Below are 230,686 nucleotides of genomic sequence, written 5' to 3'. Positions count from 1 at the left end.
TCAGTTGAAAGGGGCTCAAGTCGTGTTAGCTGGGCTGGACTATCACTTTTCTTTGGTAGTAAATTGTCACAGCAATCATGACAATTAGGATTATTGAAAGTTGGCGTCTCAGAGCTATGTTGTTCTGGCTCGTTGAGGTTATCAATATGTTCGAACGTTACCCAACGCCACTGATATTGGCGCTGCTCTTTAATAGCAACATGCATTGCGACTAGTCCCAATTTGGACTGAACTGTCTTGCCATTTTGATTTAATGTAATATTTTCCATTGAAAAATATTTGCTTGGGTCGTCTTGCTTTGTAAGAATTTTCCATCCAAGTTTCACAGAAACAACAGGTAAAATATTTTGCCTTTTACCGGCCTCTCCACCTACTTCAAGACCAATGTCTATGTATTCAGTACACTGCCCAAGAGGAAAAGACATAGGAACACTATATTGAAACCCTTCAGCAAGATCTTGATATAAAAGTCCGTTCGCACGGCTTTCGTAGTAGACTGGATTACCAGCTTGGTCGATTAGTATGCCACCGCCATCTACTCCTTGCTCTTTAGAAAACAGTTCCAAGTCGAGTGTATTCTTCAGACAATCACCTTGACACTTCCAATTACCATCGCTCACTGATTTTGCGTTCATCTCAAATGTATTCGCATCAACTAATTCGGGAGATGATGTCGTGTCGTGAAGCCAAGCCCCCCAGCGAGGGATGTAGTCAGAGGTAAAACTCACTGAGCCTGGAAAAGCACTGTCTTTACTGTTTATGTTACTGTTTACCGAGAGAAATAAATCCCAAGCGGAAATGTTCATTATTTTTTCTTCAAATGCCCTTAGCTCTTGGACCATTGCAAGTTGCACTGATTTATCGGTAATATTTTCAATAATCCCATTGTTTTTTTTGATTATATTATAAATTTCATTTCCATCAGGAAAGGTGCATATAAATTGATTTGGCACTCTAGGGAATTCAGATTTTTCATTCGTATTATCGTATTTTACAAATCTAGAGTCTTTAGTGTTTATAATTTCAGTTATTTCATTCTTTAACGCCGTCAGTGGATCGGCTGCCCATGAGGAAGAAATAGATAATACAAAGGATAAATTAATAGTTAGTTTAATTAATAACTTATTCATTATTTTCAATCATCCTTATTGTGTCGATAATTTCTTGTTGATATAACTTTTCATCGCTGGTCATCAGATCTTTGATTGTAGTTGAAATAAGTGTTAAAGCCTGAGGTTTGTGGCCAAGTTTATATAAAACTTGGGATTTTAACGCAGCTAGCCAGAGTGCATGAGATTTTAGTCCTACAGCGTCTAAAAACTGTGTTCCTTGTTCAAACAGTGAAACAGGGCTTTCCTCCGAATGGTTGCCGTTAAGTGTTGCTAATGCCCATGCCTTAAAGCATTTCGCAAAAGCTGTCCATAATTGATAGCCGTGCAAATTGGATACTGTCAGTGCTAAATCTGCATATTCAAGTACTTTTTCTGGTTGCTTAAGTATTACATAAAGCTGCGATGCTCTCGCATAGCTATGGGCTATAGTGTGGGGGTTGTTTATAGATTTTGCCTGATTTAAGGCTTTTTCAAGCCAGTCTAAAGCGATTTCACGATCACCAATCTGTGCCGCATTTAGCGCGCCATAAACGCGAATCGCAACTTCTATATCGTATGCTATTAGCTCACTATAAAACTTACGGTGCGTGGGGTCATATACCGCTAAACTCTGCTTTAAGTATGAAAAACCTTCTTCTGGCTTTCCGCTTACGGTAGCAAATTGCCCTAGTTGAAACAAAACTGGTACTTTTAAATGCTGACCATTTTTTTCATTTGCTATTTCTGAGAGGCAATCAAGCGCTCTTTTTGTCATGTGATGTTGGCAGGTAACAATACCAAAGACTGAAGAAACAAAGTGAGCAGCCAACACAAGCTCAGGGTCAGCTGCTGATAACTCTAGTTCGTTAATCTTATTATAATAAAGTTCGACATGAGGATCGGAAAAACCAAGGGTTGCTGAGAGGCTGTGCGCAATGCCAAGGTAAATTCTCAACGCAATTTCTACTTTATCAACCTCTTTACTTTGATATAAGCTTTCAGCATCTGATAATAGGTTTACTGCCTCTTTATAGGCACCTTTTTGATTCTGCTCATTACCAGCGGCAATAAGGGAACCTATTCCAAGTTCAATGAGCTCAGCACCAATGTAATATTCAGCTTGGAGCTGTAAAGAAATACGGCTATTTAAGCGAGCACTATCATTGCACAAAAGAACGTTTGCTAACTTTTTATAAAGCTGTGTGTGTAGAAAGCTAGGAATGCTAGCTATAGCCGCATCCCTCACCAGCGCATGCTTAAAGATATAGCTATCGTTATCAACGCGACGTTGGTGCACGATAAGGTCGTTTGCTATCAACTCATTTAAGTCGTTTTGAATTTGGCTTTCGCTTAAGGGGGATGCCGCGACGAGCAAATCATATTCGAACTCACGGCCTATCGTTGCCGCAAGTTGGGCAGTTTCTTTGGCGTGACTAAGACTATCTAGTTTTTGTTGTAATGATTCTCTTAAACTCGTAGGTACTTGGTCAAGTTTGTCTGGTGCGAGAAAGTCAATCTCTCCACCTTTATCTCCAACTAATGCCTTTTGCTTAAGCATGTTGACGAGTTCTTCAATAAATAGCGGGATCCCGTCTGTGCGACTGGTAAGTAACTTGAGAACTTGCTCTGACACTCGGCGGCCATCAAACAAGTTAATGATAAAATCCTCGGTGGCCTTCTCGGTTAGTTTTTTCAGGCAAACATCAACTAAGGTGAGGTCTTTTAACTGATTAGGCACAGCTTGTCTTGAAGTGCTTAGTAAAACATCACCTGAAGCTAGCGCGCCGACAAAGTGATGTAAAAACTCTAAGGTGGTGCTATCTGCCCAGTGAATGTCTTCGATAATGTAGAGCTTAAACTTACTGAGCCCATGACGATTTGACAGTAATAGCGCGCAAAGCCCTTTAAACAAAACTTGCTTCTGCTCATCGGGAGAAAGTGTAGAAGGCGCAATTTCATCATCAAGTGAGATATTGAGCCAAACTAGCAATACAGGGATAGCCTGCGCTAAATCGAGCTCACTGTCCATGTTCGATAATACATAACTAAAAACGGTATTGGCTGAATGAGCGTCAAGCTGCTCGGTGTTAAATAGGTACTTGACCAACGTTAAAATTGGATACAAAGCATTATTTTGATGCTCTGGTAAACACTGGGCGACTAAATGCTGATATTGCGGTGCATTAGCACGAATTTCTTGCAGCAGCCGAGATTTACCTATGCCAGCTTCACCATGAATGTGGGCGATGCGGGTTGCACCTTCGACTTCGTTATTAATGAGTGAAAGTGTCTGTTCAAGCTCAAGGTGACGACCAACAAGTTCATGGTGATTTTTTGTACCACGCATAAAGCCAAACGCTTCAATGCGACGCTCACCCTGTAAGTTATAAACCGGCGTTAGTTCAAATAATGGACCGATTTGCAATTGACCGTACAGATTAAATTCTGAAAAAGCATCAAGGAGTGAGCGTGACTCTGCACTACATAAGATTTGACGCTCGCCAGCTTCACGGGAGAGTGCTGCTGCAATATTCGCGTGATGACCTTCAGGTACGGCATTGGCGTAGGTAATAAATACACCGGTATGAATACCAATGTGAGCGTTAAGTGTGACTCTATGGGCTTCTTGCATTAGCGCGTTACGCTTCGCAAGCTCGCTTATCATTTCAAGTGCGGTACGGGCCGATAACCGCGCATCGTTATCGCTGCTAACAGGGTAGCCAGAATAAAACAAGCTGGTATCGGCGAGGTTACCTACGTGATAAGCGCCGTAACGAGTCGCGATATCAATAAAGTGATTGCGTTGAGATTTATAAACCGTGTCTATGACATCGAAGTCTTTATCTTGATTGTCGAGTGCTTTAACACTTAATCTTACCGCAAGAACGGTGAGCTGCTTGCGTTCAGTAAGCGCGGTATATTCTTGAATGGCACGATGATTAGGATCGTCATTACGGATCATTACTGTGGTTTCGTCGTAACCATGTTGGGCTTTAACATCATTTAGCACACCAACAAGGTTCGATACGTTCATTCGTGCAAGTTCAGAGAATGCCTCAGTTGCGGTGATCACGCGCTCCAACGCACTTTTATTGAGTACGCGTCTGAGAAGCCCCGCAAGAGGGTGGCCAAGTAGGGCGCTTGGAATTGGAATATGTACATCGCTTAATTGTTTGTGATAAATCGATGCGACGCTAGTGCCTGTTACCGCTGGAACACCGGTTAAACATTCCAAAAACACCAAACCCCAGACATACAGATCAGATTTGGCAGAGGCTGGCTCGCCTCGTAATTGTTCTGGTGCGCTGTAAGAAGGCGTGCCCAATGTTTCTTGTGTAAGCGTGATTGTTTCAAAGTCATGCTGGCGGGTTTCTTTAGCCAGTGTACCAATACCAAAATCAAGTATTTTGGCATAGGTCTTTGCACCAGATTGGCTTAGCATAATATTGGTCGGTTTTATGTCTCTGTGGATGATACCTTGTTGATGGGCATGAATAAGTGCATCTAACACCTGCAACATGATGTCGGTTGCATACACAGAATCAATTGCGCCATTTTGACTTAGATAGTCCCGTAGTGTTTGCCCTTCCACATACTCGAATACCCCGAACATTAAATTTTCATTTAATTGTCCTTTATCTAATAATCGTACGATATTTGGGTGGTTTAACTGGCTACAAAGTAAGGTTTCGCGATTGAAACGTTCCGCATATCTATGTTTTTTTGTCGCTTCCAGTTGTGGTTCTAACGCCAAAAATTTTAGTGCAACGATTTGCCCTGTGTTTATTTGGCGCGCCTTAAAAACTTTACCGAATCCACCTTCTCCAATTTTTTCAAGTAGTTGGTATTTGTCAGACTGGAAAACATCGACAATATAGCTATCCGAAAACTGTGTCAGAGACATATGATTACTAATTCTTATTTTTTGTTAATGATATAGGGTAATTCGAATGTAAATACTTGTCTAGCATGAGAATTTTAATTGTTTTTTAAAATTGGATAATTAACAGCCTAGGTTGACAGTGTGTTTTTGTAAGTGCTTGAAAAAAAGTTATTTTTATTTGGGTGTGTTTTTTGGAATATTGCTTGTAATGGAGTGTAATTCCTTCTGTTCGAAAAAGTTGGCATACTTTAGTTATAAGAATAAAAAGGAAAAATGAATGAAACGCCGAACGTTTATGTTTGCTGGTGCAGCACTCACGGTTGCATCAGTCTTACCTCCTGTTAGCTTTGCTAGACAAAGCTTCACTGCTTCTGGAATATCAAAAGATACAACGGAAAGGCTTCCTGAAAACCTATTAAATGAACTCGGTATTCAAGTACCTATCAGGGATGTTCTGAGCCCCTCAGGGGAACGAGTTTCTTTCCAAAAAAGGGCAAATATAATTAGGCGTTACGGAGATTATCTCTATGTTTATTTCGAACATGAAAGAGTGATCAGGGTTTTTGATACCCAGGGTAAGCCTGCTTCCAATGAATTGCCTTTACCTAAATACATTAGTGATCTTAAAGATTTTGCTGTAGACCCGACACTACAACAGCTTTATTTATTGCAACCTGGAAAGCATCACATAGTGTTAGCTGATTTTAGCGGTGAAATAGTAAGCACTTTTGGTGAGTTCGGGATTGAGCAAGACTATCAACTTAATGGTCCCAAGAGCATCACCATAGGTAAGTCTAATCAGTTATTTGTTTTGAATTCTGGTAGTTCTAGTATCAAAGTTTTTGAAAGCAACGGAGTATTTTTAAAAAACTATACACTGAGTCAAAAGCAAAAACGCACAGTTACAAGTATTGATGGCTCTAATCAGATTATTATCAATGGTGGGAAGTTTTCAGATCGCCAATGGAAATTAGATCAAAATATTCGCAATTTTATCGAGGTGGACTAAGCTGAGCAAGGGCTTGATCGGAATTTACTTTTTGCCACTTAAGCAGTTTGGAGCTTGAGTTACGTTAGGTTAGTTATCTGTGAACTTAAGGATGGTTATGCCATATAGTAAGGAACGGTTAGCTTATTTTAAGCTTCCAATTTTTCTTGAACATCAACAAGTACTCGACGAGCTAGGGACACTGAATGAGCTAGCCTGGACTGACCATGTAAATAAAGCAAATTACGACGGCGGCTGGGACGTAGTTGCGTTGCGTTGTTTGTCAGAGCATTTATCTGCTCACCCGATCTTACAAAACTTTGCGATTGAGTCAGGCACTCACTGGCAAAACTTACCTATATTAGAAGAAAAGCCGCTACTTAAATCATTTGTTGATAATTTCCCTTGTGAAGTTCTCTCCGTAAGAATAATGCGATTGAAAGCCGGTGCTTTTATAAAACCTCACAGAGATGGCGGCCTTTGTATCGAAAATGGTGAAGCAAGACTTCATATACCTTTGGTCATTGACACTGGTCTTGAGTTTGTTGTTGATGGTATGCAAGTACCAATGAAAGAGGGAGAGGTGTGGTACATAAATGCGGACAAAATACACAGTGTAGCTAACCGAGGAAACCTTGATAGAGTCAATATCGTTATTGATTGTAAAGTAAATGATTGGTTAATAGATTGCCAGTCAGACTCAATGGACGTTCCTTGTGAAAATTATACAAGTTAAAAAAATGCAGTGTGTTTCGTTAGTAAGTGATTTAAAAATAATAGGTTGAAGGATCTGTAATGACGTCTGGCAGCATGTACCAAGTAAAAAAATTGCTAGAGCACTCTCAAGCTTTGCTCCTAAATGATATTGATGCTGGGTTAAATAGACCTCACGCAGTATCTATGTCTGAGGCTCTAGCTGAACTAACAGGCGTATCCACTGACTTCGATATGAATGATTGGTCTGATATAAACACCGACAAAGGGGTCGCGATTTCACCTGTTCAGGCAGCTAAATGTTTACTAGAAACGCTACGTAGTCAGATATTTATGCAGGGCGTTGCGAGCGCGATACGAGAAAAAATCAATCAGCAAGATAATATAAATATCCTCTATGCAGGGACCGGGCCATATGGTGTATTACTATTACCTTTTCTCGCGCTCCACAAAACGAGTCCAGTCTCAGCAACACTTTTAGATATTCATCCAGAAAATACGCAAGCAATACATGAGCTGGTAACTAAACTTGATATCGCTCATATGGTGGAACGTATAGTGCACGCAGACGCAACAACTTGGCTACCTGAAGAACCAATAGAGTTTGATCTCATCATTTCCGAGACCATGAATACCTTATTACGCAGAGAGCCTCAAGTATGGATTTTTAGTCACCTTCAACAGTTTTTAAAGTCGGATGGAGAGCTCATACCTCAAGAAATTGAACTTACTGCTTGGCTATGCAATCCAAGTTCTCTGATGAAAAGTGAGCAAAGAGTCAACCCAGTTGAGCTTGGTTCGTTTTTCCGTCTCGATAAAAACACAGCAAGCGCACTCAATGAGAATAACCTAGATGTGTTATCTGGTTCGTTTGAGGTACCGGATTGCGGGAAAGTTTATCATACATTGGAATTGAAAACGGAAATCAAAGTCTATAGGGAGCATAGACTCACCGAAAACCAATGCAGCTTGAATTTACCAATCAAGTATCAAGATAAAAATCTAAAGGCCGGTGATCGGATTACTTTTGAGTATATTAACGATCCAATACCTGAGTTCATCTTTAGCTTCCCTGATGAAAGTTTACCAAATCTTCCCGCTTATCATGAGGTGGGTGAGTCTGGAATTTTCCAAATTAAACGTATCTTCGTTAAATGCCAATTAAATAAAGTAAATAAGCTTGATATTGATAACCATGAATGTGAGTGGTCTTTGGATACACAAATATGGGGTGAACTTGAGTTAAGTTTAGAATTGGTTTTAGAAGCCTTGTATCGCTTTAGGTTGTTTGAGGAATTTGAGTTTTGGCTGCTTGATAAAATTGGTAATCGACTTGATGATAAATTAGTTGGTGCTATTAATCGAAAAGTAGTCGGTTTTTATAGTTAAAATATAAAGGTAAGAGTGATGAAGTTTACGCCTCCAGATGGTTTATATGTTAGACCGTCAAAACCAGAAGATAAAGGCTTTCTGGAAAGCTTACACCATAGCACTCGGCAAGATTTGCAATTAATTGATGGAGATAAGGATTTTATTGAATCAATTATTGAAATGCAGTTTAAAGCGCAAAGTAATGGCTATGGAGATCAATTTCCAAATGCTATGTATTTCATTATTGAAAAACACCATGAGCGAATAGGCAAGGCGACAATTGACTTTGGTAATAATGAAGTGAGATTAATAGAAATTGCTTTAATACCTCAAGCTCGTGGATTAGGACTCGGTGCAGCAGTTGTTCAATCGTTCCAGCAAGCTGCTGCTCAATCCGGCGTGCCGATGACTCTGTCAGTATTGCAAAATAATTACGATGCAAAGCGTTTATATCAAAAGCTAGGCTTTAAAATTGAATCAATTAAGGCTCCTTATGAGTTACTAATTTGGTATCCGCCAGCGTTGAGGAATATAGTTTTAGGTTAATTTAAAAAGAGGGGTAATGAACGAAAGGTAATAAAGCGCCTCGCTTGATCATTGGTATTAATAACTGTTTTTTAGTTAACAAGAGCGAGTCTAACTTAATGAGCAAAGGAGCAAGTGTTGTGAAACTAACTAGTAGTTTATTTGAAGACTTAATCGGTCAGGATGTTGAAGTTTTTACGGCCGATGGCAAGCATAAGCTAAACGAGTTGCAAGTTGATGCTATTGATGAGTGCAAGCTAAACAGTAATGAATTTGAAGGATTTTCTGTAACGTTAACTGCCAAATCAAATTTTCCGCTTACTGATGATACGTATACATTAAAGCATCAAAAGCTGGGTGAAATGCCACTGTTTTTATCTGCATACGAAAAAGACAAGTATCAAATAATTATCAGCATAAAAAAAGAAGCATAAAGGAGTTTAATAATGTCAGAACCCTATATTGGACAGGTTACCCTCTATGGCTACAATTGGGCACCTAAAAATTGGTCTTTATGTAACGGTCAGCTAATTCAAATTAGCCAAAATCCAGCGCTTTATTCTCTCACCGGCACCGCGTATGGTGGTGATGGTAGAACAACCTTTGGTTTACCAGACTTTCGTGGCAGAGTGCCGGTGGGGCTTGGTGACTTAGGAAACGCTAGTTACGATAGAGGCAATGCTGGTGGCGCTGAAAACGTAACGTTAACCTTAGCAAATATTGCACACACCCACACCATGCAAGCAAGTACGAAAACGGCTAACTTTACGCTTGCTAACGTTCCGGGACCAAACCAAATGGCGACGCAGACGGCAGAGCCTATATATGCCGCAGCATCGAATTTGGTAAATACCTCAGACTCCACGGTATCAAGCATTGGTAGCGGTCAGAGCCACAATAATATGCAGCCCAGCTTATCCCTTAACTTTGCCATTGCACTCACTGGCATTTATCCGAGCCGAAACTAAGGAGGTCGTAAATGGAAGGGTTTATTGGACAGATAACGATGTTTGCCGGCAATTACTCGCCATTTAAATGGGCGTTTTGCTACGGGCAGATCACTGCAATTACAGGGAATGAAGCATTATTCTCTTTGCTTGGGAATACTTACGGTGGAGATGGTAGAAGTAGTTTTGGGTTTCCTGATATGCGAGGTCGATTACCTATGGGGTTCGGCAGTGGTCCCGGATTAACGCCAACACAGATAGGAACAATGAAAGGGGTAGAAACGGTCACCTTAGATATCAGTCAAATACCATCGCATAGCCATAATTTTCAGGTAAGTAACAACACCGCTACGGGTACAAGCCCTGGTGGGCAAGTGTTGGGTAAAGCTGATATGTACTGTGAACCAGCAACGGCCCAGTATAATGATGGTCCTTCAGCTATGTATGACGGCATCATTGCCTCCAAGGGAAGCAATCATGCTCATGAAAACAAAATGCCTAGCCTTGGGGTTAATTTTATCATATGCCTAAATGGCATATATCCACCTAGAAATTAAGGAGAAGAATAATGGCTGATTGTTTTTTAGGTGAAGTTCGAATGTTTGTTTGCAATTTTACACCTGAGTGGTGGACCAGTTGTGAAGGACAACTACTACCTATATCGCAAAATTCAGCACTTTTTGCGGTAATAGGCTGTAACTTTGGTGGTGATTGTCGCACCACCATGGGGGTGCCAAATTTACAATGTAGAGTTCCGATGGGGACGGGGACAGGTCCAGGCCTGACACCGAATATGTTAACCGAAAAGCAAGGCGAAAATGAAGTTGTGCTATATGAGTCGAACTTACCTGCTCATACCCATACTTTTTATGGTACGACTTCATTAGCCGGAACGGTTGATACGGCGCAGGGGAATCTACTCGCTCAGTCTACAGGCTTTACTGCTTATGACAACGAACCTAATGCGCAAGATCAGATAGAGATGGATTATGCTGCGCTTGGTACTAATGGCATGGCAAATGCTGGGCATGAAAACCGCCAACCATTTTTGGCGATTCAGTTTGCATTGGCACTAGATGGTACATTTCCACCAAGGAACTAGCTTCGTAAGGCGCAAAGTATTGGTAAGAGATTGGCTTGTTGTTGGTGCTGGTCCTTACTAGTACTTATATTTTACGGCTGTAATTGAGTGTTATTATAGCTTTTAAGTTAGTAACTTACTGTGGTGTTTGTAAGAGTGGTAACCAATGTGTAAAAAAGAGGTTTGTCAGCTTTTTTATCTAACAAGATTAAAGCTGGTGCTGTGCTTTATATTTGTTGTTTTATCTATTGGTACGACGAATGCACAGGGAATTGAGTTTGTTAATTTTGGCAATAAGATAAAGCTTGAACAGAGCAGCGCTGAACCTAAGAGTGTGTATAAGTTTGCTAATTCAGAACAATTGGTAGAGCTGAATAACAGAATAATCATAAAAATAAAGGCTGGGATAGGCGGTGACGTTGCAAACGCTTTAAAACAAAAAATAGATGTTGGTCAGCTAGCCACCTTTGGGCCATTTGCAGAGCACGAGTTTATGGTGGTATCGCTAAAAGACGCGTCCGCAAAGCGCTTAACTGGTGCACTAGCGATTGCCAGTGGTTTGGAGGGGGTAATATATGCCCAACCAGATATTTTACAAATAAAAAGTAAGCTCGAAGTTGAAAACAATAACGCTGCGCAATGGTTAACAAAAACCTTGTCGAAATCAGGTTCTATGAAAAGCTTACCTTTTCGTTTATTTCAGTTAGAGAAATGGCAAAAACAACTACAACAATCGACTCAAGGTGAAGGAGTAAAAATAGTTGTTATCGATGATGGCTTTGATTTAAAACATGAGGCCTTAAGTAAAACTAAGGTATTACTCACCTACGATATTGAAAGAAGAGTCAAGGACGTACAGCCGCAAAGCGGTTTTGATATCCATGGTACTAAGGTAGTCGGAGTGATTTTTGCCAGAGCAAATGACGCTTTGCCAGCTGAAATGGCGGGCCTTGCAATCGACGCCGAGCTTATTGCAATTAGACAAACAAAAAGCTGGACAAGCCATACATTGGAGTCATTACATATCGCGCAACTGGCGCAAGCCGACATTGTTAACATGAGTTGGCAAACGCAGTTGCTACTAGAACCAATAAAAGATGCCATTGATGGCTTAGCACAAACCGGCCGAGGCGGTAAAGGTGCGCTGGTAGTTATAGCCGCCGGAAACAGCGGAAACATGATTAAAGCAAATAGCACAGAGGCGAGTATTGCGTCTGCGGTGGTGGTGGGCGCAATGAATAGTGGCGGTATGCCGGCAAGCTTCAGTAACTTTGGTAAATCGGTAAGTGCTTGGATGCCAGGTTACAGCGCCAAGGTAATCGCGAAAAATAATGCATACAGTGGTTTTGGTGGTACTTCTTACGCAGCGGCATATTGCACAGGCATGATTGCACTGCTGTTGGCCGCTGAACCTGAATTACCGGCAAGTAAAGTCAAGCAAAAGCTGGCTCAAGTGTCTGGTTTAATGTTGGACAACCAGAGTAAGTAAAGTAATTAAACGGCTGTGTTAGCTACTTATAACACAACAAGTTGGATAAAGGTCGTTCCTACCTTGGAAGTGAGCTTCTGGGTATAAAATGTGGATAAAACTATGGATACAGAATATAACAGCGCAATGGTATTTACGTACAGTAAACTACAAACCCATATTAAGGCCGCATTGCTATGCAGTGCTGCTATTCAGTTGCCTGTGGCAGTGGCTTCATCAACGCTAGCAAATACAGAGACATTAAAGGACGTAGTGACTCATACAACGGTCAATCAGCAAGCGCTTGACTATGTACAGTCAAAGCTGACTTCCAAACCTGTTACGGTCACGCGCGATCCAAGTTGGGGGCGGCTGGAATTTCTGTCGCAATGTACAGGCTCTGATCCTCTGTGTAGTAGTTTTACTAACGAGTTTGACTGTTTGTATAACCTTCCGTTTGGAACATGTACTTGGGGGGCTCCGCCTAGTAATAATCCTCCATCCTTCAACAGCAGCGCATCTACTAACTTTGCAGAAAATGACACGGGCACAGTGCTTGATGTTAATGCTAACAATGGTGATGGCGGTAGCAATGACTCAGGGATCACTTACTCTTTATCTGGTACAGATGCTTCGCAGTTCAATATTAACTCAAGCTCTGGTGTCATCACGTTTAAGACTGCACCGGATTATGAATCGCCGGGAGACAACGGCGGCGACAATATTTACAATATTACGGTTACTGCCAATGACGGTGGAAGTAGCAACAACACGGCTACACAAAATATTACCATTACGGTTACAGATATCGATGAGGTTGCACCTACGTTCGATGGCGGAAACTCAACACCGAATGACAATGCGACAGGGGTCTCGGGAAGTAGTAATATTACTATTGACTTTAACGAAAATATAGCCCTTGGAACTGGTAACATTACTATTCGTGACGTCAGTGGTAGTAGTGATTTTGAAGTGTTTGATGTCGCGACAGAAAGCGACGGTACGACGACTAGCCCAAGTGCAGGTCGTATTGGTATTACAAATGATAAAATTTATATAAACCCTACGAATGACCTAACAGGTAATCGCGACTACGCCATTCGTATTGATGCAACTGCTGTTGATGACTCTGCGGGAAACAGTTTTGCGGGGATCAGTGACGATACTACCTTTAATTTCTCGACGGTTAACACCGCTCCTGCAGTTGATTTAGATTCAACGAGTGGTAGCGATAATAGTAGTGCTTCATTTTCTGAAGGCGGTAGTGCGGTAAATATCGCCGCGAATGCTGCTGTGACGGAAGCTGATGGCGACACAATTACCACCATAACAGTAAGTCTTACCAACGATCAAGACGGTGCATCTGAAGGCCTGAATGTTAGTGCATCCGCTCAAGATGCATTGACGGGAATTTCGGGTTCTTCTGATATTTCGCTACAAGATACAATTTCTATCACAGGCGCAACAGCAACCGCCTCTGAAGTACAAACCTTCTTACAGGCAATCACTTACAACAACACCTCCAGTAGTCCCAATGAAACCGCAAGAACCGTAACTGTTGTGATCAACGACGGTACTGTTAATAGTACTTCTCGCACAGCGACTATTTCCGTAAGTAATGTCACTGCAGCAAGCACTACCGCAGCCAGTTTTAATACAACAAACGGCACACACTTATCTCCAGCAATCACCTTTACTGGTGACGATGAAACACTGACTATTGCTGATACTAGCCATATTGCTGGTTCAGCTGCGGATGGGGGCGCGGGGACGGATACCTTGTTTGTAGTCACTGGCTCTAATTTAGCTAACTTTACGTCCTTAACTAATTTCGAAACATTAACCCCTGATAATAATGCTTCTTTAACGCTGACCGAAGCGCAGCATGATGCATTTACGACGATTAATGGTTCAGGTACAAACCAATTTACAATATCTAGTGCGGATGGAGATCAAACCCTAACCGGTGATAGCGATATTGAAACCTATGTGTTAGGCGCAGCAATGAACTTTACCATGGGGGGCGCGACTCAAAATGTGACGGGTAGCAGTGGGGATGACACGGTTAATGTAACCGGGTTTACGGCCACAGGTGTGCTTGCGGCCGGTGCAGGCACTGATACTCTGCAAGCGAATACTGGCGCGAACATCAGTGGTGCGACGCTCAGTGGTTTTGAATCACTGACCTTAAGTGATAACGCCTCAGTAACTATGACCGAAGTTCAGCATGACAGCTTCACAACGATTACAGCGGCAGGTACTGAGAGTATCACTATCAGTGCTTCAAGCGATGGCTTAACTGGTAACAGCGCTGTTGAAAATTATATACTTTCAGCGGCTAATACCTTTATGCTTGGCGCTGCTGGGCAAAGTGTAACAGGCAGCAGTGGTGACGACACCATAAATGTTGGTACATTCACAGCTACTGGTACTCTAGCAGGAGGCAGTGGTACTGATACGCTTTCAATTAGTGATGGCGGAAGTATCGCAGGGGCCACGGTAAGCGGTTTTGAAAACCTTTCTGTAGCAACTGATGGATCTGCCACGATATCAGTATCTCAGTTGTCGTCGTTTACAGGCACGGTTTCCGGCGATGGTACTAATTCTCTAACTGTTTCAGGTGATGGCGATATTACAACGGTTTCAGCGCTTGAAAATTATACTTTATCTGATGATTTAACAAATTCAAGAACCGTGACCGTGAGCAGTGCAGGTCATTCTGTTACTGGTACTTCAACTTCAGACGCAATTACCTTTGATTTAGGCTCGCTCACTTATACCGGAACAATCACAGGCGAAAATACGACCGCAGATACTTTATCTTTAAGTTCTGGTGCTGATATAACAGGTGCAACTATTAATGCGGTCAGTAATTTAACTTTGGCCTCTGGCGCTTCAGTTTCCATGGCTGCAACTCAACATGAAAGCTTTACCGGTACAATTACAGCCGCGGGATCTGAAACCATCACTATCAGTGGCGATGGTAATATCACTACCTTGACCGGCGTTGAAAATTACAATGTTGGTGATGATAGTAGTAACACCAGAACAATTACAGTTTTAAGCGGTACTACTTCTGTTACTGCCAGTTCTACAACAGATGCTATTTCATTTGCTATCGGCGGTAGTGCCTATACGGGCACGTTAATTGGCGACTCAACGGTTGCCGACAATGTGCAGGTAACGGATGGCGCTGATATTAGTGGTGGTGTATTTACCAACATTGGTACACTTAATATTGGTAGTGGTGCAACTGTCGCGATTGATGCTGCAAACCTAAATGATTTTGCGACCGCAATTTCAGGTGCTGCGGGCAGTGAGACATTAAAACTCATGGATGGTGGAACATTTGACTTCTCAACTACCTCGGTTTCTGCCATTGATGGTATTTCAATTGGCACAAATAACGCAGCAACGATCACACTTACAGATAACTTTAATGGCGACGGTCAAACCGTGTCGGTTGCAAATGCTAGCGGTAGTGCAATTACTGCTGATTTAGTTATAGACGCGTCCGCATTTTCGGGTGATGTGCTTGACATTACGGCAACTGATTTGGATGGCTCTGATACGATCACAGGTGGTAGTGGCGCAGACACCATACGTCCTGGCAGCGGTACAGATACCATGACAGGTAACGATGGTAACGATAATTTTGTCGGAGAGCAAAGTGACTTAAACGGTGACACAATAGCCGATCTTAGCATCGGAGATAAGATAACAATTACAGGCGTAACAGGATTATCAACCAGCAATATTCGCTTTAACGGCACTAGTACGCTGGAGGTGGACACCAACGCTACTACCTTTGCCAACCCAGAAATAAGTATTTCGCTCACGAATGCCGCAGGAAACGATCTTGCGTTTACGGTCGCTGACTCTGGCAGTGATACAGTGATCACCTTTGAAGCTGCGAATGATGAGCCTATCTTTAGTAATTTAAATGGTGGTAATACCTATACTGAAAATGGAACTTCGATTGCGATAGACAGCGATGTAACCATTGCAGATACTGAACTTGATGCACTTAATAGCGGAAATGGTAACTACGATGGTGCTTCACTAACTATCTCGCGTTCAGGTGGCGCTAACAGCAAAGATATCTTTAGTAACACAGGATTGCTTGGTACGCTAACTCAGGGGGGGACGCTAAGTTATAATAGTGCAGAAGTCGGTACAGTAACGACTAACTCTGCTGGCACACTCGTACTCACTTTCAACAGCAGTGCCACTTCAGCTCTCGTTGATAATGTGTTGCAATCAATTGGCTACAGCAACAGCTCTGAGGAGCCAAGCTCGTCTGTAACACTCAACTATACTTTTAATGATGGCACGGCAGACAGTGTTGGTACCAATCAGGCCACAGTCACTATTACTCCAGTCAATGATGCCCCTACCGATATTGCATTGACAGCGACAAGCATAAATCAATCAAGTACCGGAATTGCTGCGGAAGTGGCGACAGCCAGCACCACAGATGTGGAAAGTGGTGACAGTCATACCTATAGTCTGGTGAATTCAGGTGCTAGTGATAACGGTACTTGCAGCGCAAATACGGGTAACGGCAGTTTCCAATTTTCAGGCGATAAGTTACAAACACAAGCATCAACATCTCCGGGTGACTATGTTGTTTGTATTCAAACGAGTGATGGAACAGCAAGTTATCAAGAATCATTTACTATAACGGTAAACGATGATGTTGCGCCAAATGCGCCATCAACACCAGACTTAGCTGCTGCTTCAGATACCGGTCCTTCAAGCACAGATAACGTCACCAATGACACCACACCAACCTTCAGTGGTACTGCTGAGAGCGGGGCGACGGTTAAATTATATAGTAATCAGGTGGGCGGAGGCACAACGGTCATTGGTACTGGCATAGCAACGGGTGGTAGTTGGCAAATTACAACGGATCCGTTGACCGCAGGGCTATCACATTCGATTTTTGCGACCGCCACGGATGCGAGCACGAACGTAAGTAGTAGCTCTAGTTCTTTAAGCGTAACGATCGACAACACGGCTCCTTCAGCTCCAAGTGTTCCAGACTTAGCTTCTGCGAGTGACTCAGGCTCTTCAAATACTGATAATACCACCAATGACACCACACCTACATTTACTGGAACAGGTACTACTGGAGATACAATCACTCTCATATCTAGCGTGGATGGCAGTGTTGGCAGTGCGACGGTAAGCGGAGGTACATGGAGTATTACAAGCTCTGCGATGTCTGAAGGCGTACACTCAGTTTCTGCTCGTGCTACGGATACTGCAGGTAATACAGCAGATAGCTCCAGCTTATCAGTAACCGTTGATTCTATAGCGCCAACAGGAGTCACGGCTGCAATAGATCAAAGCTTGATAAATGCGGGGAACGAAACGGCATTAAGTTTTGCTTTATCTGGGTTAGAAGGCTCAGGCAGCTTTACATATCAAATTTCTGATGGAACAAGCTCTGTGAGTAGCTCGGGCAGCATTGCGATAACGGGTTCAACTCAGCAAGTCAGTTCTATCAATGTGGCCAATCTTGCAGAAGGAACGCTAACATTATCTGTTATTGTGACAGATATTGCTGGAAATCAAAGCTCAACGTTCACTGACACCGTCACTAAAAAGTATAACGTTGCGCCGGTGCTTTCTGGTACACCGGCAACGAGCGTCAATGAAGACAGTGAATATGACTTCACGCCGACCTTGACTGACTCTGACACTGGCGATACTCATACCTTTAGCATTACGAATAAACCAAGTTGGGCAACATTTGATACGCAAACGGGTAAACTTTCAGGTACGCCAGATGACTCTCATGTTGGCACGACATCTAATATTGAAATCTCGGTGAGTGATGGTACAGATAGCGATACACTCACAGCATTTAATATTGAAGTTGTTAATACCAATGATGCACCAACTGGGCAAAGTACTAGTTTCACTATAGATGAAGGCGCGACACTAACGCGGGACTTTAATAATGGTCTACTGTCGCTTGCGAGTGACGATGATCTTGATTCCAACGACAGTCTAACGATAGTGAAAGACACAGATCCGCAATACGGTACGTTAACCCTCAACACTGATGGTAGTTTTAGCTATGTTCATGGGGGGAGTGAAAATCATACCGATAGCTTCACCTATCATGTTGAAGACAGTGCTAATGCCAGCTCGCCGGTGTACACCGTAACAATCAATATGAACGCGATTGAAGACGCACCAACGGCTGTGAATGATACGCTGACTACGCTTGAAGATGCCTCAAACTCAGTGAATGTGCTGGCTAATGATAGTGACCCTGAAAACAACATGGTTGCCTCATCGGTTACTATCAAAACTCAACCGACTAAGGGACAGTTAAGCGTTACTAATGGGGTAGTGACCTTTACACCAACCGCGAATGAAAATGGTTCGGATTCATTTACTTACACGGTTAAAGATTCGACTCAGGCTGAATCAAATGAGGCAACGGTTAGTATTACTATAACGCCGGTAAATGACTTACCAGTCGCAGCTAACTTTACACCGAATATCGATGAAGACACGCCAACATCAGCATTGGCGGTTAGAGCTAATGCAACGGATGTCGAAGATACCAACCCAACAGGGATTATTGCGCTTGAGTCGCAGCCAAGCAAAGGCCAAGCGGCAATAGATCTTAATAATGGCACTATTACCTATACCCCAAATGCCAATGAGACGGGGAGTGATAGCTTTACTTACTCGATCCTTGACAGTGAAGGTGGGAAGTCAAATATTGCCACGATTTCCGTCAATATTGGTGCTGTAAATGACCGCCCTGTAGCGGGGAATGACACGGTAACGACAAACGAAGATACTGCAACAACATTGGCAATTCTTGCAAATGACTCTGATGTTGAAGATCAAGGTTTTGATGGTTCGGATGTTGCGCTTGAAGATAAAGGTGATGGTGCAGGCAACTACGACCTTGCTACTGTTACGGTTGGTTCTGATGGTGTGCTCGCGATCACACCAAAACAAGATCAAAATGGTACATTGACCTTCACTTATACCATCGAAGATAGTGAAGGGCTGCGTTCTGATCCTGCAACAGTTACAGTTAATATCACTGCAGTTAATGATGCGCCAGTTGCTGTTAACAACACGGCTCAACTACTTGAGGATGGCAACATAGAAATCAACGTATTGGGTAATGACACGGACGTAGATAGTCAGCTCAATGCCGCAAGTGTTGCAATTGTTAGTCAGCCTCAAGGCGGTTCACTGCAAATACTAACGACAGGTAATATTGTTTATACGCCGAATGCTAATTTCTTCGGAAATGACAGCTTTACCTATACGGTACAAGATGCCGAAGGTTTAGTGTCGAATGCAGCGACAGTCAATATTACAGTGACATCAGTAAATGATGCGCCGGTTATTTCAGGAACGCCTTCAACTTCTGTCAATGAAGATGTTGCATACAACTTTACTCCTTCGGCATCGGATACCGACGGTGATAGCTTAACATTCAGTGTGGCGAACCTGCCAGTATGGGCAAGTTTCAACGATTTGACAGGGGCTATTACAGGTACACCTACTGAAGGACAAGACGGTACTTATAGCGGCATCGTAATTACGGTGTCGGATGGCCAAGCTGAAGCATCCTTGCCCGCGTTTAGCATAGTGGTGAATGCTGTGAATGACGCACCAATTATCTCGGGTACACCATCAACAAGTGTCAAACAGGACGAAGCATACAGCTTTACGCCAACAGCATCCGATGTGGATTCTCAAGCATTGACGTTCTCTGTGACCAACCTACCAGCTTGGGCAAGCTTCGATACTTCCTCAGGTAATTTAGCAGGTACGCCGACTAGAGATGATGTGGGCACTTACAGTAATATCATCGTGAGTGTCAGTGATGGTGCATTACAAGCAAGTTTACCGGCATTTGAAATTGACGTTGAGCCGGTTAACGCCGCGCCGGTAGCAAACAACATGCAAAGAACGGTGCTTGAAGATGGTACTACGAGCTTCTCGGCAGAGGTTAGTGATGCCGACGGTGATGCATTAACAATGGAGTTAGTGTCGCAGCCACAAAATGGTGTAGTTCAAATTCAAGGTACTGTGTTTAGCTATACACCATTACCGAACTTTAATGGCTCTGATGTATTTACTTACACAGTGTCAGACGGTGAGTTTAAGTCAAATACGGCTTCAGTCGCGATGACAGTAACTTCCGTAAATGATGCACCTATTGCCGTTGATGACAGTTTCACCTTCGATGCTGTGGCTTCCAATCAGTATGTGCTTCCTGTGTTAAGCAATGATAGTGATCCTGATGGCGGAACGCTCAGAATTATCGGCGCTAAAGCCTCAATTGGTTCTGCGTTCATAGCCAATAACACCTTGACTTACCAAGCTGTGCAAAACTCACAAGTACCAATAGTCGTTACTTATTTGATTGAAGATGATAGTAAAGCGAGGGCAAAGGCAAATGCTAGTATCACGATTAATGGTACGGGCACGGGCAATGCGCCATCAATTACTGCACCGAGTGACTTAACCGTGAACGCAACAGGCTTATTCACCAAAGTGAATCTTGGTACTGCGGTCGCATCAGATAGCTCAGGGAGTCCACTACCGGTATCTCTAGTCAGAGGAATTCCTATCTTTGCGCCTGGTAAACATATTGTTTATTGGCAGACAACTGATAATCAAGGACAACAAGCCACTGCGAGCCAGAATCTTAACGTCAACCCTCTGGTGTCACTGCAAAAAGATAGTAGAGTTGCAGAAGATCGCAGTCACTCGATTAAGGTGTATCTAAATGGCCCTGCACCAAGTTACCCAGTAACCGTACCTTATACCGTTTCGGGTTCAGCGGATAGCAGTGATCATGACTTACAGTCGGGTGAAGTAGTAATAAACTCGGGCACGAGTGCTAGCATCAGCTTTAATATATTTGCTGATGGTATAAGCGAAGATAACGAAACCATTGTGATCTCCCTGAGTGACTCAGTAAACAGAGGGGCTAAATCTACTTCAACAGTCACAATTGTTGAGCAGAATGTGGCACCAAGTTTATCGGCAGTTGTGCAGCAAAATGGTGAAGAGCGTAGCTTAATTACTGCCTCTAATGAAGTGGTTACCATAGAAGCCGTGGTTGCGGATCCTAACCCGAATGATCTTGTGAGTGTGAGCTGGCAGCCGGATGCGGCGTTAGTCAATACATCGAATGATCCATTTATCTTTGAGTTTAACCCTGCCAATGTCCCTGCGGGTATTTATAAAGTAAGGGTTACGGCTGAAGATAATGCGACGCCAAGTCTGTCAACATCTCGCAATGTCTTTGTAGAAATTGTTGACTCTTTAGCACCGTTGACCGGAGAGGATAGTGACGGTGATTTAATTCCGGATGATCAAGAAGGCTATGCCGATGAGGATGAAGATGGTATTCCTGATTTCATGGATGCGATCACTGATTGTAATGTGGTGCAAGAACAAGCGTTAGAATCTAGCCAGTTCTTGGTTGAAGGTGACCCAGGTGTATGTTTACGTAAAGGCGCTACTGTGCCACAAAATAATACGGGTGGTCTACAGCTGTTGGAATCAGAGCTGCCTTCAGATCCAAATGCCAATAATGCAGGTGGTTTGTTCGACTTTATTGCGACGGGGTTACCACAACCCGGTGATGTATACAGTATCGTGTTACCACAACGCAAACCTATTCCACTTAATGCGGTTTATCGCAAATTAATTGGCGGTGAGTGGCAAGACTTTGTGGTTGGAGAAGGTAATGAGTTGCTTTCGACTCAAGGTGAGCCAGGTTTCTGTCCGCCTCCAGGAAGCAACGAATGGAGCGCAGGCCTTAGCGATGGTGATTGGTGTGTGCAACTACGTATTGTTGATGGGGGTCCAAATGATGATGATGGTATTGCCAATGGCAGTATTGTCGACCCAGGTGGAATTGCAGTACCAATCTCAAATAACGCACAACCTGTCGCTAATGCTGATAGTGTGACAATTGTCTCTGGTCAAACAATTATAATTGATGTGCTCGAAAACGATACGGACAGTGACAATGATACACTTTCCATAACGGGTGCGAGTGTCGATTTCGGTGTTGTTAGTATCGAAAATAATCAATTGAACTATATGCCACCAGCTGCATTTATAGGTAATGCGACTATTCAATATAGTGTGACTGATGGACAGGGGGGGGCGAGTAATAGTACTGCGACTGTTTCTATTATCGCCAATCAACCACCGCAAGTTGCGAATGACACCGCAACCTCAAATGGTGCGCAAATTATTATCGATGTACTTGCAAATGATAGCGACCCTGAAGGCGGAGTGTTAAGCATTGTTTCTGCAACTGCAAGCCAAGGTACAGTGGCCATTAATATTGATGGTACGCTGAGTTACACACCAAAAGTTGGGTTTGAAGGTGTTGATACAATTAACTATGTTGTTAAAGATGAATTTGGCGCTATGGCTGAGGGCCAGGTAAGCGTCACGGTATCAGTTAAACAAGTTACATCCATAACTAATAAGTCCTCAGGGACTATTGGAGGCATGTTGTTACTATTAATCAGCGCGCTGGTACTGCGCCGTAAAAAATCACTTTTACCAGCTTTTGCATTGGTGAGTACGAGTTGTTTATTAAGCACACAAGCACAGGCGAGCAATTGGCAGTTGGAAGCAACACTCGGACAATCTACAGCAGATAGTGAGATTAACGCTTCAGACTTAAACATCGTCAATTTAGATGAAGACAGCAGTAGTTGGTCAATAGGGGCGTTTTATGAATTAGTCCCTAATTGGCAAGTAGGACTTCGCTATATTGACCTTGGTCAAGGAAGCGTGGAGTTTACCGGCTTGAGTGCGGATCCTGAGCAAAGCCAAATGGCTTTGGCGCGAGTTGCCCCGGTTTTGCCTGAAGGTCCTGCATTACAATTCAATTACTCAACATCATTTGCAGATAAATTTGTTGGTAAAATGTTCTTGGGTGCGTTTAATTGGGATTACAAGATCAATAGCGTTCGGGATGGTCGATTTTCCAGTCGTTACGAAGACAGCGGTACTAGTGGTTACATAGGCGGTGGTGTTCATTATCAACTCAGTGAAGCTCTGACTTTAGGAGTCGATTTTAGCCACTACTTTATTTCTGCAAATGATGTAAACGACTTAGCACTGAATTTGAGCTATCGTTTTTAAGTTTAACTGCAGTTTTAGCATTGCAAAGGCCTCAACTACATGCTGAGGCCTTTTTATATTGGACGCCACCCGGTGCCAGTGTGTTTCATGATGGAGACATTTTGATATGAGGTAAGCTTCTTCAATAACTTCTTGGAAATCTTCATCTGCTTTGAATCGGAAAGTACATATGAAGGATGGGATAAATATAAAGAAAAAGCTCTCTTGCGAGAGCTTTGGGCTATGTTTACTCTTAATTAGTTTTTTAAAATAACTTTTAGAAGAGAGGGAAAGTTATTGAAATTAACTAGTTAAGAGTAATTTGGAACTTTTCAGATTGTTTTTCCTGAATGGCATTTATTCGACTACCGGATTTAAATTTGGGATCGATAGCACCTTTTCGGGTACGGAATAATGTTACTGTTGTGTCGCATGGCTTTGTTTTATCCAGTGCGTCATCATCAAAGCCTGTTAATTCACTCAATAGAATTTTATATTGCCCACCAGACTCTAGTATTTCAGATTCGAAGCTTATAAGGCTTGAGTCGCCAGTAGTCTTCGTACAAAACGATTTAAACTCGAGAAAAAGCTTGGTATTGATGTCACTTTCCTCTCTCCACTCGACCAAAATGTTATCATTACGGTTGAATCGTTCAGAAACTGGAGAGTAAAGTTTTATTGGTGCAGGAAGTTTCACTCTAGAGGTTAATTTTTCATTCTCTTTATCACGAATAAATTCAAGTGTTAGCTCAGAGTTTTTTGCAGTTGCTGTAAAATAACCCTGATAATCGACATCGAATAGGTCGCTATCCTTTACCAATATCTTCCTTTCATTACCGAGTGTTGCTCTAACACTATCACCATCAGAAAGAATGACATTCGCACCAGAACTACTATTTAAATTGAACTCAGTAACAACCCGGGAGCCTTCACCATTTGAAGTAACACGAATATCTGCCCAAATCCCTTCTGTTTTTACTACATCTGATTGTGTTGATTCGGTTGAACAACCAACTAATGAGGCAATTATTATGCTACTTGCGATAACGCTGAATCGCTTCACGAATATTTCCTTTTCTTCAATATGTACAAAAATAGTGTAGCGTTATTTTAATGTTTCTAGAACAGGGTTTTACAATTTATAACAATTTGCTTTTTAAATGTATGAAGCACTACGTAAGTGGATATCTAAAAGAAATTATGTAAAGGAGACGTCCATGTCTCTAGTAAACGCCGATATACTATGTCGCAATTGTGTATGTAAAAAGGATGAGGCCGCAAATGATACGACTGAAATCAAATGGGTTGGCTTAATTCAGCATCGGAATGTAAAACAGCTCAGTTGTGTTAAAAGTAACAACATAAACACATCATTTTTCTGTTACATTATTTGTACATATTATGGGTTCATTCAACTCATAATAAAGTAAGTGAACGTGAAAGACATCTGTAAACTTGCTGGTTTGACTTTGATTGGTATTACCACACTAAGTGTTAATGCCGGAGAGACAACACTTAAGTTATCAAAACCAAGCGGCCTGCCCTCACCGGTGGAGTCTGCTCGCTCAATAAATATTGGCTCAGTAGCCGACAGTTTGTTTTCTGATCTGAGGAGCTTTGAGCTAGAAACTGAATCGGGTATGCGTCGTGATATTGCAGGCATGAGTAAAGTAAAAAGTATTTATGCGATAGACGTTGATGCCAAGCGAGTGTCAGCAACCTTTTCGGGAACAACTAACTACAAAGTAAAGTTGACGCTCAAGAATATAAACTTATATGCCAAGGTCAAATTTTCCGGCATTGATATCCTTTGCCCCAGCGTAACCGTGACGGCATGTTTAAATAACCTAGCTCCTACCGCGACATATAATTACTATACAGGGGCTTTGGAAGACCTTGCGATTAACTATAATCGAAAGGTTGATGCAAGTTGCTCAACGGAATTATTTTCCATACCAGGCGTAAGTATATTTGTTGATTACTTTGCAAGTGATTACGCAAAAGCGAAAATTGATGATTTGATCAAAAGTAATTTAAGAAAGTTCAGTGAGCTAGAGCAGCCAGGGGCATTGTTTGGAATGCAGAAAATTTTAGCGGATAGACGCGTATCTGCAAATATTAGCAGTGCTGAACGAGCGTTAAATATCGATATTGAAGAGACTATTGCTAACTTGGTTACAGGTATGAATGTTTATATTGATTTAAAGCGTGATGCAAATGGCTATGGCAAACATTTTGCTCAAATTGGAGTTTACCAGAGTACTCCGACTATAAATTCTTCTTGGGTAGGTAACTTCAGTGTTGCTGCCAACGGTGCGAATCGTATAAATAAATACGCGTTAACAAGCGGTCGCTGGCATAGCAGTGATTGGACTCCAGGTATTTTATATGATGGGCAGTTTATCGGCGCGATTGCGTTTAATCGAGTATATGGCGTTGCGAGCTATATGGGCCAGAAACAAGTCACAATAAGTAACTGCGGTAAGGCGTGTGAGTAGTTTATATATGTAGTAGCTAATGATAGAGCTAGGAAAGCTCTATCATTTTATAGACTTTCTACGAGAATTGCTTTTTGGTTTGCTACATAAATCCAGCATTGTTGTCCAGAAACAACAGTTGCCGAAATGCGCTGATATTCATCCACTTCGTACTCGTCTGCTTGAGCTAATTCAGCTTCAGTGATTAAAAATACAGTGCCCTCGACTTCATCCTCTACATTACCTGTCGCGATTAAAATGGGATGAATATCCTTTTGGCTACTGGCAATAACAGCGGGATCAGTTATTTTAACTTGGCCAATTTTAAATCCACAAAGTACCGCTTTCTCGCCTTCTAATCGTCTGCCGAACGTATCTAGTTGCACTTGCTCCTGTTGCAATGTGCCGTACGAAAATAATGCTTGCATTACTTAATTCTAATCCGTTGTTCTCCTGTTAGGTCTAAGTCTAAGCTGCGACATTTTCTCGGTCAATCAAGATCTTGCGGTCTACCCATATCGGACTGACTATAATCACATACGCCTTGTGGATAAATTTGTTTAAGTGTGGTGAGTTGTGTTGAGATATCTACATCCCCGTAGATACCTTTGGCAAGCGCCTCTTCAATCGATATTTTATGACACTTAAATATATCACCAGCCCAGTTTGCACCGGCTTGAATTCTGCTGGTAGAAAACATCGGATATCTAGCGGTACAGGTCCCTTGCGGCTGGTTATTCCAGATACCATTAAACACTGCGTTGCCGCTGGCGATGACTTTACCTTGTTCGTCGAAACACGTATCAGCAAGTGTCTTCGGTTTTGCGTCTGCAACGGATAAATTTGGCTGTGCTTTGAGGTTGAGTAACCATTCATCCATTTTTTCAAATGCGAGCTGAGTTGGATTAAACGCTTGATGTGCGACCCAAATCACTTGATTCTCTGGGTTTGAATCTGCGGCGGACATTCTCAATCGAGTATAAAATGAAGCAGACATATGATGCATATCTAGCTCATTCTCAAGATAATGTCTGGCGTCAATGATGGGAATATCAACTTTGCCAATAAATACCTGTCCAGAGCGGTACGCTTTTTCCATCGCCGCGAGGCTGCCGCTGTGCCTTGGTGCTATACCATTGTCATCTGGCGTGGTGATATTATGATTGCCCCAAAGTGTTAGCCATATAGGTACTTTGTGGCCAAACGGCAATACAATTTCTTCTTGTTGCATTTGGTTTTGAGGTTTCCATCCGCCTATTTTTTTGTTGAGATCAATAAATTCTGCCATCGTGATCTGCTGAGCCTTTAATGCTTCTAGTCCATATTGAACGCCTTCGTTATCCCAAGTGCTTAATCCTAAGCCTGATTGGTCCGTGCCAAATACGTTGGCCATGTCCTGCCAGTAACTCCAGTTTGTTCTCTCTACTACTTCATCCTCATAAAAGGCCCTTAAAAACCCTTGTCTTGGATTATTAATGAAGGTGGATAACCCGAAATAGCCATTGATACATTCACTATTGCCATCAGGAAAGGAGGGCACAAATCCTGACATTAATTGGTTGAGTGGTTGCAAAAAACCAGCTCTTTGTGGAAAGTCATTGATTGCATTCATGCCTTCAATATGCCGGCGGCGGGTCCAATCACGCCATGCTTTTCTGTCATTAGCTCTAAAGGTAAAGTAGTTATTTAGTAAATCACAATCTAACGCGTAAGTGGTTTGGGTGATCATATCAGGGTAACTATAAAGTGGGATAAGGCCGTCTAAGATCCCTTGGCTATTTTGTGCAATCAAATATTGTGCGAGTCCACCGCCAGAGCCGCCAATTCCGACCGTATAGAGCGGCTCTCCGTACAAACTAGTAAATTGCTTTTTCACCCGTCTTGCAGTGTCTTCGGCCAATAACATATTGTAGGTGTAGCTGGTTTTATTGCCACTAGAGCTTATAACTGCGTAGCCAAGCTTTAACTGCTCAAGTTGTCTATCTATCACACGCTCCGGTTTTTGCCTGCCTTGTCTAAAGCCAATCCCAGAACCACCATTAAATTGGTAGATAAGTCGGTTATTCCATTGAGACTTAGCCTGTCTATCACCCATTTCGTCAACTGTGATTGGCATTACTATGGTGTAAATGAAGCGATTTATGGTGCCTTGCTCGACGCGTAAAAGTAAGTTTGTGCCTATCGCTTTATTTCCCTTGCCTAACGGCTTGATTTGATTGTCAGAGGTTATCGCAAAGTAGCGTAACCGCGTTTTTGCCATGCAATCCTTACTAAAACCAAGTATCTGGTTTGATTGCTCATCCATCACCGGCACACCGAGTCCGGCTTGGTTATCTATCTCTGGTTGACCAAGGCCAGAGTCCAGAGTCATACAGTAAAAGGGATATTGGTTAGGGCCAGAGTATAGGTTGGTATTAGGACCAATATCTCCTATTGCAATCGGAAATACGAAGGTATCGACGGGTCTTTTAACTTTTGAAATATGCGGATAAAACTCAAGAATAGGATTACTTTCGCTGTTTGCTATTTTTTCTACGCTGTATATTTCTTCTTGCTCACTCGTTAGCCAAAACCAATAACCACAAGCGCCAAGAATAATCAAAGATAATAATGCGGTGAGCCAAGAAAATAAGGATTTCATATTAGCTCCTTCGAGTGCTAGGCAAATGGATAAACGGATATTATAAGTGTAGGACTAGATCATCGTAGTGTGGTTATTTGTTTGTTATTTGAACATGAAATTATTGCGTTAGGAATTAAAAATCATCGCCTAAGTATTTAATCTCAATAGTTTTAATTGTTTTATCCTGAACCTTTTCTAAGAGCGACTCGATACGCTTCGCCATAGCTTGGTTAGCGATGTTGTATCCCATAAATTGCTGCTCAGAATGAAAAGGACGCGGTAGAAAAGTGACTTCGAGTTGATGGCGGCGGATCATCTCTAAAGCCCACACTTTATCGACTAAAATTGCATCAACTCTATTGTTATTGAGTACACTAAAAAACTTTTTGCCGTCGTCATGGTTTTGCTCATAAAATGAACGGCTGACAATGGCTGCGTTGATCTTTTTCAGCCCTTGTACAGCCGCTTCCGGGTAGCTGTAATCCTCTGAGATCATGACTCTAGGGGCGGCAAGTTGATAAAAGTCATCAGGGTTGCTGAAGCGACCTTGTTTTACCGCAAGAGAGAGCAGCCAGGTGGTGAATGACACATCAATAATTGGAAAACCATCGGCTTCATCTACATGTAAGGTAAAGTCAAATGTACCATCGGCAACGCCTGCTAAACAGCGACGATAAGGAAGTTCATGAAATGTCACTCGATAGGGAGTACCAATAAGTGCTGATTTAATTATATCAACCTCTATGCCTCGAACTTGTTTTTGCTCGTTAACAAAGCTATAAGGCCACCACCGTTCAAAGCAAATATGTACCGCACGACTATCCGTTTTTGCCAGCGCGTTGGTACTAAGTAGGGCGAGTAGCAATAAGAGAACAATGTGCATCGGTGCGTTCATCCTAAATTACCTTCTATAAGCGTAATGATAGATTGGAAAAAGCGCAACAAAAGAACATATTATGGGCGTTTCACGTTCATACACAAATCAATTCAATGTGGTTGCTATTAGCAGGCCTTTGTATAAAGAAGTATCAGGATACTCACTGCACTCTATTTGTGTAATGAAAATGATTATCATATCAATTGTATTTTGTGTTGCTGAAAATATAACATTCGCTATAATCTTAACCTCACCTTAATCCTCAATCTAATTGTAAAACGGAGTTTTACCTTGTTAAGTGTGTTTTTTGTCGCTCTTCTGAGCCTTTCAATTACGTTAATTTATTGCACAAACAAGCATCAGCGCTTGTTAAAGCGACCTCTGCCAAACAATGCCAGATCTGCTGGCTACATTCTTCTGGCAATTACATTCATTTTTGCAATACAAATTTTTGCTGGTGCAGCGGTCTTATTTAGTTGGCTTATCGGTGTCATGGTGCTTACCGCGCTTATTCCTTTCACTATTTTAATACTTTTTAGGAAATCACAATGAGCCGGTTGTCACAAGCCGAAAAGGTTCAACCCGATTGGTTAGGTAAAACGCTGGCAGGCATTATTTTAGGTCTAGCGTTGAGTTTTGGCCTAGTTGGACTTTTCGCTTGGCTTGGTAGTGACGGCCTAACCCAAACTATAAGTATCGAGAAGCACAGTTGGCGCACCCAGTTCAATATGTGGATGGTTTCACCGATTTGGCTGTTAATTTTAAGTTTTGTATTTATGTTCAAAAATTATAAGCAAGCAGTACTTTGGTTGGGTGGGGCGAATGTCGTTGTGTATGTATTATTGTATTTTGTAAGAGGGATGGCATGAAGATCCGTGCTGATATTTTAAGGATTTACCAGAGCGTTCATACTTGGACGGGGATCACCACAGGATTGCTGCTGTTTATCGGATTTTTTGCCGGTGCTATTACGATGTTTACAAGTAGTATCGATAAATGGGCGACTCCCCCATCTCACCAACTGTCGCAAGTAGAAACCACGCAGTACGATGAATTGCTCCGACGTGCTTTTGTGCAATATCCAGAGTCACAAAACGCGATTAAAGTCAGTTTTGACGAAGGACAATCTCCCATTACGTGGTATCAACAAGGTAATGCGAGAGGGTTAAGCTTAGATAAGCAGCTATGGCATGGCACATTGAATGAGTCCGGTGAGCTTGAAGCCCATACCAGCTATATCAATGAGCTGTCGTCATTGGTTGATTACCTTCACCGCAGTGCAGGTATTGTAGGTGAAATCGGTCACGACCAAGCCGGAGTTTATGTACTTGGAATAGCTGCAATCTTGTATTTCGTAGCATTGGTATCAGGGGTGATCTTCTTATTGCCAACCCTAGTGAAAAGCTTCTTTGCGTTAAGAGACAAAAAAGGGGCAAGCCGTTTTTGGTTAGACACACATAACTTAATTGGGATCACCAGCCTACCGTTTCATATTATTATCGCGATTACGGTGATCGTATTCGCATTTCATGATTTCTTATACGATGGTCTAGGCAAACTTTACGGTGATAAGCCACTATTTGGGCGTGAAGCGCCGTCAGCGGTTGAGTTTAAAGTTGAGAACTTACCCAGCATTGAAGAAATCATGGAAAAGGCACATGCTTATGCACCTGAACATCAAATTAAAGAAATTACCCTCAGTCGCTTAAATAGCAAAGGACCTTCGGCTTCTATACAACTCGTAAGTGATGAGCACTTAATGCGCGGACCTAAAACTGACTTTTTGTTTATGAATCCTTATACGTTTGAGATTTCTACAAGCAGTGTCATGAACGGCGAGCAAGGTATCTGGGGGGCGGTGGTTACCACGTTATTCGGTCTTCACTTTGGGAGTTACGGTGGTGAATTTGGACGCTGGGCTTATTTTATTATGGGGATTTTAGGAGCAGTGCTGTTTTATACAGGTAACTTATTGTGGCTTGAGAAGCGCCGTAAGCAGAAGCAGCCGGAGCAGTCAAAATCAAGCCGAGTGATGGGTAAATTGACTATTGGCGTGGCAATGGGCTCATTATTGGGTGTAGCTGCCGCGTTTGCTGTAACAAAATGGGCCGCCTTGACCACAATGAACATCAATGTTGTGTATATGTGGGTCTATTATCTGTGTTTTGGTTTTACCTTGATTGCAGCGTTCGTTATCGGTATGAGTAAAACGGCAATTTGGTCACAAAGAGCGATTGCCATTTTGTGCTTCTCGTTGCCACTGACTTCAATCATTGCGTTTACAATCCCAAGTCTAGGTATTTGGCCAGCGACAGCTTGGTCTTCTGTTGGTTTGGAGTTAACCGCTATGATCCTAGGTGTTATTTTTTGGCGAATGGCAGATAAGACAAAGCATAGAGCTTACTATGGCGAAGCCAATAGCATTTGGTTTATTGGTCAGCATCAAACAGAATGTGAATTACAAACGCAGTCTGTATAAAAAACACGTAGAAAGGGGCGAGTAGCTCCTTTTTACTTACAAAGTGTCATCTATTTTTTCAAATCTGATATCCTACTCATTTTGCAATTCTCTACGGAAAAATTATGGAGCTTACAGCCTGGTTAAGTCTTGCTGCTATTTGTGCTTTTGGTGCGATGTCGCCAGGCCCAAGTTTAGCGGTTGTCTTGCGTTATAGCCTATTTCATAGTGCCAAACACGGTATTGTCGCAAGCCTTGCGCATGGTTTGGGAGTTGGAATTTATGCCAGCCTAGCAATCTTAGGGTTGTCAGGGCTTATTCATCAATTTCCGTTTGTATATCAATTTTTGGTTTACGGTGGTGCTGCCTACTTGGCATGGATGGGGATAAAAATCTTAATGAGTAAGAGCCAAGGGTTGGCGGTATCACAGTCTCAAGCAGCAACGTCGTATGCCAAAGCTGCGCAGGATGGTTTCGCAATTGCATTTTTGAATCCGAAATTGGCTATTTTCTTCGTCGCACTCTTTTCGCAGTTTATCGACCCAGAAAAGATGACTTTAACGGTAGGTTTTATCATGTGTATCACCGTGCTAACGATAGATGCGTTGTGGTATTTTATTGTCTCAATTTTGAGTGCTTCAGCAAGAGATAAATTCGATTTAACGGCTAAGCGTGCTGTGATTGATAAAATACTGGGCTGTGCCTTTTTACTGCTCGCCATGCGAGTGATTTACCAATCCTTGTAGCTTGTTGCTCAACTTTTGCTTAGATTGCTAGGCGGCAAGTAGAGCGCCGCGACCAAAATCCACTCAGAGGAACAAAAGTCAAACAGCAAAGGTCAACAGGCCCTAATCTAACCCTTTGCGCTGTATGTAGTTATGAAGAATAAACGCTTTGAGTTTTTCGTTATCGGTTTTATTCATTGCAAAAGATACGGCGAGCTCCAGCGGGCTTGCTACTTTTATAGAGTGGACATTTGCAAACAGTGGAATAGGGTCGGCAAGATATAATTTAGCTATCCGACTGATCAGATTAATTTGGATTGCATTTGCTTGATAGGGAAAAGTATTAATCAGTCCACCGGATTGGGATATGGAGACCATATTAAACGGCATCATTTGAGGGGATAATCTAAACCTGACCGGCGTTGATGGGCAGGTACGCCAGCTTCGCGGTGCACTAGAGTTAGCGGCTTCCACGATATTAGGTGCTTCTAAGTTGTTGTCTAAAATCTCCATCAATGCCGATAGGTCGCTAAGTGGAAACTCGACCTGCTCGTTGGCATTTTTGGCAACGAGACTAAACTGAGAACTATTTGAAATACTCGCAAGTAACTTTTTAATCTCACTGTGAGTTTGCTGTTTTTGATCCCTAGCTTCCGGCAATAGCGAGTCTGCAACGCGATTACCGGCTAGGGTTCGGTTAATGAATTGTAATTCTTCCTTCGTCAATTTCATGATTAAGCACATCCATTGGGTGGTTGATATTTATACAGCAAGGTTTATACCAAATTCCGCTTTCGTTGCTACTGCGGCGTTTCTTTTTTAAGTACGGGCTTTGCAATTTGTTCAGCAGTAGACTTGTTGCCATTTAGCCTTCAAATAGGGCAACCTAACGTACCTAAGCGGCAATGAATTGCCCATGAAGCTGTACGAGTTATTTAAGAAAATGAAATATTTCCATGTTCGGTGGCTATTGATATCAATTCATCGGCTGATTGTTGAAAATATTTATTTGGAATAATGCTTGCAAAGGTCTAGCACCGAAATTGTTTTTTAGACTTGCCCAATGCCAACGTTTTTAACTGGACATCAAGTATCGCTGATTGAGCCTACTTCATTGAACTTTTCACCTGTAGAGCGAGAGAAATTAGTGATCCCGAGCGCTCATAATCAGCTTACAGCAAATGACAATCACCTTGCTGCTGGTGGGGGGCGTGCTCACACCTTTAAACAAAACTTTATGAATGCCATGAGCAGTGGCTCGTCTAGCGAAACGTCGCAACATGACAAAAGTGAAGCGTTACTGCAGTTCCAATTTGCGGATCATGAAGTACTATTCGACTTTACAAGCATCGCCTCTCAAGATGAAGCCGCTTACGAAAAGCTCCGAGCGTTGCTGGCTGATATGATGACAAGGCCTGTAAAGGTTGATATCAGCAGTAAAGATCAAGCGCAGCAATTACTGTTTAAAAATTTAGAGTTAGATTTTTTAGCGTACAAGGAGCTTTCTGAGCGGCTGGAAATGTTAGCAAAGCTTGACCATGAAACTGAAAGTCAAAAAGCATTGGCACAGCAAGATAAAGATCGCATTCGTGCGGTAATTGCAAGTTTACATGCACGCCTAGAGAAGGGCCAAGAGGCGTTACTTGGTGGAACAACATTAAAAGCGTTGGATGTAAATCGCAAAGATTTTGAGCTTGAATTAGATAGCCTATTTACCAGTGTTGGCTTTGATTCGGATATGCCAGTAACTGGCGCGACTTGATTGCCGTGATCATTATTGTTTGCTGGGATCTGCACTTTTTACTAGGTATAAAATGTAGTAGCCCATACCCGAATCTCACCGTTTAAAAAGAACGGGATTAGACTGTTCCTGAAAAGCGTTTTGAGCGAACAAAAGACGCTCGTCAACGTTACTTTTGTTCTACAAAGCGCACGTTCCACTAACTCATTTATGCCCCAAAACAAGCTAGAAAATTTTGCTCAAAGGGCTGACAACACCGTTTGCGCCTTGCTGTAAAACATGGGTATAAATCTGAGTGGTTTTAACGTCTGAATGGCCTAACTGAGCTTGTACTGTTCTAATGTCTGCCCCACTTTGTAACAGGTGTGTAGCAAAAGAGTGGCGAAAAGTGTGGGGCGTTACAAGCTTAGTAATATTTGTCTGCTTAAGCGCATTTTTCACCGCCTTTCTAACACAAGTATGATGAAAATGATGGCGCCGGATCTCGCCAGTCTCAGGGTCGGCGCTTAATTTATAAGACGGGAATAAATATTGCCAAGCCAGTGACTTGTTAGCCGATGGATATTTACGAGCCAACGCGTTTGGCATCCAAACACCTGCATATTGCTCATTCTGTAAATCCAACTTTAGATACTCTTCCACCTGAAGTATTTGGTTCCTAAGTAATGGGATCAACTCAGCAGCCAATGTAACAATTCGATGCTTGTTGCCTTTTCCATTCCATACTTGAATACATTTATAGTCAAAATCAATGTCCTTTGTCCTAAGTTGCACAGCTTCCATAACCCGCAAACCACTACCGTACATTAACCCTGCAATTAGGTAATACCGTTTGGACAGATGACTCATCAGTTGTTTTACTTCATCTGGCGTCATCACCACGGGTAATTTGGGTTGTTTTTTAGAGCGAACGAAATTCAAGTTTAGAGAAAGCTCATTCTTAATGATGTGTTTGTATAGAAAGACTAATGCATTTAATGCAGTTGCTTGAGTTCGAGGCGCTACATTACCTTTGAGCACTATATGATCCAAGTAAGTTGTTACCTCATTATCTCCCATTGAAGCTGGGTGACGCTTATCATGAAAATGAATATAAGAACTTATCCATTTTAAATAAGTTTCAATGGTCCTAAGCGAGTAATGGCGGCTTAACATGTAATCAGCAATTGAGTTCAAAAATGGCGAACGTGTTTTCATAAAGACTCTCTTTGAGTACTGTTTTTATATACAGTTATAGTGAAATTTCTCCCATATTCAAGAAAATGAGCAATTTGCGCATTTTTTGCCTTAGATCAGTTTATTAACCAGCAAATATTTTTATAGCTAGCAAAAGGTTAGTAAGTTTGATACAAACGTAATAGTCAGAAAAGTAAGCCATTGCGTGGTAGAAAAATGCGCGATTTGCGCACTATTAAATTGTTATACGCACTTGACGCGTTGGTGTCACATTAACGCCGGTGAATGTCACATAGATGACGTATCAATAGAGGTATTTTCTTACGATAATGATTAAGGTTTTTATCTTTTAGGAAATAATTATGGAAATGCAATTAGACATACAGAAATTAAAGAAATTAAGAGAATCCAAAGCATGGAGTCAGTCTCATCTTGCTGATGTTTCAGGAATTAGTTTAAGGACAATTCAACGTATTGAAAAATCAGGAATAGCATCACAAGAATCGGCCCAGTCGATTTGTTCAGCATATGACATCTTAGTTACTGATATTATTGTTAATGAAGATATACAGGTTAATATAGGGCCTACTTTCTTAAGTGTGGCCAGATATAAAGTCGAACACATGAATATAAAGGCAACTATATTGTCTTTTTTTATAGCATTCATAATTGCTTATTTCTGGTCAATTTAACGTGCGTATAACAAGCTGTTAAACAAGGACAAAATACAGTTGGCTTTTGTCACTTCGTTCCAATTTTAGCCAACTTTATTTTGCCCGTTAACAGGGCGTTATTCTTAATCAAATAAAATCAGTGGGTTATGGTTTTTCTTTGTCCCCTCGGCTGGTTGGTTTTGAGTTTGTCGGCAAGTTGGCTTCATTGGGCGCTGTTTTCCGGACACCTATTCTTTGGCGCTGGAAACTCAGAGAATTGCCTCAATCAGTTTTCGGGCAAGCACGAGGTTAGGGCGGTTGGCTCAATCAGCAATATGATCTTAGGTTGTTCAGTTTTTTCTACCAAAATTCAAAGTCTGATTTTCAATAGTTATTGATGACACCCACCGTTATTTGTATCTATGCTAAAGAAAAATATGCGACACCCATCACTATTAACATCAAAGCTGAGGAGGTGAAGTAAAAATAGTTATTGATGACACCCACCGTTATTTGTATCTATGCTAAAGAAAAATATGCGACACCCATCACTATTAACATCAAAGCTGAGGAGGTGAAGTAAAAAAAGTATGAAAGCACAGCCGTCACTTTGGCCAAAAACGTTTATCGATAGGTTATTTTTTAGCGCTCAAGCGTATCTCTACACTAAAACTGAGTTAGCGCGCACGACAACGCGCTGTAAATACAGCAGTAAGAAATTCTAGCGTTGAGAATGTGAATTTTGCTAAGCCAGCAAGCGTTCGCAGTTTGTTAGGTTTGTCCGTCGTCGTTTTTGCAGTGTTTCACAGTAAGCGGTTATTGTTCGCTTTCGACCAACAGCACCGTGGAATACCCGAGAAAACTGCGTAGTGAGTTTTATCCAGTTCTCCGGTTCAATATTTAATCGAGTAAGAATGGGTTGTGACTCAAATATATAGCCTCGCTTGTCGGCGCGAATACATTGGCCTGTGAGTTCAACCAACTCAATATAGGATTTGAGCTCGAAAGGCAGTCCTTTTGGCATATGTTTTCGTGGGCTGCCAGCAAAGCGTAATAGACTTTTTGGTTGTTTTCCCAGCTTTGCATGGTCTATGCGTTTTTTGATGCTTGTGTGGTCTGAGATTTCAGGCGTTGCGGCAATTTTGGCTCTAATGGGGTTTAGGTCTACGTAAGCGAGGCAGGCAGCCAGTGCAGCTTCATCCAGTAGTGCTTGGGATTTGAATCGTCCTTCCCAAAACCGACCTGTGCAATTATCTTCTTTATTTGCTCGGCGGGCGATATCTTCGTTAAGTACCCGCATTAACCAGCAAATATTTTTATAGCTAGCAAAAGGTTAGTAAGTTTGATACAAACGTAATAGTCAGAAAAGTGAGCCATTGCGTGGTAGAAAAATGCGCGATTTGCGCACTATTAAATTATGAATCAGTGTTACCAACAACGAGGAATGTAGTATGAAATTGGACTCTCAGGATAAAATTCTATTAAAAGTATCTCTTGAAAAAGAGTTGGATAGAATTAATAAGCAGTTAACTGAACATACAAATGATTATTCAGGTAAATGGAGCGATTATAAGGAAAAAGTAAAGTGGGACATCATTGCTAACCGTGACAAAGTAGATTCTTTGCTAAAAAAGGTAAACGAAGACAACGGTTCATTATCCTGGTGAAATTCATAACACATATGAACCTTATCCGGTCAAGTAAGCATAACGATTCTTTTTAGCTGCTTTTAAGCAGCTAATTTGTATTGGCAACGCTTAAACCTGTTCAGCTTAGTTATGTCGGTTAGCCGTTAAATCGTTTACGGCAAACACATATAGGGGCGTTACGCCGTAATCTCTTATTGCGATTTCATCGCTGCCTAAATCAGTCGATACAACTTATCGTTTAGGGCCACTAGACATTCATCGATTAACCTTAATCTTGCGCTACTCAAGTTATTGGCGTTTACGTATTTCTCGACGTCAAAATCAGCTTATCGCGCACGGCATGAGGGAGGCTACGGTTAGCGCAGCTTGAGGCGTTATTGCTAAAGCCTTTATTTGGTCCAGCCAGCAAACGTTCACAATTTGCTAGGTTTGTGCGCCGTCGTTTTTTGAGTGTTTTACAATAAGTGGTCAGTACTCGCTCTCGGCCATTCTTCAATGAATTTCTAAGTTACCCAGTTGCTTTTAAAAAGCTTGTGCCAGCGTATCACAATGGCTTTATCAGATATGCGCTTAGCCTTTTTATCATCAACATGCAAAAACAAACTTGATAGATAAACAAGCTCTTGTGCTAAATAGCCTAAAGTTAAGTAAATTTTACGCAAATTATACGGCAACGAAATTTCGACAAGGATAGAATAAAGACATAGCGCAAGTTGGAGTCACTATGTTTTCCGAGAATGGATTTATTGCCAAGAACGAGTATCTCGTTAGTTTTCTGGTTTTGCTGTTAACCAGCGCGTTTGCCGTTGCTTTAGACTCGCTGTTACATTCGGCGATCAGTGTATTGTTGGTATTGCAGTTGGGGGTTGTCGTTGTTTCTCTCATCGCAAAACGTTGGATGGCACTGGGGGTGGCGATTGTTAGCAGTCTAGTGTTCAACTTCTTCATCACAGAGCCCAGATACACGCTTCATATGAATAACACCGAGGACGTGGTCAATTTAGTGGTATTTATCGCGGTGGCATTAGCTACCAGCTATTTATCGAGCTATATCAAAGAGCAAAAGCAGCAGCTTTTAGTTGCGAATGTGCGCTCTAATATCTTGTTGTCGGTTTCTCATGATTTACGCACACCGCTCGCTGCGGTGATGGGAGCGCTCGAAACGCTAGAAACCTATCGTGATAAGTTAGACCAAGATGAGCAAAATGAGCTGTTGGGGTCGGCACGATCAGAAAGCCACCGTTTGTTTCGCTATATCGAAAATATCTTGCAAGCCACCAAGTTACAGCATCAAGGGGATGAGCTTTCGCTGTTGAAGCAACCAACGTCAATTGATGTATTGATCGATAACGTCATTTTGCGGCTAGGTGCGCCATGCGTCTCGAGAATGCCACAGAATATGAGTCCAATTCTCACGATACAAGCTGCACTCATTGAGCAAGCCCTGTTTAACTTAATTGAAAATGCAGTCACCTTTAGTCCCGATGGAGAGCGGGTTGAGATTTCCTTTGGAGAAACGCAGCAAGCGTTGTTGATATTTATTCAGGATAATGGTCCTGGGATCCCCGTTGCTCGGCAAAAAGAAGTCTTTACAGCCTTTAGCTCGTTTCGACAAAGCGCCAGCAAAGACGGTGGCAGTGGCTTAGGGCTGAGTGTGGCGAGAGGTATTATTCGTGCGCACGGCGGTGATATTCGCATTTTGCCCACGACGCAAGGCTGCACAATGGAAGTTAGTTTGCCAAAAGAGGAGGCGCATTGATGACTCACACCATTTTATTGATTGACGATGAAGAAGAGATCCGTCGTTTTATCCGCTTAGCATTAAAAGCTGAAGGGCTGAATTATGTGGAAGCCAGCACCGGAAAGGAAGCCATGTCGGTGCTAAAAGGTGAGCTGCCAGACTTAGTAATCTTAGATCTCGGGCTACCAGATTTTGATGGATATAGCATTTTGAAGAAGATCCGAGAAACCAGCAAGCTACCAGTATTGATCTTAACTGCACGAGATCAAGAAGCTGAGAAGATTAAACTGCTGGAGGGCGGCGCAAACGACTACCTGACGAAGCCTTTTAGCATCAAAGAGCTGGTGGTACGCGTCAAAGTGCTATTAAGAGATTTAGTACCGAACAAACGCTTGCTCGCCATTGACTATGGCAAGTTAATGATAGATCTACAAAAGCATCAAGTCATTATGGATAACGCACCATTAGCACTATCGAAAAAGGAATTTGCACTACTTAGTATGCTTGCACAAAGAGCACAGGAATTAGTCAGTCAGCAAACCTTATTAAAGCAAATTTGGGGCGAAAGCCATGTGGAAGATAGTCACTATTTACGGATTGTGATCAGCCAGTTACGTAAGAAACTCAGTGACGATGCTGCTACACCAAAAATCATAGAAACTGAGCCCGGGGTTGGTTATCGGTTTTTACTTTTACCGCTCAATAAGCATTTCTCATAACGGAGTATATAGAGGTTGTTATGGCACAATTTGTAGTTATTGGTTTAGGTCGATTTGGTTTTGCGGCTTGTTTGGAATTAAAGCGGCTTGGAAACAAAGTGATAGGGGTAGATAGTCGCGAACGTGTGGTGAACCAAGTTGTTGAGCATATTGATTATGCCACCTCTTTGGATGCGACCGATGAAACGGCATTACGCCAACTAGATATTACGAGAAGCAAAGCGGTACTGGTCGCCATTGGTGAAAACCTAGAAGCGAGCATTTTATGTGTACTGTCGCTAAAGAACTTAGGCGTTGAGCAAATTTGGGTTAAGGCCAGCTCAGAAGCGCATCATACAATTTTATCCCGTTTAGGCGTAACACGTGTGATCCACCCTGAGGAAGAAATGGGGATCAAGGTTGCACAAACACTAAACTACCCCATGGTCAATCAATATATGCAGTTGGGGCATGGCTTTTACATGGTGGAAGTCATCGTGAATAAATTAAGCTGCGGACAGTCTTTGGCGACGCTATTAAAGCGTGCAAAGGGCGAAATCAAGGCTGTGTTAGTGCAGCGCGGCAAAGCGTGTTATACCAATCCGGCTGAGTCATTTTTGATAAACGAAGATGATAAAGTGATCCTCAACGGTCAGTTAAAAGCGTTAAATTCTATCGCGTTAAAATTGGGGGCGTAATGAAAACATGGAGTCCCCACTATTACCCCTATCCAAATAGCAAGCCCAAAGCCCACAAAAAGCCGCTGAGGTTAAGCCCCCCAGCAGTTCTGTTTATTGGGTTTTGCGGGCTGATAGCTTTAGGTACTATGTTGCTGTTGCTACCGATAGCACACACCCAAGACATCAACGTGATGCAAGCGTTATTTACTGCAACTTCCGCGGTAACGGTGACAGGACTTGCCGTATTGAGTACGCCAAATGATTTTACGACCTTTGGCCATCTCGTTATTGCCAGTCTTATTCAAATCGGTGGACTGGGGTTTATGACCATTACGGTTGTGGTGCTGCGGGGGATGGGGCAGCAAATGGACATTAGTAAACAACTTATCGCAAAGGAAAGCTTTGGCATTGCTCGATTTGATCAGTTGGTTGATACAGCCAAATGCGTATTAGTTTATGCGCTGATCATCGAATCGATTGGGTTTACCATTTTGCTTGCCCATTGGTATCAAACGCTACCGCTTGGTGATGCGATAATGCAAAGCTTCTTCTACACTATTTCGGCTTTTAACAATGCGGGATTTGCATTGCATGATGACAGCCTAACCAGTTTTCGTGGTGATTGGGTCGTTAATCTTGTGATATCAGGGTTATTTGTGATTGGCGGACTTGGATTTGTGGTGTTGATGGATGTAGTGAAAAGACGCCGTTGGAGCCGGTTTGGATCTGCCACTAAGTTAGTCTTGATAGCAACAGCGGTGTTAAATGTGCTGGCATTTAGCTTATTTTGGCTTTTTGAAGCAAATAACCCAGAGACCCTTGGAAACCTGCCGTTGTCTGAGCAAGTGATCACCGCCTGGATGCAAGCGGTGACGCCACGGACAGCGGGCTTTAACAGTATCGACTTTGCGCTGGTGAATGACGAAAGTACCGTGCTGACCATTTGGTTAATGATAATAGGGGGCGGCTCTATGAGTACCGCCAGTGGTCTTAAAATAACCACGGTGGTGGTGCTATTAATGGCAACTTACGCTTATCTGAGACGCAGAGATCAAGTCGCTATCGGACACAGACAGATCTCGCCTGAAACGGTATTTAAGGCGCTTAGTCTCACCGTGGTGTACTTTTTTACCGTGATGCTGGCAACCCTTATTTTAACGATTACCGAGCAGGCAAATTTAACGGATATCACGTTTGAAGCCGTGTCGGCATTAGGCACGGTTGGCTTGTCTCGAGGGATCACGGGCTCATTGTCTGAACCCGGTGAAGCGGTAATCATCTTTTTAATGCTGATTGGACGCTTGGGGCCGTTAACCTTTCTATACTTGATCGCTCGCCCGAAACGGGAGAATTTAAAGTATGCAAAAGCGGAAATTCAGGTAGGATAAGCAAAAAAATAACGGAAATCATGATGAAGTATCCCAAACCGTTGAAAGCGGGCAGTAAAATTGCGATCACGGCATTCTCAGCGGGCGTACCTGCTGCTATGCACGCGAGATTAGACAACGCTTTGGGTTATCTCGCGCAACAAGGTTTTGAACTCGTGGTTGGTGAATGCCTGCGAGATAACCACAACTACGTTAGCGCGGATGTCAAAACCCGTGCTAATGAGCTTATGGGATACTTACTCGATGACACAATAGACGCGATTATGCCGCCATGGGGCGGTGCAATCGCAATGGATTTACTGACTTTACTTAATTGGGAAAAGTTGGCGCATGCTCAGCCAAAATGGCTCATCGGTTTCTCTGATGTCAGCACTTTGCTGAGCGCAGTGACTTGCAAACTAGGCTGGGCAAGCGTGCATGCGACTAACCTTATGCAATTAAATGCCCATCAACAAGACGCATTAACGGTTGGACTTTTTGACCATTTGAGGTGTGCGCCTAATGACTCTTTTACGCAATTTCCCTCGACACATTTTGAAGCTGAGCCACTCAATTTTGTTGATTTTCCCGATGCTGGATTTAACTTGTCCGCGAGGACTCAATGGCGTATTTTGGCTAATGGCAATCATCGGCAGCAGTTTGCTGGTCGATTATTAGGCGGCTGTTTGGATATTCACATGCTATTGGCTGGTACGGAATATTTTGATCTGGACGCTTTTTCACAGGCGCACCCTGATGAGTCAATTATCTTATATTTTGAAAATGGCGAAATGCCGCCAGCGGCATACTATCGTGCGCTGCAAAGTATTAAATTACGAGGTTGGTTCTCGAAAGTCGCTGGAGTTTTGATTGGTCGAAATCCAGAGCCTCTGGCAAAAGATAGCGACTGGACGCACCTAGATGCATTGCAAAAAGTCTTTACTGGTTGTGATTTCCCTGTGCTGTACGATGTGGATATAGGCCATCAAGCGCCGAATTTAACGCTTATTAACGGCGCATATGCCGAAGTGACATACGGCGATACCTTTTCAATTACACAGACATTAATATGAATCTAGAATATAAAGTCGGCTCGATAGATGACCTCCTTGCGATAGAAAACCAAATTCCTGAATTTGCCACACCAAGAAAGGGTGAGGAAGTCGTAGACAAGCTGCGAGATAAACAACATTTATTGCTGGTGGCGTACGCGCAAGGCAAGCCTGTTGGATATAAGCTGGGCCACGAACTACTAAACAACGAGTTTTATAGCTGGTTAGGCGCGGTCATCCCCGAATATCGCGGCAAAGGTATTGCCAAGCAGTTGTTGGTGATGCAAGAAACTTGGTGCAAAGCGCAAGGCTATAGTGCCATTAGAGTAAAGTCGAGAAACCTATTCAAAAACATGCTATTGATGTTAATAAGCCGCGATTACCAGATTGTAAAATGTGAACAAATCAACGGCTCATTGGATTGCAAAATTCACTTTTATAAGCAATTACAAAAAGCCTAACCTTTGATATTAGGCTTTATTGTTATCAGATGAGCTGGTGGCGCTTCGTCTCCATATTCCTGCTAATATTGAGCCACTGACATTATGCCAAATAGAAAATAGGGTACCTGCTACGGCCGCTGCAGGAGTAAAGAACTTCATGGCAAGCGCAACAGCAAGCCCCGAGTTTTGCATACCCACCTCAAAGGCCATGGTGCGACATACCTTCTCGTCAAAACCGAGCCGTTTTGGAATGAAATAGCCCAAAAGTAGCCCTGTAGTATTATGCAGGATCACGGCAACCAGCATAACGAGCCCGATGCTTTGAAGTTTTGGTTGATTAAGAGCAACGATCACCGCAATGATAAAAACGATTGAAAGCATTGAAAGTAAAGGCAGTATCGGAGTTGTTTTGATAACAGAATGCGCCAGTGGCTTGGCAAGCAAGGTATTGAAAGCAACGCCCACAGCCACAGGAAATAGCACAATTTTTAGCAGGCTGATCAACATATCAGAAAACTGAATATCAACCACCTGGCCTATCATCAATGTGGTTAGTAGTGGCGTTAAGAACACGCCGAGTAAAGTACTAATCGCGGTCATAGAAATCGATAACGCGACATCTCCTTTGGCGAGATAACACAAAACGTTACTTGCCGTGCCGCCAGCAACCGTACCCACTAAAATCATACCGATTAATAGGTCAGTTTCTAAGCTCATGGTGGTTGCAATCAAGTAAGCAACACTCGGCATCACAGTAAATTGAAGCAGCACGCTAACGCAAATGGCTTTTTTGTTGTCGAGCACGCGTAAAAAGTCTTTTGTAGTGAGGGTTAAACCCATTGTCAGCATGATCAACATTAATAACGGAATAATACTGCCTTTAAACGCGCTAAATAGAGTCGGAAAAAGATAGGCGGTTACTGAGCAAATAATGGCCCAAAGAGGGAATAGTTGTACGATTTTTGTCATCATATTTTTACTTTATTTTTCTCTAGATATTAACGAAATTTTCGTCAAACACCTAACTCCGGAGATCTGGCTCATGGGCGTTAATGATTATCTTAGGTAACACAGCTCGTTACATTTTACTAATTTTATAATTGGGCCCGTTTGAGGGAATTAGGTATAGTCGTAACTACGAAAATGATAAGTAGAAAATAGGAATAAAAAATGAAGGAAAGTTTGCTCAATACCAAAATTGTTAATGGTTGGAGGAGTTAATCTTATTCTATGGAAACAAAACTGCTAAAAATAAAATTAAACTTGAATACTCGCCCTCAAGTGGATGAATTACTAGCTTATATGCAGGATAATATCGCGTTTCCGAGAGAAGAGATGCGACAGAAAGGCTACTTTTGGGATTCCGTATTTTTTGCTGAAGAAGGCGGAAGAGAGTATCTCTATATTGTAATAAAGTCTGAAGACTTTAGCTGTATTATGATGGATGAATCTGAGCTAATTTGTACACCTTTTCGTGAAGTGTATGAGCGCTTTAGGAAAGCATGTTGGTCAACAGAGCCATATCAAGATATCGAAGCGTTGGCGTGTTTCAATTCACAAATGGAGTTTGACTCTGTCGAACCCGGTAAATAAGTAAAAAAGGGTTATACTTTTGCACCGCTTTTACTATAGAGCAACGCCGCAAAAATAATGACACTGCCAATACCAAGGCGAACGAGGTCAGCTTCTCGGTTCCAAATCAGCAAATTGACAATGATCCCAGCTGGGATCAGCACATTGTTCATTACCGCGAGTTCACCCACCGAGACACGGGTCAGTCCTAAGTTCCAGACGTAATATCCTACGCCTGAAGCAATCAAGCCTAAATAAATCAGTATTCCCCATTGTAGATTAGTGCTTGGGAGTTGTTGGGGATTGCCGAATAACATAAATCCAATGGCGAGCACTAGGGACGCACCAATAAAGAAAAAACCGAAACTTTGATGGTGTACCAGCTGGTAATGGTTACTTAAGCGTTTGTAACTTACTTGGCCTATCGCAAAGCAAAGGTTTGCGCCTTGTACTAGTAGTAAGCCAAAAAGGTAGTCGCTAGTAAGCTCAGTAAATCTAATGGTGATTGCACCAATGATAGCTATGAGCGCAGACAGCAAGAAGGTGGCATTGAACGAGCGGTTTAGTAAGTCATTGAGTGCAGTAATATAGATGGGTGTCATCACAGTGAATAGCAACACTTCAGGTACGCTTAGGTATAAAAAAGAATGATAGTAAAAGCCATACATCAGACCAATCTGCACTGCACCGATTGCCATCAACTTGATTATCAACTCCTTATTCACCGAGTTCAACTTCAAAAATGGAATAAACACAATTGCTGCTAGCAAGGTTCTAGATAAAGCGCTAAACCAAGCATCGACTTGGCCTGCCAAATAGACACCAATCAAAGAAAACGAGAACGCCCAAAGTAAAGTAACAATCCAAAGTAATGGCATAGACAATTTGTTGTAGTTTTTAATCTCGCGATTGTATCACGAGCGTAGCAGAAATAGACCATTCGAAAAAAGCGATGATAACAATCTTTATAATGTGATTTTAATTTATGATTATTCACATAGAATGACTCGTGTATTCACACTTACATCCCTTCATTGTTTTACCCATGATGTGTTTGGCCGCCGCTGCGGCCTTTTTTTATTTAGTCTATTATTTCGATAATCTCTATAGCTTGTCCCTTCACCGTTTATACCAATTTCCATGAACTTGCTCGATTTAATGCATTCTGAACCTTTTGTGAATTTTATGTTTTTTATGGGTTAAAACAATTGAATTTTTATTTTTATTGTGTAGCTTTATTTTTAACCAAGGTTTCTTGGTTGTTAATATAACAAATATAAGGATAGCAAGATGAAACAAAAAATAACTAAGATACTTGCAGCTATTGCATTAGTTGGTACCTGCAGCGCTGGCGCAACTGAGTTGAATTGCGACCTACAAGTGAAAAGAGGTGGTAACGTCATCGGTAACGGACAAACCTGCTTTGGTATGGACTTCTCATTTGGCAACTCGACAACTGGTAAGTTTTACTTAACGAATATCAGCAAACCGATTAATAAAGTGATTTGGAATGGTGATGCTAGCTGTTCTGGTGGTGTTGAATGTGCACTCACGGTTTATGCATATCAAACACATACAGCAACGGCGACTATTTTATACAAAGATGGCACATACGAAGAAACGAATGTATCACGTATCTCGTATGAAACTGGTCACTAAAAGTTACTTAACTTATTCTTAATTAAAGGAAATAATAATGAAATCAACATTAATTGCTTCAGTATTGGTTGTACTAGGTGGTCTGTCTTTTAGTTCGCAAGCGGCAGATTTAAAATGCTCGTTGAACGTGAAATCAGGCGGTAATGTGTGGGGTAACAATACTAGCTATTGTTCTGGAATTGATTTTTCTTTCGGTAATTCAACTTCTGGTAAGTTCTATATCGCAAATGCCACTAAAGCGATTAGTAAAGTAATTTGGAATGGTGATGCGAGCTGCAGCGGTGGTACGACGTGTAACATGACCATTCGTGCTTATCGTCAGTACAATGCGACTGCAACTATTCTTTATACTGACGGTACATACGAGACGACAAACTCTGCTCATATTGACTATGAAACAGGGTTCTAAGTCTCGACTTTTATAATAAAACTGCGGGAAAGCCTTTTCCCGCTTTAGGTATTAACCCAACAAAGCCTCAGGGTTGAAGGAAGAAAACCGTTCAGACACATCTATAAGCGTTGGCATAAAGGGCATTACACCTTTGTGTTCACAAGTAAACGCACCGCATTTCACAGCAAAGCTAAGTGCCTTTTTTACGGTTGGGAAGTTTTGCACTAGCGTATCTTTTGAGATCCCATGTTGGCTGAGTTGAAATAGAAACCCTGCCATTAAGCTATCCCCAGCGCCGGTTGTATCAACCGCATCAATAGTAGGAGAGGCGACGGAATAAAAGTCTTTAGCTGTTAATACACTGCAAGGATTTGGCCCATCGCTTGAGATCACCGCTTGTACGCCGACACTAAGTAACCAATCTAAATAGCTAGCTTCGCCCATGTTCTTTTCTTCAGCAAGATATCTCAGCTCATCTTTACTTACTTTTAATATGTCGACATAAGGGTAGCAAGCTTCTATACGTTCGGATAAGCAAGATAAGTCCTGCCATAGATTCAAGCGCAGGTTAACATCAAATGAAATTAATTGATTATGAGCCGCAGCAGACTTTAGTAATGCTATGGTGGTACTTGTAACTTCTGCATCGGTAAGCGTGTTTGAGCAAAAATGAAATATCCCGTGATCTGGCCATTGCAAATGCTCAAAGTCTTTTGGGCGGATTGCGATATCAGCGGTATTGTCGCGGTAAAACGAAAAGCTTCGTTCTCCTTGAGCGTCTAGATGGACGATGGCCAAGGCGGTTTGCGCTCCACTTATGGATAGACAATATTCTGTTCCAACAGCATATAACGCCAAGGTTGATTTTAATTGCAGCGAAAAGGGATCTTCAGCAAAACCTCCCACAAACCGAGCACTGCCACCAAGTTTAGCAAAACCTACCGCCACATTCGCTGGAGCGCCGCCAGCAATAGGTTTAAGGCTACCGTCGCCTGTAGGTAACAAATCAATAAGCATCTCGCCAAAACATGTTAATTGCATAACTACTACCTCTAATTAGAAACGGTATTTTAAAGTGACAGACGTAGTTCTGCCGTTAATACTGCGAGCGCGAATAATATTGTTAGTTGGAATTACGCCTTCCTCGGCTTCTGTTAATCCAGTGGTATCAAAGAGGTTGTTTACGTTTAACGCGATATTGAAGCGTTCAGTCAGATCATAACTTGCAAACGCGTTGACCTGAGTGTAACCGTCAAATTTTAAATCGTTGTTGTCTTGTGCGTACGCGTCAGTGGTGCCGATTAGGCTTAAACCGATAGCACCTTGATCGAAGTTATATTTACCCAATAAGGAGTAAACAAAGTCAGCTTGCCGTCTTGGCGTGTTACCCTCGACTTCGGGAGTGAGTGCATCTTTTGCGATTTCAGCATCGGTCCAAGTCAAGCTACCTCGTAAGTCGAAGGAGCCAATAAAATAGACACCTTCAAGTTCAATACCTTGTGCTTCGTATTGCCTGTCAAAGAACTTTTGGCTGGTTGCCTCAAAGTTTTGCTCTTCTGTTTCGGCGTAAAATAAAGTTGCAAATAGACGACCTTGTTCAAACTTTTGTTTGATACCAAATTCATATTGTGTCACTTCATCCACAGCATCTTCATCAGCAACACTGCCATCAATATTCACTTTACCGAACAATAGTCTATCTGCATTTGCACGACCGCCCTCACTGAATCTGCCGAATATGGCGCTGCTTGAGGTCATTTGGTAGTTTGCGCCGACAGAGTAACTTGTGTAGCTCCAATCGTAATTAACCACATTAGGATTAGCGAGATCGATGGCTGCAACTTGCTCCTCTGGCTTTGAAATAGTGCCATCACGGTTGATATCTACACGAGATGTTACAGCACCTGCAAATGTACCTGTCGCTTTACCTGAATCATGACGCACACTCGCATCAACTGAAATATCGCCAAGCTTCGTTGAAAAGGCGATATATGGGGCACGAGTATCGTATTCTGTGTCGTAGTTGCGCTGACAGCAATTTCCCCAATAGGGCGTACCGTAGGCATATAATCCGTTTTCAGAGTATGCAGTGCCATCCGCAGCGGCCACATTAACAAGCGCTGCGTTATCTCCTTTAACCTCGAGCAAGTATGAATTCCATAACCAAGACATATTGATATTTTGCGATGACATGAAGTAGCCGAAGGTGACCGATGTGTCAGTACTAAATGATTTGGTGAGCTTTAGGTCATTCATGATGTTGTCGAAATCATTCATTTCCACTTCAAAGGTATGAACGCGCATTAGCAGTGCTTGATTGAACGCTTGATTTGCATTTGGTCCGTTGGCAAAGGAGAGCGTTGCACCTGTACCTGCTATGCTCTCGGCAATTGCTTGGCTATTAGCAACCTCAGCGGGGAAAGGCGACATAAATGTGCCAGAGATACTCGACTTTCTGGATCTGTTTTCGATTTGCCAGTCATTACCTAGATCGAAATTTGCTTCAAAGCCAATACTATCAACAACTGGGTGCATTCCGTCTCGCATATCCCCTTGACGAATTTGATTGTTACCACCTAAGCCTTGCGTTGCGGTGAAATAAACAGAGTGAGGCGTATCTGAAAGCACATCAAAGCCGCTGATGGAGTCGCCATTAGAATACATTGGCATAGGGAGGTAGCCTGCAGTTTTATCATCAAGATGTTTTACGTACAAACGAACGTAGCCACTTTCAAATTCCTTGGTGATATTGGCTTTTATTTGGCCGCCTTTATTTGCGGTATAGCCAGTGTCACGCGGGCCTTCACCTTGGCGCACAAAGCCACCGATATGAAATCTTATGTCGTCACTTAAATAACTACCATACTCAAAATCGGTTCTAAACTCGTCATAATCTAAACCAAATGTGGTGGCAACGCTGCCTGATTCATTTTCACCCGTTTTTGAAATCAAGTTGATAATGCCACCCGGAGCGTCGCTGGCGGCAGTAGAAGCCGAGCCACCACGAATAGACTCAATTGATTCCACGGTATTATCAAGGCGCATAAAAATATCGGCGTTACCAAAAGCGATGTCACCAAACTGCAAAATCGGCAAGCCGTCTTCTTGTAGCTGCAAAAACTTAGCGCCACCAGATGCGACGGGAAGACCACGTACAGCGATATTTGCATTACCTTCACCACCTGTTGATTCGGATCTTACACCTGGGATTAGTTTGAATGCTTCAGCGGAAGTTCTTGGCGTTGCAACAGAGATTTGCTCCAATCCTATGCTGCTAACAGAAACACTCGATTCCATGATTGTGGTGCGCATTGGTACACCCGTTACGACTATTTTCTCGAAGCCATCGGCAGGCTTAGTGTGTGTTTTGTCTTCAGCGGCCGCCGAGTGAGAGATTGCAAGCGTGAGTGCGCTGAGTGTAAATAGGGTGGTTTTGATTGTTGTCATCATTTGCCTCTTGTTGTCGTTGTCAAACTCGTGCGGTCTATTAAAAATAAACTTAATCGATTAAGTTTATTTTTAGCACAATTTAATTTAGTTGCAATTAAAAATTAATCAATAATTCAAACAAAATTTTAATACGTTGGTTTTTATGAATTTTAACCTGCGAAAAATTTGTGGTTGGAGGCGTTATACTCGCTGCAACTTATCGTTTTGGCTCAGAGGCAAGCGGGCAGGGTCCTTTAACCAGTTGTATAGCATGGCCGCAAAGAGTAAAAAAGCAAACCCCGTAGCGAGTACAAAACCGTAGCTAACATGGCCAAAATAATCGCTCACCATCCCCATCAGAAGTGGTGCTAAGGCTGCAGAGAGCGCGGTAAAGAATAACATCACACCAGCAACAGAACCATGCTGAGCTTTGTCAAAACAAGAGATACCTTTTGAGTTTAATGTTGGGTAAATCATAGACATAAATAAACCACTCAGCGGGAGCGTATAGATGGCGGCATTAACGCCATAAAGATAAGTTAAAAAATAGCATACAAATATAGCAAAGCTTAGTGCTAGCATCACGCTTTGCCAACGATACTTAGCGAGTAGCCATACAGCCATAAAGCGACCGACTGCACGTAAAATAAAAAAGATGGTTAATGCATAAGTTGCAAGCCAAGTTAAATCACCTTGGTAATCCTGTAATAAAGTGGGCATCCAGACATAAATTGCCACTTCAGTTGCAACGTAGAGTGCTATGGCGAGGGAAAAGCCAAGTGCATACTTGTTCTTGAGCATCGCTGCAGTGTGAGATAGACCTGCATTGTTTTGTGCACTTGCTGCATTGAGTTTGGGAAACTCAGTGTTTAAAGTCACGATACTCAGTATTAAGCACAGCCCACCAGCAAGCACATAAAGATAGGTCCAACTTACACCCTGCACCAACAGATAACTGACAATTGCAGGACCAATTATCGCGCCAATGGCAAAAAAGCCTTCGACTTTATTCATGGTTTGAGTATGTTCTTGTGCGCTGTTAGAAATATCGCCGAGGAGGGCGAGGGCCCCTGTTTTAAATAGGCCAATGGCTAACCCAACGACACACAAAAGCACTAAAAACATGGTGAAGGTTTCACCCAATGCGAACAGAAAACATGCTGATGAAAATAGCATTAGGCCAATTAACACGGTGAGCTTGCGACCTATTTTATCTGCTAAAAATCCTAAACATAAGCCGCTAAAGGCAATTAAAATCATTGGGGCATAGTGAAATGCGCTTGCTTGGGTCATGCTAAGTTGGTATTCGCTGATCAGTGTTGGAATGATCACGCCAACGGCGTCTGATGTCATCGCAAACATCAAAAACATCATATAAGTTAACCAGCGCAACGTGTTGAGCTGAGTGTGATTCGACTTGCTGCTCATTGTTCACCTCTTTGAAGGGCTTTGTTATGTAGCTGGTCTACTTCTTTGCATTAGACTGAGTGTAATACTAATCTGCATCAAGCGAATTATATTTAGTAGAACGCTACGATAAAACTTGATTATTGTTTGTTCATGATTAAAGATATAGCTTAATCGATTAAGTCTCAACTTTTTTAATGAGTAAATTATGAAAAACCAAGTTCAGTTGATCACGTATGCTGATCGCCTTTCTGGCGGCGGCCTTGCACAATTAAATACGTTACTAACGGGCCCGTTAGCTGGACTATTTGGTGGTGTCCACATTTTGCCTTTTTACTATCCAATTGATGGCAGTGACGCGGGGTTTGACCCGATTGACCATGCCAAAGTCGATGAGCGATTGGGCGATTGGCAACATATCAAATCGATTGCCGAGCATTCTGAGGTAATGGCTGATCTTATCGTTAACCATGTATCAGGAGAGTCTGCGGAATTTGTAGATGTGTTGGCTCATGGCCGAGAGTCACAGTTTTGGTCGATGTTTTTAAAAGAGGAAGATGTCTTTCCTGATGGCATAACGCAAGCTCAAGCTAAAGCAATTTATCGTCCGAGGCCGGGAAGTTGCTTTTCTAAAAAGACGTTAGCGAGTGGCGAAGTTGTAGACTTTTGGACCACTTTTACTGATAACCAAATAGATATTAATGTCGAGGCAGAAGCGGGGCGAGCTTACTTAGAAAAAGTCTTAACATTGTTTGCAGACAGTGGAGTGAAAATTATTCGATTAGATGCCGCTGGATATGCAATCAAACGCGCAAATACTAGCTGTTTTATGACTGATGAGGCCTTTTCTTTTATCAATCAATTATCTAAGCGTGCCAACGAGCTTGGCATGGAAACGATTGCCGAAATTCACAGTTATTACAAAACTCAAGTAGAGGTTGCCAGCAAAGTCGACCGTGTTTATGACTTTGCGCTCCCTCCGCTTATTTTACACAGTTTATTCAATAAAGATTTCTCGGCTTTAGCCCAGTGGTTGGACATTGCGCCGCGTAATTGTCTAACCGTGCTGGATACTCATGACGGAATTGGCATTATTGACGCAGGGCCTGAAGGGGATAAACCAGGGTTACTCGATGCTAATCAAATTGATGCTTTGGTTGAGCAGATCCATAGCAACAGTAAAGGCCAAAGTCGCAAGGCAACCGGCGCTGCAGCGAGCAATGTCGACTTGTATCAAGTCAATTGCAGTTATTATGAAGCCTTAGGGAAGCATGATTTTTATTATTTGGTAGCAAGAGCAATTCAGTTCTTTTGCCCTGGAGTACCACAAGTCTATTACGGTGGTCTATTGGCGATGGAAAATGACATGGCGCTCCTAGAAAAAAGTAATGTTGGGCGCGATATCAACCGCCCTTATTTGGATGTAGCGATGGTGGAAGCCGCACTCGATAAACCTGTCGTGAAGGGTCTGCAAACTCTAATTAAATTGCGTAATACTTGCTGCGCATTTGATGGCAATTTTACATTAACATGCCAAGGCTCAAATCTGGTTATAACTTGGGAAGGCTATAATGCAAAAGCGGAGTTGCTAGTTGATCTCGCAAAAGATGAAGCCATGATTAAAACTTCTGAAAACGCCACAGAGCAGAGCTATAACATTCAATCGCTGCTTTCCTAACCATAGCTAGGAGCCAAAGTTGCGCGTAGAAAGTCGCTTTAAGTACCTCAACATCGATTATCCTTGGTAGCGGCTCGCAATCTTAGGCGAGCTGCTATGTATAGATAAATATCAACAAAGCGTAATTGACATAGTGGGGTAGTTATATAACAATAAAGTTATATAATTAATTTGTTATGCGATGATGAAGATACTTTTTCTTTGTTCTGGAAACTCAACGCGGTCAATCTTAGCACAGGCGCTAGCTAACTTTCATGGCGGTTCGGATGTTCATGCCTATAGTGCAGGCACTAAGCCGAGCACCGTGAATGCGACTACGCTTTCAATGCTACGCCGTTTAGGGATTAATACGGACAACCTGTACAGTAAACACCTCAATGAGTATAAGGACGAACACTTTGATGTGGTGGTAACTTTATGCTCTGAAGTGCAATCTGAATGCGAAGGTAAACTGCAAGGACAACATGTCCTTGCGTGGGATATTGCGAGTCCAGCTGAGCGAAGTCGCAATAACGCTTATGAGCAAACCTTGTTCGACATCAATGAACAAGTTATTTCCCTACTACGCGAAGGTAAGCCACAACATACGCTACTTACACCCTTGCAATTTTATAAATCCCTAGCGGATGAGATCCGCTTAAAAACGCTTGCCATGTTGATGGTGGAAGGTGAGCTATGTGTTTGCGAGCTAATGGCTGCGCTTGAACAAGATAGCCAACCCAAGGTTTCACGGCATTTAGCGCAGCTGAAGAAGGCTGGAATTCTATGTGATCGCAAGCAAAAACAATGGGTATTTTATTCTATAAACCCAACACTACCGCTATGGATGAAGGCGGTGATAAACGCCACGGTTATGCATCAACCAGATTATATAAAAGCTGAGTTAGTGAGGCTAAATGCGATGGGCGAACGCCCAACACGCATGGCAACTTGCTGTAACTAATAATTAGATTTTGGAGTTCTTATGACGATTAAAGTAGGGATCAATGGTTTTGGTCGAATGGGGCGTTTGGCGCTTCGCGCTAGCTTTGACTGGCCTGAAATCGAGTTTGTACAAATTAACGATCCTGCGGGCAATGCAGAAACCCTAGCACACTTGCTAGAGTTTGATTCTGTCCATGGTAAATGGCATCACAGTGTGTCTTTTCAAGGTGAACAGATCCAAGTAGGTGAAACTGTGTTGTCGGTGACTCAAAACAAAGAGATTGCGCAAACCGACTGGTCTCAATGTGACGTAGTGATCGAAGCATCCGGCAAAATGAAAACCAAAGCTTTGCTGCAACAGTATTTAGAGCAAGGCGTTAAGCGTGTTGTTGTTACGGCACCGGTAAAAGAAGAAGGAGTATTGAATATTGTGATGGGAGTGAATGACCATCTATACGACGACATGCCCCACCAAATCGTTACGGCCGCTTCTTGTACCACGAACTGCTTAGCGCCAGTCGTAAAAGTCCTGCAACAAAACATCGGCATAAAGCACGGTTCGATGACGACTATTCACGACATCACCAACACGCAAACCATTTTGGATGCGCCACATAAGGATTTACGCCGTGCGCGAGCCTGTGGCATGAGTTTAATTCCGACAACAACGGGTTCAGCGACTGCTATTACCCATATCTTTCCAGAATTAAAAGGTAAGCTAAATGGTCACGCTGTTCGTGTTCCGTTGGCGAATGCTTCATTAACAGACTGCGTGTTTGAGGTTGAACGGCCAACTACAGTGGAAGAGATTAACCACTGGATGGCGCAAGCTGCTGCTACTGAGCTTAACGGAATTTTAGGTTATGAATCAAGACCATTAGTTTCTATTGACTATAAAACGGATCCTCGCTCTAGCATCGTCGATGCGTTATCTACAATGGTAGTTAATGGTACTCAGGTTAAGTTGTACGTGTGGTATGACAACGAGTGGGGTTATGCAAATCGTACTGCGGAATTAGTACGTAAAGTCGGATTGTCGTTAGGCGAATAAGACATTATGCAGCTGAGCACTTTACCTCAAGATATCAAGCAGTACCTCATTGTGACAGGCAACTATTGGGCGTTCACCTTAACGGATGGTGCGCTCAGAATGTTGGTGGTGCTTTACTTTCATCAAGCGGGTTATAACCCGCTTGAAATCGCCATGCTATTTCTCTTTTATGAAATTTTTGGTGTTGTCACCAATTTATTTGGAGGATGGCTTGGCGCACGAATTGGCTTAAACCGCACTATGAATATTGGGCTAGGCTTACAAATAGCGGCATTATTGATGTTGGTAGTCCCAGCGCATTGGCTCACCGTGCCTTATGTTATGACTGCTCAGGCACTCTCAGGTATCGCCAAAGATCTTAATAAAATGAGTGCCAAAAGTGCGATAAAGGCCATCGTAAAATCGGGTGAAGAAGGGACCTTGTTTAAGTGGGTAGCAATACTTACCGGCTCTAAAAATGCGCTAAAAGGCGTCGGATTTTTTCTCGGTGGACTGTTGCTTACCTTACTTGGCTTTACCGGCGCGATGTGGTTGATGGCAATCATGTTGCTATTAGTGTGGCTATTTAGCCTTATCAGCTTAAAAAGCGATTTAGGCAAGGCTAAAAGCAAACCCAAATTTAGCGATGTATTTTCAAAAAGCCGAGCAATTAATATGCTGTCAGCCGCGCGCTTGTTTTTATTTGCCGCACGGGATGTTTGGTTTGTGGTTGCGCTTCCTGTCTTTTTATCGCAGCAGTTCGGTTGGGATCATTGGTGGGTTGGTGGTTTTATGGCTACTTGGGTTATCGGTTATGGCATCGTGCAATCAACAACACCTAGATTTATTAGTCGTGATACGTTTGCATCAACACCAAGTAAAGTCAGCGGATGGGCGTTGTATTTAGCGGCTATTCCGCTGTTGATTGCTATCTCACTTCAAGCGCAGCTCTGGACAAGCTTAGCCGTAGTAGGTGGACTTTTGCTCTTTGGTTTTGTGTTTGCTATCAATTCATCCCTTCATAGCTATCTTATTGTGAGTTTGGCCGATAGTGATGGAGTGTCACTTGATGTGGGCTTCTATTATATGGCGAACGCCATTGGGCGGTTAGTCGGTACAGTATTGTCAGGGTGGATCTTTTTGGAGTATGGCTTAGCGGCTTGTTTAGTGGTATCAAGTGTGATGTTGTTGTTGGCAGGGATCATTTCCTGCCGATTACCCAGTCGCGTCTAATTGATAGGGGGCAACTAACAGCTTTGCCCCATTTTTAAGGTATAGCCAAGCATTACTTTATCATCGCTTTTATCTAAGAAGAGTTTGGCTGCTTCTCGGCCTTTTTCTTCACTATTTTGATGAATGGTCGTTAGGCTGGGGCTAAAGCGTAGCGCTTCATCAACGCCATCAAAACCAACGACTTTAAGCTCCTGTGGTATCTTTACACCAAGTTTTTTGGCTTCTCTTAACAGCGGTAGTGCAATTAAGTCACTCATACACAGTACGGTATTAGGCCTTGGTGAGAGGTTAAGTAGTTCTTTTGCGGCGATATTTGCAAACCTTTCGCTGCTTTCAGGAATATTCCACACTCGGTCTTCGCCAAGTGTTAACCCACGCTCTTCAATGGCTTTAAGATATCCGCTATAACGCTGATGTGCAATAGAGGTCTCTATGTCTGTTAGGTTCTGCTCGTATACGCGGCATAGCAAATCAGTGTCTAATAATCTCAAACCAAAAATAGCAACATCACTATCGTCGTTCAGTGCTTTACTCGCTACATCAAAGGCGGCTTGTTGGTTGTCGATATTAATACTGGCATGCGCGGGCAAATCAAAGTCAACCGTCACAACCTGTTTGCTAACATTCGCAAGATGCTCAATTAACTTGGGATTACGCGGGCGGCCATAACAAATTAAGCCGTCGACGAAATCGACAATGTCTCCGACATTATCTGCGGTGCCTGAGAACAAGAGTAGGTTAATATGCTGAGCTTCTAAAACGCTTGCAACTCCTCGCATAAAGCTACTCGCAACGGGATCTGATACCATATATTCAACGCTATCGGGTAGTACCAGCGCGACAATGTTAAACGAGCCCTTACGCAGCGATTGGGCTGCCTTGTTAGGTCCAAAATAACCCAATTCTTTACAGGCTTTTAAAATTTCTTCTCGTTTGGATTTAGAGAGTTGATCTGGTCTGTTAAAAGCATTCGATACAGTTGCATTTGACACGCCTAATTCCGCCGCAATGCTTTTGAGCGTCCATTTTTTTTTGTCGTTACTCATTGGCAGGACCCCTTAATACAGTCAGGCATATGGCAATGGTTTAGTTCATCTTAACTAGTAAACACCTTAAATAACAAGCAATAATAGATTATTGTCGCAATCTAGTTTAAAGAAAATAGTCAATGGGGTATGATGCGCCATACTTTTATTGCAAATTGTTCTCATAATCAATGACATTAGATAAACTTTCCAAAAATAGCGCAGCGACCATCACTTCTCTTACCCATCCAGATACTGCGTTACTGAGTCGAATTATGGCACTTGGAATTATTCCTGGTGAGCAAATAGAAGTCATTAACGTCGCCCCACTTGGATGCCCGATGCAAGTGAAAATTGGCGACACCTTTGTGAGCGTGCGTAAGGCCGACGCACAGTTCGTTGAAATTGAAGTTTTATAAGTTATTAAGGGCTCACGTATGAAAATTGCGTTAGTGGGCAACCCGAACTGCGGGAAAACCACATTATTTAACCGCCTGACCGGCTCTAAACAAAAAGTAGGGAATTGGCCAGGGGTAACTGTCGAGAAAAAATTCGGCTATTTTGCTTTAGAAAACACAAACGTAGAATTGGTAGATTTGCCCGGGCTCTATAGCATGGAACAAATTGAGCCAAGCCAAGATGAGCAAATCGCGTGTGACTTCCTAAAGCAAAATGAAGCTGATGTCATCATTAACATCGTGGATGCCGCTAACTTACAGCGAAATCTAGTATTAACTTCCCAGCTGAAAGAATTAGGCAAACCTATTCTCGTTGTTGCAAATATGGTTGATGTCGCAACACAGCGTGGGAGAACGTTAGATTTAAAAAGACTCTCTGAACAGTTAGGGTTACCTGTAGTGCCATTCCACGGCGCTAAAGGTACAGGGCAAGAAGCGTTGTTGGAACAACTCGCACAGATCACTCGTTTTCCAAAAGCACCTGTGACGGCAAACACCGAAAGCGCCAGTAGCGATCCCCTCGAAAAAGCGGTTGCTCGTCACCAAGCAGTGAAAAAATTGGCAGATGGCGTAAGTATCATTACGCCAAAACGTGCAGATACGACAGAAACGCTTGATAAAATCGTGCTCAACCGCTGGCTTGGTGTACCTATTTTCTTAGCCATGATGTATTTAATGTTTACCATTGCGGTTAATGTTGGTGCTGTATTTATCGACTTTTTTGACATCGCCGTGGGCGCCTTACTCATCGATGGCGTAAAAATCTTGCTGGCAGATATTGGCGCACCTCAATGGCTAAGTGTGTTATTGGCTGATGGTTTTGGTGCAGGTATTCAATTAGTGGCGACCTTCATCCCTGTTATTGCGGTGCTGTATCTGTGCTTATCCATTTTGGAAGATAGTGGTTATCTTTCTCGGGCCGCGTTTGTTATTGACCGTTTGATGTCATCCATTGGTCTACCCGGCAATGCTTTTGTACCTCTGATTGTTGGATTCGGCTGTAATGTGCCTGCGGTTATGGCGTCAAGAACGATGGGCCGAGAGTCAGATAGATTACTGACGATTATTATGGCGCCATTTATGTCTTGCGGCGCACGTTTGACGGTATATGCGTTATTTGCAGCGGCTTTCTTTCCAACGAACGGAGCCAATGTTGTTTTTGGTCTGTATTTGCTTGGCATAGTGGTTGCGGTAGGTTCTGGCTTTTTATTTAGAAAGCAAGTATTCAAAACGCAAAAATTACCCTCATTTACCGAGATGCCAGCGTATCATATGCCAATTTGGCGCAATATATTCATTACCACTTGGCAGCGTCTGAGCGGCTTTATCAAACGTGCTGGCAAAACAATTGTCATGGTGGTTATTTTACTCAGTGCATTAAACTCGATTGGTACAGATGGCTCGTTTGGCAATGAGAATACAGATAGGTCACTTTTGGCGAAGGTTGCACAAGTGGTCACGCCAGTCTTTGAGCCAATTGGGTTAAAAGAGGAAAACTGGCCTGCTACGGTTGGTGTTGTGACTGGTATGTTTGCCAAAGAAGCCATCGTCGGTACTTTAGATGCGCTTTATACCGGTGCCGAAGAAGAGGGTGGAGAGTTTTCATTGTTGGCTTCGTTAAAAGAAGCGCTGATGACCATAGTAGACAATAGTAAAGATCTTATCGCAAACCTTGGTGATCCATTAGGACTTAACGAATTAGAATCAGGCGCTGAAAGTGGCACTGCGCTACTTACTGCAATGGCCGCGAAATTTAATGGTCAAATCGGTGCATTTAGTTATCTTGTCTTTATCTTACTCTATACACCTTGTGTAGCGGTATTAGGTGCAATTAAACGTGAATCTGGCGGTAAGTGGATGTGGCTTGTTATTGGCTGGACGACCTCAATTGCTTATATCATGGCGACTTTAGTTTACCAAGCTAGTCAGTTAAGTACCTCGCCAACGAGTGCTTCGCTTTGGGTTGTAGCGATGTTGTTGTTTGGGTTTGCGTGGTGGAAAGGGTTATCCCGACTTGGTAATAAATTTAACCAACCACCAACCTATCAGATAAACTTAGGTTAGTTATTCAAAAGCTTGGTTAATTGAGCGGCGCTTAGAGCGCCGTTTTTTATGTTTGGTATCAAGCAAAAAAAAGCAGTGCTAACTGAGTCAACACTGCCAACAACTCTAAATCAATCAAGGGGAGTCTTCGAAAAGGAGATTACGCCGCTTTATTGACGGTAGGGTGACGCAATAATGAAAGATTTATGACTGTGAAAATTTCACTTTGCTTCTTGCTAAAAATCGCTTAATTTTTAGCTCTATTCTTGCTGTTAACCGGTACAATAATGATAACCACTGATACTCCTCTTATTTTACGCCATCTTGATACTATCCATGCGCTGATCTCTAATTCTTATTGGGCAAAACAAATGCCTAAAGTATTGCTAGAGAAAGCCATTCAAAATAGCCTGAGCTTCATGTATTTGGATGAAGAAGGCGAGTTTCAGGGCTTTTGTCGCGTGATAACCGACTATGCCACCTTTGCCTATCTTGCCGACGTGATAGTTGAGGAAAGTGCCAGAGGTAAAGGGGTAGGCAAAGCGATTGTTCAAGCCGTGGTTGAACATCCAGAGCTACAAGGCTTAAGGCGCTTTATGCTGGCAACTTTTGATGCGCATACTCTATATGAAAAATTCGGCTTTGCAGCGGTGCCAGATCCAAGTATTTTGATGCAGATCTGCCATCCTACAATATATTCGGATTTACAAAATTAATTGCTGGATTTTAGTCACTTATATTTTGTTTTTTAGAACGAAGACTGGATAAATGCACTTACCCTGAACATAATAAAGACGATAATAACAACAGGTGTCTTTATTATGTTACTGCTCGCGACTATCTATTTGGCTGCTGCGATATTGGCGGTGCCAATCGCTAAACGGCTAGGGCTTGGCTCTGTGCTTGGATATTTATTGGCAGGGATCCTAATTGGCCCTCATCTTCTTCATCTCGTAGGCGAGCAAACGGACGTCATGCACTTTGCTGAGTTTGGTGTGGTGATGATGCTATTCTTAGTTGGGCTAGAGTTACAACCCAAAAGGCTCTGGACAATGCGCCGCTCTATAGTTGGTCTCGGTGGCTTACAAGTGGTTATAACAACGGTTGTACTCTACTTCGCGATTGATTTAGCGCTTGGCTTTTTGTGGCAGCAATCATTAGCCATTGCGTTAATGTTGGCACTGTCTTCTACCGCCATTGCACTGCAAACCTTAAATGAAAAAGGCTTGATTAAACAATCTGGCGGCCAAAATGCGTTTTCGGTGTTGTTATTTCAAGATATAGCCGTGATCCCCATTCTCGCGATTATGCCGTTGTTAGCATTTAGTGATTTGGCTGTGAGTGATGGCCACGGCAATTTGTTACATGCTTTTCCGACTTATCTCCAAGTGATTATGTCTGTTTTTGTCATTTTGGCTATCATCGCCGCTGGGCATTATGTCGCCGCGCCTTTATTTAGATATATTGCCAGCACTCGAATGCGCGAGCTATTTACCGTAGTGGCGCTATTTATCGTTATCGCAACCGCGTTATTGATGCAAAGTATCGGTTTATCCCCTGCGCTTGGAACATTTCTCGCAGGTGTTGTTCTCGCGGAAAGTGAATTTCGACATGAATTAGAGGCAGATATCGAACCGTTTAAAGGGTTACTACTTGGTCTCTTTTTCATGACGGTAGGCGCATCAATCGACTTTTCCTTATTGGCACAAAAATGGTTATTTATTTTAGCGTCAGTGGTGCTATTAATGGGGTTAAAGGCGGTTATTTTATATATGTTGGCAACGGCGTTTTCACTGCATAAGCGAGCGACATGGTTATTTACCGCAGCCCTGTGTCAAGGCGGTGAGTTCGCGTTTGTACTACTTTCTGTTACTGGCAGTTTAGCAATCTTAACTCCAGATCAAGTCGCATTAGTCACACTGGTTGTTGCGGTATCTATGCTCGGTTCGCCCCTCATTTTTATTCTTTACGACAAAATAGTTGAACGCCAAGCCAATACTGCTCAAGAACAAGATAGTTTAGAGACGATGGAAGCGACACAAAACGTGATTGTGGTCGGCTACGGGCGTTTTGGCCAAGTGATAGGGCGTTTGCTCCATGCTCAGGGTTATCATTTATCGATCTTGGATCACAGCCCAAGTCAAATTGAATTACTCCGTCGCTTTGGCAATCAAGTATTTTATGGCGATGGTGCACGATTAGATTTGCTCGAAGCCGCAGGGGCTCACGAAGCGCAAATGCTGGTCGTAGCGATTGATGAACCAGATAAAACCCTCGAAATCGTCAGGTTAGCGCAGCAACACTTTCCTGATCTAAAACTTGTAGTTCGTGCGACCGACCGTCGCCATGCCTACCAACTGATAAAATTGGGTGTCACTGCATTTGAGCGAGAAACTTTTGTCTCTGCTGTGAAGCTAGGTGAGCAGGCGCTTAAGTTATTGGGCCATAGCGAAGAAGATGTCGCACGAGCGGGCTACCTCTTTACCAAACACGATGTTGAATCTATGCACATGCTTGCCGATGTGTGGGGAGACGATGAAAGCTATGGTGTTGCGATTCGTCAGCGTATGGCTGACCTCAAGCAGGTACTTCAGGCGGACGAAAAAGCGCAAGAAGATCTTAATACCTGCCATGGTGAAAATTGTGAAGATAAACCACCAGCCATTGAACAATAACGTATAAATATTAGGTTAAATCAGTATGTTGAGAGTGACATTAGAACAGTGGCGAATGTTTAGAGCTGTTGTTGAATATGGTGGTTTTAATCAAGCTGCTAAAGAAGTACATAAAAGCCAGTCAAGTATCCACACTGCGGTCCATAAAATTGAGGAAGGCCTTGGTGTTAAGCTTTTTAGAGTCGAAGGGCGAAGAACCCTGTTAACCGAAGCGGGTGAAATGATGCTGCGCCGTGCCAATTATCTCTTGGAAGAAGCGGCAAAAGTTGAAGCGGTAGGGCAGACGCTGGGCGAGGGAGTTGAGAGTCAACTGCGCATAGCGGTCGATGAAATTTTCCCACAGCAGGTACTCTATAAGGTGCTAGAAAATACATCTGCGCAATACCCTTTATTGCGTGTCGAGTTGGTTGAGTCAGTATTGACTGGTGCATCTGAACTTTTGCAAAATACCGACGTAGATATCGCCATTTCTCCGGTTACTTTACAAGACGGGTTCAGTGAAGAGTTGTGCCAAATCGAGTTTGTTGCAGTGGCAAACCCCAATCACGCATTACATCAATTTGGTCGCGCGCTTACATTCGAAGACTTAAAATCCCATCGTCAAATCGTAGTGAGAGACTCTGCAATCTCGCGTAAAAAAGATGAAGGTTGGTTGGGGGCGCATCAACGTTGGACGGTGAGCCATATGACAACCTCGATAGATATGATAGCGCAAGGCTTAGGATTTGCTTGGTTACCTATTCCGGCTATCAAAACGCAACTAAACTCTGGCGTCTTGAAACCACTACCACTATCACAACATAGTCAGCGTAAAGCACAGCTTCATCTTATTTTTAAAGATGGTGACAGGCTTGGGCCCGCCGCGCGCGCATTTATTGGTGAATTAAGATATCAGTGCATGCGGCTGGAAGATTCTATTGAGTAGAATGATTGATGTTAAATTATCAAATTTTATTCGTTTCAAACAGGCAATAGACTGAGGTCATCAACATGCGTTTGGAGCGAAACATGCGATATATTCGAAAAGCACAAGATAGAGGTAGAGCGGATTTTGGCTGGTTGCAAAGCCAACATAGTTTCTCATTTGGCCGATATTATGATCCCGTCCACATGGGATTTGGTAATCTTAGGGTGATCAATGATGATACAGTACTTGGTGGTCATGGCTTTGATACTCATGGTCACCGAGATATGGAAATTATTTCCTATGTCATTGACGGTGAATTGATGCATCAAGATAGTATGGGTAATCAGTTTACTGTGGCGGCAGGTGAAGTTCAGAGAATGAGCGCAGGTAGTGGCATTCTTCATTCAGAATATAATGCTTCAAAGATAGCGCCTGCACATTTTTTACAAATTTGGATAGAGCCAAAGCTTAAAGGCATAACGCCGAGTTATGAACAAATTCAAATTAAACAAAGTAGTGCACTTACGCCCATTGTTACGCCTACAGGCGTGGACGGTACTCTGAGTATCAATGCAGAAGCTGAAATACACCGCTTGCAGCTACACCAAGGTCAACAGATTGAGCTGAATGCGCACGCGCAAAAAGCCTATTTGCACATTGTTGGCGGCGAAGCGACGCTCGATGGTGAGGCATTTCAGCAAGGAGATGGCATCGGCCTGATTGCTGGTGATAACATGCAAGTTACGGCAGTAACAGATGTTGAAGCGCTGTGGTTTTTATTACTTAATTAAGCAAATTGGTATTAAATTCAGCACCTAAAATTAAAGGAATTGAAGAATGACAGAACCAATACAACTTGCAGTAATTGCTCTTGTCGTTCTGCTAAGTGGTATTTCAAAGTCTGGCTTTGCAGGCGCATTAGGGGCGTTTTCTGTTCCAATTTTGATGATGGTGTTGAATCCAAGGGACGCTATTGCGTTGATGCTTCCGCTACTTATCGTCGCGGATATTTTTAGCCTGAAGAGCTATTGGCGCTTATGGAATGTGTCGGAACTAAAGCGGCTATTGCCAGGTACTCTGGTAGGGATAGCCTTAGCAACGCTTTTTCTTCAAGGCGTCAGTGAGTTTTGGCTGACGGTTGTGATTGCAGCGATGAGTATAGTATTTGCACTTAAAAGCTTACTGATTAAAAATACACCTGAAAGTGTTGGGCACTTAAAGTTACTGGCCGCGAGCACCTCTACTGCAGCTGGTATCTCCACGACTTTAATTCATGCAGGTGGTCCACCACTCATGGTGTATTTTAACGCTCGAAAATTAGAGCCAACGGCTTATATCGCGACGGTTGCGGTACTATTTGCACTGATGAATGTGATTAAGCTGGCGACCTTCTCTGCAACTGGGTTGTTGCAGTGGCAACATGTGCTGCTTGCTATCTGTTTTACACCTTTAGCGTTGATCGGTAATAGACTCGGTGTGCACCTTGCGAAACGCTTACCTAAAAAGCAATTTTTGCTGGTGATGAATGGGCTACTGCTCATGCTTGGACTGGTGTTAATTGGTAAATTGTTGTGACTGTGTAGGGTTACCAACATCTAGCAAAGTAAATGCCCACAACATGTTGTGGGCATAGAAAACTATAACTGCTCTTCCATCTCTTTTTGATACTCATCTGCAAGTTGCGACTTTTCACTTTTATCAAGTACCTTACCCGCACGCTGGAAAAACGCTTGCTCTTCGTCAGCCAAGTGATGCTCAACTTTGTCTTTGAGCTTTTTCAATTTAGTAAGCCAACTAGGGTCGGAAAACTCAGTATTATCCAGTGCCTCAATTAACTCATCAATTTCATGATGCTCCGCGATACCGTGGCGAGAGTCTTCGATCGTCATATTACTTTCCATTAATGGGGCGTAAAAGTACCTTTCTTCTGCGATGGCATGTGCCTCCAGCGCGTCTTTCAACTCTTTATAGTATTTTTCGCGGACCTTTGAATCACCAGACGTTTTTGCCAACATATTTAATAGGGCGCGTTGATGATCATGATCTTGCTTTAGTGCATTAAAAATTTCCATTTAGGTTACCTCTTTCTAGATTAAAACGTCTGCTTTGGTGCTGTTTTTAAAAAACGACAAAAGTTTGCTTCGATGCGCCTCATTATTCGTTTTAATGATAAGCAGCCACTTGCCCTCTGCGATTTTATTCATCACCGCCTGATTAAACGCATCTTTGTCCGGACGCAAAGAAATAAGGCCTGAAGCAAATAGCCCTAAAAATAAGCCGGGGCTTAATAAAGCGATAAACGTTATGTAAGGATTAGATTGTGTGAAAGCCGGTCCATAACTCACCAATAGTCCAGCGATGAGAAAGCCTAATATCACCCCCATGCTGCCAAGGTACAAATGCCAATTAAGCATGTTTTTGGCAAGACGACTTTCGCTTTTAGGCTCAAGTTTTTTGTCGGCATCTTTGTCATACGGATTAACCAGTTCTAGATGCTCATGTTGAACAAGGTGGCTATTTAACAATTCATTTTGCAATTCTTCTGCGGCTGCTTTCCCTGTAAGAACGGCCCCAACTCTATGATCTACGTAGGATAATATTTCAAAAGTATCCATTACTCCTCCTAATTTCGTTGCAGCTTGTAATTATTCAAACTGCAAGTGTTATACCGAGAGTGTAAGATTTATAATGTATTGAATTTTATTAATAATTTTAGATTCTAGATGTTGTGGGGTTGAATAAATGAAGCACAAACAAGAAAGAATTACCGAGTAGTTACTACATGTTTTGATACAACGTAATGATTGTAAAGTTAGTTTAGGAAAGAAATTGGCATATTTACTCATATCGTATCAAAAAATTTACAAAGATGTGTTTTGTTACTTAATTCAAGATATTAAGTCTGGGTCTGTTTTTTAAACAAATGTATGAAAGCATTGCATAAATATTTAAAGTAAATTAAATATTATTAAAATGTTAACTTTGGGGTTTATTTATTTGATTTGCTGCCTAGTCTAATAAGGCGTGGCGAGTGTTAATGAGCTTGCCATGTCTTCTGCAGTTGAAGGAGAAAACAGTCACATTTCATCCAATGCTTCTTGTGAAGCAATGATGAAAAGGACAATAAAACAACAATACTAGGAGTGTAATTCGTGAAATTATCTACAGTAACTATGGCTACGGCGTGTGCGATTGCGTTTACTTCGCTCAGTGCTCAAGCCGCAACAAAACAATACCTAAACCAGCAAGCTGATATTAATACTATGCTCAAATCAGCTTCTCAAACTGTGTTGAGTACACAGCCAGAAGTGCTGATTGGCTTAGAAAGTGCGAGCCAACTAAAGGAGCTTAAAAGCTTCAATAGTAAAAAAGGTGAAGTAACTAAGCGTTTTCAACAAATGTACCAAGGATTACCAGTGATTGGCGATTCGGTCATTTTAACGTTTGACGATGCAGGTGCGCTTAAAAAGGCTCACGGTGCAGCGGTTTATAACATCGCGGCTGACATCGGTTCGGTAAAACCCAAGCTAAATGCCAAAATGGCATTGAGTCAGTTTGAAAAACAGTCGCTTAGTGCAGACAAAAAGCTTAAAAAACATAACGAGAAATCTCGCCTTGCGATCTGGCTTGATAGCAATTCAACGGCACGTTTAGTATATGAAATTACTTTTGTCACTTATGGTGATGAGCCTAAGCGCCCATATTTGATCATTGATGCAAACACAGGCGAAGTGTTAGAAAGCTTCAACAACTTGCAGCATGCAAATGCGACAGGTCCAGGTGGTAACCAAAAAACGGGTCGTTACCAGTATGGTACTGATTATGGTCATCTAGACGTAGCGCAGTCAGGCAATACTTGTACCATGACGAATGCGAACGTTAAGACAATTAACTTAAATCACGGTAGCAGCGGCTCGACTGCACATAGCTTTACGTGCCCAGAAAATACCGTTAAAGAAATTAACGGTGCGTACTCACCGCTAAATGATGCTCATTATTTTGGTAATGTAGTATTTAATATGTACAACGATTGGCTAGGTACTGCGCCATTGTCGTTCCAGCTTAAAATGCGTGTTCACTACAGCAACAATTATGAAAATGCGTTTTGGGATGGCAGTGCGATGACTTTCGGCGATGGTGCAAATACATTCTATCCGTTGGTAAGTCTTGATGTATCTGCTCACGAAGTGAGCCACGGTTTCACTGAGCAAAACTCAGGTCTGGTATACCGTTATAAGTCAGGTGGCTTGAACGAAGCGTTTTCTGATATGGCAGGTGAAGCCGCCGAATTCTTTATGAAAGGCAGCAATGACTGGTTAGTTGGCCAAGACATCTTCAAAGGCAGTGGCGCATTACGTTATATGAATGATCCAACGCAAGACGGTCGCTCAATCGATCATCAGTCTAACTATACCTCTAGCATGGACGTTCACCACACTTCAGGGGTGTTCAACAAAGCCTTCTACAATCTGGCAACTACGGCAGGTTGGGATACGAAAAAAGCCTTTATCGTAATGGCAAAAGCGAACCAAATGTATTGGACCGCTAATACTGACTGGGACTTAGCTGGTAATGGCGTGATGGATGCGGCATGTGACCTAGGTTATGAACCAGGTGACGTACAAGCTGCGTTAGCAGCGGTTGGCGTTAACTCTAACTTAAGCACAGGTAGTAGCTGTGATACTAACCCACCACCTCCTCCTGGTGGCGCTGAAGAGTTAACGAACGGTCAGCCTCGTACTGGGATCAGTGGCGCGGCAAAAGAGCAAATGTTTTTTACCCTTGATGTGCCAGCTGATGCGACTAGCCTAAACTTCACCACTTCTGGTGGTAGTGGTGATGCGGACCTTTATGTCAAGTATGGTTCTCGTCCGTCGTTAAACACTTATGACTGTAATAGCACAACGTCTACAAGCAACGAAAGCTGCGACATTAGTAACATTCAAGCAGGTAAGTACTACGTGATGGTTGAAGCGTGGAATCAGATTTCGGGCGTAACTTTGACCGGTACATACAGCTCAACGGGTGGAACTCAACCAATTGACCGCACTGAGTCAAATGTCAGTGTTGCATCAGGCGGTTGGACGCGCTTCACACAAGACTTAAATGCTAGCTACAGCAACCTTGAAGTGAGTATTTCAGGTGGTTCAGGTGATGCGGATCTGTACGTAAACTTTGGTTCTCAATCAACAACGTCGAGCTATCAGTGTCGCCCTTATAAAAACGGTAACAACGAGACTTGTACGATTGCAAACCCACAACAAGGTACTTGGTATATTGATTTACGTGGCTATAGCGCAGCAAGCGGTGTAACACTGAATATCAAAGCGAACTAAGTAACAGTTTATAGGGAGCGCAAGCTCCCTTTTTATTAGGCCCCAAAAAAATCATAAATTTACCTCATTTGAATAATCCTTTTATTTTGCTCAGCGCTTAAATCATGTTGTTATTCAAATGAGTTGAGGATACAACAATGAAATTAACTACACCTATGCTACTGAGCATTGCCTGTTTGAGTGGCTTTTCTGAAGCGTCTGAAGAGGTTTGGGTGACGATGGATGCGAAGTCTAGCCAGCATTTCCAAGTCCATAATTCTATTCGTGGTACTCACTTCGAGCAGCTTTCTTTACCGAACAGCGAAGTCAAAGCGTTAAAAGTACCTGCAAACTTACATTCACACCTGAGTGCATTTATGCACGACGAATATCACCGCTGTGGTGGTTTTGTCGCCCATGACTCCTTAGAGCAGGCGCAAAGCTATCTTGCACAGTTAGAAAGCGTAAACCCAAGTGCGACGCTGGTTAACTACAGCATTGATAACCCCACACGGGTTAACAGCTTAATCTCAAAAGTCAGTACAGTGAACTTGGACAGCAGCGTCAACTCGCTAACTAGTTTTTATAACCGCTATTATACCTCGCAAACAGGCATTGATGCTGCTGCATGGGTCAAGCAAACATGGAGTGATATTGCAGCAAGTCGCTCAGATATTAGTGTTGAATATTTTAGCCATTCTTGGGCTCAATCTTCAGTGATTGTCACCATTCCTGGTAGTGAACTGAGTGATGAAATCGTTATTATCGGCGGGCACCTTGATTCAATTAACCAATCTAACTCAAGTGGGCTTGCGCCGGGTGCGGATGATAATGCCTCAGGGATAGCTGTGCTTACCGAAGCGCTAAGCGCTATTGTTGAAGATGGTTATCAGCCTCAGCGGACAATCCAAATCATGGGTTTTGCGGCAGAAGAAGTTGGGCTTCGAGGTTCTAAAGCTATCGCGCAGTCGTACAGCTCTCAGGGAAAAAACGTAGTCGGTATGACACAATTTGATATGACTGGTCGCAATGGGAGTAGTGCGGATATTGTGATGATGACAGACTATACAAACAGCGCACAGAATCAGTTCTTAGGCCAATTAATTGAAACGTATTTGCCAAACCTAAGCTATGCCTATGACCAATGCGGTTATGGTTGTTCTGACCATGCATCTTGGTATCAGCAAGGGTTCCCAGCTTCTATGCCATTTGAATCAAGAATGTCTGAGATCAACAGAAAAATTCATACCACCAACGATACTGAATTTGATTCAACACATGCACAAAAATTTGCAAAACTCGCGCTGGCGTTTGTTGCTGAGCTTGGTAAAAACGCGGGTGATACACCTCCGCCACCGCCAAACAATGAGCTTGAAAATGGCATGGCTAAAACGGGCATTTCCGGTGCCTCCAAAAGCCAACAGTTTTTCACCATGGAAGTCCCACAAGGTGCAACTAATTTAAGTTTTACCACGTCAGGTGGTACTGGTGATGCCGATCTCTACGTTCGCTATGGCTCCAAACCTACTTTGGATACTCATGACTGCAAGAGCACTAACTCGTCTAGTAACGAGCAATGCAATATTTCCGCTGTGCAAACTGGTACGTATTACGTGATGGTAGAGGCATGGAACGCGATTTCGGGGGTCAGTTTGGTAGGACAATACGATACCTCAAGTGGCAATACGCCTATTGACGAAACTATCAATAATATTTCTGTCGCCAGCGGACAGTGGCAGTATTTTAGTCAAGCACTAACCGCGGGATACCAAACCCTGACAATTACGACGTCGGGAGGCACGGGAGATGCGGATCTTTATGTTAATTTTGACACGCAACCAAATACCAGCACCTACCAATGTCGGCCATACAAAAATGGCAATAATGAGGTATGTACAATCTCCAATCCTCAGGCTGGCACTTGGCATATCGGCCTGCAAGGCTACCAAGCAGCGAGCAATGTAACGCTAAATATTAGCGCGAATTAATACGCGTTTAAAATTAAGACCGGAGATAAAACCTTGTTTATCTCTGGTCTTAGCGCTTAGTGATGCATTGATTTAAAGAGATTTGATTTAATTGATATTCTGCTTCTGATAGACTCAATGAGTTCAATTAGGAGTTGCGTGTGTCACATAAGTTCTCAGTTAAGATATTAATTTATCTTTTATTATTATTTTGTGGGCTGTGGGCAAGCTACTTGTTCAATGTGGCACAGGATGAGGAAAATGTCCTTGGTCAGACTAAAACCAACCTAGAAAAGCTCAATAGTTATATCCAGGCTGAATTTACTCGTTATCAAGCTATCCAAACGCAATTGAGCTTAAGCAATTTGGTGCAATCAGGCTTACAGCAAGCAACCGCTATAAACTCCAATGAACTGGACAGATATCTACAGGACATTCAAATATCCAGTGGTGCGTCAGACGTTTACCTGTTAGACCTCAGTGGAACTGTGATTGCGAGCAGCAACTGGTATTTGCCGCATAGCTATAAAGGCAGTAACTTTGCCTTTCGCCCCTATTTTTACGAAACAATCGAGGGTAATGAGCATGTCTCTTTTGCGCTCGGTTTACGTTCTAAAACCCGTGGCTTCTATTTTGCTAAATCTGTCTACAAAGACGGATCGCTTGTGGGCGTGGTGGTGATGAAGGTTAACGCCAGTAAATTTGAATCAGATAAAGCCCAGCTTGATACGGGAACTGATAGCCATTTCTTAATCGTGGACGATAATCATATTGTACTGGCATCTGATGTAGAGCAGTGGCGGTTAGCCTCGTTAGGGGAACTGTCCCCAACAAAGCGTAAAGAAATTGAATCCTCAAGGCAGTTTGAAAACGAATCTCTATTCCCTATTGATTGGCGGGTGCTTTCACCAACCAGAGTTAAAACTTCATCTCATGGCAGCGACGCGCTGATGCAAAAGAGGCCGCTTAACAAGCAATACACACTTTATTTGCTACATGAAGTTGCGCCTATCAAAGCGGCACAGTGGCCACGGCTTGGGGTAACCGCACTGGTATTGATTTTACTCTTTATTGTTGTCGAGTACACGTTGAGTAAACTGACAGGATACAGACAACTGCTTTTCAGCCAGCGGAGTTTAGAGGCTGAGGTTGCCAGCCGCAAGCAAGCGCTCGAGCAGGCGCAAGATGCACTTATTCGCGCTGCCAAGTTGGCAACCATAGGGCAGCTCAGCGCCAGCATTAACCATGAAATCAATCAACCACTTAGTGCCATGAGTGCGTATGTTGCCAGCGCCAAACGGTTGGCTCAAAAGGGAGAAGTGAGCAAAGTAGTCGAAAACATGGTCCTGATCCAATCTTTGATCACTCGAGTGCATAAAATCGTGGCGCAGCTAAAGTCATTTAGTCAGCATCATGATAATAAGATGCTGGTGGCCAACCTTAAACACTCAGTAGATAACGCCTTAGTTATAGTTGGGCCTGAACTCAAACGCTACGGTGTAGCAATTCAAAGTGAAGGGCTTGCGTGCAATATCTGGGTCGATCCATTTAAGTTTGAACAAGTACTGGTGAATATTATTAGTAATGCGTGCCAAGCCATTGTTGAGCAAGATAATAAATGTATTTATATTCGCGCCGTGGAGCATGAAGGCAAGATCCAGCTGTCTATTATTGACTCGGGCGAAGGGATAAAACAGCACGCTTTATCCAACATATTTGAACCGTTTTACACCACTAAGTCAGGTAATGGCTTGGGCTTAGGGTTGTCCATTTCAAAACAGATTATTGAATCGTTTCATGGCAAACTCAGTGCCCATAATCATCCGCAAGGTGGTGCCGAGTTTTTAATTAGTTTACACACAAAGAATCCGCAACATGACTGAAGAGAAAACACTATTAATCATCGATGATGAACAAAGTATACGAGATGCACTAAAGCAACTATTTGAAATAGAAGGGTACTCTGTGCAGTGTTTCTCCAGTGCAACGCCTGCATTAAAAAAGCTTTCTCGTCAGTTTAGCGGTGTTGTGCTTTGCGATATCAATATGCCCGAGGTCAATGGCATTCAATTTTTAGAACAGGTGATGCAGTTTGATTCTGAGTTACCTGTGGTATTTCTAACCGGCTTTGCGGATGTTGAAGTGGCGGTAAAAGCCATCCAAAAAGGGGCTTACGACTTTTTTGAAAAGCCCGTATCAGAGCCGCTACTTGACTGCATAGAAAGGGCGCTTGATAAACGCCGGTTGGTGATGGAAAACCGAGAGCTAAAAGCGCAAGTTAAGAAAAAGTCTGCGCCGGGCGTGCGGATCTTAGGTGAGACAAAACAAATGCAGCAAATGCTGCATTTGCTTGATGCTGTGATTGATACCCCAGCTGACGTATTGATTGAAGGTGAAACCGGTACAGGAAAGGAATTGGTGGCACGGTACTTACACGACCATAGCGAGCGCTCAAATCATAACTTCGTCGCCATCAATTGCGGTGCAATTCCAGAAGAACTGATTGAAAGTGAATTATTTGGTGCCAAAAGTGGTGCATTTACGGGTGCTAAAGAGTCTCGCGAGGGAAAATTTTCTTTTGCCCAAGGCGGCACGGTTTTTTTGGATGAAATCGAAGCCATGTCTGCGGCTTTACAAGTAAAGCTGCTGCGCGTTTTAGAAGAGAGAAGTGTGACGCCAGTTGGCAGCAACACTGCGATAGCACTAGACATTAGGGTGGTTGCAGCGACAAAAGTGGATTTACAAACCTTAGTCGCGCAAGGTAAATTCCGCTCGGATTTATTTTATCGACTTAACCTCGTCAAAGTGATGATCCCGTCACTTCGTTCCAGAAAAGCTGACATTCCACTGCTATATAAACACTTTAGCTCCATTGCCGCTACTCGTTTTCATAAACCCATGCAACCAATTAGCCCTGAATTAGAGGCGCAGCTACTGGCGCAAGACTGGCCTGGGAACGTGCGAGAGCTGAGAAACCACGCCGAGCGCCATATTTTACTCGGTGGTGCGATGACTGCGAGTAACAACATCCAAAGCAATTTGTCTGATGAAACGTTGAGTTTGGCTGAGAAGGTGAGCTACTACGAACAATCGTTAATTGAAGAAGCGCTGGCACAAAGCCAAGGCAGTATAAAAGATGCGATGAATTTGCTAAAAGTGCCGAGAAAAACCTTGTACGACAAGATGAGCAAGTATGGTTTAAATCGCACTATGTTTACCAATGATGATGGGTGAGTTTAGTGACAATGCATAGATTTAAGTGTGTGGAAATCCGCACATTTTAGCTGGTGTTAATCTTAGATTTTTATTTATCCATCTGATTTATATTAAAAAATAAACTCTGGTCTCAGAATTGCGTTGTCTTAAGCGACAATAATCAAAAAATGAGACAAGTTATGACAGCAAGTAAATCTTTAGTGGCGTTGGCAGTTGCCAGTGCAACGTTATCAGCCTCTGCGTTAGCCGCAGACTACAGCATTTATGGTAAAGCAGAAGTTCAAATTGCCAACACAGACAAAGGCGTGATGCGCTATACCAAAGAGGGCACACAAATTGACGCACCATTTTCAAGAATTGGTGTAAAAGGCGCTCATGGATTATCAAGCGATCTAAAACTCGTCTACAAATACGAAGTACAAGTTAAAGGTTTTGAACACGACGATACCACCGAGCCATTTTCAGCAAGGAACACCTATGTTGGCCTTGAAGGTAAATTTGGTACGGTTTTAGTGGGCAGAAACGACACGCGTTTTAAATTCAGTGAAGGTAAAATCGATCAATTTAACGAAACCCAAAGTGATATTGCCCAAGTGCTAGCAGGCCAAGACAGAGTTGGTGATTCAATTACCTATTCTTCACCTAAATGGAACGACTTTTCTTTTTCTCTGACCTACACACCTAAAGACGACGCGAGCAACGACGAAACCGGGTTTGCAGCTACCGCAATTTATGGTGACCGAGCATTAAAAAATAAAGATTACTATGTTGCTCTGAGTCATACCGACAGTATTGGTAATTTGGTTGCTACGCGTATCGCGTTGGCTTACAAGTGGCAAAAGCTACAACTTGGTGCCATCATCCAAGACAGTGAAAATCTAGCGAAAGACAAATCAGGTAATGGCTATGTGCTAAGCGCAAGTTACCAACTCGACGATAATTGGCGTCCGAAGCTACAGTTTGCCAAAGACTCAAGCGGATTACGCCACAGTGAAGATGCGACTCAGTGGACGCTAGGTACAGACTATATTTTTGATAAACAAACTAACTTGTATGTGATGGCAACGCAGCTCGACCTTGAAACACAAGACGATACTAGCATCGCTGTTGGCTTAAAATATAAGTTTTAAAGGTTCAAGATAATGACAGAAGAGAATAAAAAAACGATAAATACGCAGCTGTTTCTGTGGCTTGGTCCCTTGGTAATGTTACTGATCTGTTTGGTTGAACCACCATCGGGTATGTCGGTTGAGGCTTGGAGAACCGCAGGCTTAGCGTTTTGGCTAGCTTCTTGGTGGATAACCGAAGCTGTGCCTATTCCGGCGGCTTCGTTATTACCCTTGGTTATTTCGCCTCTAGTCGGGATTGCATCTATTAAAGCAGTCGCTGCACCGTTTGCGCATCCTTTGATTTATCTATTTCTGGGTGGATTTTTGCTCTCAATCGCCATGGAAAGGTGGGGGCTGCATAAACGCATCGCGCTGAATACCATGTTGTTCGCTGGCACTAAACCGAGTATACAGATCTTAGCGATGATGGGCGTGACAGCATTTTTATCTATGTGGATGTCAAACACGGCAACGGCGGTCATGATGTTACCGATTGCACTTTCGGTTATTCACTTGGTAAAAGAGCAGGGTGGAGATAGCCAAAGCTTTGCTAAAGCGCTATTACTTTCTATCGCTTATGGAGCCAGTATTGGAGGTATTGCAACTTTAATTGGTACGCCACCAAATGCGTTAATGGCTGCGTATCTATCCGACAGTTATCAAATTGAGATTGGTTTTGCCACTTGGATGATGATTGGTGTGCCTTTGTCTTTGGTGATGCTGGCATTTGCTTGGTTCTGGTTGACCAAAGTGACTTACAAGGTCGATAAAGAAGAAATTAATGTTGATACTAAGTCGTTATTTACTTCCCAATTAAAAGCACTCGGTGAAATGTCTCGTGCGGAGAAAGGGGTTTTTGCGGTATTTATTTTAGCGGCAGTATGCTGGATCTTTAGACCGCTAATTGGCGATGTTACGGGTCTTAACTTGTCAGATACTGGCATTGCAATTGCCGCTGCACTGTTACTATTTGTTCTTCCTGCCAAGTCGGGAAGTGATGAACGTATTTTAGATTGGGAAAGCGCAGCTAAGGTGCCTTGGGGTATCTTGCTATTATTTGGCGGTGGTTTATCACTGGCGGCACAGATCAAATCTTCAGGACTTGCCGATTACATCGCTAACTTACTTGCGGGCGCGGATGCCATGGGCTTAGTGCTTGGAGTACTAGTTGTTGCAGCACTTATTACGTTCTTAACGGAAATTACCAGCAATACTGCAACGGCTGCAGGCTTTTTACCTTTACTTGGTCCTGTCGCTGAATCAATCACGGGTTCTCCTTTAGCTTGGGTTATTCCTGCTGCAATCGCGGCCAGTTGCGCCTTTATGATGCCTGTTGCAACACCACCAAATGCCATCGTATTTGGCTCGGGTGAGATCAAAATTAAAGACATGATCCGAGCAGGGTTTGTTTTGAACTTAGTCGCGATAGGGTTAATTACAATTGTTACCTTGACTTTGGCAAGGAGCATACTAGGGTTTTAAAGTTGCCATTCTCCACAGGCTGTGTCCATCGAAAGGCAACTCGGTCATACGCAGCCTGTCTCCATAGTAATACCAATTGTGTTAATTCTCCAACCTATTTGAAGGGCAAAATACCATATTAGCGTCGTTAAAAATTTCTCATTTAGAACAACTAAATAGCAAAATTTTTGCCTTGCCTATATGGATATAGGTACCTTGGCGGTAGCAGGACGCGAGAGCGGAGCTACTAAAGCTATTTTTCCGCTTCAAAATAGTTCATTTACTTAATACAATTGGTATAAAACCTAGTTTTTTGAAGATAGACCCGTTGTTTTTTCCTTGCTATATTCAAATTAGACATTAGCAGGACCTGATAATGATTGAAGATAATACCAGCACCCTAATAGCTACATTTACTCAGTTAAAAAGTCGCTTTAACCAAGATCCTTACCCCGTGCTTGAAAAGCGTTTACGTCTATTAACTGAAATAAAATCACGTATGTTGCAGCGGCAAGAGCAATTAGTCGAGGCGGCAGATCAGGATTTTGGTACTCGGAGTCGATTCGATACCGTGATTGCAGACATCATGCCTTGCATCAATTCGATTGATTATATCGCGAAGCACCTGCGCAAATGGAGCAAATTGCAGCATCGTTCACCCGGTGCGCAGTGGCTACCATCTAAGGCAAAAATTGAGATTGTGCCAAAAGGAGTCGTGGGCGTGATAGCCCCATGGAATTATCCTATTCAGCTAGCGATTGTTCCCGTTATTACTGCCCTCGCTGCTGGAAACAAAGTCATGCTCAAGTTGAGCGAGTTCACTCCCAAGGTGAATGCGGTGATAAGAGCCATTTTTAAAGGATTGGACAACGAAGTGTGCGTCATTGAAGGTGGGCCTGATATTGCCTCAACGTTTACTGAACAGCCATTCGACCACTTGCTATTTACAGGCTCAACAGCAGTTGGCAAAAAGGTGATGGCAGCAGCGGCTAAAAATCTCACGCCGGTCACCTTAGAGTTAGGTGGTAAATCACCTGTTATTGTGCTTGATGACGCTGATATCAGCGCCGCAGCGATGAGCGTGTTAATGGGGAAGCTCTCCAATTCAGGTCAAATCTGTGTTGCACCAGATTATGTGTTAGTGCACGAAGAAAAATACGACGCATTTATTGCTGAGCTGAAACAGCACTACGAAAAAACATATAAAGTAAAAGTTGGTGTAAAAAACCAAACTTCAATCATTAACGACAGACAATTTCAGCGCTTAAACGACATTATTATTGATGCCAAAAGTAAAGGTGCGAGTGTATGGCAAGCTGAGCCAGCACGCGACAATCGTCAGCTCCCTTTGCATATCATTACCCAGGTCAACAAAAGCATGAGGGTGATGCAAGAGGAGTTATTTGGAACGATTTTGCCGATACTAAAAATATCCAACTTAAATGATGCGATTAGCTACATTAGAGCAGACACCACACCGCTTGCGAGTTATTTGTTTACGCAATCTCAGGTTGCCATGAATAAAGTGTCAAAGGAGCTCGCAACTGGGACTCTAGCGATCAACGAAACCATAGTGCACGTGGTTGTTGAGTCTTTACCCTTTGGTGGCCTAGGTCACTCTGGTATGGGTCAATATCATGGCGAAGAGGGCTTTTATACCTTCAGCCATAAAAAGCCCATTCTCCAATCCAATAATACCAAATGGCGCAACAAGATGTTGCTTAGCCATTCAAAGCTACTTACAAAGCCTTTAGAGTGGTTCTTTTTGAGGAAAAAGTAGTATCAAGCGTATCTAACAGAGAAGCATCAATCTTAACGCGAGTATGTGGCTTTTCATATCAAGGGCAATCACGCTATTTAGGTGCTGCTGTACTCTAGTTTTAACGGGTATCATTTATTCATTGAACATTCATATCAACTTTCGGTGTGCAACAATACAGATTTAAAAAAGAATGCCTTTAATGAAGACGTGTTGTCCGGGGGGCACAAAAACACGTGCAATTAATGCTTGTTGTTTTCGCTATTTAATTCATCACCGTCTTGCTGCTGGGCTGCGATTTTTTCACGCTCTGCTTTTGAAATATAACGGGGTTTGTTGCTTTTGTGGAGTTTAGCATTAGCACGCTTGTCTTTTTTCTTTAAGGTTTCGTAAATTTTCTTTTTGCGGTTCATTTTTACAGCTCATTATGAATGAAGTGCTAGTTTACCTTAGTGTTAGCGGGTTCAACAATGATAAAAAGATAGCCACAGTTAACAATGAACAAAACAGCGTAATATGCACATAATACCTTTAACAGTCATAGTACGATATGACAGGTAGTTGTATTAGTCTGTTACCTAGGTTAGATGGGATTTGCCCAAGTTTTTAGTCAGAAAAAATAGTAAAGGCTTCACAGGAAGCCTTTACTGTATACAATTTTACTTAACCTAAGTTTAGGTTACTTAGTGCGTGTTTCAGCTACGTATTTACCGGCTTGAATTCGCTCGTAAATACTATTTGCGAGTTCTTTTGCTTGTTCGATTTGTGAAGGGGAAAGCTGTTTTTCGTCGAGTGCTCGGCTCTTTGTGGCTTCAGCATAGCCATTAAACTCTGCTAATGTGTTCCATACGTACGAGCGTTCAATACTTTTCTCGACTCCTAAGCCCTGAAAATACATGAGTGCTAGGTTAAACATGGCTAAGGTGTAGTTGTTTGCGGCGGCTTTTTCATACCAGTTAAGTGCGTGGCGGTAACTTTGTGGTACACCGTCTCCGTTTGAATACATTAGGGCTACGTTAAATTGCGCGGCTGGCATGTTTTTGTTTGCCGCTCTGGTCATTAACTCAACGTATTTAGAGCGGTCTTTTTTAACGCCGCGACCTTCGTCATACATGACTGCGAGCGCGAACATTGCGTCGGCTTCACCGAGTTTAACGGCTTGTTGAAATAACTCTGCAGCTTTACGCGGATTTTTGACGACACCATAGCCGCCTTCGTACATTACACCGAGTTGATAAATGCCTGGGGCGTAGTTCATTTCAGCTAAATAATTGAATTCTTGTAGTGCTTCTTCAAACCTGCCAGCATTGAGTGCGTCTATGCCTTCTTCCAATCCCGCTGTTGCCAAAGGTGCTTGGCTTAATAGTGCAATGGCGATACATGCTTTTGAAATCCTGCTTAACATCATAGACCTCCTTAAGGTAGCTATGCTAACTATATTGATAGTTATTCTAATGCCAGAAACACAGATTTACAAAATACAAATCTAAAATGGCAGATACTGCGTTAATATAAGGTAATAAAAACAAAAATTGAGGCAATGGGATGAAGAAATTAATGGCACTGGCACTATGTTTACTGTGTTTGGCTGGATGTAGTCAAAGATTGGCCTATAACAACCTTGGATGGTTAGCGAGTTATTATATTTCCGATTATGTTGAGTTGACGGATGAGCAAGAGGAAAAGTTGAAGGCGGATGTAGAATCTTTGGTTGCGTGGCATCGGGAGTCGGAGCTGCCAAAATACAAATCTCATATCCAATCACTGCTAAAGCACTGGCAAACCATGACAGAGAGCGACATGGTACATATGGTGTATACCACACGAAACTATTGGTATTCAGTCGTTGAAGCCGTATATCCCAAGTTAGAAACACACCTAAATTCGCTTAACCGTGAACAGCGAGAAATGCTGATAGCCAACGTAGAAAAAGAAATGTTGGACGATGATTGGGAGGAAGGTGATCAATTCAATCGCTATGAACGTTGGCTTGGTGATTTGAGTGATAAACAAAAGAGGCTTATTAACGAATATTACGAGCAAGGCGAGTTTGCACGTCAGGTGTGGCGTGCACATGAACAAAGGCGATTTAGTCAGTTTAACCAAGCTTTGTTTCTGAGCGGAACTGAGCAAGTTTCACCTGAGCTGTTGCAGAAGGCGGTAGTTACCACACCCACAGCGCTTCCTGAGCGCATCCTAGATATTCAAGCAAGGCGAATAAAAGAGTACGCAAGTCTCGCTGTTAAACTCAAGGGCACCATGAGCGACAAACAAAAGAAACACTTTAAAGAAGAGCTCGAAGAATTACTTGAGCTCTTGGAATCGTTGTAGAGGGGGTTAGCCAAGTAACTTAATTCTGGTTGGCTTGTTTGGTTTAGCATATTCTAAACGATTAATACGTTTGGTACTGTGGTAACCATCTAAACTCGAAATCGCAACACTGTCGAGTGACTCGATATCAATATAACCGTCTTCGAGCAAAGCGATTTCATCAACGTGGAGCGTCTCAATTTCGCCTATTACTAGCTCAGTATCGTTGAGTTTAATGGTTTGGTGATCTCTGAGTGTAAGTCCGTATTTTAATCTACTTTCCTTGACGAAAGGAGCAGGAAAAGCATTTAAATACTCGGCGGTTAAACCCGTCTGTTCAAATTCAGATTGGTTCTTTTCATATCTGGCTGAGGTTTGATGGGCTGCCATATAAATTTGAACGTTAACCTGGTTAATGGTGTATTTTTCAGTCGCTAAGATATTTTCCAGTGTGTGCCTAGGTACGCTGTGAGGCCTAAAAATCACACCCACGAGCGCCGGGCTGGCACCAAGGTGGAAAACTGAACTGACGATAGACAAGTTTTCTTGACCTGTGTCATCAACCGTTCCAATTAAGTTAGCGCTTTTGAAGCCCGACAGCGAATTTATCATCAATGCGCGATAACGCTCGTCTAAGGTTTTAATATCGTCACTTGAGAAGTGTTTCATGATGCGTTCACCATTCAATTAATTTATTTTGCCAGTCAACATAGCTCACCGCACCATCAGGATGGCTATTTGCGATGATGCCACTAAGTTGATTTGCCACAAATTCCGGCGTAAAGAGTTTTTCATCCGGGACATTGGCTTGAAAAGGTTTTGAAAGAGGCGTGTCTGTAGTGCCGGGATGGAACAAAACGAGCTTAATGTTTTTTGCTCGACGCGCGAGCTCGACTGCTGCGGTTTTAAACATCATATTAAGCGCAGCCTTTGAGCTGCGGTAGCTGTACCAGCCGCCCATCCGGTTGTCACTAATACTTCCAACACGGGCAGAGAGTGCTGTAACTATGCATGGCTGTTTACCTTTTATGGCTGGCAGTAAAGCTTGCAACCAAAGCATGGGGATCATGGTATTGATATTAAACAGCGCCATGCTGTGTTCAAGACAAATGTCCTCAAGCTTTTTCTCTGGGAATTTATCAAACTCGTCATGGAGTAAGCCATTAAAAATGGTGACGCTTTTTACCGTTAAGCCCAACTCGAGAATACGGCTCGCAACTTGATGAATTTGTGCTTTAGAATAATCACACTGAAAATGCAGGTTATTAGCTTGTTGAGCTGTTTTAGCTTGCCTAGACACTGTGATCACTTTTACGTTGGGACTTTGTTTGGTTTGTGCTTTTATAAATGCACGGGCAATCGCTGAGCTTGCACCAATCACTATGATGGCGAGATTAGTCATGATTGCAGTCCCCACTATTGTGCATACTGCATTGATTTGGGAATAGAAGTTTAGAAATTTTCATTCTATGCTTTGCAAAAAACAGATAAACGCCGTCTGCAATTGTTCGAATGATGGGTAATCTCAATAATTTTATCCAGCGATGTTTGCCAACTTGACCCCAAGCCGCTGCGGTTACATCTAGTCCTAAAATCAACTTGCCTTGGTTATCATAACCGTGAAGTTTAGCCATTGCCGCTTCATGCTCTATCTCGGGAAACTCGGTAGAGAAGCGATTATCATGAATGTTCACCAAATCAATTTTATTGTGTTGATCGAAACGTTTGAGTTCATTCATTTCACTCACACACAACGGACAGTTACCATCGTAAAATACAATCATTCGCTCACTCGAATAATACTTATCTATGTCATGTTATTACGTTAACGTCTTGAAAATAGATCGTTCGCAAATCAATTTATTCTCGGTATAGTGGAGTTCGAGTATCTTTTCATCAAGGAGATTGTATGACTGAGCAATACGCAAGCCTACGTAGTAATGTGAGCCTTTTGGGGCAGATGTTAGGGCAAATTATTCAACAAGCGCAGGGTCAAGAGACGCTAGACAAAGTTGAAGAAATTAGGCACCTAGCAAAATCCTCGAGGAGCGGTAATGATTCAGATAGGCAAGCGCTAATTGACACCTTACGTAGCCTAAGCGATGAAGCGCTACTTCCCGTTGCTCGCTCATTTAATCATTTCTTAAATCTGGCGAATGTCGCAGAACAATTCCACACCATTTCAAAATCGGGTTCTCCAGACGGCGTGATGATCGAAGTCGATAAGGCGCTTGATGAATTGCAAAGTAAAGTCGATGCTGGTGCGCTGACACTAAACGAAGTTGCAGATGTAATAAGCAAACTAAAAATCGATTTGGTGCTAACCGCTCACCCGACGGAAGTAACACGCAGAACCATCATCAATAAACACGTTGAGCTGAGTGAATGTTTAAAAGTGCTTGAGGTGACCTCAGGTGAGGATCCTGTCTACGATGAGGTCATTGACCGCATTGAGCAGTTGATCTCACAAGCGTGGCACACTAGCGATATTAGAGAAAAGCGACCTACGCCACTGGATGAAGCAAAGTGGGGGTTCGCGGTTATTGAAAATAGTCTTTGGGAAGCCGTGCCTAAGTTTGTACGGTATTTCAACGCCCAAGTGAAAACGCGATTAAACTTACAACTACCAGCCAATTTTAGCCCTATTCAGCTCACTTCTTGGATGGGGGGCGATAGAGACGGCAACCCGTTTGTTACTTCTCATGTTACGCAATCTGTGCTTGATCATGGCCGCTGGATGGCGCTTGATTTATATCGTCGCGATCTAGAAATCTTGGGCGCAGAACTCTCTATGAGTAATGCATCCGAAAGCTTTATAGCGCGATCGGACGGCAGTAATGAACCTTATCGTCATGTGTTAAAGCAAGTACGCGCTGAGGTAGAAGAAACCATTGCAGCCTTGGAATATAAAATCAAAGGCACACCCTCTCATTATCAGGACAAGATTAAACAGGTATCACAGTTAAGAGAGCCACTAGAGGCGTGTTATCGCTCGCTGGTTGATTGTCGCATGGCTAATATTGCCGATGGTTTGTTGTTGGATGTATTAAGACGAATTGACTGTTTTGGTGTGTCTTTATGTAAGTTAGATATTCGCCAAGATTCCGCCAGACATACTGAAGTGTTTTCTGAATTAACACGCTATTTGGGTCTTGGTGATTATGCCCAGTGGCAAGAAGCAGACAAGCAAGCTTTCTTATTAACCGAGCTAAGCTCGAGACGACCGTTACTGCCGCGTCATTGGCAACCTTCTTCCAATGTTCAAGAGGTGCTAGAGACATTTGCAACGATTGCAGATCAAGACCAAAACGCACTTGGCATTTACATTATCTCAATGGCGCAAAGTGCCTCAGATATTCTCGCCGTGCATTTATTACTCCAAGAAAGCGGGTGTAAATTCAACTTACCGGTAGCCCCGTTATTTGAAACGCTGGATGATTTAAATAATGCACAATCTGTGATCAGCGGGTTATTTGAGAACACTTGGTATAAAGGCACGATTGGTGCCAAGCAATATGTCATGATCGGCTATTCCGACTCTGCAAAAGACGCAGGAATGATGGCGGCAGGATGGGCGCAGTATGATGCAATGGAAAAACTGGTTAACCTTGCTGATTCGAAGGGCGTTGAGCTGGTGCTTTTCCATGGTCGTGGAGGCACGATTGGTCGTGGAGGTGCGCCTGCAGCACAAGCGCTGAGATCTCAGCCGCCAGGTTCGCTAAAAAGTGGTTTGCGAGTAACCGAGCAAGGTGAAATGATCCGCTTTAAATTTGGTTTACCTAAAGTCGCGATGCAAAGTCTATCTATTTATACCAGTGCGATTTTACAAAGTAATTTGTTGCCGCCCCCACGACCCGAACTGAAATGGGTAGAGGTAATGGAGACGATCAGTGAAGCTTCCTGCAAAAAGTATCGCAGTATTGTTCGAGAGAACCCTGAGTTTGTTCCTTACTTTAGAATGGCAACGCCAGAACAAGAGCTGTCTAAATTACCGCTAGGCTCAAGACCTTCTAAACGTAATCCAAATGGCGGAGTAGAGAGTTTGAGGGCTATTCCTTGGATTTTTGCATGGAGTCAAAATCGCTTGATGTTGCCTGCTTGGCTGGGGGCGAAAGAAGGTCTTGAAGCTGCCGTAGAAACGTTTGGTAAAGACATGCTGCAAGAAATGAGTGCAAAGTGGCCATTTTTTAGAACCCGTTTAGAAATGCTCGAAATGGTATTTTGTAAAGCCGACCTTTGGCTCAGCGAGATGTATGATGCAAGTCTAGTTAGTGATGAATATAGAGGCCTAGGGGATGAGTTAAGAGACAACCTGCAACAAGCCATCGAGCTTATTCGCGGCCTTGCGCCTGAGTCATCGTTGTTGTCACAGCAACCTTGGATCAAAGAATCAATCGGGCTGAGAAACCCGTATACCGATCCTCTTAATTTGTTACAAATTGAACTGTTAAAGCGTGTGCGTGAAGAAACCAATCACGATTTGGAACTGGCACTCATGATCACGATGACAGGGATAGCGGCGGGGATGCGCAATACGGGTTAGTGCAACAATTTGAATAATCTATTTTTGTGAAATTTTACATTTATAAGCATAATAGCTACAAAACCAATCCTAATGGATTGGTTTTTTTATTTTGATTGGTTTTTTATTAGTATATTTATTGACAGTAATTCTCATTGATTTAAAATGCGCGGCTGGTTTTACCAGTCGTTTTATTTGTTTTATTCAAGAATTGTCGGTTGATGGGTCTACGATACATGCACAAAATATCTACTAGCGTCACATTTGATGAGTGTAATGATCTGATTATGATGAAGATCAGAGGCATTGCGAATGCAAACGATGTGGTCTCGGCATACGAGAAAGCCAATCTATATGCAAAAAAGCATAATAGTAGCAAAGTATTAGTGGATGTGAGTGAACTTGAACACCGCTTCGCGGCGATTGATATTGTGAACATAATGCCAAAAGTTGCGCACAATATTGGTAATTTACATATCGCACGCGTCGTTGGTTTTGAGGGTTATATGCATGACCTTTTTCTACAAAAAATTAAGCGATTTAATATCAGCGCTGAAAACTTTGAGTGTTTTAAATCTGCAAGAGAATGGTTGAGTCGGTTGTAACTCTTGCGTAAACTATCCTGCCATAGATAAACATGACAACAATATGGCAAAGATAGAACCATCAATAAAAAGTGCGTTAACGCAATACGCCACCGCCCATCGTGGAATATTTAGTTATTCCCAGCTAGCACAATATCAAAACCGTTTTCACTTATCTGGATCTGAGCTTGAGGCTGCTTTACTTGAAGTTGCAGCCGAGTTTGCTACGCCTCCTATTTCACAATTTTATGTTGGTGCCATTGCTTGGGATGATAAATCTCAACAAGCGTTTTTAGGCGCGAATTTAGAATTCTCGCATCAGGCGCTTTCTTTAGTTGTTCATGCCGAGCAAGCGGCAATTAACAATGCGTGGTTAAATGGTGCAACTGAAATCTCTAAAATGACGATCAATGCCGCGCCTTGCGGATTTTGTCGCCAATTTATGAATGAGTTAAGCACTGCAAAGGAGCTTGAAATTTTGTTGCCGACAGGCAAAACCTCGTTGTCTGATTTGCTGCCGACTTCGTTTGGTCCGGACGATCTGGGCAACAGTGAAAAACTCTTTTCTCAAGCGCGACATCTTGCTGCGAATGAAACATCGCCTGCATCCATTAGTGCGGCGCTTTATCGGCATTATCTGCGCGCTTATTGCCCCTACACACACAACCAAAGTGCAGTGGAAATTAAACTAGACACTGGCGAGTGCTTTTATGGGCGTTATGCTGAAAATGCGGCTTATAACCCAAGCTTATCGCCATTACAAAGTGCACTAAGTCAATTAGCGATGTCGGGTAAAGTATTATCTGAGGTAAATGTAGTAGGGGTCACTTTGCTAGAAAAGCAGGGTTGTGCTAACCAGTTGCAAGTAAGCTTAGCGGTTTTAAAGGCATACAATGCCGAGCATTTGCTTACACATATAGAGATTGAGTAGCCACTCAATCTCTACGCTTAGCGCTATTATTTCGAAAGTAAGAGTTCAGCTGCTTTTAATACTGCGGTAACGGCTTTCTTTTCAACAGCTTGATGGTCAACATTGGGGATCTCTTGGCGTGTTCTGTTTACCAATACGCCCGCAAGACAAGCAGCCTTCAATCCGAGCGCTGCACACATGGTAAATAACGTCGCAGATTCCATCTCATAGTTCATCACATTAAGCTTTTGCCATTCTGCACACGAACCTTGGTACGCCTTTCTGACGTAGCCTGAGTATGTGTCGTAACGTTCTTGCCCTGGGTAGAAAGTATCGCTAGACGCCGTAATACCAACATGATGGGTAATACCCAATGATTCACAGGCTTGTACCATTGCTGAAGTGGTGTGGAAATCAGAAACCGCAGGAAACTCGATAGGCGCAAAATGCTGGCTAGCGCCATCTAAACGCACTGATGCCGTGCTCACCAAGATATCACCTTCATTGATATGTGGTTGAATCGCACCGGTTGTACCTATACGTAAAAAGGTAGTGATACCAAGCTGTGCTAATTCTTCAACTGCGATTGACGTTGATGGGCCGCCTATACCAGTTGAGCAAATTACCACAGGACTTTCATTTAAAAAGCCAAGGTAAATATGAAATTCGCGAGTTTGTGCTAAGCAGACTGGAGAGTCGAGATATTCAGAAATGCGTTTTGAGCGCTCGGGATCACCCGGAACAATTGCCAGTGAAGCGCCTTGTAGGTCTGCTTTCGTAAGACCTAAGTGAAATACCTTTTCCATAGTAAACCTTAGTTATAATTAAAGTGTAATGTTTATAGTTAACGCCTATCAAGTACAGGACAGATGTCCTATTTAAGCGTGGCATGTTTAAATTATACCAACCGTATTAAGTAAATGAGTTATTTTGAAGCAGGGAAATAGCATTAGTAGCACCGCTCTTGCGTGCTGCTACCGCTAATGAATCACTACATGAGGTATCTAAATCCATATAGGCAAGGCAAAAATTTTGCTATTTAGTTGTTCTAAATGAGAAATTTATACGAAGCTTATATGATATTTTATCCTTCAAATTGGTTGGAGAATTAATGCAGTTGGTATTATAGCTCAGGATAGCTTGCAGGATTGTCGATGTTCCACTAAACCTTAACATGAGAGCAACAATGAGGAATGGTTATGCCTGCTACACATTCTATAAATAAAGATAACGAATTTGCGCGTTGCTTTGAGTGCAACAAAGTTCCAGCCATGGCACCGTTTCACTGGCTCGCATTAGCATTTAAAGATATTGCAAATGCGCCATTACTTAGCCTAGTGTATGGACTTATTTTTACCCTTATACCTGCTTTTATCATGTGGTTAGTATACCAATCAGGTACTCACTTAGTAATTCTACCTGCCGCTGTCGCCTTTGCGCTGATTGGACCTGCTTTCGCGGCTGGTTTGTATGATGTCGCGTGGGAGTTGGAGAAGGGCCATAAACCAACGTTAACGCATAGTCTTAAATCAATGTTCCGTAATCCCGCTGGTGAATGGGGATTTGCGGTGTTACTGATGGTAATTATGATTGTTTGGATGCGCTTGGCTGCACTTATTCACGCGCTATATCCAAATGTTCCGAATCCAACGTTTGAACAGCTTTCGGCATTTTTAGCGCTCGGCTCAATAGTGGGAGGCATTTTATTGGTATGTGTATTTGCAATCTCAGCGTTTACGCCGCAAATAATGATGGAGCGTCGAGTGGATATTATGACTGCGGTAATAAGCTCAATGCATGCAGTAAAAGAAAATGTCAGCGCCATGGTGGTATGGTGTGGGATCTTAGTGTTTTTGGTGATGCTTGGGTTTGCAACTGGAACGGCTGGCTTTATCGTTATTATGCCGCTACTTGCGTACGCAAGTTGGCATGGCTATATCGCTGTAATTAAAACAAAAGTGCCACGCCACTACGAATAACTAAACACCCTCTATGAATAAACAACCGCAGCATCAACGCGCATTGTTGGTACTGCGGTTGACTTCCTATTTGAACCTGTTATATGTGCTGCAACAACGGCCTAACAGACGGTCAATGTCTTCCGAAAACGAAGTTAGATATCAATGAAACCTATTGATTTATAAGGTTTCTTATTTTTAATCTGTCGTTTTTACTCATTTTAAACCAATCGTATTTTGAGTGTTTCGCAATATATAAAGCGCAATAGGGAAGATTTTTCTGGGTCGCATGATTATGCATATAAGAGGGGATAGCGATGTCTGAGAGCAAAAAACAATTCCATAAAAAACTTGAGCACTGTTTATGCCCACCGGGAGATGGTGTGTTTACAGTAAACACAGCGAAAGAAAGAAAAGACGCGCTAAGACAAAAGCTATATGGACAAACAGAAGGTGTCGATACTCTTTGGAAAACATCGCTAGAACAGCTGGGCGAAAGTGAACATAAAGCGGCAATTCTTGGGATCAGTTCAGATTGTGGCGGTGGTATTTTACGCGGCGCTAACTGGGGTCCATTATTTTTGCGCTCGACATTAATTGAGCAACAGCCGCAAACGAGCGCGTTTGATCTTGGCGATGTGCGTGTTATTCCACATTTACTACATGACAAATATTTAAACGAGAGCACGATCAGTAATTGTCAAAAGGCACTTTATGCTGACCCTGAGAGTGAGTATTACGTCTCACCATTATCTATTACAGAAGATGTGTGTGATGGCTTTTACGAAAATTACCCTGATAAAGGTGTGTTTGGCATTGGTGGTGACCACTCGATCAGCTACCCGTTAACAAAAGCGTATCTTAAAGCAAAGCGTGCTCGTGGTGTAAAAACAGCGATTATCCATTTTGATGCTCACACGGATTTACTTGTTGAGCGCTTAGGTATTGATTTATGCTTTGGCTCTTGGTGTACGCATATCCTAGAGTTTTTACCTGCACCCCATCACTTAGTACAATTTGGGATCCGCTCTAGTGGTAAACCTAAGTCTCATTGGGAGTCTACATTCGGCGTTAAGCAGCATTGGGCTCATGAGATCAGAGAGCGTGGTGCACAAGCGATTGTAGATGAAGTTATTGCACAGCTAAAGGCTGATGGTGTTGAAGAACTTTACGTTAGCTTTGACATTGACGCACTTGATGAAGAGTTTGCTTCTGCAACGGGTACTCCAGAGGCAGGCGGTATGACTCCAGACGAAGCGATGCTAATTCTACAAGCGCTGCGTGGTGAGTTTAAAATCACAGGCGCAGACATGATGGAAATTGCCCCATTTACCGACAGCTCGCTTGTTGGACTAACGAGCTCAGAAACCACGCTTAAAGAAGGCGCTAAGCTGAGTGCGTTTTTAATTGATGCTATCAACAATAGCTAAAGTAACTAAATAGCGCTGTGATAGGCGAGGCCATTCTTGTCTATCACTCATTCGCTTTAGTAAGTTACTCATAACTTGCCTTAACAAAAATCCATTCTATCTCTTTAAAAATTGCTCAACCTTTAAGTTAAGACTATATTATTCAAGTAGCTATGGGGAGAGTTTCATGAAGTGTGCATACTCAGTTGGCCTTTGTATTTTACTGATGAGTTTCAGTGCGCTTGCCTATACGCTAAATATTGTCACTGAGAATTTTCCTGACTTCCAATACCTAAATGAAAAAGGGGAGTTAATTGGACGCTCAGCGGATAAAGTCAGGGCCGTACTTGATGACTCTGGCGTTGATTACACTATTAACGTACTTTCATGGCCAGCAGCTTACAATGCCGCATTAAGAAAAGACGACACCTGTGTATTTTCAACAGCCAGAAATACCATCCGCGAAAATGAGTTTACTTGGGTATTTCCCATTGATACTTTTACCACATCTTTTTATGCGCTACGTGAAAGCAAAATCAAGCTGAATAAATTAGAAGATGCGCAAGCCTATCGAACTGCGGTGATCCGGGATAATTTTAGCCACCAATTTTTAATGGAGCATGGTTTTCAAGAGGGGAAGCAGCTTATTCTGATTAATTCTTTTGATAAGGTTTTTGAACTTCTCAAAACACGAAAAGACTTTGTTGATTTGGTGATACTCAGCGATGCCCAGTTTAGGTTTCGAAGTGCAAAAGAGCAAACGGCTCAGTTACTCGAGCCGGTGTTTACATTAGAGCAGTTTAATACGTCACTTTATCTAGCCTGTAATAAAAATGTTCCCAAGCATATTCTTGAAAAGCTTAAGGACACCTACAACGCGCTTTATGTAGCCAAATAAACTTAGAGAAAACGGGTTATTTTTTTATATCTGGCCACTGAAAGCCGTGGAAGGTATCTAGATACAGTTGCTCCACTTTGGTTCTTGCCCAAGGTGTGCGACGCAAAAACTTGAGACTAGATTTAACGCTTGGATTATCTTTGAAGCAGTTGATATCTACGGCGGCTGCCATTTCTTTCCAGCCTAGCTGCTGTTCAAGTTTTACAATAATTTCTTCTAACTTGATACCGTGAAGGGGGTTATTTGCTTGGGTTGTCATCTTCTACTTCTATATAACTTTAGATATTACGCCTAGTTTACCCTAATTTTATCCGAAATTTCAGGTCTAATTGGTGCACCAGACGCGTCAGCCTTTACCCACACAAGTTTGCCATTGTCTTCGTTGTACTTTTTCGTTGCACAGACAAACAGCATGTCAAACTGTAGCAATAGTGCGCCCTCGCTATATGACTTTCCTTCATACCAACAGACTTGCTTTGGTATTTCTCCATATAACCTCAAATCAGCGGGCGTTGTAGCCAAAACAGGCAGTGAGATCAAATTAACAGCGATTAAACAAATTAAAAACTTCATCAAATTTGGTTTTTTGAACTAGAGTGTTAAATGACTATAGAAGAATAAGGAAAAATGACAATGGCATTAGACCAAAAATTGTTGGATGAGTTGACCTTACTAGCTAGATTTCCAAGACATAGTTTGCATCAGGGGATAAAAATTCATAGCAGTGCGCCTGAAGGTATACAAGGTGCTGCGATGCGGCTATTTGAAAAAGGGGTCATTGACAGCCCCGATGGGGGTTATTTGACTGATCTTGGTCACGACCTTATAGGCCATTTTGATCATGTCTATAGCGCACTGAAATAGAAAACGTTCGTTTGATTGAAAGAGTGATACGCTTAGCATATCACTCTTTTTAATTGGCTTATCGTTTACTAGCCTTATTGTGCGTCTAATTGATTTTCAGGCGCCGCATCAGAAAACGCATTAAGCGTATTACAATATTCGTACACTCGACTGATCTTAGGAAATGCAGTCATATCTACTTTAAAACGCAGTGCATTAAACACTTGTGGTACTAAACAAACATCCGCGAGTGTGGGCTCCGTGCCAAAGCAAAATTGACCTTCGCCTATCATAGGCTCTAGCTTTTTAAAGCCTTCGATAACCCAGTGGCGATACCACTCATTTTTTTGTTCATCAGATGCGCCTAGCTCACTTGATAGATATTTAAGCACACGCAGGTTATCGATAGGGTGGATATCACAGGCTATGGCGTAGCAAAAGTTTCTTACCTGCGCTTTTTGCCAAGGATCTTGTGGTAGCAATGCTTGGCCGGTTTGGGTTTCTTCTAGCCACTCCAATATCGCTAAAGATTGTGCAAGAACGCCATGCTCAGTTTCAAGAGCCGGTAGCAATCCTTGACCATTTTTACTTAAATATGCCTCGCCGCTTTGCTCCGATTTAAGCAAGTTTACAGGGACTAATTCGTGGTCTAATCCTTTAAGATTTAACGCAATACGCACACGATAGGCTGCAGATGAGCGAAAATAAGTATAGAGTTTCAACATAATCTTTATGCTCCTTTAAAGTACTTTTTAATGCCTTTCCAGCAATCAGCATAGTTAGGCTGACGCGCTTTGCCTTCTAAAGCATACTTAGTTGGAGAGATAATGTAACGTGACTCAAACATAAACGCGAGTGTGTTTTCATAGCGCTGCGGTGCAAGCTCTGCATTACTCGCCTTTTCAAATACATCCGCTTCTGGTCCATGTGGAGACATACAGTTGTGTAGGCTCATGCCACCAGGCACAAAACCATGTTCTTTGGCGTCGTATACCCCTTCAATTAAGCCCATAAACTCACTCATGATATTACGGTGATAATAAGGCGGACGGAATGTATTTTCTGCCACCATCCAGCGCGGTGGGAAGATCACAAAGTCTACGTTTGCAACACCTGGTGTGCCTGATGGAGAAGTCAGTACAGTAAAGATTGACGGATCTGGATGATCAAAGCTTACGGTGTTCATTACGTTAAATCGTGCTAAATCATATTTGTATGGGGCGCTATTACCTGTCCATGCAACCACATCAAGCGGAGAGTGCCCAATCTTAGAGCGGAACAGATTACCATTAAACTTTGCAACGAGTTCAAAATCGCCTTCTTTGTCTTCAAAGGCGGCAACGGGGTATTGAAAGTCACGTTCGTTGGTATAGCCATTCGCACCAACAGGGCCTCGCTCAGGCAAAATATAAGGGTGTCCGTAGTTTTCACAAATATAACCACGCACCGTATCGCTTAAAAGCTCGACACTGAATTTGATACCACGAGGGATAACGGCAATCTCACCTGGTTTAATTGCGAGTTTTCCACACTCAGTGTGTAAAATGAGTTCACCTTGCTGCGGGACGAATAACAACTCGCCATCCGCATTATAGAAATAACGACCTTCCATTGATGCGTTAGCAACGTAAACATGAATACCAATCCCGCTTTGGCCATTGGCACTGCCGTTAGCAGCCATCGTCACTAAGCCATCGATAAAATCTGTTTTTTCTTGTGGTATATCGATAGGGTTCCAGCGCAACATGGAAGGGGGCGTAACGGCTTCAGTTATTGGTGCCGTGCGCAATAGGCCATTATCCATCGCTTCATATTCACCTTGTAAAACAGAGGGACGAATACGGTAGAACCAATTTCGACGATTATCAGCACGAGGCGCTGTAAAAGCGGTGGTGTTATATTGCTCTGCATAAAGGTCGTATTTTACTTTTTGCGGTGAAAATTGACCAATAGGTAAAGCGCCCGGCAGTGCTTCACTTTCAAATTGATTACCAAATCCAGTTAAATATTGAAGTTCTTGGCTCATGTGTCTCGACTCCTTTGTGTTTTATAGTAAGATACTCTCATGTGAGAGTATTTTCAATGTTTGTCATCTAGTCGCTCTGTAAAGTAATAGTGACAGTTGGGAGTGTGAAATAATGTCTAAAACTGATAAAAAACTGCTGAATATAAACGACTTTTTGCCGTATCAGCTCGTTTCACTGTCAACAAAAGTGAGCAATGACTTTGCGCACGTCTACGAACAAAAGGGAGAATTAACGCAGCCACAATGGCGAGTATTATCTCACGCAATACAGAAGGAGGGGATCACCGCTAAGCACATTTGCGAACTGGCAAGCATGGATAAATCAACCGTTTCAAGAGCAATTAAGCAGTTACAAGACAGAGAGTTGATTGAGATGTTAGTGAGTCCAATTGATAAACGTGCAAAAACTATTGCGGTGACAGAGCAAGGAAGAGTGCTTTATCAAACGTTAACGCCACTTGCTCTGGCATGGGAAGCTGAGCTACTTAGTTGTTTTAGCGAAGAGCAAAAAGAAAAGTTCGTACAACTTCTGAAATTATTACAGTCTGCAGTAGATAAAAATGAGCTTGGTCAACCGCTTTAGAACAAGCTTTATATAGCAAAGTACCACCAAATGTCGCCTGAGAGATACTATCTCTTACTGTTTTCTCTACTTGATATGATAGTCACATATATCATGTACAGCATGGATATTTCAAATGCACTACTTTTGAGTGAATGATCAGATAGAGAAACGATTAAATAATCAACACCTATGCCTAACATCGTGACTAGAAAGCCGATAAAAGCTTCACGTTTTAACATAATTTACCCATTAGCATATTAATAATCCCTTAATTTTTACATTTAGTATGGTTCATTGCTCAGAAGCAAATGATTTGTCCTGCTCCTATTTTATTTAATATGAGAAATTTATAAAGGCCTAGTTGTGGTTAATTAGGTGGAAAATAACCTTAAGCTGGATTAAATATAAAAAAGGCCAACTTTCGCTGGCCTTTGGGAGATTATCTAATTACGTGTTAGATATTAGAAGTTGTAGCGTACGCCGATCTTGATGCGGTAGGTTGAGTCTTCTGCCTCAAACTTACTCTTATCAAGAGAAGTTTCACCTATAATGTACTTACCTGTAGCTTGGTCAATATCCATTTCAATAACACGGTTAGTACCAAAATCTTGAACATGTACCTTGCCTGCTGAAGAGTCAATCAGATTAAGTAAATTATTAACTACAAAGTAGACCTCACCTTTATGATCTTTCGTAAAGCCCGGAAGCTCCTGAGAAACATACAGATCCATCGTCGTAGTCCAAGGTGATTTTCCTGCACTGCGGTCAACAAAGCCGCCAGCGTAACCCGATAAGCCAAGTTCTTTGTAGTGAGCTAGTACTTCAGCTTCGGTTACACCTTCATAACGAAGTACATTAGGATCGTTAGCTGTTGGAACATAAGCTAGGTAATTCCCGCCTCGCGCTGCACCATATCCTGTAGGCTGAATAAGGTCTTCATTGAAATATCTCTCATCTGTCAAACTTGTCCATCTCGCAATGTGGCTATACGGCGAACCTGAACGACGTTCAAAGAATAGATTGAAATTCGTTTTATAGTTTTCAATGAACTCTGTTGAGTAGCCAAGATTTAGTACAAAGCGGTGTTCAGTTTCATATGTCGAAGTACCAATTTGTGTTTCTTGGTGATCTAAAAAGTGACCATAACGATAGTTACTACGTGCTGTAGAAGAACCACCAGGGTTACCTTCGGTGATATCTTGATGAGTGTAAGACATATCAAACTTAATGCCATTGTCCCACTCTTTAGAAAGACCTGTACTTAAGATAATTGAGCGGCCATTTTCGTCTGCATTAGTGAGCATAATATCCAGTTCTTTTGTGTTATAGAACGGAAGCTCCCCATCAATTGTAGAGTTCACTTCAGCATCTAGACGATTTGCACCATTAAGAAGTCGAGCATTTACCCACTCTGCAGTATTTTCTTTATCAGTGAAGATTGCTGTCGTTGTCCAAGCGAATCCGTCACCAAGACCTGGGATATCAAGTGTTACATCTGCATTTAGCATATATGTCCACTGTGATGGAATGTCGAAGTTAGGATCGATAAAGTTTGAAACTGAACCGTTATTAGCTTGGTTTATACCATCAATTGCTTCAGGTAAAATATTGTTTAGGATGTTATTCGGTGCTACAAAATCCTTTTTACCAAAGTCTTGTCGGCTTATACCGTCATTTGAATATGAGTTAGATATCCAAACGTTAGGATTACCTCCAGCATAACGACCTACGCTACCACGGATAGTTACGTCTTCGTTCATGTAATAAGTAAAACCTGCACGAGGCAACCAAATGTCAGCGCCGTCTAGGTTATAAGTGTTGTCATAACCTGTACTTTGAAATAATTCCTCGTTGAAAGCGGGCTTGTCGTCAGAGCCTAAACGCTCGTAACGAAGACCAAAGCTAAACGCTAGTTCATCGCTGAAGTCCCAACGGTCATTCACGTATAAAGCTAGGTCTTTACGTTTGAACGCAGCTGCGACTTTACTTGGATCATTACCTACACCATTCGAATATGAATAATCTTTTACTTGGCGTCCAGCAAAGTCTTCAAGACTGTCAAACTCGACAACACCTTTAGAACCATCTAGATAAAGGTTTTCAACGTCTAGAATGTCATACTTAATACCGAACTCTAGTGTATGTTCGTCAAGTAGGTAAGTACCGTCAAACTTGAATGTTGTTAGGTCGTTCTCTAGTGAATTTGAATGACGGCTTTCATCTGAACCAAAGCTAATATCACCTTTTGTTCCATCTCCGTCCACATCAATATTAGATATTTTAATATCACCTAGACCTAAAGCGCTATCAAGTGAAATCTGGCCAGTTTCAACGGACTTGCTTGTGAGACTGATTTGTGTTGAGAAATCATCCGTCCAGTCCGAATATAGTGTTGAGCTGAAGTTATTTAGCTTCTCTGATTTATTGTACCAATGAGTACTCAAGCGTAGCTCGTTTGAGCTTTGAGTCATGTTGTTTGTGCGGTTACCTTCATTGAACATATATACGAAGTTTGCTCGGTGATAGTCATTGATATTCCAATCTAGTTTGATGATATATTTTTCATCTTCTAGTTGTGGTTGTGTGTCTGCACCACCAATGTTATCAACACCATATACTTCAGAAGCAATTTTGCGTACTGCTGCTAAGTCGTTTTGTGTGATGTTAGTTTCATTTGCACCAATACCAGATCCCGCTGGGCCCCACTCAATTGATTGAGGAGATTCATACTTCTCGTATGCACCGAAGAAGAATAGTTTGTTTTCAATAAGAGGCGCTCCGATTGAGAAGCCGTAGTTCTCTTCTTCAAACTCTAGTGGAACTTCTTTACCTTCGTTTTTAGGTGTACCTGCCCAGCTGTCAGTCATTTTCTCATAGAAAACGCTACCAGTGATTTCGTTAGTACCAGACTTAAATACCGCATCAACGTTACCACCAGTAAAGCCACTTGATTTAGCATTTGTTGGTGCTACTTGAACTGTTACTTGGTCAAGTGCGTCTAGAGGGAATGGGTTACGCTGTGTTGGGTAACCACCAGAGTTGAGACCGAAGTCATCGTTTAGCGGAATACCATCAACTGTAATAGAGTTTGTTCGCGGGTTTGAGCCTGCGATTGTCATCGCACTGTCGTTACCTGGCTGGATAACAACAAGCGGGTTGTTTCTTACTACGTCTTTAATATCACGGTTGATACTAGGCGTGCTCTTGATTGCATCTGCACCGTAATAAGTGTCGTTTGCAGAGGAGTTAAATAGTACTGGAGTACCAGTAACTACGATAGACTCCATCTGCAATTCGCTTAGCTGCTGGTCGATCTTTTGTGCTTCACCTAGTGATAGGTAAACGTTACGCAGCTCAGCGTCACGGAATTTGTTTGAGTCGATAGTGATGGTGTATGGACCACCAACGCGAAGACCTGATGCGTTGTACGTACCAGTGTCGTTTGTTGTAACAACGCGGCGTGTACCTGTCGGTTCGTGAACGATGATAATCTTAGTGTCTGCAGCTGGATTACCTTGAGGTCCTACAATCTGTCCTTTGATAGACGAAGATGTATCTGCCGCAACCGCCATGCCACTCATGCCTAAACTTGCAGCGATAGCAAGCGTAAGTGCATTTTTGCGAAGTTGGATTTTCATTATGTTGTTTCCCGTGTTAGTAGGTTATTTTAAACTAATGGTTAACTGTTATTTTATTTGCTGACTTCAGTGATGAAACCAGCGGTTTAGAATTAGGATCGAAAATTTGGTTTAATAAGCCAGCTAATCTAATGCCACCTTGTTGCAGCCTAAATTTAATTGTTGGCATATATTTATAAATGTAACCGTAACTTATTTCAGTTTCATTGCTGTTATAAACTTTTTCAGCAATATTATTTGATTCAAGCAACCAATCTGCTGGCGAGCTGTCTAAGTATTCAGCAATTATTTCATTATTTGTGGTTTGAATAAAACGTGTAAATTCGGTAAATGAAAGATTCTCATTTTCGATTAATTTGGTGTCCCAAGTGCTGTGTAAGTTTGAATCACTGCCAAAAAACTTTACTTTAATCATGTTACCGCCACGGTCTTTGGCGCGACCTGCGTGAAACGGTTGATGGCTGTCACCTACAAGGTGAACTAGGAAACGAAATGCAAAACGCTTTTCATCAATTGATTTAGATTCTGATTTTAGCGTATTAATGGAGTAGTAGATGCCATCTAGGATGTGTTTTACTTTTTCTTTGTCATTCAAATCGGCATGAACATGCTCGTGCATTGCTTTTGGGTTGTCGATATTGATGTAATGCCACTTCGCAGATTGTTTACGCCAAAATGTGCTTGGATCCGAACGCATCTCATCTGCCCAATTCGAAATTTCAGCCAGAGAGTCGCCTTCTAATAAAGGTTGAATCGCAACGCGAGTCTGCTCGGTTAAATGTGTTTCAGCCAATTCACCAATGATCCTATGACCATTTTGACCCCAAGCGTGCGCACTTGACGTCGTTATAGTCATCCCCACAGCGAAAAGTAATGACAAGCTTTTACGTAACATTTGTATCTCTTGTAGAAAAGGGAACAATCTTCCCATCCGAAAAGTGAGGCCAATTGTCCGTATTTTTCAACAAAATAAAAGGACTCAATAAGATTCATAATTTCTTGTCAATAAAGTAATAAATTCATTATGTTACGAGTTATTAGTAAAATTACCTATTGCAATGAGTAAAGAAAATTGATCTAATAGCGGTCAAGAAAGGATAGGTTATGCTAATTAGTGATACATAGTAACATTTTGACTGGTAAATCAACAATTGTATCTTTGTTGTTTATAAGCGCATTATTGTGCTGGATTTTAGGGGCTCGATTAATATCGGCAAAGCCGCTCATTCTTGATCCCGTCGTCCAGTACTCAAATACATGCAAAACACGTTCAGTGTCTAATATCAACACGTTAAAAATACATGTCCCGATTAAAAGTCTCGCGTTAGACGTATTAGTTAGAGCGTGTGAAGATGAAGTGGTCACTAGGCAATATGGGCAGGTGAAAGTGTATTGGGGAGGAAGTCTCGCTGAGCAAATAGAGTTTCTTGCAAAGGGGATCGCCGATCTTATTTTAACGAAAGACAACATCATGTCGGCTTTGATGGCTGAATCAACGCATAGTTATAAGCCTGTTATCGGGTATCCGGCTTATTCCGCCTTTTTTATCTCAAACACAGAAAAACCTAAATTATCTAAATCGTATTTCTTAGATAAAAAAATAGGTTTGCTTGACTATCCAACAAGTCGCTCTGGCCACATATTACCAAAAAGTGCGTTTAAAGAGCTAGATATCGATATCAATGCGCTCGATATTACCTATTTAAGCTCGCATCAAGCGCTCCGCGATCGGTTAGCTGCTGGCGAGGTTGATATTATTGCTTCTTATTGGTCCGAAGAAGATGAGCAGCGGTTTTCGAAGAATTACATTACGCCAATTGCAAATAATGTTAGTGGCAGTAAATGGTATTTAAAAATGAACAACAATAACACTGATTTAGCTTGTGCAATGCAGGGAATTATTAACCAGGTGGCTCAATTAAGAACATCTAGTTACTTTGATAAAGTAGATAGATACTGGCAATGTGAAGCCTTACCTTATGGCTTTATCGGAGAAGAAGATGGAAGTTAGCCAGCGTAATATATCCGTTTTTATTGCTTTGGCACTGTTGTTTAGCGGCATTTTCTACATTTCTCAAAGTATTGAAACTAAGCGGGTTTTGAAGCAACAAAAAGAAGCGGTTGCGCTTCGCGTTGCTATTGATATGAATCGTTTACCTGTCGCAGATACTTTTTTACATTATGCAGGTAATGAAACTGAGTTAAGAGAATATATAAACTCACTCAATACTGTGTTAGACGCTCAAGATGCCCGTTTAACTGTTCTTGACATTAATACGTCTGGAGCAGGGCAGGGTGAAAAAAGTGAGGTACTAACATTATCTGCGCCGCACAGAAACTTCTATGTAGCGGTTTCGCTAGATGACACCAAACCAAAATCAGCCTATATTTTTCCTCTGGTTATGGCGTTTATCGGCGTTGCGGTGTTCAACTGGGTGAGAAGAAAAGGTATTGAGGCTAGGGTAAGTTCAAACCAAACGCTAGAAAAGTTACCTGAATTTAAGCTTGTTATTGATTTGTATTCGAAAACAGTAACTACGAATAGAGACAAACTAGTAAGTGTCCAGCTTGCCAACAAACCATTATGCTTCTATTTAGCGCTTGTTGAGTTTTGCGATGTAAATCCCGATACTGTTCTCAATCAAAACAAAGAGATGCCAAAAGAGTTGTTGGAACTCGCTGATAAATACTTTTACCGTTTAGTTGAGCTTGGTCATACTATAAGAAAACGGCCAAATTTCACGAATAGTTTAGAAAAAACATTAAGTGAAATTAGAGCTGCGCTAGATGAGGTGTTAGAAGCATTCCCAGAGAAAAAGGTGTTGTTTTATCCACCAAAAGCACACGGAGAAGGGTCTCGTTCTAAATTACATAGCTACGGACTGAGTGGAGTGAAAAAGTCTGATATTGATATTATTGGTAAATAGAATGGGCTTCTGTAAAGCGGTGAGTCACACCGCTTTACAGGATTGCCTTTTTATAAATCCACTGCCTTTATTGGACTATTCTTTTGGAAATAATCTTTTAAGACCTGTGCATCAGTTAGATCTGTAGCGGTATATTCGGGAAGATGGTTAATTTTTGGATAGCCGTCACCACCAGATGCGTTATAACTATTCACACTCATGCGGTAGGTCTTACCGTCAGTTAATGGCTCGCCCGCTATGCGAACATTGGTTACCTTATCGTTTTTGATATCAAACGTAATATGGTGGAACTGTAAGTAAGCACCAGAGTCGGGTGGGAACTTAGTGACAATGTTTAAGTAATCAATTAGGTCGCTGGCCTTCCAGTCTATATAAGTAATACGATTTTTAAATGGGTGAACTTTTAGCACATCTTTGTAGCTGACATCACCTTGCTCAATACTATCTCGGATCCCGCCACCGCTGATAATGCCAAAGTCAGCTTCAACAGCCGCCATTTGCGCGTTAATGATAAGATCTGCAAGGTTGCTTTGCTTAAATCTAACCGTACTGCGACGCCCATCTAAGAAACTATCAACATATCCCACAGCACCAGCAATTTGAGCTTGTCCTTTTTCTTGAAAAGGCTTTAAAAAAGCAAGCATTTGCGGGTCTTCTTGAATTGTTTCACCAATCACAGAGCCGGCTTTATCTTTTAAGTTTACTGGGATTAAGTTGTAGCTAATCAAAGTTTTGGTATCACCATCTAGTCTAAAAACGGCTTTACCCACATACTTACCCCATTCATGTGCTTGCATAATCCAAACACCGTTTTGATTATCTGGCTTACATGCTTTGCCAGGAGCGAAAGCGGTATCCTCGTTACCATTGTCGTTGACACAGACCGGCTCTTGAGAGTGTCCACCGACTATCAAGTCAAGCATGCCTGTCGGGAGTTGGCGCGCGAGCGTTACATCACCAGGTGCATTGATCCCATGATTGGCACCGTGATAGTGACCCATGTGTGTGACAGCAATCATCATATCTGGCTGATATTTGGCTTTGATCTTAGGAACCCAGTTTTCTGTGGCTGCTAAAGGCTCAATAAAAGTAAGGCCATGAACATGTTTTGGATTGGCAATCTTAACAGTATCAATTGTCGTAAGTCCAAGCACAGCTATGGTCAATCCTGCACGCTCAATAATTGTGTAAGGCTCGTATGCTGGCATTTGATTTGTATTATCAAGAATATTTGCTGACAGTACTGGGAAGTTTGCCCACTCAATTTGTTTGGCTAGTACATCCCGAGTGTTGTCAAATTCATGGTTACCAATTGCCATGGCATCATAACCGAGTTTACTCATTCCTTTAAAATCAGGTTCGGCAAACTGTAAATCAGATTCCGGTACACCCGTGTTTATATCGCCTCCAGAAAGCAATATAACGGCATGTCCAGCTTTTTCGGCATCACTTTTTAATTGGTCAATTAAGGTTTTTCTGGCAGCCATACCATATTCACCTTTTTCATTTTGCCAAAAACGACCATGATTATCGTTGGTGTGTAATACGGTTAAGTATTCTGCTTGTTGCGACTGCTTAGGGGAGGAAAAGTGGCATGCTGATAATAGCAAAGCCGTTGAAAAAATAAGTAAGTTGCGCATAATTTAGAAGCTATTTGATAAATTATGCGCGTATTCTAGAACATTATAATTATTTTAATAGTGCTAACACTCAAAATTGCTATATTTTCTGGCGTTTTGTGCCACCGCGGATACTCTTCTGTCCAGTTCAAACTTTGCTAACTCACATTTTGCATGGTCTGTTTCTATCATCCAGTTTAAAAAGCTCGCTGGCAGCGTGGAGTATGGCTCTCCTGCATGAAGTCCAAAATCGCAGATATCATTATCCTGTTTCATCTATGTGCCCCTGTTGTTCTTTTTGCCATCGCCATGCTAACAAATTGAGTCAGAGATTAAAGAACAATTAGCTAAAACGGATGGTGTTTTTATTATATTTGGTTATATAAGTGTTAAAATTAACGTGGACCACTGCAATACAATGAAGGCGCAACCAGCAAGGTAGAGGCGAAAACGCGTTCTAACATGATTACTACCGATATGAACATAGGCATGTACAATACGACTAATTACAAACAGTAGGGCGAAGATACTGAACCACAAAGTGACGAGTTTCATTGCGAGTGCGGCAAGAGAAACAACAAAAAACAACACGGGAATTTCGAATTGATTAGTAAAGTTTCTGGATGCCAGAATGACCTCTTCAGGCGCATTGTCCAGCGCCATGGTTTTGAACTGATCAAACTGGATCTGTTTCTCTCGTGCAGCTTTAAATCGACGTTTACCCATAATGACCATAATGACTAAGGTCAGCAGAGTTTGTAAAAATAGCGCGGCGAGCAGTAGATAAATGGATGTTGGCATAGGTTCCTCAGTTTACGAAGTGTTACAAAACAAAAAATTTCTATATTGCAAAAGCTTAGTCGAATGACGATGATAGTCTGGTTCCAAAAAGTAATTATCACAATAATGGATTGTTTTATGAAAAAGCTATTCGCAATTAGCACACTTACCTTAGCAGTTTTGACTGGATGTGGTACAACTTCTTCACTCAATTATTCAGACACGACTGAGAATCTTCTTTCAGAGCAACTGGTTGTAAGTCCTAATGATGATAGACAATATCAAACGTTAACCTTGGAAAATGGCATTGAAGTCATTTTGGTATCAGATCCTTCTGTATCGAAATCAGCGGCAGCGCTGAGTGTTGGCGTTGGTCTACTACACGATCCTATGTCTCAGCAGGGGATGGCGCACTATCTTGAGCATATGTTATTCCTTGGTACAGAAAAGTATCCAGATAGCAAAGGTTATTCTGAGTTCATGACCAAAAACGGTGGAGCACACAATGCTTACACTTGGCTGGATATTACTAATTATATGTTCAAAGTGAACAACGATGCCTATGACGAGGCGTTAGACAGATTCTCTGATTTCTTTAAATCTCCAAAGCTTTACCCTGAGTACACAGAAAAAGAAAAAAACGCAGTAAACGCAGAGTGGTCTATGCGTCGTGAAATGGACTTTTTTGGTCAATTTAAACTTGCACGAAACATGATGGGAGAACATCCAGCTAACCGCTTTCTTATTGGTAACTTAGAAACGTTAGGTGATAAAGAAGGTAGCAAACTACATCAAGAGACCGTTGCTTTTTATGATAAGTACTACTCTGCGAATATCATGAAGTTAGCCATGATTTCTAACGAGCCGATTGAGCAGATGGTGGCAAAAGCGAAAAAGCACTTCACGACAATTAAGAATAAAAACATCGAGAAGCCAGAGGTTAAACAATCGCTTAACTTCGATAACGTTGGGCAAAAATTAGTCCATTATAAACCAAACGAAGACGTAAAAACGTTGCAGCTTGATTTCACTATCAAGAACAACTCAAGCGCGTTTGCGGTTAAACCGAATTATTTCATTACATACCTTCTAAGTAATGAAATGGCTGGCAGCCCTGCTCAAGTACTAAAAGATAAAGGCTTAATCTCATCGTTAAGTGCATTCGCGACACCAAATAGTTATGGCAACTACGGGACATTGCAGATTGATATTCAGTTAACCGATGAGGGCTTAAAGCAACGCGAGTTAATTACAGGTACGGTACTTGATTATATCGATATGATCCGTGATAAAGGCGTCGATAGCCGTTACTTCAAGGAAATCCAAACGTCGCTAAATAATCAATTTAGATTTTTAGAAAAAGGCGATGAGTTTGGTTACGTCAGTAACCTTGCGGATAGCATGCAGCATTACCCAATGAACCACGCTATCAATGCGAGCTACTACTATGCGCAGTTTGATGCTGATGCTGTTAAGGCCGTCTTGAAGCAATTAACACCTGAGCAAATGCGGGTATGGTATATCAGTAAAGGTGAACCTACTGATGCAAAACTACACTTCTATGATGGTGAATATCAGATTGTAGACTTAAAGCGTAGTGATTTTGATAAATGGAAAGAAGAAGCAAATTTCGATTTAGCACTTCCTAGTGTAAATACCTTGCTACCTGAAAACTTCGCACTGAAAACATCTGCGGATGATGCGAAAAAGGGCGTTCAGAAGGTTATTGATGCTGATGGCGTAACGGTTTGGCATGCTGCGAGTGAGCGTTTCTACCAACAGCCTAAAGGTAGTCTGAAAATTTACGTCAATAACCCAAGTGCATTAAAAGACATCAAAACTGAGGTTGCACTGTCGATTTGGGCTGACTTATACCGCTTGGATAAAGCAAAGTTAATGACAGAAGCGAGCATAGCGGGTATGCATCTTGGGCTGACTCCTGCAAATGGGATAATGCTAGATATTTCAGGTTTTACTGATAAGCAAGCTTTATTGATAAAGGATGCGCTCTCTGGCGTACGTATAGAAACGAATAAACGATCATTTGACCAAGCCATTGATCGTTACGTACGTGGCATTAAAAACCAAGAAAAAGAATTCCCATTCAGACAAGCTTTCGGTGTTTATCAAAAACTTATCCGTTCAGGAAGTTATGATGATTCTGCATTGATATCAGCAGCTAAATCTTTGACTCTGGCCGACTTAGATAAAGTGCAAGATCAAATTCTGACGAATAACCAAGTTCGTGTTTTTGCCTATGGCAACTACGACAAAGCCGATTTGCAAACAGTAAAAGAGACGCTCGACAATGCGCTGCCCAAACGCCAAAAAGTGACTGAGTACGCACGTGCTAAATATTGGCAACCAGAGCAAAAGCAGACACTTGTATGGCAGCAAGACATTGATGTTGCCGATGTTGCTGTGATCGATTTTGCAGTGCACCCAATCAAAGGCTATGCGCAAAAGGCGGCGGCGATGGTGCTTCAAGGGCACTTAAGAACGGCGGCATTTGAACGTCTGAGAACCGAAGAGCAGCTAGCGTATGCGGTTGGTGCAACGAGTGTCGCTATTGACGAATATTCAGCGCTAGGCTTCTATATTCAAACACCGGTAAAAGATGCTAAAAGCATGCAAGCTCGCTTTGACGCGTATAAAGATGAATACGCTAAAGACTTAGCCGCGTTAGACGGGGCAACGTTTGAGCAGTTAAAAAATGCAGTGTTAGTCTCATTAACCGAAGAGCCAAAAAACCTTTCTGAAGAACTACAACCATTAATAGGCGATTGGTTCAAAGAAAATATGGCGTTTGACTCCGAAGCTAAGTTAATCGCTGCAGTTAAAGCGGTCACATTAGAAGATATTAAAGCGTACTATCAGCAAACTGTAATGAACACCGATGCTGCTAGATTAAATATTCAATTACGCGGTGCTAAGTTCCAAGCTGAGCCGTTTGCAGATTTACCGAAGCAAACTAAGCTAGACTCAGTTGAGCAAATGTATAAAAACGTCAAGTTCCAACAGTAACCTGCCGGTATTTCAGTAGCAATTAAAAGCTGGGCAAATTTGTTTCCCAGCTTTTTTATTCGCTTATGTAAATGCTAAAGTTCCTATGGAAGTTAATTATGATATTTTTGGAGGCAGAATGACGATAGCGACGGGAGAACGGATCTTTTTAAGGAAAGCAACTTTAAATGATGCCGGCTTCTTACTCAGGCTTTTGAATCAAAAAAGCTTTATCGATAACATCCGCGATAAAGGCATACAAACGCAACAACAAGCTGAGGAGCATATCGAGCAAGCTTACCTTATTCCCTATCAAATTGGTAAGCCAGCAGCTTACATTGTTGTAGAAGCAAGCAGCAATACTAGTATTGGGTTGTGTGGCTTATATCAAAGGCCTTTTTTTAATATTCCAGACTTAGGTTATGCGCTTTTAGATGAGTTTACCGGAAAAGGCTATGCGGCTGAGGCTGTTAGGTTACTTATGGAATATGCTAAATTAGAACAAAGCTACACCAAGTTAGGTGCTATTACATTAGAAAGTAACCGTAACAGCATTAACCTACTTAGCAAAGTGGGATTTAGTCGTATTGGTAAAATAATAATTGATAATGACTTAACACCTGTAGTGGTGTTTGAGTGCCAACTATAAATGCAGACTTATTTGTGCAGTTAGTTGGTTAAAGTTTTTTTGATGTGCAGATACAAGAGCACTAAAGCCATCCTGCTCAAGCGTTGTTTCAAATTGGAATGGTTGCACTTGAGTTAGTTGATAGCTCCCTTCTTTGTATTGGTAAAGATACCAAGTCCCACTCATCACAGCGCCTTTTTCAAAGTGCCCTGCAAACTCGTTAATTTCTACAACGAGGCGTTGATGTTCTTGCGTGTTGCGATAAACCTTATCGCTTTTAATTGCAGTGGTTTTATTGGTTGCATTTAACGCGTTTACTAAATTCCAAGTCAGCATATCGGAAGGTGGCTGAGCCCAAAAATGAAAATTAGCGATATTTACTTTGTTCTCTGGTTGATATTGCACTAAAGCTTGCTGATCAAACAATTCAATCAACTGCACTTTATCAACCAAGAGAACGTGATTGAGCTCAACTAGCTTTTCGTCAGCGACACTCTTTGCTTCTAACTGATAATAACTAACCGGCTGCGATGGATTCGTTATACAGCCCGTTAAACAAAATAAAAGCAAAAATGTCGCTAAGCCAGTCTTCATCTATTTTTTCCTTGGGAGTGGATCTGTACCGCTCTCTTTATTGAAAATAAGCATATTCGGTTGCTCATTCAACCCTTTAGAAATAGGCTTTAAGCGATTTGACAAACTTTCAAGTTCTTCAAGGGTATTACTAAGTTGATCCATAACACCTGAACCTTTTTGGTACTGAGTCATGGTTTGCTCAAATTGCTTCAAGCTTGATGTGAGCTGGCTTAACGTATCTTTTAAGCTCGTTAAATTACCGCCAACCTTGTCTGTTATATTGTTATTATTGATAGACTCTACGAGTTGATTCATTTCCATTGCTAGTAACCTGTGTTGCTGAAGGGCACCTTCTAGTTCCTTAACAGTTGTTTCAAGAGGTAACCCATTTAACTTGTTCAGTAAGCTTGTGACCTGTTCAGAAAGTGCTGTAATACCGCTCGGAACGCTAGGTAATACTGGATAAATAGTCGTTTTGTTTGAACTAACGACTTCTGCACTTGGATAAAAGTCTAACTCTATATATACCGCACCTGTTAACAAATTGCCACTTTTTAGTGACGCTCTAAGGCCGCTGCTAATCCATTTGTCTATATTTTCTGACCAATATGTTTGTGCAAGCTGTGCATCTTCGTAAATGCGGCCGTACTCAATTTTAACCAATACAGGCACAGAAGTGTTATTTTGTTGAAAGTATAAAGGTCTATCGTCGCTAACACCAGTCGCAGGAACTTGCTCTATCGTACCAATTCGCATACCTCTATATTCAATTGGTGCGCCAGCTCGAAGTCCTCGAATTGATTGCTCAAACTCAATGAGATAGTAATCAAAGTGATCAAAACGTTGCTCTAAAGCCATTGCAAAGTTTTTGTGTAAGGCGTAGGTTTTGTTTTCGAGCGCCGCAGTGCCGCTTGGCATAGTTGGTGGATAGTCAACAGAAATCCCGCCCTTGATCATCTTTGCTAGCGATCCTGTCGACACTTCAACACCTTCCGTTGATAGTTTAAAATCAATGCCGGAACTAATCCAGAAAATAGCGTTGTCTGTGATAAGGGTATCGTATGGCGAATAGATAAAAATACCATATTCCATTTTTAAGCTTTCGACACTAAAGTGCGCAGACTCAACCTGACCCACTTTATAATTGCGGAAAAAAATACTGGAGCCAACGTCTAATACTTCAGCATCTGAAGCCACGAGTTGGTAGCGCTTTCCTTGCACCTCTGAGCCAATTAATGCAGGTTCATCCATTAAGGTGAATATGCTCGAACGTGTTTTTGCATCACCAGGGGAGAGCTCTATATATACTCCAGAGAGTAGCGTATTCATGCCTGAGATGCCGGATTCATCAATTCTAGGTTTTACTACCCAAAAAGAAGAGTCTTCAGCCAATAAATCACGGTAGGGTTGTAAAATCCTAACTTTTGCAATCACTGCATTTTGCGCTAACTCAAGCTTTAATGACTCGACTAACCCGACCTTAACGCTTTTTACTCTCACTTCAGTTTTGCCGGCAATAATGCCATCTGCGTCAGTCATTTTTATAAAAATAGTGTGGCCTTTATTTGCCTGATGTTGATATAACATCCAGCCTGTGATGAGCAACGCGATAATTGGAATAATCCATATCACTGAAAACTTTGGTTTGTCTTCTATATCAGCTTGAGTAGTCATTGATTATTTTTATCCCACAATAATCTTGGATCAAAACTATTAACGGCTGCGATTTGGCAAAGCACCATCAAAGTAAAAAACACGATACCAATTTCCGGTTCGACATTTAGCACCGTACCGAGCTGCACCAGAGATACTAAGATAATCACAACAAACACATCAATCATGGACCAACGGCCAATGAATTCGAGCAAGCGGTACACTTTTGTTGCTGTGATTGGGTCTTTGGGTTTTTTAACTCGTACAAGTAAGTAACTCAATAGTAACGCTTTTGCGATAGGAATACATATACTTGCGAGAAAAATAAGTGTTGCTACGGGATAAGAACCGGCTTCCCAAAGCACTTGAACGCCTGAAAAAATCGTCGCAGGCGTATGGAGCCCGAGACTAATGGTATCCATGATGGGTAGAAAATTAGCAGGTACAAGTAGCACGACGCTGGTGAGCATCCAAGCTAAGCTTTTTTGCGTTGATTGAGACTTTCGGTATTTTAGTTTGGCGTAGCAGCGCTGACACTTTTCACCTTCACCCAAAAAGCCACAAACTTTGCAACGTTTTAGCGTGGAAGATAAATTTTTTGGCTCGACCAAGTGACGATTACATTGAGCCTGATTACGCCACATGTACTCGTGATCAAAAAGTGAGAGGGCTTCAATAAAACACAAAACGAACAAAATATAGGCCCAAAACCCAAGACCCATCTCCAATTCAGCGAAAGACATTAATTTAAAAGCGCTCACGAGCACGGCCACTAAAAATATATCTGTGAGATTAAGCGGTTTCAGTGCTGAAAGTAATTTTGCTAAATGGCGGGCATTGTGCGCATTGATGATTTGCCAATACTCGGTGTGTGCAAGTAGTAGCAACGAGCATACGGCAACAGGCATAACTAAAATAGTGAAGGCAAATAATCCAGCTAGAAAATAGCTGTAATGTTCAGCTAACAATATGAGCGCTTGCCAGAGGCTCACAACTTGAGTGATACCGTGTTGTGTGTAGGAAATAAAGTCTGGAAATAAGCTTGCGAATAAAAATAGTAACGCAGAAAAGCTGAAGGCTTGTACTAATTGGTTTTGGTGTCCTTGTACATGACACAACACGCACCGACAGTTTGGGCACACCGCACGCTTTTGGGACTCGATAGCGTCTATTTCAACAAGCGTATCGCATTCAGGGCAAGCTGTAATCACACAAAAATCCGTTGATTTCCTTTTATGCTAGTTTGCTTGATGCGCCCAAATTTATCAATGTTAATCAAATACCGCGACGGTTTGGCGGCTTAGGGCGAGCAGCTTGCCATTTTGTGACCAAATTTTAGCATCTTCAATACCATAACCATTTTGGCTATGGTGGGTCACGGCTTCAAAGCCCAGCCAAGACTCTGAGTCGAGTGAAATTTCACACAAAAATTCTATGTACCAAGACATACTGCTGGCGGGGCTTGGCGCTTTACACATCTGGAGTAAGGTTGGCGGCCATGAATCAGCAAGAGCTAGTGTATGTAGTTCATTTACCGATGTAGTTTGTGATTTAAATCGCATCCAGCCACCCAGATTTGAAGATGGTGCGCCTGAAAATGGCAAAGCCCCTTGCTGGGCATTGAGCGCGACATGTTGGAAAAATGCAGGCATCACACCTTCTTGGTATGGAAGAACTGCCTTTGGATTAACACCTGAAAGAGTAGGGCTATCCGCATTTGCAACTTGGATAGCGGATGCTCTATCCTTGCCAAAGCACCCGATAGCAATAAGACAAACCTCACCTGACTGGATCAGTTGGGTTTGCATTTGGGTTGCATTTTTGCCGCTACGCAAAATGGTTGTTGCAACTGTAAATGGTGCGCCTTCTAGCAGTGGTCCGACAAAATTTACGCTCACGGAGAGCAGTCGACGAGGCTCTGTCAGTTGATGCTTCATACTTTGTACCGCTATCGCTGCAGATAATCCTCCAAACGCAGTACGGCCTTGACACCAACTTGCAGGAAACGTCATTTGTGTTTGCGCTTGCTGTAAATGCTCCGACTGAATAATTTCATCAAATGTCATGTTGTCATTTCTCATTATTTATTATGTTGCATTTAGCATAACTGGTCTAACCAGGTAATCAAGCGTCAAATACATCGTATTTTCTTCTTCACTTGTTTCAAAATAAGCAATTAATGGTGCTTTTTTGATCGAAACGTTCGAAAAGCAAAAAAAATTCAATTTTTTTCATTTTTTTTTAGTTGTGACGCTTGAATTACAAATCGGTGACCTTATTTATCAAAACAACTAACTGAACAACGAATTTTGAAGTCGGAGATGATTCATGGGTAAAATTATTGGAATCGATTTAGGTACTACTAACTCTTGCGTAGCGGTACTTGATGGTGACAAGCCGCGCGTTATTGAAAATGCTGAGGGCGACCGCACAACTCCTTCTGTTATTGCATTTACAGATGATGGTGAAACACTAGTCGGTCAGCCAGCAAAACGCCAGGCCGTGACTAACCCTAAAAATACACTTTACGCGATTAAGCGTCTAATTGGTCGTCGTTTTGAAGATGAAGAAGTACAGCGTGACCTTAGCATCATGCCTTTCAACATCGTAAAAGCGGACAACGGTGACGCTTGGGTTGAAGTACGTGGTGAGAAAAGAGCTGCACCTCAGATCTCAGCTGAAGTTCTTAAGAAAATGAAGAAAACAGCTGAAGACTTTCTTGGTGAACCAGTAACAGAAGCTGTTATCACAGTTCCTGCATATTTCAACGATTCACAGCGTCAAGCAACAAAAGATGCTGGTCGTATCGCAGGTCTTGAAGTTAAGCGTATTATCAATGAACCAACAGCAGCAGCACTTGCTTACGGCATGGATAAAAAGCAAGGCGACAACGTTGTTGCAGTATACGACTTAGGTGGTGGTACATTCGATATCTCAATCATCGAGATTGATGAAGTTGAAGGCGAGCACACCTTTGAAGTACTAGCAACCAACGGTGACACTCACCTAGGTGGTGAAGACTTTGATAACCGCGTTATCAACTACCTAGTTGCAGAATTTAAGAAAGACCAAGGCATCGACCTAAAAACTGACCCGCTAGCGATGCAGCGTGTTAAAGAAGCGGCTGAGAAAGCGAAAATCGAGCTGTCTTCAGCACAGCAAACTGAGGTAAATCTACCTTACGTTACTGCTGATGCAACAGGTCCTAAGCACATGAACGTTAAGCTAACTCGTGCAAAACTTGAGTCACTAGTTGAAGACTTAGTTGCGCAATCAATCGAGCCGCTAAAACGTGCACTTGCTGATGCAGACCTTTCTGTAAGCGACGTAAATGACATCATCCTAGTTGGTGGTCAAACACGTATGCCACTGGTACAGAAAACAGTAGCTGAATTCTTTGGCAAAGAGCCACGTAAAGACGTTAACCCTGATGAAGCGGTAGCAGTTGGTGCTGCGGTTCAAGGTGGTGTACTTGCGGGTGACGTGAAAGACGTACTATTACTTGACGTTTGTCCTCTGTCTCTAGGTATTGAGACTATGGGTCAAGTAATGACTGCGTTAATCGAGAAAAACACGACTATCCCTACTAAGAAGTCGCAAACTTTCTCAACAGCAGAAGACAATCAGTCTGCAGTAACAATTCACGTACTACAGGGTGAGCGTAAGCGTTCAAGCGATAACAAATCTCTAGGTCAATTCAACCTAGAAGGTATCCGCCCAGCGCAGCGCGGTGTGCCACAAATCGAAGTTACCTTTGATGTGGATGCTGATGGTATCTTACACGTGTCTGCGAAAGACAAAGACACAGGTAAAGAGCAGAAGATCACAATCCAAGCTTCTTCAGGTCTAAGCGATGAAGAAGTAGAAAAAATGGTACGTGATGCGGAAGCAAACGCCGAAGAAGATAAGAAGTTTGAAGAGCTAGTTGGCGTTCGTAACCAAGCTGATGCACTTGTTCATGCTACACGCAAGCAAGTAGAAGAAGCGGGTGACGACCTTCCAGCTGACGACAAGACAGCAATTGAAGCTGCACTTGGCGAGCTAGAAACAGCAATTAAGAGCGATAGCAAAGACGAAATCGAAGCTAAGACACAAGCACTTGCAGAGAAATCGCAAAAGCTAATGGAAATCGCTCAAGCTAAAGCGCAAGCTCAACAAGCAGGCGGTGACGCAGGTGCCCAACAAGGTTCAGCGAAAAAAGACGACGACGTAGTTGACGCTGAATTTGAAGAAGTTAAAGACGACAAGTAATTGTAGGTCTTGAAGGAGGGCGCGCTGGCTGTATGGCTTGTCGCGCCCTACGTGTTTATAAATTAGACTGTTGTCTGGCATTAATTTGCGAGCGACAGAACTCAGCAGAGTTTGCAACGACATAAGTTGCCAAGAAAGAGTAGTGTGATAAAAATGTCTAAACCTGACTATTATGAAGTATTAGGTGTTGCAAGAGACGCCAGTGAACGTGACATTAAAAAGGCGTATAAACGTCTTGCAATGAAATATCACCCAGATCGTACTGCAGGTAACACCGAACTCGAAGCGAAATTCAAAGAAGTAAAAGAAGCTTACGAGATATTGACTGATAGTCAAAAACGCCAGATGTATGATCAATACGGCCATGCAGCTTTCGAACAAGGTGGTGGTGCTGGTCATGGTGGATTTGGCGGCGCTGGCGACTTCGGCGATATTTTTGGGGACGTATTCGGTGATATCTTTGGTGGCGGTGGTGGCCGTCGTCAATCAAGACAACAGCGTGGCGCGGATTTAAGATATAACCTTGAGTTAAGCCTTGAAGAAGCGGTACGTGGTAAGCAGGTTGATATCCAAGTACCAACTTGGGTGAGCTGTAAACCATGTGATGGTAGTGGTGCGAAAGCAGGTTCTAAGCCTAAAACTTGTACAACCTGTCATGGTGCAGGTCAAGTACAAATGCGCCAAGGTTTCTTTGCTGTACAGCAAACTTGTCCAACTTGTCAGGGCACAGGTCAGATCATTTCAGATCCATGTAACAGCTGTCACGGACAAGGCCGTGTGGAGAAAACGAAGACACTTAACGTTAAGATCCCAGCAGGGGTTGATACGGGTGATAGAGTACGTTTGTCTGGCGAAGGTGAAGCGGGTGCGCATGGTGCTCCAGCCGGCGACCTGTACGTACAAGTGAGTGTAAAAGAGCACCCAATCTTCGTACGTGACGGCAACAACTTGTACTGTGAAGTGCCAATTAGCTTTACAACGGCAGCACTCGGTGGTGAGATTGAAGTGCCGACCCTAGATGGCCGCGCAAAACTGAAGATTCCATCGGAAAGTCAAACGGGTAAAATGTTCCGTATGCGTGGTAAAGGCGTGAAATCTGTGCGTAGCGGTGCGGTAGGCGACTTAATTTGTAAAGTTGTCCTTGAGACGCCAGTAAACTTAAACGAGCGTCAAAAAGAGCTTCTGCAAGAGTTTGAAGAGTCTATGGGTGAAAACAACGGTAAGAACCGTCCTAAGGCACAAGGCTTTTTTGACGGCGTTAAGAAGTTCTTTGATGACTTAACTAAGTAACTTAAGCTTATTGAAAATGCCCGCTACGATAGCGGGCATTTTTGTTTTGACGGATGATAGCTCTTATCGTAAGGCGATAGCATAAGCGTTTGTTTCTTGGTATAACAGAAATCAACATCTGCTTAAAAGGAGTTTGTAATGACACCTGCAATTAACCTACTTAAAAAGGCGAAAGTGGCGTTCCAAGTGCTGCAATTTGAGCATGACCCTAACGATCACGACTTTGCTAATGAAGCGGCGAAAAAGCTAAACCTAGACCGAGAAAAAGTGTTCAAAACCCTGCTGATTGACGTTGATGGTAAATTGCATGTAGCCGTTTCTCCAGCGACGCAACAAGTGGATTTAAAAGCCTTTGCTAAAGCGTGTAAGGGGAAAAAAGCACAGCTTGCAGATCAACAGAACGCGCAAAAGGTAACCGGTTATTTAATAGGTGGTATAAGCCCGTTTGCGCAGAAAAAACAGCTGCCCACGTTACTTCACGAGAGTGCTTTAGCATATGAGCAAATTTATGTTAGTGCAGGCAAACGGGGAGTTGAAGTCGTTGTTTCACCTGCTACGATAGAACAGCTATGTAAAGCAAAAATCGCACTGTTTTAATGGCAGTGCTGGTTTTAAAAACCATCTTGATTATAGATAAAATGTCAGTCTAGAACTGCTAAGGCTGTCAAAGCTCCTCGTTCACTCCTATTTTCCCCCCTAAGAACAGTAATTTACTTTTTTCGACTTACAGCTGTAAGCCATTAATTTCGCAGTCATTTATATTAATCACTCGATAACTCAGTAAAAAAGCCGTTAAAAAGTTAAGTAGAGTAATTGATCTAAACGAATTTTTATGCCGTAATGTAGGTATATCTATCTGGTCGGATGAGTTAATTATGAGCCTAAGAACGAATTTAAGAAAGATCCTCCCAAGCATTTCAATCACAGAACAAGAAGCATTAGATGCCGGTGATGTTTGGTTAGAAGGGTCAATTTATCAAGGTAAGCCTGACTTTTCGGCGCTTCGTGCTGTACCTGAAGCTAAGCTAAGTGCAGAAGAGCAAGCCTTTTTAGAAGGTCCAGTTAAAGAATTAATGGGTATGATCGATGACTCGGAAATTCAAAATGGCAAACACCTGCCAGAGCATGTGCTTGAATTTTTGAAAAAAGAGAGATTTTTCTCTTTGATCATTCCAAAAGAATACGGCGGTCTAGAGTTTAGCCCTTATGCAAACTCAACGATTGTAGGTACGATTGCGACTAAATCCTCTGCAGTAGCGGTAACGGTGATGGTTCCTAATTCACTAGGTCCGGGTGAGTTATTGTTACATTATGGTACTAAAGAGCAGCAAGCGCACTACCTTCCTCGTTTAGCAAACGGTCGTGATATTCCGTGTTTCGCGCTAACAAGCCCTGAAGCTGGTTCCGATGCCGGTGGTATTCCGGATCAAGGTATTGTTAAAAAAGGCATGTACAACGGTGAAGAAGTACTTGGTCTTGAAGTAACATGGGACAAACGCTACATCACGCTTGCGCCGATTGCGACCGTACTCGGTTTAGCCTTTAAAGTATTAGATCCTGAGGGGTTACTAGGCGGTAAGAAAGAACTAGGGATCACCTGTGCGTTAATTCCACATGACCATCCGGGTGTACAACTTGGTAACCGCCATGACCCTATGGGGATACGCTTCTATAATGGCACGACGCGTGGTGAAAAAGTCTTTATCCCAATGGACTTTATTATTGGTGGCCAGAAGAATATCGGTCGCGGCTGGCAGATGTTGGTAAGTTGCTTAGGTGCTGGACGTGGTATTTCATTACCAGCGCTAGGTGTATCAACTAGCCAAGTAGCACTGAAATCGGCATCTGAATATGCTGCGGTACGTGAGCAATTTGGTCTCTCGATCGGTCAGTTTGAAGGTATTCAAGAAAAGCTTGCAGATATTGCAGGTAAAGCGTACATGCAAGAGGCGATGCGGGTATTAACAACAGAAGGTTTAGGTATGGGTCTTAAGCCATCGGTAGTAACAGCAATTGCAAAATACCACATGACAGAAACTGGTCGTGACGTATTGGACTCTGCGATGGATATTCTAGCAGGTAAGGCTATTCAAAATGGTCCTCAGAATACCCTTGCAAGCGGTTATGTTGCCCAGCCAATAGCGATTACCGTAGAAGGTGCAAACATCCTGACGCGTAACTTGATGATCTTTGGTCAAGGTGTAATGCGCTGTCACCCATATCTACAGTCGATGGTTGAGTCTATTCACAGCGAAGAGAAAGATGCCGACAGTAAATTCCGAGGTATTTTGACAAAAACAGTTAGCTATAGCGTTGGCAACAGCTTACGTGCTTTCAAATATGGCCTAATGCCTTTTACTGCTGATGCAAAATCACCATTACCTGAAGTGCGTGCGTATGAAAAAGCCGCGCATAGATTAGCAGCTAAGCTTGCGGTATACGCAGACTTTTCATTGCTCGTACTAGGTGGAAAACTGAAACAAGCAGAAATGCTGTCAGCACGCCTTGGTGATGTAATGAGTCACTTGTATGCAGCGATGGCTTCAATCAAGTACTATGAGCAAAAAGTGGCGGTAGCAGAGCGTGAGCAAGCAGCACCTTATTTCCATTATGCGACAAGGCATGCACTTATCAGTGCAGAAGAAGCGCTACATAAATTCTTAGATAACTTCCCGGCAAGTGGTACTCGTAAATTTATGCGTGTGATCACGATGCAGTTTAGTGGCAAACAAATGCCTAAAATTAATGATGATATGATCAGAGAGTTGGCCGCCGCAGCGCAAATGGATACGCCAATTAAAGCGCAGCTTACTCATCTTGTGAAGCCTACCGCAGGTGATGGTCATGATATCAATGAGCAAGCATATAAAGCTAAGATGGGTTGCCTTGACCTGCTTGCCAAAGTTAAAAAAGCAGTTCGCAAGCGCGAGATCCAACCTGGTGTTCGTTTCGAGCAAACATTAGATAATGCACTCGTTGGTAACCTTATCAACGAAGAAGAGTACGCAAAACTGGTTGATTACAACCGCAAGCGTGAAAAAGCAATCCGAGTGGATGAGTTCGACTTCGATTTAAACTTGTTAGATGAACAAAGCGCGAAAGAAACAGTCAAGCAAGCCGTGAATGAGTAAGTTAAACAGATAACTTTTCTGTAAAAGTAAAAGCCCTTAACCAATTGGTTAAGGGCTTTTTCATGTTGGGTAAAGATAATAACACCAGCTATAATTATCGAGCACTGTATAACGGTTTGCTTATTATACCAATTTGTCCTAATACTTGCTCAATTTGATGGCGCATATCTGACGCTAACAGCGTTAAAAATTTCTTATTTAGAACAACTAAATAGCAAAATTTTTGCCTAGTTATCGACAAGATTTTCTCGCCTCAAAATAGATCACTTAATTAAGCAAATTGGTATTCGTAATAGTAAGTAAAGGGTTGTACTGTGTTTAAGTAACCTGAGTTATACAATAAAAAAATTGGCTATTTATTGAACATCTCCCAGGTTAAATAACAAAAAGGTGTAACACAGTGAAAATAAGTATTCCAAGCGATGTAATTTCTGCGCCTATGTCAACACAGCAAGAGCAACAATTATGGAGCGGTTGTGGTGATATGTTATTTATCAATCATGATGCTGGGAAGCTTGCAATTAAGCGCACTAAAGTGCCTAATGACATTGCACATCGGCGGATTGCACAATCTTCAGTAGCGCTTGCGCGTAAAGCTAAGTCTTATCAAGTAGAACGTCATTTTTACAAACATCATGCATGCGAGTTACTTTCACCTTGCAATACACCTAGCTATTTAGGAGAAGGGGTGAGTGAAGGGATGGACTACATCGTCTTTAGAGACTTCTCAACTCAAGGTTTTTCGCAAACTGCTAACCCGTCCGAGTCACAAATATTAGCGGTGATAGGGTGGTTAGCTAAATTCCATGCTCACTTTTTACAAAGCCCTGCAGAACATGTGTGGGAGCAAGGAAACTATTGGCATCTGGATACACGACCAGATGAGCTTGAGCGAATGCAGCACAGTAGCATTAAACAAGCGGCACCGCGATTGCGAGATCGTATCAAGAATAGCCATTGGCATACTTGGATCCATGGCGACGCCAAGCTTGCTAATTTTGCCTTTAATGGCGACCAAGCACTGGGATTCGATTTTCAGTATGTCGGAAAGGGTATTGGTGTGTCAGACTTAATGCTGTTTATTACGTCTGTATTAGACGAAAAAGAACAGCTCCTGCATGCCGACGAGTATCTCAAGTTGTATTTAGATATGTTGAGAATAGAATTATTAGGCAAAGCAGCCTCTATTGATATCGCTCAGATCCTTTCTGAGTGGGAGTCGTTGTGGCCTGTAGTGTGGGCTGACTTTTATCGTTTTCTGTTGGGATGGAAACCGGACCATGTAAAAATCAATGATTACATGAAATTTCAAACGGAAATTGCATTACAACAGGGATAATAAATGGTCATAGCCTTATTCAGTGCGTTAAATTGGGCTGTATTTGATTTTTTACGAAAAAGGCTAGCGAGCCATTATTCAGCCGCGCAAATGTCGGTGATATTTAGTCTGCTAGTCTTACCTGCATACATAGGCTATTGGTTGGTTGTTGACAAACAACTCCCAAGTTCTGCTTATCTAGTGCCTGCGATAGCTAGTGGAATTTTGGCTGCAATTGGTAGCGTAAACTTTATTCAGGCGCTTGCGCTCGGACGAATGGCGGTGATCCTGCCTCTGTTATCCATCACACCAGCACTTGCAGGCGTATTCGCTTGGCTGCTGCTTGGAGAGCCTTTAACTACACTGCAGTCAATGCTGATCGCTGCGATTGTTCTCGCTTCGTTTTTGTTGCAAGGAGGCAGATTCTCTTTTCAAGAGCCTGGTGCAAAACAAGTTGCAATCACCTCTTTTTGCTGGGGGCTTTGTATCGTGTTCGATAAACAGGCTTTGCAATACAGCTCGCTCTCTTTTCATGCTGGGTTTCTAACCTTTATGGTATTTTTTGTTAATCTAATCTTGTTACGACCACAGTTTAAAAATCAAAATTTCCGCGCACATTGGTTACTCTGGGCTATTTCTTCAGTGGTATTCGCTGTCGCTGTTATCTTTCAAATGCAGGCGTTAACCGAAATTCAGCCGGGGCTTGTTGAAGGATTGAAAAGAGCCATTGGCATAGTCAGCGCGAGTATGCTTGGGATGTGGTTTTTTAAAGAGGCAATTTCAACAAAAGAATGGCTTATGATCACTGTTATTTTGTGTTGTAGTGCAATGCTAGCATTAAATAGTGGCGCTTAAGCGCCACTTAAAATGACTAACTTACTTACATTGCGCGACTTTAGTCCAAACGTTTGAGTAGATCTCTGGGCTTGCGCCTTGTGACCAGTACGTAGCACGGTATTCAAAGCCTTTGAACGAAACCCGGTCGCCCGTATTGTAGAACTTAGTTGCACTCCATTCTTGGATACCATTACACCCAGCTGGTGCATCACTAACGGTAACTGCCAGTGTCTTAGAAGCAGTTCTGTTATTTGAAGCTGTCACAGTGAGTGTCACTTGATATGTACCAGCACTCGCGTAGGTGTGTGATGGGTTAGTTTGTGAGCTTGTTGCACCGTCACCAAATTCCCACTGATAACTACCTGCTGTTGATTGGTTGTTAAATGTCGCAGTTAGGCCGGACACGCTGAAGTTAAAGTTTGCATTGACTGCACCTGAAGTATCACAACCATTATTTGTTAGATAATCAACCGCCGCTTTTGCTTGCACAATACCATAGCCGTAAGAAGTATCACGACCTGCTTGGCCTTTATCTTTTGCTGTTGTATTCAACACTTGGCGAATTTGCTGAGCAGTACATTGCGGGAAGTGGCTCCACACTAATGCCGCGACACCGGAGACATGCGGTGTTGCCATTGAAGTCCCACTAATACTGCGATACGCGCCATTATTCCATGTTGAGTTTACACCAACACCCGGACCTGCAATTTCTACTTGGCTGTTGTATTGAGAGAAAGAGGCTTTTGACTCAGAGCTATCGACCGCCGCCACAGATACAACTGCATTATACGATGCTGGGTAGCTTAACGAGCTATTACCCGCGTTGCCTGCGGCTGCGATATGTAGCATGCCACGCTGATAACTCTGCTCAAATGCGCTTCGTTCTGCCGTAGAGCTGCCGCTGCCACCTAAACTCATGCTGGTTACATTGGCGCCAGCCTGCTCACACTGTTCAATTGCTTTAATGAGATCAGAACCATATGCCCAGCGGCCTTGGTCATTAAACACTTTAACAATATGAAGACCTAGTTGCCCTGATGGATTTACCCCGACCACACCTGTACCATTACCACCTAAAGCGGCGATTGTGCCGGCCACATGTGTTCCGTGGCCGTTACCATCGTTACTCCACACACCTGTGTCGTAGTTACCGTAGCCGTCATTACCAGTAACGCCTGTGCTAGGTAAGTCTTGGTGACCTAGCGTATAACCTGTATCCATAATACAGACTTTACGGCTGCCGCTGTAGCCATCAGATACTTGGTTAGCCTGCACCATACTAATGCCGTAAGGTGTTGTTTCAGCGAGTAAATCAATTGCTGAAGTTTTTACACTTGGCAAATAGCGTTTAGGGTCAACTTCTACGTGTGCAATATTACCGCTTGCTTGTAGTTGTTGCATTTGCGCAGAAGAAACTTCGGCGACATATGCATTAATGCTTGGCAATGTGTTAACTGCAGCAGTACCCAAGGTGGAGTAGGCAGCTTCAGACAAAGCCTGCGCTTTAAACTGCGCCGTTTCTGCTTGATTTAAGCGCACTGGCAGAACATTTGGTGTTGCGCTGTCTTTTAACGTGACGATAACACGCTGTGTATCTGCGTGAGCAACTGAAAGGCTTGCACAAACGCAGGCGCTAAGGGTCGAAAGCTTAAGAAGTTTTACTACTGTATTACTGTTTTTCATATTTCACCTGTTTTACATGTTGTTTACGTTTGTTACTAAAACAGGTGTTGACATCGCTGTCAATGTATAAAGATTAGACAAGTTTAAATTGCATTATCTTTCTGGGTTTTGTTTAATGCATTAATTAATCTTTCTTAAATTCTCAATTCTTTACATTATTATTGTGGTTATTTTTATTAAGTGAGTGAGTTAGTTCTGTAATGGTAAATTGCGCTGGATCGTTAATGTAACGTAAAAAGTCCAGGTGTTCAGGAAAGTTTCCATGTATGGCATGATACAAAGGTAAGTGAGCGTCATCCAGCGATTCGAAAATAGACAAGGTCACGCTGTCTATCGGTGTGAAGTCTCTATGATATTGTGCTAGTCGAGCTAAGGTATAGGCCCCAAGCAATACATGCCCTCCAATCGAAACATCTAACTTAGGTGCAATATCTTCATCCCAATTAATCCCTCCTATGACGATCTTACGGTTTAACTCTTTAGCAGCGAGTAATGCGCCATAAGCAATAGGATCATTGGCAGCCCAAACTGTTGTGATTGCGGGATCTCGCTGTAACCACGCTTTAGTGAGGCGATAAGCTTCATTCTGAGACCATTGACAATTTGCCTCTGCGATTAATTCTAGCTCTGTATGGTGCTCAAGATAAGCGCGCATGCCTTTTTGTCGGTCTAATGCCGCAGTCGTCGCCATGTCACCTAGTAAAGCTAATACATGTTGCGATGGATTGGAGGACCTAAGCGCTTTTCGCGCAAGTTGATGCATTAATTTAAAACCGGCTTGGAAATTGTCTGGCTCAATGGTGCCAATAATTTGGTGTCCTGCCTTTAACAAAGCCACTTCCTCTGTTTTGGTCGGTCCGTTGAGCAAGAAAATAATCTTAATGTTGGTGGCTTTGGTGTTTAACAAATAGGGAACGACACTCGACTTTTCGTTAACCAGCACAAGGTAATCAGCATCACTTTTCAAGGCTTGATCTACGAGCGATTTCATCAAAATATGGTTGCGCTGCGCATAACTAATTTTGAGGGAAATATTCATGTTATTAGCGGCCGCAGTCATCACGTTGCTGACGTTATACCAAAAGTCCCCTGTAGGATTCTTTGTTGCAAAGCCGGGGTTTACAAATTGAACGTTGAATCGTTGTGCAGATAGCGCGGCCATCGGCGATAAAAATAAAAAGATGAACAACAATTTTCGGATCATAAGTCTCAATATTTTTGATATTCAAAAAGTGTGCTGCTAAATACGCGACGTCATTAGTTATGAGTATAGTTTACGCTAGAATCGTTGCGCTATCTGCCTGTTTTTTGAATGCTATTCGGAATCAGCATATTTTTCATAGCATTGAATTTAGCTCATACGTTAATTGCTTTATACTAGCGCGCAAAGAGTAAGGGGACTTTGATGAGAAAAATCGTATTTATATTCGTGTTGTTGTTTTCGATGTCAGGGGTTGCGCATGAGTCAAGCGAACTGAATAAAACCATGAAGGAAATGGGTCATATTTATAAGCAGGCTATGAAAGCGCAATCTGCTCAAGAAATGCAGGCGCACTTAACCGAGCTGACTACACTCGTTAATGAAAGTAAGCAATTTCAGTTTAAGCAAGAGGTGTCTGCCGAGTCAGTTGAAGGCTTGAATAAAGTACTCGAAACCATTACTAAAGCGAGCTATGAAGTAGACTCGGGAAGAGTTGAGAAAGCCCGTGAAATGCTTTTAAAAATTGATGAGCTGAGAAAACAATACCACAAACTACACGAGCCACCGAGCTTTTGGGAATTACTATTTGGTAGTTAACCTGAGATTCGAATAGTTAACTTATCCTATCGCTGTGGTTATTCCTTGTTCTATCACAGCGGCTTTGCTCATCTGTCTTGGCTTTAGTTGAGCATGACAAAATACTAGCGAGCCGTGGCTTGATCTTTCAGGCTCGTTAGCTCTTCATAAGATCCAAAAGCGGTGAAATAGCGATATCCTCTTCTGCATTTAGAAATTACGTAAAAATCTGCTCAAAAGAAGTTGCATTATCAATTGGAACGATCCAGTATGTTTGTTTTTAATCTGGGAAATTTCGATGAAAACCTCCTCATTAGCTAGTTTAATTTTACTTTCATTTTGTGGCTCCTCGTTGGCGAATACCAATGCGCTCTACGACATCACCGAACGCGATGCATTTTCTATAACGAGTGACGTAAAGGAGCAAACCCAAGGAGAGGGGATAGAGCAACTTGTTGATAGGTCGCTAAAAAGCAAATTCTTATCTAAGCAATCCAGCGCTGAGATTGTATTTGATCTGAAAGGCGTAAAAGCGCTTAGACAGTATCGTCTCACTTCAGCGCAAGATGCCCCCGCCCGAGATCCAAAGCATTGGACTGTAGCCATATCTAAAGATGGCAAGGTGTGGCAAGAGGCTGATAAACGCAACAATATCGTATTTTCAAGGCGGGGTGAAACGCTCGCTTTCGATCTACCCAAAACAACGGATGCGAGGTACGTGCGCTTTACCGTAGCACAAGAAGGTAAAACGCAGTGGGGCGACCGCTTTTTGCAAATCGCTGATCTGGCGCTCTATGCACAAACAAGTTTACCACTGGCGAACTTTACTGCAGATAAAACGGTTGCCAAGCTTAATGAGTCAATTTCTCTGCAGTCGATATCTGAAAACTCACCAACAGCACTGAATTGGAAGGTTGAGGGCAAAGCAATGCTGCCAACCACAAAAAGTGTTGAAGTAGTTTATGATAAGCCTGGTAACTACGATGTTACTCTAATGACTAAAAATGCGCATGGCTCCGACCTTAAAACCCGTGCGAACTATTTAAAAATATACGATCCAACTCACCCTTGGAAAGGCTTTGAGCCGCCAAAGGTCAAAGTGGTTATTGAAGATACTGAGTCGGCAGGGTCGAAACGCCTGCAAGCGCTATTTCCTGATATAGCCAGTACGGTGGATGACGTAACTCGCCAACTGGCCCCAAGGTTGTACAAACACTTTGCAGAGCTGCCAGAGTTTGAGCAAGTCACATTTAGGCTAAAATGGATGGACACAATAGCGTATCGCTCTGGAGACGAAACAAATATGGAAATTGTGTTTAGCTCAAAGTACATCACCGAAAAACTGGCCGCACAACCAGATGAGCAAGTGGAATATGAACTCCTTGGTGTGCTCTGGCACGAACTTACCCATGGATATCAGCTATTTCCAAAAGAGAGAAGTTATTCTGAACCCGATGTACATGCATTTATTGAAGGAATGGCGGATCTCATTCGCATTCAAGCAGGATTCCATAAAACCCGTTCACCTAAGCCGTCGGATTCTTGGGTTGGCGGATACACAAATACAGGTTTCTTTCTCGCATGGCTCGCTGAGTCTCATCCAGATTTTGCCTATCGTTTTAATCAAACTGCGGTAGAAATAGAAGATTGGTCATTTGAAGATGCAATAAAATCAGTTACTGGAGAGTCCCTTGATAAGCTCTGGTCTCGTTATCAAAGTGAGCTAAATACCAAGAAATTGCAATGAACTAGCAAGAACTAGATGGTTACAATTTGTCATCACTGTGCTGTAAATGTACAGAATTTGTTGACAGACTTGTTTTATTGCTCATAATTGGAACGTTCCTTTTTAAGTGTCTGCCTGATGCTTTGTTGGTTTTGCTAAAGGTGAAAAAAATTTCAAGAATAAAATTGGAACGTTCCTTTTAATCATGGGGGTCTTATGACAACAATAATGTATAAACATAGCCTGATTGCCGCCGCTGTTCTTGCGGCGGTAACAACTAACTCAGTAACAGCCGCAACAGATGAACAAGCAGAAGAAATAGAACGTGTTGAGGTGACAGGATCTCGTATTAAACGTATCGCCATTGAAGGTGTTACCAATGTTCAAAGTCTCTCTTCCGCTGATATGGTCAGAAGTGGCTTTAACACAGTGTATGATGCACTGAGTAGTATTTCCGCCGCCAGTGGCGCCGTTCTCGGCGAAGTAGAAACTGGCTCCTATACGCCCGGCGCCAAAGAGTTAAACCTGTTAGGCGTTGGACCTGAATACACACTTATTCTTGTTAATGGCAAGCGCTTGGCTTATTACCCAATGCCTTACGGTGGCCAAACCAATTTTGTTAATCTCGATATGTTGCCAACGGCGATGGTGGAGCGCATCGATATTCAATCGGGCGGCGGCTCTGCAATCTACGGTTCTGACGCAATGGCTGGGGTAGTTAATATTATTACCAAAAAAGGTATGGACGAGCATGTCGTTGAAGCATTCTACGGTCAGGATACCTATGGTACGGGTGATAAAAAAGGCTTGTCGTTTGTTGGTGGTTTTGAACAAGACGACTTTACGTTTGACTACTCGCTAGAATACAAGACGGAAGAAGCGCTAACTGGTGCCGACAGACCTTTTCATGACAGTGTTTGGGATAACCCAGACCCAACAAATAAACGAGAGCTCAATCGTTCAATTACCGTATGGGCTGAGAACACCGAGTTCAAAAATCAATATTCGGCGCAGTACTGCAACACAGATGACAATCCACACCCGACTGCGGTTCAGCACTTTATTAGCCGCAATGATTACGGCCTAAGCTGTGGGTGGGATGAAACCGGCAACAATTTGCTACGTAACCAAGTTGAAACCATGAGTTTGTATATCAATTCGGTGTACAGCATCAACGACGAACACAGCTTTTTTGTTAACGGATTTTATATCGATCAAGAAAAGAAAGGGGCACGAAATCCATTCTTCTTTGCTCATGCAGAGTCAATTCACGGATCCATGTTTTGGGATCCTGATATCAAAAATAAAGCTGGTGGCTACGGCGCTCCAGTTAAGTATATGTGGCGGATAGTGAATGACTCAGAATATACAAATGATGGCTTAGGTCGGGTATACGATGATAAATCTTATTCATTTAGTTTTGGTCTTGAAGGGGAGATAGCAGATTACTATTACTCCGTTGGCTTCAGCCGTTCACAATACGATTTCTCTGATAGGTACTTGCATCACACGGTTGAAGGAAATAACTGGCTAAAAGGACCTAAGTTGGGAGAGGTTGATGGCATGCCGATTTACCGTCCAAATTACCAAGCTTTTTTTGCGCCTCTGACCCAAGACAATATGTATAACATGGCTGATTGGGCAACCTACGATGGCTTATCGTTTAATGAAACTCTAACCGCAGATCTGTCCGGGGATTTATTTGAATTGCCAGCTGGATTTGTGTCTTTTGCCGCATATATTGAGCTGATGAAAGAAGGGACGAGAGCGACGCCAGATAGCAGAATACTAAATAAAGAATTTGTCGGTCTAACTGGTGTTATCACCGATGGTGAACGTAACCGTTATGCTGCGGCGACAGAATTTATGATCCCTATTACTGAACAGATCTCTAGTGAAATAGCGCTGCGTTATGACCACTATGATGATATTTCTGATGTTGGTGGGGCATTCACTTATCAAATTGGTTTTAAATACTCTCCCACTGACGCGCTGATGCTAAGAAGTGCGTATGGAACAACGTTCCGTGGTCCTAGCATGAGTTCAGTATATCAAGGGTTTGCTGGTAACTTTGGACGAGGCTCGGACAGAGTGATTGCAGATGCTTGCCTACGTTTTCAAACCACAGGGGATCCCGCTCAATATAATGCTGATGCATTAACTATCAGCTGTGCAGACTTAGACACAACAAATAGCAATGAGCCAAAGCTAGATGCTGACTTTGAGACAATCTCGGCAGGCGATCCAACTTTAAAAGAAGAGTCTGGTCATTCATTAACGTTCGGTCTTGTGTATGAGTACTCCCCTGAGCTGTCATTCAATGTTGATGTTTATGACATTGTCTTAAAAGACAAAATTACTCGACTTGGGTCTGGCGAAATTCTTGATAATGTCTGGAAGTGTGAAAACGGCCTAATTGATTCGTCTTCTGCTAAATGCGCCAATATGCAAGACAGAGTACAGCGATTTGACCAAGATGGTCTGGCAACCGACTGGTTAGGGAACACGAAAAAAGGGTTACCGTACACCGCAGCCATTATCAGAGAAGGTTATATAAACGCCGCGGAAAGGCAGCATGGCGGCGTCAACTTTGGTGTGAAGGGCACGTTTGAGTCAGAGCTTGGCGAGTTCATTTATAAGCTTGATTACAGCCATGTTTTAAAGAAAAAAGAAAAGCTTCGTCCCGAAGATCCGCTTGAAGACGTGTTAGACAGTCAAGATAACTATAACTTCAAAGATATGGCGTCTTTTAACCTGACTTGGCAACTGGAAAAGACCGCAATTTCATGGCAGGTAAATTATAAAGGAAAAAATTGGAACGGTGCTGATTTTGGTCAAAGAGAAAAGTTACCCGCATGGATAAAGCATAACCTAACCATTGGTCATTATATCAATGACAACACGCGAGTGATGTTTACGGTACAAAACTTATTAAATGCGATGCCGCCTCAAGACGACTCGTTTAGAAGTTACCCATTCTATAAAGCGGGTAATTATGACACGAACGGGCGCGAGTTCTTACTAAAAGTTAACTACCAATTTTAATAATAAAGGGTAACGAAATGAGAAAATTAATGCTATCAGCAGTGGCAATGGCCGTCGCTGCGACACTAGTTGGCTGTAATGATGGTTCTGAATTTGTTGAACGTGACAAGCCTGAACAAACTCAATCATCCGGTCAGCCAGACTCTGGCGCATTGCGTAATATCACCTCAGATACTGGAGTTGAGATAGAGGCTATTTTAGCGGATGGTGTACAGGCTTCTCCCGCAGGTGAAAGTGTCGACAAACTTATCGACGCTAACACGAGTACAAAATTCCTCGCTTTTGCGCCAAACGTCACTGTAGTGTTTAAAGCGGCGACAGAGATTGAACTTAGGGAATATAGCTTTACGTCAGCAAACGACGAAGCGAACCGAGATCCAAAACAGTGGGTTGTATATGGCTCAAATGATAAATCAGAATGGGTTGAGCTGGACTCAAGAGCGGGGGAAGTATTCTCTGCTCGAGGACTGACTCGCAATTTTGAATTGGCCGAAAGCGGCGAAAAGTATCGCTACTTCAAGTTTGATTTAGTACATGGTGGTACGGATAGCTATGGTGCTGATATTACGCAACTAGCGGAGCTCGAAATCAAAACAGTATCGGATATTCCTATCGTCTCGTTTAGTGCCACAAACACAACACCAGAAGTCTCTGAGTATATTGTTTTTAGAGATGAGTCGTTAGTTAACCCGACTAATTGGCAATGGACTTTTGAAAGTGGCACCCCTGCGACAAGTACAGAGCAAAATCCACTGGTTAAGTTTGAAGCGTTAGGGCCGAAAACCATTACGCTGGTTGCGAGTAACGACAAAGGGGAAGCGACATTAGTTCAACAAGACTTTATCCGTGTGTGGGATCCAGCCTCGCCATGGGCAGGGTTTCCAGAGCCTATAATTGAAGTGAAAAAGGAATTACCTGAGCATCCCGGACAGCTGGCGCTTGAACGTGCAGTCCCAGACCTAAATGCCCTTATTCATGAGATCTCTTTGAAGATTGCCAAGCGTTTGTTTAATAATGTAACCGAAATCAACGTTTTTGAGCATGTTACTTTTATCACGGGTGACTTTGATGCGCCTGCATCAAAGGCAGGCGAAGGTAAGTTTATGGAGCTTAGATTCGATGTTAAGCATATCGCTAACCTAGAAGGTCTTGGAGATGAGGCTATCCGTAACGAAGTAATCGGCGTGCTGTGGCATGAGCTGACTCATGGATACAATAATGTTCCGGCTGAAGGAGAATATCGTCCTGGCACGGATTATCATACCTATCTTGAAGCGCTGGCTAACTTTATTCGAATTGATGCTGGTTATTTAGAACATAGACGTGGTGGAGTTCGTTGGATGGAACACTACAATGTTGATGCTTACGATCAAACCGCATTCTTCTTTGAGTGGGTAGAAAACAGTCATCGTAACACGGACTTTATTCGCAAGTTTAATGCGGCGGCAAAAACGCTTGAAGCGTGGAGTTTAGACAAAGCCTTTAAATCCATATTTGGCGAACAGCGTGGGATTAATGCGGTATTTGAAGAGTACCAAGTCTACCTAGCAAGTGTCGGTAAGTTACCACCAGTACCACTTGGCTATCAGAACTTTGCACCGACTAGCACTCAGGTAACAACAAACGGAACTGCACTTGTGCCTTTTAATGAGGGGGCAGATAAGCTCAATGACCGAAATATTACCTCTAAATTTAATGTGGTGTTGGAAGCGCCTGCTTGGCTTGCACAATATGCGCCTGACTTGTTGCCGATAAAACAGGTTGATAAGGCCCATGTTAACTATGTCTTCGACAGCGCTAAAACAGCAAAATACTACTCATTAGCGACAGCGGGAGACAACCCTCATCGCTTTCCTAATGCTTGGCAGTTACAGGGCTCAAATGACGGCACTAATTGGATTACGCTAGATACTCAACAGTTCAGCGAATTACCTAATACGATGGAATATTATAGCTTTGCTATCAAGAGTCCAAATGCGTATACCCAGTATCGCTTGGAACTAGAGCATACCCGTGAGGGCGGTGGAATTGGTGGCGCTAGCGGACGCCTAATTCAACTAGGCGAATTCTCATTGTGGGAAGCAAAAGACTAGCGCTATATCTATTAAAGGTGGGCAATGCCCACCTTTAACCTTCTTATTTTGACTTTTAACGTTTCTTTTTCTTACCTTGAACCGCTTTAAATCGCGGATTAGATTTACAAATTACATAAACCCGACCACGTCTTTTTACAACTTGGCACCCAGGTCTATTTTTGGCGCTTTTGAGTGAGCTCAGTACTTTCATCTGGTTTATCCTTTTTTAGTCGCAAGGTTTTTAAAGCGGCGGTTAAATTGTGCAACACGACCATCACTTGCCACCAACTTCTGTTTACCTGTGTAGAAAGGGTGAGACGCGCTAGAGACATCAATTGGGAAGTAAGGGTAAGTCTTACCATCTAATTCAACGGTTCTGTCCGATTTAATGGTTGAACCGACGATAAAGTACTTATCAACCGATGTATCATGGAAGGCAACAAGTTGATAATCAGGGTGGATATTGGGTTTCACGACAACGACTCCTAAATAATGTGTTGTTATATTGTATCAATATAAATCAAATAAAAACTATTCTCAACAACTAATTTGTCGTTGCCGCTATTTAGTGCGATACGCCTAATTTGTCGACGCATGCGGAACTAAACTGAATGCATCTTGAGCAGTTGATTAAAAGGGGCTTACTTTCCTTAAAATTGCCTGATATAACTAGTTCTAGATAGTTTCTCAAGTAGTCATATTAGTGTTGACACCTAACCGGAATAGTAGCGAATAGACTTTTTTGGAATATAGCTATCGATGTAAGCCTGTTGGTTTGATAGATATGAGATAAAAGAGTGAGTTCCAATTGAGGCTGGCTTAACGGTTAATAACCTTCACTAAATGAGAGAGGCCTAGCAAATAATTAAAACCTAGTACGTTCGCGAAAGTACTTTCTTCGCTAACGCAATACAGATATAGAGCATTTATTATGGATAAACATGCTGAGTTAGATAACTCAATTTTGGCTAAGCTTCACAGCAGCGATGATAGCGCGTTACAGCAAGAGTTAGACACACTCTCTTGCACACATAGTGACATAGTGACACTACTGGCACAGTATCAAACGCTCAGTGAGCAAGATGATGAACTGTTCGATGCTTGGTACGACAGCTTATGTAAAGATCAGTTAAAGGTCTTAAAAGCATTTGAGATAATTCGTGCGCACATCGAACAGCAAATATAAATACACATAGATTGTCTGGCAGAACTATTGTGCGCCAGACAGCAGATTATTTGATTGATAAGTCGTACTTACTAATCAATTGGTCAATGTATCGAGTGCGTAGCGACTCTGTTTGCTCAGCCTGAGTATTGGCTGCTAGTGCTTTGTTTAGTAGCTTCATGGCGCAGTGTACTTGACTACGTTGCTCTGGGGCAATACTACTGGCGGTTCTTGCTTCTGTTATATCGTCGATAATCGCGCGCCCTAGGTCAATATAAAGCGCTTCCTCTATGAGACCATTTTGGCTGATCACACCATACTTGCCACATAAAAACTGTTGCCAAACTTGTTGTACATGCTCCGTAAGGTCATCACTAAAGCTTGGATCTTCGGTGTAAAAGCCTTTTTCAATACATTTCGCAAGTGCTTCACAGTAACGCTGTTGAAATAACTCAAATGCACTACTTGATTGATCGACTTTATGTTTAAGTAAAAGTTGCCCCCAATTTAGTAGGCCTCGGGCATAAAAATCAGTATATTCTTCACATTCGTACAGGCCAAAGTACGAACTACACTTAATTTGATTTTGAATACTATAACTCGGATTTGGGAATAGGCTCATTTGTTGCCATTCTAAGAGCTGTTCTTCAGGTATCTTTAAGCTGCTGCTCAGCTCCAAAGTGGTATAAAAGTGCGTATTTAGAAAATGTGTCAGTCCCATAAAATTAAACTGGATAAATATACAGTGTTTTGGATTTTGCTGGATCTTTACGCAAATAACAAGCACTAAAGTTAAATTTCATTAGATTTAACCGATTTCCTTAGGTTTATGGGTCGGATCTCAGTCAGATTTATGGTAAAAATGGCTGTCAACTGGAAGAGTAATAGAAAGACCATGCATCAGATCCAATCAATAAAAAAAGCAAGCTTAATTACCGCTATTAAAACCCCTTACACAATGGCGGGTGAAATTGACTTAGATACTTACGACAAGCTAGTCGAAGCGCAAATTGCAGGCGGTGTCGATGGTATTGTTGTAGGTGGCACCACAGGTGAAGGCCAACTGATGAATTGGGAAGAGCACTTAATGCTCATTGCCCATTCGGCGAATAAGTTTGGCGATAAATTGCTGATTGTTGGTAACACCGGCAGCAATAACACCAGAGAAGCAAAAAAAGCGACTGAATATGGGTTTGCATCAGGTATGCACTGTGCACTACAAATAAACCCGTATTATGGCAAAACCTCAATTGCGGGTGTGAAGGCACACTTGAAAGAAGTATTAGAAATCGGTCCTGGCTTTATTTACAACGTGCCTGGCAGAACGGGACAGGACATTACGCCTGATATCATTGAGCCGCTGGCCAGCCACAAGCATTTTGTTGGTATGAAAGAATGTGCGGGTGATGAGCGTATCGCGCACTATGAAGCGAAAGGCATTGCGTGTTGGTCAGGTAACGATGATCAAGCCCACGATAGCCGCCATAACAGCCAATCTCATGGCGTTATTTCTGTTGCTTCAAACATCATTCCGGGCTTATTCAGACAATTGATGGACACGCCTAACCAAGCGCTTAATCAGTCATTGCAACCGTTAATGAACTGGCTCTTCTGCGAACCAAATCCAATTGCTATCAATTCGGCTTTGATTATGACTGGCGCAGTCAAACCGGTATTTAGATTACCTTATGTGCCACTGTCGCAAGTACAGCAAAAAGAGGGGATTGAACTCCTTTCTCAGTTAAAAGAAACTGACTTTGTTGGCTCGACACCAAAATTAATTGACGAAACCTTGCTTAAGTTTTGTTAAAAGTCAGTTTGTCATTTATAATCTGCGACCGTTTTTGACTCGGTCGTAGGTTATTATGGCAACGTTTTCTTCATTTAGTTTCGCACAGCCTCTTTTAGATGCGCTGCAAGACGTCAATTTTCATACATTAACGCCAATTCAACAGGCGGCTATCCCAGCTGTCCGTCAAGGTAGTGATGTGCTCGCAACAGCGCAAACTGGAACAGGGAAAACCGCAGCTTTTGCATTACCTATCATCCAAAAATTGCTTGAGGCTGAAGCGCAGTCGACGCCAAGAGCGTTGATTTTGGCGCCAACGCGTGAGCTTGCTGAGCAGATCGCTAACAACTGTGCGACATTTGCAAAGTACACAGACTTAAAGGTGCAGGCACTGTTTGGCGGGGTTAACGCCAATGGCCAAGCTGAGCGCTTGAAGCAGGGCGTGGATATTTTAGTGGCGACCCCTGGACGCTTGTTAGATCACATCCGCTTAGGTAATGTCACGTTGAGTAACGTTAAACACTTAGTGTTAGACGAAGCTGACCGCATGTTAGATATGGGCTTTATCACCGACATGCAAAAAATCATTGAGCTGGTGGATAAGCAAAAGCAGCTATTGTTGTTTTCTGCAACTTTCCCGTCGGCAATGAAACAGTTCGCGAAACAAGTGTTGGATCACCCTAAGTTAATCCAAGCGACGCCAGAAAATAGTACAGCCGACACGGTTCGCCACGTTGTTTATCCAGTTAAAGAAGAGCGTAAGCGCGAGTTACTGTCTGAGCTGATCGGGACCAAAAATTGGCAACAAGTGCTAGTGTTCGTCAATATGAAAGAAACCGCAGACAAGCTAGTTGAAGAGCTAAAGCTTGATGGTATAGATGCAAATGTATGTCATGGCGACAAAACTCAAGGCGCTCGTCGTCGCGCTTTAAGAGAGTTCACCGAAGGCAAAGTACGGGTTATGGTTGCAACCGAAGTCGCAGCTCGCGGATTGGATATCGTTGGCCTGCCACGCGTGGTTAACTACGATGTGCCTTATCTTGCCGAAGATTATGTTCACCGCATCGGAAGAACTGGTCGTGCAGGTCAGTTTGGTTATGCGATCACCTTTGTAAGCCGAGAAGAAGAATCTGATCTTATTCATATTGAACAGTTAATCGAGCAGCAAATTTCGCGCTATTATCTGCCGGGCTACGAAGTAGCAAACCGTGAAAGACTGGTTGAAACTATCCAGAAGAAACCAGCGCATCAACGTCGTAAGGCGCGGGTGAATAAGCCTTCGAATCAAGCAAGTGCAGAAGCAAGATTAAAAAACCGCTCTCGTATTGCAAACGTACGTAAGCAGCAAAATAAGAAGTAAAATTGTTTTTTTGCTTTATTTACAACGCCAGCTAGCATGCTGGCGTTGTTGTTTTTAGCCAATGTGGCGTACAATAGCGAAAAATAATTATAAAAATACGGCTTGTGCTTCAGTCATTTCACATTGTTCCAGTTAACGTAATCCAAATCGTCTCTCTTGGGGCTTATTTCCTCGCAATATTAATTTTTGTCAATCAACCACGCGCACGAATGCTCGTCATTTATTTGTTATTTCAATGTGTGCTGATGGCAACCAACTTTGCTGAAGAAGCGTTAGGGGCTAGAAGCTATTTACTTATCACGCCTGTATTTACCCTAGCTACTGGGCCTTTAGTCTATTTTCTGTTTAAAAATCTACTTAATGCCAATCAACATAAGCAAGAGCGAAGGTTAGTCCATTTCTTACCTGTTTTGCTGGCGCTTCCATTTACTGAATACACCCAGCTTGTGATTGCGCTTGGTACTGTCAGTCAGTTGATTTATTTTGCTTTTACGGTGCAACTTATTGGTCTTTACCAGCGAGCATCCGCGGAGATCAGAGCGGACGTCAATACGCGCGATTTACAGTGGATCAGAACAACGGTTGTCTTGTTTGTGATCTTTGCTCTGGTGGATTTGGTTAGACTCAATATGCAAACATACAACGACATCAGCACTAAAGCACTCTGGTATTTTATTGACTTAGTTTGGTTACTTGCAATTAATCTTTACCTAGTTGCCAAAGTACATAACCAACCACACCTCGAAGATTCCATAACCCAAGCTCAAGAAATAACGTTCAATGAGGTGGATAAACAGTCAGAAGATCCAACCGAGATATTCAATGCAATTCATAACACGATTATGCAGCACTATTTATATCGCCAGCCACGCCTGACGATCCACGATGTTGCTGAGGTTATTGGAATTGGGGTAAAGGATATCTCATGGGCCATCAATACTTGTGGTGGTTACAACTTTAATGAGTATATCAATAGCCTGCGGGTCGATGAGGTAAAACAGCAACTACAACGCGAAAAGCAATCAACGCCCAACTTGTTAGTGCTCGCAATGAACGCTGGGTTTAACTCAAAATCCTCGTTTAACAGTGTTTTTAAAAAGCAAACGGGTTACACTTCAAGTCAATTTTCAAAATTAATATAAGTATATTAAACAATTGTTTAGCCTTAATTCTGAGTGTTTTTTAAAAGTTGTAGAAGTACAAAATCCTGATATTGCACGCCATATAAAGTCATTATAGGTAATCTGGGGTTAAATCGATAACAAGGATAAAGATGATGTATTCAAGTTTTCTCACTCATGTGGCCACTTGCCTGACTTTTAGTAGTTTGATTATCGCGCAGCCTGCAAAGGCTGAACCTATTCGGGTGCTGACATCAACGAGCGAACAAGCGCATGTTGCACAGCAATTAAATGTCAAATCCCCAGTTGATTACCTAAATACACGGATCAACGCACTAGCGTTGGTACGTAGCAAACATTGGCAGCAGGCGTTACCACAACTGCAAAAGCTTACTAAGTCGTATCAAGATGACGGAGACACTTGGTATCTATTGGGATTAACGCAAATACAATTAGGGCATTATGAGCAAGCTATCATTGCGCTGAAAAAGGCGTTGTCACTGGGTGTAAACCTAACCAATGTACCTACCGGTTCGCGCCCCTCAAATGACATTATGATAAAGATTGCAGGTGCGTATGCCGCACTGGGAAAAGTAGATAAAGCTAATGAGTGGCTGAGTAAGTCTTTGTCAGCGCGGTACGACGAACGCAGTAGCTTAGCAAATAAAAGTGTTTTCGACTCCATCAAAGATAATATGCAATTTCAGCGTCTTACAGGTAACTATAAAGATACTTCGCTCACTCGGGATCAGCAGTGGAATGCGGATTTAGATTTCTTACTCTCAGAAATTAAGCGGTTGCATGTTAACGAACAGGCAAGTAACAACCCGGATTTAATTACGTTGGCAAATAATTTGCGCTCAGATATACCCAAGTTAACTGATCAGCAAATTGTTTTTGGTATGATGCGAATAATAGGCGCGCTTGGTAACGGGCATAACTTTATCGTGCCGACTTTCGGAGAAAAAGGGAATTTCACTCGTTTGCCTGTGCAGTTTTATGCCTTTAGCGATGGCCTTTACATCGTTGATGCCGAAGCTGAGTTTAGTGATTTAATCGGCTATAAAGTCACAGCCTTTGGGCAAACACCAACCGCAGAAGCAATGGCGAAAGTTGCCGAGATTAACCCGCGAGATAATGAAATGCAGCAGCTGTGGCTTGCGCCTTATTATCTCGCAATGCCTGAAGTACTCGCTGGACTAGAGTTGAGCGATGCGTCAAATGAGGTGTCTATCACGGTAGAAAATACACAGAGCATGCAAAAGACCATTCGCCTTAGTGGCCAATCATTCGAATTTCGCGGTTTTCCGACTTTGCCGGATAATCATCAAAAAAGCCCACAATATCTGCAAAGTGTCACCAAACCTTATTGGTACGAAGTGGACAAAAGCAATGGAGTTTTGTACGTACAATTTAATGCCGTTGCACAGATGAAAACGCAGTCGCTAGCGCAATTTAGTGCGGAGTTGATAGAGACAATAAAACGCGGTGAAGTAAATCACTTGGTGCTGGATTTACGACACAATAGTGGTGGCAATGGATCCATCTTACCACCATTACTAAAGGCACTTATTTATTTTGAAGCGGCAAAGCCAGCAGGCAAGTTATTTGTAGTGATGGGACGTAATACCTTTTCAGCAGCGCAAAACCTCTTAACCAATATTGATAGTTTTACTAATGCAATATTGGTTGGAGAACCAAGTGGCTCTCGACCAAACCATATTGGTGAAGCTGGAAGGTTTCGTTTACCGTTCAGTGGAGTGTTTGGACTCGTTTCGTCGCAGTTTCATCAAACTTCTCGCGCAGAAGATCACCGAATTTGGATTGCACCACATATGCCGGTATTGCTAGACTCTACAAGCTACTTCAATGGTGTCGATCCCGCTATTAAGGCCATTTATAGTGTATTGGATAAAAACGTCGATGGTTTAGTTAAGTAACCATCGCGTTAGTTGAGCGTTTTTTAAGTCAAATCATAAAAAGGAAGTGGCATAAATGATAATTGCAGCAGCGTTATTGTTGTTTTTGATTGGGCTAGTTCATTCTGTACTGGGTGAAAAATACATATTGATCCGCCTTTTTAAAAGAGACAATCTGCCTCATCTGTTTGGTAGTGACTGGTTTACCAAACGCACGTTGCGATTTGCATGGCACCTTACCACCATCGCGTGGTGGGGAATAGCTGCGATGTTATTAATGTTCTATCGGCAAATGGACGGAGAACAGGTGTTATATGTCATGTCTGGCACGTTTTTTATCAGCGGTTTGATTGCACTTATTGCTTCACGCGCTATACATCTTTCTTGGGTGGTTTTCTTTGCGATTGCCGCTTTGCTGTATTTCTCCGTTTAAGTGTATGCGCTGACTATCTAAAAAGTAAGCTAGCAAAAAGAGGGACATGTGGTGCTATCAATTCCTGAACCATTATGCTAGCTTTGTTAGTGAAATCAAATAAATGGAATAATAATAATGAGAATTGGTAAGGCAGTTCAGTGCTTGTTTGCTGTGACTTTAGCGGCTTTCTTTTCGGGAGCAGCGATGGCAGAGTCCGAAGAAAAGACAAAACAAGAATATGAGCAACAAACAAAAACCTTGATGTCAAAAGTGCTTGATGAAAAGAGAGCTTTTACAATTCAACTACCCAAAAGTTATCACACCAACCCCAATAAAAAATACCCTGTGATTTATCGCCTTGATGGTAAAGGCAACCTCCCGTTGATGACCGCAGTACTTGAGCGTTTGCAAGGAGCAAACGTTTCTGCGGCACCTGAAGTTATTATTGTTGCGATCGAAAATACAGACAGGTTAAGAGATCTTTATCCAACTAAGAATAAAGAGCCTGCAGGACCTATGGATATTGGCGGCGGGGCACCCAAGTTTTTAGAGTTTATTGAGACTGAGCTTATTCCTTATGTGAACCAGACCTATCGCACTCATGATTTTAAAGTCATTGCAGGTGCTTCTGCAGCGGGTACTTTTGCTCTTTATGCTTTGCAGGCAAAGCCCGAGCTATTTCAAGCGCATATTGCTTATAGTCCAGCGGTATGGTGGAACTTTGGCGCGACAGCAAAGAGTACTAAAGCGTTTATTTCCAAAACTAAGCAGTTAGATAACTTTCTATATATCACAATTGGCGAGGAAGGCGGCGTGATGCGCGAAAGATACGACGATATGGCGCGCTTTTTAGCTGAAAATCAACCACATGATTTGCGCTTTTTCAGCGAGGCTTACGACAATGTTCCTCATGGACTTGTGTCTGCAGCTGGTATTTTTAGCGCGTATCAAAAGCTGTTTTTGTCAACCCGAATGCCTGCGCGTGCTTATACTGGTGAATTGAGCTCTATTACTAAGTATTATCAACAACTGTCTGCTCAATATGGCGAGGTTTTTGAGCCACAGGAAGCCGTGATCAGAGAACTTGGCTATTACCACGTAAGTATGGGTAACGTGAAAGAAGCAATTAAGTTGTTTAAGTTTGGCGTTTCACGCTATCCAAATAATGCAGATGCCTACAACGGCTTAGCATATGGCTATGAAACCGACAAACAATACCAAGCATCTTTAGAGCAAGTAAACAAAGCGCTGGCATTATCAACGAAGGGTGATGGTGGCTACGATGTCTTTGTTGCTCGTAAAGAGCGGCTAACTAAATTACTTGGTGAGTGATAATCAAAATGCGTAAATAGGCCACTTAGGTAATCCATGTGGTCTATTTTTTGAGTATTTATTGCCACTTAAAAATAGTGGCGAATACGCTTTATTTTTTCGCCGCTAAACTCAAACAGTGTCATAAGCTTTTGCTTATTTTCTTTTTCATCCGTGTTACCTTGCTGATCAACGCAAGGATGTAGATACTCAACGGTCACCACATTAAGGCCTTCAATGATGTTTGTGACTTCGATATCGCATTTTCCGTATTGGCCTAGATAGCTGAGTAAGCCTTTCTTATACTCTTCTTTTGACAATACGGCATTAAAGCGAGGGTGCTCGAATGAGGCGTCTGGCGTTAAAAGCGTAAGTAGGTGAGTAACATCAGACTCTTTTGAATATTGGTGTTCAACGGCTTTTTGTGCCTCGAAGTAAGCATTGACCTTGTCGCTCAGTGTATCTGCGGAGCAAAGACTTGAAACCAGCATGAGGGGCAGCAGTGCATATCGAACTTTCATTATGATTTTCCTTAATTTATTGTTTTTTACTCTGTATTAAATGCAACGTTTCGACCGGGAAATGCAAGTTTAGAAAATGGCCATGCCGTTTTTAACCAATGAGTAATTGTTTGATAGAGTAGGTTATCTAATGCGATATCTTCTGCTCCTATCCATAGATAGACATCACAATCAAAATCTGAAGATTGTGGCGGATCGATATAGACACAACCGATATACTTTTCACTGTCTCTGGTGTAAACCGCATAAGCAAATGCCGCTCACGACATAAATTCTTCCTTGTGGGTGGCTAAACTCGCAATGTTTTTCTCAAAAGTCATAGAAGCTTTCGGCCAGTCTGAATTCGGACCGAATATGCCTTGCAAACGTGCTTGATTAGCCATCACCAGCTCATAATCTACTGTCGCAACTTGTTCACCTAGCATGGTAAAAGAAAAATGCGATGTGCTAACCCTTTTTGGTGATACAAAAGAGTCGGGAATAAAAGGCTGAGATTGTTTTTGTTGATTAGTCATTGTCACCAGTATTCTCTGACAAGGGAGACTTTTTCATAGAAACATCCTTTTTTATTATTATTTGCGACAGGTTAGCATTCGGTTGTAATTTATACAATTAGAAAAATTGTAAGCTCAGCAGGCGCTAAGAGACCAACTTTGCATTTCTGTCACTCGACTAATGCAGCGAGCGAAAGCAAATGCCAGCTGCTCTCCTTGGTAGATTTGCGCTATGGGCGCATCTGCCAAAAAAACAACCAGTACTTTGGCTTCGTAACATTCATCGATAATCGCAATCAGTCGTCTGGCCTCATCGTCGCCAATCCTAGGTTGCATTGTGTTATTCGGGCGGATATAGCCTTCCTCAGTTCCTTGTGCTACATCTTTATTCTCTGGAGTAACACCAAGTAGCGGTAACTCAGAGATAAAAATACAGCTAAATTGCTGTGCAAGCTCAATATAGTCATTGGTAGCGCGAGGGCTTGAGCAGATCTCCATAAAATCAAAACATACGACGCTTTCATTTTCGCCAAGCACGTTAATTAGACGATGATTAACCTCAAGGACTCCCGGTTTGAATATGCCACCTGCATTAGTAAAAGCGTCCCAAAACGCTTGTTTATCGTTGACGAAGTAGTGGTTTGCCGTTGTTCCTTTACTAAATCGATGATCCGTCTCACCACACACAGATATAACTTCACAATGGCGCATGAGCAGGTGGATGGTTGGTTCAAAGCGGTCTCTGTGTAATCCATCTTTGTATAATTCCGTTGGGTGACAATTAGAGGTTGCAACTAAGGTTACGCCAGCTTCAAAAAGGGCTTCAAACAATCTCGCCATGATGATGGCATCACCGATATCAGTGACAAAAAATTCATCAAAGCACAGTAGAGAAGTGTGCTCAGCCCAGTTTTGGGCGATCCGCTTTAAAGGATCTCTCACACCTTGAATTTGATTGAGCTCTTTATGTACCTGTTGCATAAAATGATGAAAGTGTAGGCGAGTTTTATCTGTGACGTCAGTGAATTCATAAAACCAATCCATCAGCATCGTCTTGCCACGACCAACTGGGCCATAAAAATAGATGCCTTTATTCGAGTGACCACAAGCGAGTGAATGAGAAAGGGCATCTAAGGCTGAAATTGCAGCTTGCTGCGCTGCGTCAGGAGTAAGATTTCCACATTCAATTTGTGCTTGGTAATGGCTAGAGATTGACATAGACACTGCAAATAGGAATAGTTAATCCGAATAATATCATAAAGCTAGAACTCATGGATGCACTAACAAGATTAAAACAAGCGGTAGACGCCTATTACCCGCTTTCTCAAGAAACCTGGTCCGCTATTGCTGCGATCACCAGCATCAAATTACTCGCGAAAGATGAGTGGCTTTACAAAGAAGGAGAGTATCTGACTACTTTTGCATTTTTACATCAAGGGTTAGTTAGATTAGTAAACACCAATGCTGCTGGGCAGGAATACAATAAGCGTTTTTTTGTGGCGGGGGAATTTCCTGGTGTAATGCGTGCGCTACATCGCCAAGAGCCTGCCAATCAAGGGATCCAAGCGCTTGAAACATCACAGGTAGTCCTAATCAATTTTAAACAGTTTAGAGCACTACTGATGGATAATCCTGAATTAATGCGATTTCAAATACTGTATCTTGAGAAAAACTGGTTGTTAGAAAAGGATAAACGAGAGCTTTATATGGTGCAATTAGATGCCACGGAGCGCTATCTCGCATTTTTAAAAGAGCAGCCAGAACTTGCTGAGCGTGTACCACAATACCATTTAGCATCACATCTTGGGATCACTCCTACTCAGTTAAGTCGAATAAGAAAATCGTTAAAAAATTCAGGTTCGTTTACATAGGTAAATGAGCCAAGCTCTTCACCTTGTTAAAGTTGCCTCACACATAATGGAGAGCAACTTATGAATACATCACAACTAGAATCGTTATTGAATTGGCGCTACGCCGTCCGCAAATTTTCTGAGCAAACCATTGCTCAGGACAAAGTCGATAAGTTAATCGAACTGACGGGGTTGAGTGCTTCAGCTTTTGGCTTACAGCCTTATAAGATTATTCAAATATCCAAGCAATCGATAAAAAAAGCATTACTACCGCATTCGTATGGACAACAAAAAGTGCTTGATAATAGTCATCTATTAGTTTTTGCTGCGGATATGTCACCTATTGATAGCCAAGTAGAGCGCTACATTCAAGACTTTAAGGCGAATCGAAACCTTGATGAGCTTATCTATGCACAGATGGAATTGGGTATGAAAGATGCGCTACACACCATGGACTGTGCGTCTCAATATAGCTGGTGTTCTGAGCAGGCTCACTTGGCCCTCGGTACATTACTGCTGGTAGCTGCCAGTATGGAAATTGATGTTTGTCCGATGACCGGTATCGATAAGGTTGCCTACGATGACGTGTTGGGTCTTTCATCCTTAAACTTACGCACGGTATTAATTGCGCCAATTGGCATTCGTGACAGTACGGATGTGAACGCGAATACAAGCAAAGTAAGGAAATCGAGAGACTTGCTGCATATTGAGGTGTGACTATGATTTTTGCCATATTAGCAGTTTTTGCAGGTGGTGCAATTGCGGTGCAAGCAAGCATGAATGCACAACTTGGCGGTTTATTAAAAAGTCCGATATTGGCAGCTGGAGTGGCGTTTACCGTCAGCGCATTCTATGCCTTTATTGCCTTTCGGGTTTCTGATAACGTGCTACCAGCAACCTCAGAGCTAAAAGCCGTGCCTTGGTACTTGTGGTGTTTAGGCGGGGTACTAAGTGCAACTGGGGTAGGATTATGTTATTTCTTAATTCCTAAAATGGGCATAGGTAACCTAATGGCTTATTACTTGTGTGGTCAAATGGTGGTAGCCATGGTGATCGGTCAGCTTGGCCTTTTTGGTGTACCTCATACACCTATTAACCTGCAAAAAGTCGTGGGCGTGATTGCTGTGCTGACCGGTATTGTACTTATTAACGTTAATCGTTCAGGCTAAAACTCAGCCATTTCTAAGGCTTTGCTAATAGCTGGTGTTGCCGCAATTTGGCGATAATAGCGGCGTAAATTCTTAAGCGAAGGCGTTTTTTCTAAAAATGTCTTCGCACGCTCACAAAGCATAAATAAATAGCTGTCGCACAGCGTAAATTGATTTGCAAACAGGTAATGATTATCTGCAAGTAACGTATCAATAATACCAAACCCTTCTTCTAGTCGGCCTTGCTGCGAGCGAATAAGGTCGTCATACATCAAAGCACTTTGGGTGTGTCGTTCTGGGTAGGTGTACATCAATAAGTCGCTGTGAATAGAAGCGCTCATAAAATGCATCCATTGCAGGCACTGTGATTTTAGTTTTAGCTCAGTTGGGATGAGTTGCTTGTCGATGTGCTTTTCAGCAAGGTACTGAGAAATTGCAGCGCTTTCAAATAAGGTAAAGTCGTCGTCAACGAGGGCTGGTACTTGTCCGGCAGGGCTTAGTGTTAAGTATTGTGCACTACGGTTGGCATTTTTTTTGATATCCACCAGTTCAAGTTGATAAGGCTCACCAATGAGTTCTAATAAAATATGAGGCGCAAGGCTCGCACTTTGTGGGTAGTAAAAGAGTGTATACATAATTCACCTAATGTTAGGTCACGTTTATCACTCAGGAACAGGGCATAAAATAACAGTGATCACGTGAAGTTAGTTTAATACCAATGTAATAATTGCAATGTTATTGGTATCCAAAATCGGCTCCTTCTTCGCTGTCTCCTATTCAACCTTAGGTGAGGGTTGAGGTTTTCACAAATAAAAATGCCAGCAAATGCTGGCATTTAGATAATTTTAAAGTATTAGCTACGGATTGTAGTAGATAGGAGAGTTAGGTCCAACTGGTAGACCAAAGCCAAATACCCACACGTAGAATAGTGCTACCCAGCCGATAAAGAAGAACATACTGTACGGCAACATCGTTGCCACTAGAGTACCTATACCCATGTCTTTTTTGTATTTCGTCGCAACCGCTAATATCAAACCAAAGTAACTCATCATCGGGGTGATAAGGTTAGTAACTGAATCTCCAATTCGGTACGCTGCTTGAATGGTTTCTGGCGCATAGCCGATAAGCATTAGCATTGGAACAAATATCGGTGCAGTGACAGCCCATTGAGCTGATGATGAACCAAGGCTTAGGTTCACGAGTGCACACATGAATATAAACAGTACGAATACTTCAGGGCCAGTTAGGTTTAGCGCCTGTAATAGTGCTGCGCCATTTATCGCAAGGATAGTACCTAGGTTTGTCCATTTAAAGAATGCAACAAACTGAGCGGCAAAGAATACCAACACGATATACATGCCCATAGAGCTCATGCTTTTACTCATTGCATCAATAATATCGCGGTCATTTTTCATGGTGCCAACCACACGGCCGTATACAAAACCCGGAATAGCAAAGGTTACAAAGATAAATACCACGATCCCTTTTAGGAATGGTGAGCCTGCCACTTCGCCTGTTACCGGGTGACGTAAAATGCCATCTTCAGGCACTATGGTTAAGGCAAGTAGAATGCTTACTACGAGTAGTGATACACCCGCCCATTTGAGGCCTGACTTTTCTTTTGCCGAAAGTTTCTCAATATTGTTTTCACTCAAATCAACGCTGGCTTCTTTAGGGTCGTATTTTCCTAAACGTGGCTCTACGATTTTCTCAGTGACTAAGGTTCCCACGATGGCAATTAGGAATACTGAAATCATCATGAAGTACCAGTTCGCTTCAGGTCCTACTTGGTAAGTTGGGTCAATCATCTGCGCCGCGGGAGTCGTAATACCAGCTAATAGCGGATCTATGGTGCCAAGTAACAGGTTTGCGCTGTAGCCACCAGATACGCCAGCAAATGCAGCGGCTAAGCCGGCAAGTGGGTGTCTACCAAGGCTATGGAAAATCATTGCGGCAAGCGGAATAAGTACAACGTAGCCAAGTTCTGATGCGGTGTTAGACAAGATAGCAGCAAATACAATCATAAAGGTAACAAGGCGTTTTGAAGCGCCCATTACCATGCCGCGCATTGCTGCGGACAGCATGCCTGAGTGTTCTGCAACACTAACCCCTAGTAATGCAACAAGTACAGTGCCAAGTGGTGCAAAGCCAGTAAAGTTAGTCACAAGACCAGTCACAATGCGTTGCAGACCCTCAGCACTCATCAAGCTTACGACTTCAATAACACCGTCGGGGTCGCGACCTGCGGAGCCTTCTGGGCGAGGATCGATGGCAGATAGACCCATCCAATCGGCAATACCACTAAATAACACGATGGCGATACAAAACATTGCAAACAAAGTAATAGGGTGGGGAAGCATATTCCCTAAGAACTCAACAGTTGCCAAGAAGCGATTAAATAATCCTCCTTTTTGCCCCTGTTGGTTCTGACTATCAGCTTGCGTCTCTACAGCATTTGACATAGCTAAATTCTCAGTTCCAAAAAATGGCGCAACCTTAGCATTTTTTTTACATGAGGTCATGCTTAAGCGGCTATTTGTCCTCTTTTTAGGGTGAAAGGCGGAACATTGTGCAAAAACGGATCAGTTAGAATAGCTTAAGCTGATTTTTATCAGAACTTGCTTGTTTTTTGCGCCCACGACTTGAGCGACGCCTTGAAGCGTGAGTGTGAAGCACTCTGCCTGTTTCATCTTTATCTAGATGTTGTTTATAAAATGCGGAGATTTTTTCACGGGCTATTTTTGCTGCGTCATCGGGTAATATGGCTGGGCGTTGATATTGGTCTTCTTTTAAGCCGGTATAAAACCAAGGTGTATGTAAGTAATGCGTTGGAACGTGATTAAGCTCAGGAATGTAGCGGCGAATGAATTGACCTTCTGGATCATATTTTTGCCCCTGAGTTATGGGGTTATAGATGCGAAACGGATTTATCCCAGTGGTGCCTGACTGCATTTGTACCTGAGGATAGTGGATCCCAGGTTCATAATCGACAAATAGAGTGGCAAGTCTTGCGGCAGGCCTTTGCCAATCCAGCCATAGATGATAGCTTGAAAACGCCATCAACATGGCGCGCATGCGAAAGTTTATCCAGCCTGTGGTGATCAGCATTCGCATACAGGCGTCAATAAAGGGAACACCTGTGTTGCCGTGAGCCCAAAGTTCAAAACGTTGCGGATTAAATTCACTTGCACGCATATCAATTAAGGATGCATGCACAGCACGCTCTGCATAAAGCGGCTCTGATTCGAGCTTTTGCACAAAGTGGCTATGCCAGTAAAGCCGTGATAAAAAACCGCTCTTATTGCGTTTTGAGTCAACATTTATTGCAAGAGTTTGTTGTAAAACATCCCTGAGGCTTAGCACGCCATAGGCCAAATATGGACTGAGTCTAGAGCTACTGGTTACGGCTTTTACCGGGCTCGATATACCAAACAGGTAGTTGTCTATCCTATGATTAAAAAAGCTATTCAGGGTTTGCTGCGCGGCTTTGAGTCCACCTAATTGTGGCTTTGGCGCTGAGTTGCTGTCATTCCCTGGGTAGTCATTTAAAAGTGTAATGCCACTATGCTGTTGCAGCAGAGGATTGATTTTTGAAGGAGCTGGTAGACAGTCGCTTTGCAGCCAGTCTTCGGCTTGCTGTTGCCACTTATCACGATTAACTTTTCCCCTAAATACGGCTTGTTGGCGATACTCTTCATACGATACGTGTCTTTCTTTGCACCAGGCAATAACACGCAAATCGCGCTCAAATGTCCATGTATTCCCCGTTTCTTGATGGCAGTAAAGGGTTGCGATCGCGATGTGCTGATGTATCTTTTCAAGTATTTCAATGATATCGCCCTGACGAACCGTCAGTGTGCCACCTAAAAGCTGCAGCTGCTCAGCAAGGCTTAGAAGCGACTCTTTCACAAATTGAAATTGTCTTTCGCTGGTATCGGGGAGTTGCCAATATTCGGGCTCAATAACATACAAAATCAGTGTTGGTCTGCCATTATTACACGCTTCGTAAAGTGGTTTATGGTCGAACACTCTTAAGTCACGTTTGAGCCAAACGAGATTAATCATCTAACACCCCCTTAAACAATAAAGGGTAACGGCGTAGGCGTTTGCCTATGTAGTCGTCGGCGAGGATCTGCTGGCATATTCGCTCTACGTCATCGTCCACCGCAAACACCCAATCAAAGCGTTCGATGGCGAGCAAAAAGCCACGTTTTAAAAAGCGCTGTTGGCGAAATTCATCGCAGTTCTGTTTGATTATATTGAGTTTATTTGGATTTTCCCTGAGCGCTTCGACGACCTTACTTACATATGCGCGGGTTTGTTTGCTTTCAGGGTGGGGACGTCTAACGCGACGTCCTCGGTTGGTATTTGGATATAAGCTACTCATTCGCCTCTTTAAAAATGTAATCTAGCTTCTTAATAAAGTCGTCTTTGTGCTTATCTTGTTCATAATCCAAGTGATAAGTATTATGAAACCCAGAGCGCAGTAACACGCCACTGCCTTGCAGGTATATGGTGTAACCATCTGGATCTGAATAGGCCACTATGCCCTCATAGCGTTTACCTTCTTCAGTTACTTCACCGTGCTTTTGAATATGCTCGAACACCGTTAACAAGAACTTGCTATCTAATTCATTTTTCATTGTTCACCTCGATACTTGGAATACGCTTTCACTGTGATAGCCGATCACTTAACTAACGCTGAAATTGCCTTAAATTGCTCATTCTTGGCCGATTTTAGCCACTGAAATAAAATAGACTCTAAAGCCAAAAAGCGTGCGCCATCTGCCTGCATCTGTAGTAGCGCCCAATCTGTGTGTTTTGGATTACGTGAGCAAATACCATCGGCAACTATCACAACGTTGAAATTGTCCGCAAGCAGGTCATTGACGGTTTGTTGTACACAGATATGACTTTCGAGGCCAACCACGACTATGGTGTCGCGTTTATATTCTTGAATAGCTTGCTTGCAAGATTCAACGTGGTAGGCACTAAACGCGGTTTTTTCGATAACCGGAAGATTAAATTCAAGTAAACTCGGTGCTGTATGGCCAAGCCCTTTGGGATATTGCTCAAAAATCAGTGCAGGAACAGTCAAATGTTCTGCAGCTTGTAGTAGGGTGGTTACTTGGCGCTCGATATCGCCAAATACCTCAATATGAGGACGAAATTTTTCTTGAATATCGATCACTAAGATCATGCTGTCCGAAGGTATCAAATTCATCATCTTCTCCTTAGAGATTACGTTGCAAGGCGAGCACGCGCGCTTCGCTATTACGTTATTTATTCGTTACAATGATATACCCACTTAAAAAGTAAACGGTTTTGGCGTGAAAGTACATTTTCTTGGCACTTCTTCAGGTAGCCCATCTAAGCAACGTAATATGTCGGCAGCGGCAGTAAGCTTTGAAAATACCAAAGCCTGGGTACTAATTGACTGCGCCGAAGCGACCCAGCATGCGCTGTTGCACAGTGAGTTAACCCTATATCATCTCGAAGCTATTTGTATTACCCATCTTCACGGGGATCATTGCTATGGATTACCCGGACTCATTTCATCCATGGCGTTAAACTCTCGCAAAGCGCCGCTAAAATTAATTGCGCCGAGGGCCGTTATTCAGTTTGTGCAAAGCTGTTTTACACTGACAGAGGTGAGGTTGAGTTTTGACTTAATCACCATCGCCCTTGAAGAAATAAACGATAAGTTACAGCTTGAATGTTGCGATATCGAAACCATAGCGCTACAACACAGAGTGCCCAGTGTTGGCTATAAACTCACGGAAAAGTGCATTCCTCGCAAGTTAAAAATAGACAAACTTCAGCAAGATGGCATTGCGTCTGGCGGCCACTACAACCTGTTGCAAAAGGGCCAAGACGTGGAATACCAAGGCCGACTTTTAACCTCGGATGACTACAGTTTTTATAGTTGGCAACCTCGAGTTGCAATAATTTGTGGTGATAACGAAAAGCCCGGCTTGCTATCGCAGATGATAAAAGGGGTCGATTTGCTTGTTCATGAAGCTACCTTTACCGCTGCAGATCTTCATAAAGTGGGATTTCATACAGGGCATAGCGATGCTAAGCGCATCGCTCAATTTGCACAATTACATCAAGTGCCCATACTCGCGCTCACTCATTTTAGCGTGCGCTATCATGGCGAGGGCATGCTCCAGCCTCTTATTGAAGAGGCCAAGTTGCACTTTAGCAATGCACTCATCATCGCAGAGGATGGTCTGATTGTAGACATTCCAAAGCAAAAGCAAGTTGAGTGCGCAACCGCTTAGCTCTGGGATAGCTCGCAAAACCAACGCCAATCGGCTACGACTTGCTCGCTGTAATGACTGGCCGATTTGACCAATTCATCGATGAGACTAGGCAAAATGGCTACTGCATCCTCTTGAAATTGTAAGGATCGTCTATCTGCTCGCATATGTGAAAGGGCAAGGGCTTCACCGCATGCTTCTGCATATTGGCTAAAGCCCGACTTAGTCGCTGCACGCTTACCAATGGTGATGTCTTCTGGGTCTATACCAACGCGAGCATGATGGCGCGAGCGTACCAGCCAATGGCTGCCTTGCCACAATGCATTATCTAAAATGAGATCGGTACGGCGCTGCATTTTTCTTTGACTGTTGACGGTTAAGTGTGCGGGATCTAAGCGATTCACAGGGCTTAAATTTGCAAAGTAAGCAAGAGGCGAAGCGAGTTGCTGTTGTTTTACCTCCACAATGTGACATAGCGGCAGAATATCTTTAGTGGGCTTTTGTACGTTTGGGCCAACCAACAAGTAGTATCTGCTCAGATGCAGTGAGCCTGTGCCTTGGTCGATACGCTCAACACAATCTAAAATTTCGTCATCAACATAGGGCGCAAAGTGATGAATAAGGTTTTCTTTTAAATCGGGATCAAGTTGCTTAAACTTCAGTTTGTCTTCGCGAAAACGTAGCGGCTTAATGCTGAGGTCGATTTCCTTAGCAAGTGTACTTTTAATCGTAAACGCGGCGCCACCCGCCATTCTTTGCAACCCTTTTTGCCATCGTTTATGCAATATATGGTTATTATCAAACTCGGTTAAGCCTGTGTTGCTATCGACCTTATGTTCCAGCGACAACTGACAGGCTTTTAGGTAGCTGTGTAAAAAGTCCAATTGTGCTTGGGCAACCAGCTCTTTACTTACCAAAGGTTTACTTCGGTCTTTAATATCCTGTGCTTGCTCTTGAATACGCCCACCTTCTAGTTGGGTAAGCGGTAAACTCACTAAAAAGCGAAACAGGTCCCACACAGCGTGTCCGACGCAGGCATCATCGAAGTCATTAGGTTCAAAGATTAGGGTATCGCCGTGGCTGCCTTCTTCACTATGAAAGCCAAAATTGCCCGTATGACAATCGCCCATTACGTAGGTGAGTGGCAGGCTGGTGGCCGCTTCAGGTAACTGCAGTTGTTGCTCCAGTAAGTCCTTATACATAAGCGCGGCACTACCACGGAAGAACCGAAATGGACTGAGTCTCATTTTGTCGAATTTACTGCACTCATTGCTTACGTGAATGCCTTCACGCTCATTAAAGTAAGATGCAAGATAGTCGTGACGATTCATGGATTAGTCCTCCCTTTGAACAATACCCAATTGAGATTTTGCCAGTTTTACAACGGCTTTATCGATAGGTGGGGGACTAATATCAACCCCCGTGCTTAACGCTTCGACAATGGTTTTCATCACTTGTACGCGGGCATACCATTTATGTTCCGCGAGGATCAAATGCCATCCCGCTAAATTGGTATCGGTTTTAGCAAACATATCATCAATTGCTTGCTCATAATCTTGTCGCTTTTGGCGGTTGCGAATATCTTCTTCCGTTAGTTTCCAGCGCTTATACGGATTATTTAAACGCTCTGTAAAGCGTTTGAGCTGTTCGTCTTCGCTAATGTGTAAAAATAGCTTAACAATGCGGACGTTATCATCTGTCAGCAGACGCTCAAATTCATTGATTTCTTGATAGGCGCGGCGCCACTCTTGCTCACTAGCAAATGCTTCAACCCGTTCTACCAACACTCGGCCGTAGTATGAACGGTCGAAAATAGTCATAGTGCCCCGAGGTGGTAACTTCGTTTGAAAACGGTATAGGTAATGCCGGCCTTGTTCCTCGGGCGTTGGTTTTGCGATTGGGTAGACCTTAACGCCACGCGGATCGAGTTTTTCTGTCATGCGGCGAATAGCGCCTCCTTTACCAGCCGCATCCCAGCCTTCAAACACTAAAATAGCGCGCTTCCCTTGATGAAAATAGGCTTGTTGCACATGTAATAGTTGGGTTTGCCAGTACTTTAACTCGCTTTTGTAGTGTTTTTTTGAATCAATAGCGGGGTGTGTCATGGGAGGCTTAACACTTAGTCCGCGATTCAGCGCCTTTATTTCTGATACATAACTGGTCATGCTAACTCCTTTAATCGCCTTTGGTTAAGTTGGCCCTGTTGCTGTCAAAGTGCTTTTCAACGCGAAAATATTACCGCACCAACTAACTTTTGAGCGTGTTAGAGTAACCTAGCTTAAACTCTACAGGGACTTTTTGACAATGATATGTCATACCATTTTGTCTTACACTTCCCTAATTTGAGGGAGCTAATCAGGCGCTAACGGCGTTAAAAATTTCTCATCATTTAGAACAGGTAAATAGCAAAATTTTTCCTTGATTGAATAACTGACTCCATCAGTATAAAATCTACCCCGAATAATATCTCGCGCTCATTGATGAGTAGCAAATTGCATTGATGAGGAACAACCGGAATAAACAAGGAAGGATTGGCATGAAGCCTTTTGACAAATGGCCTGCGCTTGTGCAAGACGCACAGCAAGGTACATTCGATGATTTACTTTTTCAGTCAGATTCAGACGTAAAAAATTCGGCACAACCAACCAGATTGCCGATGGCTAAAGTGCCCAACATCATTCTTAAAGCACTTAACCCCCATCACACTGACTATATTCGTATTGACCCAAAAGAAGCTCGTTACTGGCATGGTGGACTTCATCACCATGACGATAGACAACTACTCGTTATTTCAAATAACCAAGCACAACGTCTCAAAACGGTTTCTCAAGGCAATATAAAGGAGATCTTTGCGTTTATTAAAAAGTCAGCGCTTGAGGCTAAAGTGGAAGGTCAGTTCGGTTCTGGTGGCAGTAAAGGCTTCTCGGGTGGGGCGGGAGAGTTAAGCCAAAACGGTGCACATTTAGGTGCTGCAGCTAAATATGCTGCTACAAGCGATTACTCAAAAAATGATGGTGTGGGCTTCAATAGTAGCGAAGGAGCAGGTACAACGCGACCGTCAATGGGTAAGAGTAACGCTGGCATTAAAAAAACACCCACTAAGCTAGAAAGTACAGCACAACCCATAGATACCATTGCGCCATCCGTCATTATTGGTCAACCAAATCCAAAGCAAATCGTAAAACTAGAGCAAAACCAAGCCACTAAAAGGCGTTTTGCAAATCATGTATTAGGGCCGGGAGAAACTGCCGCGAGTGTTGTCGAGCAGTATACAGGCACACCAAATGAAAGCCGTATATATGGTTTCAACCATCCTCAGTTTACTATAAAAAATCCTCCCAAAGCGGGTGATAAAGTCAGGGTGAATACCGGCTTTGACGTACTAGTTAAAGGGCAATTTTATAACAGCAACAGCGTTAACCTAATCTGGAAAGGGCCAACGTCGGGTTCAAAATCAGCCATATTGGAGCAAGTGAATGGCAAATATCTACCAGACAGAGGCTACGATTGGGAGTTGGCGCTACCGCTTGTGGCGGGGGAATACACATTAACCGCTGAAGCCGGAGGTGCGACGCACTCCGTGAGTTTTTCGGTTGAAGAATCCGAAGACCAACTGGAAATTATTGATTTTATATATATTCCAGAAGATAACAGCTTTATAGCGGTCACGCAGTCACTTGCCGATATTTTAGAGCAAGAAATGGAAGTACTTAACCCTCCCATGGAGCAGCTAAAGCAAGCGCTGGCTGGACAACAAGACCTCTCGAAACAAGATGATAAAGTAATTGACGCAAAAAAGGCGTTAAACGAGACCCTAAAACCACTTGTTTCAGGCCCTACCGCTAATAAAATTACCGAAGTCATTGGCTTTAAAGGTCGAAAGTATACCTATGTGCGTAGTGATAAAATCGCCAATCATACTAGACGCTACAAAATTGATACGGACATTCGAAACGGCCGCCGTTTTAGCGATGCGAATGGCAACTTAGACCGTAAAAAACTGAACAAAGCGCTTAAAAATGATTTGAGTAAGCTAAAGGTCAATTTTAAGTATGATAAGAAGCTTGTCGACACGTATACAACCATATGGGGCGAATGGGCTAGGGAGCTTAATAAAGATCTAAAGATAAAAAGGTTTGAAAAAAGCGACTATTTTGACGCCAGTGCAGAGGCGCGACTAATGCGCTACACCCATGGTGCGGGCATTGCTGCAAACTTTAGCCCAAAAGATGGTGTTTTTTCATTTCAAGCTGATGGCAAAGTCGATTTTGCAGTTGGTGAAGCAAAAGCTGCAATGAGTGGTTACTACCCTAATAAAAAGGGGTATGAATTTAAGTTTATGATGCCACTTAAAAATACGACCAAAGAGCGTGAGATAAACTTAGGCGCGATCCGGTTAAATGCGACCATTGCCCTTTTTGGCTATGCAGGAGCGAAATTACAAGCGGCGGCAAATGTAGGCTGCACAGTAAAGCAAGGTAAAATGATGCTTGAGGGATTAACCCCTGAACAAGTAAAAGCACTTAGCCGCGCTGATCGCAAGTTTGAACCTGTAAAAGGTGAGCTCAGCGCATTTGCTGGGGTATCCGCAGGCTGTGAGTTAACTGGTGCTTTGCAGTGGGATAATCCAGAAAAATCCGGAAAATCTAGCTTTTGTGATTTAGCTAAATTAGGTGGAAAGGCAGAAGGCGCATTTGGCGCCGGTGCAAACGCCGGGTGTTTTATTGGTTATGAAGACGGAAGGTTTATACTTCGCGCGAAGTTGGGACTTATCTGGGGCGTAGGTGCTGGCGGAGAGTTGGTCTGTGAGATAGGTGTAGATGAAATTGTCACGCTTGCCCAGTTCGTATATCACCAGCTTAAAAATAATGATTATGATTACCTTGAGTTTATACAGCCATTGGCATTTAACGTGCTGTATAAAGCCGTGGGTATGCATATAGCAACAGGTAAAGATATTGCTGAGTTTGTTGGTGGGACGATTGACTCGGTTGATAAGTGGTGGCGAACTAAAGTGCTTATCCATGATCAAGCCAAGGCCATTATACAGAGAGTTGAACAAACACCAGAAATGCTTAAGTTTACGGTACCTGAGTCCAAGGGAGCTTTTTTAAACTTATTAGCGAATCCCAACCTCGCCAGCCTTATAGACTCAGACGCCTACAGCTGGTCGGGCTTAAATGAGCAGCGCGAGAATGCGATTATTATCATACTTAAGCATATTCTCTGCACTGAAGAGCTAGATGAAGTATTGCAGCATATGGGGGAGGGCGGCGAAAAATGTAGCCGAGAAGAAGGCTTATCTCAGCTGAATAGTATTTTAGAAGGTGCTCAGCAGCGTGAGTTTGATGCATGGCGACGCAAACTACCAAGCAGAGCACGTTCCGGTTCGGTTGCAGTAGCTATGCTTAATACAACTCCATTTATCGCAATGGCTTAATTATAGACGTGCAACCAAGCTAGTTTGGTTGCACACTTAATTTTGTCGACTGATTAAGCGCGCAGCGAAATCCTTTAGCACGATACGCCTCATCAAGCTCATCTGACTCTTGCCGTGTATATACATTACTACCGCGGGGAGACTCTAAAAACCTGCCACCTCGCATGACCTTTTTTGTGCCTTCTTTTGGCCCTTTAGGATCCTGCTCTGGGGAGTGTTGATAGTAATCCTCAGCCCACCAGTCATTGACCCATTCAATCATATTGCCGCTTAAATCATAAAACCCCAATGGATTAGGGGGATAGGTGCCACTAATATGCGGCTCTGGCTCTTCGGCGAGAGAGTAATTTACACCGAGTTCAAGCATACCGGTATTGGTGGCAAACAAAATATTTTCACCACGGTTTCGTGCAGCAAATTCCCATTGTGCTTCTGTGGGTAAATCAAAGGGTAGCTGGGTTAACTCAGCGAGCCATAAACAATAGTTTTTTGCGCCATACCAACTTACTCCAGCAGGGAATTCAGGTGCACGCCAAATTTCATCTTTATCCCATTTTGTCCACATGGTTTTTGGTAGGTCGTTTACCGCGGTGTATAAATCAAAATCGCCATAGCTTACCTCATAAGCCCCCATCGAATAGCTGGTAAGGGTCACCTTATGAGCGGGTTTATTGTCGCGGGCTATGGTCCAAGGCAAGTTATTAGGGCCACCGCCATCGCCCATCATAAAGCTGCCGCCTTCAACAAATACCATTTGGGCTTTTGTGCGCTCAATAAGAGCTTGCACTTGCTTGTCTTGCTCGCCAGTAAGCGCGTCTATTTGTTGGCCTAGGTCGTCACACCCGCTTATGACCAAGCATAGTAATGTCGCTAAAGGGGTTAATATCTGGTGATCAATCTTGTCCATAAGTGTGCTATCCATATAATCTTTGCGGTATTTCTATCAGTTTTATTTACACATTTATCATAACTTGTTTAGCCGCATCTTTCTAAGTAAATAAGTATCTAAATACTTATTTCAATTTTAGTGTTAATACTTTTATACTAGCTAATGAGTAAGCAACGTTATTTAATAAGGAGATAGTAATGAATGCTTATAATATCGAAATATTGAAACAATCCATTGACGATAAAACACGCTTTGATGGCTGGGTATTTGGTTTGCCCCCCGGAATTAAAGCCAATCAATGGCCGCTTGATCCACATACAGGTTATCCGCTAAAGCACAGCTTTACACTAAAATTGCCAGAGGGCTATCGCACTGATGAGAATGCGTATGCGGTTAGCTTTTTTGCAATCGCGGTTGAGCATAATGATGGCGGACCCGAATATATTGAAGGGTTAGAAGAGGCGTTACTTGCTGAACAGTCGCCAGATGAACCGCTATTCAAACCCTTTTGGCAGGCGATGCAAACGGTTCATCCTAGCTGTAAGTTTGCAGCGGATACGCTAGATTGTTATTACGCAACGCTCCTGCTTAGTGAAGCTGAGTTTTACGGCGAGCTCTGTTCACCGCCAACTATTATTGAACGGCATTTTGAAGATGATGTTTGTGCTCCAGAATGGCTAGTCGAGGGTGGGGCGAGTTGCTTTTGGAAAATGAACTATTCCCAGTATCTCAGTTTGCCAGCTGAAGAGTACCAAATATATCGCGAGCTTGGTGGAATTCCCCCTGAAGCAGTGAGTTTTAACCGTGCAATTGCGCTTGTTGCCAACCCTAGTGATCCTAATGCGGGCAAGACGCCCAGCGAATATGAAGATACAGGTTATATTGATCCGTACGAAGGCGACCCTGAGTGGTTAGAGAGTGTTTCGCCAAACCATTTAGGCGGGACGAGTTTAAACGGTCAAGGGATCCCAGATTTTCTTACACCTTACTACATCGAATTCGAAGAGATCTTAGGTGGGCATAACTTTGGCGGAGGGATAGGTATGCTTGATTTGGTAAACCGCGAGTTTGATTGGAGTTGTGGCTAATATTAACTAGAAAAGCAGCCTTTATGGCTGCTTTACAATTTGGGCAGAGTGCTTAGGCAAGCACTGATTTTAAACGCGATTATCTTGCGTTAGTACTTTCAAAGATTTTGTCAGCAGAAGCTGCAACAAAACCAGTATAGATCTCGCCGTCAGGTTTGGTATAACGCAAAGCAAACTCATAGAAGCAGCTTGGAATGCTAAATTCACCGTCTTTAAACTGCACGATTTGGTGATCAGCAAGCGTTGAAGATTGCTCTAGTAACACTTCTGGAGAGCCTTTGATTTCGCCGCCAGAGGTGTTTAGTTCAAAACCGTTGTCTTTGAGCGCTTGGTTTACAGCTTCAATTGTGGTGAAGTTCTTCAGATAGTTGATGCTTACCGTGAAGTGGTTTGCACGGTAGCCCCATGCAGACATCCATGCGGCATACTCGCTTTCAGCGAGTAGCTTTTTGTATGTCTCGTGAGAAACACGCCAGTGGGTGCCAGAATACAGGAAGTTTTTAGCTGTTACTGCTGACTCGTCGATTTGCTCAACCATGTCTTTAACGATAGCTTGTAGTTCTTCTGAACATTTTTCAACTAGCAGCTCAGAGATAAACACCTTTGGTTTAGTTGGATCTTGGTGTTCATAATGCTTTGCATATAGCTTTTTCGCTTCAAAATGGTATTCGCCACACTCGGTGTAACCTACGGCTTTAAAATGCGCAGCGAGCTTTTCTAGGCCTACTTTTTCGATGTTAAAGGTACGCAATGCAATGTGGTCGTTGATCACGTCGTCTTTTTGCGTTGAGCCGAGTAGTTCATGAACTTTAACTGCTGAAGGCGTTACTTCTAGGTAGTTGTCCCACAGGTGTTCAAATAATGTATCTACGTTGTTGTGCATAATGGTTTCCTAATTTTTTGTCTTGGTGACAGCTTGTTAAACTTTATACCAATTGGTATCAGCACGACATTGAAATCTATAGTTCAAATGCGTTTATCAGTTCACCTTGAGTGACATCAAGCGCATTGGCTACCTCTGCGGTCAGCTGAATTTTTTCTTCTGCTTCGCACAGATAAGCCTGATCGGTAAACGTGGCTTTAAACGCGTCTAATCGACCATTTGAAATAGCAAGACTAGGGAGCTTGTCTGGTAGTGAAGTGACTATTTCAACCTCACCTTTAAACGACTCTCTAACCGTTCTAATGTTGTCGAGTTTGGCTTCCACCGTTGGACCTGCGTCGAACAAGTCAACATAGCCACGGTGTTCAAACCCCTCTTTTTGTAACAAACGCAAAGCAGGCTTGGTTTTCTCGTGCACTTTACCTATCACAGTTTGTGCTTCTGGACTTAGTAGGTTTGCATAGATGGGATACTTGGGCATAAGTTCACAAATAAAAACTTTGTCCCCGAGACCTACCAAGTGATCTGCTTGCGGAAATTCGATGCTAAAAAAGTGTTCTTGCAGCCATTGCCAAAACGGCGAATGGCCATGTTCGTCACTTACACCACGCATTTCTGCAATAACGGTATCGCTAAAGCGTTCTGCATGTTCTGCCATAAATAAGAAACGGCTTCTTGAAAGAAAGCGACCAGCTAACCCTTGACGATGACCTTCACGTAAAAATAGCGTGCAGATCTCAGAGCTACCTGTGTAGTCGTTACACATCGACAGAATATCAACGGTATTATAGACACCCAAAGTTCTTGAGTGATGTACTGTTTTACCAAGATGATAGTGATATAAAGGCACAGACATACCGACCGCGGCTTCAATCGCAGTGGTGCCTATAATTTCGCCCGTTTGTGTGTCTTCAAGAACGAATAAATAGCCTTCGTCGTATGGTTTTGACACTGACTTTGCAAAGCTTTCAACCGAGCGGTTAATTTTATTAGACAACAATTCGTCATCTACTGGCAATGAGGTAAACCCATGGCCAGATTCAACTGCTATGGTTTTTAGCGCATCGAAGTCAGTTTTTTGTATTGGTCTTAATACTAACATGAGAAAGAGGAGACCGAGGTCCCCAGCTCCTTAGCCGTTTACTACTGCAGCAACTGCTTGTTCAAAGCGTGCTAGGCCTTGTTGGATCTCTTCATCAGTGATCACAAGAGAAGGTGTAAAACGAACTACGTTAGTGCCAGCAACTAATGACATTAAGCCGTGCTCTGCACTTGCTACAAGAAAGTCGCGTGCACGGCCTTCAAATTTGTCATTGAGTACTGCACCAAGAAGAAGACCTTTACCGCGAACTTCAGAAAATACATTGTATTTGTCGTTGATAGCATTTAGGCCATCTCTGAATAGTTGTTCTTTGGCTTTTACGCCAGCTAACACCGATTCTGTATTTACTGTGTCAAATGCAGCTTCCGCTACCGCGCAGGCTAGTGGATTACCGCCATAGGTTGAGCCATGGGTGCCCACTTTAAGGTGAGCTGCAATTTCAGTGGTGGTAAGCATCGCGCCAATCGGGAAACCGCCGCCTAGTGCTTTTGCGCTAGTTAGGATATCAGGTGTTACACCTAGCCCTTGATAAGCATATAGATCACCAGTTCGGCCAACACCCGTTTGTACTTCATCAAAAATAAGTAGCGCGTTGTGCTTATCACATAGCTCGCGCACAGCTTGCACAAACTCAGCATTTGGAGAAATGATCCCGCCTTCACCTTGAAGCGGTTCCATCATGACTGCGCAAGTATTGTCTGAGATTGTTTTTTCAAATGCAGCTAAATCGTTATAGTCGATGTGAGTGATATCAGCAGGTTTTGGACCAAAACCGTCAGAATAGGCTGCTTGACCACCAACCGTTACCGTGAAGAAAGTACGACCATGGAAGCCTTTATTGAATGCGATAATTTGCGTTTTTTCTGCACCAAATTTATCCAGTGCCCAACGACGCGCAAGTTTAAGTGCCGCCTCGTTTGCTTCAGCGCCTGAGTTTGCGAAATAGACTTTTTCTGCGAATGTTGCATCAGTTAACTTTTTGGCAAGGCGAAGCGCAGGCTCGTTGGTCATCACATTTGATAGGTGCCAAATTTTTTCGCCTTGCTCTTTAAGTGCAGAGACTAGCGCAGGATGACAATGGCCTAGACAGTTTACGGCGATACCGCCTGCAAAATCGATGAACTCTTTACCTGTCTGATCCCATACGCGAGAGCCTTGGCCTTTAACAGGAATGACAGCTGACGGGTTGTAGTTTGGAACCATGACTTCATCGAATAATTCGCGATTTGCTTGCATGACGCTTTCTCCTAAATTGTTATCATTGTGCGGTATTACTGTCGGGCAGAAGCTGATTACTTATTGTTCTGCTCACAGCCAACTTGCTATTTCTTCATTATTACGCGCTTTTGTAATAATTTGCAGTGCAATAATTCACATATTTGCTATCATTTATGTCAAATTAACATGGTTAAATTGCAAAATGATTAGTTCACAAGACGAAAAGCTCATTGCACTGTTGCGTAATAACGCACGAGAGAGCATTTCTGAGTTAGCACGTAAGTTAGACCTTTCCAGAACCACAGTACAAAATCGTATCGCAAAATTAGAGCAAAATGGCGTAATTAAAGGCTATCGCGTAGAGTTCGCGGAGCAGTATATGGACGATTTAGTATCGGCACACGTTTCTATCAAGGTAAAACAAAAACTCACGACAAAGGCGAATTTGGCATTGCAGCAGTTGCCAAATGTTTCTTCGCTTTATGCCATTAGTGGGGAATATGACTTGATTGCCGTTGTTGAAGCGCAGAGTTTGGAGCAGTTGAGTCATCTGCTAGATGAAATCGGTAATTTAGAAGGGGTTGAGCGTACTAATTCTTCGGTTATTCTAGAAACCAAATTTAAGCGATAGCGCGTTATCCCGATCTTAATGAATATTGGGTAATCAAGTTCTGGGAAGGTGAGGCCAGTCCTTTTCATAAAGCTCGACTTTGAAGTTTGTTAATTTTACTTTCTCAAATTGATCAGGAGAAATAAGGGCCCTTTCTTTGTTGAGAAAATATATGAGCTCATATAGAGCGTTCGATATAATTCGCAACCTAGTTAAAGTGAAATTATTGCTTTGTTTCAACTGGCTTAAGATCAAGAGTTCTTTCAAAGCAGCAAAACTTTCTGAGGATTTTATAAGTTCATCGTAAACCGATAAAAACTGCTTATAGGACATACACCCTTCGCTATCTTGGGCTAAATGCTCACCAATTTCAGTTTGCATGAATTGAAATATAGGCCTGTCAATTTTGACTCTGCTGTAAAAGTACTTTTGAATGTTTGTATCAGCCAGAGCCCGTTCTATTTTTTTCAAGTAATAATTAAATTCATTGGTTTTGCTATCATCCCCAAAATCTAAATAGCTAAATTCAGTTTTGAGAGACTCAACCCAATAGAAATACCGTGCAAACATATAAAGCGTAGATGATAGATAATGTTTTTTTGTCATCGGCCATGCACCATACATAGGTTGACTATCATCATCTACCAAAAGAACTGGGTTTTTTGAATTGGATTGCCTTTGACAAACATGCCACAGCCGATCTTGAAGGTCACTAGCGGACAGTAAAATTTTACCTGAATACTTTCTTACGATAGCTTCTAGTTGTTTTTTGATCTCTACTTTATTGTTGTAATCAAGTTCCCTGAGTTTTAAACCTGATTTATACTTTTCAATATCCCTTTTAAAGATATTGCTAGCAACATTTTTGGCTAAAAATACAACGATAGCTGTTCCCACCGCAATACCTCCGCCGAATCCTAACCCTGTAGCTATTTCTCGAATAAGCCTCTGTGGAAAGTCAATTTCTGTCATGCTTAAGATCTCTGTTTCAACGTTAGAATTGTTTCTGCTTTGTTCAAAGTGATTTGTAGCAGCATTCAAACTGAAAGGTTTCGTTAATACGAATAAGTGTAGAGTGTATAAAGTCGGTTATCCAACTTGCTCTGGTAACCAAATGCTGGTGCCGGTGGCTGCGATATGATTCACATTGCCATTTAACACTTTGCTACCAACATTATTTGAGCTTTCAGGCCTGCTAACTAAATACCCCTGTACACAGCTAATTCCTAAGTTTTTAACTAGCTCAAATTGTTCGGTTTGTTCAACGCCCTCGGCAACAATTTTTAATTCTAACTGCTGTCCAAGTTCGCTGATGGAATTGAGGATCTTACGATACTTAGGGTTGCTATTAGCTTGAGTGATAAACAGTTTATCGATTTTTATCACATCAATAGGTAAATCGGCGAGGGTGCTTAGTGAGCTAAAACCTGTTCCAAAGTCGTCAATCGCGACACTTATTCCTGCATCTCGGCATTGTTGCAATTGTGAAATCGTTTCATTGCTGGCCTTGATAAGAGTAGATTCAGTGATCTCCAACATCAAAGCAGTGGCTGGTAAACCGGTTTTTTCTAGGGCAGCATTTACCCATTCAAAGACCTTTCTGTGCTTTAGTTGTATTCCAGAAACATTGACTGAGATTTTTACCTTTTTCATCCCTGCATTGTGCCATGCACACATTTGCCTACACGACTCAAGTAGGATCCAATCACCAAGCTCTAGAATCAAATTAGACTCCTCTGCAATTGGAATAAATTCGGCCGGTGGAATTTGTCCTTCTATCGGGTGGTTCCAACGAATAAGCGCCTCAAAATAGTCGATAGCACAATCTTCAACATGCACTATTGGTTGGAATGACAGATAAAAGCTTTGCGCAGAGATAGCGAGTCGTAACTCTTGTAAGAGGTAGTGATAACGTCGCATTTTCGAACCCATTTCGGGGGAATAAACTTTAAAAATCCCACGACCATCCGTTTTTGCTCTGTACATAGCAACATCAGCCATCTGTAATAATGAGTTTGGTGTTGCTGCACTATCTGGGTATACCGCGATGCCGATACTTGCTCCAATTTTGACAAGCTTATTGCCAAGCAAGAAATCACGCTCTATATCACTAAGAATGGACTGTGCGATTTCTGTGCACAAACTTGGATTGTTTAATTTGGGAATAAATAGCGAAAATTCATCGCCGCCGAGTCTTGAAAGGTTTTGTTCAAGGCCATGAATAGGGTGGCAATCTTCTAAACCATATTGGCGAACCACTTTGGAGAGCCGAGCGGCAACTTGGATCAGAATTTCGTCGCCAAAACTGTGGCCAAAGGAATCATTGACCTGCTTAAAGCCGTCCAAATCAATAAATAGCAGGCCACATTTTTGTCGCGCCAACTCTGCTTGCTTTAACTTTGCCTCGATATGGTCAATATATGCATGTCTATCTATTAACTTAGTGAGCTTGTCTTGAAAAATTTGAGACTCTGAATGGCGTTTTACTCGTGCAAGATGACTAGACAAATCGTGGATCGCATGGCTGAGCTTGGCAAGAGAAGACTGATGATGTAGTGGCGCACTATCAACCTCTAAACGCGTCAATATTCCTCCAACGTCCTTATTCACCTCGCTTATATCTTCATCTTGATTACGATAGCGGCGCTCTGATTTAAAAAGATACGTAACAATAGCGAGTAAAGTTGCAATTGAAATTAGAGTGATTGGAGAAGTAAACACGGCATACCAAACTGTACTTACATCCAGATATTTGGGTATTCCTAGTGTTGATTCTACCGCAACATAGGTGTGGTTTCCGCTTGCTGCAAAGCTCAAGCCGTGCAGTAGTGGGGAATACCAAGGTGATACCATTGATGTTGTAAGGTGTTCATTTGCCGAGGTTGTAGCGAGCAGCTCAAGCACATGAGCCTTAAAAGACAGATGCAGCAATATGACTACAAATAATGTGCCCAGAAGTAGGGTACTTGTTAGTCTTATCGCGTTTGGCATGAATAGGCTTTCCTTAGCAATTCAGACTCTTGCATATTACGGAGTAATAGTACTCAGATGAGATCTTCATCGCAAAAAATGTAATCTGAAATTATAGTTGCTAACCTAGTTTTTTACACACTTTAGCATTCAGTTGCAAACTTCATCGTGCAAAAGTACTAAAAATTTTACTTTGCAGACTGCTTTATATGAGCGGGATCAATTATTAGTTAAATTCACTTTACATGATAACCATTCTTAACTAGCTTTCTTGTAGACTCTTAATGTGATTGGCTCAGTGATTGCAAGGAACTCATAGTAAACTGAAATCACTGCTTATCTGATTTAGATTGCGCCAAAGCGGTGCAAAATTGCACCAAATTTGTACTGTCATACAAACTCAATATTTGTTTGCTGTACTTAGGGCTGTTGATTTTTAAAGCGAACGGTGAGTTGCCATCTAATTAAAATTTAATTTTGCAATTTAATTTCACTTAAATCTCAATATGCTCGACATAAATCGTACACAGTTACCAGTCGTTTGCAGTATTAGCGTACGTCACTGTGAAATAAGGACTCACAAAAGGTAAACGGGGGTTATATGCTCACTAAACGGTTTTTCAAAACAAAAGACGAAGCAGAAATTACATTTTCATTTTCACACCCAGAAGCGAAAACGGTGGAACTTGCTGGTGATTTTAATGATTGGCAACCCGAGCCGATGAAATTCATCAAAAAAGACAGTGCGTTTAAGCTTAAACACCGTTTACCAACCGATAAAGACTACCACTTCAGATATTTGATTGATGGCGAAGTCTGGGACAATGATCATCAAGCAGATGATTATGTGCCAAACGGCTTTGGAGAAGACAACAGTGTTGTGTCCACAGCGAGAGCGTAACTTTATAAATGGACAACATTGCTCAGCTTCTTTATCTCTATGGTATTGGTTATGAGTACCATAAATACACGGGTGATCATGTGGTATTTGATCACCAAACTCGCCTACAGGCATTGCAGGAGTGCGGTGTTGATGTCAGCAATCTAGATGAAATAAATACACTCAATTTTGAGTTGGATATTGCTAAGTGGTTAACGCCAGTTGAAGCCATTACTTTGGTTTGCAAAGAGACACCAACTATCACGGTAAGAGTGGATGTCGGCCTGCAGATTAACGAATTAACTGTGTCGATCCCTGCATTGGGTTATTGCTGTGTTTGCGATCCCAACAAGCAAGTAGCGATTGGGGATTACCGCTATCAAGATACACGTTATGTTCAACTTGAAATGCCAATTAACGCGATTGAAGTGGGTTATCATAGCGCTGAGATAATGTTAAATGGTGCGCGGTTTGAGACAGAGCTTTGGGTGACGCCTAGACAGTGTTATGACCCGATTGAACAACATAAAAAGCTCCTTGGATTGTCTATTCAACTATATTCGTTAAAGCCTGCAGGCAGCAAGCTAAGTGCGGATTTTTATGAGCTAAAGCAATTAGTTGAGGCTAGCGCAGCTGAAGGGGTTGACTATATTTTGTTAAACCCACTGCATTTATTATTTGTTGATGAACCAGAAAAAGCGAGCCCGTACAGCCCAAATGACCGACGCCTACTGCACCCTTTTTACATTTCTATAGAGCTGTTGTGTGAACAATTTGGCTTAGATGTGAGTGTGTTCGCCGACTATTTAGACGTCTCAAAGAGTAACTTGAGCGCGACATATCTTGATATGACTCACTGTATGGAAAGTAAGCTTAACGCGTTACGTTTTGCGTGGCAGCTATTGTGTGAACAAAATGGAGCGTGGCGTGCAGACTTTGCTCGATTCTGCCAGACTAAGCAGCAAGAGCTTAAGGCATTTGAGGACGATGAATTTGCTAAGTTTTTACAATGGCTTGCGTTTGAGCAATTAACTCAATGCCAATCTTCGGCACTGAATGCCGGTATGGCCGTAGGTTTAATCAATGACTTAGCCGTTGGTTGTGCTGACGGCTCAAGTGAATACAACAGCAATAAAAATTTGTATGCCGAACATGCTTGTGTGGGCGCACCTCCGGACCCTTGGGCGGAGCTCGGTCAAAACTGGGGGTTACCAGCGTTAAACCCAGTTAAGTTAAAAGCGCAGCGCTTTGCATTTTTTAAACAATTGATCCAAGCAAACATCACCGGTGTTGGGGCATTAAGAATTGACCATGTGATGGGCCTAAGAAGGTTGTGGTGGTGTTTTTATCAAGATCAGCAGCAAACAGGTTGCTATGTATATTATCCATTTGAGTACCTTTTAGCGATCCTCAAAATTGAGTCTGTCAAACATCAAGTAATGATCATTGGTGAAGACTTAGGGGTTGTTCCAATCGAAATCAAAGAAGCAATGTCTGAGTCTCATATATACAGCAATATTCTTTTTTACTTCGAGAAGGATTATCACGGTCAGTTTTTAGCACCTACGCACTATAAGCACAATGCGTTACTCATGGTTGCTAACCATGACGTCCCGCCATTTTTTGGCTGGTGGAGCCATGATGACCTTAGGTTGAAGCGTGAATATCAGTTATTGAGCGAACCCCAACTAACAAAAGCGGATGAAGAGCGAGCATCCGAGCGAGAGAAGCTTTGTCATTGGCTTGGTCGCTATGGTGAGGTGAGTGTCAGCCTTGCGAGCGAAGCCCGTGATGTGTATCAGGCGCTGATCAATGTACTCGCCAAGTCGCCTGCAAAAATGCTGACAATTCAGTTTGATGACCTCGACGAACAGAAGTTACCAGTCAATATTCCTGGTACTGACCAAGAGTATCCAAACTGGAGAAGGCGACTTAATCAGACATCAGCGGAAATTATTGCAAGATCTCGGCCGCTGATCCGAGATGCGGTAACCAGCAGGAATGAATAGATGAATACAAGAGCAAAAATAGAAGACGCCCAAGTAGATGACTACATCAGTCAATTAGCCGCTTTGGACGCTGGTAAGTGTCGCGACCCATTTGCCTTTTTAGGGCTACACCAGCTAGATGCGAAGCGCTCAGTCGTGCGCTGTTTTATTCCAGGTGCGAAAGAAGTTAAGGTGCTTACCAACGATAGCAGCTATGCTCTTGAACGGTTTCGAAAAAGTGCGTTATTCACATTAGATTTTAAAGCGGATGATATCAGCAAAGATTACCAGCTTGAAGTGCACTACCCAGAGCAAACCGTCACTGCGAGGGACGTATATAGTTTTGATAGTTGCTTGGCTGATGATGCCTTGTACTTATTTAATGAAGGGACACAAGCCCAAGCTTATTTGCATTTAGGAGCACATCAAGTAGAGATAGAGGGGGTAATAGGGTTTCGATTTGGTGTTTGGGCACCAAATGCGTTGTCTGTTTCTGTGATAGGTGAGTTTAACCATTGGCAGGCCGTGCAGCATCCAATGCGATTACATCCAGCCAGTGGTGTATGGGAGCTTTTTATTCCGGCGCTGGATGTTGACTGCTGCTATAAATTTGCAATCACCACAGTTGAGGGTGAGCGTATAGAAAAGGCCGACCCTTTTGCATTTAAAATGGAACAAGCACCAGGCACTGCGAGTATAACTCAGGCGCGACCAGCCGCTTTCACATTGAGCCAAGCTGATCATGATAAAAAGGCGCTACGTAATAAAATCGATGCACCCATTAGTATTTATGAAGTGCATTTGGGCTCTTGGAAACGCCGAGAGGAAGAAAATAATCGCTATCTCACGTATCGGGAGTTAGCGGAAGACCTTATCCCCTATGTAAAGTCACTGGGGTTTACCCATCTGCAACTTATGCCTATCAGTGAATATCCTTTTGACGGCTCGTGGGGTTACCAACCAGTGGGGTTATTTTCGCCAACTAGTCGTTTTGGTGGCGTGGAGGATTTTGCTTACTTCGTCGAACGCTGTCATCGTGAAGAACTCGGATTACTTATCGACTGGGTGCCAGGACATTTCCCGTCAGATCCCCATGGTTTACATAAGTTTGATGGCACTCATCTATTCGAACATGCTGATAAGCGTCAAGGGTTTCACCCAGATTGGAACACCTATATTTTTAACTACGACCGGGCTGAAGTAAAAAGCTTTTTGCTGTCGAATGCGATGTATTGGATCAAAGAATACGCCATCGATGGGTTACGAGTTGATGCCGTGGCATCGATGCTTTACTTGGATTACAGCCGTAAACATGGGGAATGGGTGCCAAATCAATATGGCGGCCGTGAAAACCTAGGTGCAATTGAGTGCCTCAAATCAGTCAATACCAAATGCTATGGCGCTGACGAAGGTATTATGATGGTCGCTGAAGAATCCACAGCCTGGCCCGGTGTTACTCGCAGTGTTGAACACGATGGTTTAGGTTTTGGCTATAAGTGGAATATGGGGTGGATGAATGACACGCTAAACTATATGTCCAAAGACCCAATTCATCGCAAGTACCATCACCATGAAATGACCTTTTCGATGGTGTATGCCTATTCTGAAAATTACATCTTGCCATTAAGTCACGATGAAGTGGTACATGGTAAAGGTGCGTTACTGAGCAAAATGCCAGGAGACGATTGGCAGCAATTCGCTAATTTACGTGCCTACTATGGCTTTATGTTTGCCCACCCAGGTAAAAAGTTGCTGTTCATGGGCGCTGAACTTGCTCCCCGAGAGGAGTGGGATCATAACCAACAACTCAACTGGAAGTTGCTTGAAACTGAAGCGCATCAAGGCGTGTATAAGTGTGTCAAAGCGCTCAATACGACCTATAAATCAACGCCGCAATTATTCGAGTGTGATAGTAAATCAACAGGATTTAATTGGATTGATGGGGGGAATGCTGAGCAAAGCATATTTAGTTTTGTACGCTATGGACGAGATGGTGTCACACCGCTGGTGGTGATCGCAAACTTTACGCCACAAACCCATTTTCAGTTCCGCTTAGGTGTGCCGTCATCGGGTGTGTATCAAGTTATTTTAAACACGGATGACAAATCGTTTTGGGGGAGCGGCGTTGGAGTCGTTGCACATAAACAACAACTAATTGAATCGAAAAATATAGCAAGCCATGGCCTTGAGCAAAGTATCGATATAACTGTTCCGCCTTTGGCAACCGTGTATTTGCAGCTGATCTCTGGTGGCACATGCTAACCAGTTATCGCGGCGATCATCAATTATTGGGTGCGACGGCCAGTGATAAAGGCGTTAACTTCTGTGTTTATGCACCGAAAGCGAAACGCGTAACCCTGTGTCTGTTTGACAAAAGCGGTCATAGCGAAGTGAATCGGTTAGGAATGTTTCGGCATGAAGGCGGAAATTGGTCACTGTTTATCGAGGGAGCACAAGTCGGAGACTTGTATGGCTATCGTGTAGATGGAGAGTATAGCGCGGAAAAAGGCCTGCTTTTCAATGCCAATAAGTTACTCTTAGACCCATATTGTCGCGACTTTTTTGGGGAGTTTACTTGGAGTGAACGGCATTTTTGCCATTTGCCAGTAGGCCATTTAAACCCATCTGATAACGCCTGTGATATGCCAAAGAGTAAAGTGACGGCGATTGAGAAGTATCAAGGGAAGCGACCCAAGACTCCGTGGAGTAAAACGGTGATCTATGAATGTCATGTTAAGGGGGCAACTGTCCGACATCCAGATATTCCAAGTAAACACCAAGGAAAATACTTAGGGATTGCAGAACAAACTTTTATCGATCACCTCAAGCATATTGGTGTTACCGCGATTGAGCTGCTGCCTGTGCATGCGTTTATCAACGAGCAATTTCTTACGACCAAAGGGCTAAAAAATTATTGGGGATATAACAGCCTCAACTTTTTTACGCCACACAAAAGTTATCTCGTTAACGACGACATCAACGAATTTAAGGTAATGGTAGAGCGGCTCCATCAAGCTGGTATTGAGGTTATTTTGGATGTGGTGTTTAACCATACTGCGGAAGGTGGCTTGGATGGCCCGACAATTAGCTTTAAAGGGTTTGATAACCTGACTTATTACAGCACCTTGCCGAGTAAGCCCAATGTCTACATTAATGACACGGGCTGTGGAAACACAATGAATATCTCGAACCCAGTGGTATTAAGGCTTGTTTTAGACAGCTTACGCTATTGGGTAGAATACATGGGGGTGGACGGTTTTCGTTTTGATTTGGCGACGATCCTTGCTCGTCAAGCCTCGGGGTTTTCAAATCAACATGCATTTTTGCAAGCGATCCATCAAGACCCAGTGCTTAGCAAAGTAAAACTGATTGCCGAGCCTTGGGATATTGGTCCTGGAGGGTATCAACTTGGACAATTTCCCTCCCCTTGGCGTGAGTGGAATGATAAATATCGAGATACCGTTAGGCGCTTTTGGCGTGGCGATGAAGGAGTATTGCCAGAGCTTGCGATGCGTATTCATGGCTCAAGTGACCTGTTTGAACATAACTTACGTGGTCCTTTGAACTCGATAAACTTTCTTACCAGCCACGATGGTTTCTCATTGTTTGATTGGACGGCTTACGAGCATAAACACAATGAAGCAAACGGTGAGGCAAATAGAGACGGGCACAGTGAAAACTTTTCATTTAATTGTGGGGTAGAAGGGTTCAGTGCTGACCCTCAAATAAATGAATTGCGCCTCAGTATGCAGAAAAATGCATTACTCACTTTGTTTTTATCCAAAGGGATCCCGATGATTTGTGCGGGAACCGAAATGGCACATACGCAAAGTGGCAATAATAATGCCTACTGCCAAGACAACTGTACTAGCTGGCTTGCGTGGAAAAACCACCAGCAACACCACGCTTTAACCTTCTTTATCCAAGACTTACTCGCGCTTCGTAAGCAGTTTGCCGCGTTTTCTCACTCATTTTATGTTCATGACAGTGACAGTCGTTTTGCTGTGAATTGGTTTAATGAACAAGCAAAGCCGTTATCGCCTGAACAATGGCGAGAGCCAAGCCGCAAATGGTTGAGTTACACCATTACCGATCAGCAGTTAGGGCAAAGCTTATTGATAATACTGAACGCCAGTGAGAGTGCGCTGCAAATAAAGCTGCCATTTAGCGCATTTTCGTCTCATTGGCAGCAAGCAATTACCACCGCGGTTGAGCCGCAAAGACCAGAGTTAGATTCTTATTTACAGGTTCCAGCTAAGTCAGCATGGATATTTACATCAATCAAAGGGGATGAAAAGCATGGCTAATAAAAGTGCGCCAGTATGCGTCGTGAAACATTGGCAAGATGCACCAAAGATAGATGAAAACACCTTGAGTGATGATTTGACTCGTCACTTTTACTACACCTTAGGTCGAGACAAAGTAGGAGAGTCGCGACTGTATTTATACCATGCATTAGCCTTGACTATTCGTGACCGATTAGTTGCCCGCTGCCGGGCAACCAAAGAACACATTAAGAGTAAAAAGACGCGCAAAGCAGCTTACCTCTCGTTGGAATTTTTAATGGGTCGAGCACTGTCTAATGCAGTGTTAAATCTAGATTTAGAAGAACAAGTTCGAGCGGCATTACAAGAATACTGTACTGAGCTTGAAGAGGTCGCGCAGGCTGAGCATGATGCTGGTCTGGGTAATGGCGGTTTAGGCCGTCTTGCTGCTTGCTTTTTGGATAGCTGTGCTTCATTAGCTCTTCCTGTTATCGGTTACGGTTTGCGTTACGAATTTGGGATGTTTAACCAAACCTGTGAACAGGGTCACCAAGTTGAGCAGCCAGACAATTGGCTTCGTGAAGGCCACCCATGGGAACTTGCCGCACCAGAACAAGCCCGGAGAGTTAAGTTCTTTGGCCATGTTGAAGTACACACTGACAAAAATGGTAGGCAGCATCGTGAGTGGCTTGATACACAAGATATCCTCGCGGTGCCTTACGACGTTCCAGTTCCTGGGTATCGTAATGAGGTCGTAAACACATTAAGGCTGTGGAAATCTGAGGCGACCGACGAGTTTGACCTCAATGAATTTAATGCCGGTAGTTATTCAGAAGCGGTGGCGAAGAAGAATCTCGCAGAGCAGATAACGATGGTGCTGTATCCCAATGATGCCAGTGAAAATGGCAAAGAGCTGAGACTAAGACAGCAGTACTTTTTATCCAGCGCGAGCTTGCAAGACGTGATCACAACATGGGTTGAGCAATACGGCGATGATTTCAGTGATTTTGCGGATTATCACGTATTCCAACTCAATGATACCCATCCCAGTATTGCCGTTGCCGAGCTAATGCGCATTTTATTAGACGATTATGAGCTTGAGTGGGATGCAGCGTGGAAGATAACGACATCAACCATGGCGTATACCAACCACACTTTATTGCCCGAAGCATTAGAGCGTTGGTCTGTGAGTTTATTTGAGCGCTTGTTACCTAGGTTGCTCGAGATTATCTATGAGATTAATGCACGCTTTCTCTCGGAAGTCGCACTCAAATGGCCAGGTGATATGGAAAAGCAGCGCGCGCTGTCACTGATTGAGGAATCCAGTCATCCTCAAATTCGCATGGCTTATCTGGCGATTGTAGGTAGTTATTCTGTAAATGGCGTTGCGGCTTTACATACAGAGCTATTAAAAGCTGGTTTGTTTAACGATTTCTATCAACTTTGCCCAGAGAAGTTTAATAATAAAACGAACGGTGTGACGCCAAGGCGCTGGTTATCGCACTGTAATCCTGAGCTGGCGAAATTGATTAGCGATAAAATTGGCGACGGGTGGCAAGCTGATTTTTCTAAAATTAGTGAACTACGTCGTTTTTATGATAATCATGCCTTCCAAAAGCAGTGGTTGACAGTAAAACAAAACAACAAACAGCGCCTCGCAGAGCTAATTGCCCGTGAATGTCAGGTAGAGTTTGACCCAGCTATGATGTTTGATGTTCAGGTTAAGCGTATTCATGAATACAAGCGTCAGCTACTTAACGCGTTGCACGTGATTCATCTTTACGATCGGATCTGTCGTGGTGATGTGGCAGAGCTCGTTCCTCGTTGCGTACTGTTTGGGGGGAAGGCTGCACCTGGTTATTACATGGCGAAGAAGATCATTAAATTAATCAATAACATTGCCAATGTTATCAATAATGATCCTGCAGCTAAGCCCTATCTTCGAGTTGCTTTCATGCCCAATTACAATGTGTCAAAAATGGAAGTGATTTGCCCAGCAACGGACTTATCAGAGCAGATCTCAACCGCTGGAAAAGAAGCGTCTGGCACAGGCAATATGAAGTTTATGATGAACGGTGCGATTACCATAGGCACCCTAGATGGTGCAAATATCGAAATACGAGAATGTGTTGGTGCAGACAACTTTTACTTGTTTGGTGTAACCGCTGAACAAGCACAGCAAGTGCGCCAAAATTATCAGCCCTTTAAGATAATAGAAAGTAACAATGACCTAAAACGTGTTATGGCTTTGCTCGAAAGTGGGCACTTTAACCTATTTGAGCCTAATATCTTTAATGACGTAATTAACTCAATTAAGAGTAGTACCGATCCTTGGTTAGTGGCACAAGATTTTCCTTCCTATGTTGAGAGCCAGGAGCATGCGGCTCAAGCATACAAAGACAAGGAACATTGGCTGCGCATGAGTATTCTCAATACCGCAGCAAGTGGAAAATTTTCTAGCGATAGAACAATTCAAGATTACAGCGATGATATTTGGCGCTTGAGCCCAATGCAGTAGTCACCGCAAAAAAGTTATGGAGAGAAGAAATAATGCCTAATTATGCTAATCGTTATATTAGTACCCTCACTCGAGAAACATATGCTTTAATACTTGCGGGTGGAAGAGGTTCGCGCCTTCACGAGCTCACCAATTGGCGAGCAAAACCTGCTGTCTACTTTGGCGGTAAACATCGAATTATCGATTTCCCACTGTCTAACTGCATTAACTCAGGGATCCGTCGGGTTGGCATTGCCACGCAGTATAAGTCGCATTCGCTTATTCGCCATGTTAATCGCGCATGGGGACATTTTAAAAAGGAGCTGGGAGAATCTGTAGAGATACTGCCAGCATCACAGCGATATGGTGATGAGTGGTATTGCGGCACAGCAGATGCCGTTTTCCAGAATATGGATATTATTCGTCATGAGCTTCCCAAGTACGTTATGATCCTATCGGGTGATCATGTCTACAGAATGGATTATGGTGGCTTACTTGCAAAGCACGTAGAAACGGGTGCAGATATGACCGTATGTTGTATTGAAGTGCCCTGTGAAGAAGCAGCAAAAACGTTTGGTGTTATGACCGTTGATGAAAGTAATCGGGTGCGTCGCTTTGATGAAAAGCCGGTAGATCCGACGTCAATCCCAGGAAAACCAGGTGTATGTCTGGCATCTATGGGGAACTATGTTTTTAACACTGAGTTTTTATTCGAGCAGTTGAAAAAGGATGCGGAGAGAGAAGGGTCTGGTCGTGACTTTGGTCATGATATTATCCCATCCATCATAGAAGAGCATAATGTGTATGCGTATCCGTTTTGCGACCCATCACACGAAGGGCAGCCATATTGGCGAGATGTAGGTACGCTAGATTCATTCTGGGAAGCAAATATGGAGTTGGTTTCTCCTGAACCACAACTTGACCTCTATGATCCTCATTGGCCAATTTGGACTTATCAGGAACAGTTACCACCGGCTAAATTTATATTTGATGATGATGATAGACGCGGTATGGCCGTAGACTCGACGGTATCTGGTGGCTGTATTATTTCTGGTTCTAAGGTTAAGCGTTCATTGCTGTTTTCCAATGTGCATGTTCACTCGTATTGTGAAATTGAGGGAGCCGTTGTGTTACCAGGTGCCAAAATCGGGCGTAACTGCAAAATCAAAAACGCAATCATTGACCGCAGTTGCCAAATACCAGAGGGGATGACAATTGGTTACGATACTGACTTAGACAAAGAGAATGGCTTTAGAGTGTCGAATAAGGGGATCGTATTGGTGACCCGAGATATGCTCGCAGAGCTTGCGGAAAAAAATAATAAATGACCCATGTAGAGGTATTATGCATGTAATTTTAGTGGCAGCCGAAAACGATCGGTTGCCAAATTGTAAGGTAGGGGGCGTCGCAGATGTAATACGCGACGTGCCTTACGCATTGGCACAGCTTGGCATTAAAGTATCGGTGGTCACACCTGATTATGGCCAAGCTGCTTTAAATCGAAGCTTAGTCGCTGATATTGCCGTCCCTTTTCGTCAACACCTAGAAACGGCGACTCTTTGGTCTGTTGAAGAAAGTGACAATGTCACTCAGTATGTCATTTCGCACTCATTGTTTAGTGAGCATCACGGCGCTATTTACTGTAATGATCCCCACCAGCCCTTTGCGACAGATGCAAATCGATTTGCGTTTTTTAGTGCGGCAGTTGCTGAACTTATTGAACATGAGTTGATAGCAGAGATAGATGTTGTGCACCTACACGACTGGCATGCGGCTGTCGTTGCTGTACTACGTCAGTTTAGTCCAAGGTTTAGACGCTTAAAGGCGCTAAGGACGGTTTATACTGTGCATAACCTTGCGCTTCAAGGGATCCGGCCTTTCCACCATGACTTTTCCAGTCTTGAGTCTTGGTTTCCGACACTCACCTATGATGGGCTCAGTATTTGCGATCCTAAATATCCTCACTGCTTTAATCCGATGCGAGCGGCTATTAATCTTTCAGACAAAGTGCATGTTGTTTCTCCTAATTACGCCAAAGAAGTGATGATCCCAAGTCATCCAGAGCTTGGTTTTTTTGGTGGCGAAGGCTTAGAAAGCGACATGCAGTATGCTTCTCATGAAGGACGGTTAGCAGGTATTTTAAACGGTTGTGTGTATGATGAGTCAGCTGACGAAGAGAATCTAACTTTTGCTGACTATTTGGCGCTTGCTGAGCAGCATGTGTTTCAATGGATGGCAAAATCAAGCCAAGTATTATCTCGGTTTTACATTGCCCACCAACGCATACTCGCTTGGCGTGACGAAGCCTTTAGCGGCAAGCTAATTACAAGTGTTGGTCGTCTCACCGATCAAAAAGCACTTATTTTAAGACAGCCTACCCAATCAGGTATTGTGCTCGATGACATCGCAAAAATAGCCAAGCACCAAGGAGCACGTATTGTGATTGTTGGCTCTGGTGACCCAAGTCTTGAGCAGCTATTTACCGAAGTAATGGCACGCCATAGCAATATCTTGTTTTTAAATGGTTATGGTAAAGCACTCGGCGAAAAATTGTACCCGTTAGGTGATTTGTTTTTAATGCCAAGCTCTTTTGAGCCTTGTGGTATCAGCCAAATGCTTGCAATGCGTGCTGGACAACCTTGTATCGTGCATAAAGTGGGTGGATTATCTGATACGGTAAAACACAATAAAACCGGCTATTGCTTTGAAGGAGAAACACTCGCAGAGCAAGGTAGTCAGTTTATTGCGATTTTTGAATTAGCGCTTGCTGATCTGATGAACGATAGCGAAAAATATCAACAACTCAGGCTGCAAGCTCGTATGCAGCGCTTTGACTGGTCTGATGTTGCACAAAAATACTGCGAACAATTATATAGATAGCGAAAATTTAGATAAAAAAATTTTCGCTATCTGTGTTAAGTATTTAGCAATTGGCTCAGTTGCTAAACAAAAAACTAGGTCAAAGGTATCAAAAGATAGCTTTGGCCTTTCTTTTTTATCATTTTGCATTATCTTTTAAGCTATTATTTTGATTCTTAATAGCTTAGGTTGATTTTCTTTATCATCATAAAGGGTTAAAATCTAAAAATTGCTAAACCAAAAGTGTGATTGTTCACTTTGGGTACGAAGGAGTTTTTGTTTGAAGGTTTTTGTGGCCCGCCAAGCCATATTTAATCGTAAAAAACAAGTTGTTGCATACGAATTGTTGTTTCGCGATGGTGTAAAAAATAGCTTTCCAAATATTGCAGATGATGCAGCGACAGCCAAGCTGATAATGAATAATCAACTTAACCTCGGCATGCGATATCTCACTTCGGGAAAGAAAGCGCTAATTAATATTGGTCCAGACTCGTTACGTCAGGAGCTGTGTGAGTTTCTCCCAGCAAATGATGTGATATTGGAACTATTGGAGACTATTCCGCCAACAAAACAAAATTATGAGCGGATAAGAGGCTTATTTCACAGCAACTTTAGACTCGCGTTGGACGATTTTCAGTACTCAAAAGAATGGGAACCTTTCTTAAAGCTCGTAAGGTTGATTAAGTTCGACGTCATGGAAAATCCGCTGGACACCATAGTGCCAGTGATTGACATGATCAAAGAGCGAAAGAACATCAAACTACTTGCGGAAAAAGTCGAAACCGAAGAAGAGTTCGAGCAAGCTAAAAAGATGGGATTTCAGTTCTTTCAAGGCTACTTTTTTGCAAAACCAAAGATGATTGAGCAAAAAGACATTACTATCAATTATGTGATTGTCATGCTCATTTATGAAGAAGCACTTAAACCGAATATGAGTATTACGCGATTAGCCGAATTGTTTGCTCAAGACACTGCGCTTGCGTACAAACTGCTAAGGCTAATTAATTCCGGCGTATTTCCAATCAAAAGTCGTATCGAATCTTTAAAGCAAGCCTTGGTATATTTAGGAAATGAGCGTGTAAAAAAGTTTGTAAACTTAATTATGACTGCCCACGTAGCCGAGGGAAAACCGACAGAATTAACACGTCTATCTATCGTTCGTTCGCGATTTTGTGAGCTTATCGCACAGCAAATTTCGCCGGGACTTGCCAATATGAGCTTTATGACAGGGTTATTTTCTCTGCTTGATGCCATTCTTGACAGGCCAATGGAGCAGGTTGTAAACAAACTACCTTTTCCAGAGCAGCTCCATGATGCTTTGATAGGTAAACCGAACACGCTATATTATATTTTAAATATCGTTAGAGCCTATGAGTCTGGAAGCTGGTGGACACTGCAGGATGCGTGCAGTTATCTAAACTATAAAGACGAAAACCTTCCCGATTTTCATGCTGCTGCGATAAACTGGGCTGATATGTATAAAAACCGTGTATATTGATGAATAGAATTATTGCGATGGATGCGATCCGCGGATTCGCGCTGCTTGGCTTACTTTCCATGAATATGGTACATATGGCCAATTTTGAGTTGGGATACGTACCAGCCAAAGCCGTCCACTATCTTGATCCGTTCTTCGCAATGGTTAATAGTATTTTCTTTGATGGTCGATTCAGAACCTTATTTGCCATGCTATTTGGAGTGGCATTATGCATTCAGGTAGCAAAAACCAATGGTCAGAACTTTGCAAGATATCGGCTAAAATGGCTAATGGTCTTTGGTGTGTTACACGGCGTGTTGATTTGGCCAGGAGATATTTTATTCAATTATGCGTTGAGTGGATTGGTTGCCCTGAAATTTATTGATGCGAGCGACCAAAAGTTAAACCGCTATACGATAGGATTCATTTTAGTCCCTTCTATTGCTATCAGCTTATTGCTGTTAATTGATCCAGAACCACAAATAAATAGAAGCTCTGAAATTTACCTCGAATTTTTGCAGCAAATTCCAGCAAACTACCTAGAACTGCTCACCCTTAATGGCATTTACTTTATCATTATCAGTTTACTTATTCCGGTTATTACTTTGTGGTATACCGCTGGGTTAATGCTACTCGGTATGCGTTTATATCGAAGTGGAATGTTTGATTTAGAGCGTACTGAGCCTGTTCATAAAATTAACTTGTTTGCCGTGATAGCCGTTATTTTGTCATTTGTCGGCTTTGTTCTTGAACGTAAGCTAGGCGTCGAGTTTTTCGAAGGAATAGATTGGATCCTTGCGGTACCCGTTGCGTTGTTTTATGTCGTCGTAATAAAGGCAGCAATGCGAGGTTCAAAACATCAACTTTGGAGTCTTCAATGTGTTGGGCGTCTAGCGCTTTCGTTTTATCTTCTTCAGTCAATTGTGTTTGTAAGCTATTTTTATTTTATAAACCCGAACGCTATCAGTACGTGGGAGCGGGTGGATTATTTCTCGGCATTTGTAATTGCGTCTATAATTCAATTAGCCCTTGCGGTGGTATATTGTAAGCTGTTTAAGCAAGGTCCATTTGAGAAGTTATTGAAGGTACTAGTGCTACGAAGAGCCCGCTATGATTAAAAAAGTACTAATTGGGTTAGTGTTATGGATGGTGTGTTTTAGTGTTGATGCTAAACAGTCGTTAAATGTCTTGTTTGTTAATCCGTCCGTGCCTGGTGAACCATTTTGGCAGCGCGTCCAAGGCATTACAGAAGCGGCAGCGGATCAATTGGATATTGGATTAGATGTGATCTATGGAGAAGGAAACCGAATTATACAGCTTGCTGAGCTTAAAAAGTATTTGAGTTATCGTGCTACTCCCGATTATGTCATCCTCATTAATTATCCTGGTGGTGCCGAAGAAAGCCTAAAGCTTTTAGAAAAATATGGGATCAATCATATTACTTTAGAAGAGACAATTTCTGGCCCTGAAAGGCTTGCGATAGGTAATCCAAAAGAACACTATAAGTATTGGCTTGGGGAAGTGCGTCATGATAATGACCAAGCTGGTTACGATTTGGCAAAGCAACTATACCAACAGGCTAAAACTAACGGTCATGAGACAATTTATCCTATTGCTATCAATGGTCACTATGGCACAGAGTCAGATATTAGAAGCAACGGTGCAAAGCGCTTTTTTGATGAAGTTGGCGTGATGGTTCAGCAAACCGTCTACGCCGGGTGGTCAAAAGAACAAGCCTTTGATAAAACTAAGAAGTTATTGACACGCTATCCAAAAACAAACCTTATTTGGAGTGCGTCAGATTTGATGGCGATGGGAGCTATCACCGCAGCTGCATCAAGCACCTCACAAATAGTGTTTGGTGGATTTGATTGGTTGTCGGATACTTTTGAGCTTATTGAACATAATGAGATGCAAGCATCTGTTGGGGGGCACTTTATGATGGGGGCTTGGGCGTTGATTTCGGTGTACGATCATTATTATGGTCATCCCTTTTGGAAAGACAACACAGAGCTTGCGTTTGACTTAAGTGTGATCACCAAGGAAAATCTAGCTGACTACTACTGGATAAAGTCGGCGAAAAACTGGCAATCTATTGATTACAAGGCAATGAGTCTTAGAGGAAAACCTAAAGAGCAGTATCATTTTTCTCCTGAGCTATTAAGAAAAAGTTTGCAAAAGTAGAAATGCAGTAGTGTAAAGCGGTTGAAGCGATTACAATACGGGTTTTTACTCAAAGTGGTTGTATCGTGACAGAGCAAAAGCGCCTCAATAAATACATCAGTGAAACTGGATTCTGCAGTCGTCGAGAAGCTGATGACTTAATCGCCTCAGGCCGTGTCAAAGTAAATGGAATTCTACCAGAAATGGGCACTAAAGTGTCTGATGCTGACACTATCATCATTGATGGTAAGCCTCTGAAAGCAAAGCCAAAGGCTGTATTTATTGCTTATAATAAACCTGTTGGTGTAACTTGTACCACTGAGCGTAAAATCAGAAGTAATATTGTCAGTGCAATTAACTATCCTGAGCGTATTTTCCCAATTGGTCGCTTAGACCGCCCATCCGAAGGATTAATTTTCTTGACTAACCAAGGCGATATGGTCAATAAAATCCTTCGCGCTGGCAATAACCATGAAAAAGAGTATGAAGTTGTGGTCGATAGGCCCATTGATGAGCGTTTTGTAAAACGTATGTCCTCAGGTGTTCCAATCCTTGGCACCGTGACAAAACCTTGTAAAGTTCGTAAAACCGGGGCTAAGTCATTTACCATTGTGTTGACCCAAGGCCTAAATCGTCAAATTCGCAGAATGTGTGAATATCTAGGGTTTGAAGTAACACACCTTAAACGTATTCGGATAATGAATATCGATCTAACTGGGCTTAGCTCTGGTAAGTGGCGTCACCTTAACGAAAACGAAATGCGAGCGATTAATCACGCCACAGAGTCTTCGAGTAAAACGCAAGAAGCATCAGCGGGTGCTGGTGCGAGAAAACAGCAAGATAAGCCTAGAAGTGAAGTTAGTGAGGTTGGTCGTCCAAAGCAAGATAGGCGAGTGCATAACAGTAAAGATCGAACAACTGAACTCGACAAGCAAAATAGCGTTAAGCCTAAGCCAAAAACGCGAAATGGTGAACAAAATCACAGTCACAACAAACGTAAGTCAAGTCCAAAGCAGAATGTTAAGCCTGCAAAAAGGGTCAAAGGTACTTTGTCCTTAAATAAGGGTAAGTGACCTGAAGTTCGGATAATTAAGCAAAGAGTAGGGCAATGTAAAGCCCCTTGACAGCTTAATTAGAATGGGCAAAACGAAATAAATAAGGGCTATAGAAATAGCCCTTATTACATTTACTCAAACCGTTACTTTTCATCATCAGGTAGAGTAACGTTCAATTCTAATACTGCTAAATCATCCTCGTTTTGTTCAAACTGGACGTTGACGGCATCCGAATCTACTTTCACGTATTTGCGAATAACATCGAGGATGTCTTGCTTAAGTTGTGGTAAGTAGTCAGGTGTACCACGCTTTGAGCGTTCGTGCGCAACGATGATTTGCAGTCGCTCTTTCGCTAATGATGCGCTATTTTTTTTCTCAGAACGAAAATAATCTAGTAATGACACCTTACCCTCCAAAGATCCGTTTGAAGATACCTTTCTTCTCAACTTGTAAGAAACGGAAATCAACGACTTCACCTAATAAGCGGTTAATTGCATCGCTATATGCTTGGCCTGCATCTGACTCCTGGTCTAAGATAACCGGTTGACCTGAGTTGGACGCATTAAGTACAGCTTTTGATTCAGGTATTACACCAAGTAAGTCAATCGCTAGAATTTCTTTAACATCGTCTACCGACAACATCTCACCGCTATCCACACGCTCTGGGTTATAACGTGTTAGCAATAGGTGCTCCTTAACCGGCTCTAAGCCCATCTCAGCGCGTTTCGACTTGCTTTGTAGAATACCTAAAATACGGTCTGAGTCACGAACGGAAGAAACTTCAGGGTTAGTCGCTACCACTGCTTCATCTGCGAAGTACAATGCCATCATTGCACCCGCTTCAATGCCAGCTGGTGAGTCGCAAATGATGAAATCAAATTCTTCTTTCATCTCATTTAACACACGCTCAACCCCTTCGCGAGTGAGGGCGTCTTTGTCACGAGTCTGAGAGGCAGGAAGTATATAAAGTTTCTCAACGCGCTTATCTTTAATCAATGCTTGATTTAGATTTGCTTCACCATTGATAACGTTGACAAAATCATAAACAACGCGACGCTCGCATCCCATGATTAAGTCGAGGTTTCTAAGACCAATATCAAAATCGACAATGGCTGTTTTATAACCCTTTAGCGCTAAGCCAGTACCAATTGCTGCACTTGACGTTGTCTTACCAACACCGCCTTTACCTGAAGTTACGACAATAATTTTTGCCATCTGATTTATCCTTTGACCAAAGCTGTAATTTTTAATGATTCGTCTTGTTGTGTTATTTGAGCAGCTTGACCCCAGTGTTCACCTTGCAGCGAATCACTGATCCAATAACTCCCGTTTATAGACACTAGCTCAGCTTCTAAGCGCTGACAAAATATACTAGTGTCTTCTTGGCCTTGCGCACCTGCGATTGCACGACCACGTAAAGTGCCGTAAATGTGCACGTTACCATCGGCGATAACTTCTGCACCATGACTTACAGCACCTAGCACGATCAGATCGCGGTCTTTAGCATAAATTTGCTGACCACTACGTACCGTTCCGTTCACAATTTGAGCAGGAAGATAAACTTGTTTTTCTACTACTTCTGCTGCTTGAGATTGCGATGGGGTACTCGGTTGCACATCCCTTGAGTAGTTTAGTACAGAAAACCCGGCTTCTTTGGCTAAGTCGTGCTGACTTTGAGTACCGCTACACACACCCACTGGATTGAGCTGTAAATCGACCAGTGTTTGCTTTAACTCTTTGAATTCTACAGTTTGCTCCTGAACATCAGCTAAATTAACCACAATAGGTGCACCTTGAAAAAATTTAGGCGCTTGCGAAATTTTGCTATCAAGATCTTGTCTTAACTTGGTTAGATCTAAAGAAAACAACTGCAGCACGGAGAGTGTAAATAGATTTCCTTTTAGTTCGAATGTTTGATTTGCCATATGTACTCAAATTTCTGTTACAACCGCCGCTAAAGCCTTATTTATCTGACTTTAGCGCGTAGTAAAACTTTCCACAACTTACTAATAGCATGGTATAGTGACCGCCCATGATTAGCAAGAATTTATAGGCTTATAATGCTCACCGCCATATACAAAAGTCCAAAAAAAGCGGATACCTATCTTTTTGTAACTAAAAGAGATGATTTTTCCAATGTCCCTGCACCGCTATTGGAAACTTTCGGCACTCCTATCTATGTCATGATTATTGACCTTGCGAGAAGAACAAAATTGGGAATTGCTGATCTTAAAACGGTTAAGCAAAAATTAACTGACGATGGGTTTTACTTGCAACTTCCACCGCGTTCAGAAAGCTTGCTTGATGAATTTAGAAAGCAAAACGGAGTAAAAGATTCATGATAAAAAAAATTTCCCTACTAGTAGCCTCAGTTTGCTTGTCCACATCAGTCTTCGCTAACACCCAAGCAAAGTTTGATGAATACCTCAAAAACTTAAAACAAGAAGCGATTGAAAAGGGCTATGCTCAACAATTAGTTGATGAGGCTTTTGCGACAGCAGTATTTAAAGAAAAGGTGATTAAGGCTGATAAAACTCAGCCAGAAATTGTCGAAACACTAGAAACTTATTTACCAAAGCGAGTCCCTGAATGGAAAATCCAACAGGCTCGCAAACTTTATAAAGAGCACCAAGAATCTTTAGAAAAAATAGCAAAAGAATATGGCGTACAGGCACGGTTTATTGTTGCCCTGTGGGGCCTTGAAAGTAACTTTGGTCGTATTCAGGGCGGCTATCCAGTCATTAGCGCATTAGTGACGCTTGCTTTTGATGGTCGTCGAGAAGCTTTGTATAAAAGACAGTTGTGGGCTGCGCTAGATATTTTAAGAGATGGTCACATCGGTCTGGATGATTTCAAAGGGTCTTGGGCAGGAGCAATGGGGCAAACTCAGTTTATGCCAACGTCATTTACTGCTTATGCTGTCGACTATAACAAAGATGGTCGCAAGGACATTTGGACAACACAAGAAGATGCTTTTGCGTCTATTGCTAACTACCTGAAAAGTGTGGGCTGGAACGATGACCTGACTTGGGGCCGCCAAGTAAAACTACCTGAAGGCTTTGACACCAGTTACATTTTAAAGCGTGGTACTAAAACGCACAGCGAATGGTTAAAAGAGTGGAGTAAATCAGAGCGTTCCTTACAGGAGTGGCAAGCGCTTGGTCTGCGCAGAATGGACGGCACTGACTTGCCACAAGTTAATATCACAGCAGCTTTAGTGATGCCAGATGACGCCAATGGGCGTATGTATCTGGCTTATGATAATTACAAGGCTTTGATGAATTGGAATAGATCTTATTACTTTGCCTCAAGCGTTGGGTATTTATCTGACCGAATCGGTTATCCAAAGATTTAGCCGCTAAAATCATATTTAGCCTGTTCTAGTAACGGGCTTTTTTATGCGTATTTATTGAGTGTAGCTTGCTACGCATCCATTAAATTTGAAGTAAACAGAAAGATATTTCGAAAAGACCCTATTTTTAATTGCAATAAAAAAGGCAGCGTCCAACTCACTGCCTTTTGGTTGGGCTAATGTATACAAGTGTCAATAGTAGGACAAAGGTTGAACCTTGCCCCAAAAGACTCGGTACGAAAATAACGTATATGCAATTAAGGTCGGCACCACAATGACTACGCCATATAATAAGAAAGTAAGAGCCGATGCGTCAGCGACCGCTTCGAAGATGGTTAGCTTGCCCGGCACTACAAATGGGTAAAAGCTATAAACTAAGCCGAAGAAGCAAAGCACAAAGATAAATGCTGAAATTAGGAACGGTAACCAAGCCCCATTATCTGGTGACTTTGGTAGTTTCTGTAACACAAGCTCTAAAATCACAAAGAGCGACAAGCAAATAATCGGGGCTGGTAATACGACTAAGGCCATCGGGAGGTCAAACCAACGCTCATAGATCCACTCATTAATCGCTGGGTTGATGATAGAAACGAGCAACACCCCAACAAAGGCTACTCTCGCAAATTTTTTGCACCAGCTAATAGCATCTTGCTGTAATTGCCCTTCACACTTCATAATTAGCCATGCTGAACCAATCAAGCCATACGCGCAGACAACGCCAATTCCACTAAAGACCGCAAATGCATGGGCAAGAGGGGTATTTTCAAAGCCTATGACATAAAGCCCCAGCATATACCCTTGCGCAAACGAGGTGAGTAGCGACCCAAATTTAAATACTTTGTCCCACCGCCTTTGGCGTTTAACTCGCGCTTTTGCTCTGAAATCAAAAGCAACGCCACGCATAATTAAGCCAAAGAGCAAGAACACAACAGGAATGTAGAGCGCCTGCAAGATCATGCTATGGGCTTGAGGAAATGCGATAAATGCAAGGCCTACAGCCAAGACTAACCAAGTCTCATTAGCATCCCAAAATGGACCGATCGAGGCTATCATTGTGTCCGCGGTTTCTTTATCATCCAGCGGGATCATCATGCCAACGCCAAGGTCGTAGCCATCTAATATTGCATAAACAAGCACTGCGAGTGCCATCAAACCTGCATAGATAAGAGATAGATATTCCGGATTAAACACGAGTCACCTCCTCAGCAAATTCCTTCATGTCGTATTCTTCCACTTCTACAGACTTGCTAGCAGTGTGGAACAAAGTGCGAATATAGGCGTACAGTAAGATTGCGTATATCGTCAGATAGCCAACGAGTGTAAATAAGACGTTCTCTGAGGCAATTGTCGTAACTGCATCTTCAACTCTTAAGATACCACTGACGATATAAGGCTGGCGGCCAATTTCAGTGACATACCACCCTGCTAGGGTAGCCACCCAGCCTGAGAAAGTCATCGCAACAAGCGCTTTCAGTTGCCACTTCGGTAACTCGCCCTTTTTCCATAATGTAAAACGAGTGACAAACGCAACTAAGATCATCAGCATGCCCATCCCGACCATAATTCTAAAACCGAAAAAGACGGGCTTAACAGGTGGGTGTTCACCTCTAAATTCATTAAGCCCTTTAATTTCACCGTTAACGTCGTGGGTAAGAATAAAACTTGCCATATTAGGAATACCAAGCGCAAAGTCGTTGCGTCTTTCTTCTTCATTCGGAATTGCGAATAGTAGTAGTGGTGCACCTTTCTCTGTTTCCCAAACACCTTCCATTGCCGCAATTTTTTGTGGTTGATGTTTTAGCGTATTTAAGCCATGTAAATCACCGACAAAAGCTTGCAGTGGTGTAAGCAGGGCAGCAACTGTTAATGCAACGGTCAGTGCTTTTTTGGGGGCATGTTTTTCGTCGTTTTTCAGCATGCGATACGCACTGACACCGGCTATCAAAAATGAAGCCGTAAGTGCACTGGCCAGTAACATATGGAAGAAACGATAACCGAATGAAGGATTGAAAATAACTTCAAACCAGTCCGTTGGATACACGATACCGTCCCTAAGTTCAAAGCCTGTCGGGGTTTGCATCCAACTATTCAAAGACAGGATCCAAAATGCGGAAAGCGTTGTACCTATGGCGACTATAAAGGTGGCTAAAGTATGTATTTTAGGTGGTACGCGCTTCATGCCAAACAACATGATCCCTAAAAATGTTGCTTCCATAAAAAATGCGGTCAGTACTTCATAACCGAGCAAGGGACCTGCAATATTGCCAACTTTCTCCATAAAGCCGGGCCAGTTTGTACCAAACTGGAACGACATGGTGATGCCACTTACAACACCAAGTGCAAAGGTCAATGCAAAAATTTTGACCCAAAAGCGATAAGCTCTTAACCAAACCGGGTGTTCGGTTAGGTCATACTTGAGTTTAAAAAACGCCAGAAACCAAGCTAATGCGATGGTTATCGTGGGAAAGAGAATATGAAAACTAATATTTGCCGCGAATTGTATTCGCGACAACAACAACGTATCAAGCATGACGCACCTCGCACTTTAAGACTTACGTAATAATTTATCCTTTAAATCTATTACTTTACTCACAGAAGAACCGAGCTTCATCAACGATTGTAATTGCTCTGGTGATAGGCGTTGAAGTTCGGCTGACCATTTGGTGACGGTTTCAAGTAGGTCATGAATGGATTGCATTTGCTGCTGTGCATATACTTCTTCTGGTGAATTGGCGCTATCTAGAATTTGGTCTCGAAGTAGAGTGAGTGTTGGGTCGATTTCCCTTTTTCTTCTCTCTTCAAATACGCGGTTAGCGAGATCCCAAATAGAGCCATTTGGAGAGTAATATTCTTTACGGTCGCCAGGAATATGGTGCACTTTAACTAATTGCCAAGATTGCAATTCTTTTATTCCCATACTCACGTTACCGCGTGAAATTTTTAACGCATCGGCGATTTCGTTCGCTGTTAATGGTTTTTCATTAATAACCAACAAACCAACCATTTGCCCTATAGTTCTGTTGAAACCCCAACGGCTTCCCATTTCGCCGCAATGAAGTACAAAATTTTCTATTTTTGGTGATAAGTTCATTGTTTTAAACTTTCAGTAATTATTGAAACTTTAATATAAAGGTCACTTTGACTTAGATCAAGCATTAATTAAGCTCAACTACAACATAGTGAAAGTTAACCTTCCCCGAATATCTATAATTGCCATCCACTGACCGCAAATCAATATAAATTTCAAATCATTGTGATTTAATGCGGCCGCAATCACACGGATTACGCTACACAGTCTTTTACTTTTGCAGCGTTACTCACATGACACGGGAATTTATACATGCTAAGAATCCTCCTTTTTACCTTATCAATCGTTAGTTGCACTGCATTTGCTGAGCGCGCTACCACCGTATTGATCTCCATCGATGGATTCAGATGGGATTACATCGAAAAACACGATGCAAAGAATATTGCAAATCTTGCAAAACAGGGCGTCCGCGCGACCAAGCTATGGCCTCAATATCCGACTAAGACGTTTCCAAATCACTTATCTATCGTTACTGGTTTAAAACCAATCAATCATGGCATCGTCGATAATTACTTTTGCGATAAGAAGCGTGATGAGTGTTATAAGATGGGGATGGGTAAAGTGGATAGCTCGTGGATAAGTGGTATTCCTTTATGGAATCTTGTAAAAATGCATGGGTATAAATCTGCCGCTTATTTTTGGCCTGAATCAGACGCTAGAATCAATGGTATGACGCCCGACTATTTTTATCACTATTCAAAACAAGCCGATTACAAAAACCGTCTTAATGAAATCCACAATTGGCTAAAATTACCCAAAAGCGAAAAACCATTGTTTGTTGCCAGCTATTTTTCTTTAGTGGATACAATAGGTCATGGATATGGGCCGGATCATGAAAAAACGAGAGAAGCCGTGCAATTTGTTGATGGCTTAATCGGAGATTTTGTTGCAGCTTTGAAAAAGGACAAAATTAAAGTGAACCTAGTACTCGTGTCTGATCATGGTATGACAAATATAGAGCCAGACAAAGCTGTGATCCTCGAAGAGCTAGATATACCTAGAGAATGGACTATAAAAAACAGCGGAACGAGAGTGTCGCTTTATGCGCTACGCGAAAAAAAACTTGAAGCAGAGACACTCATACAGCAGTTACGTGAAAAAGCGGAGGGTCGTTATGAAGTGTTGAGTAGTGAGCAAAAACAGCAACTTAATGGCGGTGAATCTTCTCGTATTGGTGACATTATCCTGCAAGCAAAAGCACCTATTGTCTTTATGCAAAAAGGTAAGCAAGGCTATTATGGTACGCATGGGTATGAAGTGACACCTGATATGGCCGCATTTTTTGTCGCAAGTGGCCCTGCCTTTAAATCGGGTGTAACGATAGAGCAAGCTAGCAATTTAGAAGTTTACCCAACACTTACACACATTATGGGGCTTAAGCCACTTAATGAGCTTGATAGTAAGGGAGAAAACCTATTAAAGCTGGTTAGGCAGTAAAACAGGCTATCTATGATGTTCAGGGCTAATGAGTAACTTAGCTCTGAACAAGGTGAGTAGAGTAAGTTACTTTTTATTGGAAGACTTCATTAGCCGTTTTGCTAAAGCAAATACAATATAGACAAGAACCAAGGAATTAAGGACAAGCAATGCATCTTTATCAGATACGAACATCCATATCGCCGCAAGCGCAAGGCAAGCAAGGGTAAAGTGGCCAACTAGTGGATTGGTAGTCTTTTTCTTCATTAGAACTTCGCTGTATTTATGTTCAGATTATTTTACACCTGATAGCTGAGACAATACCAATAATCCGTTCAAAAAACTAAATATTTTTGACCATGTGGTTATAATACGGGCACACAGAATATGAACGTTCTAATTCGTTATTGGTCTGACCAGAGTTTGATATAGATTAACTGTTTCACTCGAACGAATAGCTAAAATGTTATTGAAGTACATTAAAGAGAATTTTTAGTGGTACAAATAAATAAAGCAAAACATTGGTTAGACCTTAAAAAGCTGATACTCATTCTTGCCACATTATGCGTATTTACTTCGTTACTCAACGCATTGTTTTCGAGCTACCAAGTTCAAAAACAAGTGATGGTAAAAGATACGTTAGAGGCAAATCGCGCTTATGCAACTAAATTAGCAGATGTTACCGATCTTTTCTTACAATCAGTATTAATGCAACTAAAATCGTCGAGCGAAACCATTGCGACGCAGCTAGATAACCCTGAGGTGGTTAATAAAGAGTTGAGTCAAATGCTTACAAGGACACATAGTTTTGACTCTATTGTGTTAGTAAACGCAAAAGGTGAAATTATCGGTGCTCAACCAAGTTCACTTGGTGTGATAGGAGCTACACTCAAAAATGAAGTAGAAACTTTGCCACTTCGTGAAAAAGCCCCTTTTATTGTAGGTCCATTTGTTTCGCCCGCTGGGAATTTGATGGTGAGCCCAACTCATCCAATGTTTGACCAAGAAGGAATATTCGTAGGTTTTATCGCCGCCGGGATTTATCTTAAAGGTGACAATATCTTAGGCCGATTATTATCAAACCATCATCACCAGGACAAAACTTATATTTATGTTACCGGTCCCAATGGTAAACTCATTTATCATCATGATGATCATCGTATTGGACAAGACGTCACCAAAAATGAGGTCATTGAATCATTACTCAGCAAAACCTCTGGTTCTGCTCAAATAGTCAATACCCAGGGTATAGAAATGCTAGCTGGGTATGCTTCCGTGCCAACTAGCGGTTGGGGGGTCGTGGCACAACGGCCATTAGAGGTCACGATGTCACAATTATCGAACACGATGCAGCACGTCTTAAAAACGACCATTCCGTTTACCGTATTCTTGCTGATTTGTGTGCTTGGATTCGGAACCTTAATTGCTAAGCCATTATGGCGATTAGCTAAGTTATCAGAGCAAGTGCAAGATGGCAGAAATATCGATTTTCCGCATGTATCCACATGGTATTATGAAGCCGCATGGCTTTATCAGGCAATGCACAGCAGTGTTAAGAACTTAGGAGCACAGATCCAACGCTTTGACGATGAGAGAAAGCAAGATCAGCTGACTCATTTATTCAATAGACGAGGAATGGAAAAGTGGCTAGAGACTGCCTATGAGCAACAAACTCCATTTAGCATTATTGCGCTCGATATCGACCACTTCAAACAAGTCAACGATACTTACGGTCACGATGTTGGTGATGTGGTAATAAGAAAACTTGCCGAGCTGATGCGCACCAATGCACGTGAACAGGATCACTTATGCCGTAGTGGTGGTGAAGAGTTCTTAATGTTTCTACCGCATGTAGATATAGACAAAGCAGATAGAATCGCAGAGCGTCTACGCGCATGTATTGCTGAAACTGAGTTTGGCGAAGCGGGGCATATCACGATTTCTCTAGGGATCTCTCATTGGCCGCTGTGCTCTGAGGATTTGCATCACGCACTCAAACTAGCGGACCGTAGTCTATATCAAGCGAAGGCTAACGGTAGAAACCGCGTAGAGCATGCCGTTTTAGCTAATCATAATGTAGCATAATTGGAAATTCGAGATTAAAAAGTGAAATCTGCTCCGAATATCGGTAAGATGCGTTGCAATTTTTACCGTTATCTAATTTGGAGCTGTACTTTCCATGGCAAAAACATTGAAAGTTCCTCATACACTAGTCCTATTACTAGGTATGATGCTAATTGCATTGCTGTCGACCTGGATTATTCCACAAGGCTTTTTTGATACTGCAACCACTGACACTGGCAGACAAGTTGTACTTGCTGGCACCTACCATATTGCAGAAGAATCTGTTCAACTTACTCCTTGGGATCTGTTAAAAGCTATTCCTCGTGCTTTTGCTGCTGCGCAAGACGTTATCTTCTTTGTGATGATAGTGGGTGGTGTACTTGCAATTGCACGTGCAACAGGCACTGTTGATGCGTTGATCGGTCGCTTACTTGAGAAAAATGGCGATAAACCACAAAAGCTGATTTTTATGGTGGTGTTCTGTTTTGCAATCGCGTCAAGTGCGATAGGTACTGCAGGTGAATACATTCCGTTTGTGCTGATTTTAGTTGCGCTCTGTAAAGCAATGAAGCTGGATGCCATGACTGCCGTTGGCATGATCATCGCAGGCTACGGTATTGGATACGGTGTGTCAGCATTCAACCCATTTACGGTATTAATTGCCCAGCAAATTGCTGAAGTACCAGTCTATTCCGGTATATGGTTAAGATTTGCTATTTTTGTTCCGTTTGTACTGATTGGCTTTCATCATGTATGGAGCTATACAAAAAAGGTACAACAAAGTCCAGAACACTCTCTGATGAAAGATGTGCCTTGCCCACTGGCAGGTCAGGCTGCGCCAAGCTATCCGCAGCTTAACGGTCGTCATAGAACTATTTTGCTTACCTTTATTGTGACGCTTGTCTGCGCAGTTTGGGGAATTGCCACTCAGGGTTGGTATTTATACGAGCTAGGTGGTTTATTTATCGCATGGGGTGTCGTGATTTCAATTCTTGGTAAATTGTCAGCAGACGAAGCTGCAAACCGTTTTATCGAAGGGGTTTCAGACTTGGTTACTACTGCGGTGCTTATTGGCGTAGCTCGTGGTATTGCCCTTATTCTTGAAGATGGTCAAATCCTTCACACGATTGTACATGGACTTTCAACTCCTCTTTCTTATGTTGCTGCAGAAGTTTCGGCCGTTGGCATGTTACTTATCCAAACGCTTTTAAACATGTTTATTCCGTCAGGCTCAGGTCAGGCATATGTGACTATGCCATTGATGGTGCCTGTGGGCGACTTAGTTGGTGTACCAAGACAGGTTGCGGTACTTGCGTATCAGTTTGGTGACGGTTTCTCAAATATGATAGTGCCAACAAATGCGGTATTAATGGGGATACTCGGCATGGCTGGCGTCCCTTATACACATTGGTTTAGATTCTGTATGCCGTTGATGGCTAAACTTATGGTCGCTGCGGCAACTGTACTGGTACTCGCTGTGATGTTCGGTTATGGTTTGGACGTACAACCGCAACTGTAGATAAACAAATTTTCTTCTTAGATAGCGCCAATCGGCGCTATCTTGCCTTTACTAGACTCAATTTCTCATCACAAAGCAAATTTGTTGATCTGTATTTATATTCTATGTAGTTTAATAAGCTATTATTATTCATTAAACAAAAATCTTGGTCGGGAATGAGCCATACAGACTTCTATGAATTTAACGTTTAGCCATTTTTACAATTTAACATCCACTAATCAGCGATATCAATTTGCATTGAAACAGTTGTATGAACGATTTGATGCGGATCATTGTTTTGTGGGTAAGTTTATCGATAACGATAAGCGCGTAAAGACCGTGATGTACCTCGCGGATGGTAAAGAAGTCGATAATATTATTTATGACCTTGAAGGGACACCTTGTTTTGATGCTAAAGCAAGCAATGATGTATGTTGCGTCACAAGTGGTTTACAGCAACTTTATGAAGAGGATGAGATCCTTCGCGTTTTAAGCATAGAGGGTTATCTTGGTTTAACCTTGCGAGCATTAGATCATACACCCATTGGAATAATGGTCTGCTTGTTTAATAAAGAAAAACAAGTCAGCCTAGAAGAAAAGCTATGGTTTCAAGAATTAGGACATCTGATCTCAACGGAGCTTAGCCATAATTTAGAATTGACCAAACAAGGAATTTTGCTCAAACAACTTGCAAAAGGCGAGCAAATAGCGGACTTGTGCACTTGGACGTGGCAACTTAAACAGAACAAGCACTACTTCTCCTCTCACCTTAATCATCTACTTAAGACAAAAACTGATTCTCTATCTCTATCATTATTACTCGATAAACTCGCGATAGAAGATAGTGAACGACTGCGGATAGCTTTAGAGAAAGTCAGACTAGGTGGAACTCGGCATGTTGATTTACAAGTTTCGTTGGCCTCTCGCACCGAACACTACGGGTTATTAAGAATTATTGGTCAAGTAGAATGTGATGAACAGCATAGCGATGAGCTTGTGTTCACTGCGACTATTCAAGATATTAGCTATATTTCATCGCTAAATAAACAGCTCGAACTCACTAATGTTGTGTTCGAGCATGCTACAGAAGCCATTATGATCACCAACAAAGAAAATAAAATCATTATGGTGAATCGGGCTTTTGAGCGACTAACGGGTTATACCGGCTATGAATTATTAGGCCAAGATCCAGCGGTGCTATCATCTGGTAAGCAAGATAAATCATTTTATGAAGCCATGTGGGCGTCGTTGAGCACAGTTGGTCACTGGAAAGGGGAGATCCATAATCGTCGTAAAAATGGTCAAATCTACCCCGAGGAATTAACGCTAAGTGTAGTCAAAGACGAACAAGGTAAAGTCGCTAATTACGTTGGCATTTTTAGAGATATTACGGAGTGGAAGCGTAACGAGTCTCAACTTACCTTTTACGCCAACCATGAACCATTAACAGCGTTATTAAATCGCCGTAGTTTTATGCAGCGATTGGAAGAACAAATATCGGGCTCTAGAAGTAACAATACCAGTTGCTCACTGCTTTTTATTGGCTTGGATAGGTTTAAGGAAGTCAACGATGTCTTTGGTCCAGAGATTGGCGATAAGGTACTTATTTCTGTAGCTAAACGATTGAAAAACGCGGTTCGCCAAAATGATATTATCGCAAGATACGGTGGTGACGAGTTTGCGTTATTACTTACGCGCAGCGATGTGGAAAGCGCGCTTAAAATTGCTCAAAAGCTATCACAGAAACTCTCTCAGCCCTATGTATTTAATGAAATTACCATAGAAATTACTTGCTCTACAGGTATTGCACAGCTTGAAGCTGGCTCTCGGATCACCGCAGCAAATTTACTCAGAAACGCTGCGCATGCACTTAACAGCGTGAAAAAGACCGAGCGCGGACAGGTAGCCTTACACAATGCCGCAATTCAAAATGCCTATTTAAATAAAATAAAGCTTAAAGACAAGTTAAAACAAGCACTGAAAGAAGGAGCGCTTACCGTTTATTATCAACCGATCGTTAATGCTGATACCAACCACATCACAAAGTTTGAAGCCCTAGTACGTTGGTTTGATGATGAATACGGAATGGTATCACCAGGTACTTTCATTCCTATCGCTGAAGAATTTGGTCTTATTCATTTAGTTGGACAGTTTGTACTTGAGCGTAGTTGCCAAGACTTAGCAAAAATTCATCATGCAGGATTCTCGGAGGTTGGGATCTCTATTAATCGGTCTGTTAGTGAGTTTAAAGCCAGTATTAATCAGGTGAAGTTAATTACCTGTGCCATCGAAAAAGCCAAGATCCCGTATGAAGCAATTACCATTGAAGTTACCGAATCGCTTGCTACAAATCGCTACACTTGGAAAACGCTTAATCAACTAAGAGAGCATGGGATAAAGGTTTCGCTTGACGATTTTTGTACTGGCTATTCATCATTAAGTAACTTGATAGAAAATCAAGTGGATTACCTAAAAATAGACAAGAGCTTTGTCGACAGCTTAATGTCTGATTACAACAAACAAGTAATGATAGACTGCCTTATTAAGCTCAGTGATAAGTTGGGAATTGGTGTAATAGCCGAAGGGGTAGAGCAATTTACTCAACTCGAAAAGTTACGAGAGCTCGGTTGTCATCACATTCAAGGATTCTTTTACAGCCCCGCAAAACCAATAGATGCCTGCCTTGAGTTACTCACAACAGACGCTTTTGCTGAACAAACACAAAGTGCGTTAGAAAAATAAAGGTGTGATATTTTGTTATCACACCTAAAAAATAGCAGATTGTTTCTGCGTCTTTATTACAACAGTGGTTTTATCAGCGCTGTTATCGCTTTAATGTGATCATCATGGTCGTTTAGTGCATGAATATAGCGATACTTTTCGCCGCCAGCAGACTCAAATACCTCACGGTTTTCAACTTCTAACTCTTCGAGCGTTTCTAAGCAGTCTGCACTAAAAGCCGGGCTTAAAATAGCGACGTTTTTAATACCTTGACTCGGAAAACTCTCAAGTGTTTTGTCCGTATAAGGTTGCAACCATTCTGCTTTACCAAAACGACTTTGGAAGGTCGTCATCACTTTTTCTTTATCAAGATTGAGTTTTTCAATGACTAACCGAGTCGTTTGTTGGCAAAAACAATGATACGGGTCGCCTCTATCTAAAAATAACTTTGGTGTACCATGATATGAAAAAACCAATTTATCTGGCTCTCCATTCGCCTCTAGATCTTCTCTAATGGAATTAGCTAAAGATTCGATATAGAGCGGATGTTTATGGTAGCCATTAATAAAATGTAGCTCAGGTACCCAGCGCCAACCTCTTAGCACCTTTGAGATCTGATCAAAGGTTGAGCCTGTTGTCGCGCTGGAATATTGAGGATATAGCGGCACGATAATAATTCGTGTGATACCTTTTTCTCTTAACTTCTCAAGTCCTGACTCAATCGATGGGTTGCCGTAACGCATCGCGAGTTCAACTTCGATGTCTTCAAAGCCCTCACCGCGCAACTGCTTCTCTATTTTATCAGTTTGCGCTCGACTAATGGTTATCAACGGTGAGCCTTCATCAGTCCATATTGACTGGTAGGCGTGTGCTGATTTTTTAGGGCGAACACGCAAAATTATCCCATGTAAAATCATTAACCAAATTAGTCTTGGAATTTCAACGATACGAGGATCGGAGAGAAATTCAGCGAGATAAACTCTAAGTGCCTTAGCCGTTGGTGCATCTGGGCTACCTAAATTCGTAATAAGAATACCCGTTTTGGAATTAAATCGGCCTTCATGGGGGTTATCTGTAATGGCTGAAAAGCGAGACACCTAACGCTCCTTAGATTATCATTTTGATAGAATTATTTTACAATAAAGCCTATACGGGAGTAAGCCTAATTTCGATCTAAACTGGCATAAATCAATTTACGCATAAAATTAACTCACACTATAGTTGTAATTATCGTTAATTAACCCCGTCTCTATTGCTATTCGCGGGTTGAGGGCGTATTTTCCTGAAAATCTTTAAGGGAAAATCAATTTTTTGTTAGTTTTGGACTAGTCTAATGAGAACCAACCACCCAGTAACGCAAAGAGAAAAAACCTTTTCTCGCGATGTAAAGCTCATCTCTGTAACCGATCTAAAAGGTAATATTGTTGATTGCAACCAAGCATTTATCGATGTTAGCGGTTTTACACATGATGAGCTAGTTGGTCAACCTCATAATATAGTACGACATCCAGATATGCCACCTGTGGCGTTTCAAACCATGTGGAAACAGCTTAAAACGGGCAAGCCATGGATGGGGATCGTAAAAAATCGCTGCAAAAATGGTGATCACTACTGGGTTGATGCCTATGTAACCCCAATAACAGAAAATGGCAAAATCATTGGCTATGAGTCTGTTAGATGCTGTCCAGATAGAGCAACAGTTGAACGGGCAAGTCAACTTTATACAAGCGTGAATGCCAGTAAGGGAAGCGGTATCCGCCTTCCTAAATTGCGTGTGATTTGGCCAGTATTTAACATCGTCTCGTCATTAGCACTTTGGTATTTTGCTTCTGAGTCTGCAGGATTTTTCTGGTTAATGGCAAATATGCTCGCATATTCAGCCTATGCAACTTGGCGCGATAAAGAACAACTGAGACGACTAGAATCTGAGTTGGCGCACAGTTTTTGTGACGATATATCTGAGCAAGTTTACTCGACTTGGGATGGCACCATGGCATCAATCCAAGTTCGTTTAAAGAGTGAAAGGGCACACCTAGATACAATTCTTACGCGTGTTGAACATGCGGCGCAAAACGTATCAAAAGGAGCGCATACGGCGAGTAAAGAAGCGCGAGCAACTTATGCCGATTTACAAAAGCAGCAAACTGAGACGGAGCTTGTTGCCACTGCAATGAATGAAATGACAACAACCATCAACGATGTCTCTAACAGCGTGCAATTGAGTGCTAAAGATGCTCAGAACTCCCTTGATTTGACTTCTCAAACGGAGCAGATCGCTAATAAAACCAAAATTGCTTTTGGTGATTTAAGTAATACCATTGCCGACATCCGCAATTCTGTTGAAGGTGTCTCTAAACAAACTGATAAAATTGCAGCAGCCGCACAAATTATCGAACAAATCGCTGAGCAAACCAACTTGCTAGCACTAAATGCAGCAATTGAAGCTGCGCGAGCTGGCGAGCAAGGTAGGGGCTTTGCAGTAGTTGCTGATGAAGTTAGACATCTAGCACAGCGCACACAAGAGTCGACGAAAGAGATCCATGCAATTATTGAAGAGCTAACCAGCAGCACACAAGCGTCAGTAAATATTGCTCAGCAAGGCCAAGAAGAATCGCTCCATGGTATTGAACAGCTGAATCAAAGCACCGATATGCTACAACAAATCACCCAAGCTGTTATCCAAATTAGTGATATGTCGATGCAAATTGCAACTTCGGTTGAGCAACAAGCGGCCGTGTCTGACGACATTAATCAGCAAGTGGTGAATATTGCCCAACTAGCGAACAACAGCCTAGATAGCGCTGACAAAGTACATCAAGAGAGTAAAGACCTGGAATCGACTGCAAAAGAAATGCACGAGTTGATTGTTCGTTTTAAGCGCAAGTGAGTTTTAGCGTAGTGCACTTATTGATTGAAGATTCAAAAGGACATTCTCGAATGTCCTTTTTTCTTATATTTATATCTTCCGTTTTAAGCCCGATTTGGCACGCTCTTTAATATTGGTTTGAATATAGATTTGATCGGTTGTTGCGATTTTGGCGTGACCTAAATCTTCTGATAGATGTTTTAGCGGGCGGTGTTGTGCATCATGCGTTGCACCTGTATGTCTTAGCCAGTGTGAAGTTGCGGCTTCGAGTTGCTCTGACTCCTCCGTAAAGCCATCTTCCTTTAGTTTAGCCACTGCTAAGTCAAAACTTTGCTGAACAATACGGCGTAATTGACGAACGTTCATACCGCCTTGGCCCCTTAGTTTATGAACAATTGGGTAGGGCTCATCAACGCGAGGTAGGGCGCTTAACCCCCGGAACTGCCGATAACGCTTTAAATAACTGATAAAGTCTTCGCTAAGCGTTACATCCCTTAGCTTATTGCCTTTACCCATAATTCTTAGGTACCAAAAGTCATCTTGATCTTGCCAAAAATGACTCATTACTGGTGACCAATGAGGGCGATCAGACAGCTCCGAAATGCGTAAATACAAGCCTTTTAAACAAGCCAATACGAAAAGATTCCGTTCCAGGTCTGGTTGCTGTTCACTTAAATCACGTGTTACACCAAAAACATATTCCCATTGCAAATCACTCAGCGTATCAGGAAGATTGATTTGCGATTGTACAACTAAATACGGGCTATTTTTTTTAACCACCGGAACAAAATTAGCAAACGACTTTTCTTCTAAAATGGCAAACTTGTAAAACACATTTAGCGCGGTAAACATCGCGGCCAACGTTTGCTGGCTAGCGCCATTTTCTTTGAGAACAAATGGCCGCCAATTTTCGTTAACCTGACGGATACCTTGGTTTTGCTTATAACGCCACTGCACAGAAGTTTGCGTCCATGCTTTATCAGGCTCTACCACAAAATCTACGTACGCTTCGATGTCTTCGCGTTTTAGCTCAAACACTGACTTCTCTGCAACCAGCCACGACCACAAATAAAAGCGCTCAAGCTCATTACGAAAACGGTTAAAAGTTGCTTCAGACTTACGACCGTAAACATACAAAAACTGAAATAAAAACTGTAGCTCGTTATGTACCGGTAATGATTTTTCATGACGATCCAAGAATTTTTCCAGCTCAGGATATTCATGCGCAAGCGTACCATCTTCAAGATGAGCGATTTGATACCTAAGCTGCTTTAAGGTATCAACCAGTGGTAAAATCATAATAAGTCCGATATTGGTTAGTATTGGACATATTATAGTGATGCAGATACGTGTTATGCAATACTGTATAAGTAATCCTATAATTTATATTATGTTAAATCTGATGTGTGACGTTTTTGACTGTTATCTCGGCCCCTGATCACCGCCATATAAGTTGAGATTTCGCGGCACTTTGAGATTTTTTCTACTAGTAATGTTTCGTAATTTCACGAATTTTAATCGCTATACTGGTTTTTATATCAGGAAGCTTTCTTACCTGTTCTTCCCACTTTACTAGCTCATCTTTTATGTCAACTACATGACTCCGGTTCGTGCCTACCAAACTGAAAATAACAAAAGCACTACCGCCATCGAAAAAGTCTTCATTTAGAATGTACTGTATTTGAGATTCAAGCTGTAAAACTTAAGTTTTACTATCAAATTAGTGATTATTTAGAAGTTAAACGGACACATTATTAAAGAATAATTAGCAACCCTGTTAGGTAAAATTAATAGCATGTCAGTAAATTATCTCCAATTCATATTTTTACAATCTTTCTACTTTGTACTGGATCAAATTATATTGCCTGCACATACACTAGTTACATATACAATCCAGTACAAAATCTTATAAAACTATGACTTCTTCCTCTTTGAACCACGTCTCCAAAGCGTTACTTTTCAGTGCACTAGGGTCACTTGTATAGGCTACTACTGCAAGGCTCTTTTGCGCTCTACTGCATACTACGTAGAAAAGTCGTCTTGTTCTAGATACTGCGGAATCCTTTTTCTGTTGCTCATTTTCTAGGTCGGTTTTACTTTTGGCTACAGTCCCAAAAAGCTTTTCATAACTAAACATAAAACCTTTGGATTCTTTGTCATCAAGCACGGCCATTACTCTGTCAAACTCTAGCCCTTTTACTCCTTGGTGAGTCGCATAACCCAATCTCCCATTCGTATATAAGGCATAGTTGACTAAATTCTCAATAGAAGCTGAGAATGCTTTGCCCCAAGCGATGGTAATTTTATCATCCTCACTATCACTCCCTTCATCAGGTAACTCTCCATCTATTAGGTGAATTGAAAGTTCACTGGGTATTTCTATTAGTTTTAGATCTTTTATAAGCTTCAAAACGTTAAAAATAGTCGCGCCATCTCCTGCAATTAAACCCTTCAGCTCTGTTGCCCTAGCTTTCGTATCTCTCAAGGAATCAAAAGGCGAACTTACAAAATCTGAGTTCTGTTCAGAAACTAAGTTTCCATACAATTTGACGCTTTTCATAATACCAAAGTCGTCTTCCTGCTTAATTGAATTGATAAACGGAACAACAACATTGATTAAGAAAGAAAACTCTTTTCTAGAGCCGTCAACAGCACCATCTCTGTACTTGTCTATGGACAATAATGGGAGTAAAAAATCAGAAAACTGACCACGTATGGCAGCCATAGCATGTTCTAGAATTAGACACTTAACGGTTTCTTGGACTTCAATGTCACCTGATTTCTGCACTGGCCTTTTCCATTGCAGATCATCAGTTTCTTCAGCCATTTTATCTCTTACATAATTCTCGATACTGTCTTTATCTGGACGTTCAGAATTAACTATAAAGAGCCGAACAATACCTACTTCATCTTTGAAAGGCTCTTGTTGCCAACCATCATCATCCCTCCTAATTGAATTAATAAGCTCAATGATTCTTTTTGGCGAACGATAATTGGTTTTCTTATCTACAATTTTCCAGTCAACGCCTAACGATTCAGCGATATTATTCTTTCCACCACCGTAAATACGTTGCATTTGGTCTCCAATTATACCAAAGCAAAAAACATGCTTATGAACCTCTCTTACATGAATAAATGCTTCAAGCAAATTCTTAAATGTATCTTGGCTTTCATCGATTAGTAATATTGGAAACTTTCTAATTAAAACTTGCTGTAATAATGGCTTATTGAAAAGAAAGTAAGATGCAATTTCTATAACTTCAGCATGGTTTAACGCCGATCTTCCCCCAAGTAATTCAGTCGGGCTATAAATGAAATTTCGAACTTGTTTTAAGCTCTTAAGCCTGTCTTGTGTTTTTTCTAATCTAGCCTTATTTTGTAGTGCTGTTTTGTTGTTAGGATTTTTGGCCTTCGCTAGTTTTTCTTTTAGCTCTTCAACTTTATTATTAAGCATTTGAGCTAAATACTCTTTTATATCTTCTGTATGAGGGTTTATCAAAGACCACGCAAAGCTGTGTATAGTAGAGACAGAAAAGCTAGCATCATAATTTAGGCGTTGCTTTATTTCCTCACAGGCTGCATTCGTATAGGTTATAACTGCGACTTTTTGACCTAAACCAATCAACTTATCTAGGTCATTTTTCTTCACTTCGCCTAAAACATTTACCAAAGTTTTGGTTTTCCCTGAACCTGCTCCAGCAAATAACAAAAAACTTTGTGGTTCTTTAAGGTCTAGAAATTTATAAATTTCACTATCAATCTCATCGAGTTCATAATTAGCTTTCATGGTCTTCTCCACTGATTACAGGAAACTCTTTTGTTTCAGATAAAATAGCCTGGGAGAGCCAGTCTAAGCCTTCAGCAATATATTTTGGGATATTTAGCTTTTCAGGCTCGATTTCATACAAAATATCCAGAGCCATCTTAGCTTTTTGTCCCTTTTCAAGAGCCTTAAACATAGATGTAGCACACTCTTCTAGAGTGCTCTCATCACACGCAGCTTTCAAGTGAGATAACATTCCAGTCGTAGATTCTAATTCTTTTAGTGTTGTTACATTAGCTAGCGCAAAGGCATCCTCAAATGTATAAGGTATAGCTGTTTGGTTATCGAATTCTCTAACTTCAGTTTTATTTTGGTATACAGCACAAACATTTTCTTTTTGTTTAGCATCAAATGGTAACTCAATTATTTCTTTAAAGTTTTTATCACCAAGCCCAAGCCACAAGGTCAATGTATCGCTGCCAGTGGAAAATTCTTCAGAAAGTTGCGGTTGTGCTTTTTTACCTTCACCATTTTTTGCGTCAGCATCAGTAACAATTAGAGTCGGCATACCCAGTAACTCAATAAGTGACTGTAATCTGTGAGCGTGTGCCCCACCGACCTCTAACACTGATATGTAGCTATTGTACAAAGTGTCTGCGTATTGGTTCTTTATGAAGTGTGGCAACAGTAAGCGCTCTGCCGCTCCCTCTACGAGAATAATTCCGTTCGCAAAAAATAGATCACAGTGAGTAGTTTTAATATATCGAGATACAAATTTTGCGGTCTGTAGCTCGTTAGCTTCTCGACGGCTATCTTGTGAAAATACTGTTGCAAGGTTCATTACTTCGGATGTTGGGACACTAAGCGAGTTTTTCGCTGCTTTCCTTTTGAAGTATCGTAATTTGTCAAAATCAACTTCATGTGCCAAATAGCTAGAGTGACTACTTACAACCATCTGTGTTTTGAAATTTCCACTAACTTCATTAGATAGAACTTCATAAGCCTTACGAATAAAAACTTGCTGTACTTGCGCATGTAAATGGGCTTCAGGCTCCTCTATTAGAACCAAATGCAGAGGTTCGATAGATGAATCCGTTTTTAATCTAGCTTTCCCTTTTAGTTGCCAACCATCTCTGAAAGTTATGAGCTTAAAGATCATATAAATTAGGTTTTTATAACCTAATCCGTTCAAGTTTTCTGGCAACTCAAGCTCAGCACGTAAAGGTTCTGGAGCTGAATTCCCAACTGAAAACTTTACAGCAGCCTCATGACTTAAAGATTCAATTGGATCTAGTTTTGAAGACAACAATATATGAGGATCGCTAAAACCTGGATAGCCCAAATTTTCTATTTCTCCAATAGCACTCTTGAAAGAGCTTTTTAAGCGACTATCAAATTGTGATTGTGCCGAATCAATTGCCTTTAGTGCTTCTATATCTTCTTTATCAGGCGTATCGCTTGGATTTAAGTGAGTATCGAAATATTCACTAAGCAAAGGAGAAAGTGACTCTCCTTTGTTCAAACCTTTTGAAGAAAGGGCATCCGCAAAACCTCGTTGAGCATCAATTACATTTACTTTAAATAAATTCGAAAATGGATAACTCTCTGACTCCTGTCTCAAGTCTAATGGAGTGGTTTCATGCAATTGCTCTGTTGGTAAGAGAAATCCTTTTATTTCGAAAAACCTATTTAGTTCTTTGCTTAAAAAGTCTTTTAAGTTTCTGGGCCACAATTTAAATTCTTGAGCTTCTTCATCTTCAAGTGCCGCACTTGCTTTGTTAAAACTTTCTACGTACTTTTCTCTTAAGTTTTCTATATCCTTGGGTAGAAATGCTAGCTTGACTCCCAATGGCTCACCTTGCCAATCTAAAGTTGGAATAAGATGGCTCACAGCCACAATATCCGCGATTGACGCATCTATCCAAACATCGACTGATGGACACTCTGTTACCCAGTCATCGATTGAAGTTGCCTCTGATAGATTTCCTCCAATCCACGCGTCCCCAATTGAGTTGAGCTTAAGCCAATTGCTTACTGTAAAGTCAGTAACATTTAGCCGCCGTCCAGATTTTCCTAAACCAGTCCTACTGGGTCCTGAATACTTATCTCTATCTAAGAAAAATATAAGAGCATCCATAGCAGATGTTTTACCACTGTTGTTCGCTCCAACGAAAACAGTTTGCCCAGATGAAAGTTCAACTTGAACATTTTCTAGTTTGCGAAAATTGCAGATATCAAATCTTTGTATTTCCATATATTACGTCCTTGGCAATAGCCTAGTTTGCGGCCATATTAGAGAATTACACTCCCTCCAGAGTAACACACAAAACTTTTGTTTTTGATTGTTTTTTAGGCTTTATTCTAACAAACCACTATCGTCTTTAGCAGATGGATCAGTATCAGAATAACCTGAACTTAGTTTATCGCTACTAATATGGATCTATATTTTGGTAATTTATATATCAGTGTGCCCAAGGAATTTTTAGACGTGTCTCAAAATTTTTTATATGTCTTTGCTTCGATGGTTGTTGGTATGAGTAAACATTTGACGGAATGTGATAATTATCTAGATTCTAAGTTATAGGCTTTATAGTCGGTTGAGTTTTCTTGTTATCTTGCGGCACCGCTTACTTCCACTCAAAGCATATTATCGAAATAGACTTAATCTACCCTAATGGTCAAGTTCTACGTTTTTGAACTAAAACAGCCGATTTCGTCAATCCGGAATGGATTCAAATACTTCTAGCTCCTTATTACATATAGCTATAAAAAAGCCCTTAAATAATTTAAATATTCTAAGTCGATATTTAGTGGGTTTTTGACGGGAAAATTATTTTGTAACATTAAAATTTGTTAAATATCAGTCTTTTGAAATCGTTTTAAAATGAAAACTTTATCCTGTTTGGATTTTTTACTTTATAAAATGATTTTGTCTCTAACTCCTCAAAACTAGGTTTCTTTTTCTCAGTTTTAAAAAATAGAGACACTTGCGTGTGAAAAAAAATTGCTTCAACATCACTGTCAATTAAACATTTTTTAAAAGTTACACATGACTCCAAACATTAAATTAAGACCGACGTAACACAACCTAACCTCACCTAGTTGCTTTATCCGCAACCTTTAAATATAGCTTGTTTCTACTAGTCTACAAATTGTGGGCTATGTACTTTTTTGTGAAAAATTCTGGTTGTTGTTATGAAAAGTATCAAACGAAATGCAAACATGCACCGTGGACGGCATGTTATTCGATTTTATTCAAAAAAGAATGGATGCGTACTTAAACTAGAGGGGTTTCTAGAACTATGGCTTGCGTGCAAGTTAGACAATGACATGAGCGTAAAGTGTTTTGCTAGTCAGCCTGAAGAAATTGTTCACGAAATTGACGGGCGTAAACGCCGCTTCACACCTGATTTCTTAGTTAATTATACTGATGGCACCAGCGAATACATTGAAATTCATCATGAGCAGTTTACCGATGCTGAATATGAAGAGAAGGTTAAGGAGTTTAGTCGTTATACACGTAAAACGAATGGCTGGGCAATTAAACTGATTTGCTCAGGTGATGTAAATGAAACTGAATTAGTTAACTATCAGCTGATATGTGACTGTAAGAGCCAAGAGTTATCGTTTGATATTAGCGATATTGCGTTTTCTGAGTCGATTTCATTTGGTGAGCTGATTAAGTTCCTCAAAAAGTTTTGCCCTACCCCTATTGCTGAAGCTTACTATTTATTGGCGTATGGTGTTTATACATTTGATATGAACACGTTTCTTACTATTGAGACACCTTTATCAGTGAGAACATTGCCATGATGGGCTATCAAAGAGGACAAGAGTTTTTAAATGAATTTGGTGGAATAGAATCAATACTGTTCTTCGATGACGATTCAGTCTTATTGTCCGGCGATAATGGTGAAAAATGCAAACGCCTAATCAAAAAGCAGCAATTTGATAAGTATCTCGAAGAGCATAAATTTTTACCTAACAGTGTTGAAAAGCCCAAGTTAGATTTAACCAAATATCAGGAACGTACACGCGACGAACGCTTGCTATACTTACGAGTATTAAAAGAGCTTGTCACTGAAGGGCTAAAACCGACAGTACCTTCAACATATGATGAGTTAATAAAGCGCGTTGAAAAGTTACACCCACATACTCAAGCGACAACACACCCAAAGAGAACAACGCTTTGTAAGCAATGGAAAAAGTGGTGTAATTCAGACTTTAATCACGATGTATTAGCGTGCAAAAGACGCGTTGGTAGAACAAGGGTTAACTCTGCAAGTGAGGCGTTATTAAATCATCATATTTCAACTGTTTACTCAGATAGTAATTCGACTTATAAAGGCGCATTTTATAGAGATTATCGGGAACTCGTAAAAGAGCACGCTTCATCAAACTCTGATATCTACGCTGTTTCTGAGAGGACTTACAGCCGCAGACTGGGTGCAATACGTGAGCAAGACCGCATCCTAAACATGAGGGGTTTGACGCAAGCAGAGCGTAATCAGCGTTTGCTAACGCTGAAACGGAAAATTAGAACTTACTTTGCGCTTCAACGCGTTGAGTGTGACCGTGTTTGCATCAACATGAGTCTGATTGACGATGACACAGGCTTACCTACTCCGCCCCTTTCACTTTATGCTGCAATTGATGTTTATACTCGTTGCATTATTGGTGTTGTATTAAGTTTTAATGCTGAAAACAAAGAGGATGGGTTTAATTTAATACGTCAGATTTATATGAATGATGACAACTTACCAATGCACGGCAAGCCCTTTTCATTAATCATGGATAACGGCGCTGGGTTTAACAACGAGTTAATGCAGAAAGCTTGTGAAGAACTACGTGTGAGTGTCACATACGCACCGTCAAATCAGCCTGCTAAAAAACCATTTATTGAATCGTTTTTTAAAACATTACGTGCTGACTTTTTCCGAGGGTTCAAAATAGAAGATAAGCACGGCAAGGTCACTATTGGTTTTAATTCATACAAAGGAAAGCGCACAGATAAGAATACCGTTGAAACAGAATCATTACAAAAGCTTGCGGATATCAAAGTAAGTGACTTCAGAAGTCTCCTAAACAAATTTTTATCTGAATACTCTCATAAGCTTCATCGTGAAGCAGGTCATGTTCCTATTGAAGCCTGGATTGAATCTAAGAAAGAAACGCCATACCCTGAGTATAACTATGCGGGAGTAAAGTCGGCATTTCATGTGTGCACGGATAAACCTAAACATAAACTGCAACCTGCTGGAAAGATATACTTGTTAACACAAACGTTTTCAAATCCAAATGAGCTTAAAACGCTTTACAATACTTTAAAAGTAGACGCTCTTGGTGACCAACACCCTGATGTATCGGTATTTTTTGATCCCTTTGATGCAAGGCATGTGACTGTTCAAGGGGTTGATCCTTCAACAGGTGAACTTATAACAAAAACTGCGGATAACCTTGACTGTTTTGACTACCCCATCAGCTTCGATGAATTAAAAGGTTACAAACCAAAGAGTGTAGGCATTTACCAAAATAACAAACATGAAATTACAGGTCATTACAAAGGTAAAATAGACTCATTCTTTAAACAAAAACGTCGCAAGCCTCCAGCACGAGGTCCTAAAGCCCCTTCTTTTGATGAAAATAATGCGCAACTCTTAACAGCGCAAGAGCGAATTGCTGTTTCACATAGCATTGACTCAAAGGCTACAACCAGTATTCGACCAAATATCGAGTGCCTGGACCCAGAAGATACTAAAAAAGAAACAAAAAAATATAATGGCCCTTTGACAATAGATGACTACGATAAAGACCAACTGTGGTGATTATGACTATTAAACCATCAAACCTATTTTTAGACGCTCAGGTTAACGACGCATGGGAGCGAGTTGAATATGTTCACAGTATGTACCGTGACCCTGCCATTTTTAAACAGGCGTTGTTGATTGCTGGTGAATCTGGAGAAGGCAAAACCTTTTTACTCAAGGCATACTGTTCAACTTTAGAAAGTGTGACTACTAGTGAAAAGACAACATGCCCAGTTTTTTATTTTTCGTTTAAACAACCAAAAAAGAGTGTAGACGAGATGATTAAGCTGTTAATAGATGGATTAGGTGCTTCACCTCCACAAAGCCGAGTTAGTTCTGCGGTGCTGGAGCATCAATTTATTACGTTGTTGGAAGAACTCGAAGTAGAATTAATCATGCTGGATGAAATTCAAAGTATAGCTTCGAGCTACGACGGTATTGAGTTTCAGCATTTCATTAAGTACCTCTGTTCTTTGATTGATAACGATAAGATTAAATGTTCAATTGTGTTCGCAGGTACACCTGCTGCAAAGCGATTAATGTCATTTGGTGAAACAAATCAGAAGTTTAATGATTCAGAGCAGATGTCGCGTCGCATGATCAGGCCAATTGAATTTAAACGCATTAAACCAAGGACAAAGCATTGGGTTGATTGCGTTAATTGGTTTGTAAATCAAATAGGGCTACCAGCGCTTACGGTTGATGAGAATAAAGATTTATTTGACCGAATATATGTTGCCTATAACGAAAAGAGCCTTAGTTCCCTAAGAGACATATTTTTACAATCTAACTGTAAAAATGCAGCCTCAACAGAAGAGTTAATACCGTGCCTGAAGCATAATTTTGATTTTTTCTGTAAAGGCCAAGTTAATCCTTTTGATAAGGACATCTCTCAAGCTCATCTAGATGAGTATATAAGAGGCATTACAAGAAAAATGAACGCAGCGGAGTGTAATCATCATGAACAACTAATGGCTGAGTTCGAATAATGAAATTTGCAGTCATCCCAACGGTTTTTAGCAATGAATCAGTTATTGGTCATACGTTGAGGCTATTAAAACGAAATGGCTTTAAGCACATTACACACGTATTAAAGCAGCCTGAAATCACACGTCTTATAAAGTGGCAAAAGTCAAAAGTCGATACCCTTGATAACCTTACTTTCAAGAAAGCAGTCACACCACAAACGCCTTTCCCCTTCTGGGAAAAATCGTTATTAACTACTGTGCAAGTTTGTCCACAATGCATGGAAAAAAACGGTTATTTTCATGAAGAATGGCAGAAACCGTTCATTAAACACTGTGAAAAACACCAGTGTATGTTGGTATCGGAATGCTTATCTTGTGGTGAAAAGCTTAAGTTTGATATTCAACTGTTAGCTAACCAATGTACAAATCCAAAGTGTGGTAAGTCTCTAAGCTCTAAACCACTAATAGTAGGTTTAAATGATGAAGAACGTGTATTTGATTGTTACCTAGCTGCGTATGTACTCAATGACCTATGTGAAAGTTCGGCAAAATATCCAAGTGAGTCAATTAATCACAATGATTTATATATTGGACTTGAGTTTCTAGGTTGCGAGCAAAAAGCGAGAGCATGGCTTAACAAACTCGTTAGAAATTCAAATAAGTACATTCCACTGAATATCGTTTTAGCTAATGTATTAACGCTGACTAAATACTTAAAGTGTGATTGGCCTGCACTAGTAGTGTTCAAGAATATGTATGAATTCGAATATCCAAGCACTACAAACGATTTATTTAAGCCTATTTGGTTGACGATAGACAAAGCAACATCATTGCTTGCTATCGATTTGACAGGTCTTGAACTTTTACTAGCTTCTAAGCTTGTTTTATCCAAAACTCGCAATGGACTTAACAACCGCTCTGTAATCAATGTGTCCCCAATCTTTGAAATGCTTAAACAAAGCTCTCAAATTGAAAATATGGAGCCTTTAGCTGTCTTTAAGCAAACGATGCTTTATAACGACATTTGCATTGCTGATATTTTAATTGGTGTACTCGATGGAAAACTTAATGTTGGCTACGTAACCGATAATGATTTGCTTAGTTCACTATTTGTTAAACCTAAACAATTTAAAAGCTTTTGCAGTCAAATCTTCGGCAACAAAAGAGATGAAGTCATTTCAATACAGAAGGCAAGTCAACTAACTGGCTTATCACATAATTCATTAATGAAATTGAGAAAGCAAGGGAAGCTTAGGATTCCAGCTTGGACTTACAATACTGGACAGGTTGTTTACGAGGATGTATTACGCATTAGAGTGGAACACGCTTTTCAGTTAAACTTGGAGTTTTGATTCTGATAAATTTTAACAAGAAATTCGAAAAAATGTATCGTTAAATCAATACAAATTAAATATTTCTAATGATAATATATCTTATATAATCAATGTGATATGAACGAATATGAAGATTTTCTACGCAAACGCACCAATCTCAGAAGTCAGAAGCTTTACTTTAATGCTACTCCCCGATCATTATGGGAAACCTTTTACATATCTTTGGGACGACTTTGGTTACAAGACAACATTTAGAGGTTTTTTCCTTTACGGAAAAAATAAAGTTGATCTTGGCAATATAAAAATATTATTTAAAGATAACTTCAACAGCCATGAATATATACAGAATAAGTTCCCTTGCACAGACGGAGTTTATGATGTAAGTGATATATCTAATCATGAGTTTATCTCAATAGGTGAAGATATTGATTATTATAACATTATTAATTCCGAAAAAGAAAATAGGCGAGAAGTGAAGCAATATCTTAAAGCACTTAATGATGTATGTTTATTGTCATTGAGCAGAGATGACTTCCAACGATGGGAGGGTTATAAATTATCCTTATTAAGAGATTTATCTCTAACGTCTGTTCTATCTAAGGGGTTAAAAACTGCTCTGGGTAGTTATGAAGAACTCTCAAGTTTTTCATTAAATATAAATCAAGATAAAGGTCACTCTTTAAATTTGTTATTTAATAAGAAAACCCTGGTCCCTAGTAGAATTAATATTTTGATAGGTAAGAACGGTTGTGGAAAAACTAGAACCCTGAATTATATATCTAACATTTATACTGGGGTAATAAGCAGCCTTAACGAATGGCCGTACTGCAATAAACTTATTACTGCTTCATTCTCGCCATTTGATAACTTCCCCACAGATAAAGAACTCCACTTAAAATTAAACAGTAATAACCAAGATAGAGATAGTACCGATTATATTAATGGTTATTCATATATAGGTTTTAAAGATGACTCATCATCCTTTAACTTAGAATCTTTTATTAAAAGAAGCGTAAAATCATATATAAATTCTATTAGATTAGACGAGACGAGTAAGAAAAGATTTTAATCGTATATCATTGATACATGACACTTTAAGAAAGGCTATGTCTTTTGAACAGATTGGACTCAAAAGCTCTAATGGTCAAATAATACTGCACGATCAATATGACGAAACAGACGATATCGATGAAGCATATGGACTTGTTTTTTTGGATGAAGAATTAAATGAAATAAAGTTGAGTTCAGGTCAGAGAATGTATTCTTTATTTGTTCCGAGCATCATTAGCGAAATAAAAAAAGAGTCCTTACTGCTAATTGACGAGCCAGAGCTGTATTTACACCCTGAGTTAGAAGTTGGGTTAATATCTATGCTCAAGAAAGTTTTGTCCGAAACTAACTCGTTTGCGATTATTGCAACTCACTCCGCAATTATTGCTAGAGAGATTCAATCAGATTTTGTCCACATACTTGAAAATAATTTTAGCTGTCGAAAACCAGATATATAAACTCTAGGAAACTCTCTTGAGAGAATATCAGCAGATGTATTTGGTGACAAATTAACTGGTAAGCCTTATCAAGAAATTTTAGATGATCTTATAGACGCCAGATATTCAGGTAATATTGATAAAGCTATCGATGAACTGTCTGATGAATTAGGTTCTAAAGGAATATCTTATCTATATGCTAAGAAAAAGAAGTAACCATGATTGATGTAACAAATTTAAGACCACCAATTAATCGCTACAATGATTTACTTAATCTAGCAAAATCATCAGCTACCAAAAACTCACGAAATATAAAACGCCTTTCACGATTTATAGAAGAAACTTACAGTGACTACGATAAAATCATTACCCAGTATCATAGGAAGCCACTACCATCAAGGCTAACAAAGCATAATAAAATTATTGAAGGCTATTTTACCTCACCTCCAGTTTCTATCGGACATGAACTTTCAATTTTAAGGAATAGAAAACTGCATCAGTGTCCTTTTTGTGGGCGCCCTGGTAAACCAAGGGTGCTTGACCACTTTATCCCCAAAAGTCTTTGGCCTGAATTTTCTATATTTCCAAACAACCTTGTAAATCAATGTAACAGCTGCTCTTCTAAAAAATGGAACCATTTCTATTGCGATACAGATAAGCGTGCTAAGTTTATACATCCTTATTACTCAAGTTTGTTAACACAAGTTAATTTTAACTTTAATTTTGACACATCTGATTGCATCGATATTATTGGTGCTATTATCGAAGTAAAAATTACAATTTCAAAATCTGTACGTGGACGTTCTAGGCGTAGAATTAGAAAGCATCTAAAAGAATTAGACGTAAAAAATTATGCTTTAGAATATGCCAAAGAGAAATTTGAAGATATATTAGATATTGCAAGTTTAGAAGAGATAAACATGATTGACAGGTTAGAAGGAGAAATTAAGGTAGCACATCGAAGAAGTTGTAACCATTGGGATGGCAGAATTCTTGGGGCAATGCTAGCAAACGCTGATATAAAAGCACATCTAGAACAATGTAGCCCTTAATTATTTTAATTTTAAACACTTAGCTGTATTATCATGACAACTCCCTCCTTTGGCGGTTTAATATCAAATGTTTTATGAAGTAGTCTGATACTGATGGTATAAGTACCAAGTGATTTTGACGTAATCGCACTACTAATCTGGGCTTAGCTAGAAGAATTATAAAAGGATAGGTACGAATTGATGGTTTATTACAATAATGACCGAAACCATCAATATTAATTGTATTTTGGAAGAACGCCGCTTGAGACATAGGAAGAAGAAAACGTATTTGTGCAGAAAAAATTTAGCGCTAATCTAAGCTTAAGCTGACTGTTACCGATTGAAAACGGGTAACTGTCAGATCAACTCTGAGCTAGTATATCTCAGAATACACCTTTATATGTCTCATGCATCCTTTTATTGCAATAGTGATAAATTAGCTTTTCTCTATATAATGACTTTTCGCTGCGCTAATTTATATTCAATTCAAAGCTTTTCAATGGAGTTACTTTAATAGATTTATATTCCGTAACTATGGATTGAGCACGCCTGATAGTTTAAATTCTTTAAACCTGCTATTTACTAGAACTTTATATTCAGGATACCGACTAAACAAATCAGCAATGTCTCTTGGGTGAATACCATTTTTAATCAAATCTGATTGTACATAAGTAAAAATATTGACTAAAAAATAGCATTCTAAGCCTAAGTTTTGTTTAGAATCTTTGTATGGTAATCGAAGTATGGCAAGGTAAATTCTGAAATCTTCTAAAGTGAATAAATCGCCCGCTCGCCATCTTTGAAACCTCTTTTTGATTGCTTTGGTATCTGGGTCAATGATATCAATCTCAGCATATTTTGGGTATTTATTGATTAAGGCTTCATCTTTTGCTTGAGCAGTTAATATATCTCGATAAAATTGTTCCCAAGAGATTTTTTCTTTCCCATAATTATATTTTGCCCAACCAGCTTTTGTCTTTTCTAGAAGTATTTCTGAAGATGGTATCAATAAATGATCCTTTTTTGTTATTTCATGACGAGGTAATACTTTGTTTAGTATGCTATTCACATCACTCTCATTCAGAGCTTCTAATCCAAGTTCAATTAAAGCGCAAACATACATAGTTAACTTAGAAAAGTAACTAGCCCGTTCTTCGACGGATGGTACTGGAAACTTAATCTCAGTAAGAAGCCACTTCTGTATGTTACTATTTATTTGAGTTACATCTTTATGATGGAATAGCTCAGTAATAAGTGTTTGCTCTAATTCACAATGAGCATGAATAAAATCAAAGTATTTGTTGTCTGTGTCGCTACTATAGAACCTGTTAGCTTTAAAGCCATTAACCATAGAATCAACTAGAAACCACGCACCAAGAGTCTTCAAATCAATCTCTTCAATTGGTGTCATAGGCAGCATCTTTCCATTAAAGTCTAAAAATTCAACTAATTCATTTGTTAACTTGTCATTAGTTTCTGAATTTCTGATTTTCCTGAAGATACTTCTATCGTGTGTAATCGAAGGGTCTTGCCTAAGTTCCCTAGCAAGTTTGACAAGTAAATCAGACTCGGAGGTGAAACAGTTCATTCCTTTTGCTAGAAGGTTTGGTAGCTGATTAAAAATAAAACCAAGATTAAATTGTTCGTAAATCATTTTTCATTGAAATGTCCCTTTTTTCATTTTGCTATTAAGACACAATTGAGTTGTAGAAACAATCGAGGAGGTTGAAATGAAACCAGAAGACAATAGTTCAAATATGAAAAACGTCAACAAAGGTACTGACGGTGTAAACAAACAGTATTCAAAAATTCATGGCAATAAAAGTAAGCAACATCAAAAACAAGGAAAAAATAATGAGTAGAACCCCAAATGATGACCGTAGTGATAGCATGAATCCAAATAACGATTCTTATTGGGATAGTCTAGACAATCACGCCAACCAACTAAACCCAAACCATGATGAATACCATGGTGACGATGATGATAACGAAGAATAAGTGATTATATATACCTTCCAGCATTTCACTGCTGAAAGGTATTGAAACTAAATCTTTTTTAAGATTTACTAAATCAAATAAGGAAAAAACAGGATGTATTATGGAAAAAGTATTTGCAGTTCTAGTTGATGCTGAAAATTTTAAATCTGACGCATTCACAAGGGTGCTTGCAGAAGTTGAAAAACATGGTTCAGTTGCTCTAAAGTGGGTGTATGCTGATTGGACAAACGGATGTAATAAATCATGGGAAGATATATTAGAATTAACAGCTTCTCGGCCAAAACAACAATTTCACTATACCAAAAAAGATGACGCTGACCATGCTTTAATTATGGATGCAATAGAGTTAATTAATAATAACAAACGGATTAACTCAGTATGTTTAGTTACCAGTGACGGCGGTTTTGCAAGTTTAGCCCAGAGAATTAGAGAGTACGGTATCTACAGCATGGTAATTGGTGAGAAAAAGTCGCCAAAAAGATTAATCAGAGCTTGTGAGAATTTTGTTGATATAAATAATATAGACCGTGATGATACAGTTGAAAACGATAAAGATCTTGATTTAGAAGCTCTGCTGATTAAAGCTTATCATCGTGCGGAGATAGATGGCGAAGCTTACCTAGGTAATTTTGGAACTGCAATCAAACGAATAGACCCTTCTTTTGACCATCGTAATTATAAAGTTGCTAGTCTCAAAAAGCTAATTAAGAGCTGTGACGATATTTTTCAGATCACCCAAGAGGCTAATGATCGTTTTTACTTCACTCTTAAGATGAAAGCTGAAGGCGTGGAAGGAAAGCTTGTCAAATGCTTTAAAGGCCAAGGATTTGGATTTGCTAATTATAACAGAACTAGGTTTTTTGTTCATAAAAGTGAATTTACAAACCCAGAAGATTGGAAGAGTGTTAACACAGGCTCAATGATTAAATTCCAGTTTGACGAGAAAAACTCGAAAAATGGAAATGAAATTCGCGCTTTAAACATCTCAATTGCAAATTAAATAACCAATCATAATAGTGCTTTTTTCCACTGTAGTGTCGAATTTATGTCATTAATAGTGAAAAAAAGCACTATTGCATGAGAGGAGATGAACAGTAAAATTTAAGAGCGAAGCTTCTCTAGATGTTATTTAAAATGCTTACTTGTAGTAGCTCAAATCTGATCTTACAGTTTCGATGAATAGGTTTAGATCTCATCTGACAGACTGTAATGAGCGAACAGCGGTCATTCAAATTAGCTTTTCTATTTCGTCAAAGTATATTGCTTGCATAGTCAGGAAAGCGACCCAATCACTCGTTTTTGTCCTGAGACAAAAGCTAGAACTACTGCATTTTAGTAGTAATGGCAATTAGTTAAGAATTTTGCTACAAATGAGTCATTCAGAAAAACGAGCTACGCTGTGGTAGAAAAACGCGCGATTTGCTCGCTATAAACATGTTAGGTTACTAATGAGTACAGATATAGAACCGATGTATATTGATTGCGGTAAGCATGGAAAGCGAGTGGCTGCCGTACTATGTGGTCATCTTGTCAAACCTGAGGGAGAGCCTCTCGGTTTCATTGAAAATTCAAGCGTTCCAAATGATCTTCAAGCTTGGTGTTATCAATGTGAGGCTGTTTTTGAGGAAGAGGACGGCATGACAGAAAGATTCAGAGAGTTTAATCAAATGTCAGTCGTATGTGTTAACTGTTACGAACAAGCAGCACAGTATCACAATGTAGATTGAGGTTCGTAACCTAACAAGCTGTTTAAAATGGACGCCTTACTGCTTGGCTGGCGCTCATTCTTCGCTAATTTTAGCCAAGCGTAATCCGCCCATTAACAGGGCGTTATATTTTTCTCGGAGATTTGTTGTGAACGGAATCTTTATTGTTTTAATTCTCCCTATTTTATATGCACTTATTGCATTCAACGATTGGTACTTTATTAAGCAAGTAATGAAACATCATCGTTCATATTTACAAGGGCAAGGCTCTAATCCAACCGAAGATGAAAAATCAAAATCAGGGAAAAGCGCCGACTGGATAACTTCAAATATGTCTGAAATCAAACGACGTATTAAAAAGTCAGGTATTGGTGAGCCAATCATTAGCTACATGGATCCCAAAGGTTATGGATATGTAGCTCAACAAAATATGTCGGTTATAGATAATCTGCTTTATTTAAACAATGATGTGCAAGAGCAAGCCATTTCTACACTAAAACGTGTTAAAGGCTATTACCTTTCACAAACTAAACGTAGTCTTAGTCCATTATTCTGGCTTGAAACTCTGCTATTTCTGCCAAAAGCTATGCTCAATGCAAGTGGCATTGAAACAACTTCAAAGTTTGCTGAGACAGGTATTAAAATAGTGCAATTAATCTATTGGGTATTGGTACTATGGTTAGTAATAACTAAACCAGAATTAATAGCCACGTTGCTATCTAAAGTAAAAATATAACAAACGCATCAACGCATGGACTAACAAAGCTTGGCTTGGTTCGTGCCTCACCAATTGTAGCCAAGCTTTATTAGCCCGTTATGCGGGCGTTAGCTTTCTTGTAGGTTTTGGAGTAATAAATGGAATTAGATATTAAATCTTTAGCTTTATGGGGTGTTTTAGGTATTGCTGTGGGCGGTGGTATATATGGAGCTTATGTTAAACTCTTTGGAAAAGCAGTAAAAACTCAAGGGCAGTCTTATATTTCTCTAATAGAGTGTACTGGTTTACAGGAATCTTATGACAAAACCGAACTTATTGAGTTTTTAAAAAAATATCAAGAAAACAAAGAAGAGATTAAAAAGTCTGATGCTGTATTGACGGGCGTAAATGCTGTTATTAGTCAAAATAGTCAGCCAAAGGCCGCAGGAATGGGAATTCCATTATCAATGTGCATTGAAAATTTAGAAAAACGACTTGCAGAGCTAGAAAGCTAACAAGGCAATTATGCGTGGGACGTCTAAAGCTTGGCTGGCGCTCATTCTTCGCTAAGTTTAGCCAAGCTTAATACGCCCCATATTGCGGCGTTAGAATTTACGGAGATTATAGTGAAATTATTATCAGAAGAGCACTATTTATTAGATGGTTATGGCGCTGCTGATATTGTTGTTAAAACTATTTCCGATATAGAAAACTCCGACTGGAAGAATTTAGAGTTAGATATGCTTGGCTGCTCTGAATTAGAGCATTTGCTTGAGCATATTATTAAGTGGAATAAGACAACAATCTTACATGAAGCGATATATAACATCATTTATGCTGGTATCGAATGGTATGCTGGCAAGATAGAATATGAAGAGTTTATCAAAGAATATGCGGATATAATCACCCGAAACCGCATAAAAGGTGGTCTAGAAATCATCAATAGTGGTTTTAGTGAACAATCACTAGATGATAACTATTGGGAAACTGTTGAGACTATATCCAAAACTTTAACCGATGCAGCCTTTATTATCTTGTTTGGAGATAGGGATTTTTTGTACAAATTTCAGCTATTTTTAAGGGGAATTGTAAAGAAATCTCTTCAGGGTGAATTTCCTGACTTACTCAAAAAAGATGGTGTTTTAAAAAGACCCCGTACTCAACCTCCTCAGTGGCTTAAAAAGGCAGTATTCCACCGAGACAAAGGTAAATGCCAGTTATGCGGTAAAGATCTGACGGGTTTTTATGCTATTGAGAACATCAACTTAGACCACATGATTCCTCTCGAAGATTCTGGTAATAGTGATCCTACCAACTTTCAGTTGACGTGCGAGCACTGTAATAAAAGTAAAGGCAAAAAACTACTAGTAAAAAAAGCCGTTGTTCAGCGTTACTGGTAAATTCTAACAAGCTACTCAAAAGGACGCAAAACGCTTGGCTTGCGCTCCTTCGTCGCTAATTTTAGCCAAGCATCTATGCGCCCATTAGTAAGGCGTTTCCAACGGGGGCTTCTGGCACATATACGACTGTCAGATTTGATTGAGTTCTGTTAATCGAATCTGACAGATCGAGTTAAGACTTATTCAGCTTACTGTAAGACAAAGTCTAATCCAGTTAGCTTTTTTAAATCGTTTTACTCCACACGAAACCCGTAGAAGGCTCTTTTTCACATTTGGGTTTTGAGACACGCTTTCGTTTTATATTTCTTGTTGTAAGCAAAGAGGCTGACTTAATTGGCGGCTCCGGCATAAAGTTATCTATTTCATGTAACTTGTCTAAGGCACGCATAACAGCTAACACTTTGATCATTCCAACGCTACGTTTACCGCTCTCTAAATTCTGAATAGTTGTGACATTTACGCCAGCTTTATCAGCCAACTCTCGCTGATCTATCCCTTCATTGAGACGCGCCAGTAAGAATCGCTTACCTATCATTTCCAAGATAGCAGCATTACTCATTCTATCGAGTCGCATAATAGTGATAATTTACGCTATTGTGACTAAATATTGATAGTATAGTGTATATTTCCACTTTTATGAATTTCATCTTTTGAGACCGTTTGCTCGTACTAAGCATCAAAATACAGAATTTCATTTTCTTTGCGAGACCACTCTTAAAGGCTTTTCTTTTTAGATATAGAAATTCAGTTTAAGAGAACAATTTTAAGAACAACTAAAGACCATTGCGTAAGCAAGCCTACAGGTAGAATTTGGCATGTAACAGGCTGCCGATTTTATTGAATCTCGTATGAACAATATTTCCTACACTAGCTCCTAGTTAATGTTGAATATGTTTTTATTTGCAAAAAGTAGATTTCTGATTGAGAATCTCGTTTTGACTGATAAGTTAACGTTCTGAAGATATGAATTAGGTAAAAGTTTAAACCTGATTTGATATTAAGATCTTTGCTCCTTCGCTAAATAAATCTCAATTTAAGTGTCAGGAGTCGTGTTATCCAAAAATACCAACTTATTGAAATAGCAAAAAGAAATTAGCCTGAGATTCTCAATCTAAATGGCGGTGATCACCCCTATTGTAATTTCTTTCGTCGCATTACAACAGCAACTTTAGTATCCATATCATCAATCATGCAGTTATCTAAAGCACAATTAAAGTTGTATCTCCATAAGCTATTAACGTTTTTAGCCGTTGTACTAATTATTAGCAAAAGGCATCGTCTACTTTGGGTAGGAATTATAAAATAAAAAATTAGCTCTTAACTAAGTATTTACAGTTGGTGCTCTACAGATCAACAATAGTAGAGAAGATCTTTAAAGATTAAGCTCACAGTACTTTTGTAGTTGAAGATATTTTAGCTGCAAATAAGATGGTAGATGTGGTCTTGCAAACTATGTTTTCATGCGAGATCTGCATACCGTAGCGTGGCCTTCTAACACTTAAACAATCCATGTCATTGTTGTAGGAGAAATTCTCTAGATATGGCTCAATAACGTATTGGTTGAAACTGTTGATGAAGGGACGCATTTTATGACTAAAAGGAAATCTCTATGTTTAAAAAGATACTACTTCCAATCGCTGCAACTATGTTTTGTATTAGCGCGGCTAACGCCCTAACTCCACTAGAAGACCGTGCTCGAGTTTCTAGGATGAATGCAGATCTACTGTTGCCTGATGGTTCTACATTAAATGTAGACGTGTCATTCGATTGTGGTAGCGACTATAAAAATACGGCGCTTATGGTGATGAGTGATTCTGGAGCTCAGCTATTAGCGGCAGCCTACACACATTTATATGGTGTTGAAGCCGGCGAAGCAGTAATGCATTCTTGGAATAATAAAAAGAATGAAACTGATCCTCGTAAACCCACCTATTTGTTTGTACTTGCAGAGCGTGAAAAGCAATTTGATTGGGAAAAATCACAAGGTGACAATCAAAAACTTAACAAAGGCTTAAAGAGTGTTACAATGGAGCGTAATATAGTTGATAAAACGGCATCTGGAGAAACTAAGAACGATTTGCCTATTGTCGTAGCGGGTTGTGGTGTAAGAGATCACAATGCATACGAGGTCAACTAGGAAGTAAGGCCAGCTCTTGTGGTTGGCCGCATTTAATGAATGGATTGTCTCATGCGTATCTTCGTATTTTTATTTCTTACTGCCCTTTCATTGCAGTTACAAGCGTTCCAATTTGAACATCTAAATGGCGTCGTTCATGACTCAAACGATAACTTTTATTTGTCCTCGCACAATGGAGTATATAGATACGATGGTCGTCATTTTCTTCCTTTAAGTAAAGCAGCTGGATTACCAAGCGGTTTAGTTCGTGATATTAAGCTGCAACATAAAACTTTGTTTTCTTTGTACTCTAATGGTGACGTTTGGGTCACGGATCTAACAAGTCTAGAATCGAAAAAAATAGCGTCTGTGGAAGCGACAAAACTTGCCTTAACAAACTCATCGCTTTTCACTTTAGGAAAATATGATGTTAAAAGGATTGATCTTGATTCTGGAGTAGTTAGTACAATATACAGCAGTTCAAGCCGAGTTTTAGACATTGACGCGTTTGCAAATTTAGCCTACCTAATGACCAGAGATGGTGTGTTTATAGTACAAGATGGTGTGATTAAAACTGTTGAAGCACTAAGCATTGATAACGGAAATTTAGCGGCAACACCACATGGTGTTGTCTATTTTGTTAATAATAGGTTGAGTTACTTCTCTACCCTACAGCAGCAGCTTATCTCTAATATGGAAATACACAATGCTGATAATATCGTATTTGCTGCCCCCTATTTTATCTATTTTACAGATAACGAAAGTGTCAATGAAATCACACTCACAGACCTAAATATTACGAGAACCGGTATCAATACTAAGAAGAAAAACTACAGCAAGTTACATGTAGATGGTAAAAATCGGGTGTGGGGTTTAGGTCTAAATACGTTTGAACCAATTGAGGTTGGTCTTAAGTCTTCTGAGTTGTCGTTAGGGTCTAAATACAACGTACTTGAAGGCGTTGCTGGAGAATTGTGGGTTGGCACTACAAAAGGCATTTTTCAAAAGGCCGACAGAAATCATTTTGAGCCATTAACTCGGTTAAATAATCAAATATCTGCACAGGCATTTGAGGTCACGGCCTTTCAACTATTCAATCGCGGTCTCGCGATAGGAACCAATGTGGGTACCTATTTTGTGGATTTAGCGAGTAAGAAGGTAACAAAAGTTCATGATGATTATGTACTAAATTTTTCAGTGATCGATAATAATTTGCATATCGCAACAAATGGTTATGGGGTTGTAGAAGTTAACTCACACTTAGAATTGATAGTAGATAAAAAGCTTAGACAATTGCTTCCTAGTTTAGAAGTTTTAGACATTAATCATAGTGGGAACTATATCTATGCAAGCACCAAACAAGGTTTGTTGGTTGTTGATACACAAGACTGGACGCGCAGTCTATTTGAAGACGGTGTAGTTGTCACTGATAGTTTTGTTACAGAGGAAGGCCTATTTGCAGCGACTTATGGAAAAGGTGTCTGGTTTAAACCCAATAGTGGAGTTTGGCAAAAGTTAAGCTCACCAAATTTTGTTAAGGAGTTTGTGGAGTTTAATGACAATTTGTATTTAGCGACCAACAATGGTGTCCACATTATAGAAAGGGGCGCGGATCATACAAAATTAGTACCTGGAACAAAAGCGCACTCTTTTACGATAGGAAGTCTTAAGGTTCTGGGCGACAAGCTTTATGCTGCCAGTTCAGACTTTATATTTGAGCTCACAACGGTACCTTCTGTCGATCTTTATGCTCCAAAAGTAACAAGTGTCACTCTGGATGGTAAAACCTATTTGGAGTTTTCTGAACTGGTTAGTCAGCATCCAGCTATTGAAATAACGATTAGTGACTACAATTTTGTAGATCAGCATGTCAACTCGTTTGAAGCAAACATAAACGATACTGGATGGCAAAAATTGTTAGCTGCGGGAATGCAACTTAGCAATCTAAAACCAGGAGGATACGATATTTTATTTAGGGTTGAGAATAAGGGACGCTACAGTGACGTTACGGCGCTGACTTTTAACGTGGCTGCGCCATGGTATTCAACACCTTTAGCAATTTCAATGTATGCTGCTTTGGTCTTTATCCTAGTAATAGCGATTTCTGTGTATATATATATTTGGGTGCAGAGCTTTCATAAAGTTTTCAGGAATAATCAACGCCAATACCAAAAAGAAGACTTGAGTGATGCTGTCCTTAAAGTTGCCGAGGCTAAAAAGTTGTGTAGCGGCAATGACATTATGATTTCAGAAGGTTTAGACAAGCTTGACCAAGCACTTTTGAGGCTCGAACCACTGGCAAGAGGTCATGCGGCACTTGGTAAAGAAAAACTCAGCGTTGCTATCGGTATGTTGCAGGCTCATTGCTCATATATGAGTGATATGGAGCTCGATTTCAATATTTCCATTGGTGAGACACAACTAAAAAAACAGTTGGAAAAGGACATTTACAGTGTAACCTACCATTGTATTGATAATTCGCTTAAACACTCAAAAGCAACGCAACTCAGCCTGTCCATTAGTAAACAACAAGATCAAATTCATGTCATAATTTCTGATAATGGCAAGGGAATGGCGCTTTATTCACGACTTCATTTCGGATTAGGGATCTATACTATAAAACAAATTGCGAAAAGCTATAAAGCCAAGTTGAGTATTAAAAGCTCAAAAAAAGGAACTGCTATTCACTTTGTATTTCCTCTTTTAGAAATTGGCAGGCCGAGTAAAGAAGAAATTCAAAAAGAGGTTTTAGAGAGAATGCAGGATTAGACACCCAAACAATGTCCTTTTATCTTACAAATTTTATATGTCTTGTAAATATCAAAGCGTCTTCGCGAAGGCCTTTACAAACTTAGCAGTGTTAGGCTTCTAATATAAAACAATCAGTTACTTTAGTTATAAACAAAAAAACGCGAGGGTTTCCCCTCGCCTTGCTTATTGCTGTATTAGACCTATTCGCAGTAATTCGCTACATACGTTAAGTCGTTGATGTGCTCTGGGCCATCCATAACAAAGGTTGCTTGTGCCGTATTTGGGTCTAATGTGTAGATCTTCGCGTCTTCACCTGAGTTACGACCAGACACGTATAATGTGCCATCTGAGCTTACTGCTAAACCTGATGCCCAATTTACACCATGCTCGCCAACAAGATCTAAAGTCATGTCGCCTTTATCTAGCGTGTAAAGTGCTTTACCTGTTAGTACGTAAATCACGTTTGTATCTGCCGAATATGCGATATCACCGTGTGAGAAGTCGTCACCTGCATAGCTTAGTTTACCAAGCACTGTTTTTGCGCCAGTTTGCATGTCAAACTCATAAAGGTAAGTTTTGCTGCTTGCAAGTAATTTAGTACCGTCTGGCGTTACTGCTGAACGGTATAATGGCCAAGAAACTGCATTAGCAGCTAGAATCTGCTCTGCACTATCTAGTGAAACTTTCCAAAGTGATGAGGCTTTAGATGCACTGTCGTTTTGTTCCATAAAGTAAAGTGCGCCATTGTGCGCAGCAATATTTGAGGCTGTGTTAGCGACGCCGTCAACGTATGCATAGGTACCATTTACCATGTCGAATTTATAAACATAGCTATTGCTGTCTTCACCAAAGTTATTGATGCCATACACGCCTACTTTACAGTTTACTGGCGGCTCTGGAGGTGTAACTTCCTCCTCTTCTGTTACGACTACGTTGTCTAATAACGCACCATATGAGTCAGAAGTACCTAAACCCTGAAAACGTAACTGTGTCGAACTACCTGTCGCTTCAACCGTATACTCGTACTTTGTCCAGCCACGGGTCGTTGCATTCATCGTTACTAGTGTATTATCGCCAAACCATGCACGTGCACGATTAGTAGAGTCATCGTTTACCACTCGAGGCGAGTAGTAAAAACTCACTTTATACTTTTTACCAGCCGTTGTTGGAATATTCTGGTAGATTGTATAATTTGCAGTTGAGTCCAGCTCTAGGTATTGGTTGCCGTTTTGAGGCACGATAATACCAAGGCTTTGTTTTTGAATTTCGAATTTGGCACCTTCTCTGTTCCAACCTTGGAGATTGTCAAATAACGCCCAATCACCAGAAATATTGCCTGATGTTTCAAACGAGCCGTTAACGACTAAATTGTCGGCAGCACTTGCTGTACCAACAACTGACATTAACGCTAAGGTTGCAAAGTTAAATTTCATAGCCACTCCAATAAAATAGAGTTAATGTAAATTTTTTGTTTACAGTAACATCACTTAATATAATACCATTGTCGTATTTTTTAAGTTTGCGGTCAATGAATAACCGAAAAACCAGATTTTATGATGTTTTACGTCTCTAAATAGGTTTTTAAATTGATACTTTAGTATTGTTTTCGTGGCGTGAAAAATAGATGTTGAAGCCTATTCGTCATTTTGACTGAAGCTTAGGTTACGTATAACAAAGTCATTAAAGCTAGTGGTTAACGGTACATCTAAGAATCTTTGTTTGATTGCAGTAATGAAAGTCTAAGTAGTAGTTATCCTCGGAGGGCGCCTGGCCAAGCGCTATCGTATTATAAAGCAATTCAGCTCCTTTTCGGCCCATTTCATAGGGGGGTTGGCCAATATTGATTGTTGAAAGTCCCTTTCCCAAAGCTTTAAGTTGTATCTCTTCTGTATCTGCGGAAATGATCACAGCATTGTGATTGGTGATCTTCTCTTTGTTGGATCGAATGACTTCCTACTTACTCAGGAGCAATGGCATACAATTTTTCAGCAACAAGGCCGAAGTTTTGAAAACAAGCGCCAAGATCTCACTTTGATGCAGGATAACCTATTCGATGTTGCAGCTGCTGGGCAACGAATTATCTCTCGATCGGTAGACCAACTGACGAGTTTGGTAAAGACACTTGATGAACAAAAAGCATCATTCAGTGGTCAGGAAAATAATGTCTTCTACTCAGGGGTTGAGTTTCAACAAGGAATTTTGGACTACAAACTAGATAAAATCACTGAAATGGGACTTAAAGTGCTTGAAACCGTAATTAGTGCAGGGACTGCATTTGCGGGTGCTGCAGGGGGTGACACCAGCGGCCTGAAAGACTTGGTCGCGAGCTTACCCGCCACAATCCAAGAGATCAATGAGTTAAAGACCAAAATTAATGATATCGCGTCACTAATGGATAAAGTACAAACGGTTAGCGGCCAGTTAAACGTGCTATCGCAAAAAACCGCTGATCCGTTTTCTAGCAGTGAGCTTGCACCAGAGTTCAATCGTCTTAACTCACTCATTCCAACCAAAGAAGAGGCAAATCGAATTTGGGACGAATTTTTGATAACCGCTAAGGCACAAATGAAAAAGGCCATAGATGAAGACATTGATGGTGCAAGCAACTATCTTGTTGCTATCGAAAAGTTGATTAATCATGGCAAGGCAATAGTTGCTGTAGAGATTGATATTGCCCAAGAGCAGTCTAGACAGATAGATTTGCGGATCACCGCTGATGCAAAGCTTAATCAGATCAATCGTATAGATGCATTTTTACAAAACAATCAAAACAGTCTAGATGAAATCCAGGAAATGGAGGAACAGCTATTCCGGACTCTGAATAATCTAAGACATCCGATATTTGTTGCATTAACAAACTATCAGGCGGCATTTAGCTACTGGTCTCTTGATGACACCATGGTAACACCAAGCCTTAATCAAAGTTATCAAGAATACCGTCACGACTTAGCCTTACTACGTGAGCAAGAGGCCGCGTCATTATTGCGCTTTAACCCTCGACCTCAAGATTTTATGCTCACCATAGAAGAGTTAGATGCGCCGCAGCAATTGCTGGATTTTGCGCAAGACGGTGAAATGAGTTTTACGCTGTCATTGGAAGATATTGATTTTTCCCAGTTTGATCGAGTTAGATTAGACGAGGTCAATGTTGTACTAGAAGGTTCAGGGTTGAATGAGAACCAGCGCTATGATATCGAAGTAAGATCTAGTGGTTCATATCAAGATAGGTTTAAAGGGCAACCCTATCAATTTAGTGCAGAATCGTTATACCGATTGGTAAGTTACGAGTTGTTAGATAGTGAAACGACGCACATAGATCCAATCACCAGTGGTGCAATCGCAAACGATTATGCGATTAATTATTTTAAACCAACTCCGTTTACCACTTGGTCAATTAAGCTGAAAAATCCACAGCTTTATGATTTAACTAAAGTGACGAATATCAAAGTGTCGTTTAAAGGAAATGCGATCCCCAAACAATAGTGTAGCACTTGCACTTTACAGCCTAGTAGGCGCCACTTCACGTGGAGACCTTTTAACAAAAGCTCGCAGGATTAACCTGCTTATATGGACTCCTCCAATTGTACAAGCCATTTTTAGCATTATTAGTGTGATTGCGTGCTTATATCCGGGCTCTTGATGAGGTGCTACCTCGGCCTCTTTGATGTATTCGCGCCCTTGTGCCTTATCTCCTACGCGGTATTTGTATACACCTGCGGTTTAACAGGCTCTCAAGGGTGGGTCTCACCGCTTAATGCTCTATCTTGGCTTGTTCAATACTGGGGGTAATCTCAGTATACTTTTTGCTTTCTTTTTCTGTTTATCTTGATTTTTTCTTCTGTTACTCAGTGCTATGCCGCTAAGATTTTTGGCTCGTATGTTGAACCGTTTTTAAGTAAGGCATAGGCAGTTCTAACCGTTTTGTTGGCCAATGCAATGGCAACACATTTCACGCTTTTCTTGGCGAGTAGGTTTTTTATCCAGCGTTCTTTCTCTGTGGTCGCTTCTTTATGTTTTAGCCTGCTGACTACCGTTCTTGCACCGAGAAACAGGTTTTTCCTTAATGTATTGCCTCGTCTTTTGGGGATATGCCCTATCTTGGCTTTTCCGCCTGATGAGTGCTGGGTCGGTGTAACACCTGCACATGCTGCAGCCCCTCTGGCATCACTAAATTGTGAAGTATTGCCTAAAAAGGATAGCAGCTCTATCGCGGTAATTGGGCCAACGCCTTCTAATGCCATTAAACGCTGGCAACTGTCATTTTGCTTGGTTATCGCTTCAACTTGTTTATGTAGCTGTGCTTTAGCGTTGCTTTGTGTTTTATATAGGTCATAACTCACCGCGAGTGCTTGTTTTAATGCGATAGGGAGCGCATTTTCAGCATCTTCTAAAATATCTGGAACCGCTTGTGTTAACGCTGCATCGCCTTGATTAATGACAACACCAAACTCTAATAGCAATCCACGTATTTGATTTGAAAGCTGGGTCTTTTGTTTATCTACTAAGGTTCTCGCTTGGCTCAGTGACTGCAACGTTTGCTCTTCAACTGTCATGATTTTACAGGGCTTCACGTTGTATGCTTGGCTTGCACTGGCAATGGCGAGGACATCGTTTGCATCGGTTTTTTGGCCTTGCCTAAACGCTTTTACGAACTTAGGGGGAAGCAACATGACGTCGTGCCCCAGTGACAGTGCTTTGCGAGCAATATGCTGGGCGCTACCACAAGCTTCCATCACGACCTTTGAACCCTCGGTTTTTGCTAGCAACTCAAGCATAGGTTCGCGTTTCATTGGCTTATTAAACTTGAGTTTATTGCCTTTCAGCTGTGCCACCTGGAAAATGTTTTTTGCCAAGTCGATAGCAATTAAATTAGACTGTGTCATGTATGGACTCCTTATTTGGTAAAAGTGTTTTGCAATATCTTTATACCGTACTCTCCCGATAAGGGGGAGGAGTCCATACATCTCCTACTTTGGTGAGACTTAAATATTCGCTAAATCAGATTGCCTTTTCGTAGGCGCCACTTCACGTGGCGATCTTTAACAAAAGCTCGCAGGATTAACCTGCTCCTACTTTGTTGGAGCTTGAATATTTGGTAAATCAGATTGCCTTTTCGTAGGCGCCACTTCACGTGGCGATCTTTAACAAAAGCTCGCAGGATTAACCTGCTCCTACTTTGTTGGAGCTTGAATATTGGATAAATCAGATTGCCTTTTCGTAGGCGCCACTTCACGTGGCGATCTTTAACAAAAGCTCGCAGGATTAACCTGCTCCTACTTTGGTGAGACTTAAATATTCGCTAAATCAGATTGCCTTTTTGTAGGAGCCACTTCACGTGGCGATCTTTTAACAAAAGCTCGCAGGATTAACCTGCTCCTACTTTGTTGGAGCTTGAATATTTGGTAAATCAGATTGCCTTTCGTAGGCGCCACTTCACGTGGCAATCCCTTAGCAAAAGTCCGAATGATAAGCTACCACCTACTATACAGCTTGAGCCTTCAACAAAGAACTGTTATCTAGATAGCCACTAACACGGGTTGCTAATAAGGCTGCAGCGCTGATAAGTGCCCCTACCCAAGCGGTGTCCTGCAGCGACATATTTTCTACAATTTGGCCACCTAAGACAGAGCCGAGCGCAATTCCAACGTTGAAGGCAGCGATATTCAACCCTAATGCGATATCCACCGCTTTTGGACTAAACTTTTCAGCTAACTGTACAACATAGACCTGAAGGCCAGGTACATTTCCAAAAGCAAATGCTCCCCCTGATTTTATTCAAGCACAAACACCTAGAGCAATGACCCAAGCAGACATCAATAATGTAATGAACGAATATCGACACGCTGCACGCAACGCGATGCAAGCGGGGTTTGATGGAATTGAATTACATGCAGCGAATGGTTATTTGATCAATCAATTTTTAGACTCTCACTCAAATCAAAGGACTGATGGCTATGGTGGCTCTCTTGGTAATCGCATTCGCTTTTTGCGTGAGGTCGTGACGGCGGTGAGTGAAGAAATAGGCTATGACAAAGTGGGCGTTAGACTTGCGCCGCTTACTACCTTAAATGGTACAGTAGATGAAAACCCTGAGCAGACATACCTCGCTGCAATCAAACAGCTTAATGTGCTCAACGTATGCTACGTACACATCGCAGAAGCGGATTGGGAAGACGCGCCAGATATGCCTTTGAGCTTTAAGCATGCAATTAGAGAGGCATATAATGGCGTGCTAATCTATGCCGGAAAATATACGAAAGAACGCGCCCAACAAGCTCTTAATGAAGGTTGGACTGATATGATCGGATTTGGTCGCCCTTTTATCTCAAACCCAGATTTACCCTACAGACTCGCAAATGACTTGTACTTGAATGAACATCAGCCTGAGACATTATTCGGTGGTAGTGAACAAGGTTATACTGATTACCAGACCCACGCTTCAAACCCAATAAACGTGAAATGGACTAAAAGTTAGCTTTAAATCTGCGTACGAATTATTTAGTGCGTACGCAGTGCCAATAATGGCCATTTTAAGATGAGAACAATGTAACAAACTTTTGTGCTTGTTTTTCCTAAATTATCGCTAATGATAGTGTATACCAAAGCATTTAGATTGGAGTTTAGCCTCAAAATAGGGAATAATGTCGCCAAATTAAAGACACATAAAACATTCTACATCTTATCTAAAAATGAAAAATATAATTCTATTTGCTATTGCACTTTTATGCACTGGCTCTGCTAACGCTCAGTTACCTATTGAAAGTTACGCGCAACTCCCTAATATGAGTAAAGTTTCACTCTCACCCAGTGGTAAAGCAGTTGCGTATTTACAAAATTATGAAGGAAATCTCGTTCTTACTGTTCATGACCTAAAAACTCATAAAAAAAACTATATATTGCAAACTGATAATAAAACGATAGCACTTGGTTGGTACGATTGGGCCAGCGATGACATGCTCTTATTTGGTGCTAATTACACCAAAGTGCAGCGAGGCGTAAAGTACACAACATCTCGTTTATTTAAATTTGATTTAAAAAACCCTACGGATGAATTGGTTCAAATC

Annotated in this window: 189 protein-coding genes and 4 pseudogenes (2 of these 193 cut by a window edge); 118 read left to right on the top strand and 75 right to left on the bottom strand. The window is 41.8% G+C overall.

Annotated features, from left to right (window positions below):
* Both JJQ94_RS01415 and JJQ94_RS01410 read right to left on the bottom strand, forming a co-directional pair.
* A protein-coding gene (locus tag JJQ94_RS01415) for a hypothetical protein (RefSeq protein ID WP_099028538.1) crosses the window boundary here: on the bottom strand, window positions 1–1,130 show its 5' portion. The gene continues 358 nt to the left of window position 1, outside the view; only the first 1,130 of its 1,488 coding nucleotides appear in the window; it begins with the start codon at window positions 1,128–1,130; its stop codon lies beyond the left edge, outside the window.
* A complete protein-coding gene (locus tag JJQ94_RS01410; RefSeq protein WP_099028539.1) occupies window positions 1,123–4,995 on the bottom strand; it encodes a TOMM system kinase/cyclase fusion protein in 3,873 nt (1,290 codons plus the stop codon). The genes JJQ94_RS01415 and JJQ94_RS01410 overlap by 8 nt, the downstream gene beginning before the upstream one ends.
* 256 nt (window positions 4,996–5,251) lie before the next feature.
* On the opposite strand from JJQ94_RS01410, the gene JJQ94_RS01405 reads away from it, so the two are divergent.
* From JJQ94_RS01405 to JJQ94_RS01360, 10 genes are all read left to right on the top strand, one after another.
* The gene (locus JJQ94_RS01405) at window positions 5,252–5,983 is read left to right on the top strand and encodes a hypothetical protein (protein WP_099028540.1); all 732 of its coding nucleotides are present in this window, start codon (window positions 5,252–5,254) and stop codon (window positions 5,981–5,983) included.
* Window positions 5,984–6,080: 97 nt separating this feature from the next.
* Window positions 6,081–6,698: an aspartyl/asparaginyl beta-hydroxylase domain-containing protein gene (locus JJQ94_RS01400; protein ID WP_099028541.1), complete on the top strand. Its 618-nt coding sequence runs from the start codon at window positions 6,081–6,083 to the stop codon at window positions 6,696–6,698.
* A gap of 59 nt (window positions 6,699–6,757) precedes the next feature.
* Window positions 6,758–8,065, top strand: a complete 1,308-nt coding sequence (locus JJQ94_RS01395) for a hypothetical protein (protein ID WP_099028542.1) — start codon at window positions 6,758–6,760, stop codon at window positions 8,063–8,065.
* Window positions 8,066–8,083: 18 nt separating this feature from the next.
* Window positions 8,084–8,593 carry a GNAT family N-acetyltransferase gene (locus JJQ94_RS01390; RefSeq protein ID WP_039494928.1) on the top strand — a complete coding sequence of 170 codons (510 nt, stop codon included), beginning with the start codon at window positions 8,084–8,086 and terminating at the stop codon, window positions 8,591–8,593.
* A 119-nt stretch (window positions 8,594–8,712) separates the two neighbouring features.
* Window positions 8,713–9,006, top strand: coding sequence for a DUF6916 family protein (locus tag JJQ94_RS01385; protein WP_223192109.1), 294 nt, complete (start codon window positions 8,713–8,715; stop codon window positions 9,004–9,006).
* Between the two features lie 12 nt (window positions 9,007–9,018).
* Entirely contained in the window at window positions 9,019–9,540 is a 522-nt protein-coding gene (locus JJQ94_RS01380; RefSeq protein ID WP_099028543.1) for a phage tail protein, read from the top strand.
* Between the two features lie 11 nt (window positions 9,541–9,551).
* The gene (locus JJQ94_RS01375; protein WP_099028544.1) at window positions 9,552–10,076 is read left to right on the top strand and encodes a phage tail protein; all 525 of its coding nucleotides are present in this window, start codon (window positions 9,552–9,554) and stop codon (window positions 10,074–10,076) included.
* Between the two features lie 11 nt (window positions 10,077–10,087).
* Window positions 10,088–10,621 (top strand): phage tail protein, encoded by a 534-nt coding sequence (locus JJQ94_RS01370; protein ID WP_099028545.1) that lies wholly within the window; start codon window positions 10,088–10,090, stop codon window positions 10,619–10,621.
* 145 nt (window positions 10,622–10,766) lie between these two features.
* Window positions 10,767–12,089 carry a S8 family peptidase gene (locus tag JJQ94_RS01365; RefSeq protein ID WP_099028546.1) on the top strand — a complete coding sequence of 441 codons (1,323 nt, stop codon included), beginning with the start codon at window positions 10,767–10,769 and terminating at the stop codon, window positions 12,087–12,089.
* Between the two features lie 102 nt (window positions 12,090–12,191).
* Entirely contained in the window at window positions 12,192–23,240 is an 11,049-nt protein-coding gene (locus JJQ94_RS01360; RefSeq protein ID WP_099028547.1) for a tandem-95 repeat protein, read from the top strand.
* 286 nt (window positions 23,241–23,526) lie between these two features.
* Here the strand turns inward: JJQ94_RS01360 and JJQ94_RS01355 are convergent, their stop codons facing one another.
* Window positions 23,527–24,282: a hypothetical protein gene (locus JJQ94_RS01355; RefSeq protein ID WP_099028548.1), complete on the bottom strand. Its 756-nt coding sequence runs from the start codon at window positions 24,280–24,282 to the stop codon at window positions 23,527–23,529.
* 373 nt (window positions 24,283–24,655) lie between these two features.
* Between JJQ94_RS01355 and JJQ94_RS01350 the strand changes: the two genes are divergently transcribed.
* On the top strand, window positions 24,656–25,717 hold the full coding sequence (locus JJQ94_RS01350; protein WP_099028550.1) for a hypothetical protein: 1,062 nt from the start codon (window positions 24,656–24,658) through the stop codon (window positions 25,715–25,717).
* Window positions 25,718–25,764: 47 nt separating this feature from the next.
* Here the strand turns inward: JJQ94_RS01350 and JJQ94_RS01345 are convergent, their stop codons facing one another.
* The 3 genes from JJQ94_RS01345 to JJQ94_RS01335 all read right to left on the bottom strand — a co-directional run bounded on the left by JJQ94_RS01345 (window position 25,765) and on the right by JJQ94_RS01335 (window position 29,214).
* Window positions 25,765–26,124: a gamma-glutamylcyclotransferase family protein gene (locus JJQ94_RS01345; RefSeq protein WP_099028551.1), complete on the bottom strand. Its 360-nt coding sequence runs from the start codon at window positions 26,122–26,124 to the stop codon at window positions 25,765–25,767.
* 62 nt (window positions 26,125–26,186) lie between these two features.
* Entirely contained in the window at window positions 26,187–28,337 is a 2,151-nt protein-coding gene (locus JJQ94_RS01340) for a DUF6351 family protein (protein ID WP_099028552.1), read from the bottom strand.
* Window positions 28,338–28,452: 115 nt separating this feature from the next.
* Complete coding sequence (locus JJQ94_RS01335; protein WP_236596466.1) at window positions 28,453–29,214, bottom strand: substrate-binding periplasmic protein; 762 nt, start codon at window positions 29,212–29,214, stop codon at window positions 28,453–28,455.
* A gap of 530 nt (window positions 29,215–29,744) precedes the next feature.
* On the opposite strand from JJQ94_RS01335, the gene JJQ94_RS01330 reads away from it, so the two are divergent.
* From JJQ94_RS01330 to JJQ94_RS01320, 3 genes are all read left to right on the top strand, one after another.
* Complete coding sequence (locus JJQ94_RS01330; RefSeq protein WP_099028554.1) at window positions 29,745–30,065, top strand: hypothetical protein; 321 nt, start codon at window positions 29,745–29,747, stop codon at window positions 30,063–30,065.
* Window positions 30,062–31,675 carry a PepSY-associated TM helix domain-containing protein gene (locus tag JJQ94_RS01325; RefSeq protein WP_099028555.1) on the top strand — a complete coding sequence of 538 codons (1,614 nt, stop codon included), beginning with the start codon at window positions 30,062–30,064 and terminating at the stop codon, window positions 31,673–31,675. Before JJQ94_RS01330 ends, JJQ94_RS01325 begins: the two co-directional genes overlap by 4 nt.
* A 104-nt stretch (window positions 31,676–31,779) precedes the next feature.
* Window positions 31,780–32,400, top strand: coding sequence for a LysE family translocator (locus tag JJQ94_RS01320; RefSeq protein WP_099028556.1), 621 nt, complete (start codon window positions 31,780–31,782; stop codon window positions 32,398–32,400).
* A 102-nt stretch (window positions 32,401–32,502) separates the two neighbouring features.
* Here the strand turns inward: JJQ94_RS01320 and JJQ94_RS01315 are convergent, their stop codons facing one another.
* Complete coding sequence (locus JJQ94_RS01315; protein WP_099028557.1) at window positions 32,503–33,111, bottom strand: hypothetical protein; 609 nt, start codon at window positions 33,109–33,111, stop codon at window positions 32,503–32,505.
* 331 nt (window positions 33,112–33,442) lie between these two features.
* On the opposite strand from JJQ94_RS01315, the gene JJQ94_RS01310 reads away from it, so the two are divergent.
* Window positions 33,443–34,141, top strand: coding sequence for a hypothetical protein (locus tag JJQ94_RS01310; RefSeq protein ID WP_099028558.1), 699 nt, complete (start codon window positions 33,443–33,445; stop codon window positions 34,139–34,141).
* A 204-nt stretch (window positions 34,142–34,345) separates the two neighbouring features.
* Here JJQ94_RS01310 and JJQ94_RS01305 read toward each other — a convergent pair whose 3' ends face one another.
* Complete coding sequence (locus JJQ94_RS01305; protein WP_099028559.1) at window positions 34,346–35,317, bottom strand: integron integrase; 972 nt, start codon at window positions 35,315–35,317, stop codon at window positions 34,346–34,348.
* 341 nt (window positions 35,318–35,658) lie between these two features.
* Between JJQ94_RS01305 and JJQ94_RS01300 the strand changes: the two genes are divergently transcribed.
* Entirely contained in the window at window positions 35,659–35,988 is a 330-nt protein-coding gene (locus JJQ94_RS01300) for a helix-turn-helix transcriptional regulator (protein ID WP_099028560.1), read from the top strand.
* Between the two features lie 706 nt (window positions 35,989–36,694).
* Here JJQ94_RS01300 and JJQ94_RS01295 read toward each other — a convergent pair.
* Window positions 36,695–37,264 (bottom strand): annotated as a pseudogene (locus JJQ94_RS01295) (transposase); the annotation flags it as partial.
* 136 nt (window positions 37,265–37,400) lie between these two features.
* On the opposite strand from JJQ94_RS01295, the gene JJQ94_RS01290 reads away from it, so the two are divergent.
* Window positions 37,401–37,616: a hypothetical protein gene (locus JJQ94_RS01290; RefSeq protein ID WP_099028561.1), complete on the top strand. Its 216-nt coding sequence runs from the start codon at window positions 37,401–37,403 to the stop codon at window positions 37,614–37,616.
* A 488-nt stretch (window positions 37,617–38,104) separates the two neighbouring features.
* On the opposite strand, the pseudogene JJQ94_RS24055 reads toward JJQ94_RS01290, so the two are convergent.
* A pseudogene (locus tag JJQ94_RS24055) lies at window positions 38,105–38,200 on the bottom strand (transposase); the annotation flags it as partial.
* Window positions 38,201–38,322: 122 nt separating this feature from the next.
* On the opposite strand from JJQ94_RS24055, the gene JJQ94_RS01285 reads away from it, so the two are divergent.
* Genes JJQ94_RS01285 through JJQ94_RS01260 form a run of 6 tightly spaced genes read left to right on the top strand, consistent with a single transcriptional unit; the run spans window position 38,323 to window position 43,597 of the window.
* Complete coding sequence (locus JJQ94_RS01285) at window positions 38,323–39,357, top strand: sensor histidine kinase (RefSeq protein WP_099028562.1); 1,035 nt, start codon at window positions 38,323–38,325, stop codon at window positions 39,355–39,357.
* Window positions 39,357–40,058, top strand: a complete 702-nt coding sequence (locus JJQ94_RS01280; RefSeq protein ID WP_099028563.1) for a response regulator — start codon at window positions 39,357–39,359, stop codon at window positions 40,056–40,058. The genes JJQ94_RS01285 and JJQ94_RS01280 overlap by 1 nt, the downstream gene beginning before the upstream one ends.
* Window positions 40,059–40,078: 20 nt before the next feature.
* The gene (locus JJQ94_RS01275; protein ID WP_039494977.1) at window positions 40,079–40,735 is read left to right on the top strand and encodes a potassium channel family protein; all 657 of its coding nucleotides are present in this window, start codon (window positions 40,079–40,081) and stop codon (window positions 40,733–40,735) included.
* Entirely contained in the window at window positions 40,735–42,105 is a 1,371-nt protein-coding gene (locus JJQ94_RS01270) for a TrkH family potassium uptake protein (RefSeq protein WP_172439876.1), read from the top strand. The genes JJQ94_RS01275 and JJQ94_RS01270 overlap by 1 nt, the downstream gene beginning before the upstream one ends.
* 20 nt (window positions 42,106–42,125) lie before the next feature.
* Window positions 42,126–43,157: a S66 family peptidase gene (locus JJQ94_RS01265; protein WP_236596465.1), complete on the top strand. Its 1,032-nt coding sequence runs from the start codon at window positions 42,126–42,128 to the stop codon at window positions 43,155–43,157.
* On the top strand, window positions 43,154–43,597 hold the full coding sequence (locus JJQ94_RS01260) for a GNAT family N-acetyltransferase (RefSeq protein WP_099028565.1): 444 nt from the start codon (window positions 43,154–43,156) through the stop codon (window positions 43,595–43,597). Before JJQ94_RS01265 ends, JJQ94_RS01260 begins: the two co-directional genes overlap by 4 nt.
* Before the next feature lie 9 nt (window positions 43,598–43,606).
* Here the strand turns inward: JJQ94_RS01260 and JJQ94_RS01255 are convergent, their stop codons facing one another.
* A complete protein-coding gene (locus tag JJQ94_RS01255; RefSeq protein WP_099028566.1) occupies window positions 43,607–44,551 on the bottom strand; it encodes a bile acid:sodium symporter family protein in 945 nt (314 codons plus the stop codon).
* Window positions 44,552–44,809: 258 nt separating this feature from the next.
* Here JJQ94_RS01255 and JJQ94_RS01250 point away from each other — a divergent pair, with 258 nt between their 5' ends.
* Complete coding sequence (locus JJQ94_RS01250) at window positions 44,810–45,172, top strand: DUF6176 family protein (RefSeq protein ID WP_099028567.1); 363 nt, start codon at window positions 44,810–44,812, stop codon at window positions 45,170–45,172.
* A gap of 11 nt (window positions 45,173–45,183) precedes the next feature.
* Here the strand turns inward: JJQ94_RS01250 and JJQ94_RS01245 are convergent, their stop codons facing one another.
* Window positions 45,184–46,029 carry an EamA family transporter gene (locus JJQ94_RS01245; RefSeq protein ID WP_099028568.1) on the bottom strand — a complete coding sequence of 282 codons (846 nt, stop codon included), beginning with the start codon at window positions 46,027–46,029 and terminating at the stop codon, window positions 45,184–45,186.
* A gap of 412 nt (window positions 46,030–46,441) precedes the next feature.
* Between JJQ94_RS01245 and JJQ94_RS01240 the strand changes: the two genes are divergently transcribed.
* On the top strand, window positions 46,442–46,810 hold the full coding sequence (locus JJQ94_RS01240) for a hypothetical protein (protein ID WP_099028569.1): 369 nt from the start codon (window positions 46,442–46,444) through the stop codon (window positions 46,808–46,810).
* A 37-nt stretch (window positions 46,811–46,847) separates the two neighbouring features.
* The gene (locus tag JJQ94_RS01235) at window positions 46,848–47,219 is read left to right on the top strand and encodes a hypothetical protein (protein ID WP_010605294.1); all 372 of its coding nucleotides are present in this window, start codon (window positions 46,848–46,850) and stop codon (window positions 47,217–47,219) included.
* 51 nt (window positions 47,220–47,270) lie between these two features.
* Here the strand turns inward: JJQ94_RS01235 and JJQ94_RS01230 are convergent, their stop codons facing one another.
* The 3 genes from JJQ94_RS01230 to JJQ94_RS01220 all read right to left on the bottom strand — a co-directional run bounded on the left by JJQ94_RS01230 (window position 47,271) and on the right by JJQ94_RS01220 (window position 52,058).
* Window positions 47,271–48,242, bottom strand: coding sequence for a carbohydrate kinase family protein (locus JJQ94_RS01230; RefSeq protein WP_099028570.1), 972 nt, complete (start codon window positions 48,240–48,242; stop codon window positions 47,271–47,273).
* 15 nt (window positions 48,243–48,257) lie between these two features.
* Window positions 48,258–50,648 (bottom strand): TonB-dependent receptor domain-containing protein, encoded by a 2,391-nt coding sequence (locus JJQ94_RS01225; RefSeq protein WP_099028571.1) that lies wholly within the window; start codon window positions 50,646–50,648, stop codon window positions 48,258–48,260.
* A gap of 183 nt (window positions 50,649–50,831) precedes the next feature.
* Window positions 50,832–52,058, bottom strand: a complete 1,227-nt coding sequence (locus JJQ94_RS01220) for an MFS transporter (RefSeq protein ID WP_099028572.1) — start codon at window positions 52,056–52,058, stop codon at window positions 50,832–50,834.
* 187 nt (window positions 52,059–52,245) lie between these two features.
* Here JJQ94_RS01220 and gtfA point away from each other — a divergent pair, with 187 nt between their 5' ends.
* The 4 genes from gtfA (at window position 52,246) to arsJ (ending at window position 56,902) form a co-directional block, all read left to right on the top strand.
* The gene (gene gtfA / locus JJQ94_RS01215; protein WP_099028573.1) at window positions 52,246–53,715 is read left to right on the top strand and encodes a sucrose phosphorylase; all 1,470 of its coding nucleotides are present in this window, start codon (window positions 52,246–52,248) and stop codon (window positions 53,713–53,715) included.
* 181 nt (window positions 53,716–53,896) lie between these two features.
* On the top strand, window positions 53,897–54,658 hold the full coding sequence (locus JJQ94_RS01210) for a metalloregulator ArsR/SmtB family transcription factor (protein ID WP_236596464.1): 762 nt from the start codon (window positions 53,897–53,899) through the stop codon (window positions 54,656–54,658).
* Between the two features lie 21 nt (window positions 54,659–54,679).
* Window positions 54,680–55,690, top strand: a complete 1,011-nt coding sequence (locus JJQ94_RS01205; RefSeq protein ID WP_099028575.1) for an ArsJ-associated glyceraldehyde-3-phosphate dehydrogenase — start codon at window positions 54,680–54,682, stop codon at window positions 55,688–55,690.
* A 6-nt stretch (window positions 55,691–55,696) separates the two neighbouring features.
* Window positions 55,697–56,902 carry an organoarsenical effux MFS transporter ArsJ gene (gene arsJ / locus JJQ94_RS01200; protein ID WP_099028576.1) on the top strand — a complete coding sequence of 402 codons (1,206 nt, stop codon included), beginning with the start codon at window positions 55,697–55,699 and terminating at the stop codon, window positions 56,900–56,902.
* Window positions 56,903–56,916: 14 nt separating this feature from the next.
* Here arsJ and JJQ94_RS01195 read toward each other — a convergent pair whose 3' ends face one another.
* The gene (locus JJQ94_RS01195) at window positions 56,917–57,948 is read right to left on the bottom strand and encodes a LacI family DNA-binding transcriptional regulator (protein WP_099028577.1); all 1,032 of its coding nucleotides are present in this window, start codon (window positions 57,946–57,948) and stop codon (window positions 56,917–56,919) included.
* 170 nt (window positions 57,949–58,118) lie between these two features.
* On the opposite strand from JJQ94_RS01195, the gene JJQ94_RS01190 reads away from it, so the two are divergent.
* The 7 genes from JJQ94_RS01190 to JJQ94_RS01160 all read left to right on the top strand — a co-directional run bounded on the left by JJQ94_RS01190 (window position 58,119) and on the right by JJQ94_RS01160 (window position 65,585).
* Window positions 58,119–58,346 (top strand): FeoA family protein, encoded by a 228-nt coding sequence (locus JJQ94_RS01190; protein WP_010605304.1) that lies wholly within the window; start codon window positions 58,119–58,121, stop codon window positions 58,344–58,346.
* An 18-nt stretch (window positions 58,347–58,364) separates the two neighbouring features.
* Window positions 58,365–60,449 (top strand): ferrous iron transport protein B, encoded by a 2,085-nt coding sequence (gene feoB / locus JJQ94_RS01185; RefSeq protein ID WP_099028578.1) that lies wholly within the window; start codon window positions 58,365–58,367, stop codon window positions 60,447–60,449.
* Between the two features lie 266 nt (window positions 60,450–60,715).
* Window positions 60,716–61,144, top strand: a complete 429-nt coding sequence (locus tag JJQ94_RS01180; RefSeq protein ID WP_099028579.1) for a GNAT family N-acetyltransferase — start codon at window positions 60,716–60,718, stop codon at window positions 61,142–61,144.
* 105 nt (window positions 61,145–61,249) lie between these two features.
* Window positions 61,250–63,103 (top strand): monovalent cation:proton antiporter-2 (CPA2) family protein, encoded by a 1,854-nt coding sequence (locus JJQ94_RS01175; protein ID WP_099028580.1) that lies wholly within the window; start codon window positions 61,250–61,252, stop codon window positions 63,101–63,103.
* A gap of 25 nt (window positions 63,104–63,128) precedes the next feature.
* Complete coding sequence (locus tag JJQ94_RS01170) at window positions 63,129–64,028, top strand: LysR family transcriptional regulator (RefSeq protein WP_099028581.1); 900 nt, start codon at window positions 63,129–63,131, stop codon at window positions 64,026–64,028.
* 83 nt (window positions 64,029–64,111) lie between these two features.
* Entirely contained in the window at window positions 64,112–64,801 is a 690-nt protein-coding gene (locus JJQ94_RS01165) for a pirin family protein (RefSeq protein WP_099028582.1), read from the top strand.
* 46 nt (window positions 64,802–64,847) lie between these two features.
* Entirely contained in the window at window positions 64,848–65,585 is a 738-nt protein-coding gene (locus tag JJQ94_RS01160; RefSeq protein WP_099028583.1) for a sulfite exporter TauE/SafE family protein, read from the top strand.
* Between the two features lie 62 nt (window positions 65,586–65,647).
* On the opposite strand, the gene JJQ94_RS01155 is transcribed toward JJQ94_RS01160, so the two are convergent.
* On the bottom strand, window positions 65,648–66,082 hold the full coding sequence (locus tag JJQ94_RS01155) for a hemerythrin domain-containing protein (RefSeq protein WP_099028584.1): 435 nt from the start codon (window positions 66,080–66,082) through the stop codon (window positions 65,648–65,650).
* Window positions 66,083–66,097: 15 nt separating this feature from the next.
* The gene (locus JJQ94_RS01150; RefSeq protein ID WP_099028585.1) at window positions 66,098–66,625 is read right to left on the bottom strand and encodes a hypothetical protein; all 528 of its coding nucleotides are present in this window, start codon (window positions 66,623–66,625) and stop codon (window positions 66,098–66,100) included.
* A gap of 537 nt (window positions 66,626–67,162) precedes the next feature.
* On the opposite strand from JJQ94_RS01150, the gene JJQ94_RS01145 reads away from it, so the two are divergent.
* The 7 genes from JJQ94_RS01145 (at window position 67,163) to JJQ94_RS01115 (ending at window position 78,858) form a co-directional block, all read left to right on the top strand.
* Window positions 67,163–69,346, top strand: a complete 2,184-nt coding sequence (locus tag JJQ94_RS01145; RefSeq protein WP_099028586.1) for a M4 family metallopeptidase — start codon at window positions 67,163–67,165, stop codon at window positions 69,344–69,346.
* 137 nt (window positions 69,347–69,483) lie between these two features.
* Entirely contained in the window at window positions 69,484–71,313 is a 1,830-nt protein-coding gene (locus JJQ94_RS01140) for a M28 family metallopeptidase (protein ID WP_099028587.1), read from the top strand.
* Between the two features lie 140 nt (window positions 71,314–71,453).
* Window positions 71,454–73,175 (top strand): sensor histidine kinase, encoded by a 1,722-nt coding sequence (locus tag JJQ94_RS01135; protein ID WP_099028588.1) that lies wholly within the window; start codon window positions 71,454–71,456, stop codon window positions 73,173–73,175.
* Window positions 73,168–74,526, top strand: a complete 1,359-nt coding sequence (locus tag JJQ94_RS01130; protein ID WP_045990048.1) for a sigma-54-dependent transcriptional regulator — start codon at window positions 73,168–73,170, stop codon at window positions 74,524–74,526. Before JJQ94_RS01135 ends, JJQ94_RS01130 begins: the two co-directional genes overlap by 8 nt.
* Before the next feature lie 161 nt (window positions 74,527–74,687).
* Window positions 74,688–75,638: a porin gene (locus JJQ94_RS01125; RefSeq protein WP_099028589.1), complete on the top strand. Its 951-nt coding sequence runs from the start codon at window positions 74,688–74,690 to the stop codon at window positions 75,636–75,638.
* Window positions 75,639–75,650: 12 nt separating this feature from the next.
* Window positions 75,651–77,099: an SLC13 family permease gene (locus JJQ94_RS01120; protein ID WP_099028590.1), complete on the top strand. Its 1,449-nt coding sequence runs from the start codon at window positions 75,651–75,653 to the stop codon at window positions 77,097–77,099.
* A gap of 355 nt (window positions 77,100–77,454) precedes the next feature.
* Window positions 77,455–78,858 carry a coniferyl aldehyde dehydrogenase gene (locus JJQ94_RS01115; RefSeq protein ID WP_099028591.1) on the top strand — a complete coding sequence of 468 codons (1,404 nt, stop codon included), beginning with the start codon at window positions 77,455–77,457 and terminating at the stop codon, window positions 78,856–78,858.
* Window positions 78,859–79,079: 221 nt separating this feature from the next.
* On the opposite strand, the gene JJQ94_RS01110 is transcribed toward JJQ94_RS01115, so the two are convergent.
* Both JJQ94_RS01110 and JJQ94_RS01105 read right to left on the bottom strand, forming a co-directional pair.
* On the bottom strand, window positions 79,080–79,250 hold the full coding sequence (locus JJQ94_RS01110; protein ID WP_099028592.1) for a DUF2986 domain-containing protein: 171 nt from the start codon (window positions 79,248–79,250) through the stop codon (window positions 79,080–79,082).
* Between the two features lie 266 nt (window positions 79,251–79,516).
* The gene (locus tag JJQ94_RS01105) at window positions 79,517–80,242 is read right to left on the bottom strand and encodes a tetratricopeptide repeat protein (RefSeq protein ID WP_099028593.1); all 726 of its coding nucleotides are present in this window, start codon (window positions 80,240–80,242) and stop codon (window positions 79,517–79,519) included.
* A 140-nt stretch (window positions 80,243–80,382) separates the two neighbouring features.
* On the opposite strand from JJQ94_RS01105, the gene JJQ94_RS01100 reads away from it, so the two are divergent.
* Window positions 80,383–81,168, top strand: a complete 786-nt coding sequence (locus JJQ94_RS01100; protein WP_099028594.1) for a DUF6279 family lipoprotein — start codon at window positions 80,383–80,385, stop codon at window positions 81,166–81,168.
* A 6-nt stretch (window positions 81,169–81,174) separates the two neighbouring features.
* Here the strand turns inward: JJQ94_RS01100 and JJQ94_RS01095 are convergent, their stop codons facing one another.
* Genes JJQ94_RS01095 through JJQ94_RS01085 form a run of 3 tightly spaced genes read right to left on the bottom strand, consistent with a single transcriptional unit; the run spans window position 81,175 to window position 82,931 of the window.
* Window positions 81,175–81,816: a flavin reductase family protein gene (locus JJQ94_RS01095; RefSeq protein ID WP_099028595.1), complete on the bottom strand. Its 642-nt coding sequence runs from the start codon at window positions 81,814–81,816 to the stop codon at window positions 81,175–81,177.
* A 7-nt stretch (window positions 81,817–81,823) separates the two neighbouring features.
* On the bottom strand, window positions 81,824–82,549 hold the full coding sequence (locus JJQ94_RS01090) for an SDR family NAD(P)-dependent oxidoreductase (RefSeq protein WP_099028596.1): 726 nt from the start codon (window positions 82,547–82,549) through the stop codon (window positions 81,824–81,826).
* On the bottom strand, window positions 82,542–82,931 hold the full coding sequence (locus JJQ94_RS01085; RefSeq protein WP_099028597.1) for a thiol-disulfide oxidoreductase DCC family protein: 390 nt from the start codon (window positions 82,929–82,931) through the stop codon (window positions 82,542–82,544). The genes JJQ94_RS01090 and JJQ94_RS01085 overlap by 8 nt, the downstream gene beginning before the upstream one ends.
* A 125-nt stretch (window positions 82,932–83,056) precedes the next feature.
* Between JJQ94_RS01085 and ppc the strand changes: the two genes are divergently transcribed.
* The 3 genes from ppc to cdd all read left to right on the top strand — a co-directional run bounded on the left by ppc (window position 83,057) and on the right by cdd (window position 87,184).
* On the top strand, window positions 83,057–85,690 hold the full coding sequence (gene ppc, locus JJQ94_RS01080; RefSeq protein ID WP_099028598.1) for a phosphoenolpyruvate carboxylase: 2,634 nt from the start codon (window positions 83,057–83,059) through the stop codon (window positions 85,688–85,690).
* Window positions 85,691–85,956: 266 nt separating this feature from the next.
* Window positions 85,957–86,274: a hypothetical protein gene (locus tag JJQ94_RS01075; RefSeq protein ID WP_223192100.1), complete on the top strand. Its 318-nt coding sequence runs from the start codon at window positions 85,957–85,959 to the stop codon at window positions 86,272–86,274.
* Between the two features lie 43 nt (window positions 86,275–86,317).
* Window positions 86,318–87,184: a cytidine deaminase gene (gene cdd, locus JJQ94_RS01070; protein WP_099028599.1), complete on the top strand. Its 867-nt coding sequence runs from the start codon at window positions 86,318–86,320 to the stop codon at window positions 87,182–87,184.
* 26 nt (window positions 87,185–87,210) lie between these two features.
* Here the strand turns inward: cdd and udp are convergent, their stop codons facing one another.
* On the bottom strand, window positions 87,211–87,969 hold the full coding sequence (gene udp, locus JJQ94_RS01065) for a uridine phosphorylase (RefSeq protein WP_039495050.1): 759 nt from the start codon (window positions 87,967–87,969) through the stop codon (window positions 87,211–87,213).
* Between the two features lie 393 nt (window positions 87,970–88,362).
* Between udp and JJQ94_RS01060 the strand changes: the two genes are divergently transcribed.
* From JJQ94_RS01060 to JJQ94_RS01050, 3 genes are all read left to right on the top strand, one after another.
* Complete coding sequence (locus JJQ94_RS01060; RefSeq protein WP_099028600.1) at window positions 88,363–89,142, top strand: DUF2189 domain-containing protein; 780 nt, start codon at window positions 88,363–88,365, stop codon at window positions 89,140–89,142.
* A 296-nt stretch (window positions 89,143–89,438) separates the two neighbouring features.
* Window positions 89,439–90,551 (top strand): arginase family protein, encoded by a 1,113-nt coding sequence (locus JJQ94_RS01055; protein WP_099028601.1) that lies wholly within the window; start codon window positions 89,439–89,441, stop codon window positions 90,549–90,551.
* A 166-nt stretch (window positions 90,552–90,717) separates the two neighbouring features.
* Window positions 90,718–91,428, top strand: a complete 711-nt coding sequence (locus JJQ94_RS01050) for a substrate-binding periplasmic protein (protein WP_099028602.1) — start codon at window positions 90,718–90,720, stop codon at window positions 91,426–91,428.
* Window positions 91,429–91,444: 16 nt separating this feature from the next.
* Here the strand turns inward: JJQ94_RS01050 and JJQ94_RS01045 are convergent, their stop codons facing one another.
* A complete protein-coding gene (locus tag JJQ94_RS01045) occupies window positions 91,445–91,687 on the bottom strand; it encodes a VF530 family DNA-binding protein (protein ID WP_017216709.1) in 243 nt (80 codons plus the stop codon).
* Window positions 91,688–91,719: 32 nt separating this feature from the next.
* The gene (locus JJQ94_RS01040; RefSeq protein WP_099028603.1) at window positions 91,720–92,001 is read right to left on the bottom strand and encodes a DUF1496 domain-containing protein; all 282 of its coding nucleotides are present in this window, start codon (window positions 91,999–92,001) and stop codon (window positions 91,720–91,722) included.
* A 60-nt stretch (window positions 92,002–92,061) separates the two neighbouring features.
* Between JJQ94_RS01040 and JJQ94_RS01035 the strand changes: the two genes are divergently transcribed.
* A complete protein-coding gene (locus JJQ94_RS01035; protein ID WP_010373121.1) occupies window positions 92,062–92,292 on the top strand; it encodes a TIGR02647 family protein in 231 nt (76 codons plus the stop codon).
* A gap of 74 nt (window positions 92,293–92,366) precedes the next feature.
* On the opposite strand, the gene maiA is transcribed toward JJQ94_RS01035, so the two are convergent.
* Together maiA and hmgA are read right to left on the bottom strand one after the other, a co-directional pair.
* A complete protein-coding gene (maiA, locus tag JJQ94_RS01030; RefSeq protein WP_172439878.1) occupies window positions 92,367–92,993 on the bottom strand; it encodes a maleylacetoacetate isomerase in 627 nt (208 codons plus the stop codon).
* An 8-nt stretch (window positions 92,994–93,001) separates the two neighbouring features.
* Complete coding sequence (hmgA, locus tag JJQ94_RS01025; RefSeq protein ID WP_099028605.1) at window positions 93,002–94,297, bottom strand: homogentisate 1,2-dioxygenase; 1,296 nt, start codon at window positions 94,295–94,297, stop codon at window positions 93,002–93,004.
* Window positions 94,298–94,409: 112 nt separating this feature from the next.
* Between hmgA and JJQ94_RS01020 the strand changes: the two genes are divergently transcribed.
* Window positions 94,410–94,880, top strand: a complete 471-nt coding sequence (locus JJQ94_RS01020; RefSeq protein ID WP_099028606.1) for a MarR family winged helix-turn-helix transcriptional regulator — start codon at window positions 94,410–94,412, stop codon at window positions 94,878–94,880.
* A 443-nt stretch (window positions 94,881–95,323) separates the two neighbouring features.
* Here JJQ94_RS01020 and JJQ94_RS01015 read toward each other — a convergent pair whose 3' ends face one another.
* On the bottom strand, window positions 95,324–98,500 hold the full coding sequence (locus JJQ94_RS01015) for a TonB-dependent receptor (RefSeq protein ID WP_099028607.1): 3,177 nt from the start codon (window positions 98,498–98,500) through the stop codon (window positions 95,324–95,326).
* Between the two features lie 34 nt (window positions 98,501–98,534).
* On the bottom strand, window positions 98,535–99,395 hold the full coding sequence (locus tag JJQ94_RS01010) for a S1/P1 nuclease (RefSeq protein ID WP_099028608.1): 861 nt from the start codon (window positions 99,393–99,395) through the stop codon (window positions 98,535–98,537).
* A gap of 378 nt (window positions 99,396–99,773) precedes the next feature.
* Between JJQ94_RS01010 and JJQ94_RS01005 the strand changes: the two genes are divergently transcribed.
* Both JJQ94_RS01005 and JJQ94_RS01000 read left to right on the top strand, forming a co-directional pair.
* Complete coding sequence (locus tag JJQ94_RS01005) at window positions 99,774–100,511, top strand: PhnD/SsuA/transferrin family substrate-binding protein (RefSeq protein WP_239359039.1); 738 nt, start codon at window positions 99,774–99,776, stop codon at window positions 100,509–100,511.
* The gene (locus tag JJQ94_RS01000; RefSeq protein ID WP_099028609.1) at window positions 100,501–101,427 is read left to right on the top strand and encodes a hypothetical protein; all 927 of its coding nucleotides are present in this window, start codon (window positions 100,501–100,503) and stop codon (window positions 101,425–101,427) included. The genes JJQ94_RS01005 and JJQ94_RS01000 overlap by 11 nt, the downstream gene beginning before the upstream one ends.
* A gap of 50 nt (window positions 101,428–101,477) precedes the next feature.
* On the opposite strand, the gene ushA is transcribed toward JJQ94_RS01000, so the two are convergent.
* From ushA to JJQ94_RS00985, 3 genes are all read right to left on the bottom strand, one after another.
* Window positions 101,478–103,067, bottom strand: a complete 1,590-nt coding sequence (gene ushA, locus JJQ94_RS00995; RefSeq protein ID WP_099028610.1) for a bifunctional UDP-sugar hydrolase/5'-nucleotidase UshA — start codon at window positions 103,065–103,067, stop codon at window positions 101,478–101,480.
* Window positions 103,068–103,130: 63 nt separating this feature from the next.
* The gene (locus tag JJQ94_RS00990) at window positions 103,131–103,322 is read right to left on the bottom strand and encodes a hypothetical protein (protein ID WP_010605345.1); all 192 of its coding nucleotides are present in this window, start codon (window positions 103,320–103,322) and stop codon (window positions 103,131–103,133) included.
* Window positions 103,323–103,424: 102 nt separating this feature from the next.
* Window positions 103,425–103,847: an MAPEG family protein gene (locus JJQ94_RS00985; RefSeq protein ID WP_099028611.1), complete on the bottom strand. Its 423-nt coding sequence runs from the start codon at window positions 103,845–103,847 to the stop codon at window positions 103,425–103,427.
* A 117-nt stretch (window positions 103,848–103,964) separates the two neighbouring features.
* On the opposite strand from JJQ94_RS00985, the gene JJQ94_RS00980 reads away from it, so the two are divergent.
* Together JJQ94_RS00980 and JJQ94_RS00975 are read left to right on the top strand one after the other, a co-directional pair.
* Window positions 103,965–106,850 carry an insulinase family protein gene (locus JJQ94_RS00980; RefSeq protein WP_099028612.1) on the top strand — a complete coding sequence of 962 codons (2,886 nt, stop codon included), beginning with the start codon at window positions 103,965–103,967 and terminating at the stop codon, window positions 106,848–106,850.
* A gap of 118 nt (window positions 106,851–106,968) precedes the next feature.
* A complete protein-coding gene (locus JJQ94_RS00975) occupies window positions 106,969–107,478 on the top strand; it encodes a GNAT family N-acetyltransferase (protein ID WP_099028613.1) in 510 nt (169 codons plus the stop codon).
* Here JJQ94_RS00975 and JJQ94_RS00970 read toward each other — a convergent pair.
* From JJQ94_RS00970 to JJQ94_RS00955, 4 genes are read right to left on the bottom strand one after another with little or no spacing between them, the layout of a single operon-like run.
* Window positions 107,473–108,051, bottom strand: coding sequence for a PqiC family protein (locus tag JJQ94_RS00970; RefSeq protein WP_099028614.1), 579 nt, complete (start codon window positions 108,049–108,051; stop codon window positions 107,473–107,475). The two genes, JJQ94_RS00975 and JJQ94_RS00970, sit on opposite strands and share 6 nt — an antisense overlap.
* The gene (gene pqiB, locus JJQ94_RS00965; RefSeq protein WP_039495072.1) at window positions 108,052–109,707 is read right to left on the bottom strand and encodes an intermembrane transport protein PqiB; all 1,656 of its coding nucleotides are present in this window, start codon (window positions 109,705–109,707) and stop codon (window positions 108,052–108,054) included.
* Complete coding sequence (locus tag JJQ94_RS00960) at window positions 109,704–110,897, bottom strand: PqiA/YebS family transporter subunit (protein ID WP_099028615.1); 1,194 nt, start codon at window positions 110,895–110,897, stop codon at window positions 109,704–109,706. Before JJQ94_RS00960 ends, pqiB begins: the two co-directional genes overlap by 4 nt.
* A 60-nt stretch (window positions 110,898–110,957) precedes the next feature.
* The gene (locus JJQ94_RS00955; RefSeq protein ID WP_099028693.1) at window positions 110,958–111,752 is read right to left on the bottom strand and encodes a thioesterase family protein; all 795 of its coding nucleotides are present in this window, start codon (window positions 111,750–111,752) and stop codon (window positions 110,958–110,960) included.
* 262 nt (window positions 111,753–112,014) lie between these two features.
* On the opposite strand from JJQ94_RS00955, the gene dnaK reads away from it, so the two are divergent.
* From dnaK to JJQ94_RS00925, 6 genes are all read left to right on the top strand, one after another.
* Entirely contained in the window at window positions 112,015–113,937 is a 1,923-nt protein-coding gene (dnaK, locus tag JJQ94_RS00950; protein ID WP_099028616.1) for a molecular chaperone DnaK, read from the top strand.
* 153 nt (window positions 113,938–114,090) lie between these two features.
* The gene (gene dnaJ, locus JJQ94_RS00945; RefSeq protein WP_017216728.1) at window positions 114,091–115,227 is read left to right on the top strand and encodes a molecular chaperone DnaJ; all 1,137 of its coding nucleotides are present in this window, start codon (window positions 114,091–114,093) and stop codon (window positions 115,225–115,227) included.
* Window positions 115,228–115,365: 138 nt separating this feature from the next.
* Window positions 115,366–115,824, top strand: a complete 459-nt coding sequence (ybaK, locus tag JJQ94_RS00940) for a Cys-tRNA(Pro) deacylase (RefSeq protein ID WP_010605355.1) — start codon at window positions 115,366–115,368, stop codon at window positions 115,822–115,824.
* A 278-nt stretch (window positions 115,825–116,102) separates the two neighbouring features.
* On the top strand, window positions 116,103–118,358 hold the full coding sequence (locus JJQ94_RS00935) for an acyl-CoA dehydrogenase (RefSeq protein WP_099028617.1): 2,256 nt from the start codon (window positions 116,103–116,105) through the stop codon (window positions 118,356–118,358).
* Window positions 118,359–118,758: 400 nt separating this feature from the next.
* Window positions 118,759–119,697 carry a phosphotransferase gene (locus JJQ94_RS00930; RefSeq protein ID WP_099028618.1) on the top strand — a complete coding sequence of 313 codons (939 nt, stop codon included), beginning with the start codon at window positions 118,759–118,761 and terminating at the stop codon, window positions 119,695–119,697.
* A gap of 3 nt (window positions 119,698–119,700) precedes the next feature.
* Window positions 119,701–120,531 (top strand): SMR family transporter, encoded by an 831-nt coding sequence (locus JJQ94_RS00925; protein WP_099028619.1) that lies wholly within the window; start codon window positions 119,701–119,703, stop codon window positions 120,529–120,531.
* 21 nt (window positions 120,532–120,552) lie between these two features.
* Here JJQ94_RS00925 and JJQ94_RS00920 read toward each other — a convergent pair whose 3' ends face one another.
* Both JJQ94_RS00920 and JJQ94_RS00915 read right to left on the bottom strand, forming a co-directional pair.
* Complete coding sequence (locus tag JJQ94_RS00920; RefSeq protein WP_099028620.1) at window positions 120,553–122,196, bottom strand: S8 family serine peptidase; 1,644 nt, start codon at window positions 122,194–122,196, stop codon at window positions 120,553–120,555.
* Window positions 122,197–122,338: 142 nt separating this feature from the next.
* Window positions 122,339–123,400, bottom strand: a complete 1,062-nt coding sequence (locus tag JJQ94_RS00915) for an ABC transporter substrate-binding protein (RefSeq protein WP_099028621.1) — start codon at window positions 123,398–123,400, stop codon at window positions 122,339–122,341.
* A gap of 201 nt (window positions 123,401–123,601) precedes the next feature.
* Here JJQ94_RS00915 and JJQ94_RS00910 point away from each other — a divergent pair, with 201 nt between their 5' ends.
* The 4 genes from JJQ94_RS00910 to JJQ94_RS00895 all read left to right on the top strand — a co-directional run bounded on the left by JJQ94_RS00910 (window position 123,602) and on the right by JJQ94_RS00895 (window position 130,837).
* Window positions 123,602–123,994, top strand: a complete 393-nt coding sequence (locus tag JJQ94_RS00910; RefSeq protein WP_099028622.1) for a cytochrome b562 — start codon at window positions 123,602–123,604, stop codon at window positions 123,992–123,994.
* A gap of 277 nt (window positions 123,995–124,271) precedes the next feature.
* Complete coding sequence (locus JJQ94_RS00905) at window positions 124,272–125,720, top strand: basic secretory protein-like protein (RefSeq protein WP_099028623.1); 1,449 nt, start codon at window positions 124,272–124,274, stop codon at window positions 125,718–125,720.
* A gap of 195 nt (window positions 125,721–125,915) precedes the next feature.
* Window positions 125,916–128,744, top strand: coding sequence for a TonB-dependent receptor domain-containing protein (locus JJQ94_RS00900; RefSeq protein ID WP_099028624.1), 2,829 nt, complete (start codon window positions 125,916–125,918; stop codon window positions 128,742–128,744).
* 17 nt (window positions 128,745–128,761) lie between these two features.
* Window positions 128,762–130,837 carry a basic secretory protein-like protein gene (locus tag JJQ94_RS00895; protein WP_099028625.1) on the top strand — a complete coding sequence of 692 codons (2,076 nt, stop codon included), beginning with the start codon at window positions 128,762–128,764 and terminating at the stop codon, window positions 130,835–130,837.
* A 55-nt stretch (window positions 130,838–130,892) separates the two neighbouring features.
* Here JJQ94_RS00895 and ykgO read toward each other — a convergent pair whose 3' ends face one another.
* Together ykgO and JJQ94_RS00885 are read right to left on the bottom strand one after the other, a co-directional pair.
* Window positions 130,893–131,030, bottom strand: coding sequence for a type B 50S ribosomal protein L36 (ykgO, locus tag JJQ94_RS00890; RefSeq protein WP_088532527.1), 138 nt, complete (start codon window positions 131,028–131,030; stop codon window positions 130,893–130,895).
* 5 nt (window positions 131,031–131,035) lie between these two features.
* The gene (locus tag JJQ94_RS00885) at window positions 131,036–131,293 is read right to left on the bottom strand and encodes a type B 50S ribosomal protein L31 (RefSeq protein WP_010373063.1); all 258 of its coding nucleotides are present in this window, start codon (window positions 131,291–131,293) and stop codon (window positions 131,036–131,038) included.
* A gap of 457 nt (window positions 131,294–131,750) precedes the next feature.
* Here JJQ94_RS00885 and JJQ94_RS00880 point away from each other — a divergent pair, with 457 nt between their 5' ends.
* Window positions 131,751–132,005, top strand: a complete 255-nt coding sequence (locus tag JJQ94_RS00880; protein ID WP_010373062.1) for a hypothetical protein — start codon at window positions 131,751–131,753, stop codon at window positions 132,003–132,005.
* 46 nt (window positions 132,006–132,051) lie between these two features.
* On the opposite strand, the gene JJQ94_RS00875 is transcribed toward JJQ94_RS00880, so the two are convergent.
* The gene (locus JJQ94_RS00875) at window positions 132,052–132,705 is read right to left on the bottom strand and encodes a DUF6058 family natural product biosynthesis protein (RefSeq protein WP_099028694.1); all 654 of its coding nucleotides are present in this window, start codon (window positions 132,703–132,705) and stop codon (window positions 132,052–132,054) included.
* A gap of 174 nt (window positions 132,706–132,879) precedes the next feature.
* Here JJQ94_RS00875 and JJQ94_RS00870 point away from each other — a divergent pair, with 174 nt between their 5' ends.
* The 6 genes from JJQ94_RS00870 to JJQ94_RS00845 all read left to right on the top strand — a co-directional run bounded on the left by JJQ94_RS00870 (window position 132,880) and on the right by JJQ94_RS00845 (window position 139,920).
* Window positions 132,880–133,794, top strand: coding sequence for a dihydrodipicolinate synthase family protein (locus JJQ94_RS00870; RefSeq protein ID WP_099028626.1), 915 nt, complete (start codon window positions 132,880–132,882; stop codon window positions 133,792–133,794).
* Window positions 133,795–133,849: 55 nt separating this feature from the next.
* Window positions 133,850–135,133: a DEAD/DEAH box helicase gene (locus JJQ94_RS00865; protein ID WP_099028627.1), complete on the top strand. Its 1,284-nt coding sequence runs from the start codon at window positions 133,850–133,852 to the stop codon at window positions 135,131–135,133.
* 245 nt (window positions 135,134–135,378) lie between these two features.
* Complete coding sequence (locus JJQ94_RS00860; RefSeq protein WP_099028628.1) at window positions 135,379–136,275, top strand: helix-turn-helix domain-containing protein; 897 nt, start codon at window positions 135,379–135,381, stop codon at window positions 136,273–136,275.
* A 131-nt stretch (window positions 136,276–136,406) separates the two neighbouring features.
* Window positions 136,407–138,194 carry a TPR end-of-group domain-containing protein gene (locus JJQ94_RS00855; protein ID WP_236596462.1) on the top strand — a complete coding sequence of 596 codons (1,788 nt, stop codon included), beginning with the start codon at window positions 136,407–136,409 and terminating at the stop codon, window positions 138,192–138,194.
* Between the two features lie 55 nt (window positions 138,195–138,249).
* On the top strand, window positions 138,250–138,606 hold the full coding sequence (locus tag JJQ94_RS00850; RefSeq protein WP_099028630.1) for a hypothetical protein: 357 nt from the start codon (window positions 138,250–138,252) through the stop codon (window positions 138,604–138,606).
* A gap of 117 nt (window positions 138,607–138,723) precedes the next feature.
* Complete coding sequence (locus tag JJQ94_RS00845) at window positions 138,724–139,920, top strand: alpha/beta hydrolase-fold protein (RefSeq protein WP_099028631.1); 1,197 nt, start codon at window positions 138,724–138,726, stop codon at window positions 139,918–139,920.
* A gap of 68 nt (window positions 139,921–139,988) precedes the next feature.
* On the opposite strand, the gene JJQ94_RS00840 is transcribed toward JJQ94_RS00845, so the two are convergent.
* The 3 genes from JJQ94_RS00840 to zapE all read right to left on the bottom strand — a co-directional run bounded on the left by JJQ94_RS00840 (window position 139,989) and on the right by zapE (window position 142,132).
* Complete coding sequence (locus JJQ94_RS00840; RefSeq protein WP_099028632.1) at window positions 139,989–140,420, bottom strand: nuclear transport factor 2 family protein; 432 nt, start codon at window positions 140,418–140,420, stop codon at window positions 139,989–139,991.
* Window positions 140,421–140,680: 260 nt separating this feature from the next.
* Window positions 140,681–140,935: a hypothetical protein gene (locus JJQ94_RS24050; RefSeq protein WP_236596461.1), complete on the bottom strand. Its 255-nt coding sequence runs from the start codon at window positions 140,933–140,935 to the stop codon at window positions 140,681–140,683.
* A gap of 114 nt (window positions 140,936–141,049) precedes the next feature.
* Complete coding sequence (gene zapE, locus JJQ94_RS00830) at window positions 141,050–142,132, bottom strand: cell division protein ZapE (protein ID WP_099028633.1); 1,083 nt, start codon at window positions 142,130–142,132, stop codon at window positions 141,050–141,052.
* 53 nt (window positions 142,133–142,185) lie between these two features.
* On the opposite strand from zapE, the gene JJQ94_RS00825 reads away from it, so the two are divergent.
* The 3 genes from JJQ94_RS00825 to JJQ94_RS00815 are packed head-to-tail and all read left to right on the top strand — an operon-like array spanning window position 142,186 to window position 143,933.
* Window positions 142,186–142,785, top strand: coding sequence for a Crp/Fnr family transcriptional regulator (locus JJQ94_RS00825; RefSeq protein ID WP_099028634.1), 600 nt, complete (start codon window positions 142,186–142,188; stop codon window positions 142,783–142,785).
* Between the two features lie 60 nt (window positions 142,786–142,845).
* Window positions 142,846–143,481, top strand: coding sequence for a nitroreductase family protein (locus tag JJQ94_RS00820; protein ID WP_069019702.1), 636 nt, complete (start codon window positions 142,846–142,848; stop codon window positions 143,479–143,481).
* A 2-nt stretch (window positions 143,482–143,483) separates the two neighbouring features.
* Complete coding sequence (locus JJQ94_RS00815) at window positions 143,484–143,933, top strand: DMT family transporter (RefSeq protein WP_099028635.1); 450 nt, start codon at window positions 143,484–143,486, stop codon at window positions 143,931–143,933.
* Here JJQ94_RS00815 and JJQ94_RS00810 read toward each other — a convergent pair.
* The 6 genes from JJQ94_RS00810 to JJQ94_RS00785 all read right to left on the bottom strand — a co-directional run bounded on the left by JJQ94_RS00810 (window position 143,930) and on the right by JJQ94_RS00785 (window position 149,139).
* Complete coding sequence (locus JJQ94_RS00810) at window positions 143,930–144,547, bottom strand: glutathione S-transferase family protein (protein WP_099028636.1); 618 nt, start codon at window positions 144,545–144,547, stop codon at window positions 143,930–143,932. The genes JJQ94_RS00815 and JJQ94_RS00810 overlap by 4 nt on opposite strands.
* Before the next feature lie 222 nt (window positions 144,548–144,769).
* Entirely contained in the window at window positions 144,770–146,374 is a 1,605-nt protein-coding gene (locus JJQ94_RS00805) for an AbgT family transporter (RefSeq protein ID WP_236596460.1), read from the bottom strand.
* 124 nt (window positions 146,375–146,498) lie between these two features.
* Complete coding sequence (locus tag JJQ94_RS00800; RefSeq protein ID WP_099028638.1) at window positions 146,499–147,977, bottom strand: FAD-binding domain-containing protein; 1,479 nt, start codon at window positions 147,975–147,977, stop codon at window positions 146,499–146,501.
* Window positions 147,970–148,299 carry a hypothetical protein gene (locus tag JJQ94_RS00795; protein ID WP_099028639.1) on the bottom strand — a complete coding sequence of 110 codons (330 nt, stop codon included), beginning with the start codon at window positions 148,297–148,299 and terminating at the stop codon, window positions 147,970–147,972. The genes JJQ94_RS00800 and JJQ94_RS00795 overlap by 8 nt, the downstream gene beginning before the upstream one ends.
* Window positions 148,292–148,555, bottom strand: a complete 264-nt coding sequence (locus JJQ94_RS00790; RefSeq protein ID WP_010373027.1) for a DUF3081 family protein — start codon at window positions 148,553–148,555, stop codon at window positions 148,292–148,294. The genes JJQ94_RS00795 and JJQ94_RS00790 overlap by 8 nt, the downstream gene beginning before the upstream one ends.
* Window positions 148,556–148,599: 44 nt before the next feature.
* The gene (locus JJQ94_RS00785) at window positions 148,600–149,139 is read right to left on the bottom strand and encodes an isochorismatase family protein (RefSeq protein WP_236596459.1); all 540 of its coding nucleotides are present in this window, start codon (window positions 149,137–149,139) and stop codon (window positions 148,600–148,602) included.
* A gap of 103 nt (window positions 149,140–149,242) precedes the next feature.
* On the opposite strand from JJQ94_RS00785, the gene JJQ94_RS00780 reads away from it, so the two are divergent.
* Complete coding sequence (locus JJQ94_RS00780; protein ID WP_201435421.1) at window positions 149,243–150,196, top strand: ribonuclease Z; 954 nt, start codon at window positions 149,243–149,245, stop codon at window positions 150,194–150,196.
* On the opposite strand, the gene JJQ94_RS00775 is transcribed toward JJQ94_RS00780, so the two are convergent.
* Together JJQ94_RS00775 and JJQ94_RS00770 are read right to left on the bottom strand one after the other, a co-directional pair.
* A complete protein-coding gene (locus JJQ94_RS00775) occupies window positions 150,193–151,506 on the bottom strand; it encodes a DUF2252 family protein (protein ID WP_099028642.1) in 1,314 nt (437 codons plus the stop codon). The two genes, JJQ94_RS00780 and JJQ94_RS00775, sit on opposite strands and share 4 nt — an antisense overlap.
* A 3-nt stretch (window positions 151,507–151,509) precedes the next feature.
* Window positions 151,510–152,340: a polyphosphate kinase 2 family protein gene (locus JJQ94_RS00770; protein WP_099028643.1), complete on the bottom strand. Its 831-nt coding sequence runs from the start codon at window positions 152,338–152,340 to the stop codon at window positions 151,510–151,512.
* 371 nt (window positions 152,341–152,711) lie between these two features.
* Between JJQ94_RS00770 and JJQ94_RS00765 the strand changes: the two genes are divergently transcribed.
* Entirely contained in the window at window positions 152,712–155,615 is a 2,904-nt protein-coding gene (locus JJQ94_RS00765; protein ID WP_099028644.1) for a hypothetical protein, read from the top strand.
* Window positions 155,616–155,634: 19 nt separating this feature from the next.
* Here JJQ94_RS00765 and JJQ94_RS00760 read toward each other — a convergent pair whose 3' ends face one another.
* Window positions 155,635–156,522 carry a formylglycine-generating enzyme family protein gene (locus tag JJQ94_RS00760; protein ID WP_236596458.1) on the bottom strand — a complete coding sequence of 296 codons (888 nt, stop codon included), beginning with the start codon at window positions 156,520–156,522 and terminating at the stop codon, window positions 155,635–155,637.
* A gap of 179 nt (window positions 156,523–156,701) precedes the next feature.
* Between JJQ94_RS00760 and JJQ94_RS00755 the strand changes: the two genes are divergently transcribed.
* Window positions 156,702–157,592: a hypothetical protein gene (locus JJQ94_RS00755; protein WP_099028646.1), complete on the top strand. Its 891-nt coding sequence runs from the start codon at window positions 156,702–156,704 to the stop codon at window positions 157,590–157,592.
* Window positions 157,593–157,671: 79 nt separating this feature from the next.
* On the opposite strand, the gene JJQ94_RS00750 is transcribed toward JJQ94_RS00755, so the two are convergent.
* The 3 genes from JJQ94_RS00750 to JJQ94_RS00740 form a co-directional block, all read right to left on the bottom strand.
* Entirely contained in the window at window positions 157,672–158,475 is an 804-nt protein-coding gene (locus tag JJQ94_RS00750) for a DUF1338 domain-containing protein (RefSeq protein WP_099028647.1), read from the bottom strand.
* A 76-nt stretch (window positions 158,476–158,551) separates the two neighbouring features.
* On the bottom strand, window positions 158,552–159,577 hold the full coding sequence (gene astA, locus JJQ94_RS00745; RefSeq protein WP_099028648.1) for an arginine N-succinyltransferase: 1,026 nt from the start codon (window positions 159,575–159,577) through the stop codon (window positions 158,552–158,554).
* A gap of 30 nt (window positions 159,578–159,607) precedes the next feature.
* Window positions 159,608–160,813, bottom strand: a complete 1,206-nt coding sequence (locus JJQ94_RS00740) for an aspartate aminotransferase family protein (RefSeq protein WP_099028649.1) — start codon at window positions 160,811–160,813, stop codon at window positions 159,608–159,610.
* Between the two features lie 184 nt (window positions 160,814–160,997).
* Here JJQ94_RS00740 and JJQ94_RS00735 point away from each other — a divergent pair, with 184 nt between their 5' ends.
* Complete coding sequence (locus JJQ94_RS00735; RefSeq protein WP_099028650.1) at window positions 160,998–161,426, top strand: Lrp/AsnC family transcriptional regulator; 429 nt, start codon at window positions 160,998–161,000, stop codon at window positions 161,424–161,426.
* Window positions 161,427–161,459: 33 nt separating this feature from the next.
* Here JJQ94_RS00735 and JJQ94_RS00730 read toward each other — a convergent pair whose 3' ends face one another.
* Window positions 161,460–162,377, bottom strand: a complete 918-nt coding sequence (locus tag JJQ94_RS00730; RefSeq protein ID WP_099028651.1) for a hypothetical protein — start codon at window positions 162,375–162,377, stop codon at window positions 161,460–161,462.
* A 117-nt stretch (window positions 162,378–162,494) separates the two neighbouring features.
* Window positions 162,495–164,396, bottom strand: coding sequence for a putative bifunctional diguanylate cyclase/phosphodiesterase (locus tag JJQ94_RS00725; RefSeq protein ID WP_099028652.1), 1,902 nt, complete (start codon window positions 164,394–164,396; stop codon window positions 162,495–162,497).
* A gap of 580 nt (window positions 164,397–164,976) precedes the next feature.
* On the opposite strand from JJQ94_RS00725, the gene JJQ94_RS00720 reads away from it, so the two are divergent.
* The 11 genes from JJQ94_RS00720 to rluF all read left to right on the top strand — a co-directional run bounded on the left by JJQ94_RS00720 (window position 164,977) and on the right by rluF (window position 181,577).
* Complete coding sequence (locus JJQ94_RS00720; protein WP_010372991.1) at window positions 164,977–165,276, top strand: isoamylase early set domain-containing protein; 300 nt, start codon at window positions 164,977–164,979, stop codon at window positions 165,274–165,276.
* An 8-nt stretch (window positions 165,277–165,284) separates the two neighbouring features.
* Window positions 165,285–167,264 carry a 4-alpha-glucanotransferase gene (gene malQ, locus JJQ94_RS00715; protein ID WP_099028653.1) on the top strand — a complete coding sequence of 660 codons (1,980 nt, stop codon included), beginning with the start codon at window positions 165,285–165,287 and terminating at the stop codon, window positions 167,262–167,264.
* Window positions 167,265–169,505, top strand: coding sequence for a 1,4-alpha-glucan branching protein GlgB (gene glgB / locus JJQ94_RS00710; RefSeq protein WP_099028654.1), 2,241 nt, complete (start codon window positions 167,265–167,267; stop codon window positions 169,503–169,505).
* The gene (glgX, locus tag JJQ94_RS00705) at window positions 169,499–171,550 is read left to right on the top strand and encodes a glycogen debranching protein GlgX (protein ID WP_099028655.1); all 2,052 of its coding nucleotides are present in this window, start codon (window positions 169,499–169,501) and stop codon (window positions 171,548–171,550) included. Before glgB ends, glgX begins: the two co-directional genes overlap by 7 nt.
* Window positions 171,543–174,026 (top strand): glycogen/starch/alpha-glucan phosphorylase, encoded by a 2,484-nt coding sequence (locus JJQ94_RS00700; protein ID WP_099028656.1) that lies wholly within the window; start codon window positions 171,543–171,545, stop codon window positions 174,024–174,026. Before glgX ends, JJQ94_RS00700 begins: the two co-directional genes overlap by 8 nt.
* A 32-nt stretch (window positions 174,027–174,058) precedes the next feature.
* Window positions 174,059–175,333, top strand: coding sequence for a glucose-1-phosphate adenylyltransferase (gene glgC, locus JJQ94_RS00695; RefSeq protein ID WP_010372983.1), 1,275 nt, complete (start codon window positions 174,059–174,061; stop codon window positions 175,331–175,333).
* 16 nt (window positions 175,334–175,349) lie between these two features.
* Window positions 175,350–176,885 carry a glycogen synthase gene (locus JJQ94_RS00690; protein ID WP_099028657.1) on the top strand — a complete coding sequence of 512 codons (1,536 nt, stop codon included), beginning with the start codon at window positions 175,350–175,352 and terminating at the stop codon, window positions 176,883–176,885.
* A gap of 259 nt (window positions 176,886–177,144) precedes the next feature.
* Entirely contained in the window at window positions 177,145–178,362 is a 1,218-nt protein-coding gene (locus tag JJQ94_RS00685; RefSeq protein WP_099028658.1) for an EAL and HDOD domain-containing protein, read from the top strand.
* Window positions 178,362–179,459 (top strand): DUF418 domain-containing protein, encoded by a 1,098-nt coding sequence (locus JJQ94_RS00680; RefSeq protein ID WP_236596457.1) that lies wholly within the window; start codon window positions 178,362–178,364, stop codon window positions 179,457–179,459. Before JJQ94_RS00685 ends, JJQ94_RS00680 begins: the two co-directional genes overlap by 1 nt.
* On the top strand, window positions 179,452–180,525 hold the full coding sequence (locus JJQ94_RS00675) for an ABC transporter substrate-binding protein (RefSeq protein WP_099028660.1): 1,074 nt from the start codon (window positions 179,452–179,454) through the stop codon (window positions 180,523–180,525). Before JJQ94_RS00680 ends, JJQ94_RS00675 begins: the two co-directional genes overlap by 8 nt.
* A 65-nt stretch (window positions 180,526–180,590) precedes the next feature.
* Entirely contained in the window at window positions 180,591–181,577 is a 987-nt protein-coding gene (gene rluF, locus JJQ94_RS00670; protein ID WP_099028661.1) for a 23S rRNA pseudouridine(2604) synthase RluF, read from the top strand.
* A gap of 125 nt (window positions 181,578–181,702) precedes the next feature.
* Here rluF and minE read toward each other — a convergent pair whose 3' ends face one another.
* From minE to minC, 3 genes are read right to left on the bottom strand one after another with little or no spacing between them, the layout of a single operon-like run.
* Complete coding sequence (minE, locus tag JJQ94_RS00665; protein ID WP_010372964.1) at window positions 181,703–181,963, bottom strand: cell division topological specificity factor MinE; 261 nt, start codon at window positions 181,961–181,963, stop codon at window positions 181,703–181,705.
* Window position 181,964: 1 nt separating this feature from the next.
* Window positions 181,965–182,774 carry a septum site-determining protein MinD gene (gene minD, locus JJQ94_RS00660; protein ID WP_010372960.1) on the bottom strand — a complete coding sequence of 270 codons (810 nt, stop codon included), beginning with the start codon at window positions 182,772–182,774 and terminating at the stop codon, window positions 181,965–181,967.
* A 5-nt stretch (window positions 182,775–182,779) separates the two neighbouring features.
* A complete protein-coding gene (gene minC, locus JJQ94_RS00655) occupies window positions 182,780–183,484 on the bottom strand; it encodes a septum site-determining protein MinC (protein ID WP_010372958.1) in 705 nt (234 codons plus the stop codon).
* A 135-nt stretch (window positions 183,485–183,619) separates the two neighbouring features.
* Between minC and JJQ94_RS00650 the strand changes: the two genes are divergently transcribed.
* Entirely contained in the window at window positions 183,620–183,901 is a 282-nt protein-coding gene (locus JJQ94_RS00650; protein WP_099028662.1) for a YcgL domain-containing protein, read from the top strand.
* Window positions 183,898–184,914 carry a lytic murein transglycosylase gene (locus JJQ94_RS00645; RefSeq protein WP_099028663.1) on the top strand — a complete coding sequence of 339 codons (1,017 nt, stop codon included), beginning with the start codon at window positions 183,898–183,900 and terminating at the stop codon, window positions 184,912–184,914. The genes JJQ94_RS00650 and JJQ94_RS00645 overlap by 4 nt, the downstream gene beginning before the upstream one ends.
* Before the next feature lie 189 nt (window positions 184,915–185,103).
* Here the strand turns inward: JJQ94_RS00645 and JJQ94_RS00640 are convergent, their stop codons facing one another.
* Genes JJQ94_RS00640 through JJQ94_RS00630 form a run of 3 tightly spaced genes read right to left on the bottom strand, consistent with a single transcriptional unit; the run spans window position 185,104 to window position 188,002 of the window.
* Window positions 185,104–186,102, bottom strand: coding sequence for a cytochrome d ubiquinol oxidase subunit II (locus JJQ94_RS00640; protein WP_010372949.1), 999 nt, complete (start codon window positions 186,100–186,102; stop codon window positions 185,104–185,106).
* Window positions 186,095–187,441 (bottom strand): cytochrome ubiquinol oxidase subunit I, encoded by a 1,347-nt coding sequence (locus JJQ94_RS00635; protein ID WP_099028664.1) that lies wholly within the window; start codon window positions 187,439–187,441, stop codon window positions 186,095–186,097. The genes JJQ94_RS00640 and JJQ94_RS00635 overlap by 8 nt, the downstream gene beginning before the upstream one ends.
* A gap of 15 nt (window positions 187,442–187,456) precedes the next feature.
* Window positions 187,457–188,002 carry a GbsR/MarR family transcriptional regulator gene (locus JJQ94_RS00630; protein WP_010605404.1) on the bottom strand — a complete coding sequence of 182 codons (546 nt, stop codon included), beginning with the start codon at window positions 188,000–188,002 and terminating at the stop codon, window positions 187,457–187,459.
* 249 nt (window positions 188,003–188,251) lie between these two features.
* Here JJQ94_RS00630 and JJQ94_RS00625 point away from each other — a divergent pair, with 249 nt between their 5' ends.
* Window positions 188,252–189,436, top strand: coding sequence for an alkaline phosphatase family protein (locus JJQ94_RS00625; protein ID WP_099028665.1), 1,185 nt, complete (start codon window positions 188,252–188,254; stop codon window positions 189,434–189,436).
* A 66-nt stretch (window positions 189,437–189,502) separates the two neighbouring features.
* Here JJQ94_RS00625 and JJQ94_RS00620 read toward each other — a convergent pair whose 3' ends face one another.
* On the bottom strand, window positions 189,503–189,682 hold the full coding sequence (locus JJQ94_RS00620) for a hypothetical protein (protein WP_017216777.1): 180 nt from the start codon (window positions 189,680–189,682) through the stop codon (window positions 189,503–189,505).
* Between the two features lie 228 nt (window positions 189,683–189,910).
* Here JJQ94_RS00620 and JJQ94_RS00615 point away from each other — a divergent pair, with 228 nt between their 5' ends.
* From JJQ94_RS00615 to JJQ94_RS00605, 3 genes are all read left to right on the top strand, one after another.
* Window positions 189,911–191,500, top strand: coding sequence for a sensor domain-containing diguanylate cyclase (locus JJQ94_RS00615; protein WP_099028666.1), 1,590 nt, complete (start codon window positions 189,911–189,913; stop codon window positions 191,498–191,500).
* 94 nt (window positions 191,501–191,594) lie between these two features.
* On the top strand, window positions 191,595–192,998 hold the full coding sequence (locus tag JJQ94_RS00610) for a YfcC family protein (protein WP_099028667.1): 1,404 nt from the start codon (window positions 191,595–191,597) through the stop codon (window positions 192,996–192,998).
* Window positions 192,999–193,172: 174 nt separating this feature from the next.
* A complete protein-coding gene (locus JJQ94_RS00605; protein WP_099028668.1) occupies window positions 193,173–195,719 on the top strand; it encodes a putative bifunctional diguanylate cyclase/phosphodiesterase in 2,547 nt (848 codons plus the stop codon).
* 56 nt (window positions 195,720–195,775) lie between these two features.
* Here JJQ94_RS00605 and hemH read toward each other — a convergent pair whose 3' ends face one another.
* The gene (hemH, locus tag JJQ94_RS00600; protein ID WP_099028669.1) at window positions 195,776–196,795 is read right to left on the bottom strand and encodes a ferrochelatase; all 1,020 of its coding nucleotides are present in this window, start codon (window positions 196,793–196,795) and stop codon (window positions 195,776–195,778) included.
* A gap of 236 nt (window positions 196,796–197,031) precedes the next feature.
* Here hemH and JJQ94_RS00595 point away from each other — a divergent pair, with 236 nt between their 5' ends.
* Complete coding sequence (locus tag JJQ94_RS00595) at window positions 197,032–198,585, top strand: methyl-accepting chemotaxis protein (RefSeq protein WP_099028670.1); 1,554 nt, start codon at window positions 197,032–197,034, stop codon at window positions 198,583–198,585.
* Between the two features lie 69 nt (window positions 198,586–198,654).
* On the opposite strand, the gene JJQ94_RS00590 is transcribed toward JJQ94_RS00595, so the two are convergent.
* The 3 genes from JJQ94_RS00590 to JJQ94_RS00580 all read right to left on the bottom strand — a co-directional run bounded on the left by JJQ94_RS00590 (window position 198,655) and on the right by JJQ94_RS00580 (window position 204,581).
* A complete protein-coding gene (locus JJQ94_RS00590) occupies window positions 198,655–199,863 on the bottom strand; it encodes a tyrosine-type recombinase/integrase (RefSeq protein WP_099028671.1) in 1,209 nt (402 codons plus the stop codon).
* 607 nt (window positions 199,864–200,470) lie between these two features.
* Entirely contained in the window at window positions 200,471–202,351 is a 1,881-nt protein-coding gene (locus tag JJQ94_RS00585; protein ID WP_099028672.1) for a UvrD-helicase domain-containing protein, read from the bottom strand.
* Window positions 202,341–204,581 carry an ATP-dependent nuclease gene (locus JJQ94_RS00580; RefSeq protein ID WP_099028673.1) on the bottom strand — a complete coding sequence of 747 codons (2,241 nt, stop codon included), beginning with the start codon at window positions 204,579–204,581 and terminating at the stop codon, window positions 202,341–202,343. Before JJQ94_RS00580 ends, JJQ94_RS00585 begins: the two co-directional genes overlap by 11 nt.
* Window positions 204,582–205,522: 941 nt before the next feature.
* On the opposite strand from JJQ94_RS00580, the gene JJQ94_RS00575 reads away from it, so the two are divergent.
* The 7 genes from JJQ94_RS00575 (at window position 205,523) to JJQ94_RS00545 (ending at window position 212,975) form a co-directional block, all read left to right on the top strand.
* Window positions 205,523–206,140: a TnsA endonuclease N-terminal domain-containing protein gene (locus tag JJQ94_RS00575; RefSeq protein ID WP_099028674.1), complete on the top strand. Its 618-nt coding sequence runs from the start codon at window positions 205,523–205,525 to the stop codon at window positions 206,138–206,140.
* On the top strand, window positions 206,137–208,152 hold the full coding sequence (locus JJQ94_RS00570) for an integrase catalytic domain-containing protein (RefSeq protein WP_099028675.1): 2,016 nt from the start codon (window positions 206,137–206,139) through the stop codon (window positions 208,150–208,152). The genes JJQ94_RS00575 and JJQ94_RS00570 overlap by 4 nt, the downstream gene beginning before the upstream one ends.
* A gap of 2 nt (window positions 208,153–208,154) precedes the next feature.
* A complete protein-coding gene (locus JJQ94_RS00565) occupies window positions 208,155–209,123 on the top strand; it encodes a TniB family NTP-binding protein (RefSeq protein WP_099028676.1) in 969 nt (322 codons plus the stop codon).
* Window positions 209,123–210,454 carry a TniQ family protein gene (locus JJQ94_RS00560; protein WP_099028677.1) on the top strand — a complete coding sequence of 444 codons (1,332 nt, stop codon included), beginning with the start codon at window positions 209,123–209,125 and terminating at the stop codon, window positions 210,452–210,454. The genes JJQ94_RS00565 and JJQ94_RS00560 overlap by 1 nt, the downstream gene beginning before the upstream one ends.
* A gap of 109 nt (window positions 210,455–210,563) precedes the next feature.
* Window positions 210,564–211,505, top strand: a complete 942-nt coding sequence (locus JJQ94_RS00555) for a hypothetical protein (RefSeq protein WP_099028678.1) — start codon at window positions 210,564–210,566, stop codon at window positions 211,503–211,505.
* 37 nt (window positions 211,506–211,542) lie between these two features.
* Window positions 211,543–211,944: an AAA family ATPase gene (locus JJQ94_RS00550; protein WP_099028679.1), complete on the top strand. Its 402-nt coding sequence runs from the start codon at window positions 211,543–211,545 to the stop codon at window positions 211,942–211,944.
* Between the two features lie 197 nt (window positions 211,945–212,141).
* Window positions 212,142–212,975: an HNH endonuclease gene (locus tag JJQ94_RS00545; protein WP_099028680.1), complete on the top strand. Its 834-nt coding sequence runs from the start codon at window positions 212,142–212,144 to the stop codon at window positions 212,973–212,975.
* A gap of 511 nt (window positions 212,976–213,486) precedes the next feature.
* Here the strand turns inward: JJQ94_RS00545 and JJQ94_RS00540 are convergent.
* A complete protein-coding gene (locus JJQ94_RS00540; protein ID WP_099028681.1) occupies window positions 213,487–214,608 on the bottom strand; it encodes a hypothetical protein in 1,122 nt (373 codons plus the stop codon).
* A 76-nt stretch (window positions 214,609–214,684) separates the two neighbouring features.
* Between JJQ94_RS00540 and JJQ94_RS24285 the strand changes: the two genes are divergently transcribed.
* The 7 genes from JJQ94_RS24285 (at window position 214,685) to JJQ94_RS00510 (ending at window position 218,755) form a co-directional block, all read left to right on the top strand.
* Window positions 214,685–214,816, top strand: coding sequence for a hypothetical protein (locus tag JJQ94_RS24285; protein WP_269092903.1), 132 nt, complete (start codon window positions 214,685–214,687; stop codon window positions 214,814–214,816).
* Window positions 214,809–214,952, top strand: a complete 144-nt coding sequence (locus JJQ94_RS00535) for a hypothetical protein (protein ID WP_172439877.1) — start codon at window positions 214,809–214,811, stop codon at window positions 214,950–214,952. The genes JJQ94_RS24285 and JJQ94_RS00535 overlap by 8 nt, the downstream gene beginning before the upstream one ends.
* A gap of 100 nt (window positions 214,953–215,052) precedes the next feature.
* Complete coding sequence (locus JJQ94_RS00530) at window positions 215,053–215,952, top strand: NYN domain-containing protein (protein WP_099028682.1); 900 nt, start codon at window positions 215,053–215,055, stop codon at window positions 215,950–215,952.
* A gap of 502 nt (window positions 215,953–216,454) precedes the next feature.
* Complete coding sequence (locus JJQ94_RS00525; RefSeq protein ID WP_138625642.1) at window positions 216,455–216,679, top strand: hypothetical protein; 225 nt, start codon at window positions 216,455–216,457, stop codon at window positions 216,677–216,679.
* A gap of 127 nt (window positions 216,680–216,806) precedes the next feature.
* A complete protein-coding gene (locus JJQ94_RS00520) occupies window positions 216,807–217,394 on the top strand; it encodes a hypothetical protein (protein ID WP_099028683.1) in 588 nt (195 codons plus the stop codon).
* A 119-nt stretch (window positions 217,395–217,513) separates the two neighbouring features.
* On the top strand, window positions 217,514–217,870 hold the full coding sequence (locus tag JJQ94_RS00515) for a hypothetical protein (protein WP_099028684.1): 357 nt from the start codon (window positions 217,514–217,516) through the stop codon (window positions 217,868–217,870).
* 111 nt (window positions 217,871–217,981) lie between these two features.
* A complete protein-coding gene (locus JJQ94_RS00510; protein ID WP_141557585.1) occupies window positions 217,982–218,755 on the top strand; it encodes an HNH endonuclease in 774 nt (257 codons plus the stop codon).
* Between the two features lie 223 nt (window positions 218,756–218,978).
* Here JJQ94_RS00510 and JJQ94_RS00505 read toward each other — a convergent pair whose 3' ends face one another.
* On the bottom strand, window positions 218,979–219,329 hold the full coding sequence (locus JJQ94_RS00505) for a helix-turn-helix domain-containing protein (protein WP_095209685.1): 351 nt from the start codon (window positions 219,327–219,329) through the stop codon (window positions 218,979–218,981).
* A gap of 1,035 nt (window positions 219,330–220,364) precedes the next feature.
* Here JJQ94_RS00505 and JJQ94_RS00500 point away from each other — a divergent pair.
* Window positions 220,365–220,892, top strand: coding sequence for a hypothetical protein (locus JJQ94_RS00500; protein ID WP_099028686.1), 528 nt, complete (start codon window positions 220,365–220,367; stop codon window positions 220,890–220,892).
* 51 nt (window positions 220,893–220,943) lie between these two features.
* Entirely contained in the window at window positions 220,944–223,640 is a 2,697-nt protein-coding gene (locus tag JJQ94_RS00495) for a sensor histidine kinase (protein ID WP_099028687.1), read from the top strand.
* 182 nt (window positions 223,641–223,822) lie between these two features.
* Here JJQ94_RS00495 and JJQ94_RS00490 read toward each other — a convergent pair whose 3' ends face one another.
* Window positions 223,823–225,055, bottom strand: coding sequence for a DUF642 domain-containing protein (locus JJQ94_RS00490; protein WP_099028688.1), 1,233 nt, complete (start codon window positions 225,053–225,055; stop codon window positions 223,823–223,825).
* A 481-nt stretch (window positions 225,056–225,536) separates the two neighbouring features.
* Between JJQ94_RS00490 and JJQ94_RS00485 the strand changes: the two genes are divergently transcribed.
* The gene (locus tag JJQ94_RS00485; protein WP_236596456.1) at window positions 225,537–227,105 is read left to right on the top strand and encodes a heptaprenyl diphosphate synthase component 1; all 1,569 of its coding nucleotides are present in this window, start codon (window positions 225,537–225,539) and stop codon (window positions 227,103–227,105) included.
* A gap of 368 nt (window positions 227,106–227,473) precedes the next feature.
* On the opposite strand, the gene JJQ94_RS00480 is transcribed toward JJQ94_RS00485, so the two are convergent.
* Together JJQ94_RS00480 and JJQ94_RS00475 are read right to left on the bottom strand one after the other, a co-directional pair.
* Entirely contained in the window at window positions 227,474–228,505 is a 1,032-nt protein-coding gene (locus tag JJQ94_RS00480) for an IS110 family transposase (protein ID WP_201435420.1), read from the bottom strand.
* A gap of 598 nt (window positions 228,506–229,103) precedes the next feature.
* Window positions 229,104–229,385: pseudogene (locus JJQ94_RS00475) on the bottom strand (MFS transporter); the annotation flags it as partial.
* On the opposite strand from JJQ94_RS00475, the pseudogene JJQ94_RS00470 reads away from it, so the two are divergent.
* A pseudogene (locus JJQ94_RS00470) lies at window positions 229,378–230,097 on the top strand (oxidoreductase); the annotation flags it as partial. The pseudogenes JJQ94_RS00475 and JJQ94_RS00470 overlap by 8 nt on opposite strands.
* 214 nt (window positions 230,098–230,311) lie before the next feature.
* Window positions 230,312–230,686: the start of an alpha/beta hydrolase family protein gene (locus tag JJQ94_RS00465; RefSeq protein ID WP_099029596.1), read on the top strand. Its footprint extends 1,521 nt past the window's final position; 375 of the gene's 1,896 nt are visible here — the first part of the coding sequence; the start codon lies at window positions 230,312–230,314; its stop codon lies off the right edge, out of view.

Source organism: Pseudoalteromonas sp. GCY, assembly GCF_016695175.1.
Classification (GTDB): Bacteria; Pseudomonadota; Gammaproteobacteria; order Enterobacterales; family Alteromonadaceae; genus Pseudoalteromonas.
This window is presented reverse-complemented; position numbering and strand designations above follow the sequence as displayed.

Bases quoted from the DNA above. Each gene is read 5' to 3' on its own strand.
- JJQ94_RS01410 (WP_099028539.1), bottom strand. From the start codon at position 4,995: ATGTCTCTGACACAGTTTTCGGATAGCTATATTGTCGATGTTTTCCAG.
- JJQ94_RS01405 (WP_099028540.1), top strand. From the start codon at position 5,252: ATGAAACGCCGAACGTTTATGTTTGCTGGTGCAGCACTCACGGTTGCA.
- JJQ94_RS01400 (WP_099028541.1), top strand. From the start codon at position 6,081: ATGCCATATAGTAAGGAACGGTTAGCTTATTTTAAGCTTCCAATTTTT.
- JJQ94_RS01395 (WP_099028542.1), top strand. From the start codon at position 6,758: ATGACGTCTGGCAGCATGTACCAAGTAAAAAAATTGCTAGAGCACTCT.
- JJQ94_RS01390 (WP_039494928.1), top strand. From the start codon at position 8,084: ATGAAGTTTACGCCTCCAGATGGTTTATATGTTAGACCGTCAAAACCA.
- JJQ94_RS01380 (WP_099028543.1), top strand. From the start codon at position 9,019: ATGTCAGAACCCTATATTGGACAGGTTACCCTCTATGGCTACAATTGG.
- JJQ94_RS01375 (WP_099028544.1), top strand. From the start codon at position 9,552: ATGGAAGGGTTTATTGGACAGATAACGATGTTTGCCGGCAATTACTCG.
- JJQ94_RS01370 (WP_099028545.1), top strand. From the start codon at position 10,088: ATGGCTGATTGTTTTTTAGGTGAAGTTCGAATGTTTGTTTGCAATTTT.
- JJQ94_RS01365 (WP_099028546.1), top strand. From the start codon at position 10,767: ATGTGTAAAAAAGAGGTTTGTCAGCTTTTTTATCTAACAAGATTAAAG.
- JJQ94_RS01360 (WP_099028547.1), top strand. From the start codon at position 12,192: ATGGATACAGAATATAACAGCGCAATGGTATTTACGTACAGTAAACTA.
- JJQ94_RS01345 (WP_099028551.1), bottom strand. From the start codon at position 26,124: ATGCAAGCATTATTTTCGTACGGCACATTGCAACAGGAGCAAGTGCAA.
- JJQ94_RS01340 (WP_099028552.1), bottom strand. From the start codon at position 28,337: ATGAAATCCTTATTTTCTTGGCTCACCGCATTATTATCTTTGATTATT.
- JJQ94_RS01335 (WP_236596466.1), bottom strand. From the start codon at position 29,214: ATGAACGCACCGATGCACATTGTTCTCTTATTGCTACTCGCCCTACTT.
- JJQ94_RS01330 (WP_099028554.1), top strand. From the start codon at position 29,745: ATGAGCCGGTTGTCACAAGCCGAAAAGGTTCAACCCGATTGGTTAGGT.
- JJQ94_RS01325 (WP_099028555.1), top strand. From the start codon at position 30,062: ATGAAGATCCGTGCTGATATTTTAAGGATTTACCAGAGCGTTCATACT.
- JJQ94_RS01320 (WP_099028556.1), top strand. From the start codon at position 31,780: ATGGAGCTTACAGCCTGGTTAAGTCTTGCTGCTATTTGTGCTTTTGGT.
- JJQ94_RS01315 (WP_099028557.1), bottom strand. From the start codon at position 33,111: ATGAAATTGACGAAGGAAGAATTACAATTCATTAACCGAACCCTAGCC.
- JJQ94_RS01310 (WP_099028558.1), top strand. From the start codon at position 33,443: ATGCCAACGTTTTTAACTGGACATCAAGTATCGCTGATTGAGCCTACT.
- JJQ94_RS01305 (WP_099028559.1), bottom strand. From the start codon at position 35,317: ATGAAAACACGTTCGCCATTTTTGAACTCAATTGCTGATTACATGTTA.
- JJQ94_RS01300 (WP_099028560.1), top strand. From the start codon at position 35,659: ATGGAAATGCAATTAGACATACAGAAATTAAAGAAATTAAGAGAATCC.
- JJQ94_RS01290 (WP_099028561.1), top strand. From the start codon at position 37,401: ATGAAATTGGACTCTCAGGATAAAATTCTATTAAAAGTATCTCTTGAA.
- JJQ94_RS01285 (WP_099028562.1), top strand. From the start codon at position 38,323: ATGTTTTCCGAGAATGGATTTATTGCCAAGAACGAGTATCTCGTTAGT.
- JJQ94_RS01280 (WP_099028563.1), top strand. From the start codon at position 39,357: ATGACTCACACCATTTTATTGATTGACGATGAAGAAGAGATCCGTCGT.
- JJQ94_RS01275 (WP_039494977.1), top strand. From the start codon at position 40,079: ATGGCACAATTTGTAGTTATTGGTTTAGGTCGATTTGGTTTTGCGGCT.
- JJQ94_RS01270 (WP_172439876.1), top strand. From the start codon at position 40,735: ATGAAAACATGGAGTCCCCACTATTACCCCTATCCAAATAGCAAGCCC.
- JJQ94_RS01265 (WP_236596465.1), top strand. From the start codon at position 42,126: ATGATGAAGTATCCCAAACCGTTGAAAGCGGGCAGTAAAATTGCGATC.
- JJQ94_RS01260 (WP_099028565.1), top strand. From the start codon at position 43,154: ATGAATCTAGAATATAAAGTCGGCTCGATAGATGACCTCCTTGCGATA.
- JJQ94_RS01255 (WP_099028566.1), bottom strand. From the start codon at position 44,551: ATGATGACAAAAATCGTACAACTATTCCCTCTTTGGGCCATTATTTGC.
- JJQ94_RS01250 (WP_099028567.1), top strand. From the start codon at position 44,810: ATGGAAACAAAACTGCTAAAAATAAAATTAAACTTGAATACTCGCCCT.
- JJQ94_RS01245 (WP_099028568.1), bottom strand. From the start codon at position 46,029: ATGCCATTACTTTGGATTGTTACTTTACTTTGGGCGTTCTCGTTTTCT.
- JJQ94_RS01240 (WP_099028569.1), top strand. From the start codon at position 46,442: ATGAAACAAAAAATAACTAAGATACTTGCAGCTATTGCATTAGTTGGT.
- JJQ94_RS01235 (WP_010605294.1), top strand. From the start codon at position 46,848: ATGAAATCAACATTAATTGCTTCAGTATTGGTTGTACTAGGTGGTCTG.
- JJQ94_RS01230 (WP_099028570.1), bottom strand. From the start codon at position 48,242: ATGCAATTAACATGTTTTGGCGAGATGCTTATTGATTTGTTACCTACA.
- JJQ94_RS01225 (WP_099028571.1), bottom strand. From the start codon at position 50,648: ATGACAACAATCAAAACCACCCTATTTACACTCAGCGCACTCACGCTT.
- JJQ94_RS01220 (WP_099028572.1), bottom strand. From the start codon at position 52,058: ATGAGCAGCAAGTCGAATCACACTCAGCTCAACACGTTGCGCTGGTTA.
- gtfA (WP_099028573.1), top strand. From the start codon at position 52,246: ATGAAAAACCAAGTTCAGTTGATCACGTATGCTGATCGCCTTTCTGGC.
- JJQ94_RS01210 (WP_236596464.1), top strand. From the start codon at position 53,897: ATGATGAAGATACTTTTTCTTTGTTCTGGAAACTCAACGCGGTCAATC.
- JJQ94_RS01205 (WP_099028575.1), top strand. From the start codon at position 54,680: ATGACGATTAAAGTAGGGATCAATGGTTTTGGTCGAATGGGGCGTTTG.
- arsJ (WP_099028576.1), top strand. From the start codon at position 55,697: ATGCAGCTGAGCACTTTACCTCAAGATATCAAGCAGTACCTCATTGTG.
- JJQ94_RS01195 (WP_099028577.1), bottom strand. From the start codon at position 57,948: ATGAGTAACGACAAAAAAAAATGGACGCTCAAAAGCATTGCGGCGGAA.
- JJQ94_RS01190 (WP_010605304.1), top strand. From the start codon at position 58,119: ATGACATTAGATAAACTTTCCAAAAATAGCGCAGCGACCATCACTTCT.
- feoB (WP_099028578.1), top strand. From the start codon at position 58,365: ATGAAAATTGCGTTAGTGGGCAACCCGAACTGCGGGAAAACCACATTA.
- JJQ94_RS01180 (WP_099028579.1), top strand. From the start codon at position 60,716: ATGATAACCACTGATACTCCTCTTATTTTACGCCATCTTGATACTATC.
- JJQ94_RS01175 (WP_099028580.1), top strand. From the start codon at position 61,250: ATGTTACTGCTCGCGACTATCTATTTGGCTGCTGCGATATTGGCGGTG.
- JJQ94_RS01170 (WP_099028581.1), top strand. From the start codon at position 63,129: ATGTTGAGAGTGACATTAGAACAGTGGCGAATGTTTAGAGCTGTTGTT.
- JJQ94_RS01165 (WP_099028582.1), top strand. From the start codon at position 64,112: ATGCGATATATTCGAAAAGCACAAGATAGAGGTAGAGCGGATTTTGGC.
- JJQ94_RS01160 (WP_099028583.1), top strand. From the start codon at position 64,848: ATGACAGAACCAATACAACTTGCAGTAATTGCTCTTGTCGTTCTGCTA.
- JJQ94_RS01155 (WP_099028584.1), bottom strand. From the start codon at position 66,082: ATGGAAATTTTTAATGCACTAAAGCAAGATCATGATCATCAACGCGCC.
- JJQ94_RS01150 (WP_099028585.1), bottom strand. From the start codon at position 66,625: ATGGATACTTTTGAAATATTATCCTACGTAGATCATAGAGTTGGGGCC.
- JJQ94_RS01140 (WP_099028587.1), top strand. From the start codon at position 69,484: ATGAAATTAACTACACCTATGCTACTGAGCATTGCCTGTTTGAGTGGC.
- JJQ94_RS01130 (WP_045990048.1), top strand. From the start codon at position 73,168: ATGACTGAAGAGAAAACACTATTAATCATCGATGATGAACAAAGTATA.
- JJQ94_RS01125 (WP_099028589.1), top strand. From the start codon at position 74,688: ATGACAGCAAGTAAATCTTTAGTGGCGTTGGCAGTTGCCAGTGCAACG.
- JJQ94_RS01120 (WP_099028590.1), top strand. From the start codon at position 75,651: ATGACAGAAGAGAATAAAAAAACGATAAATACGCAGCTGTTTCTGTGG.
- JJQ94_RS01115 (WP_099028591.1), top strand. From the start codon at position 77,455: ATGATTGAAGATAATACCAGCACCCTAATAGCTACATTTACTCAGTTA.
- JJQ94_RS01110 (WP_099028592.1), bottom strand. From the start codon at position 79,250: ATGAACCGCAAAAAGAAAATTTACGAAACCTTAAAGAAAAAAGACAAG.
- JJQ94_RS01105 (WP_099028593.1), bottom strand. From the start codon at position 80,242: ATGTTAAGCAGGATTTCAAAAGCATGTATCGCCATTGCACTATTAAGC.
- JJQ94_RS01100 (WP_099028594.1), top strand. From the start codon at position 80,383: ATGAAGAAATTAATGGCACTGGCACTATGTTTACTGTGTTTGGCTGGA.
- JJQ94_RS01095 (WP_099028595.1), bottom strand. From the start codon at position 81,816: ATGAAACACTTCTCAAGTGACGATATTAAAACCTTAGACGAGCGTTAT.
- JJQ94_RS01090 (WP_099028596.1), bottom strand. From the start codon at position 82,549: ATGACTAATCTCGCCATCATAGTGATTGGTGCAAGCTCAGCGATTGCC.
- JJQ94_RS01085 (WP_099028597.1), bottom strand. From the start codon at position 82,931: ATGATTGTATTTTACGATGGTAACTGTCCGTTGTGTGTGAGTGAAATG.
- ppc (WP_099028598.1), top strand. From the start codon at position 83,057: ATGACTGAGCAATACGCAAGCCTACGTAGTAATGTGAGCCTTTTGGGG.
- JJQ94_RS01075 (WP_223192100.1), top strand. From the start codon at position 85,957: ATGATGAAGATCAGAGGCATTGCGAATGCAAACGATGTGGTCTCGGCA.
- cdd (WP_099028599.1), top strand. From the start codon at position 86,318: ATGGCAAAGATAGAACCATCAATAAAAAGTGCGTTAACGCAATACGCC.
- udp (WP_039495050.1), bottom strand. From the start codon at position 87,969: ATGGAAAAGGTATTTCACTTAGGTCTTACGAAAGCAGACCTACAAGGC.
- JJQ94_RS01060 (WP_099028600.1), top strand. From the start codon at position 88,363: ATGCCTGCTACACATTCTATAAATAAAGATAACGAATTTGCGCGTTGC.
- JJQ94_RS01055 (WP_099028601.1), top strand. From the start codon at position 89,439: ATGTCTGAGAGCAAAAAACAATTCCATAAAAAACTTGAGCACTGTTTA.
- JJQ94_RS01050 (WP_099028602.1), top strand. From the start codon at position 90,718: ATGAAGTGTGCATACTCAGTTGGCCTTTGTATTTTACTGATGAGTTTC.
- JJQ94_RS01045 (WP_017216709.1), bottom strand. From the start codon at position 91,687: ATGACAACCCAAGCAAATAACCCCCTTCACGGTATCAAGTTAGAAGAA.
- JJQ94_RS01040 (WP_099028603.1), bottom strand. From the start codon at position 92,001: ATGAAGTTTTTAATTTGTTTAATCGCTGTTAATTTGATCTCACTGCCT.
- JJQ94_RS01035 (WP_010373121.1), top strand. From the start codon at position 92,062: ATGGCATTAGACCAAAAATTGTTGGATGAGTTGACCTTACTAGCTAGA.
- hmgA (WP_099028605.1), bottom strand. From the start codon at position 94,297: ATGAGCCAAGAACTTCAATATTTAACTGGATTTGGTAATCAATTTGAA.
- JJQ94_RS01020 (WP_099028606.1), top strand. From the start codon at position 94,410: ATGTCTAAAACTGATAAAAAACTGCTGAATATAAACGACTTTTTGCCG.
- JJQ94_RS01015 (WP_099028607.1), bottom strand. From the start codon at position 98,500: ATGAAAATCCAACTTCGCAAAAATGCACTTACGCTTGCTATCGCTGCA.
- JJQ94_RS01010 (WP_099028608.1), bottom strand. From the start codon at position 99,395: ATGTTACGTAAAAGCTTGTCATTACTTTTCGCTGTGGGGATGACTATA.
- JJQ94_RS01000 (WP_099028609.1), top strand. From the start codon at position 100,501: ATGGAAGTTAGCCAGCGTAATATATCCGTTTTTATTGCTTTGGCACTG.
- ushA (WP_099028610.1), bottom strand. From the start codon at position 103,067: ATGCGCAACTTACTTATTTTTTCAACGGCTTTGCTATTATCAGCATGC.
- JJQ94_RS00990 (WP_010605345.1), bottom strand. From the start codon at position 103,322: ATGAAACAGGATAATGATATCTGCGATTTTGGACTTCATGCAGGAGAG.
- JJQ94_RS00985 (WP_099028611.1), bottom strand. From the start codon at position 103,847: ATGCCAACATCCATTTATCTACTGCTCGCCGCGCTATTTTTACAAACT.
- JJQ94_RS00980 (WP_099028612.1), top strand. From the start codon at position 103,965: ATGAAAAAGCTATTCGCAATTAGCACACTTACCTTAGCAGTTTTGACT.
- JJQ94_RS00975 (WP_099028613.1), top strand. From the start codon at position 106,969: ATGACGATAGCGACGGGAGAACGGATCTTTTTAAGGAAAGCAACTTTA.
- JJQ94_RS00970 (WP_099028614.1), bottom strand. From the start codon at position 108,051: ATGAAGACTGGCTTAGCGACATTTTTGCTTTTATTTTGTTTAACGGGC.
- pqiB (WP_039495072.1), bottom strand. From the start codon at position 109,707: ATGACTACTCAAGCTGATATAGAAGACAAACCAAAGTTTTCAGTGATA.
- JJQ94_RS00955 (WP_099028693.1), bottom strand. From the start codon at position 111,752: ATGACATTTGATGAAATTATTCAGTCGGAGCATTTACAGCAAGCGCAA.
- dnaK (WP_099028616.1), top strand. From the start codon at position 112,015: ATGGGTAAAATTATTGGAATCGATTTAGGTACTACTAACTCTTGCGTA.
- dnaJ (WP_017216728.1), top strand. From the start codon at position 114,091: ATGTCTAAACCTGACTATTATGAAGTATTAGGTGTTGCAAGAGACGCC.
- ybaK (WP_010605355.1), top strand. From the start codon at position 115,366: ATGACACCTGCAATTAACCTACTTAAAAAGGCGAAAGTGGCGTTCCAA.
- JJQ94_RS00935 (WP_099028617.1), top strand. From the start codon at position 116,103: ATGAGCCTAAGAACGAATTTAAGAAAGATCCTCCCAAGCATTTCAATC.
- JJQ94_RS00925 (WP_099028619.1), top strand. From the start codon at position 119,701: ATGGTCATAGCCTTATTCAGTGCGTTAAATTGGGCTGTATTTGATTTT.
- JJQ94_RS00920 (WP_099028620.1), bottom strand. From the start codon at position 122,196: ATGAAAAACAGTAATACAGTAGTAAAACTTCTTAAGCTTTCGACCCTT.
- JJQ94_RS00915 (WP_099028621.1), bottom strand. From the start codon at position 123,400: ATGATCCGAAAATTGTTGTTCATCTTTTTATTTTTATCGCCGATGGCC.
- JJQ94_RS00910 (WP_099028622.1), top strand. From the start codon at position 123,602: ATGAGAAAAATCGTATTTATATTCGTGTTGTTGTTTTCGATGTCAGGG.
- JJQ94_RS00905 (WP_099028623.1), top strand. From the start codon at position 124,272: ATGAAAACCTCCTCATTAGCTAGTTTAATTTTACTTTCATTTTGTGGC.
- JJQ94_RS00900 (WP_099028624.1), top strand. From the start codon at position 125,916: ATGACAACAATAATGTATAAACATAGCCTGATTGCCGCCGCTGTTCTT.
- JJQ94_RS00895 (WP_099028625.1), top strand. From the start codon at position 128,762: ATGAGAAAATTAATGCTATCAGCAGTGGCAATGGCCGTCGCTGCGACA.
- ykgO (WP_088532527.1), bottom strand. From the start codon at position 131,030: ATGAAAGTACTGAGCTCACTCAAAAGCGCCAAAAATAGACCTGGGTGC.
- JJQ94_RS00880 (WP_010373062.1), top strand. From the start codon at position 131,751: ATGGATAAACATGCTGAGTTAGATAACTCAATTTTGGCTAAGCTTCAC.
- JJQ94_RS00875 (WP_099028694.1), bottom strand. From the start codon at position 132,705: ATGGGACTGACACATTTTCTAAATACGCACTTTTATACCACTTTGGAG.
- JJQ94_RS00870 (WP_099028626.1), top strand. From the start codon at position 132,880: ATGCATCAGATCCAATCAATAAAAAAAGCAAGCTTAATTACCGCTATT.
- JJQ94_RS00865 (WP_099028627.1), top strand. From the start codon at position 133,850: ATGGCAACGTTTTCTTCATTTAGTTTCGCACAGCCTCTTTTAGATGCG.
- JJQ94_RS00860 (WP_099028628.1), top strand. From the start codon at position 135,379: ATGGCAACCAACTTTGCTGAAGAAGCGTTAGGGGCTAGAAGCTATTTA.
- JJQ94_RS00855 (WP_236596462.1), top strand. From the start codon at position 136,407: ATGATGTATTCAAGTTTTCTCACTCATGTGGCCACTTGCCTGACTTTT.
- JJQ94_RS00850 (WP_099028630.1), top strand. From the start codon at position 138,250: ATGATAATTGCAGCAGCGTTATTGTTGTTTTTGATTGGGCTAGTTCAT.
- JJQ94_RS00845 (WP_099028631.1), top strand. From the start codon at position 138,724: ATGAGAATTGGTAAGGCAGTTCAGTGCTTGTTTGCTGTGACTTTAGCG.
- JJQ94_RS00840 (WP_099028632.1), bottom strand. From the start codon at position 140,420: ATGAAAGTTCGATATGCACTGCTGCCCCTCATGCTGGTTTCAAGTCTT.
- JJQ94_RS24050 (WP_236596461.1), bottom strand. From the start codon at position 140,935: ATGACTAATCAACAAAAACAATCTCAGCCTTTTATTCCCGACTCTTTT.
- zapE (WP_099028633.1), bottom strand. From the start codon at position 142,132: ATGTCAATCTCTAGCCATTACCAAGCACAAATTGAATGTGGAAATCTT.
- JJQ94_RS00825 (WP_099028634.1), top strand. From the start codon at position 142,186: ATGGATGCACTAACAAGATTAAAACAAGCGGTAGACGCCTATTACCCG.
- JJQ94_RS00820 (WP_069019702.1), top strand. From the start codon at position 142,846: ATGAATACATCACAACTAGAATCGTTATTGAATTGGCGCTACGCCGTC.
- JJQ94_RS00815 (WP_099028635.1), top strand. From the start codon at position 143,484: ATGATTTTTGCCATATTAGCAGTTTTTGCAGGTGGTGCAATTGCGGTG.
- JJQ94_RS00810 (WP_099028636.1), bottom strand. From the start codon at position 144,547: ATGTATACACTCTTTTACTACCCACAAAGTGCGAGCCTTGCGCCTCAT.
- JJQ94_RS00805 (WP_236596460.1), bottom strand. From the start codon at position 146,374: ATGTCAAATGCTGTAGAGACGCAAGCTGATAGTCAGAACCAACAGGGG.
- JJQ94_RS00800 (WP_099028638.1), bottom strand. From the start codon at position 147,977: ATGATTAATCTCGTTTGGCTCAAACGTGACTTAAGAGTGTTCGACCAT.
- JJQ94_RS00795 (WP_099028639.1), bottom strand. From the start codon at position 148,299: ATGAGTAGCTTATATCCAAATACCAACCGAGGACGTCGCGTTAGACGT.
- JJQ94_RS00790 (WP_010373027.1), bottom strand. From the start codon at position 148,555: ATGAAAAATGAATTAGATAGCAAGTTCTTGTTAACGGTGTTCGAGCAT.
- JJQ94_RS00785 (WP_236596459.1), bottom strand. From the start codon at position 149,139: ATGATGAATTTGATACCTTCGGACAGCATGATCTTAGTGATCGATATT.
- JJQ94_RS00775 (WP_099028642.1), bottom strand. From the start codon at position 151,506: ATGAATCGTCACGACTATCTTGCATCTTACTTTAATGAGCGTGAAGGC.
- JJQ94_RS00770 (WP_099028643.1), bottom strand. From the start codon at position 152,340: ATGACCAGTTATGTATCAGAAATAAAGGCGCTGAATCGCGGACTAAGT.
- JJQ94_RS00765 (WP_099028644.1), top strand. From the start codon at position 152,712: ATGAAGCCTTTTGACAAATGGCCTGCGCTTGTGCAAGACGCACAGCAA.
- JJQ94_RS00760 (WP_236596458.1), bottom strand. From the start codon at position 156,522: ATGGACAAGATTGATCACCAGATATTAACCCCTTTAGCGACATTACTA.
- JJQ94_RS00755 (WP_099028646.1), top strand. From the start codon at position 156,702: ATGAATGCTTATAATATCGAAATATTGAAACAATCCATTGACGATAAA.
- JJQ94_RS00750 (WP_099028647.1), bottom strand. From the start codon at position 158,475: ATGCACAACAACGTAGATACATTATTTGAACACCTGTGGGACAACTAC.
- astA (WP_099028648.1), bottom strand. From the start codon at position 159,577: ATGTTAGTATTAAGACCAATACAAAAAACTGACTTCGATGCGCTAAAA.
- JJQ94_RS00740 (WP_099028649.1), bottom strand. From the start codon at position 160,813: ATGCAAGCAAATCGCGAATTATTCGATGAAGTCATGGTTCCAAACTAC.
- JJQ94_RS00735 (WP_099028650.1), top strand. From the start codon at position 160,998: ATGATTAGTTCACAAGACGAAAAGCTCATTGCACTGTTGCGTAATAAC.
- JJQ94_RS00730 (WP_099028651.1), bottom strand. From the start codon at position 162,377: ATGACAGAAATTGACTTTCCACAGAGGCTTATTCGAGAAATAGCTACA.
- JJQ94_RS00725 (WP_099028652.1), bottom strand. From the start codon at position 164,396: ATGCCAAACGCGATAAGACTAACAAGTACCCTACTTCTGGGCACATTA.
- JJQ94_RS00720 (WP_010372991.1), top strand. From the start codon at position 164,977: ATGCTCACTAAACGGTTTTTCAAAACAAAAGACGAAGCAGAAATTACA.
- malQ (WP_099028653.1), top strand. From the start codon at position 165,285: ATGGACAACATTGCTCAGCTTCTTTATCTCTATGGTATTGGTTATGAG.
- glgB (WP_099028654.1), top strand. From the start codon at position 167,265: ATGAATACAAGAGCAAAAATAGAAGACGCCCAAGTAGATGACTACATC.
- glgX (WP_099028655.1), top strand. From the start codon at position 169,499: ATGCTAACCAGTTATCGCGGCGATCATCAATTATTGGGTGCGACGGCC.
- JJQ94_RS00700 (WP_099028656.1), top strand. From the start codon at position 171,543: ATGGCTAATAAAAGTGCGCCAGTATGCGTCGTGAAACATTGGCAAGAT.
- glgC (WP_010372983.1), top strand. From the start codon at position 174,059: ATGCCTAATTATGCTAATCGTTATATTAGTACCCTCACTCGAGAAACA.
- JJQ94_RS00690 (WP_099028657.1), top strand. From the start codon at position 175,350: ATGCATGTAATTTTAGTGGCAGCCGAAAACGATCGGTTGCCAAATTGT.
- JJQ94_RS00680 (WP_236596457.1), top strand. From the start codon at position 178,362: ATGAATAGAATTATTGCGATGGATGCGATCCGCGGATTCGCGCTGCTT.
- JJQ94_RS00675 (WP_099028660.1), top strand. From the start codon at position 179,452: ATGATTAAAAAAGTACTAATTGGGTTAGTGTTATGGATGGTGTGTTTT.
- minD (WP_010372960.1), bottom strand. From the start codon at position 182,774: ATGGCAAAAATTATTGTCGTAACTTCAGGTAAAGGCGGTGTTGGTAAG.
- minC (WP_010372958.1), bottom strand. From the start codon at position 183,484: ATGGCAAATCAAACATTCGAACTAAAAGGAAATCTATTTACACTCTCC.
- JJQ94_RS00650 (WP_099028662.1), top strand. From the start codon at position 183,620: ATGCTCACCGCCATATACAAAAGTCCAAAAAAAGCGGATACCTATCTT.
- JJQ94_RS00645 (WP_099028663.1), top strand. From the start codon at position 183,898: ATGATAAAAAAAATTTCCCTACTAGTAGCCTCAGTTTGCTTGTCCACA.
- JJQ94_RS00635 (WP_099028664.1), bottom strand. From the start codon at position 187,441: ATGCTTGATACGTTGTTGTTGTCGCGAATACAATTCGCGGCAAATATT.
- JJQ94_RS00630 (WP_010605404.1), bottom strand. From the start codon at position 188,002: ATGAACTTATCACCAAAAATAGAAAATTTTGTACTTCATTGCGGCGAA.
- JJQ94_RS00625 (WP_099028665.1), top strand. From the start codon at position 188,252: ATGCTAAGAATCCTCCTTTTTACCTTATCAATCGTTAGTTGCACTGCA.
- JJQ94_RS00620 (WP_017216777.1), bottom strand. From the start codon at position 189,682: ATGAAGAAAAAGACTACCAATCCACTAGTTGGCCACTTTACCCTTGCT.
- JJQ94_RS00610 (WP_099028667.1), top strand. From the start codon at position 191,595: ATGGCAAAAACATTGAAAGTTCCTCATACACTAGTCCTATTACTAGGT.
- JJQ94_RS00605 (WP_099028668.1), top strand. From the start codon at position 193,173: ATGAATTTAACGTTTAGCCATTTTTACAATTTAACATCCACTAATCAG.
- JJQ94_RS00595 (WP_099028670.1), top strand. From the start codon at position 197,032: ATGAGAACCAACCACCCAGTAACGCAAAGAGAAAAAACCTTTTCTCGC.
- JJQ94_RS00590 (WP_099028671.1), bottom strand. From the start codon at position 199,863: ATGATTTTACCACTGGTTGATACCTTAAAGCAGCTTAGGTATCAAATC.
- JJQ94_RS00585 (WP_099028672.1), bottom strand. From the start codon at position 202,351: ATGAAAGCTAATTATGAACTCGATGAGATTGATAGTGAAATTTATAAA.
- JJQ94_RS00580 (WP_099028673.1), bottom strand. From the start codon at position 204,581: ATGGAAATACAAAGATTTGATATCTGCAATTTTCGCAAACTAGAAAAT.
- JJQ94_RS00575 (WP_099028674.1), top strand. From the start codon at position 205,523: ATGAAAAGTATCAAACGAAATGCAAACATGCACCGTGGACGGCATGTT.
- JJQ94_RS00570 (WP_099028675.1), top strand. From the start codon at position 206,137: ATGATGGGCTATCAAAGAGGACAAGAGTTTTTAAATGAATTTGGTGGA.
- JJQ94_RS00565 (WP_099028676.1), top strand. From the start codon at position 208,155: ATGACTATTAAACCATCAAACCTATTTTTAGACGCTCAGGTTAACGAC.
- JJQ94_RS00560 (WP_099028677.1), top strand. From the start codon at position 209,123: ATGAAATTTGCAGTCATCCCAACGGTTTTTAGCAATGAATCAGTTATT.
- JJQ94_RS00555 (WP_099028678.1), top strand. From the start codon at position 210,564: ATGAAGATTTTCTACGCAAACGCACCAATCTCAGAAGTCAGAAGCTTT.
- JJQ94_RS00550 (WP_099028679.1), top strand. From the start codon at position 211,543: ATGTCTTTTGAACAGATTGGACTCAAAAGCTCTAATGGTCAAATAATA.
- JJQ94_RS00545 (WP_099028680.1), top strand. From the start codon at position 212,142: ATGATTGATGTAACAAATTTAAGACCACCAATTAATCGCTACAATGAT.
- JJQ94_RS00540 (WP_099028681.1), bottom strand. From the start codon at position 214,608: ATGATTTACGAACAATTTAATCTTGGTTTTATTTTTAATCAGCTACCA.
- JJQ94_RS24285 (WP_269092903.1), top strand. From the start codon at position 214,685: ATGAAACCAGAAGACAATAGTTCAAATATGAAAAACGTCAACAAAGGT.
- JJQ94_RS00535 (WP_172439877.1), top strand. From the start codon at position 214,809: ATGAGTAGAACCCCAAATGATGACCGTAGTGATAGCATGAATCCAAAT.
- JJQ94_RS00530 (WP_099028682.1), top strand. From the start codon at position 215,053: ATGGAAAAAGTATTTGCAGTTCTAGTTGATGCTGAAAATTTTAAATCT.
- JJQ94_RS00515 (WP_099028684.1), top strand. From the start codon at position 217,514: ATGGAATTAGATATTAAATCTTTAGCTTTATGGGGTGTTTTAGGTATT.
- JJQ94_RS00505 (WP_095209685.1), bottom strand. From the start codon at position 219,329: ATGCGACTCGATAGAATGAGTAATGCTGCTATCTTGGAAATGATAGGT.
- JJQ94_RS00500 (WP_099028686.1), top strand. From the start codon at position 220,365: ATGTTTAAAAAGATACTACTTCCAATCGCTGCAACTATGTTTTGTATT.
- JJQ94_RS00495 (WP_099028687.1), top strand. From the start codon at position 220,944: ATGCGTATCTTCGTATTTTTATTTCTTACTGCCCTTTCATTGCAGTTA.
- JJQ94_RS00490 (WP_099028688.1), bottom strand. From the start codon at position 225,055: ATGAAATTTAACTTTGCAACCTTAGCGTTAATGTCAGTTGTTGGTACA.
- JJQ94_RS00480 (WP_201435420.1), bottom strand. From the start codon at position 228,505: ATGACACAGTCTAATTTAATTGCTATCGACTTGGCAAAAAACATTTTC.